Source organism: Streptomyces melanogenes (assembly GCF_014649795.1).
GTDB classification, from domain to species: Bacteria; Actinomycetota; Actinomycetes; order Streptomycetales; family Streptomycetaceae; genus Streptomyces; species Streptomyces noboritoensis.
In genome coordinates, this window is the sequence record NZ_BMTS01000001.1 from 514,032 (window position 1) to 737,911 (window position 223,880).

Annotated in this window: 213 protein-coding genes, 1 pseudogene and 2 riboswitches (1 of these 216 only partly in view); of the genes and pseudogenes, 105 read left to right on the forward strand and 109 right to left on the reverse strand. The window is 72.0% G+C overall.

The features are described 5' to 3' along the window. Positions 1–329 carry the 5' end (the start) of a threonine synthase gene (gene thrC / locus IE252_RS02305; protein ID WP_229847964.1) on the reverse strand. Its footprint begins 772 nt before the window's first position, so the window shows 329 of its 1,101 coding nt (coding positions 1–329); its start codon is at positions 327–329; the stop codon falls past the left edge of the window. An 83-nt stretch (positions 330–412) separates the two neighbouring features. Here thrC and IE252_RS02310 point away from each other — a divergent pair, with 83 nt between their 5' ends. Together IE252_RS02310 and IE252_RS02315 are read left to right on the forward strand one after the other, a co-directional pair. After that, entirely contained in the window at positions 413–1,249 is an 837-nt protein-coding gene (locus IE252_RS02310) for a MurR/RpiR family transcriptional regulator (protein WP_190087509.1), read from the forward strand. A gap of 396 nt (positions 1,250–1,645) precedes the next feature. Then, positions 1,646–3,127, forward strand: coding sequence for a flavin-containing monooxygenase (locus IE252_RS02315; protein ID WP_190087510.1), 1,482 nt, complete (start codon positions 1,646–1,648; stop codon positions 3,125–3,127). Between the two features lie 27 nt (positions 3,128–3,154). Here the strand turns inward: IE252_RS02315 and IE252_RS02320 are convergent, their stop codons facing one another. Further along, a complete protein-coding gene (locus IE252_RS02320) occupies positions 3,155–3,655 on the reverse strand; it encodes a histidine kinase (RefSeq protein ID WP_190087511.1) in 501 nt (166 codons plus the stop codon). Between the two features lie 366 nt (positions 3,656–4,021). Between IE252_RS02320 and IE252_RS02325 the strand changes: the two genes are divergently transcribed. The 3 genes from IE252_RS02325 to IE252_RS02335 all read left to right on the forward strand — a co-directional run bounded on the left by IE252_RS02325 (position 4,022) and on the right by IE252_RS02335 (position 9,276). Next, entirely contained in the window at positions 4,022–4,627 is a 606-nt protein-coding gene (locus IE252_RS02325) for an RICIN domain-containing protein (protein WP_190087512.1), read from the forward strand. A 249-nt stretch (positions 4,628–4,876) separates the two neighbouring features. Then, positions 4,877–8,659 carry an nSTAND1 domain-containing NTPase gene (locus IE252_RS02330; RefSeq protein WP_229847863.1) on the forward strand — a complete coding sequence of 1,261 codons (3,783 nt, stop codon included), beginning with the start codon at positions 4,877–4,879 and terminating at the stop codon, positions 8,657–8,659. A gap of 233 nt (positions 8,660–8,892) precedes the next feature. Continuing rightward, a complete protein-coding gene (locus tag IE252_RS02335; RefSeq protein ID WP_190087513.1) occupies positions 8,893–9,276 on the forward strand; it encodes a hypothetical protein in 384 nt (127 codons plus the stop codon). Positions 9,277–9,348: 72 nt separating this feature from the next. Here the strand turns inward: IE252_RS02335 and IE252_RS02340 are convergent, their stop codons facing one another. Further along, positions 9,349–10,293: a GlxA family transcriptional regulator gene (locus IE252_RS02340; RefSeq protein ID WP_190087514.1), complete on the reverse strand. Its 945-nt coding sequence runs from the start codon at positions 10,291–10,293 to the stop codon at positions 9,349–9,351. A gap of 304 nt (positions 10,294–10,597) precedes the next feature. On the opposite strand from IE252_RS02340, the gene IE252_RS02345 reads away from it, so the two are divergent. From IE252_RS02345 to IE252_RS02375, 7 genes are all read left to right on the forward strand, one after another. Further along, positions 10,598–11,869 (forward strand): phenylacetate--CoA ligase family protein, encoded by a 1,272-nt coding sequence (locus IE252_RS02345; protein WP_190087515.1) that lies wholly within the window; start codon positions 10,598–10,600, stop codon positions 11,867–11,869. Further along, a complete protein-coding gene (locus IE252_RS02350; RefSeq protein WP_190087516.1) occupies positions 11,866–13,158 on the forward strand; it encodes an MFS transporter in 1,293 nt (430 codons plus the stop codon). The genes IE252_RS02345 and IE252_RS02350 overlap by 4 nt, the downstream gene beginning before the upstream one ends. Then, entirely contained in the window at positions 13,155–14,291 is a 1,137-nt protein-coding gene (locus IE252_RS02355) for a GNAT family N-acetyltransferase (protein ID WP_190087517.1), read from the forward strand. Before IE252_RS02350 ends, IE252_RS02355 begins: the two co-directional genes overlap by 4 nt. Continuing rightward, entirely contained in the window at positions 14,288–15,436 is a 1,149-nt protein-coding gene (locus tag IE252_RS02360) for a LuxE/PaaK family acyltransferase (protein WP_190087518.1), read from the forward strand. The genes IE252_RS02355 and IE252_RS02360 overlap by 4 nt, the downstream gene beginning before the upstream one ends. Beyond that, positions 15,433–17,955 carry an acyl-CoA reductase gene (locus IE252_RS02365; protein WP_229847865.1) on the forward strand — a complete coding sequence of 841 codons (2,523 nt, stop codon included), beginning with the start codon at positions 15,433–15,435 and terminating at the stop codon, positions 17,953–17,955. Before IE252_RS02360 ends, IE252_RS02365 begins: the two co-directional genes overlap by 4 nt. A 360-nt stretch (positions 17,956–18,315) precedes the next feature. Beyond that, positions 18,316–19,785: a SulP family inorganic anion transporter gene (locus tag IE252_RS02370; RefSeq protein WP_190087519.1), complete on the forward strand. Its 1,470-nt coding sequence runs from the start codon at positions 18,316–18,318 to the stop codon at positions 19,783–19,785. A 118-nt stretch (positions 19,786–19,903) separates the two neighbouring features. Beyond that, on the forward strand, positions 19,904–20,500 hold the full coding sequence (locus tag IE252_RS02375) for a DUF4232 domain-containing protein (RefSeq protein ID WP_190087520.1): 597 nt from the start codon (positions 19,904–19,906) through the stop codon (positions 20,498–20,500). A 16-nt stretch (positions 20,501–20,516) separates the two neighbouring features. Here IE252_RS02375 and IE252_RS02380 read toward each other — a convergent pair whose 3' ends face one another. After that, positions 20,517–21,332 (reverse strand): uracil-DNA glycosylase family protein, encoded by an 816-nt coding sequence (locus IE252_RS02380; protein ID WP_190087521.1) that lies wholly within the window; start codon positions 21,330–21,332, stop codon positions 20,517–20,519. A 145-nt stretch (positions 21,333–21,477) separates the two neighbouring features. Here IE252_RS02380 and IE252_RS02385 point away from each other — a divergent pair, with 145 nt between their 5' ends. From IE252_RS02385 to IE252_RS02405, 5 genes are read left to right on the forward strand one after another with little or no spacing between them, the layout of a single operon-like run. After that, on the forward strand, positions 21,478–23,109 hold the full coding sequence (locus IE252_RS02385) for an amidohydrolase family protein (protein ID WP_190087522.1): 1,632 nt from the start codon (positions 21,478–21,480) through the stop codon (positions 23,107–23,109). A gap of 47 nt (positions 23,110–23,156) precedes the next feature. Continuing rightward, complete coding sequence (locus IE252_RS02390; protein WP_190087523.1) at positions 23,157–24,038, forward strand: hypothetical protein; 882 nt, start codon at positions 23,157–23,159, stop codon at positions 24,036–24,038. Beyond that, a complete protein-coding gene (locus tag IE252_RS02395) occupies positions 24,031–24,255 on the forward strand; it encodes a hypothetical protein (RefSeq protein WP_190087524.1) in 225 nt (74 codons plus the stop codon). The genes IE252_RS02390 and IE252_RS02395 overlap by 8 nt, the downstream gene beginning before the upstream one ends. Positions 24,256–24,300: 45 nt before the next feature. Beyond that, entirely contained in the window at positions 24,301–27,204 is a 2,904-nt protein-coding gene (locus tag IE252_RS02400; RefSeq protein ID WP_190087525.1) for a hypothetical protein, read from the forward strand. A gap of 30 nt (positions 27,205–27,234) precedes the next feature. Further along, the gene (locus tag IE252_RS02405) at positions 27,235–27,687 is read left to right on the forward strand and encodes a hypothetical protein (protein WP_190087526.1); all 453 of its coding nucleotides are present in this window, start codon (positions 27,235–27,237) and stop codon (positions 27,685–27,687) included. Between the two features lie 30 nt (positions 27,688–27,717). Here the strand turns inward: IE252_RS02405 and IE252_RS02410 are convergent, their stop codons facing one another. Then, on the reverse strand, positions 27,718–28,611 hold the full coding sequence (locus IE252_RS02410; protein ID WP_190087527.1) for a helix-turn-helix transcriptional regulator: 894 nt from the start codon (positions 28,609–28,611) through the stop codon (positions 27,718–27,720). A gap of 99 nt (positions 28,612–28,710) precedes the next feature. Here IE252_RS02410 and IE252_RS02415 point away from each other — a divergent pair, with 99 nt between their 5' ends. Beyond that, on the forward strand, positions 28,711–29,511 hold the full coding sequence (locus IE252_RS02415) for an NAD(P)H-dependent oxidoreductase (RefSeq protein ID WP_190087528.1): 801 nt from the start codon (positions 28,711–28,713) through the stop codon (positions 29,509–29,511). A 4-nt stretch (positions 29,512–29,515) separates the two neighbouring features. Here IE252_RS02415 and IE252_RS02420 read toward each other — a convergent pair whose 3' ends face one another. The 3 genes from IE252_RS02420 to IE252_RS02430 form a co-directional block, all read right to left on the reverse strand. After that, a complete protein-coding gene (locus IE252_RS02420) occupies positions 29,516–30,130 on the reverse strand; it encodes a hypothetical protein (protein ID WP_190087529.1) in 615 nt (204 codons plus the stop codon). Between the two features lie 56 nt (positions 30,131–30,186). After that, a complete protein-coding gene (locus IE252_RS02425) occupies positions 30,187–31,386 on the reverse strand; it encodes an alcohol dehydrogenase catalytic domain-containing protein (protein WP_190087530.1) in 1,200 nt (399 codons plus the stop codon). Positions 31,387–31,471: 85 nt separating this feature from the next. Beyond that, a complete protein-coding gene (locus tag IE252_RS02430) occupies positions 31,472–31,969 on the reverse strand; it encodes a MarR family winged helix-turn-helix transcriptional regulator (protein ID WP_190087531.1) in 498 nt (165 codons plus the stop codon). A 71-nt stretch (positions 31,970–32,040) separates the two neighbouring features. Here IE252_RS02430 and IE252_RS02435 point away from each other — a divergent pair, with 71 nt between their 5' ends. Beyond that, a complete protein-coding gene (locus tag IE252_RS02435) occupies positions 32,041–32,391 on the forward strand; it encodes an HGxxPAAW family protein (RefSeq protein ID WP_190087532.1) in 351 nt (116 codons plus the stop codon). Here the strand turns inward: IE252_RS02435 and IE252_RS02440 are convergent. Continuing rightward, positions 32,364–32,903 carry a GNAT family N-acetyltransferase gene (locus IE252_RS02440; RefSeq protein ID WP_229847867.1) on the reverse strand — a complete coding sequence of 180 codons (540 nt, stop codon included), beginning with the start codon at positions 32,901–32,903 and terminating at the stop codon, positions 32,364–32,366. The genes IE252_RS02435 and IE252_RS02440 overlap by 28 nt on opposite strands. A 202-nt stretch (positions 32,904–33,105) precedes the next feature. On the opposite strand from IE252_RS02440, the gene IE252_RS02445 reads away from it, so the two are divergent. Together IE252_RS02445 and IE252_RS02450 are read left to right on the forward strand one after the other, a co-directional pair. After that, positions 33,106–34,071, forward strand: a complete 966-nt coding sequence (locus IE252_RS02445) for an aldo/keto reductase (RefSeq protein WP_190087836.1) — start codon at positions 33,106–33,108, stop codon at positions 34,069–34,071. Between the two features lie 63 nt (positions 34,072–34,134). Further along, on the forward strand, positions 34,135–34,917 hold the full coding sequence (locus IE252_RS02450; protein WP_190087533.1) for a phosphotransferase: 783 nt from the start codon (positions 34,135–34,137) through the stop codon (positions 34,915–34,917). A 10-nt stretch (positions 34,918–34,927) separates the two neighbouring features. On the opposite strand, the gene IE252_RS02455 is transcribed toward IE252_RS02450, so the two are convergent. The 7 genes from IE252_RS02455 to IE252_RS02485 form a co-directional block, all read right to left on the reverse strand. Continuing rightward, positions 34,928–35,194, reverse strand: a complete 267-nt coding sequence (locus tag IE252_RS02455) for a hypothetical protein (protein ID WP_190087534.1) — start codon at positions 35,192–35,194, stop codon at positions 34,928–34,930. A 339-nt stretch (positions 35,195–35,533) separates the two neighbouring features. Continuing rightward, the gene (locus IE252_RS02460; RefSeq protein WP_190087535.1) at positions 35,534–36,373 is read right to left on the reverse strand and encodes an alpha/beta fold hydrolase; all 840 of its coding nucleotides are present in this window, start codon (positions 36,371–36,373) and stop codon (positions 35,534–35,536) included. Positions 36,374–36,386: 13 nt separating this feature from the next. Then, positions 36,387–37,031 carry a hypothetical protein gene (locus IE252_RS02465; protein ID WP_190087536.1) on the reverse strand — a complete coding sequence of 215 codons (645 nt, stop codon included), beginning with the start codon at positions 37,029–37,031 and terminating at the stop codon, positions 36,387–36,389. 116 nt (positions 37,032–37,147) lie between these two features. Continuing rightward, positions 37,148–37,321: a hypothetical protein gene (locus IE252_RS02470; RefSeq protein WP_190087537.1), complete on the reverse strand. Its 174-nt coding sequence runs from the start codon at positions 37,319–37,321 to the stop codon at positions 37,148–37,150. Next, positions 37,321–37,743, reverse strand: coding sequence for a hypothetical protein (locus tag IE252_RS02475; RefSeq protein WP_190087538.1), 423 nt, complete (start codon positions 37,741–37,743; stop codon positions 37,321–37,323). Before IE252_RS02475 ends, IE252_RS02470 begins: the two co-directional genes overlap by 1 nt. Before the next feature lie 59 nt (positions 37,744–37,802). Continuing rightward, positions 37,803–39,269 carry a sensor histidine kinase gene (locus IE252_RS02480; protein ID WP_190087539.1) on the reverse strand — a complete coding sequence of 489 codons (1,467 nt, stop codon included), beginning with the start codon at positions 39,267–39,269 and terminating at the stop codon, positions 37,803–37,805. Beyond that, on the reverse strand, positions 39,266–39,961 hold the full coding sequence (locus IE252_RS02485; protein WP_190087540.1) for a response regulator transcription factor: 696 nt from the start codon (positions 39,959–39,961) through the stop codon (positions 39,266–39,268). Before IE252_RS02485 ends, IE252_RS02480 begins: the two co-directional genes overlap by 4 nt. 87 nt (positions 39,962–40,048) lie before the next feature. Here IE252_RS02485 and IE252_RS02490 point away from each other — a divergent pair, with 87 nt between their 5' ends. Continuing rightward, positions 40,049–40,534 (forward strand): hypothetical protein, encoded by a 486-nt coding sequence (locus tag IE252_RS02490; RefSeq protein ID WP_190087541.1) that lies wholly within the window; start codon positions 40,049–40,051, stop codon positions 40,532–40,534. 53 nt (positions 40,535–40,587) lie between these two features. Here IE252_RS02490 and IE252_RS02495 read toward each other — a convergent pair whose 3' ends face one another. Then, on the reverse strand, positions 40,588–41,469 hold the full coding sequence (locus IE252_RS02495; protein WP_190087837.1) for a GNAT family N-acetyltransferase: 882 nt from the start codon (positions 41,467–41,469) through the stop codon (positions 40,588–40,590). Positions 41,470–41,621: 152 nt separating this feature from the next. Between IE252_RS02495 and IE252_RS02500 the strand changes: the two genes are divergently transcribed. The 4 genes from IE252_RS02500 (at position 41,622) to IE252_RS02515 (ending at position 47,521) form a co-directional block, all read left to right on the forward strand. Then, complete coding sequence (locus IE252_RS02500; protein WP_308434511.1) at positions 41,622–42,266, forward strand: GNAT family N-acetyltransferase; 645 nt, start codon at positions 41,622–41,624, stop codon at positions 42,264–42,266. A gap of 254 nt (positions 42,267–42,520) precedes the next feature. Next, positions 42,521–44,959: an RICIN domain-containing protein gene (locus IE252_RS02505; protein WP_190087542.1), complete on the forward strand. Its 2,439-nt coding sequence runs from the start codon at positions 42,521–42,523 to the stop codon at positions 44,957–44,959. An 84-nt stretch (positions 44,960–45,043) separates the two neighbouring features. Further along, a complete protein-coding gene (locus IE252_RS02510) occupies positions 45,044–46,930 on the forward strand; it encodes an ABC transporter ATP-binding protein (protein WP_190087543.1) in 1,887 nt (628 codons plus the stop codon). Between the two features lie 117 nt (positions 46,931–47,047). Continuing rightward, entirely contained in the window at positions 47,048–47,521 is a 474-nt protein-coding gene (locus tag IE252_RS02515) for a carboxymuconolactone decarboxylase family protein (protein WP_190087544.1), read from the forward strand. A gap of 78 nt (positions 47,522–47,599) precedes the next feature. Here the strand turns inward: IE252_RS02515 and IE252_RS02520 are convergent, their stop codons facing one another. After that, entirely contained in the window at positions 47,600–49,126 is a 1,527-nt protein-coding gene (locus tag IE252_RS02520) for a DUF6851 domain-containing protein (RefSeq protein ID WP_229847868.1), read from the reverse strand. 73 nt (positions 49,127–49,199) lie between these two features. Beyond that, positions 49,200–49,814: pseudogene (locus IE252_RS02525) on the reverse strand (LysR family substrate-binding domain-containing protein); the annotation flags it as partial. Positions 49,815–50,149: 335 nt separating this feature from the next. Here IE252_RS02525 and IE252_RS02530 point away from each other — a divergent pair. The 3 genes from IE252_RS02530 to IE252_RS02540 are packed head-to-tail and all read left to right on the forward strand — an operon-like array spanning position 50,150 to position 53,696. Continuing rightward, positions 50,150–51,487: a discoidin domain-containing protein gene (locus IE252_RS02530; RefSeq protein WP_190087546.1), complete on the forward strand. Its 1,338-nt coding sequence runs from the start codon at positions 50,150–50,152 to the stop codon at positions 51,485–51,487. Further along, positions 51,487–52,716, forward strand: a complete 1,230-nt coding sequence (locus IE252_RS02535) for an MFS transporter (RefSeq protein WP_190087547.1) — start codon at positions 51,487–51,489, stop codon at positions 52,714–52,716. The genes IE252_RS02530 and IE252_RS02535 overlap by 1 nt, the downstream gene beginning before the upstream one ends. Continuing rightward, positions 52,713–53,696: a TolB family protein gene (locus IE252_RS02540; protein ID WP_190087548.1), complete on the forward strand. Its 984-nt coding sequence runs from the start codon at positions 52,713–52,715 to the stop codon at positions 53,694–53,696. Before IE252_RS02535 ends, IE252_RS02540 begins: the two co-directional genes overlap by 4 nt. Before the next feature lie 21 nt (positions 53,697–53,717). On the opposite strand, the gene IE252_RS02545 is transcribed toward IE252_RS02540, so the two are convergent. Continuing rightward, positions 53,718–54,077: an ArsR/SmtB family transcription factor gene (locus IE252_RS02545; RefSeq protein ID WP_190087549.1), complete on the reverse strand. Its 360-nt coding sequence runs from the start codon at positions 54,075–54,077 to the stop codon at positions 53,718–53,720. A 163-nt stretch (positions 54,078–54,240) separates the two neighbouring features. On the opposite strand from IE252_RS02545, the gene IE252_RS02550 reads away from it, so the two are divergent. From IE252_RS02550 to IE252_RS02560, 3 genes are all read left to right on the forward strand, one after another. Beyond that, the gene (locus tag IE252_RS02550) at positions 54,241–55,239 is read left to right on the forward strand and encodes a zinc-dependent alcohol dehydrogenase family protein (RefSeq protein WP_190087550.1); all 999 of its coding nucleotides are present in this window, start codon (positions 54,241–54,243) and stop codon (positions 55,237–55,239) included. Between the two features lie 126 nt (positions 55,240–55,365). Next, entirely contained in the window at positions 55,366–56,211 is an 846-nt protein-coding gene (locus IE252_RS02555; protein ID WP_190087551.1) for an HNH endonuclease family protein, read from the forward strand. Between the two features lie 69 nt (positions 56,212–56,280). Beyond that, positions 56,281–56,640 (forward strand): zinc ribbon domain-containing protein YjdM, encoded by a 360-nt coding sequence (locus IE252_RS02560; RefSeq protein ID WP_190087552.1) that lies wholly within the window; start codon positions 56,281–56,283, stop codon positions 56,638–56,640. A gap of 15 nt (positions 56,641–56,655) precedes the next feature. Here the strand turns inward: IE252_RS02560 and IE252_RS02565 are convergent, their stop codons facing one another. Then, positions 56,656–57,441, reverse strand: a complete 786-nt coding sequence (locus IE252_RS02565) for a polysaccharide lyase family 7 protein (RefSeq protein WP_190087553.1) — start codon at positions 57,439–57,441, stop codon at positions 56,656–56,658. 288 nt (positions 57,442–57,729) lie between these two features. Between IE252_RS02565 and IE252_RS02570 the strand changes: the two genes are divergently transcribed. Together IE252_RS02570 and IE252_RS02575 are read left to right on the forward strand one after the other, a co-directional pair. After that, positions 57,730–58,293, forward strand: coding sequence for a hypothetical protein (locus tag IE252_RS02570; protein ID WP_229847870.1), 564 nt, complete (start codon positions 57,730–57,732; stop codon positions 58,291–58,293). A gap of 169 nt (positions 58,294–58,462) precedes the next feature. Next, positions 58,463–59,248, forward strand: coding sequence for an MIP/aquaporin family protein (locus IE252_RS02575; protein ID WP_229847872.1), 786 nt, complete (start codon positions 58,463–58,465; stop codon positions 59,246–59,248). Here IE252_RS02575 and IE252_RS02580 read toward each other — a convergent pair. After that, complete coding sequence (locus tag IE252_RS02580) at positions 59,241–60,773, reverse strand: carboxylesterase/lipase family protein (RefSeq protein ID WP_190087555.1); 1,533 nt, start codon at positions 60,771–60,773, stop codon at positions 59,241–59,243. The genes IE252_RS02575 and IE252_RS02580 overlap by 8 nt on opposite strands. Before the next feature lie 164 nt (positions 60,774–60,937). Between IE252_RS02580 and IE252_RS02585 the strand changes: the two genes are divergently transcribed. Next, positions 60,938–61,753 carry a phosphotransferase enzyme family protein gene (locus IE252_RS02585; protein ID WP_229847874.1) on the forward strand — a complete coding sequence of 272 codons (816 nt, stop codon included), beginning with the start codon at positions 60,938–60,940 and terminating at the stop codon, positions 61,751–61,753. On the opposite strand, the gene IE252_RS02590 is transcribed toward IE252_RS02585, so the two are convergent. Then, positions 61,731–63,026, reverse strand: coding sequence for a 3-deoxy-7-phosphoheptulonate synthase (locus IE252_RS02590; RefSeq protein WP_373298494.1), 1,296 nt, complete (start codon positions 63,024–63,026; stop codon positions 61,731–61,733). The genes IE252_RS02585 and IE252_RS02590 overlap by 23 nt on opposite strands. A gap of 253 nt (positions 63,027–63,279) precedes the next feature. Here IE252_RS02590 and IE252_RS02595 point away from each other — a divergent pair, with 253 nt between their 5' ends. After that, positions 63,280–64,101 (forward strand): mycofactocin-coupled SDR family oxidoreductase, encoded by an 822-nt coding sequence (locus tag IE252_RS02595; RefSeq protein ID WP_229847876.1) that lies wholly within the window; start codon positions 63,280–63,282, stop codon positions 64,099–64,101. 13 nt (positions 64,102–64,114) lie between these two features. Here IE252_RS02595 and IE252_RS02600 read toward each other — a convergent pair whose 3' ends face one another. Beyond that, positions 64,115–64,756, reverse strand: a complete 642-nt coding sequence (locus IE252_RS02600; protein ID WP_190087558.1) for an HAD-IA family hydrolase — start codon at positions 64,754–64,756, stop codon at positions 64,115–64,117. A gap of 100 nt (positions 64,757–64,856) precedes the next feature. On the opposite strand from IE252_RS02600, the gene IE252_RS02605 reads away from it, so the two are divergent. Beyond that, the gene (locus IE252_RS02605) at positions 64,857–65,720 is read left to right on the forward strand and encodes a MaoC/PaaZ C-terminal domain-containing protein (protein WP_190087559.1); all 864 of its coding nucleotides are present in this window, start codon (positions 64,857–64,859) and stop codon (positions 65,718–65,720) included. A 21-nt stretch (positions 65,721–65,741) separates the two neighbouring features. Here IE252_RS02605 and IE252_RS02610 read toward each other — a convergent pair whose 3' ends face one another. Continuing rightward, on the reverse strand, positions 65,742–66,719 hold the full coding sequence (locus IE252_RS02610; protein WP_190087560.1) for a GDP-L-fucose synthase family protein: 978 nt from the start codon (positions 66,717–66,719) through the stop codon (positions 65,742–65,744). An 8-nt stretch (positions 66,720–66,727) separates the two neighbouring features. Further along, positions 66,728–68,044 (reverse strand): acyltransferase domain-containing protein, encoded by a 1,317-nt coding sequence (locus IE252_RS02615; RefSeq protein WP_190087561.1) that lies wholly within the window; start codon positions 68,042–68,044, stop codon positions 66,728–66,730. Positions 68,045–68,171: 127 nt separating this feature from the next. Between IE252_RS02615 and IE252_RS02620 the strand changes: the two genes are divergently transcribed. Further along, positions 68,172–68,723: an AAA family ATPase gene (locus IE252_RS02620; protein ID WP_190087562.1), complete on the forward strand. Its 552-nt coding sequence runs from the start codon at positions 68,172–68,174 to the stop codon at positions 68,721–68,723. A gap of 73 nt (positions 68,724–68,796) precedes the next feature. Here IE252_RS02620 and IE252_RS02625 read toward each other — a convergent pair whose 3' ends face one another. The 18 genes from IE252_RS02625 to IE252_RS02710 form a co-directional block, all read right to left on the reverse strand. Next, positions 68,797–69,912, reverse strand: coding sequence for a hypothetical protein (locus IE252_RS02625; RefSeq protein WP_190087563.1), 1,116 nt, complete (start codon positions 69,910–69,912; stop codon positions 68,797–68,799). A gap of 4 nt (positions 69,913–69,916) precedes the next feature. After that, positions 69,917–71,167 carry an MFS transporter gene (locus tag IE252_RS02630; RefSeq protein ID WP_190087564.1) on the reverse strand — a complete coding sequence of 417 codons (1,251 nt, stop codon included), beginning with the start codon at positions 71,165–71,167 and terminating at the stop codon, positions 69,917–69,919. Between the two features lie 60 nt (positions 71,168–71,227). Beyond that, positions 71,228–72,349: an inositol-3-phosphate synthase gene (locus IE252_RS02635; protein ID WP_190087565.1), complete on the reverse strand. Its 1,122-nt coding sequence runs from the start codon at positions 72,347–72,349 to the stop codon at positions 71,228–71,230. A gap of 74 nt (positions 72,350–72,423) precedes the next feature. Beyond that, entirely contained in the window at positions 72,424–73,416 is a 993-nt protein-coding gene (gene hyg17, locus IE252_RS02640) for a Myo-inositol dehydrogenase Hyg17 (protein ID WP_190087566.1), read from the reverse strand. After that, complete coding sequence (locus tag IE252_RS02645; RefSeq protein ID WP_190087567.1) at positions 73,413–74,708, reverse strand: glycosyltransferase; 1,296 nt, start codon at positions 74,706–74,708, stop codon at positions 73,413–73,415. The genes hyg17 and IE252_RS02645 overlap by 4 nt, the downstream gene beginning before the upstream one ends. A 25-nt stretch (positions 74,709–74,733) precedes the next feature. Further along, a complete protein-coding gene (fabG, locus tag IE252_RS02650) occupies positions 74,734–75,474 on the reverse strand; it encodes a 3-oxoacyl-ACP reductase FabG (RefSeq protein ID WP_190087568.1) in 741 nt (246 codons plus the stop codon). Further along, entirely contained in the window at positions 75,471–76,514 is a 1,044-nt protein-coding gene (locus IE252_RS02655; protein ID WP_229847878.1) for a cysteine peptidase family C39 domain-containing protein, read from the reverse strand. Before IE252_RS02655 ends, fabG begins: the two co-directional genes overlap by 4 nt. After that, entirely contained in the window at positions 76,511–76,801 is a 291-nt protein-coding gene (locus IE252_RS02660) for an acyl carrier protein (protein WP_190087569.1), read from the reverse strand. Before IE252_RS02660 ends, IE252_RS02655 begins: the two co-directional genes overlap by 4 nt. 55 nt (positions 76,802–76,856) lie before the next feature. Then, positions 76,857–78,215: a class I adenylate-forming enzyme family protein gene (locus IE252_RS02665; protein ID WP_190087570.1), complete on the reverse strand. Its 1,359-nt coding sequence runs from the start codon at positions 78,213–78,215 to the stop codon at positions 76,857–76,859. Then, a complete protein-coding gene (locus IE252_RS02670; protein WP_229847880.1) occupies positions 78,212–78,970 on the reverse strand; it encodes a beta-ketoacyl-[acyl-carrier-protein] synthase family protein in 759 nt (252 codons plus the stop codon). The genes IE252_RS02665 and IE252_RS02670 overlap by 4 nt, the downstream gene beginning before the upstream one ends. Then, positions 78,970–80,094, reverse strand: coding sequence for a beta-ketoacyl synthase N-terminal-like domain-containing protein (locus IE252_RS02675; RefSeq protein ID WP_190087571.1), 1,125 nt, complete (start codon positions 80,092–80,094; stop codon positions 78,970–78,972). Before IE252_RS02675 ends, IE252_RS02670 begins: the two co-directional genes overlap by 1 nt. Beyond that, positions 80,091–80,351: an acyl carrier protein gene (locus IE252_RS02680; protein ID WP_229847881.1), complete on the reverse strand. Its 261-nt coding sequence runs from the start codon at positions 80,349–80,351 to the stop codon at positions 80,091–80,093. The genes IE252_RS02675 and IE252_RS02680 overlap by 4 nt, the downstream gene beginning before the upstream one ends. Further along, positions 80,348–81,574: an aspartate aminotransferase family protein gene (locus IE252_RS02685; protein ID WP_229847884.1), complete on the reverse strand. Its 1,227-nt coding sequence runs from the start codon at positions 81,572–81,574 to the stop codon at positions 80,348–80,350. Before IE252_RS02685 ends, IE252_RS02680 begins: the two co-directional genes overlap by 4 nt. Before the next feature lie 70 nt (positions 81,575–81,644). After that, the gene (locus IE252_RS02690) at positions 81,645–83,384 is read right to left on the reverse strand and encodes an N-acyl-D-amino-acid deacylase family protein (RefSeq protein WP_190087573.1); all 1,740 of its coding nucleotides are present in this window, start codon (positions 83,382–83,384) and stop codon (positions 81,645–81,647) included. Continuing rightward, positions 83,377–84,318, reverse strand: coding sequence for an FkbM family methyltransferase (locus IE252_RS02695; RefSeq protein WP_229847886.1), 942 nt, complete (start codon positions 84,316–84,318; stop codon positions 83,377–83,379). The genes IE252_RS02690 and IE252_RS02695 overlap by 8 nt, the downstream gene beginning before the upstream one ends. Continuing rightward, on the reverse strand, positions 84,315–85,367 hold the full coding sequence (gene gmd, locus IE252_RS02700; protein ID WP_190087574.1) for a GDP-mannose 4,6-dehydratase: 1,053 nt from the start codon (positions 85,365–85,367) through the stop codon (positions 84,315–84,317). The genes IE252_RS02695 and gmd overlap by 4 nt, the downstream gene beginning before the upstream one ends. Positions 85,368–85,404: 37 nt before the next feature. Next, on the reverse strand, positions 85,405–85,953 hold the full coding sequence (locus IE252_RS02705) for a hypothetical protein (protein WP_190087575.1): 549 nt from the start codon (positions 85,951–85,953) through the stop codon (positions 85,405–85,407). A 200-nt stretch (positions 85,954–86,153) separates the two neighbouring features. Beyond that, positions 86,154–87,221: a ParB and winged helix-turn-helix domain-containing protein gene (locus IE252_RS02710; RefSeq protein WP_190087576.1), complete on the reverse strand. Its 1,068-nt coding sequence runs from the start codon at positions 87,219–87,221 to the stop codon at positions 86,154–86,156. Positions 87,222–87,554: 333 nt separating this feature from the next. Between IE252_RS02710 and IE252_RS02715 the strand changes: the two genes are divergently transcribed. The 6 genes from IE252_RS02715 (at position 87,555) to IE252_RS02740 (ending at position 96,963) form a co-directional block, all read left to right on the forward strand. Next, positions 87,555–88,784 carry a 4-hydroxybenzoate 3-monooxygenase gene (locus IE252_RS02715; protein WP_190087577.1) on the forward strand — a complete coding sequence of 410 codons (1,230 nt, stop codon included), beginning with the start codon at positions 87,555–87,557 and terminating at the stop codon, positions 88,782–88,784. 122 nt (positions 88,785–88,906) lie between these two features. Continuing rightward, positions 88,907–90,589 carry a tetratricopeptide repeat protein gene (locus IE252_RS02720; protein ID WP_190087578.1) on the forward strand — a complete coding sequence of 561 codons (1,683 nt, stop codon included), beginning with the start codon at positions 88,907–88,909 and terminating at the stop codon, positions 90,587–90,589. Next, positions 90,586–93,273 carry a CHAT domain-containing protein gene (locus IE252_RS02725; RefSeq protein ID WP_190087579.1) on the forward strand — a complete coding sequence of 896 codons (2,688 nt, stop codon included), beginning with the start codon at positions 90,586–90,588 and terminating at the stop codon, positions 93,271–93,273. Before IE252_RS02720 ends, IE252_RS02725 begins: the two co-directional genes overlap by 4 nt. Positions 93,274–93,356: 83 nt before the next feature. Continuing rightward, positions 93,357–94,064: a hypothetical protein gene (locus IE252_RS02730; RefSeq protein WP_190087580.1), complete on the forward strand. Its 708-nt coding sequence runs from the start codon at positions 93,357–93,359 to the stop codon at positions 94,062–94,064. A 174-nt stretch (positions 94,065–94,238) separates the two neighbouring features. Continuing rightward, positions 94,239–95,168 carry an ATP-grasp domain-containing protein gene (locus IE252_RS02735; protein WP_190087581.1) on the forward strand — a complete coding sequence of 310 codons (930 nt, stop codon included), beginning with the start codon at positions 94,239–94,241 and terminating at the stop codon, positions 95,166–95,168. A 136-nt stretch (positions 95,169–95,304) separates the two neighbouring features. Next, entirely contained in the window at positions 95,305–96,963 is a 1,659-nt protein-coding gene (locus tag IE252_RS02740; protein WP_229847887.1) for an amidohydrolase, read from the forward strand. A 174-nt stretch (positions 96,964–97,137) separates the two neighbouring features. Here the strand turns inward: IE252_RS02740 and IE252_RS02745 are convergent, their stop codons facing one another. Continuing rightward, entirely contained in the window at positions 97,138–97,422 is a 285-nt protein-coding gene (locus tag IE252_RS02745; RefSeq protein WP_190087582.1) for a hypothetical protein, read from the reverse strand. 223 nt (positions 97,423–97,645) lie between these two features. Here IE252_RS02745 and IE252_RS02750 point away from each other — a divergent pair, with 223 nt between their 5' ends. Beyond that, positions 97,646–97,834, forward strand: coding sequence for a DUF6381 family protein (locus IE252_RS02750; protein ID WP_190087583.1), 189 nt, complete (start codon positions 97,646–97,648; stop codon positions 97,832–97,834). A 60-nt stretch (positions 97,835–97,894) separates the two neighbouring features. Here IE252_RS02750 and IE252_RS02755 read toward each other — a convergent pair whose 3' ends face one another. From IE252_RS02755 to IE252_RS02775, 5 genes are all read right to left on the reverse strand, one after another. Continuing rightward, a complete protein-coding gene (locus IE252_RS02755) occupies positions 97,895–98,194 on the reverse strand; it encodes a hypothetical protein (protein ID WP_190087869.1) in 300 nt (99 codons plus the stop codon). 68 nt (positions 98,195–98,262) lie between these two features. Next, positions 98,263–99,093, reverse strand: a complete 831-nt coding sequence (locus IE252_RS02760) for a polyphosphate polymerase domain-containing protein (protein WP_190087584.1) — start codon at positions 99,091–99,093, stop codon at positions 98,263–98,265. Then, positions 99,090–99,722 (reverse strand): DUF4956 domain-containing protein, encoded by a 633-nt coding sequence (locus IE252_RS02765; protein WP_190087585.1) that lies wholly within the window; start codon positions 99,720–99,722, stop codon positions 99,090–99,092. The genes IE252_RS02760 and IE252_RS02765 overlap by 4 nt, the downstream gene beginning before the upstream one ends. A 167-nt stretch (positions 99,723–99,889) precedes the next feature. After that, positions 99,890–100,873, reverse strand: a complete 984-nt coding sequence (locus IE252_RS02770; protein WP_190087586.1) for a C40 family peptidase — start codon at positions 100,871–100,873, stop codon at positions 99,890–99,892. Positions 100,874–101,042: 169 nt separating this feature from the next. Then, positions 101,043–101,609, reverse strand: coding sequence for a thiol:disulfide interchange protein DsbA/DsbL (locus IE252_RS02775; protein WP_190087587.1), 567 nt, complete (start codon positions 101,607–101,609; stop codon positions 101,043–101,045). Between the two features lie 121 nt (positions 101,610–101,730). Between IE252_RS02775 and IE252_RS02780 the strand changes: the two genes are divergently transcribed. Next, the gene (locus tag IE252_RS02780) at positions 101,731–102,567 is read left to right on the forward strand and encodes a carboxymuconolactone decarboxylase family protein (RefSeq protein WP_190087588.1); all 837 of its coding nucleotides are present in this window, start codon (positions 101,731–101,733) and stop codon (positions 102,565–102,567) included. 23 nt (positions 102,568–102,590) lie between these two features. Here the strand turns inward: IE252_RS02780 and IE252_RS02785 are convergent, their stop codons facing one another. Beyond that, the gene (locus IE252_RS02785; protein WP_190087589.1) at positions 102,591–103,940 is read right to left on the reverse strand and encodes an NAD(P)-binding domain-containing protein; all 1,350 of its coding nucleotides are present in this window, start codon (positions 103,938–103,940) and stop codon (positions 102,591–102,593) included. Positions 103,941–104,045: 105 nt separating this feature from the next. On the opposite strand from IE252_RS02785, the gene IE252_RS02790 reads away from it, so the two are divergent. After that, complete coding sequence (locus IE252_RS02790; RefSeq protein WP_190087590.1) at positions 104,046–104,411, forward strand: ArsR/SmtB family transcription factor; 366 nt, start codon at positions 104,046–104,048, stop codon at positions 104,409–104,411. Positions 104,412–104,420: 9 nt separating this feature from the next. On the opposite strand, the gene IE252_RS02795 is transcribed toward IE252_RS02790, so the two are convergent. Beyond that, entirely contained in the window at positions 104,421–105,173 is a 753-nt protein-coding gene (locus tag IE252_RS02795) for an aquaporin (RefSeq protein WP_190087591.1), read from the reverse strand. A gap of 41 nt (positions 105,174–105,214) precedes the next feature. Next, positions 105,215–105,529: an ArsR/SmtB family transcription factor gene (locus IE252_RS02800; RefSeq protein WP_101391476.1), complete on the reverse strand. Its 315-nt coding sequence runs from the start codon at positions 105,527–105,529 to the stop codon at positions 105,215–105,217. A 101-nt stretch (positions 105,530–105,630) separates the two neighbouring features. Here IE252_RS02800 and IE252_RS02805 point away from each other — a divergent pair, with 101 nt between their 5' ends. After that, entirely contained in the window at positions 105,631–106,062 is a 432-nt protein-coding gene (locus tag IE252_RS02805; protein ID WP_190087592.1) for an arsenate reductase ArsC, read from the forward strand. A gap of 63 nt (positions 106,063–106,125) precedes the next feature. Here the strand turns inward: IE252_RS02805 and IE252_RS02810 are convergent, their stop codons facing one another. The 4 genes from IE252_RS02810 to IE252_RS02825 all read right to left on the reverse strand — a co-directional run bounded on the left by IE252_RS02810 (position 106,126) and on the right by IE252_RS02825 (position 110,980). Then, entirely contained in the window at positions 106,126–107,739 is a 1,614-nt protein-coding gene (locus tag IE252_RS02810; RefSeq protein ID WP_190087593.1) for a class I adenylate-forming enzyme family protein, read from the reverse strand. Next, positions 107,736–108,176 carry an acyl-CoA thioesterase gene (locus IE252_RS02815; RefSeq protein ID WP_190087594.1) on the reverse strand — a complete coding sequence of 147 codons (441 nt, stop codon included), beginning with the start codon at positions 108,174–108,176 and terminating at the stop codon, positions 107,736–107,738. Before IE252_RS02815 ends, IE252_RS02810 begins: the two co-directional genes overlap by 4 nt. Continuing rightward, positions 108,157–109,926 carry an AMP-binding protein gene (locus IE252_RS02820; protein WP_229847890.1) on the reverse strand — a complete coding sequence of 590 codons (1,770 nt, stop codon included), beginning with the start codon at positions 109,924–109,926 and terminating at the stop codon, positions 108,157–108,159. The genes IE252_RS02815 and IE252_RS02820 overlap by 20 nt, the downstream gene beginning before the upstream one ends. A 493-nt stretch (positions 109,927–110,419) precedes the next feature. After that, complete coding sequence (locus IE252_RS02825; protein ID WP_190087595.1) at positions 110,420–110,980, reverse strand: GNAT family N-acetyltransferase; 561 nt, start codon at positions 110,978–110,980, stop codon at positions 110,420–110,422. 212 nt (positions 110,981–111,192) lie between these two features. On the opposite strand from IE252_RS02825, the gene IE252_RS02830 reads away from it, so the two are divergent. Then, complete coding sequence (locus tag IE252_RS02830) at positions 111,193–111,363, forward strand: hypothetical protein (RefSeq protein ID WP_190087596.1); 171 nt, start codon at positions 111,193–111,195, stop codon at positions 111,361–111,363. A gap of 114 nt (positions 111,364–111,477) precedes the next feature. After that, a complete protein-coding gene (locus IE252_RS02835) occupies positions 111,478–111,900 on the forward strand; it encodes an ester cyclase (protein WP_190087597.1) in 423 nt (140 codons plus the stop codon). A 58-nt stretch (positions 111,901–111,958) separates the two neighbouring features. Here the strand turns inward: IE252_RS02835 and IE252_RS02840 are convergent, their stop codons facing one another. Continuing rightward, positions 111,959–112,501 carry a heme-binding beta-barrel domain-containing protein gene (locus IE252_RS02840; RefSeq protein WP_190087598.1) on the reverse strand — a complete coding sequence of 181 codons (543 nt, stop codon included), beginning with the start codon at positions 112,499–112,501 and terminating at the stop codon, positions 111,959–111,961. A gap of 124 nt (positions 112,502–112,625) precedes the next feature. Beyond that, positions 112,626–113,456, reverse strand: coding sequence for a class I SAM-dependent methyltransferase (locus IE252_RS02845; protein WP_190087599.1), 831 nt, complete (start codon positions 113,454–113,456; stop codon positions 112,626–112,628). A 66-nt stretch (positions 113,457–113,522) separates the two neighbouring features. Here IE252_RS02845 and IE252_RS02850 point away from each other — a divergent pair, with 66 nt between their 5' ends. Next, entirely contained in the window at positions 113,523–114,110 is a 588-nt protein-coding gene (locus IE252_RS02850; protein ID WP_190087600.1) for a TetR family transcriptional regulator, read from the forward strand. A gap of 52 nt (positions 114,111–114,162) precedes the next feature. Here IE252_RS02850 and IE252_RS02855 read toward each other — a convergent pair whose 3' ends face one another. Then, complete coding sequence (locus IE252_RS02855) at positions 114,163–114,516, reverse strand: hypothetical protein (RefSeq protein ID WP_190087601.1); 354 nt, start codon at positions 114,514–114,516, stop codon at positions 114,163–114,165. Between the two features lie 263 nt (positions 114,517–114,779). Then, positions 114,780–116,204 carry an amidase gene (locus tag IE252_RS02860; protein ID WP_190087602.1) on the reverse strand — a complete coding sequence of 475 codons (1,425 nt, stop codon included), beginning with the start codon at positions 116,202–116,204 and terminating at the stop codon, positions 114,780–114,782. A gap of 142 nt (positions 116,205–116,346) precedes the next feature. On the opposite strand from IE252_RS02860, the gene IE252_RS02865 reads away from it, so the two are divergent. Next, positions 116,347–116,967 (forward strand): TetR/AcrR family transcriptional regulator, encoded by a 621-nt coding sequence (locus tag IE252_RS02865; protein ID WP_190087603.1) that lies wholly within the window; start codon positions 116,347–116,349, stop codon positions 116,965–116,967. Here IE252_RS02865 and IE252_RS02870 read toward each other — a convergent pair. Continuing rightward, a complete protein-coding gene (locus IE252_RS02870) occupies positions 116,959–118,323 on the reverse strand; it encodes a cytochrome P450 (protein WP_190087604.1) in 1,365 nt (454 codons plus the stop codon). The two genes, IE252_RS02865 and IE252_RS02870, sit on opposite strands and share 9 nt — an antisense overlap. 233 nt (positions 118,324–118,556) lie before the next feature. On the opposite strand from IE252_RS02870, the gene IE252_RS02875 reads away from it, so the two are divergent. From IE252_RS02875 to IE252_RS02885, 3 genes are all read left to right on the forward strand, one after another. Next, positions 118,557–119,942 (forward strand): endonuclease/exonuclease/phosphatase family protein, encoded by a 1,386-nt coding sequence (locus IE252_RS02875; protein WP_190087605.1) that lies wholly within the window; start codon positions 118,557–118,559, stop codon positions 119,940–119,942. Between the two features lie 62 nt (positions 119,943–120,004). Further along, a complete protein-coding gene (locus IE252_RS02880; protein WP_190087606.1) occupies positions 120,005–120,484 on the forward strand; it encodes a hypothetical protein in 480 nt (159 codons plus the stop codon). A 105-nt stretch (positions 120,485–120,589) separates the two neighbouring features. Continuing rightward, entirely contained in the window at positions 120,590–121,357 is a 768-nt protein-coding gene (locus IE252_RS02885; RefSeq protein ID WP_190087847.1) for a MerR family transcriptional regulator, read from the forward strand. 78 nt (positions 121,358–121,435) lie between these two features. Here IE252_RS02885 and IE252_RS02890 read toward each other — a convergent pair whose 3' ends face one another. The 3 genes from IE252_RS02890 to IE252_RS02900 all read right to left on the reverse strand — a co-directional run bounded on the left by IE252_RS02890 (position 121,436) and on the right by IE252_RS02900 (position 125,917). Next, entirely contained in the window at positions 121,436–122,656 is a 1,221-nt protein-coding gene (locus tag IE252_RS02890; protein ID WP_190087607.1) for a serine hydrolase domain-containing protein, read from the reverse strand. A gap of 182 nt (positions 122,657–122,838) precedes the next feature. Continuing rightward, on the reverse strand, positions 122,839–125,130 hold the full coding sequence (locus IE252_RS02895) for a YcaO-like family protein (protein WP_190087608.1): 2,292 nt from the start codon (positions 125,128–125,130) through the stop codon (positions 122,839–122,841). A 337-nt stretch (positions 125,131–125,467) separates the two neighbouring features. After that, positions 125,468–125,917 (reverse strand): hypothetical protein, encoded by a 450-nt coding sequence (locus tag IE252_RS02900; RefSeq protein WP_190087609.1) that lies wholly within the window; start codon positions 125,915–125,917, stop codon positions 125,468–125,470. A gap of 190 nt (positions 125,918–126,107) precedes the next feature. On the opposite strand from IE252_RS02900, the gene IE252_RS02905 reads away from it, so the two are divergent. From IE252_RS02905 to nadE, 3 genes are all read left to right on the forward strand, one after another. After that, the gene (locus IE252_RS02905) at positions 126,108–126,275 is read left to right on the forward strand and encodes a hypothetical protein (RefSeq protein ID WP_190087610.1); all 168 of its coding nucleotides are present in this window, start codon (positions 126,108–126,110) and stop codon (positions 126,273–126,275) included. 94 nt (positions 126,276–126,369) lie between these two features. Beyond that, positions 126,370–126,999: an SMI1/KNR4 family protein gene (locus tag IE252_RS02910; RefSeq protein ID WP_190087611.1), complete on the forward strand. Its 630-nt coding sequence runs from the start codon at positions 126,370–126,372 to the stop codon at positions 126,997–126,999. A 43-nt stretch (positions 127,000–127,042) separates the two neighbouring features. Continuing rightward, positions 127,043–127,873, forward strand: coding sequence for an NAD(+) synthase (gene nadE / locus IE252_RS02915; RefSeq protein ID WP_190087612.1), 831 nt, complete (start codon positions 127,043–127,045; stop codon positions 127,871–127,873). 25 nt (positions 127,874–127,898) lie between these two features. Here nadE and IE252_RS02920 read toward each other — a convergent pair whose 3' ends face one another. Further along, the gene (locus IE252_RS02920) at positions 127,899–128,831 is read right to left on the reverse strand and encodes an aminoglycoside phosphotransferase family protein (RefSeq protein WP_190087613.1); all 933 of its coding nucleotides are present in this window, start codon (positions 128,829–128,831) and stop codon (positions 127,899–127,901) included. A 114-nt stretch (positions 128,832–128,945) separates the two neighbouring features. On the opposite strand from IE252_RS02920, the gene IE252_RS02925 reads away from it, so the two are divergent. The 5 genes from IE252_RS02925 to IE252_RS02945 all read left to right on the forward strand — a co-directional run bounded on the left by IE252_RS02925 (position 128,946) and on the right by IE252_RS02945 (position 133,455). After that, positions 128,946–130,007 carry a M20 family metallopeptidase gene (locus tag IE252_RS02925; RefSeq protein ID WP_190087848.1) on the forward strand — a complete coding sequence of 354 codons (1,062 nt, stop codon included), beginning with the start codon at positions 128,946–128,948 and terminating at the stop codon, positions 130,005–130,007. 117 nt (positions 130,008–130,124) lie between these two features. Continuing rightward, positions 130,125–131,132 (forward strand): ALF repeat-containing protein, encoded by a 1,008-nt coding sequence (locus IE252_RS02930; protein ID WP_190087614.1) that lies wholly within the window; start codon positions 130,125–130,127, stop codon positions 131,130–131,132. A gap of 346 nt (positions 131,133–131,478) precedes the next feature. Beyond that, complete coding sequence (locus IE252_RS02935) at positions 131,479–131,907, forward strand: VOC family protein (RefSeq protein ID WP_190087615.1); 429 nt, start codon at positions 131,479–131,481, stop codon at positions 131,905–131,907. A gap of 39 nt (positions 131,908–131,946) precedes the next feature. Further along, a complete protein-coding gene (locus IE252_RS02940; protein ID WP_190087849.1) occupies positions 131,947–132,825 on the forward strand; it encodes an aminoglycoside phosphotransferase family protein in 879 nt (292 codons plus the stop codon). 81 nt (positions 132,826–132,906) lie between these two features. Then, positions 132,907–133,455, forward strand: a complete 549-nt coding sequence (locus IE252_RS02945) for a YciI family protein (protein ID WP_190087850.1) — start codon at positions 132,907–132,909, stop codon at positions 133,453–133,455. A 27-nt stretch (positions 133,456–133,482) separates the two neighbouring features. Here IE252_RS02945 and IE252_RS02950 read toward each other — a convergent pair whose 3' ends face one another. After that, the gene (locus IE252_RS02950; RefSeq protein WP_229847891.1) at positions 133,483–134,037 is read right to left on the reverse strand and encodes a DinB family protein; all 555 of its coding nucleotides are present in this window, start codon (positions 134,035–134,037) and stop codon (positions 133,483–133,485) included. 113 nt (positions 134,038–134,150) lie between these two features. Between IE252_RS02950 and IE252_RS02955 the strand changes: the two genes are divergently transcribed. Next, positions 134,151–134,969 carry a MerR family transcriptional regulator gene (locus IE252_RS02955; RefSeq protein WP_190087617.1) on the forward strand — a complete coding sequence of 273 codons (819 nt, stop codon included), beginning with the start codon at positions 134,151–134,153 and terminating at the stop codon, positions 134,967–134,969. A 43-nt stretch (positions 134,970–135,012) separates the two neighbouring features. On the opposite strand, the gene IE252_RS02960 is transcribed toward IE252_RS02955, so the two are convergent. Beyond that, positions 135,013–135,960, reverse strand: coding sequence for an NADP-dependent oxidoreductase (locus IE252_RS02960; protein ID WP_190087618.1), 948 nt, complete (start codon positions 135,958–135,960; stop codon positions 135,013–135,015). A 118-nt stretch (positions 135,961–136,078) separates the two neighbouring features. Here IE252_RS02960 and IE252_RS02965 point away from each other — a divergent pair, with 118 nt between their 5' ends. The 3 genes from IE252_RS02965 to IE252_RS02975 all read left to right on the forward strand — a co-directional run bounded on the left by IE252_RS02965 (position 136,079) and on the right by IE252_RS02975 (position 138,048). Next, positions 136,079–136,459 carry a winged helix-turn-helix transcriptional regulator gene (locus tag IE252_RS02965; RefSeq protein WP_190087619.1) on the forward strand — a complete coding sequence of 127 codons (381 nt, stop codon included), beginning with the start codon at positions 136,079–136,081 and terminating at the stop codon, positions 136,457–136,459. Beyond that, positions 136,396–136,878, forward strand: a complete 483-nt coding sequence (locus IE252_RS02970) for a GDSL-type esterase/lipase family protein (RefSeq protein WP_373298495.1) — start codon at positions 136,396–136,398, stop codon at positions 136,876–136,878. Before IE252_RS02965 ends, IE252_RS02970 begins: the two co-directional genes overlap by 64 nt. Positions 136,879–137,028: 150 nt before the next feature. Next, positions 137,029–138,048 (forward strand): AraC-like ligand-binding domain-containing protein, encoded by a 1,020-nt coding sequence (locus IE252_RS02975; RefSeq protein WP_190087620.1) that lies wholly within the window; start codon positions 137,029–137,031, stop codon positions 138,046–138,048. 3 nt (positions 138,049–138,051) lie between these two features. On the opposite strand, the gene IE252_RS02980 is transcribed toward IE252_RS02975, so the two are convergent. Beyond that, positions 138,052–138,474, reverse strand: a complete 423-nt coding sequence (locus IE252_RS02980; protein WP_190087621.1) for an STAS domain-containing protein — start codon at positions 138,472–138,474, stop codon at positions 138,052–138,054. A gap of 138 nt (positions 138,475–138,612) precedes the next feature. Here IE252_RS02980 and IE252_RS02985 point away from each other — a divergent pair, with 138 nt between their 5' ends. Further along, the gene (locus IE252_RS02985) at positions 138,613–138,942 is read left to right on the forward strand and encodes a helix-turn-helix transcriptional regulator (protein WP_190087622.1); all 330 of its coding nucleotides are present in this window, start codon (positions 138,613–138,615) and stop codon (positions 138,940–138,942) included. Positions 138,943–138,976: 34 nt separating this feature from the next. On the opposite strand, the gene IE252_RS02990 is transcribed toward IE252_RS02985, so the two are convergent. Next, positions 138,977–139,966: a threonine/serine dehydratase gene (locus IE252_RS02990; protein ID WP_190087623.1), complete on the reverse strand. Its 990-nt coding sequence runs from the start codon at positions 139,964–139,966 to the stop codon at positions 138,977–138,979. A 101-nt stretch (positions 139,967–140,067) separates the two neighbouring features. On the opposite strand from IE252_RS02990, the gene IE252_RS02995 reads away from it, so the two are divergent. Further along, positions 140,068–140,718, forward strand: a complete 651-nt coding sequence (locus tag IE252_RS02995) for a TetR/AcrR family transcriptional regulator (protein ID WP_190087624.1) — start codon at positions 140,068–140,070, stop codon at positions 140,716–140,718. On the opposite strand, the gene IE252_RS03000 is transcribed toward IE252_RS02995, so the two are convergent. Continuing rightward, entirely contained in the window at positions 140,709–141,605 is an 897-nt protein-coding gene (locus tag IE252_RS03000; protein WP_190087625.1) for a helix-turn-helix domain-containing protein, read from the reverse strand. The two genes, IE252_RS02995 and IE252_RS03000, sit on opposite strands and share 10 nt — an antisense overlap. 97 nt (positions 141,606–141,702) lie before the next feature. Here IE252_RS03000 and IE252_RS03005 point away from each other — a divergent pair, with 97 nt between their 5' ends. Then, positions 141,703–142,083: a YybH family protein gene (locus IE252_RS03005; protein WP_190087626.1), complete on the forward strand. Its 381-nt coding sequence runs from the start codon at positions 141,703–141,705 to the stop codon at positions 142,081–142,083. 61 nt (positions 142,084–142,144) lie between these two features. On the opposite strand, the gene IE252_RS03010 is transcribed toward IE252_RS03005, so the two are convergent. Together IE252_RS03010 and IE252_RS03015 are read right to left on the reverse strand one after the other, a co-directional pair. Next, complete coding sequence (locus tag IE252_RS03010; RefSeq protein ID WP_229847895.1) at positions 142,145–143,752, reverse strand: alpha/beta hydrolase; 1,608 nt, start codon at positions 143,750–143,752, stop codon at positions 142,145–142,147. Between the two features lie 77 nt (positions 143,753–143,829). Beyond that, positions 143,830–146,055: an MMPL family transporter gene (locus IE252_RS03015; protein ID WP_190087627.1), complete on the reverse strand. Its 2,226-nt coding sequence runs from the start codon at positions 146,053–146,055 to the stop codon at positions 143,830–143,832. A 270-nt stretch (positions 146,056–146,325) separates the two neighbouring features. Between IE252_RS03015 and IE252_RS03020 the strand changes: the two genes are divergently transcribed. Then, on the forward strand, positions 146,326–147,516 hold the full coding sequence (locus tag IE252_RS03020; protein WP_190087628.1) for a sensor histidine kinase: 1,191 nt from the start codon (positions 146,326–146,328) through the stop codon (positions 147,514–147,516). Further along, entirely contained in the window at positions 147,513–148,214 is a 702-nt protein-coding gene (locus IE252_RS03025) for a response regulator (protein WP_229847897.1), read from the forward strand. The genes IE252_RS03020 and IE252_RS03025 overlap by 4 nt, the downstream gene beginning before the upstream one ends. Positions 148,215–148,277: 63 nt before the next feature. On the opposite strand, the gene IE252_RS03030 is transcribed toward IE252_RS03025, so the two are convergent. The 5 genes from IE252_RS03030 to IE252_RS03050 all read right to left on the reverse strand — a co-directional run bounded on the left by IE252_RS03030 (position 148,278) and on the right by IE252_RS03050 (position 154,217). Continuing rightward, positions 148,278–150,407, reverse strand: coding sequence for an FG-GAP repeat domain-containing protein (locus IE252_RS03030; RefSeq protein ID WP_190087629.1), 2,130 nt, complete (start codon positions 150,405–150,407; stop codon positions 148,278–148,280). Between the two features lie 138 nt (positions 150,408–150,545). Then, positions 150,546–151,970 carry an FG-GAP-like repeat-containing protein gene (locus tag IE252_RS03035; protein ID WP_190087630.1) on the reverse strand — a complete coding sequence of 475 codons (1,425 nt, stop codon included), beginning with the start codon at positions 151,968–151,970 and terminating at the stop codon, positions 150,546–150,548. Positions 151,971–152,045: 75 nt separating this feature from the next. Then, positions 152,046–153,242 (reverse strand): transglycosylase family protein, encoded by a 1,197-nt coding sequence (locus tag IE252_RS03040; protein WP_190087631.1) that lies wholly within the window; start codon positions 153,240–153,242, stop codon positions 152,046–152,048. A gap of 303 nt (positions 153,243–153,545) precedes the next feature. Beyond that, positions 153,546–153,710, reverse strand: a complete 165-nt coding sequence (locus IE252_RS03045) for a hypothetical protein (RefSeq protein WP_190087632.1) — start codon at positions 153,708–153,710, stop codon at positions 153,546–153,548. Positions 153,711–153,818: 108 nt separating this feature from the next. Beyond that, complete coding sequence (locus IE252_RS03050; protein WP_190087633.1) at positions 153,819–154,217, reverse strand: hypothetical protein; 399 nt, start codon at positions 154,215–154,217, stop codon at positions 153,819–153,821. Positions 154,218–154,402: 185 nt separating this feature from the next. On the opposite strand from IE252_RS03050, the gene IE252_RS03055 reads away from it, so the two are divergent. Next, on the forward strand, positions 154,403–155,401 hold the full coding sequence (locus tag IE252_RS03055; RefSeq protein WP_190087634.1) for a helix-turn-helix transcriptional regulator: 999 nt from the start codon (positions 154,403–154,405) through the stop codon (positions 155,399–155,401). 30 nt (positions 155,402–155,431) lie between these two features. Here IE252_RS03055 and IE252_RS03060 read toward each other — a convergent pair whose 3' ends face one another. Beyond that, positions 155,432–155,776, reverse strand: a complete 345-nt coding sequence (locus tag IE252_RS03060) for a hypothetical protein (RefSeq protein WP_190087635.1) — start codon at positions 155,774–155,776, stop codon at positions 155,432–155,434. 90 nt (positions 155,777–155,866) lie between these two features. Further along, complete coding sequence (cpt, locus tag IE252_RS03065) at positions 155,867–156,400, reverse strand: chloramphenicol phosphotransferase CPT (protein WP_229847899.1); 534 nt, start codon at positions 156,398–156,400, stop codon at positions 155,867–155,869. Between the two features lie 128 nt (positions 156,401–156,528). Here cpt and IE252_RS03070 point away from each other — a divergent pair, with 128 nt between their 5' ends. Then, positions 156,529–157,518 (forward strand): GlxA family transcriptional regulator, encoded by a 990-nt coding sequence (locus IE252_RS03070; protein ID WP_190087636.1) that lies wholly within the window; start codon positions 156,529–156,531, stop codon positions 157,516–157,518. 117 nt (positions 157,519–157,635) lie between these two features. Continuing rightward, positions 157,636–158,274 carry an isochorismatase family protein gene (locus tag IE252_RS03075; RefSeq protein ID WP_190087637.1) on the forward strand — a complete coding sequence of 213 codons (639 nt, stop codon included), beginning with the start codon at positions 157,636–157,638 and terminating at the stop codon, positions 158,272–158,274. 51 nt (positions 158,275–158,325) lie between these two features. Here IE252_RS03075 and IE252_RS03080 read toward each other — a convergent pair whose 3' ends face one another. Next, complete coding sequence (locus IE252_RS03080) at positions 158,326–158,943, reverse strand: LysE family translocator (protein WP_190087638.1); 618 nt, start codon at positions 158,941–158,943, stop codon at positions 158,326–158,328. 116 nt (positions 158,944–159,059) lie between these two features. Here IE252_RS03080 and IE252_RS03085 point away from each other — a divergent pair, with 116 nt between their 5' ends. Further along, a complete protein-coding gene (locus tag IE252_RS03085; protein ID WP_101391517.1) occupies positions 159,060–159,512 on the forward strand; it encodes an Lrp/AsnC family transcriptional regulator in 453 nt (150 codons plus the stop codon). A 103-nt stretch (positions 159,513–159,615) separates the two neighbouring features. Then, positions 159,616–160,602 carry an aromatic ring-hydroxylating oxygenase subunit alpha gene (locus IE252_RS03090; RefSeq protein ID WP_190087639.1) on the forward strand — a complete coding sequence of 329 codons (987 nt, stop codon included), beginning with the start codon at positions 159,616–159,618 and terminating at the stop codon, positions 160,600–160,602. Positions 160,603–160,619: 17 nt separating this feature from the next. Here the strand turns inward: IE252_RS03090 and IE252_RS03095 are convergent, their stop codons facing one another. Continuing rightward, on the reverse strand, positions 160,620–161,729 hold the full coding sequence (locus IE252_RS03095; RefSeq protein ID WP_190087640.1) for a Dyp-type peroxidase: 1,110 nt from the start codon (positions 161,727–161,729) through the stop codon (positions 160,620–160,622). 336 nt (positions 161,730–162,065) lie between these two features. Here IE252_RS03095 and IE252_RS03100 point away from each other — a divergent pair, with 336 nt between their 5' ends. After that, complete coding sequence (locus IE252_RS03100) at positions 162,066–163,253, forward strand: right-handed parallel beta-helix repeat-containing protein (RefSeq protein WP_229847901.1); 1,188 nt, start codon at positions 162,066–162,068, stop codon at positions 163,251–163,253. Here the strand turns inward: IE252_RS03100 and IE252_RS03105 are convergent. Next, positions 163,186–163,929, reverse strand: a complete 744-nt coding sequence (locus IE252_RS03105; protein ID WP_229847903.1) for a hypothetical protein — start codon at positions 163,927–163,929, stop codon at positions 163,186–163,188. The genes IE252_RS03100 and IE252_RS03105 overlap by 68 nt on opposite strands. A gap of 191 nt (positions 163,930–164,120) precedes the next feature. Between IE252_RS03105 and IE252_RS03110 the strand changes: the two genes are divergently transcribed. Then, complete coding sequence (locus tag IE252_RS03110; RefSeq protein WP_229847906.1) at positions 164,121–164,816, forward strand: L,D-transpeptidase family protein; 696 nt, start codon at positions 164,121–164,123, stop codon at positions 164,814–164,816. 135 nt (positions 164,817–164,951) lie between these two features. Continuing rightward, positions 164,952–166,655 carry an MSCRAMM family protein gene (locus tag IE252_RS03115; protein ID WP_190087642.1) on the forward strand — a complete coding sequence of 568 codons (1,704 nt, stop codon included), beginning with the start codon at positions 164,952–164,954 and terminating at the stop codon, positions 166,653–166,655. Positions 166,656–166,768: 113 nt separating this feature from the next. Here the strand turns inward: IE252_RS03115 and IE252_RS03120 are convergent, their stop codons facing one another. From IE252_RS03120 to IE252_RS03140, 5 genes are read right to left on the reverse strand one after another with little or no spacing between them, the layout of a single operon-like run. Further along, positions 166,769–167,749 carry an ABC transporter ATP-binding protein gene (locus tag IE252_RS03120; RefSeq protein WP_190087643.1) on the reverse strand — a complete coding sequence of 327 codons (981 nt, stop codon included), beginning with the start codon at positions 167,747–167,749 and terminating at the stop codon, positions 166,769–166,771. Beyond that, positions 167,746–168,804, reverse strand: a complete 1,059-nt coding sequence (locus IE252_RS03125; RefSeq protein WP_190087644.1) for an ABC transporter ATP-binding protein — start codon at positions 168,802–168,804, stop codon at positions 167,746–167,748. Before IE252_RS03125 ends, IE252_RS03120 begins: the two co-directional genes overlap by 4 nt. Continuing rightward, positions 168,804–169,790 carry an ABC transporter permease gene (locus IE252_RS03130; RefSeq protein ID WP_190087645.1) on the reverse strand — a complete coding sequence of 329 codons (987 nt, stop codon included), beginning with the start codon at positions 169,788–169,790 and terminating at the stop codon, positions 168,804–168,806. Before IE252_RS03130 ends, IE252_RS03125 begins: the two co-directional genes overlap by 1 nt. Next, positions 169,787–170,719 carry an ABC transporter permease gene (locus IE252_RS03135; protein WP_190087646.1) on the reverse strand — a complete coding sequence of 311 codons (933 nt, stop codon included), beginning with the start codon at positions 170,717–170,719 and terminating at the stop codon, positions 169,787–169,789. Before IE252_RS03135 ends, IE252_RS03130 begins: the two co-directional genes overlap by 4 nt. Positions 170,720–170,733: 14 nt before the next feature. Further along, positions 170,734–172,485, reverse strand: a complete 1,752-nt coding sequence (locus tag IE252_RS03140) for an ABC transporter substrate-binding protein (protein ID WP_190087647.1) — start codon at positions 172,483–172,485, stop codon at positions 170,734–170,736. Positions 172,486–172,724: 239 nt separating this feature from the next. Here IE252_RS03140 and IE252_RS03145 point away from each other — a divergent pair, with 239 nt between their 5' ends. The 7 genes from IE252_RS03145 (at position 172,725) to IE252_RS03175 (ending at position 180,871) form a co-directional block, all read left to right on the forward strand. Beyond that, on the forward strand, positions 172,725–173,882 hold the full coding sequence (locus tag IE252_RS03145; RefSeq protein ID WP_190087648.1) for an NAD(P)/FAD-dependent oxidoreductase: 1,158 nt from the start codon (positions 172,725–172,727) through the stop codon (positions 173,880–173,882). A gap of 86 nt (positions 173,883–173,968) precedes the next feature. Then, entirely contained in the window at positions 173,969–174,280 is a 312-nt protein-coding gene (locus IE252_RS03150; RefSeq protein ID WP_190087649.1) for a (2Fe-2S)-binding protein, read from the forward strand. Further along, complete coding sequence (locus IE252_RS03155; protein WP_190087650.1) at positions 174,264–175,742, forward strand: NAD(P)/FAD-dependent oxidoreductase; 1,479 nt, start codon at positions 174,264–174,266, stop codon at positions 175,740–175,742. The genes IE252_RS03150 and IE252_RS03155 overlap by 17 nt, the downstream gene beginning before the upstream one ends. A gap of 82 nt (positions 175,743–175,824) precedes the next feature. Further along, positions 175,825–176,733, forward strand: coding sequence for a dihydrodipicolinate synthase family protein (locus tag IE252_RS03160; protein WP_190087651.1), 909 nt, complete (start codon positions 175,825–175,827; stop codon positions 176,731–176,733). A 114-nt stretch (positions 176,734–176,847) separates the two neighbouring features. Beyond that, positions 176,848–178,230 (forward strand): aldehyde dehydrogenase family protein, encoded by a 1,383-nt coding sequence (locus IE252_RS03165; RefSeq protein ID WP_190087652.1) that lies wholly within the window; start codon positions 176,848–176,850, stop codon positions 178,228–178,230. A gap of 160 nt (positions 178,231–178,390) precedes the next feature. Then, positions 178,391–179,656 (forward strand): alpha/beta fold hydrolase, encoded by a 1,266-nt coding sequence (locus IE252_RS03170; protein ID WP_190087653.1) that lies wholly within the window; start codon positions 178,391–178,393, stop codon positions 179,654–179,656. A gap of 30 nt (positions 179,657–179,686) precedes the next feature. Beyond that, complete coding sequence (locus IE252_RS03175) at positions 179,687–180,871, forward strand: M6 family metalloprotease domain-containing protein (protein WP_190087654.1); 1,185 nt, start codon at positions 179,687–179,689, stop codon at positions 180,869–180,871. Here IE252_RS03175 and IE252_RS44110 read toward each other — a convergent pair. From IE252_RS44110 to IE252_RS03210, 7 genes are all read right to left on the reverse strand, one after another. Then, the gene (locus tag IE252_RS44110) at positions 180,858–181,349 is read right to left on the reverse strand and encodes a LysM peptidoglycan-binding domain-containing protein (RefSeq protein WP_190087655.1); all 492 of its coding nucleotides are present in this window, start codon (positions 181,347–181,349) and stop codon (positions 180,858–180,860) included. The two genes, IE252_RS03175 and IE252_RS44110, sit on opposite strands and share 14 nt — an antisense overlap. Before the next feature lie 108 nt (positions 181,350–181,457). Next, positions 181,458–185,465, reverse strand: coding sequence for a CHAT domain-containing protein (locus IE252_RS03185; RefSeq protein ID WP_190087656.1), 4,008 nt, complete (start codon positions 185,463–185,465; stop codon positions 181,458–181,460). Between the two features lie 181 nt (positions 185,466–185,646). After that, positions 185,647–186,438, reverse strand: coding sequence for an ECF transporter S component (locus IE252_RS03190; protein WP_190087657.1), 792 nt, complete (start codon positions 186,436–186,438; stop codon positions 185,647–185,649). Then, positions 186,435–188,084 (reverse strand): ABC transporter ATP-binding protein, encoded by a 1,650-nt coding sequence (locus IE252_RS03195; protein WP_190087658.1) that lies wholly within the window; start codon positions 188,082–188,084, stop codon positions 186,435–186,437. The genes IE252_RS03190 and IE252_RS03195 overlap by 4 nt, the downstream gene beginning before the upstream one ends. Continuing rightward, on the reverse strand, positions 188,081–189,253 hold the full coding sequence (locus tag IE252_RS03200) for an energy-coupling factor transporter transmembrane component T (RefSeq protein ID WP_190087659.1): 1,173 nt from the start codon (positions 189,251–189,253) through the stop codon (positions 188,081–188,083). Before IE252_RS03200 ends, IE252_RS03195 begins: the two co-directional genes overlap by 4 nt. Positions 189,254–189,256: 3 nt before the next feature. Further along, entirely contained in the window at positions 189,257–190,144 is an 888-nt protein-coding gene (locus tag IE252_RS03205; RefSeq protein WP_190087660.1) for a hypothetical protein, read from the reverse strand. Continuing rightward, a complete protein-coding gene (locus IE252_RS03210) occupies positions 190,141–192,882 on the reverse strand; it encodes a prenyltransferase/squalene oxidase repeat-containing protein (protein WP_229847908.1) in 2,742 nt (913 codons plus the stop codon). Before IE252_RS03210 ends, IE252_RS03205 begins: the two co-directional genes overlap by 4 nt. Positions 192,883–193,216: 334 nt before the next feature. Beyond that, positions 193,217–193,346: riboswitch (cobalamin riboswitch) on the forward strand. A gap of 97 nt (positions 193,347–193,443) precedes the next feature. Here IE252_RS03210 and IE252_RS03215 point away from each other — a divergent pair. Next, positions 193,444–194,859 (forward strand): prenyltransferase/squalene oxidase repeat-containing protein, encoded by a 1,416-nt coding sequence (locus tag IE252_RS03215; RefSeq protein ID WP_190087662.1) that lies wholly within the window; start codon positions 193,444–193,446, stop codon positions 194,857–194,859. 69 nt (positions 194,860–194,928) lie between these two features. Here the strand turns inward: IE252_RS03215 and IE252_RS03220 are convergent, their stop codons facing one another. Beyond that, a complete protein-coding gene (locus IE252_RS03220; RefSeq protein ID WP_190087663.1) occupies positions 194,929–195,417 on the reverse strand; it encodes a DUF4430 domain-containing protein in 489 nt (162 codons plus the stop codon). Positions 195,418–195,549: 132 nt separating this feature from the next. After that, positions 195,550–195,622, reverse strand: a riboswitch (cobalamin riboswitch). 184 nt (positions 195,623–195,806) lie between these two features. Here IE252_RS03220 and IE252_RS03225 point away from each other — a divergent pair. Beyond that, the gene (locus IE252_RS03225; protein WP_190087664.1) at positions 195,807–197,573 is read left to right on the forward strand and encodes an outer membrane protein assembly factor BamB family protein; all 1,767 of its coding nucleotides are present in this window, start codon (positions 195,807–195,809) and stop codon (positions 197,571–197,573) included. A 221-nt stretch (positions 197,574–197,794) separates the two neighbouring features. Continuing rightward, complete coding sequence (locus tag IE252_RS03230) at positions 197,795–198,454, forward strand: hypothetical protein (RefSeq protein ID WP_190087665.1); 660 nt, start codon at positions 197,795–197,797, stop codon at positions 198,452–198,454. A gap of 79 nt (positions 198,455–198,533) precedes the next feature. On the opposite strand, the gene IE252_RS03235 is transcribed toward IE252_RS03230, so the two are convergent. Continuing rightward, positions 198,534–198,956 carry a MerR family transcriptional regulator gene (locus tag IE252_RS03235; protein WP_229847910.1) on the reverse strand — a complete coding sequence of 141 codons (423 nt, stop codon included), beginning with the start codon at positions 198,954–198,956 and terminating at the stop codon, positions 198,534–198,536. 91 nt (positions 198,957–199,047) lie between these two features. On the opposite strand from IE252_RS03235, the gene IE252_RS03240 reads away from it, so the two are divergent. Beyond that, on the forward strand, positions 199,048–199,713 hold the full coding sequence (locus IE252_RS03240) for a class II aldolase/adducin family protein (protein ID WP_190087666.1): 666 nt from the start codon (positions 199,048–199,050) through the stop codon (positions 199,711–199,713). After that, positions 199,710–200,117, forward strand: coding sequence for a carboxymuconolactone decarboxylase family protein (locus IE252_RS03245; protein ID WP_190087667.1), 408 nt, complete (start codon positions 199,710–199,712; stop codon positions 200,115–200,117). Before IE252_RS03240 ends, IE252_RS03245 begins: the two co-directional genes overlap by 4 nt. 23 nt (positions 200,118–200,140) lie before the next feature. On the opposite strand, the gene IE252_RS03250 is transcribed toward IE252_RS03245, so the two are convergent. Next, positions 200,141–200,563 carry a MarR family winged helix-turn-helix transcriptional regulator gene (locus tag IE252_RS03250; protein WP_229847912.1) on the reverse strand — a complete coding sequence of 141 codons (423 nt, stop codon included), beginning with the start codon at positions 200,561–200,563 and terminating at the stop codon, positions 200,141–200,143. A 138-nt stretch (positions 200,564–200,701) separates the two neighbouring features. Between IE252_RS03250 and IE252_RS03255 the strand changes: the two genes are divergently transcribed. After that, positions 200,702–201,163 (forward strand): SRPBCC family protein, encoded by a 462-nt coding sequence (locus tag IE252_RS03255; RefSeq protein ID WP_190087669.1) that lies wholly within the window; start codon positions 200,702–200,704, stop codon positions 201,161–201,163. A 125-nt stretch (positions 201,164–201,288) separates the two neighbouring features. Here the strand turns inward: IE252_RS03255 and IE252_RS03260 are convergent, their stop codons facing one another. Beyond that, on the reverse strand, positions 201,289–202,167 hold the full coding sequence (locus IE252_RS03260) for a sigma-70 family RNA polymerase sigma factor (protein WP_190087670.1): 879 nt from the start codon (positions 202,165–202,167) through the stop codon (positions 201,289–201,291). Between the two features lie 84 nt (positions 202,168–202,251). On the opposite strand from IE252_RS03260, the gene IE252_RS03265 reads away from it, so the two are divergent. Continuing rightward, a complete protein-coding gene (locus IE252_RS03265; protein WP_190087671.1) occupies positions 202,252–202,701 on the forward strand; it encodes a carboxymuconolactone decarboxylase family protein in 450 nt (149 codons plus the stop codon). Between the two features lie 75 nt (positions 202,702–202,776). Here the strand turns inward: IE252_RS03265 and IE252_RS03270 are convergent, their stop codons facing one another. Next, the gene (locus tag IE252_RS03270; protein WP_190087672.1) at positions 202,777–203,418 is read right to left on the reverse strand and encodes a TetR-like C-terminal domain-containing protein; all 642 of its coding nucleotides are present in this window, start codon (positions 203,416–203,418) and stop codon (positions 202,777–202,779) included. Further along, the gene (locus tag IE252_RS03275; protein WP_190087673.1) at positions 203,415–203,801 is read right to left on the reverse strand and encodes a VOC family protein; all 387 of its coding nucleotides are present in this window, start codon (positions 203,799–203,801) and stop codon (positions 203,415–203,417) included. Before IE252_RS03275 ends, IE252_RS03270 begins: the two co-directional genes overlap by 4 nt. Positions 203,802–204,101: 300 nt before the next feature. Here IE252_RS03275 and IE252_RS03280 point away from each other — a divergent pair, with 300 nt between their 5' ends. Further along, positions 204,102–205,094: a TIGR01777 family oxidoreductase gene (locus IE252_RS03280; protein ID WP_190087674.1), complete on the forward strand. Its 993-nt coding sequence runs from the start codon at positions 204,102–204,104 to the stop codon at positions 205,092–205,094. Here the strand turns inward: IE252_RS03280 and IE252_RS03285 are convergent. After that, positions 205,040–206,290, reverse strand: a complete 1,251-nt coding sequence (locus IE252_RS03285; protein ID WP_190087675.1) for an MFS transporter — start codon at positions 206,288–206,290, stop codon at positions 205,040–205,042. The genes IE252_RS03280 and IE252_RS03285 overlap by 55 nt on opposite strands. A gap of 80 nt (positions 206,291–206,370) precedes the next feature. Between IE252_RS03285 and IE252_RS03290 the strand changes: the two genes are divergently transcribed. Beyond that, on the forward strand, positions 206,371–206,949 hold the full coding sequence (locus IE252_RS03290) for a CGNR zinc finger domain-containing protein (RefSeq protein WP_190087676.1): 579 nt from the start codon (positions 206,371–206,373) through the stop codon (positions 206,947–206,949). Between the two features lie 33 nt (positions 206,950–206,982). Here IE252_RS03290 and IE252_RS03295 read toward each other — a convergent pair whose 3' ends face one another. Continuing rightward, positions 206,983–207,858: an NmrA family NAD(P)-binding protein gene (locus IE252_RS03295; protein WP_190087677.1), complete on the reverse strand. Its 876-nt coding sequence runs from the start codon at positions 207,856–207,858 to the stop codon at positions 206,983–206,985. A gap of 230 nt (positions 207,859–208,088) precedes the next feature. On the opposite strand from IE252_RS03295, the gene IE252_RS03300 reads away from it, so the two are divergent. Together IE252_RS03300 and IE252_RS03305 are read left to right on the forward strand one after the other, a co-directional pair. Next, positions 208,089–208,589, forward strand: a complete 501-nt coding sequence (locus IE252_RS03300) for a cupin domain-containing protein (protein ID WP_190087678.1) — start codon at positions 208,089–208,091, stop codon at positions 208,587–208,589. Positions 208,590–208,727: 138 nt separating this feature from the next. Continuing rightward, complete coding sequence (locus IE252_RS03305; RefSeq protein ID WP_190087679.1) at positions 208,728–209,180, forward strand: iron chaperone; 453 nt, start codon at positions 208,728–208,730, stop codon at positions 209,178–209,180. 61 nt (positions 209,181–209,241) lie between these two features. On the opposite strand, the gene IE252_RS03310 is transcribed toward IE252_RS03305, so the two are convergent. Both IE252_RS03310 and IE252_RS03315 read right to left on the reverse strand, forming a co-directional pair. Then, positions 209,242–210,015: a class I SAM-dependent methyltransferase gene (locus IE252_RS03310; RefSeq protein WP_190087680.1), complete on the reverse strand. Its 774-nt coding sequence runs from the start codon at positions 210,013–210,015 to the stop codon at positions 209,242–209,244. 286 nt (positions 210,016–210,301) lie between these two features. Continuing rightward, complete coding sequence (locus IE252_RS03315) at positions 210,302–210,766, reverse strand: SRPBCC family protein (protein WP_190087681.1); 465 nt, start codon at positions 210,764–210,766, stop codon at positions 210,302–210,304. A gap of 235 nt (positions 210,767–211,001) precedes the next feature. Here IE252_RS03315 and IE252_RS03320 point away from each other — a divergent pair, with 235 nt between their 5' ends. The 4 genes from IE252_RS03320 to IE252_RS03335 all read left to right on the forward strand — a co-directional run bounded on the left by IE252_RS03320 (position 211,002) and on the right by IE252_RS03335 (position 217,144). Next, complete coding sequence (locus IE252_RS03320; protein WP_190087682.1) at positions 211,002–212,039, forward strand: LacI family DNA-binding transcriptional regulator; 1,038 nt, start codon at positions 211,002–211,004, stop codon at positions 212,037–212,039. A gap of 210 nt (positions 212,040–212,249) precedes the next feature. Further along, positions 212,250–213,584 carry a ricin-type beta-trefoil lectin domain protein gene (locus IE252_RS03325; protein WP_190087683.1) on the forward strand — a complete coding sequence of 445 codons (1,335 nt, stop codon included), beginning with the start codon at positions 212,250–212,252 and terminating at the stop codon, positions 213,582–213,584. Positions 213,585–213,929: 345 nt separating this feature from the next. Continuing rightward, positions 213,930–214,130: a DUF6229 family protein gene (locus IE252_RS03330; RefSeq protein ID WP_190087684.1), complete on the forward strand. Its 201-nt coding sequence runs from the start codon at positions 213,930–213,932 to the stop codon at positions 214,128–214,130. A 194-nt stretch (positions 214,131–214,324) separates the two neighbouring features. Beyond that, the gene (locus IE252_RS03335; RefSeq protein ID WP_229847914.1) at positions 214,325–217,144 is read left to right on the forward strand and encodes a type 2 lanthipeptide synthetase LanM family protein; all 2,820 of its coding nucleotides are present in this window, start codon (positions 214,325–214,327) and stop codon (positions 217,142–217,144) included. A 52-nt stretch (positions 217,145–217,196) separates the two neighbouring features. On the opposite strand, the gene IE252_RS44115 is transcribed toward IE252_RS03335, so the two are convergent. Then, a complete protein-coding gene (locus IE252_RS44115) occupies positions 217,197–217,472 on the reverse strand; it encodes a chaplin (protein ID WP_190087685.1) in 276 nt (91 codons plus the stop codon). A gap of 266 nt (positions 217,473–217,738) precedes the next feature. Between IE252_RS44115 and rox the strand changes: the two genes are divergently transcribed. Continuing rightward, complete coding sequence (rox, locus tag IE252_RS03345) at positions 217,739–219,187, forward strand: rifampin monooxygenase (protein ID WP_190087686.1); 1,449 nt, start codon at positions 217,739–217,741, stop codon at positions 219,185–219,187. A 67-nt stretch (positions 219,188–219,254) separates the two neighbouring features. Here the strand turns inward: rox and IE252_RS03350 are convergent, their stop codons facing one another. Together IE252_RS03350 and leuE are read right to left on the reverse strand one after the other, a co-directional pair. Next, a complete protein-coding gene (locus IE252_RS03350) occupies positions 219,255–220,043 on the reverse strand; it encodes an HAD family acid phosphatase (RefSeq protein ID WP_190087687.1) in 789 nt (262 codons plus the stop codon). A gap of 80 nt (positions 220,044–220,123) precedes the next feature. Next, on the reverse strand, positions 220,124–220,783 hold the full coding sequence (gene leuE / locus IE252_RS03355) for a leucine efflux protein LeuE (RefSeq protein ID WP_190087688.1): 660 nt from the start codon (positions 220,781–220,783) through the stop codon (positions 220,124–220,126). A gap of 127 nt (positions 220,784–220,910) precedes the next feature. Here leuE and IE252_RS03360 point away from each other — a divergent pair, with 127 nt between their 5' ends. Both IE252_RS03360 and IE252_RS03365 read left to right on the forward strand, forming a co-directional pair. Next, positions 220,911–221,516: an ArsR/SmtB family transcription factor gene (locus IE252_RS03360; RefSeq protein WP_190087689.1), complete on the forward strand. Its 606-nt coding sequence runs from the start codon at positions 220,911–220,913 to the stop codon at positions 221,514–221,516. 30 nt (positions 221,517–221,546) lie between these two features. Beyond that, positions 221,547–222,818, forward strand: coding sequence for an MFS transporter (locus IE252_RS03365; protein ID WP_190087690.1), 1,272 nt, complete (start codon positions 221,547–221,549; stop codon positions 222,816–222,818). Between the two features lie 5 nt (positions 222,819–222,823). On the opposite strand, the gene IE252_RS03370 is transcribed toward IE252_RS03365, so the two are convergent. Further along, the gene (locus tag IE252_RS03370) at positions 222,824–223,795 is read right to left on the reverse strand and encodes a GlxA family transcriptional regulator (protein WP_229847916.1); all 972 of its coding nucleotides are present in this window, start codon (positions 223,793–223,795) and stop codon (positions 222,824–222,826) included. Between the last annotated feature and the right edge of the window lie 85 nt (positions 223,796–223,880).

The window sequence follows — 223,880 nt, forward strand, 5'->3', positions numbered from 1 at the left end:
GCGTACGCGGCGGCCGAGGCGCTGGTGTTGCCGGTGGAGGCGCACACCACCGTGCGCGCGCCCGCCTCGACGGCCTTGCTGACCGCGACCGTCATGCCCCGGTCCTTGAAGGAGCCGGTGGGGTTGGCGCCCTCCACCTTCAGCCATACGTCGCAGCCGGTGAGCGCCGAGAGGTGGGCGGCCGGGACGAGCGGCGTGTTGCCCTCGTGCAGCGAGACGACGGGGGTGGCGTCCGTGACGGGCAGCCAGGCGCGGTAGCCGTCGATCAGGCCGCGCCAGGGGCGGGTCCGTACGGAGGTCGTGGTGAGGGCGGCGGAGCGCTCGTCTATGGTCACGAGTGTTACTCTAACCCGAGATATTCAAGGTTTGCGAAACAATCGTTTCATCACCGGCGACGGCGGCGGGGAGTGGCATGGCGAACGAGGACGAGGTGGCGGCCCGGCTCGGGGCGGTCTATCCGGAGCTGCCGCGCGGGGAGCAGGCCATCGTGCGGGTGCTGCTCGACGACTATCCGTTCGCCGCCCTGGGCTCGCTGCGCTCCCTGGCGGACCGGGCGAAGGTCAGCCCGCCGACCGCCTCCCGGCTCTTCGCCCGGCTCGGCTGGTCCGGCTTCGCCGACTTCCAGGCCGCGGTCCGCGCCGAGGGCCGCGAGCACGACCGCTCCCGGCTGCGCGAATTCGTGGCCACCGCCCCCGACGGCCCGCGCCGGGCGGCCGAGCAGCTCACGGCCGGGCTCGACGCCACCATCGCCGCGGCCGGCGAACCCCTGCTCGCCCGGATCGCCGCGCTGCTCTCCCAGGCGCGCGGGGTGTGGGGGATGGGCGGCCCGCTGAGCGAACTCGCCGCCGACTATCTGGTCCGCCAGCTCGCCAGCCTGCGCCCGGGAGTGCGCCGGGTCCCGGACGGGGCGGCCGAGCGGGCCCGGGTGCTGCTCGACCTGGGCCCGGGCGATCTGGTCGTGGCGTACGACTTCCGCCGCTACAGCGACACCACCGCACGGTTCGTGCGCGCGGCCCGGGCGCGCGGGACCCGGCTGGTGCTGGTCACCGACGCCTGGGAGTCCCCGCTGGCCGCACAGGCCGAGGTGCTGCTGAGGCTGCCCCGCGGCGCTGCGGGCCCCATCGCCCCGCTCACCCATGAGATCGCGGTGACCGAGCTGATCCTGGTCGCGACCGTGCCGCTGCTCACCGAGTCGGCCGGGCGGCTGGAGAACCTCGACGCCCTCACGGCGGAGCTCGGCCAGGACTGACCGGCCCGGCGGTCGGGGGCGTGCGGGGGCGCTTCTCTCTCTGGTTACGCGCGCAGGGCGCCGGTCCTCGCGCTCTGCCGGGGCGCGCGGGCGGTGCGAGACGGTGGCACGGTCTCATCGCCGTACGGAAGGCCCGTCGATGCCACGAGGTGCGCAGCCGACCACCGTGACCCGCACGAGCGCGGAGGCCTCCCCGCCGCACTGCGTGACCCGTGGCCGGGGCTCGGGCGTGGTCGTCCGCAGCGTCGTGGCGTCACCGGCCGCCCGCCGCTCCCCCCTCGAATCCGGCTGCCGCAGCGTCTGCCCGGGAGGCAGTGCCCTCTTGTACGCCGCCGGGCCCGCCGGGTTCACGCGGTGATCCCCGCACAGGCCTCCCGTCCCGGAAGGGACGTGCGGGTGGTGGTCGTCGGAGCGGGGTTCTCCGGCATCGGCGCCGCCATCCGGCTGCGGCAGGCGGGGTTCCGCGACGTGGTCGTCCTGGAGAAGGCGCCCCAACTCGGCGGTACCTGGCGGGAGAACACCTATCCCGGCTGCGCCTGCGACGTGCCCTCCACGCTCTACAGCTACTCGTTCGCCCCGGACACCGCCTGGACGAGGGTGTTCGCCGGGCAGCCGGAGATCCACGCCTATCTGCGCACCACGGCCGAGCGGTTCGGGCTCGGCGAGGTGCTGCGCTGCGGGGTGCGGGTGCTGGGAGCCCGCTGGGACCCGGCGGCCGCGCGCTGGCGCCTGGAGACCAGCGACGGCTCCTACAGCGCGGCCGTGCTGGTCCTGGCCACCGGCCCGTGGCACGTGCCGCGCCCGCTGGAGGTGCCCGGCGTCCAGGACTTCGCCGGACCGGTGCTGCACACTGCCCGCTGGGACCACGGCGTCGACCTGACCGGCCGCCGCGTGGCCGTGGTCGGCAGCGGCGCCTCCGCCGTCCAGCTCGTGCCCGAGATCGTGTCCCGCGCGGCGGGGGTACGGCTCTTCCAGCGCACCGCACCCTGGGTGCTGCCCAAACCCGACCTGCCGGTACCGGCGGCGCTCAACTGGTGTCTGGATCGCGTGCCCGGCGCCCGCAGAGCCCTGCGCGCCGGGCAGTTCGGCCTCCAGGAGGGCCTGGGCTGCGCCTTCCGCCACCCCGAGCTGGCCCGGCTGGTCGAGACGGGCGCCCGCGCACACCTGCGCCTCGCGGTCCGCGACCCGGCCACCCGCCGGGCGCTCACCCCGGACTACCGACTGGGCTGCAAGCGCCTGCTGACCTCCAGCACCTACTACCAGGCCCTGTCCCAGCCGCACGTCCACCTCCACCCCACCGCCGTGGCGGCCGTGCGCGAGAAGGAGGTCGTCGGCGCCGACGGCACCGTGGCCGAGGCCGACGTCCTGGTCACGGCCACCGGCTTCCGGGTCGGCGAACCGCCGCTGGCCGAGCGCCTGTACGACGCCGACGGCCGTACGCTGCGAGCGGCCTGGGCCGGTGAACCGCAGGCGTATTTGGGCAGCAGCGTCAGCGGCTTCCCCAACCTCTTCCTGCTCCTGGGCCCCAATCTGCTCGGCGGTTCCACCTCCGCGATCAGCGTCCTCGAAGCCCAGCTGACCTTCCTCACCGCCGCCCTCACCCACCTCCGGCGCACCGGGCACACCGCCCTGGATGTCCGGCCCGCCGCACAGGCCTCGTACAACGCGACCGTGCAGAAGGCGTTGGCGAGCACCGTCTACAACACCGGCGGCTGTACGAGCTATTACCTCGCGCCCAGCGGGCGCAACACCTTCGCCTGGCCGTGGTCCACCGGGCGGCTGGTGCGACTGCTGAGCCGCTTCGACCCCGGCGCGTACACCTGGCAGGCACAGGGCGTCCGGGGGCCGGAACTGCCCGAGACGGCCGAGGCGTTCTGAGGAGAGGCGAGCCGCGGTGCGGCGGTGTCAGGACGTGTCGGTCCGCTCCGCCGCGCGTTCGGCGGCCTCGACCTGCGCGGCGAATTCCTTGGCGGTCAGGCGCTGCAATGCGCCGCCGTGGCGCCAAGCCAGCTCGTCGGCGGGCTCCGGCGACGCCTCGTGGAGGTCGAGGACGAGCAGGGCCGCGCCGTCCTCGACCCGGCTGCTCAGCATGATCAGGCCCGCGCCGTCCTCGATGAGCTGGCGGTTCTCGGCGGCGTTGGCGAGGGCCGCCCCGGCCGCGCTGCCGAACAGCACGCCGATCGGCCCGCCGAGCAGCCCCACGAGCCCGCCCACCACTCCGCCGCCCACCGTGGGCACCCCGGCGCCGCGCACATGGTTGTCGGGCACGTCGAGCAGGCCCTCCGCGGACCGCTCCAGGACCGCCGCCTGACGCAGCCCCGGCAGCGAGACGGCTTCCTCGTACGCCGCCCGGCACCGCGACGGATCGGTGAACGAGACCAGCAGCACATGATGAGTGTCCGCCATGGCAGGTGCTCTCCCTTGTCGTGCGATGCGCCGTCCTTGCCCTGCGGTCCGCCGCTCCCGCCCCTCCAGTGGAACGCCCGTTCCGGCGCGCCGCCAGGTGAGCACGCCCGTCGGGGCAAAAGGACCGGTCCGGCCGGGCGCGGATTCGGGTCATTTTCCCCGGGGCTCCTATGTGACCGAAAAGAAATCAAGAAATGCACTATTCGCCGCAAGGGAATCCGGTCACGCTGGCCTGCGGAATTCATGCGTTTCTGGCCAAAGGGACTTTATGGCTGTCGCGCCGGAGAACTCTCCCATACGCTGCGCGAGTTGCTGGAAGAGTTGACTCACTGTCGGCTCGGGTGATCCTCAATCGAGAGGAGAATCATGCGGATCTGGAGAAGGGCCGCCGTGGCCCTGGCGACGCTGGGCGCGCTGTTCCTGGCGGCGCCGACGGCCGGTGCTGTGTCTCCCGGCTCGGACCACGCGCCGGACCACTCGCGCATTGGCGTGGCGAAGGCGAAGGGCGCCGTCCGGGCGGCCCCGGACCCCAAGCTCGACCTCGCGGCGGCTGCGACGTTCGTCCACCTCGTGAACTACGGGTCGGGGCAGTGCCTGGCGGTCCCCGGCGGCAGCCTCGACCAGGGCACGGGCCTCATCCAATGGCCGTGCGGCACCTGGAACGACCACTACTGGAACCTTGAGCCGTGGAGCATCGGCGGGGTCCGCTACTACCGGGTCGTCAACTACAACAGCAACCAGTGCCTGGCCGTGCCCGGCGGCAGCCGGCAGAACGGCGTCCAGGTCATCCAGTGGCCGTGCGGCACCTGGTACGACCACTTCTGGAGGTTCGACGCCACCGGTGGCGGCACCTACCACGTCGTGAACTACAACAGCGGCCAGTGCCTGGCGGTGGAAGGCGGAAGCCGTAACGCCGGTGCGAAAGCTATCCAATGGCCGTGCGGAACCTGGGCCGACCACTACTGGCGGTGAGGAGTAAATCTGCGAGATAACGACGATGCCCTCCGGCGGCCGGGTGACGCGACCCGACCGCCGGTCGGTCGTCCCCTCCTGATTCCGTCTTCGCGGCGAACCTTTTCCCTTTCTGAATTTCCCCTTCCGTACGGATGTGAAGTCGACCCGTATCGCTGTGAAGCCGACCCGTACGGCTGTGAAGTCGGCGCCCGGCACTCCCCGCACTTTCGAGGCTTACGTCCCGTCGGTCACGGAAAGGTACGGCTCGTGCCGACGAACGACGAGATGGCCAGCGAGTTCGCAGCCGAGCTGCGGCGGCTGAGGAGCCTGCGCGGGATGTCCCTCACCGAGCTCGCCCGCTCGGTCCACTACAGCAAGGGCTACCTCAGCAAGATCGAGAACGGCGGGAAGCCCCCGACGCTCGACGTGGCCCGGCGCTGCGACGCCGTCCTTGACGCGGGCGGGGGTCTGACACGGCTCGTACCGAAGACCCCCGCCGGACCGCCCGCCGTCGTCGGCGTTCCCCAAGCCCGCTCCGGCGAGGCCGATCCGGAGGGGGCGCGCTGCCCGTACCGGGGACTGGCCGCCTACGGGCCGCAGGACGCCGAGTGGTTCTTCGGCCGGGACGGCGCCACGGCGGAGCTGGTGGGGCGGCTCGCCGAGCGCGTGGGCCACGGGCCGCTGGCCGTGGTCGCGCCCTCGGGCGCCGGGAAGTCCTCGCTGCTCCAGGCCGGGCTGCTGCCCGCGCTGCGGCGCGGCGCGCTCCCGGTCGCCGGGTCCGCCGCGTGGCCCGCCGTGGTGTGCACGCCGACCGCGCACCCGCTGAGGGAACTGGTGCGCTGCACCGCGGACCTGCTCGGCCGCGCGGGCGACCGCCTCACCCCCGAGGCGCTGGCCGAACGGCCGCGCGCCCTACTCGACGCGGCCCGCGACGCCCACGGCCACCCCGGACTCGTGCTCGTGGTCGACCAGTTCGAGGAGGTCTTCACCCTCTGCGCCGACGAGCACGAGCGCCGCGCCTTCGTCGCCGTCCTGCACGCGCTGGCGACGGGCACCGAGCCGCCGTCGGGAGCAGCGGCCGAGGCGGCGGTCATCTTGGGAGTGCGCGCCGACTTCTTCGGGCACTGCCTCGACCATCCCGAACTCGCCGAGGCGTTCACGCACGGCCTGTTCGCGCTCGCGCCGATGTCCGACGCCGAGCAGCGCGCCGCGATCGCCGGACCCGCCGAGCGGGCCGGGCTCGCCCTGGAGCCGGGCCTGGCCGAGCTGCTGCTGCGCGACCTGCGCTCCGGCCCGGCCGCTTCCCCGGGCTCGCTGCCGCTGCTGGGTCACGCCCTCCTCGCGACCTGGCAGCAGCGCACGGGCCGCACCCTCACGGTCGCGGGATACGAGACGACCGGCGGCATCCACGGAGCGGTGGCCCGCACCGCCGAGTCCGTGTTCACCCGCCTCGATCCGGCCGAGCGGCGGATGGCACGCCACCTGCTCGTACGGCTGGTGCAGGTCGGTGAAGGGTCCGCCGCCCAGACCCGCAGACCGCTCGAACGGGCCCTGATTCCCGGCCAGTCGGCCGATCCGCCCGCCGCCGCACGCGCCCTCGACGCGTTCCTGCGGGCCCGGCTGGTCACCGCGGGCGCCCAGACCGTGGAGATCACCCACGAAGCGCTGCTGCACGCCTGGCCCCGGCTGCACGGCTGGATCGAGAGCGACCGCGCCGCCCTCGTACAGCGCCAGCAGCTCGCCGACACCGCCGTCGAGTGGGCGCGCGCGGCGCACGACCCCGGGCTGCTGTACCGGGGCGCGCGGCTCGACGCGGTCCGCGACTGGGAGCGGCGGCCCGGCAGCGGGGACCGGCTGGGGGAGCGGGAGGCCGCGTTCGTGGCGGCCTGCCTCGCCGAGGAGGAGCGCGGCCGGCGGGCGGCGCGCCGCCACGTCCGGGTCCGCCGCACCCTGCTCGGCGCGCTCGCCGCGCTGCTCGCCGTCGCCGTCGCAGCGGGCACCGTGGCCTTCCGTCAGCGCTCCGACGCGTACCGGCAGCGCCGCATCGCCCAGTCGCAGGCCATGGCCGTACGGTCGGAGGCGCTCGCCGAAGGGCGGCCGGAGGCGTCCATGCTGCTCGCGGCCGCCGCCTATCGCTCGGCCGCCACCCCCGAGTCGCGCGGGGCCCTGCTGAGCACCCAGGCCCAGTACTTCGACGGGCGGCTGACGGGTCATCAAGGAGCGGTCAACGGCGTGGCGTTCAGCCCCGACGGGCGCCTGCTCGCCTCGGCCGGATCGGACGCCACGGTACGGATCTGGGACACCGTCCAGCACCGCGAGACGGCCACGCTCACCGGGTACGACGGCCCGGTCACGGCCGTCGCCTTCGCCCCCGACGGCCACCGCCTGGCGACCGGCGGCACGGACGGGTCGGTACGCCTGTGGGACATGCCCTCCCGTCGGATGACCGCGATCCTGACCGGCCACCGGGGAGCCGTACGGTCGGTCGCCTTCGCCCCCGACGGGCGCGGCCTCGTCTCGGGCGGCCTCGACCGCACGGTACGGCTGTGGGGCGTGCCGGACGGCGCCCCGCGCGGGGTGCTCACCGGCCACGGCGACGCGGTGATGGCGGTGGCCTACGCCCCCGACGGCCGGACCGTCGCCTCGGCGGGCGCCGACCGGACGGTACGGCTGTGGGACGCGGCCGACGGGCGCCCGGGCGCCGTGCTCACCGGTCACACCGACCAGGTGCTCGGTCTTGCCTTCGCCCCGGACGGCCGCAGCCTGGCGTCCGGCAGCGCCGACCGGACCGTACGCCTGTGGGACACCGCCGACGGAACGGCGCGAGCGGTCCTCACCGGCCACGGCGACGACGTCAACGCCGTGGTCTTCAGCCGCAGCGGCGACACCCTCGCCAGCGCGGGCGGCGAGGGCACGGTCCGGCTGTGGGACCCGGTGAAACGCCGTCTTGCGGCGGTGCTCTCGGGCCACACCGACTATGTGCTGTCCATCGCGGCGGGCCCCGACGGCCGCCTCGCGACCGGCGGGTTCGACCAGTCGGTGGTGTTGTGGAACCCGGGCGGTCCGGCGCTGGTCGCACGGCCGTTCGCCGAGGAGTGGCAGTCGGCGTTCTCGCCGGACGGCCGCCTCCTCGCCGCCGCGGCGGCGGACCACACGGTACGGCTGTGGGACGCGGCCCGCCGCCGCCCGCTCCCGCCGCTCACCGGGCACGACGGATCGGTGTTCGCCGTCGCCTTCTCGCCCGACGGTCGCCTGCTGGCCTCGGCGGGCGCCGACCGCACGGTCCGGCTCTGGGACGTGCCCCGGCGCACGCTCCTCACCACGCTGACCGGGCACGCCGGTTCGGTGTTCGCCGTGGCGTTCTCCCCGGACGGGCGCACGCTGGCGTCCGGGAGCGCCGACCGCACGGTACGGCTGTGGCGCGCGGCCGACGGCGCTCCGCTGGCGGTCCTGCGCGGCCACACGGACTTCGTCAACGCGGTCGCCTTCGCCCCGGACGGGCGCACCCTCGCCACCGGCAGCGACGATCTGACGGTCCGTCTGTGGGATCCGGCCGGGCACGCGGTGCGCACGGTCCTGCGCGGCCATACCGGCTCGGTGCGCGGTGTGGCGTTCTCACCCGACGGCCGCACCCTGGCCAGCGCCGGCAACGACGGCACGGTCCGCCTCTGGGACCCCCGGCGCGCCGCCACGCTCCGCTCGCTCACCGGCCACAGCGGTTCCGTACGCGCGGTGGCCTTCAGCCCGGACGGGGCGGTGCTCGCGAGCAGCGGCAGCGACCGGACCGTCCGGCTGTGGCAGCCCGCGTCGGGGCGCTTCGTCGCAGCCCTCAGCGGACACGCCGGAGCGGTGTGGGGCGTGGTGTTCGCCCCCGGACGGCCGGGGACGCTGGCGAGCAGCAGCAATGACGGGACGGTCCGGCTGTGGTCGACGGACCTGCGGGCGCGCGAGGCGGAGGTCTGCCGACTGCTCGGCGACACCGGTCCCCGCCGGTGGGCCGGACTGCTGCCGGGTCTGCCGTACGAGCGCGTCTGCGGGCCGACGGACTGACGGAGCGTCAGTTTCCTTGGATACCCGGGGCTGTTTCCCTGGGTGTTTCCCGTTTCACATCCGCGCGGGCGACACCCGCCTCCTCGACACCGGCCCCGGGCGGCGGCCAGGCTCGAACCCGTCCCGACACCGGCGGCGGAGGCACCCCCACCTCTCGCGAGAGGCGATCCCTGCGCCATGGGACGCGTAGGACAGGTAAGACGCGTACGACTCGAACAAGGAGCACGCACACCATGAACGCACTCGACAAGCTCGCCCTGATGGCGGCCGCCACCGTGCTGGCGGCCGGATTCACCGCCGCCGTCCCCGCCGTGGCCGCCGCCCCGGCCAGGACCACCAAGCCCGCGGCCGAGTGCGGGGTGCGCTCGGACGGACGGCTGTACTGCGGCAACAAGGCGGGTGCGAAGGGCTACGCGGACCGCTCGTACCGCTCGGCGACCCGGGGCCAGCTGAACGGCACCTTCAGCTGGTTCCAGTGCTGGGGCCACGGCGACCCGCACCAGGGCCAGAACGACATCTGGTACTGGACGCAGCTCGACAACGGCGCCTGGGGGAATGTGCCCGCGGTCGACGTGAACACGGGCCAGGACCCGGCCCCCGGCCTGAGTCAGTGCTGACCGCCCGTCGAACGTAATGCCGTCGCCGCCCGCCGCCCGCCGCACCCTCCCCGGCGGGCGGCGCTCGTGTGCTCAGACCCCTTGGAAACTGCGCCGGTACGCGTGCGGGCTGGTGCCGATGAGGCGCTTGAAGCGGTCCCGGAAGGCGGTCGGGGAGCCGAAGCCGACCTGGAGCGCGATGCGGTCGACGGGGTGGGCGGTGGTCTCCAGGAGGTGCTGGGCCCGGCGGATCCGCGCCCGGTGCAGCCATTGCAGCGGGGAGGTGCCCGTCTGCTCGCGGAAGCGCCGGTGCAGGGTGCGGGCGCTCATCCCGGCCCGCGCGGCCAGGTCGTCGAGGGTGAGGTCGGCGCCGGCGTTCTCCTCCATCCACAGCAGCAGCGGTTCCATCGTCGAGCCGCGCGGGGCGGGCGGATGCTCGGGCACGATGAACTGGGCCTGCCCGCCCTCGCGTTCGAGTGGCATCACCGACAGCCGTGCCGCGTCGGCCGCCACCGCCGAGCCCAGATCGCTGCGGATCATGTGCAGGCACAGATCGAGGCCCGCGGCGGCCCCGGCCGAGGTGAGCAGCTGTCCGTCGTCGACGTAGAGCACGGCCGGGTCCACGTCGACGGCCGGATGGAGCTCGGCGAGCAGCGCGGCGGCGACCCAGTGCGTGGTGGCCCGATGGCCGTCGAGCAGGCCGGTCGCGGCGAGCACGAAGGCGCCCGTGCAGATGGAGGCGATCCGCGCGCCCCGGGCGGCGGCCTGCCGCACGGCGTCCAGGACGTCGTCCGGGACGGGTGCGGCGGGGTCGGCGCAGCCCGGCAGGATCACCGTGTCCGCCTCGGCCAGCGCGTCCAGCCTCCGAGGGGCCCGAAGCGTGAACGCCCCCGCGTCCACCTCCTCGGCGGGCGCGCACACCTGGACGCGGTACGCGGGTCGCCCGTCCGGCAGCCGGGTGCGCTGGAACACCTCGATCGGCGTGGACAGGTCGAAGGGGATGACTCCGTCGAGGGCGAGGACGGCCACGGTGTGCATGGCTCAACCTTAGAAGAGTACCCAGATCCCGGTCAGCCGCCTTCGATCGCAGCGCCACGGATCGATGATCCCTGCAAAAATCGTCGTTTTCAGCCATGACGACCGGTGGATGTGCGGCCAACTTTGCGATTCGCGCTCCGATGTTCCATCATCGTGACCGCGCGTCAGTTCTCGGCGCGCTTCGAGGAGTCAGGGGCACGGGGGAATCCCCTGTACACCGAACGATCCCGCAGGCGGCGAGCACGTGGTCTCGCCATGCCGCGGTGACTCCCGCCCAGTTCCGTTTCACCTAGGCAAAGGCCGCATGTCCGCCCAGCAGCTTTCGGACCTCATCCGGTTCGCCCGGCACAACTCGCCCTTCTACCGTGACCTCTACGCGTCCCTGCCGCCGGACGCCGACCGCCTCACCGACCTGCCGGTCGTGGACCAGGAGCGGTTCTGGGCGGCCAACACCCTCGACGGCAACCGCGTCCTGACCGGCCCCCTCAGCGAGGCGACCGTCTACAAGACCGGCGGCACCACCGGGGCGCCCAAGTTCTCCGTCTACACCCGCGACGAGTGGCGCACCTTCGTGACCGCCTTCGGCCAGGGCCTGGTGGACACCGGCCTGCGCCCGGGCCACCGCGTCGCCGACCTCTTCTACGCGGGCGAGCTCTACGCCAGCTTCCTGTTCGTCCTCGACTCGCTCGCCCACGCGCCCGTCGAGAACGTACGGCTGCCCATCGGCGGCGCCGCGCCGCTGGAGTCGACGGCGGCGACCCTGCGCGACTTCGCGGCGCAGGTCGTGGCGGGCACCTCCACCACGCTGTGCCGCCTCGCCGAGCACCTCCTCGCGACGGACCTGCGGCTCGACTCGGTCGAGCTGGTCCTCTTCGGCGGCGAGGCCCTCTTCGCCGACCAGCGGCGACTGCTCACCGCCGCGTTCCCCAACGCGGCGGTCCGGTCGGTCGGTTACGCCAGCGTCGACGCGGGGCTGCTCGGCCGCCCCGTGCCCGGCCCCGACACGCGGGTGCACCGCGCCTTCACCCCGGAGTCGATCGTCGAGATCCTCGACGAGGCCACGGGCGAGCCCATCACCGAGCCCGGCCGGGCCGGCCGCGTCGTGGTGACCAGCCTCTTCCGCCGGCTGATGCCCGTCATCCGCTACCCCGCTGGCGACCGCGCCGAGTGGACCGACACCGACCTGGGCCACTTCCGCATCCTCGGCCGCGCCGAGGAGGGCGTCCGGGTGGGGCCGGTGTCGCTGTACTCGCAGGACGCGCAGGACGCCGTCGCCGAGGCGGACACCGAGGGCCGCATCGTCGGCATGCAGCTGGTCGTCCGCCGCTGGGAGGGCCGCGACGGGCTGGTGCTGCGGCTCGCCACCGCCCCGGGCGACGACGACCCGGCCGCGCTCGCACTGCTCGCCAAGGCCGTCGTCACCGAACTGGAGAGCGCCCGTCCGCTGTATCCGGACAGCGTGAGCACCGGATTCGTGCACCCGCTCTCCGTCGAGTGGGCGCGCCACCGCGACCTCGCCGTCAACCCGCGTACGGGCAAGCTCGTCCGCGTCCTGGACGAGAGGCCGACCGCATGAGCACCACCCTCGTGGACGAGGGCCGCCGCAGGCCGCTCGTCCTGCGCAACCGCGCCTTCGGCGCCGTGTGGCTGAGCCAGGTCCTGACCCAGGCCGCCGTCCGCATGTTCCAGGTCGGCGTCTCCTGGTGGCTGGTGGCCTACGCGGTCGACGGCGGCCGGGGCCTGGCCTCCGGCCTCTTCATGGCCGTCAGCACCCTGCCCGCCGTGGCCCTCGCCCCGGTGGTGGCCCGTGTCGTCGCCCGCACCGCCCACCGCTCCGTGCTGCGCACGGCCGCCGCGGTGGCCGGGGCCGCCGCCGTCGCGCTCGCCGGCTGGGCGTGGACGAGCGGTCTGCCGCTGCCCGCCGTGTACGCCGCGACCCTCGCCCTGGCCACCTGTCAGGCCTTCTTCGACCCCTGTCTGACCACCTCGGTGCCCGAACTCGTCGACGACGAGGACATCGAGGCGGCCACCGGCTTCGAGCTGTCCACCCAGTCCCTGGCCGGTCTCGGCGGGGCGCTGCTCGGCGCCGTGACCGTCGACCGCGCGGGCGTGGCCGGACTGGGCGCGGGCTGCGGGGCCGCCTACCTCGCCGCGGCACTGCTCGTCGCGGGCGTCCGCTTCCGTACCACCGCCTCCGGTGCCGACGACGAGGCCGACGCGACCGCCGAGCCCGAGCGGCGCACGCTCCGCGACATCCTCGGCGGACTCCCGTACGTACGGCGGATCCTGATCTGCTTCACCGCGGCCAACCTCTTCACCACCGCCGTCTTCGTCGTCATCCCCCTCTACACCCGGACCGTCCTGGCCGACGGCGGCTCCACCGTGGCCCTCCTGGAGGCGTCCCTGGGGTGCGGCACGCTCATCGGCTCGTTCACCGGCGCCCGGGTGCCGGGACGGCCCACCGTCGCGGGTTCCTACTGCCTGGCGCTGATGGCGTTCGCCCTGGCGCTGCCGGGGCTCGTCGCGGGACGACTCGTCTTCGCGGGGTGCCTGGTCGTCGCCGGATGGTGCGTGGGGGTGATCGGGGTGCGGTTCGTGGCCCTGTTCCAGCGGCTGGTGCCCGCCGCCGACAAGCCCGGGTTCTTCGCGGTGATGCAGGCGGTCCTGGGCGCCTCCTTCCCGGTGGCCTCGCTGCTGTTCGGCCTGGCGGGGGACCACCTCTCGGCGCAGACGCTGTGCCTGGTGCAGGCCGCCGGTCTGCTGCCCGCCGCCGCTGCCCTGGCCCTGCTGGGATCGCCCAACTCTCAAGTGACGCAGGAGAGTTCGGCCGACCGCACCCCCGAGCCCGTCGGGAGCGAACGATGAGCGCCCTCGTCGCCCCGGCCACCGGCGCCGACATCGCCGAGCTGCGCCAGCTCTACTACGCCGTCTACGGACCCCACTACCCGGCCGGACTCGGCACCGACCCGGCCGAGATGGCCCGGCTCATCCAGGACCCCGACTCCCTGTGGCTGGTGGCCCGCTGCCCCGACACCGGCGCCCTGGCAGCGTCCGCCGCCATCCATGGAGAGCCCGGCAGCCGCATCGGCCGCCTCGAAGGCCTCGCCGTGCACCCCGACCACCGCTCCGGCGGCCTGGCCGCCACCCTCACCGAGGCGCTGTGCGCGGGCATGCTGGACAGCGGGCGCCTGGACTCGGTGTACGCGACGGTCCGCACGGTCAGCGCCGGACCCCAGCGCGTCGTCGCCCGCAACGGCTTCCGCCCGCTGGGCGTCCTGCCCAACGCCGTGGACCTCAGCAGCCGTGAAAGCCTCGCACTCTACGCGCGTCACTCGGCCGGTGTGCTGGAGCGCCGCGTGCCGGTCACCGAAGTGCCCGCGCAACTGCTGCCGCTCCTCACCGCCGTGGAGGGCTGTCTCGGCGTCAGCTACGGCGACGTCCGCGCCACCGGTCCGCTCCCGGCGGCCGGGCGCGGGCCCGCCGAGCGCCTGGAGATGATCGAGGCGCCCGCCTTCGTACGCCGCCGCTTCCGCGAGCGGTTCCCCGACGCGGGCGGCTGGTTCTACCCGCTGCACACGCCCAACGTGCTGCTCACCCCCGACGACGGCCGGTTCGAGGTCTACGCGTACTTCAACCGCACCGGCGGCTACTGCTCGCTGCTGACCGCCCACCCCGACCCGGCCGCTGCCGCCGACCACCTCGAACCCGTCACCCGGGCCCTGACCCGGGCCGGGGCGGGGTATGTGGAGGCGCTGGTGCCGCTCGCGCACCACCAGGCGCTCTCCGCGTTCCTGGCCCAGGGGTTCGTCGCGGGCGCGCTCTACCCGGCGATGCGCGCGGACGGCGACGGCTTCCACGACTACGTGGTGCTCTCGCGCACCACCGAGCAGATCGACTTCCGCGGCGTCGTCGTCGAGCCGCCCCTCCAGCCCTATCTGGACTGCTATCTGTCGGCCTGGGCGTCGACCTACCTGCCCACCCTAGAGGTTGCCTCATGAACCCCCATCTCGCCCCGGTCGGCGTCCCCGACCCCGCCCTCCTGCCCCGGGTGCAGGAGCTGTGCGACCTGACCGATCCGTACGCCTGCGGGCCCGCCGAGGACGAGCTGTTCGCCGCGGCCATGGCGGAGACCAACGCCTGGCACGCCGAGCGCTCCCCGTTCTTCCGCTCGCTGTACGAGGCGGCGCCGCCCGCCGAGCCGTACCGCGCCCCGCTGGTGCACGCCAACTTCTTCAAGCGCCACGAAGTGCTGTCCATCCCGCGCGAGGACGTCGACCTGCACCTGACCTCGTCGGGCACCACCGGCCAGAAGTCGCAGATGTTCTTCGACCGCTGGACCATCCGCTCGGCCCAGCGCATGGTCGCCCGCATCTTCGAGCGCAACGGCTGGATCACCCCCGACCAGGAGGTCAACTACCTCCTCTACAGCTACGAACCGGCCCCCGCCCTCAACCTCGGCACGGCCTTCACCGACAACTACCTCTGCGACTTCGCCCCGGCCCGCACGGTCGAGTACGCGCTGCGCAACACCGGCAACGGCCACGAGTTCGACCCGTTCGGCTGCGTCGCCGCGCTGCGCCGCTTCGAGAGCGACGGCGCCCCGGTCCGCATCCTCGGCTTCCCCGCCTTCCTCTACTTCACCCTGGAGCGGATGCGCGCGATGGGGCTGCCGCCCCTGCGTCTGCCCGAGGGCTCCCTGGTCGTCCTCGGCGGCGGCTGGAAGGGCCACGCCGACCGGCGCATCGGCAAGGACGAGCTGTACGCCCGCGTCACCGAGCAGCTCGGCATCCCCGGCGACCGCATCCGCGACACCTTCGGATCCGTGGAGCACTGCATCCCGTACATCGAGTGCGACCACCACCGGCTGCACGCCCCCGTCTGGTCGCGCGTCGCCATCCTCTCCACCAGCACCCTGGAGCCCCTGCCGTACGGCGAGACCGGCTATCTGCACCTCGTCTCGCCGTACATCACCTCCGTACCGGCGCAGAGCGTCGTCATGGGCGACCTCGCCTCGCTGCACCCCGGCGAGGAGTGCGGGTGCGAGCTGGGCACCGACTGGTTCACCGTGCACGGGCGCGCCGGAGTGAGCCGCAACAAGAGCTGCGCGGTGGCCGCCGCCGAACTGATGAAGGGCATGTCGTGACCGTGCAGACCATGGACCGGGCGGACGAACACCACTACTGGCAGGGCGCGTTCATCGGGGACGAGGAGGCCGGGCGGCGCCTGGCCGCGCTGCCCGCCGCCGTCGAGGAGGCGCTCGCGAGCCCGCTGGAGACCGAGACGGTCCTCGCCGCGTGCGACGCGCTCGCCACCGCCCTGCGCGACGAGCGGCATCCGGTACGGGAGCGGCTCGCCCGGCACCTGCCCGAGGGTGAGGACCCCGCCGTCCTCGGCGAGCTGGGCACCTACCTCAGCCGGACCGAGCTCACCCGCAAGCTGCGCCGCGAACTCGGCGGCACCGCGCCGGGACGGCTCAACCGGCCAGACGCCCGCGAGACGGTCTACGAGGCCTGGGCGCCCGTCGGCCTGGTCGCCCACATCGCGCCGGGCAACGCGGCCACGGTCGCCCCGCTCAGCATCGTCGAGGGCCTGCTCGCCGGGAACGTCAACATCCTCAAGACCAGCAGCGGCGACTCGTTGCTCACCCAGCACCTGCTGGCCGAGCTGGTCACGCTCGACACCACCGGCGCCCTCGCCGCCCGCGTCATCGTGCTGAGCTTCTCCTCCTCCCGCAAGGAGTGGCTGGAGCTGATGTGCGCGCCAGCCGACGCGGTCGCGGTGTGGGGCGGCGAGAGCGCCGTCGAAGGGGTCGCCGCCCATGTGCCGCCCGGCTGCCGCCTGGTGGAGTGGGGACACCGCATCTCCTTCGCCTACCTCACCCGCGACGCCTGGGACGAGGGCGCGACGCTGGAGGCGCTGGCGGCCGACGTGTGCCGGTACGAGCAGCAGGCCTGCTCCAGCCCCCAGGTGGTCTACCTCGACACCGAGGACGAGCAGGACGTCTTCGCCTTCGCCGAGCGCTTCGCCGACGTCCTGGCGGCCCGGCCCGCCGCCGTGCCCGATCCGGCCGGTCCCGACCTCGCGGCGCAGGCCGAGCTGACCACCACCGAGCTGGTGGCCCGCCTGGAGGAACACCTCGGTCTGACCCGGGTGTTCGCCGCCGCCGACGGCTCCTGGCGGGTCATGGCCGACACCCGGCCCGCCCTCACCGCCTCGCCGCTGCACCGCAGCGTGTGGGTCAAGCCGCTGCCGCGCAAGAAGCTGATCGGCGCCCTGCGCCCGATGCGCCGATACCTCCAGACCGCGGGCATCGCGGCGAGCTCCACCGACACCGCCGAGCTCTCCCGCGCGGTCTTCGCCGCGGGCGTCACCCGGGTCACCCCGGTCGGCGCGATGCTGGGCGGCTACTCGGGCGAGCCGCACGACGGTGTGTACGCGCTCCAGCGCTACAGCCGCCGCGTCGCGGTCCAGGCCGACGCCCGGTTCGCCACCACCGCCTGCCTCGACGACCTGGCCCGGCCGGTCGTCCTGCCGCCGCCCAGCGGCCCGCTGACCGGCAAGGAGGAGGTCCAGGAGCTCAACCGCCACGTCACCAGGGCCGACGCCGAGCTGTACTTCCGCAGCGGCGGCAGCACCGGCGACCCGGCGCTCTCGCTGTTCAGCTACGACGACTACGACACCCAGATGCACGCCGCCGCCCGCGGTCTGCTCGCCGCGGGCTACGACCCGATGGGCGACCGCACCGCCAACCTCTTCTACTGCGGCGGCATGTACGGCAGCTTCATCAGCTTCTTCTCCATCCTGGAGCGCCTCGGCGGCGTCCAACTGCCGCTCGCGGCCGGCCCCGACCACCGGGCCACCGCCCAGGCGCTGATCGCCCACAAGGCGGACACCCTCTTCGGCATGCCCTCCTACCTGTGGCAGCTGCTGCACGAGGAGGCGGACGCGCTGCGCGAGTACGGCGGCATCCGCAAGGTGTTCTACGGCGGCGAGCACTTCACCGACGCCCAGCGGCGCACCCTGCGGGACACCTTCGGCATCGAGGTCGTCCGCTCCATCACGTACGGCAGCACCGACCTCGGCCCGCTCGGCTACCAGTGCACCGAGAGCACCGGCGGCGTCCACCACCTCCACGCCGATCTGCACACCATGGAGATACTCGACCTCGCCGCCGACCGGCCGGTGGCGCCGGGCGAGACGGGCCGTCTGGTGTTCACCACGCACGCCCGGCGCGGCCAGCAGCTCGGGCGTTACGTGATCGGCGACCTCGGGCGCGCGGTCGACGGCCGCTGCCCCTGCGGCAGCCACGCACCCCGCTTCGAGCTGCGCGGCAGGACCGGGGACGTGATGCGGGTGGCCACGTACTTCCTCAACCACCGCCGCTTCACTGCCATCGCGCAGGAACGGGCCGCCTACAGCGGCGAACTCCAGACCGTCCTCACCCGGCAGGACACCCGCGAACGGCTCACCGTCCGGGTGGAACGCTCCGGCGCGGTCGACGCCGGGCCGCTGCGCGAGGCCTTCCTGACCGACTACCCCGAGCTGCGCTCGGCCGTCACCGAGCGGCTGCTCGACCTCACGGTGGAGGCGGTCGACGGCGCGTCCCTGGACCGCAGCCCCACCAGCGGCAAGCTGCGCTCGGTGGTGGACCTGCGCGGATAGGCTCCGCTTCTCCTGTCGGCCCGGGCAGCGCGCCCGGGCCGACAGGGAACCCTCAGGTGTCTCCGTCGCCCCAGGACTACCAGAAGCCGCGCCCGCGCCCCGGGCACACGCGGCCTCACCGTGACGGCTCACGAGGTGAGCGCGTGAGCCGGTCATGATCCCGGTGCGCTCTTGGCGTGCTCCTTGCCGCCCCTACCCGGCACGGTAGAGCGCCGACCATGCTCATACCTACCTTCCCGACGGCACCCGGCCCGGCTCTGTCCGCTGCTGCCGTACGTATTCCGACGCCGCACCCTGGGCCGCTTGCCCGGTCGCGACAGTCCGCGACGTTCCTTCCCTCCACTGACAGAACGGAACGCCATGAACACACGTCCAGCGCCGGCCCTTGTGCTGCGCACCGACCTCGCCGCGTCCCTCGTCGTCTTCCTCGTCGCGCTCCCGCTGTGCGTGGGCGTGGCGGTCGCCTCCGGCGTCCCCGCCGAACTCGGCCTGATCACCGGCATAGTCGGCGGACTGGTCGCCGGGCTGCTGCCCGGGAGCAGTCTCCAGGTGTCCGGCCCCGCGGCCGGTCTGACCGTGCTCGTCTACACCGCCGTCACCGAATACGGCCTCGCCGCGCTGGGCGTCGTCGTCCTCTTGGCGGGACTCATCCAACTCGCGCTCGGGGCGCTGCGGATGGGCCGCTGGTTCCGTGCCATCTCGCTGGCCGTGGTGGAGGGCATGCTGGCGGGCATCGGGCTGCTCCTGATCGCCGGTCAGCTGTACATCCTCGCCGACCGCAAGGGCCCCGGCGCGGGCGTGCCCAACATCGCGGGCCTGCCGGGGCTGGCCGCGGAGGTCGCGCGCTCGGCGACCGCGCTCACCGCGCTCGCCGTCGGCGCGGGCACCATCGCCGTGATGGCGGGCTGGAAGAGGCTGCCCGCCCGGTGCCAGTTGCTGCCGGGCGCCCTGGCCGCCGTGGGCGGCGCCACCGCCCTGACGATCGTGCTCGGGCTGCCGGTGGCACGGGTGCGGGTGAGCGGCCTCGCCTCCGCCGTCCAGCCGCCGGGCTCCTCGGAGTTCGCCAAGCTCGCGGACACGGGGCTGCTGGCCACGGTGCTCGCGTTCGCGCTGATCGCCTCCGCCGAGTCCCTGTTCAGCGCGGCCGCGGTCGACCGGCTGCACACCGGGCCGCGCACCGACTACGACAAGGAGCTGATCGCGCAGGGCATGGGCAACACGGTGTGCGGACTGCTCGGCGCGCTGCCGATGACCGCGGTCATCGTGCGCAGCGCCGCCAATGTGCAGGCCGGTGCCCGCACCAAGGCGTCGCGCGTCCTGCACGGCGTCTGGCTCCTGCTGTTCGCGGCGCTGCTGCCCGGCGCGCTCACCTACGTACCCACCGCCGCGCTCGCCGGTGTCCTCGTGCACGCCGGTTTCAAACTCCTGCCGGTGAAGGGCATGTTGACGCTGTGGAGCTCCCACCGGGGTGAGGCGGTGGTGCTGGCGGCGACGGCGCTGGCGATCCTGTTCACCAACATGTTCGAGGGCGTCCTCATCGGTCTGCTGCTGGCCGTGGTCAAGGCCGCCTGGGAGACCTCCCACGTGCACATCGAGGTCACGGACGACGGGGAAGGCCTGGTCAGCGCCCATGTGATCGGCAAGGCCACGTTCCTGCGGCTGCCGCGCATCCTGGAGACGCTGGAAAAACTCCCCAAGGACCGGGCCGTACACCTCCATCTGGCCGGACTGCGCCACCTCGACCACGCGTGTCTGAGCGCGCTGCAGAACTGGGCGGACGAACACAACCGGGCGAGCAGCGAGGAGGTCCGGCTGGTGCATCCCGCCTGACGATCGGCTCGCGGTCCCTCGGGTCTGAAACCACATCAGGGTGGTACGCGTCATGGTGGTGTGCGGAGCGTCCTGTTCCGTGCGTGGTCGTGTCGAGTACGAGACTGAGGAGACCGCCGTGTCGCGTCCCCGAGTTCGCTGGTCCGCCGTCGCCGTCGTGGCCGCCGGTCTGACGTTGGGTGGTTGCGGCGGCGACCACTCGGGGGAGGCGGCGGCCACCAGCAGTGTGCCGAGGGCCTCGGCCAGTGGGGGTGGCAGCTCGGCGCCGGCCCCCTCGGGGCACAGAAGCGCCGCATCCGGCGGGCGCTGCCGGACCGCCGACCTCGGCTTCGCCATCGTGCCGACCAGCCGCGCCAAGAACCCCAACCTCCAGTACGCGCTGACCATCACGCTCACCAACAAGGGCGCCACGTCCTGTGTGATGACCGGGTATCCGGGCGTGGACCTCGTCGGGCCCCTGACGTGGTCGCTGGCCCGGCAGACCGCCGTGCAGCCGCACCGGGTCACGGTGCGGCCGGGCGCCACCACCACCTTCACCATCTTCTATCTGCCGTACGTCCAGGGCAGCGGCGACGAGTTCAAACCCACCCGCATCGTGGTCACCCCGCCGGGCGAGACCCACTCCCACACCCTGCCGTGGCCGGTCGGTTCGATCCTGCTCCAGGACGCGGCCACCCACCCCGGTACGTATGTGAGTCCGGTCGGCGCCAAGTAGCCCGGAGGCAGCGGGATCAGGAGAAGGGGCGCTGGTCCTGGGGGATCTGGACCATGATCGTGGCGCGCTTCTCCGCGGGCGTCGCCCCCTGGCGGCTGGCCCACGGCTCGTCGGAGCGCATCCACGCCGGAAGCCCCGGCGGCAGGTCGGCCGAGGGGATGGTGGCGAGGTCGGCCGGGGTGAGGGTGCTCCCGTACAGGGCGAGCGGGCGGTTGGTGTCGGGCGTGACCGTGCCGTGCAGCGCGTTGAGCGCCTCGTTCCAGTTCGTCAGCAGCCTGGTCATGGCCTCCGCCGGGTCGGTCCCGGAGCCCGCCGCGCTGTCGGGGAACGTGGGATGGAGGATGTGCTGGTAGGCGCCGTCGAACGCGGCGCCTGACGGGGTCTTGCGCCAGATCTGGTACGCGGTGTCCGCGAGCCCGCCCAGCGCGATCACCGCCTCGATGGGCTGATGGGCGACGAGCGCGTCCAGCCAGCCGTGCCGGTACGCGGCGATGTGTTCGTCCTTGGCGTGGGCGTTGCCCCCGCCCTGCCCGAACACGCTGTACACATACGTGTTGACCATCACGTAGCTCGTGTCGATGCCGAGCTTGGCCAGGAAGCCCTGGAAGCGGCGGCCCGCGGTGCCGACGAGGATCCGGCGGGTGATGGCCTCGTGGGCCGCCGGGTCCTGCCCGATGACCAGCACGCGGGCCGTGCCGTCGAGCCGCCCGCGGTGGAAGATCGGGCCCCACTCCACGCGGAAGTCGGTGGCCGGATAGATGTCGGGTCCGGGGTAGTCGCGCACGAGCGAGGCGTACGGCTCCTGCGCGTAGCCGGGGTCGAAGGGGTGCATGCGGGGCTCCTACTCCATGCGGGCGATCAGCCATGACAGAAGGTGATCGCTGGATGACATTACGGCATGGTGTCTATTAAGTGATGTTCATCCGATATGTGGTGTTCATCCGTGCCTCTCGGGGGGGCGGCGAGAAGGGACCCGCATGTCGCCTGGAGCAGATGCCCCGGATACCGGCCGGTTCGCCCTGCGCGGCCGGATCGTCACCCTCGACGCGGCGGGCACCGTGATCGAGGACGGAACCCTCTATGTGGCCGACGCGCACATCGCCGCGGTCCTCCCGGCCACCGCACCCGCCCCGCCCGGCTTCGAAGGGGTGGTGCCCGTCGACACCCGCGGCTCGGTCTACCCCGGGCTGATCGAACTGCACAACCACCTTCCGTACGACGTGCTCCCGCTGTGGCAGGTGGCGAAGAAGTACGGCAACCGCGCGCAGTGGGGCGGCAGCGGCAACCCCGCCTACCGCACCCTGGTCACCGGGCCGATGAAGGTGCTCGGCCAGGACCCCCGTCTGATGCCCGCCGTCGTGCGGTACGTCGAGGCCAAGGCGCTGGTCAACGGCACCACCACCAGCCAGGGCATCGCCCTGTTCAGCAACGCGGGCGCCCGCCGCATGTACCGGGGCATCGTCCGCAACGTCGAGCAGACCGACACCCCGGACCTGCCCGAGGCGGCCTCGCGCATCGCCGACGTGGAGGCGAGCGACGCCGAGAAGTTCCTGGCCCGGCTCAAGCAGCCGCACCGGCTGCTCCTCCATCTGGCGGAGGGCACCGACGCGGCCGCCCGGGCCCACTTCCAGGCCCTCCAGTTCCAGCCCGGCAAGTGGGCGATCACCGAGAACCTGGTGGGCATCCACTGCACCGGCCTGACGGCCGACGACTTCACCGTCTTCGCCGACCACGGCGGCTCCATGGTGTGGTCGCCGCTCTCCAACCTCCTGCTGTACGGGAAGACCGCGGACATCGCCGCCGCCAAACGGGCCGGTGTGCTGATGGGCCTGGGCTCGGACTGGTCGGTGTCGGGGAGCAAGGGGCTGCTCGGCGAGCTCAAGGCCGCCCGGCTGGCCTCCACCGCCGCCGGATCCGTCTTCAGCGACCAGGAGCTGGTCGCCATGGTCACCCGGGACGCGGCCAGGATCCTGCGCTGGGACACGGCCCTGGGGTCGCTGGGCGCCGGGATGCGCGCCGACCTGGTCGTCGTCGACGGCGCCGACGGCGACCCGTACACCTCGCTCATCGACGCCCGAGACAAGGACATCCGGCTGGTCGCCGTCGACGGCGTCGCCCGCTACGGATCCCGTCGGCTCATGCACGCCCTGGCCCCGGGCGAAACCCTGGAGCAGGTCCCCGGGATGTCGGCGGACCACGTCCTGCACCTGCACGACGGCACGGCCGACACCATCGTGGCCGGGCTGACCCTCACCGACGCCACCGAGCGGCTGACCGGTGCGCTGGCCGACCTCCCGGCCCTCGCCGACGCGCCCGTACCGCCGATGACGGCGGCGCCCGACGGGAGTGTGCGCTGGCAACTGGCCCTGGACGAGATCGAGCCCACCGGCGCCGAACTGCGGCCCCGTCTGCCGCTGCTGAGCGCGAACGGGGCGACACACCCGTCCGGGCCCGGCATCGGCGTGCTCACCGCCGCCCCGGCCGAGCTCGAACCGGTGGTGCTCGACGCCCTGACCGCGTCCGGCGACCACACCTTCCTCCACACCCTGGCCGACGAGGCCAACCTGCCCGCCGACTACGCCGAAGCGCTGTCCCGCCTGCTGACCTGACCACCCCGTCCCCGTGGAACCCCTCCGCGGCAGAAAAGGAGCCCGGCATGCTGGTCACCCAGCTCGCCCTCGTATCCGAGACCGACGAGATCACCCCCTCCCAGCTCACCCGTGTGGCCGCCGCCCTCCAGAAGCAGGCCATCCGGGACTTCGCGCCGCTGTGGCAGATCCCCGCGTCCGTCGACGCCTTCGACAGCCTCCACGACGTGCCCGTCGGCTACTGGCCGATGATCGTCCGCGACGACATCGGTGAACCCGGGGCGGCCGGTGTCCACATGGACAAGAACGGCCAGCCGTTCTCCTTGATCCAGTACAGCGACAGCTGGTCGCTGACCGCCAGCCACGAAATGCTGGAGATGCTCTGCGACCCCTATGGCAGCAAGGTGGTGGCCGGGCAGTCGCCGAAGAAGGGCCAGGGCGTGGTGGAGTTCCTCGTCGAGGTCGCCGACCCGTCCGAGGCCCCCGAGAACGGCTACACCATCAACGGGTTCCTGGTCTCGGACTTCTTCACCCCGAACTTCTACGACCCCGTCCAGGCTCCCGGCGTGCGCTACAGCTTCACCGGCAAGCTGGACGGCCCGCGCAAGATCCTGGACGGCGGATACCTGAGCTGGCGCGAACCGGTCAGCGACCACTGGTGGCAGCAGATCTGGTTCGGCACGAAGAATCCCACCTTCCGCGACCTGGGCAAGCTCACCGCCCGGACCGGCAGTCTGCGCTCGGCCATCGACGCCCGTACCAAGACGAACGAGCGGATCGCGGCCAGCGGTCCGGAGTCCGAGCGCTTCGCCGCGGCGAAGACACTCACCGCCGCCGTCCAGGAGACCACCGCCTCCCGCGCCGACCTCTGGCGCGGCCAGATCGAGGAGCTGAAGGCCGGACAGGTCACCGAGGGAACCTGGGAGGGCGGCAAGGCCGACCATGGCTAGCACCCCTCGGACCGGCCCGTCCGACGAGGACGCCACCGGTAAAGAACCCCCGGAGGACGGCCCGGCCGGGACCCTCGCCGAGTCCCCGGCGGAGGCACCCGGCAAGGAGAGCCTGCGCGAGGCCGTCCACCGCCGGATGCGCGAGCTCGACGGCCGCGGCGCCGAAGAGCCCGCCCCCGACGGCGGACCCGGACCGGAGGACGAACCCCCGGACTGACCAAAGGGACGGTCCGCAGCACCACCGACCTCAGGAGGTGACCCGATGCCCCACTCCGCGCCGCCGCCCCCGACGGCCGTCCGGCCCGCCCGGCCCGTCACGGCCGAGCAGGGGTTCCTCCGGGCCTGGGCCGCGCTCGTCCCGGCGGCACTGGGCGTCGCCTACTTCCTGTGGCGCGCCCCGGACGTCGACCTCGCCCGGCTCCAGCTCGCCGGTACGGCCGCTGCGGCCAAGGAGGTGTACGACGGGCACGCCCCGGCCTTCCGGGACGCGTTGGTGGCCCAGATGGTGTGGGTGGCCTGCGGGGCCGCGACGCTGCTGCTGGTGTTCCAGATCGGCCACCACGCGTACTCCGGGCTGCGCGGCCGTCAGGTCGCCCACTGGGCGTTGATCGCCACGTTCGCCGGTGCCGTGTTCGGTCTCGTCGAGAACGGTCTGCTCGTCGGCGCGCTGAGGGTGCGGGGCCGCGTCGACGACTGGCCGTTCGCCACGGCGACGGCGCTGGAGACCGTCAAGTGGCTGCTGCTGGGCGCCTGCACGGTCGTCGGCGCGACGGTGTGGGCCACCACGGTCTCCCGTGCGGGCAGGGGGATGCGGAAGAAGGCCGAGGACCCGCACCCCGACGACTCCGACGCGGACGACGACACGACCACCGGGGCACCCCACCCCCAACACCCCGCCCACGCCCCCAAGGTGGTCCCGCCCTGGCCCGTCGCCGAGGCCGACGGGCGGGTCTGGCCGACCGGAGTCGCCCATCCGCACGCCGAGCCCGGCATCCCGTCGGCGCACTGGCGCTACCAGAGCACCACGGCCCCCGGCCGACAGCACGCGAAGCTGGGCTTCTGCGTCTCCGGGGGCGGCATCCGCTCGGCCACCGTCACCCTCGGAGCCCTCCAGGCGCTGCGCCGGTCGCTGCGCGAGGCCCGGTACCTGGTCTCCGTCTCCGGCGGCGGTTACACGGCCGGCGCGATGCAACTGGCCCTCAACGACACCCTCACCTCCAGGGACGCGTTCGCCCCCGGCTCGCCCGAGGAGGACCACCTGCGGCGGCACTCCAAGTACGTCGCCGACGGCACCGGACAGTGGATGGTCGCCCTCGGAGTGCTGCTGCGCGGACTGCTCGCGTCGCTGTTCCTGCTGGCCGCCGCGACCGGCACCGTCGGGCTGGTCCTGAGCTGGGCCTACCACGACGTACCGGTGACCGATCTGACCCACCTGGCCAAGCCCGGCATCCGCTTCTGCGCCCACTGCACGACCACCCCGGCGCGCCCGTCGTTCCGCGACCCGGCGGTGTGGACGGTCGCGTACGCGTTCGTCGCCGCCGCCGGGATCTGGCTGCTGTGGCTCGCCGCGTACGTATGGGACCGCGCCGACCAGACGGCCCGCTGGCTGGCCCGGGCCTTCCAGGCGTTCGTGGTGCTCACGCTCGCGCTGACCGCCGTGGTCTTCGTGCTCCCGCTGCTCGCATGGTCGGCGGTCTACCTCCAGACCCGGCACCAGATCAGCCGCCCCGACGCCACCGTGGGCGCGGGCCTTACCGTCCTGATCACCTACTTCGCGGCGCTGGTGGGCACGTTGTGGCGGCGCCGCCAGACCCTGCGCAGTGGGCTGTCCAAGGTGATGGACGTCGTGCGCGGGCGGTCGGGGCTGACCCGTGCCGTCCCCAACGGCCTGCTCCAGTATCTGACGGTGTGGGTCGTGCTCATCGTGCTCGCGGCCGTCTTCCTGCTCATCCTCGGCTGGACGACCGCCACCGGCTGGGCATGGCCGCTGTGGATGCAGATCTGCGTCCCGGCGGTGCTCCTGTTCATCGGCTCGCTCCTGGACCAGACGTGGATGAGCCTGCACCCCTTCTACCGCCGCAGGCTCGCCTCCGCGTTCGCCGTACGCCGGGAGATCCTGCCCGGCACGGAGGGTACGCAGGTGGCCCGGCCGTACGACTTCGCCACCGAGACCACCACGCTCAGCGAGTACGGCGCGCGCAAGCCGGACTTCCCCCAGGTCATCTTCGCCGCCGCGGGGAACCTCTCCGGCAGCGACCGCACACCGCCGGGCCGCCGCGCGGTCTCCTACACGCTCTCCCACGATTACGTCGGCGGTCCCGATGTGGGCTACGCCTGCACGGCCTGTCTGGAGCAGCGCTCCAAGCGGCACATCGCACGGGACCTGACCGTCCAGTCGGCCGTCGCGATCTCGGGTGCGGCCTTCGCCTCGGCCATGGGTGCCCAGGCCCGGGCCTTCCAGGTGCTGTTCGCCCTCTCCAACGCCCGGTTGGGCAGCTGGCTGCCCAACCCCGGCGCCCTTGCCGAGCAGTGGAGCGCCCCGCGCTGGCCGGCGCCCCCGGCGCCGCTGATCCGCCGGCTGCCGTATCTGCTGCGCGAGGTGTTCGGCCGCTACCCGATGGACGACCGGCTGCTGCTGGTGACCGACGGCGGCCACTACGAGAACCTCGGTCTGGTGGAACTGCTGCGGCAGGGGGTGCGAACGGCCGTGTGCATCGACGCGAGCGGCGGCATCCCGCCCTTCGCGGCCACCCTCGCCCAGGCGATCGCGCTCGCCCAGGAGGAGTTGGGCATCACCATCACCCTGCACGAGCCCACCGACCTCGTCCCCGGCAGCAGCGACCCCCTCCAGCCCCCGAGCGTCCTTTCCGCGCTCAACGCCCGGCTTTCCCGTACGGCGGTGGTCACCGGTGACATCACCTACCCCGAGGACCTGGACATCGACGGCGAGCGGGGCCGCCACGGCACGTTGATCGTGGCCCGCACCACGCTGACGAAGGACCTGCCGTACGAACTGCTCTCGTACGCAGCCGCCCACCCGGTCTTCCCGCACGACAGCACCAGTGACCAGTGGTTCGACCACCGGCAGTTCGACGCGTACCAGACCCTCGGGCGCTGTCTGGGGCAGCGGGTGCAGGAACTGCTGGACGGGGCGGAGGCGTCCTGAGGGGCGAACGGCTCCACGACGGGGGACAGGATGACGGCGGAGACGGCCGAACAGCGGGGCGGGCGACGCGGGGGCACCGCGTGGCCGGGGTTGCGGGCGGAACACGTGGTGGGTGTGGGCGCGCTGCTGGGCGTCGCCGCGCTCGTCGAGCGCACACCGAGGTTCGTGCCCGCACGCCGGTACCTCCTGTGCCACGCCTCACCGACCCTCGATCACCTGACGCTTACGGCCCTGGGTCTGGTGCTGGCGGCCGGGGTGGCCGCGGTGGCGGGCGGTGTGATGATGCAGTCCCGGCGGGCGCCGGGCAGGGCGCTCCCCGTCGTATGGCTGGTGGTCGTCGCCGCCCTTCTGATCGCGGCGGACGGGGTCGACGCCCACGGCGAAGCGTTGGCCGCGCAGCAGGCGGCGACAGGGTTCACGGAAGGCGCGTGCGACTACATCCCGCAGGACTACACCGCGACGCCGGGATGGTTCTTCTGGTGACCCACCGGGCCCGGGTGGGTGCGAGCGTTGCTACGCGTCCGCCACGGCAGCGGCCAGTTCGGCGAGGGTCTTGGCCTCGGGAGTGTTCTCCTCGGCGCTGAACACGTGGACCACCAGGCCCGTTTCGCCCGGAGCCGCCGGTACGTGGAGTGTCTCGAAGTCCAGGGTGAGGAGCCCGGCGACCGGGTGCCGCAGTTGTTTGCGGCCCGCCGCGCACATCACGATCTCGCCGGTCGCCCAGATCTCGCGGAACTCGGCGCTGTGGGCGGACAGTTCGGTGATGAGTGCGGTCAGTTCGGCATCGTCGGGGTAGTTGCCCGCCGCCACCCTCAGCTGCCCGACGGCCTCGGCTGCGCGGTCCCGCCACTCGGGGTGCACCACACGGGAGGCCGGGTCGAGGAAGAGGTAGCGCGCGTTGTTGGGGTCGCGGCGGGCCGGGGCGGCCAGACCGCCGACGAGCTCGGCGCCGAGGCCGTTCCAGGCCACCACGTCGAGGCGGTGGTCCGTCGCGAACGCGGGCAGCTGGGCCATGGAGTCCAGGACGCGTTGCAGCAGCGGGCTGACCCGGGCCCGGGGCGCGGGTCCGCGCCGGGCGGCGGCCAGCGTGGCGAGGTGTCTGCGCTCGGCGGTGTCCAGGCCGAGCGCCCGGGCCAGCGCGTCCAGCACCTCGGGCGACGGCTGGGTGGCACGGCCCTGTTCGAGGCGTACGTAGTAGTCCACACTGATCCCGGCGAGCTGGGCCAGCTCCTCGCGGCGAAGACCGCGCACGCGCCGCCGCCGCCCACCGGCGAGGCCGACGTTCTCCGGGGTGACCCGGCCCCGGCGGGCGCGCAGAAAGGCGCCGAGGGCGCGGTGGGTGTCTCCGACACCGTCGATCCGGCCGATACCGTCGTCGGTGCGCTCTGTGGATTCCACGCCGTTCATACGCTCAAGTATGCGTGGCCCTGCCAGTACCAGGAACGCCGGTCCGCCGGTCGAACCGGGTGCTGGCTGCCCGGCCGCAACGGAGAGAGGGTTGGCGGCATGAACGACACCACCGCGCAGGACCCGCAGCCGAAGAAGATCCTCCTCGTCAGCGCCCACCCCGAACCCCGCTCGCTCAACGCCGGTCTGACCGCCTTCGCCGCCGACCATCTGCGCGCGGCCGGGCACGAGGTGCGGGTGTCCGACCTGTACGCGATGAAGTGGAAGGCGGTGCTGGACGCCGACGACTTCCCCGACCACCCCGGGGACCGGCGGCTGGACGTGATGAACGCCTCCGAACGGGCCACGCTGGCGGGCCGGTTGGCGCCGGACATCGCGGCCGAGCAGGAGAAGGTGCGCTGGTCGGACGCGGTGATCCTGCAGTTCCCGATGTGGTGGTTCTCGACGCCCGCGATCCTGAAGGGCTGGATCGAGCGGGTGTTCACCAGCGGGTTCGGATACGGTCCCGCGCTGCCCCCGCCGTACAGCGAGGACCCCCTGGGCGGGCGGCGCGCGCTGGTGTCGGTGACGGCCGGTGCGCGGGCGTCGGCGTTCTCCGACCGCGGTATCCACGGGGAGCTCGCGGACGTCCTCCACCCGTTGCAGCACGGCCTGTTCTGGTTCACCGGCATGGCACCGCTGGATCCGTTCGTGATGTACGACGCGAACGAGGTGTCCGAGGAGGAGTTCGCGGCGGCGAAACTGGCGTACGGGCAGCGCCTGGACGGGCTCTTCACCGACGAGCCGGTCCCGTACCGCACGCTCGTCGGCGGCGACTACGGGCGCGACATGCGCCTGCTGCCGGGCGTGGAGGCGCCGGGGACGAGCGGGCTCGGGCTGCACGTCCGCCCGCGCGGCTGAGCGCCTATCCGTCGCGGCGCCGCAGCCCCGCGTAGAAGGTGGTGGCGGCCGTGAGCAGCAGCAGGCCCAGGGTGATCGCCACGGTGATCTCCGTGGTGTTCTCCTGGTCCGGGCTGTCCGGAAGGCGCGGCTTCAGCAGGCCGAGCGGGTCCTTGCGGATCTCGACGCGGTCGCCGACCGCGGCCTGCCCGAAGCAGTTCTGCTGCTGGGACACCCTGTGCACGGTGTGGTCACCGCCGGTCTCGGTGACCGTGCAGAACATGTCCGGGCCACGCCGGTTGTGCTCGTCGACTACCTGGGTGACCACCGCCGGAACCGGGTCCCCGGCCGTCTTCATGTACACCTCGTACATCGCGGGCCCGGCGAACAGCATGAGCGCGAAGCAGCTGACCGAGGCGAGCGTGGCGGCTCCGGCGCGGTGCCAGCTGCCGCCGATCAGACAGGCGGCGAGGGCCGTGAAACCGAGCGCGACGATCACGCCCAGCCAGGTCGCGTACTGACCGATTCCGGCGCCCAGGGCTGTGCCGCCGGGTATGAGCAGGGCCCACATCGCGGAGTTGAGCGCCCGGCTCCCGCCGCGTACGCCTTCCCGCGACCGCTCCGCCGCTACGACACTCATACCGCCCCGCCCCCGTCTGCACATCTGAACTGCCGATCAACGGGGGGACAGCCTAGTCAGGGCCGCAGCAGGATCTTGACGGCGCCGTCGGCCCCGCGCGCGAAGATGTCGTACGCGTGCGGCGCCTGCTCCAGCGGGAAGTGGTGCGTGGCGAAGTCGTCCACGCCGAGCGGGTCGTCGTCGGCGAGGAACGACATGATGTCGTCGCTCCAGCGGTTGACGTTGGTCCGGCCCGTGCGCAGCTGGACGTGTTTGTCGGACAGCGTCATCAGCGGCAGGGGGTCGGCCACCCCGCCGTAGTCGCCGCCCAGCGAGATGGTGCCGCCCCGGCGGACCAGGGCGACCGCCAGGCGGAGGGCGGCCGTCCGGTCGGGGCCGGTCCCGTAGGTGCGCCGCGCGACCCGGCCCCGCGGCTCCGAACCCTGCTGGGCCAAGGCGAGTCGGGCGAGCAGGCCGTCATGGGCCTCGGTGCCCACGGCGTCGATCACCGAGTCGGGGCCCCGGCCGAACGTATGGGTGCCGATCGCGGCGATCAGCTCGTCCTGACTCTCGTAGTCACCCGGGTCGAACACCTCCACGCCCCGTTTGCGCGCCCGCGCCAGCCGCTCGGGCACCACGTCGACGCCGATGGCGTGGGAGGCGCCGCGTTGCAGGGCGATCCGGCAGGCCATGTCGCCGAGGGGGCCGAGGCCGAGCACCGCGACCGTACCGGCCGGCGGGATGTCCGCGTACCGGACCGCCTGCCAGGCGCTCGGCAGCACGTCGGAGAGGTACACGAAACGGTCGTCCTGCGGCCCCTCGGGCACCCGGATCGGCCCGAACTGGGCCTGCGGCACCCGCAGATACTCCGCCTGCGCACCCGGCACCGCCCCGTACAGCTCGCCGTGGCCGATGAGCGCCGCCCCGGTGTCGCGGCCCGGGTCGTGAGTGGTGCGGCACTGCGCGGGCAGGCCCGCCGAGCACATCCAGCAGTGCCCGCAGGAGAGGTGGAACGGCACGACGACCCGGTCGCCCGGCTTCAGCTCCGTCACCTCGGAGCCGGTTTCCTCGACGATCCCGATGGCCTCGTGGCCGAGGACGTCGCCCGGTTTCATGAACGGGGCGAGTGTGTCGTGCCGTTCGTACAGCCGGAGGTCGAAGTCGCACAGTCCGGTGGAGGTGACGCGCACGATCGCGTCGGTGCGTTCCCGGATCACCGGGTCCGGCACGGTCTCCACCCGGACGTTCCGCTCGCCCTGCCACGTCACAGCCCTCATCGGCGGTCCCTTCCCTCTCGTCACGGGAGCGCCCGGGTACCCGCACCCCGGCGCGGGCAACGCGGGGTTCACGCCATTGCCGGGATCACTTCCGGGCCGTGTCGTCACCGCCGCGGATCTCGTCGAGCGACTCCTGCATGAGGCCCTTCGCGCGCGTGAACCAGTCGGCAAGTACGGCGACTTCCTCCGGGCCGTAGTCCGCGAAGAGGGCGCCGAGGCGCTCGTAGAACGGGCCGTATACCGCCAGGATGCGGGCCTGCGCGGACTCGTCCATGACCACGCGCACCCGGCGGCGGTCCTCCGGATCGGCCTGCCGGTGGGCGTAGTTGGCCTTTTCGAGCCGGTTGAGCACGCCGGTGATCCCGCCGGTCGTCAGACGGGCCCGTTCCGCGAGGTCGCCCGCGGCGAGCGACTCCCCGGCCAGGGAGGCCTCGATCAGGAAGCCGAGACAGGTGAGATCGGTGACGTTGAGGCCGAGCCGCGCCGCGATGTCCTGCTGTCCGAAGTGCGCCAGCGCGATCATCCGGTCCATCGCGTACAGCGCCTGCTCCGGTGTCGCCGCCGGACGCTCCTTGCCTTCCACCGCGAAATCCCCTTACGATCTAAGCTACTTAGCCAGTAAGGCATTCTATCGCGCGGCTCCGAGGAGACGGCATGGGGTTACACGGCGACCACGACATGGGCCACACCGTTGCCGGTTGGACCGGTACGGGGGTGGGGGTGCTCGGCAGCGTCGTCACCGGCGCGGGGCTCGTGGCCGGTTCGACGGCCGGGGTGTGGCTGGGGGGTGCGGTCATCGCGTTGGCCGCCTTCGCCACGTGGACGCTGCATCTGGCGGGGTGGGGCAAGGCGTCCGGGCCGCGCCCGCCGGGGCAGCAGCACTGGCGGGCGCGTGACGTGGCGGCCCGGGACGGTCACCCCGACTGCGTCGGCTGCCGTATGGCGGGGCGCACCGGGCCGCGTACGTCCGAAACCGCTCAGGTGGCCGTGCCCGCGCGGCTCTGAGAGCAGGTCAGGACCCGGGTCGTACTGCCGTCGTCCTCCGTGATGTCCCGGACGTGCTCGAAACCCATCTTGTCCAGCACCGCCAGCGACGCCGTGTTCGGCTCGGCCACGGTGGCGTGCACCTCGGTCAGCTTGAGGGTGTCGAAGCCGTGGGCGACGATCGCCCGCGCCACCTCCAGACCGAGGCCGGAACCCCACACCTCGGGGGCCAGCGCGTAGATGATCTCGTGTCCGTCCACCTCTTCGGTGGGCTTGATCTCGGCGTGCCCGACCAGCCGCCCGCCCCGGCGAACGGCCCAGACATCGAACCGCTCCTCCGCGTACACCTTCGTGAAGATCCGCCCGAACAGCGCCCGGTCGTCCGCTTCGGAGGCAGTCCCGTCCCCCATCCACTGGGACACCCTGGTGTCCTGGAACAAGGCGACGAAACCCTCCTCGTCCTCGGGGGTGTACCGCTCAAGGAGCAGACGCTCGGTACGCAACGTCGGGGTGCAAGCCGGGGTGGAAGTCACGAGCGCGACGCTACGCAACCGTGCTCCCGCTGCCAAACGTATTTCGCGGTGGGAGCGGTTGAAGGAGTAGACGCAGACGGGGTGTCGAGCGGGCGTTGTGAAAACCCACCTGCCCCTTCCCTCCGACTCGCCTATCGTCGATCCGATCCCTGGCCGAAGCCGCGGCTCGGCCAGTTCGGGAACCACGACGTGGAGGATGATGGTGCGCTACCGCGAGCTGGGACGCAGTGGATTGTCCGTGTCCGAGATCGGTTACGGCGCCTGGGGCATCGGCGCCTCCGGCTGGGTGGGTGCTTCGGAGGACGAGTCCGTACGCGCGCTGCACCGGGCCATCGACCTCGGGGTGAACTTCATCGATACGGCGCGCGGCTACGGCGAGAGCGAGCGCATCGTCGGCCAGGTGGTGCGTGAGCGGGCCGGTGACCAGGTGCTGGTCGCCACCAAAGTGCCGCCGAAGAACCGGATATGGCCCGCGCCCGACGGCCTGGACCCCGCCGAGGCGTTCCCCGGTGCGCACATTCGCGCGAGCCTGGAGACCAGTCTGCGCGCCAGCGGGCTTGAGCACTTCGACGTACTCCAGTTCCACGTCTGGAACGACGAGTGGGTCGGCCGAGGGGACTGGCTGGAGACGGTCGCCGAGCTGAAGCGGGAGGGGAAGATCCGGCTGTTCGGCGTCTCGATCAACGACCACCGGCCCGACACCGCGCTCGCGCTCGTCCGCAGCGGTGCCGTGGACAGCGTGCAGGTCATCTACAACATCTTCGACCAGTCGCCCGCCGACGAGCTGCTGCCCGCCTGCGAGGAGCACGGCGTGGGCGTCATCGTCCGGGTCGCGCTGGACGAGGGCGGGCTCACCGGCCGGATCACCGCCGGAACCACCTTCCCCGAAGGGGACTTCCGCAGCCGCTACTTCCGGGGCGACCGCCCCGCGCAGGTCGAGCGGCGAGTGGCCGCCATCGTCGCCGACCTCGGCATCGCGCCCGACGAGATCGCGGAGAACGCGCTGCGGTTCGTGCTGAGTTCGCCGGCCGTCTCCACCGTCATCCCCGGCATGCGTACGGTACGCAACGTCGAGCGCAATACCGCCCTCAGCGACGGCCGTCCGCTCACCGCCGACCAGCTCGCCGTGCTGGCCGAGCACCGGTGGCCGCGCAACTTCTACTCCTGAGCCGCTGCCGGGGCGCCGTGAAACTCCGGTGCGCCGGTCCCGGCGGTGGGATACAACGAGAGCATGGAAGAAGAGCGGTTGCCCGGGGGCCGGACGGTCGGCGCGGTACGCATCGGTGACGCCGTCCACCGGGCCGCCCAGCCCTGGACACCCGCCGTGCACGCGGTGCTGCGGCACCTGGAAGCCGGGGGGTTCGAGGGCGCGCCCCGGGCGCTCGGCACGGACGATCAGGGCCGCGAGATCCTGACGCATCTCGCGGGGGAGACGGCTGGGGAGGAGCTTCCCTGGCCCGGCTGGGTGTACTCGGACGCCGCGCTGGTGAGCGTCGGCCGGTGGGCGCGGCGGCTGCACGACGCCACGGAGACGTTCGTGCCGCCGCCCGGCGCGCGCTGGCTGGCCGGGCAGACCTGGCGGCCCGGCCTGGTCATCGGCCACCACGACGCCGCCCCGTGGAACGCGGTGTGGCGCGACGGAGAGCTTGCCGGGTTCTTCGACTGGGACACGGCGGGGCCCTCGTCGCGCGAGTTCGACCTGGCGTTCACGGTGCTGACCTGGGTGCCGCTGCACGCCCGCCGGTTCGCCCGGCGCACCGGGTTCACGGACTTCGACGACCGGTCGCGCCGCCTCCATCTGTTCCTCGACGCGTACGGCTACGAAGGCGACCGGTCGGCGTTCGGGGCCGTCGTGGCCCGGCGGGCCCGTACGAACGCCGAAGTGATCGACCGCATGGCGGCCGGCGGCGACCCCGTCTACACGGCGCTGGCGCCCGTCGCGGCCGACCTGCGCCAGGCGGCCCTCGAAGTCGAAGCGCTGCCGGAGTCCTTCTGGCGCGGGCCCACGGCGTAGGCCCGGCCCGTCAGAGGTGCGCGGCGGTCATCGCCATCGCGAGGACGATGGTCACCAGCGCCAGGCTCATCATGGCCGCCCGCGCGGGGCTCATGCGGTTGCTCTCCCACCCCGTGCCCGAGGCGCCGCCGCGCGGTGAGGCGCCCCGGTCCGCCTCGCGCAGCCGGGTGCACCATTCGCAGTCGAGTCCCGGGCGGGCTGGTGTGGACAGCCAGTAGGCCCCGGTCAGTTCGGCCCGGTGCGCGGTTTCCGGGCCCTGTGCAGCGTCCCTGTCCATGCCCGGTTCAACGCCGTGGCGCGGCCGGGGGGAATGCGTGCGTCAGGTTTCGCGATCAAATCGTTGCCACCGGGCATGATCGAGTGTGCGTACACGAGATCGTTCTCCGCCCCTTTGTGCGCCACCGGGGGAGCGATTGTGGCTGGCGGTTCACTGTCGGCGGGCGGGGGTGCCTGCGATGCTGACGGCAGGGCTTCGAAGCGGCCGGGCCTGTCCGTCGGTACGGCCGCGTGCGTGCCGGGGACGCAGGGTTCCCCTCCCGCTGCGTCCCCGGCACCCGGTGCCCGCTCCGCGTCCATCGCTTCGCGGAGCGGGCACCGATGGCCTCGCCCGGCGGCGTCAGCCCAGGAACGTGCTGGTGGCAGCCACGAACCGGTCGGCGTCGTCGAGCCACGGGAAGTGCCCGGCCCCCGGCTGAACGACCAGCTCGGCGTGCGGGAAGACCTCGGCCACCTCGGCCATCGCGCCGGGCGGCGAATTGAGGTCGACCTCTCCGGCCAGCAGCAGGACGGGCGAGCCGAGCCGCGCGAGCGCCGCCCGGGTGGCCTCCGGGTCGAACGCGCCCTCGCCGCCGAAGGCCGCCGCGGCCTCCCCGTTCTTCTGCCCGTCCTCGGCGGCCTTGTGGGCCCGCGCCGCCTCGTCCCAGCGGCCGTACCAGAACGGCGCGACCGCCGACCACGAGTCGGCCGTCGCCTTCCCACCGAAGATCGCCTCCAGCGCGGCGAACGCCTCCGGGAACCACGGCTCCCCCCGCCGCAGCAGCGCCGTCTCCCGCCGGACCTCACCCGCCACCACGATGCCGAGCGCCGCCACGCTCGGCGTGATCAGGGCGAGCCTGCCGACGCGCTCGGGATGCCGCTCCGCGTACCGCACGGCCAGGTTCGTCCCGGCGGAGTGCGCGAGCAGGTCCACCCGGTCGAGCCCCAGGTGCTCGCGCAGCGCCTCGACGTCGCCGACGAGCCGGTCGCAGCGGTACGAGGCGGTGTCCGCCGGAACCGCCGACTCACCGGTTCCCCGCAGGTCGAGCATGATCAACTGCCGGTGGGCGGAGAGACCACCGAGCTCCCCGAGGTAGGCGGAGGCCTGCATCGGCCCGCCGGGCAGACAGATCAGCGGGGGGCCTTCCCCGAATACGTGGTAGGCGAGCTTTGTTTCGTCGTATGTGGAGAAGGTGGGCATGGCGGAGACTCTGTCAGGGGCGCCGGGGCCGGGCAACCCGGTTCCTCGGCAGGCGGCCGTCGGGCCGGGCCGATGCGCCGATGGTGATCTCACCCGGGCGGTAGAGCCGCTCGTGCACCTTGCCCGCGAAGTCCAGCATCTGGGCCTGCAGGGCGCCGGTGGTCTCCCGGTACCGCAGGGTGTCGGCCGGTTCGCGCGCCCCGTCCGGCTCGCTGCCCGCCAGCCATTCGTCGACGTCCTCGATGAGCGCGAGGTGGCAGGTGTAGATCGCGTCGATCAGGTCCGTCACCGCCGCCTGTTCGTCCTCGGCGAGCATGAGGCGCAGGACCCACTCGGCCGCCTGCAGCTCCCGTATGCGGTCGTGCACGGCCGCCCGCTCCGCCTCCAGGTCGTCGTCGGTGCCCCGGGGTGTCTGCACGTGTTGGCGCACGATCCGCATCTGGCGCCGGACGGTGTCCACGCACAGGATCAGGTCGGCGTACGCGGCGCGTTTGCGGGCTACCGTCTCGGCCTCCTGCTGCGAGACGAGCTGCAAACGCGCCACGTCGAGCTGCCCGCGTGCGGAAACACGGGCACTCGCCCAGGTGGTGAGGGCGCCGACGACCGCACCGCTGGCGCCAAGACCCGCACCGACGACCACCGCCCACTGTCCGTCCATGGAACAGACGTTAGGGCGCGGCGGGGCAGCCGCAGGGGGTGCTCGCGGATGTTCGCAGGAGTTGGCTGCCGAACGGCGGCGGTCGGCCGTCGCGAGCGGCCCCGTCCACGCACCCCCTACTTGTCCCCCTTCGCGTCCGCGTCCGCCGCTGCCGACTCCGCCGCGCCGACCTTCTGCTCCATCTGCTGTTCCGTGCCCGAGGGTGAGTCCGATCGGGGGTGGGAGTGGGAGCAGCCCGTGGCCAGTGCGGCGGTCAGGGCCACGGTCGCCAGGGCGTGGCGGGTGCGCATCACTTTGTTCCGTTGTTGTTCGTCTTGCACCAGGCGGCCACGTCCTTCAGGTCCTTCTGGCGTTGCTGAAGGGTTGTCACCAATCCCTTGCGGTGGGTGAGTTTGTCGTTGAGGTAGGTCTCGATCGCCGTGTGGCCCTCTTTCTTGGCGTTGTCCACCCGCTGCTGCAGCCGGGCCACCGAACCCACGGTGGTCACACCGCCGTTGAGGCGGTCGAGGGAGTGGTCGAGGCGCGTCGCGACCTTGGGCGCTCGCTTGCAGACGGCTTTGGCGCCGTCGGTCGTGGGTGCCTTGGCCGTGGTGCGCGGGGGCTTGGAGGGGGTGGCGTCCGCGAAGGCGCTGGGGGCGGTGACGGTCAGTACGGCCGTCGCGGCCAGCGCGGCGGCTGCCGCCCGGCGGCGGGGCGAGAAGGGTTTCTGCATGGTGGGTGCCTCCCGGTCCACAGGACTGGTGCCTCGGGGTTGGTGCTGACGACCGGAGGCTAGGAAGGCTCTTTGTGGAAACTCTGTGACCGGGCCGCCGTGAGCGTCAGCCAGTCCCGCTGGAGGGGGAGCGCGCCGCTCTGGGAGGGGGCCCGCGAGGGCAGTCGTACCGTACAGCGGGTGCCCACGTCGCCGGGCCCTGCGCCCAGTTCGACGGTCCCGCCGTGCAGCGCCGCCTGCTGGGCGGCCAGCGTGAGGCCGAGCCCGGAGCCGGTGCTGCCGGGGCCCCGGTGGAAGCGTCGGAACACCTCCTCTTTGCGGGCGTCGGGCGGGATGCCCGGGCCCCGGTCGTCCACGGTGATCAGCACCTGCCCGTCCGCCCGGCGCACGGCCACGGCGACCTCGGCCCGGCCCCGCGCGTCCCTGCCGTGCGCGAGCGCGTTGCCGATGAGGTTGTCGAGCAGGATCCGGATGCCGGGCTCCCAGCAGTGCACCGGCGCGGGCTCCGCGTCCAGGGTGATCCGGGCATCCGGTGCCCGCCGCCGGGCCTCGGCGACCGCCGCGTCCGCGGTCTCCGCGACATCGAGCACGCGGAAGGCGTCCGGTTCCACCAGATCGCCGCGCCCCAGCTCCCGCAGCGCGACCAGCATGCCGAGCAGCCGCGCGTGCTCCGCCCGCAACTCGTCGACGACAGCGGTACGTTCCGTCTCCGGCATGCCGGGAAGGGCCAGGACGTCGAGGTTGGTGCCCATGCTCATCAGCGGGTTGCGCAGCTCGTGCGAGGCGGCCGCGGAGAAGGAGCGGGCGGTGTCCAGGGCCTGTGCGGTGCGGGCGGCCTGTTCGTCGTAGCGGGCCAGGACGGTTTGCAGGGTGGCGGCCAGGTCGTCGACCTCGGTGACCCGGGTCGGCCGGTGCTCCAGTCGTACCGCGCTCGTACGGGGATCGAGGCCCGCCGCGCTGTGCCGCAGCCGGCGCAGCGGGCGGGTCGCCCCGCTCGCGACGGCCCAGGCCAGCAGTGCGGAGAGCGGGGCGGCGAGCAGGGCGGTGGTCGCCGTCCGCCGTCGTACGAGGCCGAGTTGGGCCCGGTTGGCGGTGTCCGGCGCGAACACCCACAGGGTGCCGGACACCTGCGGCCCCTTGACCGGCAGCGCGTACGCCCGCCAGCTGCGGCCCGCGCCCCGCACGGTCACCGGCACCTTGCTCATATTCGGCAGCGGGACGGACGCGTCGGGCTGCGGCCCGCCGCTGAACGTGCCGTCGGGCCCGGTCAGCCGTACGCCCACGTCGAGTGCCGCGTTGAAGAGCTTGCGCTGCCGGTTCGCCTCGGCGTTGGCCTGGTCGTTGGCCGCGGCCCGCAGTAGTGTGCGGGCGTCGTGGGCGATCGCGGTGGCCCGGGTCCGCAGATGGCTGTCCTCCTCGCGGTGCAGATCGCGGGCGACGAGCGTGAGCAGCAGCCAGCCGCAGGCCAGGACGAGGATCGGTACGGCCACGCCCACCGCGAGGGCGATCCGGGTGGACAGTCTCACGGCCCCTCCCGCAGGACGAAACCCACTCCGCGCACGGTGTGGAGCAGCCGGGGAGCGCCGTCCGCCTCCAGTTTGCGGCGCAGATAGCTGACGAAGGTGTCCACCGCGTCGGTGCGTACGTCGACGTCGTACCCCCAGACCCGTTCAAGGAGTTGGTCGCGGGTGAGGACGAGGCCGGTGTTGCGGGCGAGGACTTCGAGGAGTTCGTACTCGCGCCTGGTGAGGTCCAGGAGACGTCCGTCGCGGTGTGCGGTGCGCGCTGCCGGGTCGACGACGAGGCCGCAGGCCCTGACCACGTCGTGTCCGGCGGGCGGGCGGCGGCGCAGCAGCGCGCGCAGCCGCAGCACCAGCTCCTGCAGTGCGAACGGCTTGACCAGGTAGTCGTCGCCGCCCGCCTGGAGCCCGGCGATGCGGTCGGCGGTCTCGTCGAGCGCCGACAGCATCAGTACGGGCAGATCGTGCCCGGCGCCCCGCAGGGCCGTACACACCTCGATGCCGCTCATGCCCGGCATGGAGACGTCGAGCACCAGCACATCGGGCGGCGCCTCCTCGACGGCGGCGAGCGCGGCCCGTCCGCCGTCGGCGGTACGCACCCGAAACCCACTGAGCCGCAGCCCCCGCTCCAGCGAGCGGCGCACCGCATCGTCATCGTCGACGACCAGAACGTCCCCCGGACGGTTCGAACCGCTCATCCGCCTCACCTCACTGCGCGCTGTCGCGGGGGAGTCAGGGTACGGCGCCCGCCTGTGTACGGGGCGGGCTCGGCGGACCGTCCGCCGATGAGCTATGTTGAACGCGTTCAAGACATTGAACGTGTTCAAAAATGGGGAGGGTGTGGCATGGGGGGCATCGCGGTGTCGACGGGCCGGACGGCCGAACGCCGGGTCGGGCGGGTGCTCGGGCGCATGGGGCTGTGCGTTCTGATGTATGTCGGACTGCATACCGTGGCGTGGACGGCCGTCATCCTGAAGGCCGACTGGGAGGACAGTTCTTCCCAGAAGGTGCATCTCGCTGCCGGGATGCTCGGGTTCGTCGGCATACCGACCCTGCTCGTCGCGATTCTGGCGGTGTCGGTGCATCGCCGCATGGACGTGGTCCGCTTCCGGATCCTGCTGGCGATGGGGTTGGTGCCGTGGGTGGGACTGCTCCTCGGGCTCAACTTCCCCGAGCCGCTGTCGTTCCAGCTCATGGCCCAGTTCGCCTTTGCGGCGCTGATACCGGCGCCGCTGTTCCCCGAGGACTGGGAGGGCGGGGCCGACCGGTGACGCGGCTCCCGCGCGCGTCACCGGTTCGGCGGCCGTGACCGTACGGCCAAGTCCTACAGGTCGAGCTGGTACTCGTGCGCGGAGTGCGTCGGCAGATAGCCGAGTGCGTCGTTGACGTGCCGCATGTGCGGGTTGTTGTCCGCGGTGTCGGTCAGCAGGCCCGCGAGGTGGGGGTGGCGGGTGCGGGCCTCGTGGATGGAGGCGGCCTTCATCCAGAGGGCGAGGCCGTGGCCGCGGTGCTCGGGCAGGACGGCGGTGCCGTAGTGCTGGGCGTCTCCGGTGCCGTCGCCCGGGACCACGAGCTCGGTGAAGCCGACGACCGAGCCGTCCGACTCGTCGACGGCCGCGACGGTGTGCAGGATCTCGCCGCGCCCGGCGACGGCCGCGGCCGCCGCCTTCACCCGGTCTAGGTCCCACACCACGGTGCCGAAGTCGGTGGTGCCCATCGGCATGTCGTCCATGGCCCGGCGCGAGGCCACGAAGGTGTCGGCGAGCTCGTCGGGCACCGTCCCCTCCCACGACGTCAGCCGGTAGCCCGAGTGCGGCGTCTCGATGGCCTTGGCGAGGGCCGGGAGGTCGGCGTCGGCCAACGCCAGCCGGGTGTACGTCAGGGTCAGCACCTTGCCGAAACCGCGTGCGGCGAGGAACGCGTCGCCGGGGGAGCCCGCCGCTGCCTGCGCGATCACGCTGCGCCGGCCGTCCCGGCGCGCCGCCTCCACGGCCGCTTCGAGCAGCCGCGAGCCCACGCCGCCGCGCCGCTCGGCCGGGTGGACCTGGACATCGAGTTCGGCGAGGTGGTCCTGCCCGGGCCGGGTGAACAGCCGCAGGAAGGCGGATCCGACGGGAGCGCCCTCGGCCCCGGACGCCAGCCAGGCGAGCCTGCGGCTGGCGGTGTTCTCGTCGGGGTCGGTCAGGGCGGTGATGCGCAGCGACAAGGTGTCTCCATCGCGAGAAGGGTGGAAGGAGGCGCGGTCGGGGGTGCGTTGCTCGGCCGCGGGCAGGGCTCGGTGATCCACGCCGGTCGATCCCCGACCCTGACCCCTAATTGCCGTGCGTGCGAGGCGTCCCCCGGCCTACGCTCGCGGCCATGACATCACAAGATCAGCGGGAGGTCTCCCCCATGAGCGCTCTGACCGGCTCCCCGGCCGGTTCCACGGTGAGTTCTCCGATCGCCTCCGCCGCCGAGGAGTTGGTGATCCGCGACGAGACGGACGCGGACCACCCGGCGGTACGCGAGGTGCACATGCGCGCCTTCGGGGAGGAGCGGGTGCCCGCCCTGGTGGAGGCGCTGCGCACCGCACGGGCGCCGCTGGCCCCGATGTCCTTCGTCGCCACCCTCGGCGGTCGGGTGGTCGGGCACGTCCTGCTGAGCGCGTCGCGCCTGGACGCCCCGCGCCGGATCGTGGACGTGATGTCGCTGTCGCCGCTCGGCGTGCACCCCGACGCCCAGGGCCGGGGCATCGGCACCCGCCTCATCGCGCACGCCCTCGCGGTGGCCGACGAGCAGGGCGTGCCGTTGGTGTTCCTGGAGGGATCGCCGCTGTACTACCGCACGCGCGGCTTCGAGGCCGCGAGCCCGCTGGGCTTCCGCTCGCCGTCGCTGCGCATCCCCGACCCCGCGTTCCAGGTCGTCCGACTGGCCGCGCACGAGCCGTGGATGACGGGCACCTTCGTCTACTCGGAGACCTTCTGGGCCTTCGACTGCGTCGGCCTGCGCGACCCGGACGCCTGACGGGGTACGCGCCGTACGCCAACGGTCCGAGCAGACCGACGCGTACACCCGGGGCCCGCCGACCGGCGGGCCCCTTCGCATGCCCGCGCCCACCCGCGATCCGCACAAAGTCACACACAACTACCGAGGCACGCGTGGGGCCTTGACGCCCCACCCTCCCCTTCCTAGTGTTTGCTGCTGCTCACTTGAGTTCGCTTGTGATCGAAAATGTGCGTGCATGTAGTTGCTTCCCCGCCAGAGAGGGTCGCACCACGATGAGATCCCTTAACCGCACCCTGCTCGCCGTGCTTCTGCTGTGTCTGTCCCTGACCACCGTCCCGCAGGCGGCCGCCGCGCCGCGCGCCGCTCCCGAGGCCGCTGCCGTCACCACCGACCTCACCGTCGACGGCGCCTCCCCCGGCCGCGTCTTCGACGGCGTCGGGGCGATCAGCGGAGGCGGCGGCAACACGCGACTCCTGCTCGACTACCCCGAGCCGCAGCGCGCCCAGATCCTCGACTACCTCTTCAAACCCGGCTACGGCGCCGCCCTCCAGATCCTCAAGGTCGAGATCGGCGGCGACACCAACTCCACCGACGGCGCCGAATCCTCCATCGAGCACACCCGGTCCACCGTCAACTGCTCCAACGGGTACGAGTGGTGGCTGATGGAGCAGGCCAAGGCCCGCAACCCCGGCATCAAACTCGCCGCACTCTCCTGGGGAGCGCCCGGCTGGGTGGGCAACGGAAACTTCTGGTCCCAGGACATGATCGACTACCTGATGTCCTGGCTGGGCTGCGCCAAGCAGCACAACCTCACCATCGACTACCTCGGAGGCTGGAACGAGCGCGGCTTCAACGCCGCCTGGTACAAGAACCTGCACGCCACCCTCGCCGCCAAGGGGTACGCCACCAAGGTCGTCGGCGCCGACGACGGCTGGCAGATCGCGACCGCCATGCGCGCCGACAGCGCGCTCAACGCCGCCGTGGACATCGTCGGCGCCCACTACCCGTGCGGCTACATGTCCGCCATGACCAGCTGCTCGACCACCCCGGACGCGCTGGCCACCGGCAAACAGCTCTGGGCGAGCGAGAACGGCTCCGAGGACGCGGCGACCGGCGCCGTCCCGATGGCCCGGGCCATCAACCGCGGCTATCTCGACGCCAAGATGACCGCCTTCATCAACTGGCCGGTGGTGGCCGCGCTCTACCCCAACCTCTCGTTCAACAGCATGGGCCTGGTCACGGCCAACCAGCCGTGGTCGGGCGCGTACAGTGTGGACCGCAGCGTCTGGGCGACCGCGCAGACCACCCAGTTCACCGCCCCCGGCTGGCAGTACCTCGACACCGCCTCCGGCTACCTCGGCGGCAACCGCTCCAACGGCAGCTACGTCAGCTATGCCGCGCCCGGCAAGGCCGCTTGGTCCACCGTGTTCGAGACGATGGACGCGACCGCCGCCCAGAGCGTCACCCTGAAGGTCGCGGGCGGTCTCCCGGCCGGCGCCCTGCACGTGTGGTCCACCGACTTCTCCAGCAACGGCGCCACCGCACACCTGGTGCCCGAGCCCGACCTCACCGCCAGCTCGGGAACGTACCGGCTCACCCTCCAGCCCGGTCACCTCTACACCGTCACCACCACGACCGGCCAGGGCGCGGGCATCGTCACCTCCCCGCAGCGCACCCCGCTCGTTCTGCCGTACGCGGACTCGCTGGCCGGGACCGCCACCGGGCAGGAGGCGCGGTACCTCGCCGCGATGAACGGCGCCTTCGAGACCGCGCCGTGCGCGGGCGGGCGCACCGGCCGCTGTCTGCGCCAGCAGGCGCCGACCACACCCATCCGCTGGACCGACGAGTCCACCCCGCAGCCGTACGCGCTGATGGGTGACGTGAACTGGACCAACTACACCGTCCGCTCGGACGCCCTGCTGGAACAGGCGGGCGCGGTCGAGCTGCTCGGCCGGGTCGGCACCCAGGGCCGCAACAACAACGGCCTCAACGCCTACCACCTGCGCGTCGCGGACACCGGCGTCTGGTCGCTGCTGCGCACCGACACGGCCTGGTCCTCCACCACCCTGGCGAGCGGTACGGTCACGGCCCCCGGGCTGAAGACCTGGCACACCCTGGCCCTTACCTTCCAGGGCGCCACCATCACCGCGAAGCTCGACGGGACCACCCTCGCCACCGTCACCGACAACAGCTACGGCGCGGGCCAGATCGGCCTCGGCACCGCCGGGTACTACGGCGCGCAGTTCGCCAACCTGAGCATCACCCCCGGTACGACGGCGCCGCTCGACGGCACGTACCAGCTGGTCAACGCCCACAGCGGCCAGCTCCTTGACGCCTCCGGGCAGGGCACGGCCGACGGCACCCCGATCATCCAGTGGCCTGGCAACGGAGGCGCCAACCAGCAGTGGAAGCTCGCCTCGACCGGCGACGGCTACTACACCGTCACCGGCGCGGCCAGCGGCAAACCCCTCGACGTCCCCGGCCGGAGCGTCGTGCCGGGCACCCAGCTGAACCTGTGGACCGCCACCGGCGGGACCAACCAGCAGTGGCGGGTGACCCCCGGCGCAGGCGACTGCTACACCCTGGAGTCCCGGCTCGACGGCCATCTGGTGGACGTCAGCGGCGGGTCGCTCGTGATGGGCGCCCAGGTGATCCAGTGGCCCGCGAACGGGGGTGCGAACCAGTGCTGGCGGCTGGTCAAGGCGGGGTGATCCGGCGGCACGGAGAGGATCAGAGGGGGACTGATTCGAGGGAACCGTTGACCTCAACTTAACTAGAGGTCGTACGTTCCTCGTATGAGTATGGAAGCCACCGCGTGGACACAGCTCCACAACGTCATCACCGCGCAGCAGGACCGACGTCCGTTCAACCGAGCCACCCTGCGGCGCATCGCTGTGTTCGCGCGGCCCCACCGCCGCCGCATCGCCCTGTTCCTCCTGCTGAGCATCGCCACAGCACTCCTCGCGGTGGCCACCCCGCTCCTCGCCGGACGCGTCGTCAACGCGATCGTCGGCGGCGAGGAGACGGGGACCGTCACCCGGCTGGCCCTGCTCATCGCCGCGATCGCCCTCGCCGAGGCGGCCCTGGGGCTGGTCGGCCGATGGCTGTCGTCGACGCTCGGCGAAGGGCTCATCCTCGACCTGCGCACCGCGGTCTTCGACCACGTCCAGCGCATGCCGGTCGCCTTCTTCACCCGGACCCGCACCGGCGCGCTGGTCAGCCGCCTCAACAACGACGTGATCGGCGCCCAGCGGGCGTTCAGCAACACCCTCTCCGGCGTGGTCAGCAACCTCGTCACACTGCTGCTCACCCTCGCCGTGATGCTCGGCATCTCCTGGCAGATCACCCTGCTCGCGCTGGTCCTGCTGCCCGTGTTCGTGCTGCCCGCCCGCCGCATGGGCACCAGGATGGCGCGGCTCCAGCGGGAGGCCGCCGAGCACAACGCGGCGATGGGCACTCGGATGACCGAGCGGTTCTCGGCGCCCGGCGCGACCCTGGTCAAGCTGTTCGGACGGCCCGCCGACGAGTCCGCCGAATTCGCCGCCCGGGCCGCCCGGGTCCGCGACATCGGCGTCCGTACGGCGATGGCGCAGTCCGCGTTCATCACCGCCCTCACCCTCGTCTCGGCCCTCGCGCTCGCCCTCGTCTACGGCCTCGGCGGCTACTACGCCCTGCACGACAAGCTGGAAGCGGGCGCGGTCGTCTCCCTGGCCCTCCTGCTCACGCGCCTGTACGCGCCGCTCACCGCGCTCGCCGGGGCGCGCGTCGAGGTCATGAGCGCCCTCGTCAGCTTCGAGCGGGTCTTCGAGATCCTCGACCTGAAGCCGCTCATCGCCGAGAAGCCGCAAGCCAAGCCGGTGCCGGACGGGCCGGTCTCCGTCGAGTTCGACGACGTGCGATTCGGCTACCCCTCCGCCGAGAAGGTCTCCCTCGCCTCCCTCGAAGAGGTCTCCAGCCTCGACACCCGGGGCGGCGCCGAAGTGCTCCACGGCGTCTCCTTCCGCGCCGAACCCGGCCAGATGGTGGCCCTCGTCGGCTCCTCGGGCGCGGGCAAGTCGACGGTCGCCCAGCTGCTGCCCCGGCTCTACGACGCGGACGAGGGCGCGGTACGCCTCGGCGGCGTCGACGTACGCGACCTGACCGCCGACTCGATCCGCGACACGATCGGCATGGTCACCCAGGACGGCCACCTCTTCCACGAGTCCGTCCGCGCCAACCTGCTGCTCGCCCGCCCGGACGCCGACGAGGAGGAGCTCTGGGACGCCCTGCGCCGGGCCCGTCTGGACGGCTTGGTCGCCTCCCTGCCGGACGGCCTCGACACCGTCGTCGGCGAGCGCGGCTACCGGCTCTCCGGCGGCGAGCGCCAGCGCCTGACCATCGCCCGCCTGCTCCTGGCCCGCCAGCGCGTCGTCATCCTCGACGAGGCGACCGCCCACCTCGACAACACCTCCGAGGCGGCCGTCCAGGAGGCCCTCGGCGAGGCGCTGGAGGGCCGCACCGCCGTGGTGATCGCCCACCGGCTCTCCACGGTACGGTCCGCCGACCTCATCCTCGTGGTGGAGAGCGGCCGCATCGTGGAACGCGGCACCCACGACGAGCTGCTGGCGCTCGACGGCCGCTACCAGGAGCTGTACCGCACCCAGTTCGCCCGGCCCGGGGGCGCGCACGCGGAACGGGGCTGACGAGGCGGCCCGGCGACCGTCACCGCGAGCGAGACGCACGTCACATCCGCGGGTGTCACGGCTGGAGGAGCTGCCTTGTCATACGGGTGACAGCGAACAACCTCCAAGGAGTACACGATGGAAGCCAGGCTGAACCTCTTCACCAGCCCGATCGCGGCCAAGTTCGGGAAGCACCTCGTCGCCGCGGGCCGGGTGCTCGCGGACTCCACGCTGCCGGGCGCGACGCAGGAGCTGGTGAAGCTGCGTGCCAGTCAGATCAACGGCTGCGGATTCTGCACCGACATGCACACCAAGGACGCCGCGCACGCCGGGGAGACGCAGACGCGCCTCAACCTGGTCGCCGCCTGGCGGGAGGCCACGGTGTTCACCGAGGCCGAGCGCGCCGCCCTGGAGCTGACGGAGGAAGCCACCCGCATCGCCGACGGGGCGGGCGGCGTATCGGACGAGACGTGGGCGAGGGCCGCCGAGCACTTCGACGAGGAGGAGCTCGCCACGCTGGTGTGTTCCATCTCCCTGATCAACGCCTTCAACCGGGCGAACGTCATCATCCGGCAGCCCGCGGGCGACTACCAGCCGGGCCAGTACGCCTGATCGGCACGAGAAGTCCGTCGGCACGAGAAGCCCATCGGCACCGCTCCGCGAAGGGGGCGGTGCCGACGGGTGCGTGCGCTACTTCGCGCTGTCCGGGTGGATGTGGCGCTGTACGAACTCGTACGAGCGCTGCCCGAACTGCGGGCCGAAGCCCGCTGAGGCCTTGACGGCCGACGGGAAGTGGACCCCGGCCCAGACCCTGGTCTTGCCGCAGGTCGTGGCGAAGTCCGTCCAGGAGTCGTACGTCAGCGTGAGGGCCTTCGCCGGGGTGACACCCGGCTCGATCACCGACGAGCCCGCCTTGCGCGGGATCGCGATGTGCACCTTGTCGCTGCCGAGGAAGAGCCGCGCCGCCTGCGCGTACGCATAGCAGGCCGCGGTGGAGCCGGACGGGTACTCGGGGTGGTTGGTGACGGGCAGATAGCTGCGCCACTCGTTGCCGGTGATGTCGTGGACCGTGCCCTTGCCCGGGCCGCCCCAGGCGGTCAGCGGTGTGTCGCCGTACAGGTACCGGATCGCGCTGAACGGCCGTACGGAGTCGTAGTTCGCCTTCTGCTGCCACACCGCGATGGTGCTGTCGAAGATGGCGATCTCGATGGTCGCGATGAACTGCACGAACCCCTCGACGTCCAGGTGCGCGTCCTGGATCACGGCGACGCCGGGTGCCTCCGCGAGGGCCATGAACTTGTCGCCGAAGAATTCGGTGGCCATCTTCTTGTAGTCGGTCAACGCCGCCGACGCGGCGAGGACTTCATCGGCCTGCTGCTTGTAGCCGCGCCGGTTGTGGTAGTTGCTGTTGACCGGCGGGGGGATGTGGAAGCGCGCCGGATCCTTGTACGTGAACGGGGTGGTGAGACGCATCTGCGGGGTGATGAACTTCTGGATCTCGAAGGTGCCGTCGTCGTGGGGGACGATGGCCGGCTGCCAGTGCGAGGGGTCGCGGAGTTCGTACGCCGTGTTGACCGGCTGGTAGCCGGTGTAGTCCGCGTACGGCGCCTGCCGGCGTCCGCCCTCGTCGCCGTAGCGGTTCATGCCGTCGTGCCACCGGGCCTCCAGGACATGCCGGGCGGCCAGGTTGCCGATGCCGGCGGCGGTCCGGGTGTTCTCCTGGCGGTCGTCCGGGTCGAGGCCGACCGAGGCCATCATCTCCCGCCAGGCCGCCGCGGCCTGCGGGATACGGGCGTTGAAGATGCGGTACGAGGTGTAGAGAAGGGCGGTGTTCTTGTTGCGGTTGGTGCGTTCGGCGACGGGACGACGGCCGAGGTTCGAATAGATGCCGACCGCGCTGCGGTGGTACGGCGCGATGGAGTCGAACCAGGAGGTCTCCAGGAGCATGCCGTAGTCCACGATCAGGGTGATGTCGGAGCCGTCCTTCGAGATGACGGACCGCTCCTGCGCCTGGAGCGCCGGGTAGACCACTTCGAGCGCGGCGTTGCCGTGGTCGAAGTCGAACGAGGCCGCCTTGGCCGCGGGGTGGGACGCCGGGTGGTCCGGCGCGGGGTCGGCCGACGCGACGTTGGCGAACGAGCCCAGTAACAGGGTCACGGTGCAGGCGGCCGTCCATCGTCGCACACGCGACCACCGCAGCCGCCTCTGGTCCCTCATGGGTCAGTCTCCCTTCGATGGGAATTGGCCAGCGAGGGCACGGTAGGACCCGGCCACGGCTCGTGGTACCGCGCTATCCGGCCGTGTTGGGCCCGTCCTCCCGAACGCTCTCCCGGCAGCAGCGGACGAAGTCCCGGACGACCGGATCGGCGTCGTCGGCGGGCGCCCGGGCCACCGCGACGCGGCTCGGGCTCACCCCTTTGACCAGCCGGTAGGTGACGCCCGGGCGGGCGTAGAAGCGGGCGGCGGACGCGGGAGCCAGGGCGACGCCGTAGCCGTTGGCGATCGCGCCGAGCCACTCGTCGGGCTGATCGGCGACGGCGACGGCGCCGACGCGGACCGGGTGGCCCTCGCGCTCGTCGGTGGCCAGCCAATAATCGCGCCACCGACCGGATTCGGCCGCGGCGGCGACAAACGGCTCGTCCCACAGGTCGCGGAACGCGACCTCTTCGTGTACAGCCAGCGGGTGACCGGAGGACAGCGCGACCCACCGGGGCTCGTTGAACAACACCTCCACCCGCAACGCCTCTTGGCCGGGGAACGGCACCCGCGGCAGCGCGGCGTCGACGTCCCCGGTGGCGAGCCCGGCGGTCGGGTTCGACCACGCGGCCTGCCGCAACTCGGCCCGCCGGCCCGGCCGGCGGCGGGCGAACGCGGCGACGATGTGCTGCGTGGCCTCGTTGGCGGCTACGCGGGCGCCCTCGCGGCCCACGTACGCGCCGGGGTGTTCCGCAACATCGGGTTCCCGGGCGCGTATGCGGCGTTGGCGGTGGGTTCGCTGGTGCTCGCTGTCGTGCGATGAGGGATCCGGGAGCCGACGCCGGACCACTGGTAGGAAACCTTCCAGTCCGCTACGCTCCCCGGCGGCGGCTTGGCGCGGTGCCCCATTCCCGTGGGCATGACGCGCTCAGCGAGAGCTCTGACCCGGCTGCCGTGGCGCTGTGCCCTGCCCGCGCCGGGCAGGGGCGGGGTCGCGTCCCGGTGTCCAGCTCTCGCCGTTCCCCACCCCCACGGAGTCCAGGTATGCGCCTGAACACCTCAGCTCGACTCTCCCTCCCACGCGGCAGAAACCGCGTTCTCCTCGTCGTCCTCGCGCTCCTCGGCGGGTTGCTGCTCGCCTGGCCCGGGCGGGCCGGGGCCGCCGCCGATCCCCTCATCTCGCTCGGGAAACCCGCAACCGCCTCCTCTGCCGAGACGTCCTCGCTCGGCGCCGCGAACGCCTTCGACGGGGACACCGCCACCCGCTGGGCCAGCGCCGAGGGCAAGGACCCGCAGTGGATCCGCGTCGACCTCGGCGCAACCGCCACCATCAGCCGGGTCAAGCTCAGTTGGGAAGCCGCCTACGCCAAGGCGTACCGCGTCGAGGTGTCGCAGGACGGGGCGTCCTGGACCGCGCTCGCCGAGGAGAAGGCGGGCAACGGCGGCACCGACGACTGGAACGGGGTCACCGGCAAGGGCAGGTACCTGCGTATCTACGGCACCGCGCGCGGCACTTCGTACGGCTACTCGCTGTACGAGGCCGAGGTGTACGGCACCCTCGACGGCGGCCCGCCGCCCGGCAAGGGCTTCACCGTGGTCGCGGCCGGTGACATCGCCGCCCAGTGCACCGCCGCCGACAGCGGCTGCGCGCACCCCAAGACCGCCGCGCTCGCCCGGCAGATCGATCCGAAGTTCTATCTGACGATGGGCGACAACCAGTACGACGACGCCCGGATCGCCGACTTCCGCGCCTACTACGACAAGACGTGGGGCGCCTTCAAGGCCAAGACGCGTCCGGTCCCGGGCAACCACGAGACGTACGACCCGGCCGGAGCCCTCGCCGGGTACAAGGCCTACTTCGGGAACATCGCCTACCCGCAGGGCAAGAGCTACTACAGCTACGACGAGGGCAACTGGCACTTCATCGCCCTCGACTCCAACTCCTTCGACAAGGCCGCCCAGATCGACTGGCTCAAGGCCGACCTCGCCGCCAACGGCAAGCAGTGCATAGCCGCCTACTGGCACCACCCGCTCTACTCCTCCGGCGGTCACGGCAACGACCCGGTCTCCAAGCCCGTGTGGAAGATCCTGTACGGCGCGAAGGCGGACCTCGTCCTCAACGGTCACGACCACCACTACGAGCGGTTCGCCCCGCAGGACCCCGACGGCAAGGCGACCGCGGACGGGATCGTGGAGATCGTCGGCGGCATGGGCGGCGCCGAGCCGTACCCCATCGAGCAGGTCCAGCCCAACAGCCAGAAGCGGATCAGCGGCCAGTACGGCGTGCTGAAGCTGGAGTTCACCGACTCCGGCTACGGATGGACCTACGTCGGTACGGACGGGCAGGTCAAGGACACCAGCCCGAAGTACGGCTGCCACTGATGTACCTGGCCACCACCGGCCGTACGGACGCGCCGCCCCGCACCTCCGGGGTGGGGCGGCGCGTCCCCGGCACCGTCCTCGCGCTCGGCGCGGTCAGCCTCGTCACCGACGTCTCGTCCGAGATGGTCACGGCGGTACTGCCGCTCTACCTCGTCCTGGGCCTCGGCCTCTCGCCGCTCCAGTTCGGCTTCCTGGACGGCATGTTCAACGGAGCCACCGCGCTCGTACGGCTGCTCGGCGGCCGGCTCGCCGACCGCGGGGGCCGTCACAAGCGGGTCGCCGGGGCCGGTTATCTGCTCTCCGCCCTCTCCCGGCTCGGGCTGCTCCTCGCCGGAGGCGCCACCGCGGGCATCGCCACCGCGCTCGCCGCCGACCGGCTCGGCAAGGGCATCCGCACCGCCCCGCGCGACGCCCTCATCTCGCTCAGCGGCCCGCCGGAGACGCTCGGCCGCTCCTTCGGCGTGCACCGCGCCATGGACACCACGGGGGCGCTCCTCGGCCCGCTCGCCGCGTTCGCCGTGCTCCAGGCCACCGCCGACGCCTACGACGCGGTGTTCGTCGTCAGCTTCTGCGTCGGGCTGATGGGTGTGCTGCTGCTGGCGGTGTACGTCCCGGCGGGATCCGGGACGGTGCCCATGCCCGTAACGGCCCGCCCCCGCACAGCACTTCGCGACCCCGTCTTCCGCCGCATCCTCTACGCGACCGCCCTGCTCGGCGCCGCCACGATCGGCGACTCCTTCCTCTATCTGCTGCTCCAGCGCGGCCTCGACCTGCCGACCGCCCTGTTCCCGCTGCTGCCGCTCGGCCCGGCCGCGGGCTATCTGCTGCTCGCCGTTCCGGTGGGCCGGATCGCCGACCGGATGGGGCGGCGGCTGCCGTTCCTGCTCGGGCACGCGGCCCTGCTCGGCGCGTACGCCCTGCTGCTCGCCCCGATCGCCTGGCCGACCGCCGTGGCCGTACTGGCCCTGCTCGGCATCTTCTACGCCGCCACGGACGGGGTGCTGATGGCGCTCGCCGGGCCGCTGCTGCCCGTGCGCGGGCGAGCGGGCGGGCTCGCGGTGCTCCAGACCGGTCAGGCGCTGGCCCGACTGCTGGGCGCGGCCGGGTTCGGGGCGGCGTGGACGCTCTGGGGGCAGCGGCCCGCCCTGTGGCTGGCGGGGATCGCGCTGACCGGTGCGCTCGCGGCCGCCTGGCGCGTCCTGCCCGCACCCGCCCGGGAGGCGTCATGAAGGCCGGTCCCCTGCGGCTCGCCGCCGTCGTGATCGCCGTGCTCCTGCTGGCGGGCGGCTCCCTCGGTTACGTCCTGCACGCCCGCCACCGCGAACGCCCGCCCCAACAGGCCGCTGCCGACGGCTCGTTCACCCTCGACGAGCCAGGACTGTACTTCCGGGACTCGGCCACCGGCCGGGTCGCGCGCCTGCCCGCACGAGGCGCGCCGCGCGTCACCGACGGCCCTTCCTGCGACCGGTTCTACGCGGCGGGGGAGCGCGCCCTGTGCCTGCGGAAACTGCCGGGCCTGCCCGCCCGCACCCGGGCCCTCGTCCTGGACCGGCGGCTGCGCGAGGTGCGCGGCGTGACCGTCCCCGGCATCCCCAACCGGGCCCGCGTCTCCGCCTCCGGGAACCTGCTGTCCTGGACGGCGTTCGCTGTCGGTGACTCGTACGCCACCTCCGGCTTCTCCACCCGGACCTCGGTCCTGGACCTGCGCACCGGCTATCTGATCAAGTCGATCGAAGACATCCCGCTGACGATCGGCGGCGCCCGCCACCACGCACCGGACGTCAACTACTGGGGCGTCACCTTCGCCCGCGACGACAACCGCTTCTACGCCACCGTCTCCACCCGGGGCCGCACCCACCTCGTCGAGGGCGACCTGCGGAACTGGTCGGCGAAGGCGCTGCGCGAGAACGTCGAATGCCCGTCGCTGTCGCCGGACAACACCCGGATCGCCTTCAAGAAGAAGGTCTCCGGCGACCCTCGGGCCCCCTGGCGGCTGTACGTACTCGACCTGGCCGGGATGCGCGAGCACCCGCTCGCCGAGCCGCACAGCGTCGACGACCAGGCCGCCTGGCTGGACGACTCGACTGTCGGCTACGCGCTGCCGGGACGCGATGGACGAGCAAGCGACATCTGGTCGGTCCCGGCGGACGGCACGGGCGAGCCCCGCCTGCTGGCACCGGGCGGCTCGTCACCGGTGGCGGTGCGGTGAGCGGCACCAGCGGGCCCCGGGCTACGCCTCCCGCCGCGCGTCGGACTCCCTCGCGTGCCCGGTCACCAGTGCGCGCAGCAGCCCGGGGAAGACCTCGTCGAACTCCTCGCGGCGCAGGGCGTTCATGCGGGAGGTGCCCACGTAGTACTGGCGGATGAGTCCGGCCTCGCGCAGCACGTGGAAGTGGTGGGTGGCCGTGGACTTGCTGACCGGCAGTTCGATCGTGCCGCAGCTGAGGTCCTCGCGGGCCGCGTGGAGCTCGCCGACGATGTGCCGGCGCACGGGGTCGACCAGGGCTTCGAGCACCTGCTGGGTGCTGATCGCCCGGACGTCCGGGTGGGGCGGGATGCGCCCTCGCTCGCTCTGCCTCGCTGCTGCCATCGACTGCCGACCTCCGGGGCACATCGTACGACACGCATCGAAGTATGACCCCCATCGAAGTACGGTCGCCATCAAAGTTTGACAGTGATCGTACTTCCTGTTTGGCTGAGCCCCGGCGGCGCGGTCGTCGCACCGCCGTCAACTCGTAGAAGGGGGAGGCCCGATGGCCAGGACGGTGCGGTTCCATGAGCTCGGAGGACCCGAGGTGCTGCGGCTCGAGGACGTGGAGGTCGGCGCGCCCAGGCCCGGTGAACTGCTGATCCGGGTGGAGGCGATCGGCATCAACCGTGCCGAGGCGCTGTTCCGCAGCGGCAACTACATCGAGCAGGTCAAGGAGTTCCCCGCCAGGCTCGGTGCCGAGGCGGCGGGAGTGGTCGAGGTCGTCGGTGCCGGGGTGACCGGCTTCGAGCCCGGCCAGGCGGTCAGCGTGGTGCCCGCGTTCTCGATGAACGCGTACGGGGTCTACGCCGAGCGCGCGATCGTCCCGGCGGCCGCGGTGGTGCACCGGCCCACCTCGCTGGACGCGGTCGGCGGCGCGGCGGTGTGGATGCCGTATCTCACCGCGTACGGGGCGCTGGTGGAGGTCGGCGGGATGCGGGCCGGGGACACGGTCGTGCTCACCGCCGCGTCCAGCAGCGTGGGCCTGGCCGCGATCCAGGTAGCCCACCGCGTCGGGGCGGTGCCCATAGCGACCACCCGGACCGGCGCCAAGCGGGACGCGCTGCTCAAGGCCGGGGCGGCCGAGGTGATCGCCACCGGCGAGGAGGATGTCGTCCAGCGCATACTGGACCTGACGGCGGGCCGGGGCGCCGAGTTCGTCTTCGACGCCGTCGCGGGGCCCGGTGTGCTGGACCTCGCCAGGGTGGTCGCCCCCGGCGGCACGCTCATCGAGTACGGGGCGCTGAGCGGCGAGGTGACCCCGTACCCCGGGTTCGAACTCGGTATGCCGGCGCTGAACATGCGCACCTACACCGCCCTGGAGACGACCACCGACCCCGAGCGGCTGCGCCGGGCGGAGGCCTTCGTGACCTCCGGTCTGCGCAGCGGTGCGTTCGCGCCCACCGTGGACCGCGTGTTCGGGCTCGACGAGATCGTCGAGGCCCACCGCTACATGGAGGCGGGTGGCCAGGTGGGCAAGATCGTGGTCGCGGTCGACCACTGAGGTGCCGGCCGAGGTGGGGGCCGAACGGGGGAAAAGTCAGAAAAACTGGTCGGTGTGGCCGGGGGCGGTCAACTCCTCAAGAAGGTGCGTCAGCACAAGGACGCCATGCCACCGAAGGAGATCCCCATGCGCTCGTACAGGCGACCGGCCCTCACCTCCGCCCTCCTCGTCGCGGCGCTTCCGGCAGCGTTGCTCCCCGTGGCCGCCCAGGCCGCGTCCCCGCCCACGCGGCCCGCGGCCGACCAGCCGCAGAGCGCGGCGCTCAACTTCGACGAGCTCGACTGCGAAGGCCCGGAGGAGGACCGGCTGCCGTCGACCGACTCGGGCCAGGGGGCAGTGCACGAGCCCGGCACCGCCGCGTTCGTCCCGGCTCCGCTCCCCGCCGGCCTGCCGCCCGCCGCGGTCAAGTGGCCCAAGAACATCCCCGACCTGGACGACGCCAAGCGCATGCTCTCCGAGCTGGAGGTCGGCACGTTCGACAGCAAGGGGTTCAAGCGGACCGACTTCGGCGGCAAGAGCTGCTGGGTCCTGCACGGAGTCGACAAGTGTTCCACGCGCGAACTCGCCCTGAAGGCCCTCTCCGACATCCCCGCCACGTTGAAGGACGGCTGCAAGGTGGTGGGCGGCCGCTGGCGCAGCGCCTACGACGACCTGACGGTCACCAACCCCCTGCGCGTCGACATCGACCACGTCGTGCCGCTCAGGGCCGCATGGGGTTCGGGCGCCCGGGACTGGCCCGAGTACAAGCGCCGCGCGTTCGCCAACGACCTCAGCGGCTCGCCGCAGCTCATCGCGGTCTCCACCTGGAGCAACCGCGACAAGGGCGACAAGGGCCCGGACAAGTGGCTGCCCAAGGGGTACGAGTGCACGTACAGCCGCGCCTGGATCGGGGTGAAGGACTACTACGGCCTGCGGGTGACGACGGGGGAGCGCACGAAGCTGGCGGAGGTGTTGGGCGACTGCCGAGGGTAGACGCCTGGCGTGGGGCGGTGGTCCGCGTCCGGCGCGCAGGTCATACCTTGGCGCGCATACACTTCTGCGGTGGACGAGAACAACCTTCCCCCCTGCCCCGAGTGCTCCGGCGCGTACACCTACGAGATGGGCGCGCTGCTGGTCTGCCCGGAGTGCGGGCACGAGTGGTCACCCGGGGCCACCACGTCCGATGCGGGTGAGGGTGAGGCCGGGGTGATCAGGGACGCCGTCGGCAATGTGCTCGCCGACGGCGACACGGTGACCGTGATCAAGACCCTGAAGGTCAAGGGCAGCCCGACCGGCATCAAGGCGGGCACCAAGGTGCGCAACATCCGCCTCGTCGACGGTGTCGACGGGCACGACATCGACTGCAAGGTCGAGGGCTTCGGGTCCATGCAGCTCAAGTCCAGCGTGGTCAAGAAGGCCTGACCGGTGCCCGTGCGCTCAGCCGTGGGACACCGTGAGTTTGTAGAAACCGACCCGGGCGCCCTTGGTGGTGCTGTCCGAGGACGACTGGTTGTATGACCCGGCCTTGAAGTACTGCTTGTAGCCGTTGAAGGACGACGGGATCGGGTAGTGGGTGGTCGTGCCGTTGACCGTCAGGTCGATGGTGTGGCCGCCCGAGACGCCGATCGTGTAGCTCCACGTCTTGCCGACCGGGACATGGCCCACCGGGTGCGGGGTCTGGCCGCCCGAGGGGGAGTTCTCCGTGCCGAGGACGATGTCGCCGCTCGACCGGTAGTACAGCTCCAGCAGCGGTTTGGTGGACGAGCCGCCCGTGCCGAGGTGGATCTGCCCCACGCAGACGTTCGACGTCACGGACACCACGCGCAGGGTCGCGTCGAGCCGGTGCGTGCCGCTCAGCGACCAGTTCGCGGGGCTGCCGTCGCGGTTCATCTCGCGCAGCTCGGAGCGGGCGTAGTGGGAGTTGGGCGTGGTGACGCCCTTCTCCGGCGCCCAGAACGTCATCGCGCCGTCACGCGTGTCCGTGTAGAAGTACGCGTCCTGGAAGCCGTTGGCCCCCTTGAGCCGGGACGGCGGGATCGTGGTCGGCGAGCCGGGGGAGCCCACCGGTTCCTGGAGCGACCACACGGAGAGGTCGAAGTTGCCGCCGGGGGCGACGGTGGGGCTCGTGCTCGCTGTGGTGGCCGAGGCGGTGGGGGTGGTGAGCGCCAGGCCGCCTGCGGCGGTCGCGGTGGTCACGTATATGAGCAGGGTGCGGATGCGCATGAGGGATTCCCGTCGAGTGGGGGAGTCGAGGGCCGGGTCAGTGCTCTTGGAGGTCTTGACAGCCATGCGAATTCATATCTATGAACCTTGTGTTACGACGTGAACGTGGAGAACCGTAGAGCTCTGGCGTGACCGCGTCAATGGATCGCGCCAACGGCGTGAACCGGCCAAGCGTTCCGCTCACCGGAACGGCTGATCGCCGGGCGGCCCGCCGGACACTACGGTGAGGTCACCTCCGCCCGACGACGTAGAGAGGCAGGGATCGCCTTGTCACGAGCGAAACTTCGGATGCTGGCCGTGGGGGCCGGGATGGCCGCCGCCGTGGCCGTCACCACCCCCGTCCCGGCCGCCCAGGCCGCCGGGTCGGCCGCGCCGCAACGCGCCGCCGCCTGCTCCTACAACGTGCCGAGCCAGTTCCTGCGGCGTTGGAACGACAACCATGGTGCGGACGGCGGGTTCGGCTGTCCGGTGCAGGAGGCGTTCCAGTACGGGAACGGGCTGTACCAGTGGTTCGCGAAGGGCGCGATGGTCTGGTCCCCGAACCAGGGCGCCAACATGGTCACCTCCGTCCAGCGCTGGGGTGCCGGTCTGCGGTTCGACTGGGGCCTGAGCGACGGCTACAACTACGACGGCTGGCTCATCAACATCCGCCGTGACGGCCAGGACATCAACGGTGACCAGGAGTGCATCGCCCACGGCGGCGGCAGCGGCGACTGCGGACGGTACGACGGCACGGTGTACTGGAACACCCTCCAGCCCGGCCAGTACCGCATCTCGGTGGAGGGGTGTGACATCGGCTCGGGCCACACCTGCCGCCAGGGCTGGACCCTTCCCGTCTACGAATACCTGTAGCCCCAGGGCGCGACGGCAGCCCGCGTACCCCGGCGCAAGATGGTGTTTCCGGTCATTTCGCGGCTGGTTGGTTGCTTCGGTGCTCTCCGGTCGGGCGGCGGTTCTACCCTGCGGCTGTTCGCGACCGCCCGATGGGCAGGGGGCGGTTGGCCAGTGCGAGGGGGGATCGGTGGCCTACGGGGGAGTACGGGCGGAGGAGGTCGCGGCGGGCCCGCCGGGGCTTGTGCCGGGGAGTGCGCCATGGCGGGGCGCGGCCGTGGAGTGCGCGCTGACCGCCGTCATGATGTTCTGCGTGGTGACGATGGTGCGCTGGCTGCTCGATCCGGCCTCGCCGCTCTTCATCGCGGACCTGCATCTCGCGCTGGGCGTCGTCGGTGCCCTGGTCGCGGTCCTGCTGGTGGGGCTGATCCTGAGCCCGCCGGGCCGAGGCTCGGGGGCACACCTCAATCCGGCCGTCAGTGTGGCCCTGTGGCTGATGCGGGCCTTCCCGGGGCGTGCTGTTGTTCCGTACGCCGTGGGGCAGTTGCTCGGCGGACTGGCCGGGACCGCGCTGGGCCGGTTGGTGTGGGGGCCAGTGCTGCAGTCGGCGGCTCTCAGCGACGGACTGGCCCGCCCTGCTCCCGGCCGCTCCTCCATGGCGGTGTTCGCCCTGGAGGCGGCGAGCTTCGCGGCGGTGGCCCTGCTCATCAGCTTCTTCGTCGCGCATCCGGGGCTTGCCCGGCCGATGCCGTACGCGGTGGGGCTGGTGGTCGGCCTGATCATCGCGCTGCTCGGCCCGGTGAGCGGCGGGGCGGCCAACCCGGCCCGTCAGCTGGGCCCGGCGGCCGTGTCCGGCACGACGACGGCACTCTGGGCGTACTTGACGGCACCGTTCCTCGGCGCCGCGCTGGGGGCGCTGGTCCACTACGGGTTCACGTCGAAGCGCGCCAAGTCGGATACGTCCACCTCTAGTTGACCATCCCGTTGTTCAGCGGCAGTGCGGGAATCGTGTGATCCTGCCAGATCCGGCGGGAGGTTTCCTCCGGGTACGCGGTGACGGTCGGCCGGGTGTCGAAGAGCTGCACGAGGCGCTGCTCGGTGTCGTACGCGGGCCAGCCGGGGTCGCCCTGGGTGGCGAACGCCGTCCAGGCGGCGCGCATACGGGCGGACAGCTCCTCCGCCTCCGGGGACGGGCCCTCGCCGATGAGCATGGCGGGCTGGCCGCGGTCCAGGTTGCCGAAGACGAGCGGGACATCCAGACCGTGGCAGGCGCCGAGGGCGCCGCCCATGCCCGGGGCGGGCCAGGTCAGCTCGTAGACGTGGGCGCGTCCGCCTGCGGCGGTCTGGGCCTCGGCGAGGTGGAGGCTCGGCATCCGGAACAGGTAGTCGGACTGGACCAGTTCGTACAACTCGTCCGGGGTGGCCGCAGGGAAACCGTCGAGGTAACCGCGTGGGCCGCCCTCGCCGGGGGCGAAGGCATCCAGGGTGGCCGCGGCCTGCTCCTGTGTCACCTCGCCGAGCAGGCCCGCGAGCGCGGTGAACAGCCGTTGTTCGTCGCGGGTGTGGCCGACGAGGAGCTCGACGTCCCGGCCGGCGCCGTCGGCCAGGGCCTGCCACGGGGTGACCGGCAGGGTGTCACCGTCGACGATGGGCGAGAACGGGATCGACCTCTGCGCGGGCTGCCCCCAACGTTCCGCCCACTGCGTCATCTTGGCGCCGACCGCGTCACCGGCGGCGGACAGCCGGACCGGGTCCACCGTGGACAGGTCGGCCACCGTGGGCCTCAGCCCCAGCTCGGCGGCGCACGCGGTGGCGATGTCGGCGGCGAGCTCCGGCGTGAAGAACGTGCCCTGCACGCTCTGGGCGACGGCCCGCCCGAAGAGCCCGGCCGCGCGGGGCATCGCAAGCAGCGCGGCCACCGATCCGCCGCCCGCCGACTGACCGAAGACCGTGACGCGGTCCGGGTCGCCGCCGAAGGCGCGGATGTTGTCACGCACCCACTCCAGCGCGGCCACCTGGTCGAGCAGGCCCCGGTTGGCGGGCGCGCCCTCGAACTGCCCGAACCCCTCAAGCCCCACACGGTAGTTGAACGTCACCACGACGACCCCGCCCTCGCGCGCGAGACGTCCGCCGTCGTACTCGGGCAGCCCGGACATGCCGATCACATACGCGCCGCCCTGGATCCAGGCCATCACCGGCAGCCCGGCGCCGGGGCTCGGCTCCGGCGACCATACGTTCACGGTCAGCCAGTCGTCGCCCACCGTGTCCCGCGCCAGCGCGTCCATACCGAAGTGGCCGCCTTGCGGGGGCGGCGGCCCGTACGCCGCGGCCGCCCGCACCCCGTCCCACCCCCGAACGGCCCGAGGCGCCGCGAACCGCAGCGCACCGACGGGCGCCTCGGCATACGGAATCCCCCGAAAGACCCCCACCCCCGCCTCCCGACCACCACGCACTGCCCCGGCCGCCGTACGGACCACGAACTCGGACGCGGCACCACTCATCACGACTCCCTCAACTGGGCAGGCGGCGCGACCGCAGGGGCTCGCATCGGCCCGGACACTTCGGATGATCCCGCCGTGTCATGGGGGGCGCCACTCAATTACGGGCGCAGTCGAGGTCGATAGTCCGCCCCACGCCTGATCGACCTGCCGGTAGCGTGATCGGTATGACAGCTGAGGGTGGGATGGCAGAGGGCGAAGCCTTGGTGGGTGGCATGGTGAATGTGGGGGCGGTCTTCCGGGACGGTGACGTGGTGGAACGTCCGGCGCCGCGCACCGCACGCGCCCTTCATGCCCATCTCCGCGCGCTCGCGGAGCACGGGTTCGACGCGGCTCCGAGGCCGGTCGGTCTCACGGAGGATGGCCGCGAGCGGCTGACCTTCATGCCCGGTGATGTCGCTCTGCCGCCGTATCCGCGCTGGGCGATGACCGAGACCGCGTTGAGGTCGGTGGGAAGTCTGTTGCGGCGCCTGCACGACGCCAGCGCGGCCGTCGCGGTCGACACAGGTGCGGAGTGGCCCCGGTCCCTGGCCGACCCGGAGGGAGGGACGATGCTGTGCCACAACGATGTGTGTCCGGACAACGTCGTCTTCCGTGATGGTCGTGCCGTAGCCCTGATCGATTTCGACATGGCCGCCCCCGGCCGAGCAGTGTGGGACGTTGCCATGACCGCCCGCTACTGGGTTCCCATGCTTGATCCCACGTCTGCGGCAGTTCTCCACCCCGGGGGACTGGACGCGCCGACGCGGCTGCGGATCCTCGCCGACGGCTACGGCCTCTGCCCGCAGGAGCGCGCTGAACTGCCCGGCGTCATCGAACAGGCCACCGCAACCTGCCGGGCCTTCGTCGCCGACCGAGTGGCCGATGGCGATCCCCTCTTCACCCAGGCGCTGTCCGAGCAGGATGGTTGGCAACGTTGGGACCGTATCCAGGGGTGGCTGGTGGCTCAGCACGATGTTCTCACGGCTGCCCTGGTGAAGTGAACAGCATCTCCCCGGCCAAAGAAGCCAGTTCAATGGCCTGGGTGCGGTTCAGGCGGGGGTCGCAGGCCGTGGTGTAGCGGTGGGGGAGGTCCGTGGGGGAGAGGTGTTGGGGGCCGCCCAAGCACTCCGTTACGTCGGTGCCCGTGAGTTCCACGTGTAGGCCGCCGGGGTGGGTGCCCAAGGCGCGGTGGACCTCGACGAAGCCGCGGATCTCGTCCAGGACGCGGTCGAAGTGGCGGGTCTTGTATCCGTCGCGAGACTGCACCGTGTTGCCGTGCATCGGGTCGCACTGCCAGACGACCGCGTGCCCGGACGCGGTGACCTTTTCCACGATCGGTGGCAGCACGCGCCGCACCTCCGTGCTGCCCATCCGGCTGATCAGGGTCAGGCGGCCCGGCTCGTCGTGCGGGTCGAGGCGTTCCACGTACTCGACCGCCTGCTCCGGCGTGGTCGTCGGGCCGATCTTGACGCCGATCGGGTTGGCCAGGAGCTCGGCGAACGCGAGGTGGGCGCCGTCGAGTTGACGGGTGCGTTCGCCGATCCAGAGGAAGTGCGCCGACAGGTCGTACGGCTGTCGCTCACCCCGTACTCGTACCATCGACCGCTCGTAGTCGAGCAGCAGAGCCTCGTGGCTCGTGAAGAGCTCGGCCTCGGCGCCGCGTCCGACCGCGCTTGTCGCGCGGAGCGCACGTACCACCGTCATCGCGGCCGTCGCGTTGACGTAGGCGCGGAGCATGCGGTGCGGGTCGGGGACGCGGGACTCGGCGGTCGCCTCGCGGTCGTTGACGATGTCTCCCCGGTAGGTGGGGAGGCCCACGGTGTCTATCGGTGAGGAGCGGGGTTTGGCGTATTGGCCTGCGAGCCTGCCGACCGTCACCACCGGCAGCCCGGTCGTGGACGTGAGTATCGATGCCATTCGATGCAGGGTGTCGACCGTGCCCGCGATCGCGTGCTCGGTGGTCCCTGCGAACGTTTCCGCGCAGTCACCGCCCTGGAGCAGGAACGCGGTGCCGGTCGCCACCGCGGCCAGGTGACTGTGCAGCCGGTCGACCTCTTCCGCGTTCACCACCGGTGCCACACCCTCAAGGATCGCCCGCACCTCGCGTACGGCCTCGGGGTCGGGCCACTGCGGCTGCTGGGCGGCGGGGCGGGCGAGCGCGCGGTCCAGCGCAGCGCTCAGGCCGTCCGGTAACGGCTCGTCAGGAAGTGGTCGGGGCGGCGGCGACGGCCGTGCGGGGCCGAACCGAGGAGCCGCAGGCGCTTGTCCGTTCAACGATCCCCCTCGTACGGCTCGGCAGGGCAGGGTGCGAGCCGGTGGCGTCATTACGGAGTCGGGCGGGGTGCGAGCTGAGAAGTGCGAGACGCGGGATGCGCGGTTTCTTCTCCGATCTTATTGCCTCCGCCGTCTGCGACAAATGCCGTACGGGTGTGGCGAGTCAGTCCAGTTGGACACGCGTGAACTATGGCGTGCGCCTCGCTAGCGTGGGTCAGATCTGACCCCTTGGGAACGTCGTCTCCGGAAGGACATGTACGTGAGTGGACTGATGCGGGGCAAGGTTGTTCTGGTGACCGGCGCGGCCCGCGGGCAGGGCCGTGAACACGTCGTACGGATGGCGGGCGAGGGCGCGGACGTCATCGCCGTCGACCTGTGCGCGACACTGCCCGGCGTGGCCTACGCCTCCTCGGAACCCACCGACCTCGACACGACCGTCGCCCTGGCGGCGGAGTCCGGGCAGCGGGTCGTGCCCCTCGTCGCCGACGTCCGTGACCTGGCCGGACTGCGCGACGCCGTCGACGGAGCCGTGGAGAAACTCGGGCGCCTCGACGCCGTCGTGGCGAACGCGGGCATCTGCATACCCAGCGCCTGGGACGAGGTCACCGAGGAGATCTTCCGCGACACCATGGACGTCAACGTCACCGGTACGTGGAACACCGTGATGGCGACCGCGCCCCACCTCGTGACGGCGGGCGGCGGCTCCATCGTGCTGATGAGCTCCTCGGCCGGGCTGAAGGTGCAGCCGTTCATGATTCCGTACACGACCAGCAAGTTCGCGGTGCGCGGCATGGCGAAGGCCTTCGCCGCCGAGCTCGCGCGGTTCGGGATCCGGGTGAACAGCGTGCACCCGACCGGCGTCGACACCGCGATGGGCAGCCGCGCCATGCTCACCCAGGTCGCCAAGGCGAGCATGGCCGATCCTCGACTGCGCGGCATGCTGGTCAACATGCAACCGGTGGACGGTATTTCGGTCGAGGACGTGGCCAACGCGGTGTTGTTCCTGGTGTCCGACGCCTCCCGCCATGTCACCGCGCACGCCATGGCGGTCGACGCCGGGGTCAGTGAGTTCTGAGGAGCGGGGTCGCTCAGCTCCTCGCCGACGGCACCAGGTTCTCGACGGTCTCCCGCAGCCGGGTGCGCAGCACCTCGGGGCTGCTGACGTGCAGGGTGCGCATGCCCAGGTCGCGCGCGGCCGCGATGACGGCCGTCCGGTCGTCGACCATCAGCGCCTCGCGGGGTTCGACTCCGCAGCGGTCCAGCGTCGCGGCGAAGTACTCGGCGGAGGGCTTCACCTGGCCCACGCGCCATGAGGAGCACAGGTGGTCGAACAGCCGGTAGTGGTCGTGGCGTTGGTTCTTGAGGTGGTCCCAGTGCTCGGCCTCGTTGTTGGCCAGGACCAGGGTGAGCTCCGGACGGGCGCGGGCCACCTCGGCCAGCTCCACGATGTTGGCGCTGTAGTAGCGGAGGTTGGCGGCATACAGGCGGTCCACCCACTCCCCGTCGAAGGCGTCCGCGAAGGGGCTGCCCGCCTCCTCCAGGAGACCGCGCAGGACGTCGTGCGCATGGCAGGCGCCGCTCTCGTACGTATGGGCCGATGAGAGCACGGCACCCAGCAGCCGGCTCTCGTCGACGGCATAGCGGTGTGCGATGTCCCGTATGAAGGACGTCTCCTCATTGATGTTGTTGAACAGAACTCCACCCGCGTCGACCAGGAGTGCTCGAATCATTTCCTCAATCCCGTCTCGGTCTCAGTAGTTTCAGCCATGCGTAATTTTTCGGCCATACGATGCGGTGGCCCATTCCGAAGTGGTGGAAAGGAGCGGCGCTATGGCGCTCTATCGCGATCTCGTCGGGCGGACCTGGGATTCCGGGACCCGGCAGTGGACATTCTCGGACACCTCCCTCTATGCGCTCGGAGTGGGCGCGGGCGGCGACGACCCGGCCCGCGAGCTGGAGTTCACCACGGAGAATTCCGCGGGAGCCATGCCCTCGGTCCTGCCGACCTTCGCGGCCACCCTCGTCTCCCGGCGGGCCGAGCCCGCGCTCGGGGACTTCGACGTGTCGCAGCTGCTGCACACCCAGCAGACCCTGACGCTGTACGGGCCGCTCCCCGTCGAGGGCACGGCGGCCACGACCTCGCGGCTGGCCGCGCTGCGGGACCGGGGGAGCAGCGCGCTCGCGGTCATCGAGTCCTCCTGCGTGGACCCCGCCGCGGGCCGGCCGCTCGCCGACATCCGCACCGGGCTGACCATCAGGCGCGAAGGCGGCTTCGGCGGTGAGCCGGGCGAGGACGAGCCGTGGGAGCGCCCTGAGGGGGAGCCCGACCACACCGCGGACTACCGCACCGCTCCTAACCAGGCACTTCTGTACCGGCTCAGCGGCGACCCGAACCCGCTGCACTCCGACCCCGCGATCGCCGCCCGTCTCGGCTTCCGCCGACCCCTGCTGCACGGCCTCTGCACCTTCGGCTTCACGGGCCGGGCGCTGCTGCACGCGCTCTGCGGAGGCGACCCGGCCCGGTTCGGGACGATGTCGGCGCACTTCACCGCGCCCGTGTTTCCCGGCCAGGAGCTCACCGTACGGATCTGGGAGCGCGGGGAGTCGGCGCTCTTCCAGGTCCGCGCCCAGGGCAGGGTCGTCCTGGACCGAGGCACGTTCGCCCGGCGCTCCACCGGCTCGGCGGGAGGCTGAACGGGAGAGCACCGCCCCAGGTCAGCGGCCATCGGGGCGCCCACCCGGTCCGGCCAGGGTGTCCGCGTACCAGCGCACGGTGCTCCGTACCCCCTCCGCCAGCCCGATCCGCGGCTTCCAGCCCGTGGCGAGCAGCCGTGAGACGTCGAGGAGCTTGCGCGGGGTGCCGTCGGGCCTGCTCGCGTCCCAGGTGATCCGGCCGGTGAAGCCGGTCGCGTCGGCCACGAGGGCGACGAGGTCCGCGATCGTGAGGTCCTCGCCGACGCCGATGTTGACCGGCGACGGGTCGTCGTAGTGCGCCAGCAGGTGCAGACACGCCGCCGCCAGGTCGTCGACGTGGATGAACTCCCGGCGCGGTGTGCCGCTGCCCCACACGACGACCTCCTCGGCGCCGGAGAGGACCGCCTCGTGGAAGCGCCGGATCAGCGCGGGCAGGACGTGCGACCGGGTCGGATGGAAGTTGTCGCCGGGGCCGTAGACGTTGGTCGGCATGGCGGAGATCCATCGGCGGCCGTACTGCCTGCGGTACGACTTCACCGCGATCACCCCCGCGATCTTCGCTATCGCGTAGGCGTCGTTGGTCTCCTCCAGCGGGCCGGTGAGCAGGGCGGACTCCGGGATGGGCTGGGGGCTGTGCTTCGGGTAGATGCAGGAGGAGCCGAGGAACAGCAGCCGGTCCACGTCGGCCGCGTGTGCCGCCGCGAACAGGTTGGTTTGGATCCGGAGGTTGTCGTTGAGGAATTCCACGGGTTCGGCGTCGTTGGCGGCGATGCCGCCGACCCGCGCGGCCGCGTCGATCACCACGGTGGGCCGGAGCGAGGTGACGTGGTCGAGCGTCGCGCGGGCGTCGGTGAGGTCCACGTCCGAGGAGCGGATCCCGACGACGGAGGTGAACCCCTCGGCGCGGAGGCGGCGCACGACGGCGGAGCCCACGAGCCCGGACGAGCCCGCCACGAGCACGGTCGCCGACGGGTCAAGGGCGGGGGAAGCTGCGGGCATGGGTCTTTTCATCCTCGGTCGGCGCGGTGGGCGGGCGGCTTCTGGTCCGTGACCTCGGCTCGTATGTGGTCGTCGAGCGCCGGGATCTCCAGGCCCCGGCAGTGCAGCGCCCCCAGCAGGCGCAGCAGCGAGACCGGCTCGGGGGTCTGGCGCTGGCCGGAGGCGACCACCAGCGGATCGTCGATGCCCTCGGCCCGCAGCGTCTCGCGGAGCGGCGGGATCAGCACCGGATGCGGCCCGATCTCCACGTACGCCCGGATGCCCCGCCGGGCCAGCGACGACACCGCCTGGGTGAAGCGGACCGGGCGGCGCAGATTGCGCGCCCAGTAGTCCGCGGTGGCGAGCCCGACCGGGTCCGGGTCGGCGTCGACCGTCGAGATCCACGGGATGTGCGGCGTCGCGGGGGCGACATCGGCCAGCTCGGCACGGAGTTGCGGCAGCACGCTGTCGACGAACGGGCTGTGCGACGCCGCGTTGATACGGATCAGCCGGCACCGCACCCCCTCGGCCTCCAGCGCGCTCACCAGCGCCCGTGTCGCCTCGCCCGCGCCGGTGACCACCGTCTGCTGCGGCGCGCTGTGGGCGGCGACGACCACCGTCCCCGGGATCCGCTCGCACCGGCGCGCGGCCGTGTGCCGGTCGAGGTTGACCGTCGCCATCGCCCCGCCGTCCCCGGCCTTCGCGAGCAGGCGGGAGCGTACGGCGACGACCCGCGCCGCGTCTTCGAGGGTGAGGGCGCCCGCGACATGGGCGGCGGCGACCTCGCCGAGGCTGTGCCCGACGACCGCCTCCGGCCGCAGGCCCAGCGACCACAGCCAGTGGGCGGTGGCGACCTGGACGGCGAAGATCAGCGGCTGGGTCGTGTCCGGCGGGCCCAGCTCCCCGTCGGCCGTGCTCAGCAGTGGTTCGATGACGCCGTTGGGCAGCAGTACGTCGAGTTCGCGGAGCACCTTCGCCGCCTCGGGCGCCCAGTCCAGCAGGGCACGCCCCATGCCCGGCCACTGGCTGCCGTGGCCGCCGAAGCACCAGGCGGTCCGGGAGGCGGCGCCGTCGGCCCGTCCCGACACCCAGCGCGGACTGGGCAGTCCGTCGGCGAAGAAGGACAAGCCCTCGACGAGGCCCGCCGTATCGGTGGCCGCGACCGCGAGGCGCTCTCTTTCGTGTCCGGCGGAAAGGAGCCGAGCGGGCAGGACCGCCTCGGGCCGGGCGCCATCGGCCAGCATTTCGGCGGCCGTTCGGGCAGTTTCCGTCAACGCGGCCCGGTCGGCGGCGGAAAACGTCAGCAACCACGGCGGGGGAGGCGGCACCGCATTGGTGTGGGGCATGGGAACTCCCTGGTTCCGTAAACGGGGATCGGACAGGTCGTCAGTACTTGCTACGATCGCTGCGCTGGCAATACCGGACCGTTGAACGGGCCGTTGGCCGATAACGCGATAAAGGAGTAGAGGAAGCATGCCGGAAACCTCCTTCCAGGGCCAGATCGTTGACACCGAACCCGCCTCCGACGTATTTCTCGTCATCGGCATTCCAGGGTCCGGAAAGAGTTCGGTGTCGGCGGCGCTGGCCCGTCGGTTCCCCCTCGGCGCGCACATCGAGGGCGACCACCTCCAGGACCTCATCGTCGCGGGCGGACATCTGCCCTCGCCGGACGAGGATCTGGAGGCGGACCGCCAACTGCTGCTGCGGGCCCGCAACGCGTCGGTGCTCGCGCGCAGTTTCCACGCCGCGGGTGTCGTTCCGGTCATCGACGACGTGGTGGTCCGGCGCGCCCATCTGGAGTTCTACCGGGAGCAGTTGAAGGACCTGCCGCTGCGCCTGATCGTGTTGGCCCCGGCGGCCGACGTCGTGTCGCGGCGGGTCGCGGAGCGGGACAAGGTGTTGGCGGACGACTGGTCGTTCCTGGACGACGCGCTGCGTAACGAACTCGCCGGTGAGGGAACGTGGTTCGACAGCTCCGACCTGACCCTGGAGGAGACGGTCGACGCCGTTCTGGCGAAGGGCTGAGCGGTTGAGGAGCAGGTGAAGAGTCCGGCGCGGGCGATCCCCGAGGATCCCCGCGCCGGACTCATCGTTTTTCTCAGCCGCCGTCGACGCGGCGCACCGCGCTCAGCCAGGTGCGCATGAGGTAGGCGCTGCGGTGCAGGAACGCCCTCGCCTCCTGCGACCAGGCCCCGCCCCGCGCCTGCTCGGCGAAGTCCTCCAGACCGTGGCTGAGGGACTCGTAGGCCTCACGGTAGTCGCTGCCCTGGAGCTCGAACTCCCTCAGCCAGGCGAGGAGTTCGTCCATGAAGCGGATCGCGGGCAGCTCGATGGCCAGGTCGTTGAGCAGATCGTGTGCGTTGCGCTCGTGGTTGACGAGAGGGCCGCCGAACCTGACCGAGTGGCCGAGGTGCTTGGCGCACGCGGCCACGAAGTATCCGCTGAAGATGTCGCCGAAGCGCTCGACGGCGGCCCCGCCGATGGGCTGGCCCATCCGCAGGAAGTAGTAGGCGGGCAGGGCGTCGTGGTGCACGGCGGTGTTCTGGGAGTTGACCGGGCACCAGGTGTCCCTGGCCAGTACGGCGGGTTTGCCGTTGTAGGCGGTCACCCTGGGCCGGACCGCGAGCCGGGTCACCGCGTCCACGTCCGGATCGTCCAGCCACAGACCGGCGTTGATCCGTACGTCGGCCACCTCTTCGGTGCTGGTGACCTCGGTGGGAGTCTCGCGGGGGCCGTACGGGAAGCCGCGCGGGAAGACCCGGCAGGGGCTCACTTCGAGCAGGTCGCAGGCGTTGAACCAGCCGTTGCCGGCCGACACCACGCGGTGCGGCACCGGGCCCTGCAGCACCACCCGGTGCTCGTCGAAGAAGGGGCTGTCGATGGGCAGGTTGTCGTCGTCCATGGAGACCGCCATCGCGCTGCCGTTCAGATAGGACAGCAGATAGCCGATGTTGCGGCGGTTGTCGGAGTCGTACGGGATCAGATCCGGCACACCGAGCTTCGCGAGCAGCCGGTCCTGCTCCTCCACGTCGGGGGAGACGATGGTGGCGCCCCGGCCGCGGGCCTTGTCGCAGGCCTCGTAGAACGACCTGGGGGTCTTGCGGTCGGGGATGACGACGAGCCGGGAGCCGGATTCGGCGAGGGTGTCGGCGTAGTGCTCCAGGAACGACCCGGAACCGATGGTTGTGATGACGATGTCGATCGTCTCAGACATGTGGTCACTCCACAGTAGGAATGTCCCGCCAGTACCGTAAGCGAGACGACGCGGTGATGAGCGGGGCGCTGAGCCAGAGGAACATCACGACGGCCAGCGCGGCCCGGGGGCCGAAGAGGCTGCCCAGGCCGCCGCCGACGAGGCCGCCGAAGAAGAGCATGCCCCGGCTGATGAACCGGACGCAGGCGACGGTCCGTTGCAGCAGGTCGGGCGGTGTCAGCAGTTGTACGAGGGTGGCCTGGCCGACCGTGAACACGGAGAACCCGGCGTGGAAGAGCAACGCCCCGCTGAAGAAGAGGAGCAGCCCCGGGCCCGGCCGGGTCATCGGCAGGAGCAGGCCCGCCGGTGCGAGGACGGCGGCGGGGATCCACACGGCCCGCGCCGTGCCGAGCCGGCGGCTGACGCGGCCCGCGCTGAACGCGCCGATCAGACCGCCGATGCCCACCGACCCGAGCAGCATGCCCAGGGTGCCCGGGGCCACCCCGACGTCGTGGGCCAGGAAGATGACGACGAGGGCTTCGTACGCGGCGAAGCAGCAGTTGCCGACGGCCGAGCCCGCGATCGAGGCCAGGATGACCGGGCGCCGGGTGACGAACCGTACGGCCTCGGACAGTTCGGCCCACATGCCCTTCGCGCCGGACGCCGACGAGGTCGCCTCGATGTGCGAGCGCATGAGGAGGTTGCACGTCACTGACGCGCCGAAACCGGCCGAGTTGAGCAGCGGGGCGTGCTCGGGGCCGAGCAACTGCACCGTGAAGCCCGCCAGTGTTGGGCCGAAGGCGAGCGAGACGGCGCGGGCGATCTGGAGGCGGATGTTGCCGTAGACGAGTTTGTCCTTCGGCAGCATCCGCGGCGGCATGGACAGATACACGATCTCGTAGAACACGGTCGCGCAACTGACCAGCACATTGGACAGGTACAGGTGCCACAGCGCGAGGTGCCCGGTCGCGGCGAGGACCGGCACCATGGTGACGATCAGCGCGCGGCCGAGGTCGGCGAGCAGCAGCATGGTTCTCGGGGGCAGTCGCCCGCTGTACACCCCGGCGGGCAGGGTGAGGATCAGCCAGGGCAGATACCCGGCCGCCGTGATCAGACCGACCTCGCCGACCGACGCCCCGAGGGTCTGGGCGGCGAGCAGCGGGAACGCGACCACCGTGGACATCCCGCACAGCTGGCTGATGCCGCTGCCGATCCACAGTAGCCGGAAGTCCCGTTCGCGGACGGACTCGGGCGCCAGGGTGGCGGGACCGGACATGACGGGTGGCCTCTTCTTCCTCGGTCCGCGTGGGATCCCGCTCCGGGAGCCCTCGGTGGGTCACGGATGTGCTTGTTCGGCGGGGGTTGCTTCGGCAGCGGCTGCCTGGTCAGGGGAGGCCGCGATGAACGCCTCGACCGCGTCGAAGGCCTCCGAGTCGCGGTACTGCTCGGGGGGTGACTTCATGAAGTACGACGACGGCGCGAGCAGCGGCCCGCCGATCCCCCGGTCCAGGGCTATCTTCGCCGCCCGTACGGCGTCGATGATGACACCCGCCGAGTTGGGCGAGTCCCACACTTCGAGCTTGTACTCCAGGTTCAGCGGTACGTCGCCGAACGCGCGGCCCTCCAGACGTACGTAGGCCCACTTGCGGTCGTCGAGCCACGGCACGTGGTCGGAGGGCCCGATGTGCACGTCGTCCTTGCCCAGGGTGTGGTCGATCTGGGAGGTCACCGCCTGGGTCTTCGACGTCTTCTTCGAGACCAGCCGCTTGCGTTCGAGCATGTTGCGGAAGTCCATGTTGCCGCCGACGTTGAGCTGCATGGTGCGTTCGAGGTGGACGCCGCGGTCCTCGAAGAGGCGGGCCAGCACCCGGTGCGTGATGGTGGCGCCGACCTGCGACTTGATGTCGTCGCCGATGATCGGCACGCCCGCCTCGGTGAACTTCGCCGCCCACTCGGGGTCGGAGGCGATGAACACGGGGAGCGCGTTGACGAAGGCCACGCCCGCGTCGAGGGCGCACTGGGCGTAGAACCGGTCCGCGTCCTCGCTGCCGACGGGCAGGTAGGAGATGAGGACGTCGGCCCCGGTGGCGCGGAGTACGGCGACGACGTCGGCCGGGTCCTCGGCGGACTCCGTGATGGTCTCGCGGTAGTAGTGGCCGAGCCCGTCCAGGGTGGGCCCCCGCTGCACGGTGACGCCGGTGGGTGGGACGTCGCAGATGCGGATGGTGTTGTTCTCGGACCGGGAGATGGCGGAGGAGAGGTCCTGGCCGACCTTCTTGGCGTCCACGTCGAACGCGGCGACGAACTCCAGGTCGCGTACGTGGTAGCCGCCGAACTCGACGTGCATCAGGCCGGGGACGCGCTGTGCCGGGTCCGCGTCGGCGTAGTAGTGCACTCCCTGGACGAGCGAGGCGGCGCAGTTGCCGATGCCGGCGATGGCCACGCGGATCTTGCTCATGGTGTTCCCTTCGCAGAGTCGCCGTATGAAGCGTCAAGAGTCGAGGTGCCGATGGGGGTTGCGACGAGGGTTGTTCAGAGGGCTATCGGGACCGACCCCGTTCTGGCCGACCGCTCGGCCGCCAGCGCACACCGCAGCGCCTCGTACGAGTCGCGCCAGCCACCGGCGGCCGACGTGGCGGACCCGCCCGCGGCCACGGCCAGGAACGCCCGCGCCTGTTCGCGGTAGGCGGTGGCGAACCGGTCCCAGTACCCCCGGAACCGCGAGGTGTCCACGCTGCCCGCGCCGGGTGCCTCCGCCCGGGTGAGACCGGCCTGCAAGTTGCCCTTCTCGCCCAGGACTTCGGCCCGTACGTCATAGCCCACCGGCTGCCACCGGCCCGCCGAGAGCGCGGCCAGCGTGCCGTCGTCGAGCCGGACCGTCGCCGTGACCGTGTCGAAGTCGCCGATGTCCGCGAGGCCCGCGCCGGAGAGCGCCGAGCCGTCCGCGACGACCTGGACGATCCGGCGGCCGGTGAGCCAGCGCACCATGTCGAAGTCGTGGAGCATGAGGTCGGTGAAGATGGAACCGCTCTCGCGCAGCCGCGCGAGGGGCGGCATGGACACATCGTGCGAGACCAGCCGGAGCAACTGCACGCGCCCCAGCTCCCCGCCCGCCGTACGGGCCCGCAGATCGGCGAGGCCCGGGTCGAAGTGGCGCTGGAAGCCCACCCACAGCGGCACACCGAGCTCCTCGGCGCGGGTGCCCAGGGCCTCGGTGCGGGCGAGGTCGATGGTCAGGGGTTTTTCGCAGAGGGTCGGCACACCGGCGTCGATCAGCGTGCCCACCAGCTCCGGGTGGCTCGTGGTGGCGGCCGTCACCAGCGCCGCGTCACAGCCGCCGGACACCAGCTCCTCGACCGACTCGGCGACGGTCCGCGAAGGCACGTCTTGCGCCAGTTTCTCGGCGCGGGCGCGGTCCGCGTCCACGCAGACCACCCGGTACGGGCCCAGCGCGTCGAGGTGGTCGGCGTACATCGCGCCGATCTGACCGCAGCCCACGACGCCCACCACCATCCCGGCGCTCATCGGCCCGCCTCCGTCACCGGCGAGAGCGCGGAGTGGGCCAGCGCCACCAGGTCCGTCGCCTCACGGCACTCGCGCAGCCGGGCACCCCAGTGCGCGGCCCGCTGGGTGAACGCGGGGTCGCCGAGCACCTCGGCGATGCCCTTGCGGACATCGTCGGCGCCGACGCACGGCTGGTCGGACGGGCCCGAGTAGCGGTCGCTGAAGGTCAGCCGGCCGTACGGGGTGGTCTCACTGGTGCGCAGCAGCACCCCGGAACCGGTGTCCTCGACCAACTGCCGCCCGTTCATCTCCTGTTCGGACATGAACGGCATCACGACCTGCGGTTTGCCGTGCAGCAGGGTGGCGAGGACGGTGGCCGAGCCGCCGTGGTCGACCACCACGTCCGCCCACTCCAGTGGGGTGTCCAGGCCGGTGAAGCCCGCCACCACGACGTTGTCGGGCACCGCGAGGCCGCCCTCGAAGGCGAAGCCGCTGGACACGTAGACGCTCCACGGCTGGTCGGCGCAGGCGTCCAGGACGTTCTGCAGCGCCTGGCGGCCCACCGTGCCGCCGCTGCCGATGGTGACGTACACCTTCGGCCGGTCAGTGCGCGGGGGAGCGGGGCCGTCGGAAGCCACCGCCGGGTTCCAGTACATCGGCCCGACGAAGTGCAGCGCACCCCGGTGGGGAGAGCCGTCGACCGGCTCCAGCGCGGACAGGCTGGACACCAGCGTGACCTCGCCCCACAGCAGGTGCTCGGCGCGCGCCACCGGGCCCAGGCCCAGCTCGCGCGAGACCCGGTCCCACACCGGCAGGCTCGACGGGTGCGGCAGCAGATCGCGCGGCGCCACCGTCGACCACGGCATCCACCCGTTGGCGCGCGGGGTGATGAAGTCCGCGTCGGCGAGCGAGACCACGGGGATGCCCGCGGCCCGGGCGGCGAGGGCGGCGGTGGGGCACATGTCGATGACGACGAGCGTCGGGCGGTACGCCTCGATCAGCTCGGCGTCGGCGGCGACCCGGCGCTGGACGCGCTCGACGCGGTGGTAGGTCGCGGCCACCGCGAACACCCGCTCCACGTCCGCGAACGGCAGATACGGCGGCATCGGGTGCCGGTCGGGCGGCCTCGGCGCCTCGGGCTCGGACTCAAGGACCGGGAAGCCCGCCTCGCGCACCATGGCGTTGATGCCGCAGTCCGCGAACGCCACCTCGTCGCCCGCTTGGGCCAGCGCCGAGGCCAGGGCGAGACAGCGGCCGGTGTAGGCCGCGCCACCGCCCCAGCCCCAGGGGAAGAACAACACTCGCTCGGTCACACGTCCTCCAGCTCGTCGGTCGTCCTCATACCGTCAACCCGCCGTCCACCGCGATCACTTGCCCGGACACATAGGACGCCGGGGGAGAGCACAGGAAGCCCACCACCGAGGCGATCTCGTCGACGCGGCCCGCCCGGCCCAGCGGTGTGCGGTCGAGCACGCCGTCCCGCGCCCTGGCGGACAGGCCCTGGTAGGCGGGGGTGTCGGCGATCAGTCCGGGGGCCACGCAGTTGCAGGTGATGCCGTACCGGCCGTACTCGCGCGCGGTCGTCCACGCCAGCCCGTGCAGGCCGGACTTGCTCGCCGCGTACGCCGCCTGGCCGGGCTGGCCGCGCAGCCCCGCCACCGAGGAGACGAGGACGATCCGCCCGCCCCCGTGCCGCGTCATGGCCTTCACCCCGGCCCGGACGCAGCGGAACGCGCCGCTCAGATTGACCGCGATCTGGTCGTCCCACTCGTCCTCGGCCACGTTCAGGAGCAGCCGGTCGCGGTGCACCCCGGCGTTGACCACCAGCGCGTCGAGCCGGCCGAACTCCTCCACGACCTTGCCGACCACGTGCTCGCCGCTGTGCGGGCGGGACAGGTCGGCGGTCAGGGCGAGCGCGGCCGCGCCCGCGGCGCGCAGATCCTCGACCACGGCCGCCGCGGCCTCCTCGTTGCGGTGCGCGTGCACCCCCACGGCGTAGCCCGCCATGGCCAGCGAGTGGGCGATCGCCCGGCCCAGAGGGCCGGAGCCGCCGGTCACCAGGGCCACCTGTGCGGTCATGGCGCCGCTTCCTCGCGTACGGGGAAGCAGGTGCTCTCGATCTGTGCGAACCGGGCGCGCAGCCGGGCGGAGGCGCCGGGGTCGGCCGCGCCCTCCCGGCCGCCCGCGGCGACCAGGGCCTCGCGCAGCCGGTCTAGGGCGGCGCGCAGCGGACGGCCCAGCTCCAGGACGCGCGGATACACCGCGAGCGGGTCCGGCTTCTCGTGCGCCGCGATCAGTGCGATGCCGAGCCGCTTGGCGTGCACCCGGGCGTCGAGCGCGGCCTTGCGTACGGCGGCCAGCTCCGGGGGCAGGGCGAGCTGTTCACCGGGGGCGGGGGCCACGGCGAGCGCGTTGGCGTAGATGAACAGCTGGGGCTGGATGTCGCCGAGGACCAGGACGTGCAGGGCCCTGGCCGTCACCGCGCTCAGCCCGGTCGCGGTGAGCTCGTCGAGGAGGCCGCCGAGGGCGTCCGCGCCCACCGAGAGCAGCGCGGTGTCGCGGTGCAGCCGCTCGGCGAAGTACTCCCGCGGGTCCCGGTGGTCCGGCGCGTCGGTGACGGTGACCGTGCCCACCCAGGTGAACAGGGCCCGCAGCGCGGGCGTCAGCGTCCAGTGCCGGCGGAAGCCGTCGGCCGGGTCGGCGTCGGTGTCCAGGACGGTCATGACGCTGTCCCGCGCCGACCAGTCCACCGCGAGCACCGCGTGGTCGTGGAAGTGGAAGCGGCCCTCGTACACGTCGCCGGGCAGGTGGAAGCGGTCCGGCAGCACCATCACCGGCTCGCCCGCGCCGAGGCGCTCCAGGAGGAACGGCACGTTGCGGCTGCCGTCGTCGAACTCGGTGCGGTAGTCCACCCGGCAGCCGTCGAAGTCCTTGGCCAGGTCGCGGCCCACCGGGTCGAGGGGGCCGTTGAGCGCGCGGGCGACCGCGAGCGGGTCGAGGCCCCGGAAGTGCAGGACGGACTCGACACAGCGCAGTACGCAGTTGAGCCCGTCCAGCGCGCGGTCCTGCCACCCCAGCGCCCCCAGCTGGTCGAACTGCGGGGTCATCGTGGCGGTCACCGCAGCTCTCGCCCGGCGGTCCGCGCGCGGGCGACCAGGGTGTCGGCCAGGTGCCCGAGGTTGTCGAAGGCCGTGCCGTCGGTCTCCTCGCCGCTGTAGGGCACGCCCCACTTCTCCTCGAAGCGGGACAGGACCACGATCAGGTCCAGGGAGTCCATGCCTATCTCGTCGAGCGTGGTGGTCTCGCTGAGCTGGTCGGGCAGGTGGGGGCGTTCCGCGAGGACGGTGGTGATGAGCTTCATGACGTGCTCGCGGTCGATGGGCTGTGCGTCGGCACCGTTGGTCATGTCCTTCTCTTCCTCTTGCGGTGTGGGTCGATGGGTGGGCTCGGCTGACGGTTTGTCAGGCGCCGTCCTCGATCAGCAGGCCCCGGCGGATCTTCCCGCTGCCCGTCCGGGGCAGTTGGTCGACCCGGCGGATCACTGACGGCACCTTCACCGTCATGAGGAGTTCGCCCGCCCGGCGGCGCAGTGCCGCCGCGTCGAACCCGTCGGCGCCGGCCTCGACGAAGGCCCACACCTGGGTCTCGCCGGAGGGCCCCGGCCGTCCCACCACGGCGCAGTCGTTGACCCCGGGCAGGGCGCGCAGGACGGTCTCCACTTCGAGCGGGGAGACCTTGTTCCCGCCGATGTTGATGACGAGGTCGCTGCGGCCGGTGAGCCGCAGTCCGTCGTCGTCGAGCACCCCGAGGTCGCCGGTGGCGACCCAGCCCTTGGCGTCGGCGAGCGGCACCGGGTGCCCGTCCTCCATGCGTACGGGGGACAGGCCCGGGAAGCACGCCACCACCGGCCCGGGCTCGTCCCCGCCCGCCTTGAGCTTGACGCCGGGCAGCGGGTTTCCGACGCTGCCGCCGCCTCCGGCCGGGTGGAGGGTGAGCTGGCCGAGTTCGGAGTTGCCGTAGTGGTCGTACACGGGGATGCCCGCGTCGCGCCAGGCGGTGACCGCCTGGGCCGGGAGCGCCTCGCCCGCGCTGACGCACCGCTTCCACCAGCCCGCGTGCGGCACACCGCCGCGGCCCCACCAGTCCAGGATCAGCGGAACGGTCTGCAGGACGGTGGGCCGGTGGCGCTCGGCGAGGGCCGCCGCCCGCGCCGGGGTGAGCGGCCCGGACGGGACGATCTGGCAGGCCCCGGCCGACAGGACGGCCAGGGTGCCCGCCTCGATGGCGTAACTGTGGCCCAGCGGGCTGGTGGTGAGCACCACGTCGTCGGCGTCGATGCCGAGCCCGCGCGCGAAGGTGGCCGAGTTGTGCAGGGTGCCGGACCACTCGCGGGAGATCACCTTGGGGCGGCCGCCGGTGCCCGAGCTGGTCACCGCGAAGGCCGGGTCGCCACCGCCGGGCCGGGAAGACCGCAGCCGGGTCACCCCCATGGGGTCGATGCTCAGTTCGGTCCCGAAGTCGGCCAGCGCGGCCGAGCGTTCCGTCTCGCCCGCGCGCTCCTGGAGTACGAGCACGGCCGCGCCCAGCGAGGTCGCGGCGGCGAAGTCGACGACCGAGTCCAGCGACGACGTCAGGACGACGGCGGTACGGGTGCCCGGACCGACACCCGTCGACCGTAACTCCCTTACGCGTACCGTGACTTCGCGCTCCAGCTCCGTATAGGTGACCGAGCGCCGCTGGTCCACCAGGGCGGGGCGGTCGCCGCGTCCGGCGCGGCGGTGCCCCGCGAGGACGTCCACCAGTGTGTCGTCCACGGTCATCCCTCCTTGTGCGCGGTGCAGCGGTAGCCGTGCCGCCGCCCTGCCACCGCCACGGTCGTCGTGGCGGGCGCGCCGTCGTCGGTGAGCACGGCGGCCAGCTCGGCCAGGGGAGCGGTCGCGCGGATGTCGGCCGCCAGCTCCAACGGAGGCGGACACGTCTCGACGGGACCGAGCCGGGCAAGGACGCGGGCGCCCCGCTCACGGGCCCGCGCGGCCGTCTCCAGGACCAGGAAGGCGGCCCAGCCGGTCACCGGATCGCTGTCCCGGGCGCGGGCGGCGGCCGGGCTGAGCATCTCGTACGCGCCGCACAGCACCGGGCCGTCGCCCGCGAGCCGGAGCCGGCGCTGCGCGAGGGCGAGGGCCTGGAGGCCCGCGCCCGGTCCGAGCACGGTGGCGCAGTAGCCGCGCAGCCGGTGGCGCAGACAGATCAGCGACGTCACGCCGTGCGCGTTGAAGTACAGGAAGGACTCCGGTGCCAGCGACGAGCGGGCGCCCGCGTCCAGCCGGGCGCGCATGGTCTCGGCCACGTGCCCCGCCCCGTACACCGACCCGATGACGCAGGCGGTGTCGCCCGGGTCCGTGTCGCCCGCCCCGGCGAGTGCCTGTCCGGCCAACTCGGCGATGCGTTCTGGCAGTTCGCGCGTCCACTTGTTGACGTCCCGCCAGCCGTCGGCGCCCGCCGCGTGCGCCTGCCACAGCTCCGCCGTGTCGACCTCGCCCGAGGCCACGGCGGTGATCACGACCGAGTCGTCCATCAGGGCCTCCGGAAGATGAGTGCGGTGTTCATGCCGCCCAGACCGCAGGACACGCTGAGCGCGGTCCGCAGGCCCGGCAGCCGCCGGGGGCCGTCCTCCAGGACCAGGTCGAGGTCGGCGCAGATCGGGTCGACCGGCTCGGCTCCCCAGGTCGGGGTGACCGCGCCGTGCGTCAGCGACAGCACGCAGGCCATCGCCTCGACCGCGCCCGCGCCGCCCTGGAGGTGCCACAGGACGCCCTTGACGCTGTTGACCGGGATCGAGGACAGCCGGGTGCCGAACACCGCGCGCAGCGCCTCGATCTCGGCGGTGTCGCCGCGCCGGGTGCCGGGGCCGTGGGTGTTGACGAAGTCGATGTCCTCGGGGGCCAGGCCCGCGTCGGCCAGGGCGAGCCGTACCGCCAGCTCGATGCCGTCGGCCCCGGGCGCGGCGAGGTGGCCGGTGGCGTTGGTCAGGCCGCAGCCGGCCAGGACGGCCAGCGGCGTTACGGCGTCCGGCGCGGCCTCGTCGTACGGTTCGAGCCGGAGCACCGCCGCGCCCTCGGAGACACCGATGCCGCGTCGTTCGGTGCTGAAGGGCCGACAGCCCTCCGGGCCGAGCGTGCGCAGCGAGTTGAGGCCCAGGAAGGCCATGTCGGTGACGGCGTCGGCGCCGCCGACCACGGCCGTAGGCGCCTCGCCGAGGGCCACCAGGTCGCGGGCGACCGCGATGGCGGCGGCGCCCGAGGCGGAGGCGTTGGCGATGGTCAGGGCTTCGCCGCCGAGCCCCGTGCGCTCCGCGCAAGCTCCGGCCAGGTCGCCGGTGAAGTGTCCGGGCCGGGGCGGGACCACTCCGGGGTCGGTGGTGCCCAGGACGAGGGCCACCTGTTCACGGTCGACGTCGTCGAGGGCTTCCCGTACGGCGGTCTCCGCGAGGTCCAGGGCTCGCCAGACGCCGTCCCCGCCGGTGTGTCCCGGTACGTGGCCCGCCGCGCCGAGGGTGGCCCCGGCGGTGTCGAAGTCCGTGAGGGGAGGGTGGTGGGCCTTACCCGTGGTCAGCGCCTCCCACAGGGCGGGGACGCCCACCCCGCCCGGGCCGCACACCCCGAGGCCGGTGACGGCGACCGTGGCGCGTGTGGTGCTCATCGGCGCGCTCCCCGGGTCAGTGCGGTGGCGAGCGAGCTGATGCTCGCCGATTCCAGGACGGCGTCGTCCGGCAGCGTCACGCCCAGCTCCTGTTCCAACTGGCCGACCACCGAGATGAGTTGGACCGAGTCGACTCCGGCGGGCGCCAGCGGCTCGGTGTCGCTCAGCCAGGGCAGGCTCGGCTCCTCCTGCAACTGGTGGGCGAGTTTGGCCCGTACGCGGGCCCGCATCGCCTGCTGGGTGTCCACCGCGCTCACGCCACCTTCGCCACGGCGCGGAACGCCTCGTCGCAGGCCGCCAGGGTGTGGTCGAGGTCGGCGTCGGTGGTGGCGGCGCAGATGAACCAGTGGTGGGTCGGGTGCAGCAGCACGCCCCGGCGGGTGGTGTGGGTGAAGAACGTGTCCTGCATGAGGCGGGCGCGGCCCGGGTCGGGGTGGGAGAAGGTGAGGAACGGCATCTGCGGCACACCGCGCACCTCGGCCGGGACGCCGTGGCGGCCTATGAGCTCGGCCAGGCCGCTCTGGAGGCGGACGCCGAGGCGGCGCACCTTGTCCAGGACCGTCCCGTCGGCGAGTTGGTCCATGGTGGCCACGGCGGCGGCCATCGCCACGGTGTTGGAGTAGAACGTGGACGAGATGTGGGTCCGGCCGACCATCGCCATCACGTCGGCCCGGCCGGTCAGCGCCGACACCGCCCAGCCGTTCGCCATCGCCTTGCTGAAGGTGGCCAGGTCGGCCCGGACGCCGAACAGCTCCTGGGCGCCGCCGAGGGCCACCCGGAAGCCGGAGCGCATCTCGTCGAAGACCACCAGCGCCCCGTGCTCGTGCGCCAGGTCGACCGCGCCCTGGAGGAACCCGGGGTCGGGGCTGTCGAGTTCGAACGGCATCAGCAGCAGACAGGCGATCTGGCCGGGGTGCGCGCGGAAGACCTCCCGCAGGCTGTCCAGGTCGTTGTACCGGAAGGTGTCGACCTGGGTGCGCACGGTGTCGGGGATACCGCCGGGGCGCTGCGCGGCCCAGTCGTGCCACCCGTTGTAGCCCCAGCGCACCACGCGGTCGCGCTCGGTGTACGCGCGGGCGAGGCGGACGGCCGCGCTGGTGGCGTCCGACCCGGTCTTGAGCAGGAACACCCGCTCGGCGCCCGGGATGATCTGCACCAGCCGCTCGGCGAGCTCGATCTGGGTGCGCTTGCGGAGCGTGATCGAGAAGCCCTCCTCGATCTCCCGCAGAGCGGCTTCGGTCACCACCGGGTCCGCGTGTCCGAGGATGATCGTGCCGTACGCGAGGATGTAGTCGAGGTACTCGTTGCCGTCGGCGTCCCAGATGCGGGCGCCCCTGGCCCGCTCGCCGTAGACGGGGTAGGCGCCGTCCACCAGCCGGTCGCGCTCGATCACGTAGTCCTTCTCGGACAGCGTCGCGTCGACGAGGCGGCCGCGGGCGAGCAGCTTCATCGAGTTGTCGAGCCGGAGCCCTTCGGTCATGTCGGTCACTGCGTGGTCCCCTCTGTAGCGTGGTGTCCCCGGTGCACGGGACGACGGTTCGGACGACGGTTCACAGGACGACCGGGCCCGGTCGGGTGCCGCGCACGAGCTTGCCGGGCAGTGCGCCGGTGGCTTCGCCGTCGCGGAAGGTGATCTCACCGGCGACGATCGTCGCCGCGTAGCCGTCCGCCTTCTGGATTAGCCGGCCGCCGCCCGCCGGGAGGTCGTGGACGAACTCGGGGGAGCGCAGGGTCAGCCGGTCCAGGTCGATGACGTTGATGTCGGCCCGGTAGCCGGGGCGCAGCAGACCCCGGTCGCGCAGCCCGTACAGCCGGGCGGGCTCGGAGGTCTGCTTCTTGACGACGAACTCCAGCGGCAGCCGCTCGCCCCGGGCGCGGTCGCGCGCCCAGTGCGTGAGCATCGAGGTGGGCGTGCTGGCATCGCAGATGAGCCGGCAGTGCGCGCCCGCGTCGCTGAGCCCGAGGACCGCCTGGGGGTGCAGCAGCATCTCGCGGATCGGGTCCAGGGTGTACTCGGCGTAGCCGAGCAGCGGCCGGAAGATCATCCCGCTGGTGTCCTCGGAGGTGAGGAAGTCGTAGATGAGGGCTTCCGGGTTCGCGCCGGTGCGTCGTGCCAGCGCGTCGAAGGAGTGGTCGGCGGCGGGCTCGTAGTCGGGCGAGGTCGACTCCATCGGGAAGTGCCGCTCGTAGCCCTGCGGGAACAGCGCCGAGCGCGGGTCGGCGTTCTCCGGCCGCTCGGCGAGGATCCGCTCGCGCAGCGCGGGATCGCGCATCGCCACCCGCCGTTCGGGCGCGGGCAGATGGGCGATCTTCTTGTACGAGGGCCGTTTGTGGAAGGGGTGGGTGGAGTCCAGGCTGATGATGACGCTGAACGGGCGCCCGGCCACCTGCGGGTGCAGATCGGCGCCCTCGGCCACCGCGTCCTCGGCGATCTGGAGCAGTTCGCGCCAGCCGTCGGGGTCGTTGTCGTTCTGGAAGAGCCCGAAGGTGATGGGGCGGCGCACCGCCGCCGACAGCCGGCGCATCCACTTGATCTCGCCTAGCGGGTCGTCCACCTTCTCGCCGCCCGCGCCCAGCGGCACCAGCTGGAACACCCCGGTCCCCACCTCGCCGAGCACACCGCCGAGCGCGAACAGCTCGTCCTCGGCGGCGAAGGTGCCGGGCACCGGGGCGCCGGTGATGGCGAGGTGGGTGAGGGTGCGCGAGGTGGAGAAGCCGATGGCGCCCGCGTCCAGGCCCTCGCGGACCAGTTCGCACATCCGGCGCAGGTCGTCCTCGGTCGGCGGCTCGTTGTCGGCGCCCCGCTCGCCCATCACGTACGCGCGCAGGGCGCCGTGCGGGACCTGCGCCGCCACGTCCATCACCCGGGGCACGCGCTCCACCGCGTCGAGGTATTCGGGGAAGGTCTCCCACTCCCAGGTGATGCCCTCGGAGAGCGAGGCGCCGGGGATGTCCTCGACGCCCTCCATCAGTCCGATGAGCCACTCGTGGCGGTCGGGCCGGGCCGGGGCGAAACCCACCCCGCAGTTGCCCATGACCACCGAGGTGACGCCGTGCCAGCAGCTCGGGGTGAGCTGGGGGTCCCAGCTGACCTGCCCGTCGAAGTGGGTGTGGATGTCGACGAAGCCGGGGGTGACGAGGTGGCCCTCGGCGTCGATCTCGGTGCGGCCCCGGCCGGTGACCCGGCCGACCTTGGTGATCACACCGTGGTCCACGGCCACGTCCGCGACGCGGGCCGGTATGCCGGATCCATCGCACACGGAGCCGTTTCGGATGATCAGGTCATGCATGGTGATGCGGACTCCTCGGGTCGGGTGAGTGCCACAGGCCCGCCGGTGCGAAGAGCAGGTTCTGGTACTCGTAGTGCGTCTGCGGCCGGTGGGGCACGGGGGTTCCGCCGCGCAGCTCCCACGGCTCGTACTCCGCGGCGATCAGGGTGTCGACCAGCTCCCGGCTGGAGGGCGCGCCGGCCACGTCGAGGTCGCCCACCTCCAGGGAGATGACGGGCCGCTGTCCGGAGAGCAGGTCGCGCATGCCGCTCAGGACGTGCGCCTCCGCGCTCTCGGTGTCGATCTTGATGAAGTCGACCTCGATGCCCTCGCCGCGTACGAAGTCGTCGAGGCTGAGTGCCTGCACGGTGAAGGGCTCGGAGGGGATCCGGGCGCGGACCGCGTCGGGCAGCCGCGCCTCGAAGGCGGAGTTGTAGGCGCTGTAGCCGAGGCCGTGGTCGAAGAAGACCAGCTCCTCCTTCTTGGACCAGGCCGCCGCGGCCACCACCGACGCGTTGGGCAGCCGGGCGGCGTTCGCCCGCAGCACCGAGAGCGTCGAGGGGGTCGGCTCGAAGGCGATCACCCTGCCGTCGGGACCGACCAGGTCGCTCGCCCACATCGTGTAGTAGCCGATGTGGGCGCCGACGTCGAGCACGGTCGCGCCGGGCCGCAGATGGGAGAGGAGGAACGCGGTGAGGTCGTAGTCCACGAAGCCGTACCGGTGGAGGGAGATGGACACCTCCTCGGGGAGCGCGATGGACATCTCCCGGCCCCAGAACGTCTTCGCGGTCGACGGCGCGCCCTCGCCGCGGTGGCGTCGGGCGCGCAGGGCGCGGGTGGTCGGGAAGGTGGTCCGGACGGGGTGGCGCAGGCGCTGCGCGAGCCCGCCGATCCCCTCCTTGCGGGAGCGCCGGTCGAGGGCGGTGCGCCAGGCGGTGCGGTTCGGTGGGGTCACAGACGGCTCCGAGTCTGCTCGTGGTGGGCCCGGGAGTCCGCGAAGGGAAGGGCGTCCGACGGTTCACGGCCGCTCGCCCCGAGCCGGGCGAGCTCGGCGTCCACCATGATCTGGGCCAGCCGCTCCACCGAGGTGCGCGCGCTCCAGCCCAGTGCGGTACGGGCCTTGGAGGCGTCCCCGATCAGCGAGTCGACCTCGGTGGGGCGCAGATACGCCTCGTCGTAGCGGACGTGGCTCTGCCAGTCGAGGCCGACGTGGGAGAAGCAGTGCTCGGCGAACTCCCGCACGGTGGAGCCGACTCCGGTGGCCAGCACGTAGTCGTCCGGCTCGTCACGCTGCAGCATGCGCCACATGCCCTCGACGTACTCCGGCGCGTATCCCCAGTCGCGGACGGCGTCGATGTTGCCGAGGTAGAGGTGCTTCTCCAGCCCGTTCTTGATCCGCGCCGCCGCTCGGGCGATCTTGCGGGTCACGAACGTCTCGCCGCGCCGGGGCGACTCGTGGTTGAAGAGGATGCCATTGACCGCGAACAGCCCGTACGCCTCACGGTAGTTGCGCGTCATCCAGTAGCTGTACACCTTGGCCGCGCCGTACGGGCTGCGCGGGTGGAAGGCGGTGTGCTCGTTCTGCGGCGGCGGGGTCGCTCCGAACATCTCGGAGGAGGAGGCCTGGTAGTAGCGGATGTCCCGCGCGGACATGAGGATCGCTTCGAGGAGCCGGGTGGTGCCGATGCCGGTGATGTTGCCGGTGTTCTCCGGCTCGTCGAAGCTCACCCGCACATGGGACTGCGCGGCCAGGTGGTAGACCTCGTCCGGCCGGATGCGGGCCAGCAGGGTGACCAGCCGGCTCGCGTCGCTGACGTCGCCGTAGTGCAGGATCAGACGCCGTCCGGCGTCGTGCGGGTCGCGGTAGATGTGGTCGAGCCGACGGGTGTTGAAGGTCGAGCTGCGGCGGACTATGCCGTGCACCTCGTAGCCCTTGTCCAACAGGAGGTCGGCGAGATAGGAGCCGTCCTGGCCGGTGATTCCGGTGATCAGCGCGCGCTTCACGCCGATTCGCTCCGGAGCGGCGGCGTGCTTCCGGAAGTCATGTGTATCGACCGTCCCTTTCCAGAGGCTCCAGAGTGCGACGAGGTTCCAGAGGAACGAACCCGGGGTTGAACCGCTCGTGTACGTAGACGCGTCCCGCGCCGCCGCAGTCGATGATGTATTCCTTGCTCACGCACGCGGGCGAGGTGTCGTCGAGCGGCCAGATGTCCCGGGACACGGCGATCGGCTCGCGCTTGAGCGCCAGCCCCACCTTCTTCAGGTAGGGGCCCAGGAGTTCGTCGGGCGGGGGGACCAGGCGGTCGCTCTCGCGTCCGGCGATGACCACCCGGTTCACGCTGATGACTTCGTCGTCGGGGGTGAGGATCCTGGTCTGGCGGTCGACCACCAGGGCGTCGGGGGCGGCGCCGAGGATCTGGCACCCGATGCGCCGGACCCGGGCGGCGGGCACCTGCTGCTGGTGGTCGACCCGTACGCTCAGCCGCTCGCCGACCAGGGCGTCGAGCAGCAGGGTCGTCGATCCGTCCGCGCAGACGAGCATTCTCGTGTGCGGCGGAGCCGAAGAGAATTGATTCAGCCGTTCTTTCATATCACGACCGTTCCACGCCACAAGGCGGACCAGAAAACGTGAATCGCGCTGCCGATTTCTTCGATGATCATGTGCCGAAAGGCTAAGAGCCGGGGAAGCCGGGGGTCAAGTGGTGTTCGACTGCACAAGTTTGTGCAGTCGAACACCTGGAACTTCGATTCCTGGGACACCGTGAAGAGGCCGGGGGGCGGCCCTTTGCGTTACCGTTGCTCCAGTTCCGTCGCGAACTCTTCGAGATTGGCCATGCATACGCGCATGGCGCGCGCCGCGATCGCGGTGCAATGCTCGGGAACGCTGTTCACTATGACACTGTGGTTCTTGCTGACGGCCGCGGTCAGCCGCAGCCACTGCACCAGCATGCGGCCCGTGTCGGTGTGCCGCACGGACGGGTCGCGGGCCAGCAGTTCCAGGTGGCGCAGCTGCTCAGGTCCGGAATCCGGTCCGTCCACCGCGGAGAGCGCCGGCGGCTGCCGCGCCTGGGGGTCGGCGGAAGCCCGCTTCAGCGTCGCGCGCCGGCGTACGTCCTGGGCGGTCGAGGGGGAGATGTTCGCCGCTCGCGCGATCTCCCGCAAAGAGGCGTGGGGGTTTTCCTGAAGGTACTCTTCGGCAATCCTTCGGTTCTCCTTGGGGTTTACGGGTCGTGCGCGCCCGTCCACGCCGATGCGCGACGTGCCGGGCCTGGTGGGGGGAAGTTGCTGGCGAATTCTGGCGACGGTCTGCTGGGCGAGACCGGTGAACTTCGACAGCGCTCGGTCGGACATCGTCGGAAAGGCCTTGATGATCCTCTCCGCGGCGGCTCTTCGGTCCTCCCGGGTGAGGGGGAGACCGTGTTTCGTGTTCGACTGGACGGCGAACAGAAAAGCCTCGTTCTCGCTGCCGGTGAAATAGCGGGCCCGAATGCTGGTGTCGCCGCGCTCGGCCCGGGCCCGCAGACGGTGCATTCCGTCGATCACCCGCATGGACTGCTGGTGCACGACGATCGGCTGCGGCTCGTCGTCCAGCTCCGCGATCAGCCGGACGTGCTCCGTGCTCTCGCCGTTGAGACGAGGGGAATCGGCGGGCAGCAGCGATTCGATGGGCAGCCAGACGCAGTGCTCGCTGATGTACCGCTGGAGCGGAAGGAAGTGGTCGGCGCGGTCCTCGTTCGCTAAGTCAGGAACTGTCGACATGATCCCCCATGCGATGGTGACGATGGTGAAGGTGTCATTTCGGCCATGGTCGGCGCCGGTGGTCGCCTTCCGGCGTGGTGGGACCGGGTGCCCTCGCACCGGTGCATGCCACGCCCGCGAGGGCGACCCGTGGAGGCAGTGGAGACCACTGAGCTCCCCTTTCGCATCGGTGAGTACTGCATTCAACTTTCCCGAGGGCGTAGAGGAGTCGCAAGTTCCGATTCGGACAGTCCTGATCATCAGGGCAACCGGATTATTTTCGGCCGGGGGTACGGACCAAATGCAGCGGAGTGGTCCGGGCTGTTCGAAACGGGGAACTGGACAGCGGGCACGGGGAGTTAACCTTCTGCGGGACGTGCCGGACGCACCCGGTGCATGCCGGACGCACTCGGTGGCGGAGCACGGCCTCCGTTCGACTCGAAGGGACGAGCCATGCCCCAAGCCCCCATCCGGACCGCGGTCGGCATAGTCGGCGCGGGCCCGGCCGGGCTGATGCTCTCGCACCTGCTCGCCCGCGCGGGGATCGACTCGGTGGTGGTCGACCACCGCACCCGCGCCGAGATCGAGGGCACCAGCCGCGCGGGCATCCTGGAGGCCGACAACGTCCGCCTGCTGACCGACTCCGGGGTGTCGGAGCGGGTGCGCCGCGACGGCCATCCGCACGACGGGATCGCGCTGCGCTTCGGCGGCGAGAGCCACCGCGTGGACTTCCGGGCGCTGGTCGGGGAGAGCGTGTGGCTCTATCCGCAGACCGATGTGTTCACCGACCTCGCCGACGCCCGCGCGCGCGACGTGGGAGACGTACGCTTCGGCGTCTCGGATACCCAAGTGGTCGACCTGACCGCCGAGTCGCCCGGCATCCTGTTCACCGACGCCGACGGTGTGGCCAGGGAGATACGCTGCGACATCCTGGTCGGCGCCGACGGTTCGCGCGGGGTGTGCCGCTCCACCGTGCCCGAGGCGGCGCGCACCCACTTCTTCCGCGAGTACCCGTACGCCTGGTTCGGCGTCCTCGTCGAGGCCCCTCCCAGCGCCCCCGAGCTCGTCTACACCCACTCCGAGCGCGGTTTCGCCCTCATCAGCCAGCGTACGGAGTCCGTCCAGCGCATGTACTTCCAGTGCGACCCGGACGAGGACCCGGCGGCCTGGCCGGACGACCGGATCTGGGACGAACTGCAGGCACGGGTGCGCGGCGCCGACGGTTTCACCCTCAAGGAGGGCCCGGTCACCGACCGCTCGGTGCTGCGCTTCCGCAGCTTCGTGTGCGAGCCGATGCGCTACGGCAACATGCTGCTCGCCGGCGACGCCGCCCACACCGTCCCGCCCACCGGCGCCAAGGGCCTCAACCTGGCCCTGGCGGATGTGCGGTTGCTCGCCGAGGGTCTGGAGAGAGCCCTGGTGAAGGGCGACCGCACCGCCCTCGACGAGTACGGCCCCCGCGCCCTGCGCCGCGTCTGGCGCGCCCAGCACTTCTCGTACTGGATAACGGCCATGCTCCACCGCGCCCCCGGCACCACCGACTTCGACGTCCGCCGCCAGCTCGGCGAACTGGCGGCGGTGGTGGACTCCATGGCGGGCTCGACGTATCTCGCGGAGGCGTATACCGGGTGGAGCGAGAGACGGGCGGGCCGCGGGCGCGGCGTGCAGGATGCGTGGCAATAACAAGAACCCAGCGGCGCACGGCTGTTCGGGGAATTAGCATCCAGCTCGACGAGCACGGCCGCGACCGGACGACGACCTCAGGTGCGTACCGGACGGGCCGGTGACTTCACCGGGGGGACTGGATGCTGTTCGAGCTGATAGGCCGGGAGTGGGCCGGTGACACCGCCCCCTGGCGCGGTGTGCTGGACCGGGAGCAGGCGCGGTGGATCGACGCCGCACTCGCCGCGTCCCCCGAGGAGCTCGCCGCGCTGACGCGCGACGCCGGGCCGGACGGCCTCTCCGTCTACCTTCCGGCGCTCCTTGAGCGGGGCCGGGCGGCCGTACGGGCCGGGCAGCGGGACACCGAGCCGATCGGCCGGGCGCTGATCGCGCTCGACTTCCACGCCGGGGAGGGCCGGGCGGCGGGCCACTTCCTCGTCGGCTTTGCGCTCCGGCTCCAGGCGGCGGACGCCGAGCGGCACTTCCAGCTCGCCCGGATCGGCTACCGGGACGCCGGGGCACCCCTGCGCGAGGGCCTCGCGGCGGTGGCGGCCGAGGCGGGCAAGCTGGACCTCCTGTTCGGCGCCGAGCCCACGACCGGCCTCACCCTGGCCTTCGGCGCCCTCGCCGCCGCCGACCCGGGCTGCGCGGACCGGCTCACGAACTCGCTCGACCACTTCTTCGCGATGCTCCGCACCGTCCACGCCCTGATCGACGACCCGTCGCTGCCCGAGGCGGCGTTGCCGGAGGCCGTGACGGACGAGGACGTCGACATGCTGAGCGCCGCGCTGGCGGCGACCGTACAGCGCCGACCCGCCACGGCGGCCGCGCTCGCCCGCTCCATCGACCAACTGCGCCGGCGCGACGGCAAGCCGTCCCACGCCACCGACGGCCTCGTCACCGTCCTGGAGGAGGCCCGCGACTGGGACGCCGCCGTGACCGTACTCCACGACCTGCGCGTCCACGGCGACCGGCGCCCGGAGACCGTCAGGGCGCTGGCGCGGGCGCTGACCGAGGTCGGCCGCTGGGACGAGGCCAAGGCGCTGCTCCTTGAGCACATCGGCGATCCGCCGGGGCAGGCGGACGTCGAGACGCTGACGCACCTGGTCCTGCTGGGCACCAGGGAAGGGGACCCCACCTGCGGGCAGTGGGCCGCGCGGCTGCGCGCGCTCAACCCCGCGCACCCCCTGGAGGCCATGGCGCCGCCCTCCATGATGCGCAAGGAGCAGGCCCCGAGACCGCAGCTGCTGGCCCACCACGAGAACGGCTCCCTGACCCTCGACCCGCGCCTTGCCGAGCTCGGGCAGCACGAGATGCAGGCCCACATCATGGCGGCCGTCATCATCGCTCAGGGCGACGAGTCGGGCCCGCTCCGCGCCGACGTCGCGGCGAAGGACCCGAAGCTGTACGAGCGGATCCTGGAGCTCCTGCCCGCGCCCGAGCCGCGGTTGACGCCCGCAGAGGAGCGCTGCGCCCACGCCGAGGACCTGTTCCGCCAGCGCCGCTACCGCGAGGCGATCACCGCCTACCGGGCGGCGATCGAGCTCAACCCCGACTTCACGCTCGCGCACCTGGGCCTCGGGGACGCCTACTACATGCTGGGCGAGTACCACATGGCGGCAGCGCAGTTCACCGAGTCGATCGCCATCGAGCCGACCCCGCAGGCGTACCGGTTCCTGGGCGACGCGATCCAGCGCGGCGGCCGCGACCTGGCCCTCGCCCGGCAGTGCTACGAGCAGGCCCTCGCCCTGGACCCGGAATACGGCGGGGCGCGCCTCGCGCTCGAACAGGTGCGGGCCGCCCAGGCGGAGCGCCGACGCCCATGAGCGGTGAGGAGAAGGCGTTCCGGTCGCTGTGGGGGCCGCCGGTCTCGGCCTGGCGGCCGACGGACTACCGGGCGGACGGAAGTGATGCCCGCCCGCCGGGTGCCGCGGGCTCGCTGGGCGACGCGCTGCTCGCCAAGTGCCGTGAGAACCCGGACTACGACGGTTTCTTCGACCGCGTCGACGACGAGGCGGCTCTCTCCGCCTGGCTGGCCCGGCCGAACCCGCCCCGGCTGGAACTGCTGATCTGGGCCACCAACGCGGTGGCGTACACGTATCGGGTGAAGGACCGGAACGTCGAGCAGGCGCACTATTGGTCGGCGGTTGAGATGAGGCTGGCCCAAGCCTTCCCCGCCGACTACACACCGGCCGACAGCGTCATGGGATACGGCAGGGACAAACGCATCGCCATGGCGCTCATGGGCATGGCCGACAACGAGGAGCTCCAGGGAGCCATCGCCCACGCGCACGATCTGCTGCTGGAGGCGGAGCGGTACTTCGACGCCGAGGACGAGGTGCGCGAGCGGCACTCGATCACCGAACGGCCCATGGTGGAACGGCTGTTGTCCGTCACCGGCGACCGCCGTGACCTGTACGGCCGCCTCGCCGCGACCGCCCGGCAGCTCGGCGACGAGAGCGCCGCGCAGCGGTACTGGTCGCTCAGCCACAAGGGCGGTGCGATCGAGCGGGAACACGGTGTGCCGATCGCCGGGGAGGAGATCAACGCGCTGATCCTGCGCGGCAGATACCACCTGTGGCGCAAAGAGCCGGACCGGGCCCTTTCGTACTTCCAGCGGGCCGTGGACATCGCGAACACGGAAACCCTGGCACCGGGCGTGGCCGAGAACGCCAGCCACGCCTACCATGCGATGGCGGACGCACACCACTCCCTCGGGAACGCGCGCAACGCACTCGCCCTCCTGGACAGGGCGGCCCAGTTGATCGAGGGCAAGGTCAGCGCGATCCGCCTCACCGGTATCCATATGAGCAGGGCGCGCGTATTCCGCGACCGTCCCGATCTGGGCGACGCGTTGGAGTATTACCTGCGCTCGCTGGAGTACTGCAGCGCGCCGACCGCACCGGATGACGCGGATACCTGGGAGACGGCGGACGGCAGGCTGCTGCGCATCGCGGCGGCCGACCAGGCGTGGCCGATCCTGCGTGAAGTGGCCGACTACCTGGAGCAGAGCCACCAGCTCAGAGCGGCGGAACGGTTCCTGCGGCTGGCGACCGCCGTGGCCGAGCAGGTCCGCCACGGCGCCTTCGACGAGAAGTCGCGCATGGCCGTGCAGAACGACCGCGCGGACGTCTATGTTTCGCTGGCCCGCACACAAGTGCAACTCGCGAGGGAGTCCGGGGAAGAACGTCCGGCCTTCTTCGACGAAGCATGGCGCACAGTGGAGACCCTCCGCGCGAGAAGCTTCCTCGACGTGCTGGGTGAAGCCGAACTGACCGTGCCGCGCGAGGTGCCCGCGCAACTGGCCCGAACCGAGGCGGCGCTGCTGAGCAGACGACGCGTTTTGCGCGCCCTTCCCGCCAGGGATTCCGCATTCTGGCCACAATTCCAGTCCCTCGAAAAGGAATTGGGGGAAACCTGGAACGCGATGGAATCCGCCACCCCGGCCGCGCAGGAATACGTGGCCGTCCGTCAAGCCCGCCCGACATCCCACTCGGCGGTGGCCGCGATGCTCGCCGGGCAGGAGGCGGGCTCGTCGACCGGCCGCGCCGTCGTGGTGAACCTGCTCTTCCTCGACGACGACCGGCTCGCCTTCCTTGCCGTGGGCGGCGCCGATGAGCATGTCCGCGTCGCCGTGGCGCGCGTCGACCGCAAGCGCCTCAGCCGGTTCGTCGCCGCCAACTTCGGCTCGGCGGCGCGGGTGTACGAGCTCGCCGTGGACCTGGAGGACCTCTTCCACCACGAGCTGGCGGGCGTGGTCGCCCCGCTCGCGGACCTCTGCGACCCCGGGGACACTGTGGTCGTCTGCCCCACCGGACCGCTGCACCACGTGCCGCTCGGCGCGGTGCGCCACGGGCCGGACGTGTTCCTCGCCCGCAACTCCGTGGTCGTCACCCCCAGCGCCTCGCTGCTGCACTCCCGCCGCCTCGCCGCCCGTGAACGCGCCAGGAACGCGCACGCCGTGTTCGGCGACCCGACCGGCGACCTCCCCAACGCACGCCTGGAAGCGGAGGAGTTGGCGGCGCTCTGGGAGGTGCCCCCGCGCATCGGCCCGGCGGCCACCGGGGACGCCGTGTTGGCGGCGCTCGGCTCAGTGGGCACCGTGCACGTGGCCGCGCACGCCAGGTTCTCCGCTCCGGACCCGCTGGCGTCGGGCCTGGTCATGGCCGACCGGGTGCTCAGCGCACGCGAGATCCTGCGCGCCCAGGCACCCGCCCTGGACCTGGTCACCCTCTCGGCCTGCGAGACCGGCGTCTCCCACGCCGACGCCTCCGAGGACCCCATGGGCCTGACCCGGGCGCTGCTCTTCGCGGGCGCCGGATCCGTACTGGTCAGCCTGTGGACCGTACCGGACAGCTCGACACGGCGGCTGATGGCGGGGTTCTACGCCGAACTGGGGCGTGGCACCGGCAAGGCCGAGGCCCTGCGCCGAGCGGCACTGGCGGCCCGCGCCGACGACGCCAGGTTCGACCACTGGGCCGGGTTCGTCCTGATGGGGGCGTGGGCGTGAGCGCGCTGCCGGAGGAGCCGACGGCGTACGACACCGAACATGGCGGACCGAACAACGATCCGCACGGGAAAGGAACGCGGTACATGGACGACGACCGTTTCGTGGTGGTGGCCGAAGGCGCGCTCGAAGTGGACGAGCAGGAGGCCGACCGGGCCGGGTTCCTCACCGCCGAGGAGCGGGAGCTGACCCTGCGGGGCCACGGCAACAGGGTCGGGATCGCGGTACGGGAGCCCGAGCGGGTGGTGTCCTCGGATGCCGGGCCGGGCCGGGTCGCCTACGACGTCGGGCTGATGCTCATCGTGCACGCCCACCCGGAGTGCCGGTTCGTCTGGTCGCGTCTCGTCGTGGACCTGACGGCGACGCCGGGCGCGGTCATCGAGGACATGGCGCCGAGCGAGGTCGAGGAGACGCCGGTCGAGGTGGAGACGACGGTCGGGGCGGGGCTGACGTTCTCCACGGCGGTCGTCCCGGTCGACGTGGAGTTGCGCCCCGAGCTGACCCGCAGACGTACGGTCCACTTCCCGACACTCACCGCGTCCGGGACGGGCTTCCACAAGGCGTACTGGGACTTCCAGGCCACGGACGACAGCTATCTGCACACCAACCGCGAGCTGCGGCTGCTGATCAGCGCCCCGGCGGGAGCGCCCGTGACGGCGTCCTTCCAGGTCCGGGCCCGGCTGCGGCTGCGCGGCGCCAGGAACCTCGTCGCGTTCCGGGCGAAGAAGGGGAGCCTGGACACCAGGATCACGCTGGTCCCGGCCCGTGAGGGGGAGGGGGCGGGGGCCGAGTAGGCGTTCGCCGGTGGACCCGTGGGACCGGACCGCTCGCCCCGCCAGGTTGACGGAAAGTCCCCTTTGGTCCGGCGCGGGGTCTCCGTAGATTCGATAGGCGTTTCTGTCCGCAGCACCGCAGCAGGTTCTTCATCCTTCGCGTCGGCCGCGAGGGGGCAAGGGGACCAAGCCGGGATGAGTGACCGCGAGATCGTTCTGATGACGGATCACAGCTCGACGGAGGGCAGCCGCGCCGCTCTTGCCGCTGCCGTCGAGTTTCTGACGGGACGGCCGCCGGTGCTGGTCGACGCGCGGCACTTCCTGACCGGCGGGGACGGCCGGACGCACATCAAGGACTCCGTGGTCCGCCTGGAGGTCCCCGAGGAGGACATCGCGGTCACCCCCTCGGCCGTGCTCATCTACGAGATCCAGCCGCCGGAGCGCCGCCGCTTCGAGCCGTTCCAGCGGCTGCTGCGACGGTACGGGACGGTCTCGCTGGGGACGGACGCCGACGCGTGGCGGGCGGCCACCGACAAGAACATGACGATGGCGCGCTTCGCGCTCCACGGCATCCCGCACATGGAGACCGTCACCCTGACGCGGCCGAGCGTGGACGCGGCCGCCACCGCGTTCGACCGGCTCGGCCGCGACGTCTGGGCCCGGCCCGCCCTAGGGACCTGCGGCAACGACGTCCTGCACATCACCACGTTCGAGCAGCTCTTCCAGGCCCTCGCCCGCTACGCCGACTCCGAGCAGGACTGGCTGATCTCGCGGGACGCCGGGAACTTCAACGCCGCCGGGCAGCGCCACCAGTTCCGCGTGTCGGTGCTCGACGGGCGTGCCGTGCAGGCCTGCGAACACGTTCAGCTGCGCTCCGACGCGCCCTGCAACGAGGCCCAGGGCGCGGCCTGCACCCCCATGCCGGTCGACGACCTGCCGCTGGACCTGTGCGAGCTGGCGGTCGCCGCCACGAAGTCCGTGGGGCTGCGCTTCGGCGGCGTCGACCTCGCCGCCGAGAACGGCGGTGTGGTGTTCGAGGTCAACGTCCACCCGATGCTCGGCGCGGCCCACCCGGCGGAGTCGGTGGCGGTCCCGTATGTGGAGGCGCACCTGGCCATGCTGTGACCGGGCGGCGCGGTGCCGCGGCCCGGCAGCAGACCCCTCCGTACGACCCCTTCCGCGCGCCCCTTCCGTACGACATCGACAGTGCCGCACGGGCCCTTCGGGGCCGCCACCCCATCCGACCTGTGGAGGATCACTCATGGCAGCAACCGGCCCCGCTGTACCGGACGTCGACGCGATCTACTTCGGCGGCGACATCGTCACCGTCGACGCCGCCAGGCCGACCGCCGAGGCGGTGGCGGTCAGGGACGGCCGGATCGCGGCCGTCGGCCGGCTGGCGGAGGTGCTGGCGCTGGCGGGCCCCGGCACGGAGATGGTGGACCTCGGCGGGCGGACCCTGCTGCCCGGATTCGTCGACGCGCACAGCCATGTGTCGCTGATCGGGTTCCAGGCGGGCGCGGCCAACCTGCTGCCGCCGCCCGACGGCCCGGTCGACGACATCGCCGCGCTGCGGCGGGAGTTGGAGGCGTGGACGGCGAGCGAGAGCGGCGACCGGTGGGAGTGGATCGTCGGCTTCGGCTACGACGACGCCCAGCTCGCGGGCCGGGAGCACCCCACCCGCGACGACCTGGACGAAGTGTCGAGGGACCGGCCCGTGCTGGTCATCCACCAGTCCAGCCACCTGGGCGCCGTCAACAGCAAGGCCCTCGAACTCCTCGGTTTCGACGCGGAATCGCAGGACCCGAAGGGCGGAGTCATCCGTCGGCGGCCCGACAGCACCGAGCCCAACGGTGTCCTGGAGGAAGCCGCGTTCTTCCAAGCCTGGGGCCTCTCGTCGAAGGACTTCGACGACGAGGAGCGGATCCGGCTGGTCCTGCTCGGGCAGCGGGCGATGGCCGCCTATGGCTTCACCACCGCGCAGGACGGGCGGGTGATGTCCCTCAAGGATCTGGAGATCCTGGAGTCGGCCGCCGCGCAGGGGTTGTTGGACATCGATGTGGTGGCCTACCCGGACGTCTCGTTGGCCGAGCATCTGAAGGATGCGGAGGTGTCGGTGCCCGAGTACCGGGGGCGGTTGCGCATCGGCGGGGTGAAGGTCGGCCTCGACGGTTCGCCGCAGGGGCGGACGGCCTGGCTGACCCGGCCGTATCTGACCCCGCCCGGGGACGACCCCCGCTACCGGGGCTATCCGGCGATGACGGACGACGCGGTGGTGGAGGCGGTCGGCGGCGCGTACGCCAAGGGCTGGCAGGTGCTCGCGCACGTCAACGGCGATGCCGCGATCGACCAGTTCGTCATGGCGCTGCGGCAGGCCACCACCCGCCACCGGCCCGCCGACCCGCGCCCGGTGGCGGTCCACGCCCAGACCGCCCGGGAGGACCAGCTCGACGCGATGAAGGAGCTGGGCGTCATCCCGTCGTTCTTCTCCATGCACACGTTCTACTGGGGCGACTGGTACCGCGAGACCGTCCTGGGTGAGGAGCGGGCGGCGCGCATCTCGCCCGCCGCCTCGGCCCTCAAACGCGGCATGGTCTACACCTCGCACCACGACGGCCCGGTGGCGCTGCCCAGCTCCCTGGCGATCCTGTCGAGCCAGGTCACCCGCACCACCCGCAGCGGACACGTGCTGGGCGAGGACCAGCGGGTGGCACCGCTCGACGCGGTCAGGGCGACCACGCTGCACGCCGCCCACCAGTACTTCGAGGAGGCCACGAAGGGCTCGATCGCGGTGGGCAAGCTGGCCGACCTCGTGGTGCTGAGCGCCAACCCGCTCAGGGTGCGTCCCGAGCAGATCAAGGACATCCGGGTGCTCCGGACCCTCAAGGAGGGCAGGACGGTTTACGTGCGCCAGCCCTGAACAACCCAACCGATCACGCTAGTTGGTGATCGTGACGCAGGGGAGGCCCACGCTGGGGTCGCGCGGAAGCCCTCCGCGCAGAGCCGGGTGCCGCGTGCCCCGAAGGGGCGCGGGGAACTGCGCGACCAGCCACAGACGGCCCGCAGCCGAATACCCGCCCTTCCAGCGAAGCGCTCAGGTGCCGGGCACGAAGTGGTTGTGCACCTGGGAGATCTTCGGCTCGGGGCCCTGGGGCATACCGGCCTCGGTCGCGAGCGGCGTCACGATCTCCATGAACTTCCGCATGTGCTGCTCGGACTCCCACAGGTCGGTGATCTGCACACCTCCGCCCGCCGGGACGCAGACGTGCGACAGACAGCCCTCGAAGGTGTTGCCGGGCAGCGCCTGGAGTTTGGCGTTGAGGGCGTCGTACTGGTCCGTCGTCACACCGGGCAGCTCGATCTGCATCAAGATCGCCATCGGGTTCTCCTCTGCGGAACGGGTCTCCTGCCTCCCCACCGCCACGGTGGCGGTCCGTACCCAGGGCCAGCAGAGCACGCCCGTCTCCGCCCGGCATCCCGCCCGGCGCCGTACGAGTGCCTGTCCTGGGGGGATAGCGGTGCGTGACCGTTCCGGATGCGTGGTGCGGGCGGCGCTGGTTCCCTGGTGGCGTCCGCTCCCCCCACAGATCTCAGGAGTGATCATGAGCATTGCAGACGAGTCCGGCGGCCGTTCCCGGCAGATGCGCCAGAAGGCGCAGCAGCTGGAGCAGGCCGCGGAGCGCGCCAGCGACCCGGCAGAGCGTGAGCGGCTGAAGGAGAAGGCGCGTCGGCTGCAGGAGGAGAGCAAGAAGACGGACCAGATGGGCAGCGGCGGCATCGACCCGATGTGACGCTCCCCGCGCGGTAACAGGCCGACCGGTGGTCACCCGCTTCCACGAAGGAGCGTGGTGTCACCGGTCGGTCTCTGCTGTGGCGGGAAGGGGAGGCGTGGCCTGCGCGCCGCTGTCGGCGTGGTTGTCGAAGGAGAGCTGTGCGCCCAGCACCGCGGCCTGGCCCACCGCGATGGTGAGCCCCAGGCCCAGGGCGGGCCTGCCCTGCTGCTCGGTGAGCCGGGCCGCGTAGAGCAGGCGTTCGCGCTGGACGTCGCACTCGCGGTTGGTGAGCAGGACCGGGACCTGGCTCGCGGTGACCACCGCCGCGAGGGTGGCGGTCACGGTGATCGTGACGCCTATCTTGAGTCGCAGTCCCATGTTCGCCGGCCTTGTCCCCCGTGGAGCGGTAGTTCGCGTCCGAGCCTACGCAACGCGGTCCGGCGGCCTCATGGAGGGCCTGCCCCGTCGGTGGTGAACGCCCGGCGCGCGGCGCGGCGCCAGCGGTTGGCGGGAAGGGCGGGGCGCAGCACGGCGAGGGCGCCGCAGTACTTGGTGAAGACGGCGGGCCGTACGCGGTGGGCGTGCAGGAGGCGGTCGGCCTCGGTGAGGTGTTCGGCCGACTTGGTCTCGACGAGCACCAGACCGCTGTCGCAGCGCACGGTCTCCCCGGTGCGCAGATCGACGCAGACCAGCCCGGCGTCGCAGGTGATCCGCTGCCCGTCCGCCACGAACGTCGAGCGGAGGTAGTCGGTGCTGAGCGAGGGGTGCAGTACCGGCGGAGGAGCGATCTCGTACGCGTGGTGCAGGGTGTCCGCGAGGAACGCCCGAGGGCCTTCGTCCAGCGGGGTGTCCGTGCCCGTCAGGGGGCTGCGGTGCTTGACGGTGTCGCCCCGGCCGCCCTTGAGCTTGATCTCGAACTGCCGCTCGCCGCTGTCCGCGTAGAGCCGTTCGCGGATCTTGAAACGGAGGCGGCGGCCCTGGCGGTGGTCGTGGAAGGACCGGAGCCCGGGGGTGTCGTAGTAGACGGAGTGGTAGCGGAAGGCCCGGCGGTCGTCGATGGTCAGAGCCCGGAACGGCACGCCGTGGTGGGTCGGCCGGGTGAGCTGGCCGATCACGCGCAGGAACGTCGCCGTGGGCACCAGATAGCTGCGGTCGAAGCGGGCGAGCAGCGCGGACCGCTCGTTGAGCTCGGCGAGGGAGATGGGGTCGGCCCGGTGGGCCGCCTCGCTGATGGCGTGCGAGGCCACCGACGTGGGCGCTGTTGTCGTGGTGCTCATGCCGCGTCCAGTACGGGCTCGGCGCGGCGCACGGTCTCGGCGCCGGAGGCCCGCCGACGGGCCGCGCCCGCGCCGGGTTCGCGGTAGCGGACGTCGAGGACCATGAGGTCGCGTACGAAGTCGACCTCCATGACCGACCAGTGCAGCGGCTCGCCCAGCCGCAGCGCGAGGTCCGCGCGGAGCGCGGCGGGGTCGCTGTGCACGGCGTCGAGGGTGATGACCGCGCGGCGCACCCCCGAGAGCAGCCTCGGGTGGTCCGCGGTGTAGACGACCAGCAGGAGCACGGCGCTGAGCGCGGCGGCGAATCCGAACGCCAGGTGCGGCAGCCCGCAGATGAGGCCCAGGACGAGGGTGGTGAAGTAGTACGCCACTTCCTCGTGCTGTACGGCGTCGGAGCGCAGCCGGATGATCGACAGGACGCCGAAGAGCCCGAACCCGATCGCCGTGCCACCGCTGCCGCCGACTTCCGCGAGGGCCGCGACGATGGTGAACAGGGCCACGTTCAGGGACAGATACGCGGGCACCAGGTCGCGCCGACGGTGTCTCGGGTAGTAGATCGCGAAGGTCAGCAGACCTATCGCCGTGAGGTCGAGACCGAGGTGCGCGGTGAGGTGACGCAACGATTCCATGGCTCCGCTCCCTGTGAGTACGCGGTGAGACACCCAGACTTTAGGAGTACGGAGGGTGAACATTCGGCGACTTGTCGTTGAACAGAACGGATCTTTGACGGGATCGGGAGGTATTTGTCCGATACCGCGCGACGGGTGTCGCGTTCGGCGCTCTTGCCGGACGGAGGTCAGCGCTGGTCGGGGCGACCTGAGGCGACGGCGGCGGTCGGTCTGCCGATGGGCGCGCGGTACTTCTCGGTGAGGGAGGGGCTGTGCAGCAGGTCGCCGGGGGTGACGAAGTTCGGCTCGGCCTCGGTGGTGCGGATCGCCGTCAGGGCCTGATGAGGTGTCAGGCGTTCGGCGTGGTCCGCGTCGGTAGCCTGGTGCAGCGCGGTGCCGAACGCCGTCATGGACGCCAACAACTCCTCGTCGCTCGGGTCGGCCAGGGCGCCCACGCCGGGCAGGCGCTGGGCCGCCGGGAGGCCGTTCGCCTTGCCGACGGCCGCGTGGTAGGCGGAGAGCACGGGTGCGAGCGCCGCCTCGACGCCGGCGTGGTCGTACGCCCCCAGTGCGGCAGGGGCCGTCAGCGGGACGCGGGGGAGCGCCGGGTGGGCTTCGGCCCAGTCCAGGAGCGTCCGCCCCTCGGCCCGGGCAGCGGGCTCGCCCTGCAGGCGCAGCGCGTACGGGGGTGTGGGCCGCGCCTCCGCGTGGCAGCGGTAGACGAACTCGGAGCAGATCATGGGCTGTTGGCCGCGCTCGGCCATCGTGTTCAGGACCCCGGCGGCCTGGTCGAGGACCGCACGCACCATGCGCTTTCCGCCCAGCGGCAGCGGGATGCGGCGGGTGACGGCCAGCACGGCGAGCAGCACGATCTGCTGATGGGCGTAGGCGTGGCGGGAGCCGAGATAGCGGTGGGCCCCCTCGATGACCGGGGCCATGTCCGCCGGGCGGGTCAGCGTACGCCCGACGACGAGGTCGTGCTCGTCGAGGGCCTGGGCGTAGGTGATGGTGCGCAGGCCCTCGCCGACGCACTCGGCGACGGTGTCAGGCCCGACGGCGATCAGGGCGTGGCTGATGTCGGAGCCGTCCAGGAGGCAGATGGCGCGGGAGAGGTGTCCCGTGCCGCGCGTCAGCAGCACGTCACCGGTCTTGAGCTGGGAGGGGAGGGGCATGGAGGCGTTCCCGTCTGTCGGGGTGTGCCGCTTGCGGCACGGGTTCGCTGCCGCCATGCCCATCGCCGCCGGGAAACCGACACGTGGTTCGGAGGATCACTCGCCGGGGTGATGAAGTATCGGTCCTGCGACGCAAGTGGATCCCGATCGGCGGCCGGTGGGGCCGCGGCTACCGCGTACGCGCCATGGCCACGAGCCCTTCGACCACCCGCACCAAGTCCTCGGCGCCGCCCGCGGTCTTGAGGTCGGTCCGGTACTTCCCGTTGACGAGGAAGGTGGGGACACCCTGGACACCGGCCCGCCGCGCCTGCGCCTTGGCGGCGGCCAACTGGCCCTGCACACCGAAGGAGTTGAGGACTTCCAGATACCGCGCGCGGTCGACGCCGAGCCGGGCCAGGAAGTCCGCCTGCTCCTCGGCCCCGGTCAGCCGCTTCCCGTCGTGCTGGACCGCCTCGTACACCGCCCGCATCGTCCCGGTGTCGGCGTGCGCCAGGGCCTCAAGCGCGAAGTGCATCCGCGCGTGGGCGTCCCACGGCCCGCCGAAGGGAGCCGGGACGCGGACGAACGTCACCCCCGTCTGCCTGCCCGCCCAGCGGCGCACGGTCGGCTCGATGGCGTACGAGTGCGGGTCCCCGTACCAGAAGAACTCCCACACCTCGACCGTGCCGGCCGTCGTCCTCGGGGCGGGCGGTGAGAGCTCCACGTACCGCCCGCCCGTCGCGATCTCTTCTGCCATACGTTGTTCTTCCTCACCTGTGAGCGGCCGCCCCGGTGCGCCGCGGCAGACGCCGTGGCGGTTTTTTCGCCGGGGCGGTCCGCTTGCGTTGGAGTGCGCTCCAGCCTCTAGTTTCGGTCATATGAACAGCGCACAGAACTCCGGAACCGCTTCCCACGCCACTCCCGCCGCCACGACCGCCGACGAGCGCTTCGAGCGCGGCCTCGCACTGCTGCGCGAGATCGGCGGCCAGGAGCGGCCCGCCGTGCTCGACAGCACCGCGGACATCGCCCCCGACCTCGGCCGGATGACGGTCTCCTTCGGTTACGGGGAGCTCCTGGCCAACGACCGGCTCACCCTCAAGCAGCGCCAGGTCGCCACCGTCGCCGCGCTGGCCGCGATGGGCACGGCCGCCGCCCAGCTGCGCTTCCACATCGACGGGGCGCTCAACGTGGGCGTGACCCCGGCGGACGTCGTGGAGGTGCTCATCCACACCGCCGGATACGCCGGTTTCCCCGCGGCGCTCAACGGCATCGCGGTGGCGCGCGAGGCGTTCCGCGACCGGCCCGGACTCGCCTACGAGCCGACCGAGACGGGCGAGCGCGACCAGCGGTACGAGCGCGGCCTCGCCAAGCTCGCCGAAGTGGACGGGCACGCGGGCGACGCCGTCGTCGCCTCCCTCCAGGACATCGCCCCCGACCTGGGGCGCTACATCATCGAGTTCGCGTTCGGGGACGTCTACTCCCGCCCCGGCCTCGACCTCAAGTCCCGCGAGCTGGCCACCGTCGCCATGTGCACGGCCCTCGGCACCGCCGCCCCGCAGCTGCGCGTGCACATCCACGGACTGCTCAACGTCGGCGGTACCCGCGAGGAGGTCGTCGAGGTGATCACGCAGATGGCCGGATACGCCGGTTTCCCCGCCGCCCTCAACGGGATCGCGGCGGCGCGCGAGGTGTTCGCGGAGCGGACGGAGGACTGAGCGTCCGTACTGGACGGGGTGGTTCAGCAGCTACGGGTGGCCGCGCCGATCTGGATGGTGTCGGGGGTGGCGCAGCATCCGCCGCCCGCCGCCCCGGCCTCGGGTTCGTCGAACAGGCCCGCGCCGCCGCAGACCCCGGTCTCCGGGAGGGTGAGCTCGACGCGCTCGGCGGCCTCGTGGTCGCCCGCGAGGGCCGCGGCGACGGAGCGGACCTGCTCGTAACCGGTCAGGGCGAGGAAGGTCGGGGCGCGGCCGTAGGACTTCATGCCGACCAGGTGGACGCCGCTCTCCGGGTGGGAGAGTTCCTTGGCGCCGTGCGGGTACACGGTGCCGCAGGAGTGGACATTGGGGTCGATCAGCGGCGCGAGCCCGACCGGGGCTTCGAGGCGCTCGTCCAGGGCGAGCCGGAGTTCACGGAGGAACGAGAGGTCGGGGCGGAAGCCCGTCAGGCCGATGACCTCGTCGACCGGGTCGAGCCGTCGGCCGTCGTCCCCGACCAGGACGAGCCCGTCGGCCGTCCGCTCCACGGCGGCGACGCGGAACCCGGTGACCGCGTCGGCATGCCCCTCGCCCACGGCGGCCTTGGCGGCGAGGCCCAGCGCACCGCGCGCGGGCAGCTGGTCCGCCTCCCCGCCACCGAAGGTGGAGCCGGAGATTCCGCGCCGCAGGATCCACACGGCGTGCGTGCCGGGGGCCTCCTTCGCCAGCGCTGCTAGGGAGGCGAGCGCAGTGAAGGCGGAGGCGCCGGAGCCGACGACCGCGGTGCGCCTGTCCGCGTAACGGGCGCGTACGGCGGGGTCCTTGAGGTCGGGAACGCGGTACGAGATCCGGTCGGCGGCCGCGCGCTCGCCGAGCGCCGGGAGTCCGTCGCCGCCGAGCGGGCCGGGGGTGGACCAGGTGCCGGAGGCGTCGATCACGGCGCGGGCGAGCAGGCGCTCCTCAGTCCCCTCGGCGTTCACCACGTGCACGGTGAAGGGCTGCCCCTCGCGGTCGGCGTCGACCACGCGGTCGCGGCCGGTGCGGGAGACGCCCGTGACACGTGCGCCGTAGCGGACTCGGCCGCCCAGGGTGTCGGCCAGCGGCTGGAGGTAGAGGGCGGCCCAGTCGCCGCCGGTGGGGTAGGTGGCGCCGTCCGGCCTGGTCCAGCCGGTCGGGGCGAGGAGCTTCTCGGCGGCCGGGTCGACGACCTCGGCCCAGGGGGAGAAGAGGCGTAGGTGCGACCACTCGCGCACCGCGCTGCCGGCGGCGGGCCCGGCCTCCAGGACCAGGGGTTCGATACCGCGCTCGACGAGCCGGGCGGCGGCGGCCAGGCCGACGGGTCCGGCGCCGATGACCACGGTCGGGAGGGCGGGGACGGCGGGGTTCTCGCTCATGCGGTGCTCCAGTGAGGGGCGCGCCGATCACCTGTATCGACGTTTATCAATATCCTGGACGTCTTCGAGCTTGCTCGCTGCATCGATGGATGTCAATATTGGCGTATGTCGAATCAGCGTGTAGTGGAGCTGCCGGTCCTCGATGAGCAGGTGGTTCCGTGCTGCCCGCCGCTGACCGAGCGGCCGCTCACGGCGGCGGAGGCCGAGCGGACCGCGCGGATGTTCAAGGCGCTCGGGGATCCGGTGCGGCTGCGGCTGTTCTCGCTGGTCGCCTCACATGCGGGCGGCGAGGCGTGCGTGTGCGACATCTCCGACGTCGGCGTCTCGCAGCCGACCGTCTCCCACCACCTGAAGAAGCTCAAGGACGCCGGTCTGCTCAGCTCCGAGCGCCGAGGGACGTGGGTGTACTACCGGGTCGAGCCCGGCGTGCTGGCGGCGATGGGACAGCTGCTCGGCACCGCCGCATGCTGACTCCGTGGTTCAGGGGGTCGGCGTCGGCCGGACGAAGATGAGCGCGACGAGCGCGAGCCCCACCGCCGCCCCCGCCACCTGGGCGCCGACGAACGCCGGGACCGAGCCCGGTGCTATGCCCGCGAACGTGTCCGTGAACGCCCGCCCCACCGTCACCGCCGGATTGGCGAACGAGGTCGACGAGGTGAACCAGTACGCGGCGCCGATGTAGGAGGCGACCGCGACCGGGGCGAACCGGAGCCGGTCGGTGCGGGCCAGGCCGAAGATCAGCAGGATCAGCCCGGCCGTGGCCACCACCTCGCCGAGCAGCAGGTGTCCGGCGGAGCGGTCGTGGGTGGACCACTTCACCAGCGGTTCCCCGAACATCGCGTCCGCCAGGACCGCACCCGCGATCGCGCCGGTGAGCTGCGCGGGCAGGTACACGGCCACCTCGCGGGGGCCGACCCCGGCGCCGCCGCGCCGGGCGGTCCACCACTCCGCCAGGGTGACGGCGGGGTTGAAGTGGGCGCCGGAGACCGGGCCGAGGAGGGTGATCAGCACGCCGAGGCCGAAGACGGTGGCGATCGAGTTGGCCAGCAGTTGGAGCCCGACGTCATGGGTGAGCGCGGTGGCCTGGATGCCGGAGCCGACGACGACCGCCACGAGGGCCGCCGTACCCGTGAATTCGGCGGCGGCCCGGGCTGCCAGTGGGACGGCGCCGGGTGCGGGTTGGGTGTCGGCAACTGCCACGGGGGCGGTGCCGACGGGCTCGGTGGCGGTCAAGGTTCTCCTCGTACGGATGGGGCGCGGGCGGTCGTGGGAGGTTACGGGCAGGACCGTTTGAGGTTCGCCTCGGCGGTGATACGCGCCCGCTGGGCGAGGTCGGCGAACTGACCGGCGAGGGTCTCGATGACGTCGGGGCGCAGCCGGTAATAGGTGAACCGCCCGCACGGCTCCGTGTCGACGACCCCGGCCTCGCGCAGCACCTTCAGATGGTTGGAGAGGTTGGTCTGCTTGGCGCCGGTCTCCTCCACGAGGTGCGTGGTGCACAGCGTCTCGCGGGCGAGCAGGGTCACGATCCGGAGTCTGAGGGGGTCGGCCAGTACCCGGATCAGATCAGTGTCGACTGACGTCATCATGGGCTGATACTGTCACATCATTCGGAGCTGATACCAGTATGTACTGATCTCGATGGCTCCGGACCCCCGACCGCGAACGAACGACGTCGAAAGCAGGCGCCATGTCCTCGGCTGCCACCCCCTCCGGCAGGCCCTCCGTCCTGTTCGTCTGCGTCCACAACGCCGGCCGCTCCCAGATGGCCGCCGCCTGGCTGGCCCATCTGGCCGGGGACCGCGTCGAGGTCCGCTCGGCGGGCTCCAACCCCGGCGAGGCGGTCAACCCGGCAGCCGTCGAGGCCATGCGCGAGGTCGGCATCGACATCTCCGCCGAGGTCCCGAAGATCCTCACCATGGACGCGGTGAAGGAGTCGGACGTGTGCATCACGATGGGCTGCGGCGACACCTGCCCCGTCTTCCCCGGCAAGCGCTACCTGGACTGGAAGCTGGACGACCCGGCCGGTCAGGGGGTGGCCGCCGTGCGCCCCATCCGCGACGAGATCAGGGTGCTGGTGGAGGGCCTGATCGCCGAGATCGCGCCGGGGTCCACGGCCTGAGAGCCGAAGAACGGCCGTGTGCGGCACACGGCCGTTCCCGGTGTGACGAACAGGCGGCAGGCCTCAGTCCTCGGAGTCCGCGAACGCCACCCGCATGCTCCGCTTCAGTGCCTTCCCCGTGACCCCCACGTGTTCGTCGGCGCCCTTGACGAGGACCCTCTCGACGGGCGGCCAGCTCCGCTCCGCCAGCAGGGCGTTGATACGTAACTGAAGGTCCGCCAACTCCGCCTCGGAGGACGGAACATCGATGGTCAGGACCGGCACCTGGCTGTCGCCGTCACCGCTCTCCACCCCGACGATCGAGCAGTCGACGAGGTCGGGGAAGTGGCGCAGTATCAGCTCCTCGGTCTGCGCGCTGTAGAGGACGCCGTTGACGGTGGTGATCCGGTCCGTCGTCCGGTCCACGTGGTAGTAGAGGCCGTCGTCGCTGCGGTAGGCGAGGTCGCCCGTGAGCCAGTACCCCTGGATCCGGTTCTTCTCGCTGAGCAGACTGTTGTTCCAGTAACCACCCGTGATCGTGGGCGACTTGAGGGCGAGGCGGCCCACCGTGCCGTTCGCCACGGGCTCGTCGTCGGCGTCGAAGATCTCGACCTCCACCCAGCCGAACGGGCGGCCGATGCACCGCTGGTAGCGGTCGCTCGTGGGGGTGTGCACCGTACGGAACATGGCGAAGCCGAACTCGGACGAGCCGAAGTTGTCGATGAACAGCGAACCGGGCTGGGGGTTCCCGTCCCGGTCGACGTGGTTGCCGCGCGCCACCAGCTTGCGTATGTGCCGCTCGTGGTTGGCGTCGCCGGTCGACATCCAGCGGGCGACCGAGGACAGGTCGTACGCGTCCAGGTCGACGCGGCACAGGTCGACGAAGGTCTTCGGGAAGCCCGCGACCAGGTGCGGCCGGAACTCCTGGACGGCGAGGGCGATGTCCTCGGGGGCCCGGCGGGTCGCGAGGAGCGTGGTGGCGCGGCGGGCGACCGCCGACATCAGCACGGAGATCGCGGAGGCGTGGCTCTGCGGCAGGGCGGACAGGATGCGCGTGCCGAGGTCGGCCCCGATCTGCTGCTTGACCCCGAAGAAGAACCCCTTGTGGTTGAACTGCACGGCCTTGGGGATGCCCGTGGTCCCGGAGGTGTGCGCGATCAGCACCGGGTCGTCGTCCTCGTGCGTGAAGAGCTTGAAGGCGCCCTGACCGTACGGCTCCTCGGTGTAGTACGTGATCGGCAGCCGGTCCTCGGCGAGCCGCCCGGGGTCGGAGACCACGGCGGCCGCCCCGACGTGCTCGATGAACCCGGCCGCGATCTCCGGGGGCAGCGAGCTGTTCACGAACACCGGGATCGCGCCGATCTTCGTCAGTGCGATGTAGTGCAGGAGGTAGCGCACGCTCTCCGTGACGAAGACCGCCACCGGGTCCTTGGGGCGGATGCCGTCGGCGTAGTACCCGGCGGCCACCCGGTCGGTGAGCTCGTCGAGCGCCGACAGCGAGAGTCTCTCGTGCACGGCCCCGGTGGGAGCGCGATAGGGCTGATCGAGCTCGATCACGGCCTCGGTCGTCTCGCTCGCCGCCGCTGCCGCCAGCCGGAAGAAGTTGCCGGCGCCGAGCCCTTCGGTCTCGATCAGGCCGAGCGGATCCGCTCCCTGCGGGGCGTGGGTGCGGGTGGCGTCCGTACGGTCGGTCGTCATGTGTAACGCTCCATCGCTGTGCGGATGTCCTGGGGAATGGGGATCGGGCCGTGTCCGTCGAGCGACGTGGTCACCAGCACCGCGCGGATCCGGGCGCGCACGTCCTGCCCCGGCGACCCGGCGCACTCGTAGCGCAGCTCGAACGACGACTTCCCGATGCGTTCGACGCTGAGCGTGATGTCCAGCGCGTCGCCGAGCCGGCTCGGCGCGAGGAAGTCGCATTCGAGACGGACGGTGGGAATGCCGATCCGGCGGTCGGCGAACAGTCCGGCATAGCCGACGTCCAGGCCCGTCTCGAACCAGTCCTGGAGGACCTCGTTGACGAGCAGCAGATACTGCGGGTAGAAGACGATTCCCGCCGGGTCGCAGTGATGGAAGAAGACGCGCTTGCGCTGGGTGAAGCCGGTCGGGCCGGGTTCAGGCGGAGGCAGGGTCACCGGTCACCCCTTCCAGCTCGGCCGACGGGTCGGAGCCGCCCGCTCCGCGCAGCCGGAAGCGCTGGACCTTCCCGGTGCCGGCCCGGGGGAGCGCGTCGCAGAAGGCGATGACGCGCGGATACTTGTAGGGCGCCATCTCCCTCTTGGCGAACTGCTGGAGTTCCAGGACCAGTTCGGGGGAGGGGAGATACCCCGCCGCGAGCACGACATGGGCCTGCACCACCGCGCCGCGCTCGTCGTCGGGGGCGGCGACCGCCGCGCACTCCCGCACGGCCGGATGGGTCAGGAGCGTGCCTTCGACCTCGACGGGCGAGATGTTGTACCCGGCCGACACGATCATGTCGTCCAGCCGCGCGTGGTAGTGGAGGTACCCGTCCTTGTCGGCCCAGCAGGCGTCCCCGGTGAGGTTCCAGCCGTTGCGTACGTAGTCCACCTGGCGGTCGTCGTCGAGATAGCGGCAGCCCGTGGGCCCCTTGACGGCCAGCGCTCCGACCTCGCCGTACGGCAGGGGGCGGCCCGCGTCGTCGACGATCGCGGCGAGGTAGCCGGGCACCGGGCGCCCGAGCGCGCCGGGCCGGGTCTCGGCCTCGTCGCCGCGCATCGCGATGAAGATGTGCAGCATCTCGGTGGAGCCCAGCCCGTCGATCAGGTCGTGGCCCGTGCGCTGCTTCCACATCTTCCGCGTGACCGGCGGCAGCGGCTCGCCCGCCGAGACGCACTCGCGCAGCGAGGACAGGCCGTACGGGGCCGGGTCCATGCACATGGCGCGGTACGCGGTGGGGCCGCTGAAGCAGACCGTGGCGCGGAACTCGTCGATGGCGCGGGCCAGTTGCTCCGGCGAGGCACGGTCGAGCAGCACGACGGAGGCGCCGATGTGCAGGGGGAAGAGCAGCAGCCCGCCGAGGCCGTACGTGAACGCCAGCGAGGGGGTGCCGATGAACCGGTCGTCGCTCGTGGCCCGCAGCACGTGCTGGGGGAAGGAGCGGCACACCGCCATCACATCGCGATGGGAGTGGACGGTCGCCTTCGGCATCCCCGTGGTGCCGGAGGTGAAGGCGATCAGACAGGGGTCGGTCGCGGCCGTGTCGCCGGGTGGGAACCAGTCGGAGTGGTCGGCCATGGCCGCTTCGAGGTCCGTGCCCGGGTCCTCCTTCGCGTCCCAGTCGCCGCGCGCCTCGTCGAGGAAGTACATCGTCCGCAGCGGGCTCCCGTCGGCCTGCGCCGCCTCCAGCTCGGCGCGGAGAGCGGACTCGCACAGGGCGTGGGTGATGCGCGCCTTGTCGATCACGTACGCGAGCTCCTTGGCCCGCAGCAGCGGCATCGTGGCCACCACCACACCGCCCGCCCGCACCACCGCGAGCCAGATCGCCACCAGCATCGGGGTGTTGGCGCCCCGGAGCAGCACCCGGTTGCCGGGCACCAGGCCCATGTCCTCGGTGAGCACGTGCGCGATGCGGGAGACGGTGGCGAGCAGTTCCGCGTACGTCCAGCGCACCCCGTGCGGCGAGAGGACGGCGAGCCGGCCCGCGCGGTCCGCCGGGTCCGAGGGGCCGTCGAGGAGCTCGGTCGCGCAGTTCAGCCGGGGCGGAAAGCGGAGGGTGGGCAGGTCGAGCAGCATGTCCGGCTGGAGGGCGGCGGGCGGCAGGTGGTCCTGGACGAAGGTGTCGAGGTGCGCGGTGCCGACCTGCGGGTCCGCGGGAGGTGGGGCGGAGGACGGTAACGGGGAGCGAAAGGGGGATGGGGTGCTCAACTGCCTGCCCTTCAGTGTGACGTCCGGTCGGCGTGACTTCCGGTCGGCTGACGCCTTATTCAACGGCCGACGGCAGCGGGATTGCGTTGACGATGCGTGCACGGTGCTGGCCTGATCGTGCACGGGCGCGCGTACCTTCCCCTCGTGGCGCGGAGTTGCCGCTACGGGAGGAGTGGGGGGCAGGTGGTCGGGAGCGGGGGCATGTGCCGTCCCGGACACGCTAGAGCGCTGCGTACGCGACGCGTAATCCCGCAGTTTAGGGATTGCAAAATGACGCGGAGGGTGAGGCCCTGGGGAGGGGTCTCTGGCCGGAAGACGTCCCGGAGAGGTGAGTTGACCACGGTGGCGGGTTGGCCGGAACGGCGATCCGGACGGAACGTTGAGTCACTCGGGGCAGCCCGGGGTGCCCTGGAGTGCGCCCCCCTGGCGCCCGGAACGGCCGGGAGCCCGGTCGGCGCTGCCGTCCGGGCTCCCATCCCTCTGATCCTGCTGCTCAGTTGGCCTTCTTGCCCGCCCGCCACTCCGGCGCGAGCACCGACCAGATCTCCTCGTCGTGCCGCTTGCCCCGGTACAGATAGCTCTCGCGCAGCACGCCGTCCTTGGTCATCCCGAGCCGCCGGGCCACGGCGATGCTCGGCTCGTTCTCGCTGGAGACCCACCACTCGACGCGGTGGACGCCCCGCTCCTCTACCGCCCAGTCGATGATCACGCGCACGGCCCGGGTCACCAGGCCCCGGCCCACCGCCGACGGCTCCAGCCAGCACCCCGCCTCGGCGGTGCCCTGGGTGACGTCCAGCTTGCGCAGCAGGACCGCGCCGACCAGCGTGCCGTCCGTCCAGATGCCGTAGAGCCGGCCGGCGTCGGCCGCGGCCTTCTCCGCGTACGCCTGGAGGAACGCCCGGCTCGACTCCAGGTCGGCGACGACGTCCGGCAGACCGTTGTACTGCCCGATGAACTCCCGCCCCCGGTCCACGTGGGCGAGGAACTCCTCGGCCTGCCACGGCTCGATCGGGCGCAGCTCAGCGCCGTCGTCGCCCAGCGATATCGCGTACATCGTCACCCTCCACACGGTTGGAACCGGCGCCGGTGGCGCGGTGCCTATGGCGCGAAGGTGATCCTCGCAGGTCGGTGGGGGTGGCTTCCAGCGACTTCCTGACGCTGGGGGAGTCCGCCATATATCACTGTATGCCCGGAATGCGATCTCCGTACGCACATGCGAGCCTGGTGGCATTCATCCTCCAGGATCCCTTGAAGGAGGCATTCGTCGTGGGCAAGAAGCAGACCCGGCAGAACCGCGGCGCCCGCACCGGCGGCCATGAGCGCAGTGCGACGGCGGAGACGAAGGAGCCGACCAGGTCGCCCGCACCGCAGGACATGACACGCCCGGCCCCGCAGGAGGTTTCCCGCAAGCAGCCACGGAAGTTCGGGCACAACTGACCGATCGCGGGGGGAGGCGAGCCGACGACTGCCCCGCCGACGCGAGTTGACGGGGGAGCCAGTCGTGCGTCTAGGCTCACCTCCGCCAACAAACGATCATGTGGGGGGCCTGTCGTGGTGGACGACAACAAGAAGGTAGTGCGGGGCTTCTTCGAGGCGGTCAGCGACCGTCGGCTGGAGGACCTGTCCCGGTTCATGGCGCACGACGTCGTGGACCACAACAAGATCATCCACGGTGAGGCCGACGAGCCGGGTGCCGCGTTCGAGGGACTGCGTCAGCAGCTCGCCGCGTTCGACCCGCTCACCGTCCGCGTCGACGAACTGATCGGCGAGGGGGACCGGGTGGTCGCCCGGGTCACCCAGCGCGGTGTCCATGGCGGGACGCACCCCCGGATGCCCGAGCCGACCGGCCGGAGCTTCGACGTCGAGGCGATCTGGATCTTCACGCTGGCCGAGGGCAGGATCGCGGAGATCCGGGCGGTCAGCGACCGCCTCGGCTTCTTCCTGCAGCTCGGGTGGGACTGGCCGCAGGTCTAGGGCCTGCAGGGCCGTTGGGCTTACGGGCCCGGTGTCCGCGCCGCCGGGTGACGGGCGGCTACGCCTTGCGTCGCAGGCGTGCCGACAGGTGGTGCTGGAGGGGCTGGCCGACCGCCGCGAGGTCGTGGACGAAGGTGAGCGTGCCGTCGTCGGTGAGGGTGTACCGGCGGCGGGTGGCGTCGACCTCCTTGGCGGTGGGGGTGAGGGCCACTTGGTGGGTGGAGAGGTCGACGGTGTTCTCCCCCGCGTAGCCGACCGCGATCTCCGCGATGCCGGTGGGCTGGGTGATCAGCGCCTCCACCCGGCCGTCGGGCTGCAGCCGCCACCAGCCGCTCTCCCGGGCGGAGGGGCGCAGGGGGGTGTCGTCGGCGCCGATCAGCCAGGCCCGGGCCTCGTACCGCAGGAAGGGGCGGCCGTCGTGGCTGAAGGTGACCTCCTGCGCGTAGCTGAAGTCCCCGCTGATCGTCGGGTACCCGCCCTGACCCCGGCCGTGCCAGGTGCCGAGGAGGCCGAGCACGGGCGCGAGCAGCTCGTGCGGTGCGGGGACGTCGTCGCTCCGCAGGCTGTCGGGGTACGGGTTGTCCAGTACGGGGTCGAACACGGTGTGCGCTCCTGGGGTCGGGATCGGCGGGCGGGCCGGTACCGGTGCAGCCTAGGCGCTCCACGGGCAGCGCGGTGTTGAGGCTGTGGGCCGTCCGTGGCTGGGCGCGCGGCTCCCCGCGCCCCTACCGGACTTCGGCGGTACGCGTCGCGGTGACCGCCACCGTCGTATAACGCATCGTGAAACCGCCGCCCACCGAGTCGATGGCGGCCCCGATGCCCTCCAGCACCTCGGCCAGTTTGTCCGGTGGGAGGCGGGTGAGGGCGCCGTGGGTGGGGATTTGGTCCAGCCATGCGTCCCGGGTGTAGGACCACTCCCAGTCGTAGCGCCACTCCTCCGGCTCGCTGAACGCACCGGTTCCGCGCATACCGTCGACGGCCTTGGTGGACAACGTGCGGTACGCGTCGTCCAGGGGTTGTTTCGTCAGGGCATCGAGGTTGAACGGTGAGTTGGGCAGCACCCGCCGGTACACCGCGGCGAAGGCCTCCGCCACCTCGGGAGGGAGCAGGAATACGTTCCAGAACGCCGCCAGCCGGCCGCCGTGCCGCAGCACTTGGGCGGCCTTGGTCGCTCCGGCCACCGGGTCCACCCAGTGCCAGGCCTGTCCGGCGACGACCGCGTCGAACTCCCGCCCGCCGGGATCCCACGCCTCGAACGTCGCCACCTCTGCCTCGACCCCGAGTCGGCGTGCCACATCGGCCATGCGCGCATCGGGCTCGACCCCGACCACTTCGCAGCCCGCCGCCTGGAGTTGCCGGGCGACGATGCCGGTGCCGCAGCCGACGTCGAGGATGCGGGCGCCCGGGGTGGCGATCCGGTTGACGAGGGCGTCGGGATAACGGGGCCGCGCCCGGTCGTAACGCTCGGCATCGGAGCCGAACGACTTGGCTGCTTCTCGCAGTTGATGGGTGTCGATTTCAGGGGAACGCTGCCGCTCCGGCGGTAAAGTGGGCATGCGCCCACTATGGTGGGCACGTGCCCACTCGTCAACGGGCGGGCCCGGTGAGGGAGGGGTACGGGTATGCCGACAGGCGTGGCCCTGCGAGACGTGCGCCGGCAACTGTTCGATGCCGCCGAGCGCGTACTGCTCCGGGGCGGCCCGAACGCGCTGACCAGCAGGGCGGTCACGGAGGAGGCAGGCTGCGCGAAAGGGGTGCTGCACCGCCACTTCACGGACTTCGACGCGTTCCTGGTCGAGCTCGTACGGGACCGGGTCGACGGAATCGCCCGCCAGTCCGACGCTCTGCGCGCGACCGCCGGTACCGGCACCGTCGCGGATCACCTCGCCGAAGCACTGACGGCCACATTCGGTTCGGTCGCGGTGGCGATCATCGGGCTCGTCACCTTCCGAGGCGAACTGCGCACCCGGCTGCGCCGGACGACGCCACAGGGCGTCCCCGTACTGGCCGAGGCCACGTCCATGCTGGCCTCCTACCTCACAGCGGAACACGCCCTGGCCCGCATCGCGCCGGACGCCGACGTCGACACGCTCGCACTCACACTGATCGGGACCGGCCACCTGCTGTTCGCAGGCCGGGAGGGCGCCCCGCCCGAGCCGGAGGAGGTCCGCAGGGTGGTGACGTCGGTGATCGCCGCGGCCGTACCGTAGCCGTCACCCGCCCCAATACTCAGACCACTCGCCGGGGATCGGCCGCGGATCCCTAAACCCAGTCCTCGCTGTGCCGGTGGCGGTCGAGTCCGAGTGCGGTGAACTCGTCGAATGAGTGGCCGGGTTGGACCCCGAGCTCACGCAGGGCCCGTATGGCCGGTGATCCTTCTGCGGGGACGGGCTCGAATTCGAGTTGGTGGAGGGGGCCGAGAGTCAGGCGCCCGGCTCGCCACACGGCGCTGTTCTCTTCGCCGAGCCCTCCGAAGTACTCGGATTCGACGTACGCCACCGGCCCGGCCTTCGACCATTCGGCAAGAGCGAGGTCGAGGGTGGTGGGCAGGCGCCAGAACGCCGGGTGGCCGGCCTCGTTCTCCTTCGTCAGCTCACTGAAGAGCGTCTCGGTCATGGGCAGTAGCGCGAGCCCCTGCGGCAGGGGGGCCGTACGGGCCGACGGGAACGTTGCCGCTGCGGACGTGAGAAGGCCGCTCTCCGCGATGACCGCTGTGAGCTGGTAGCTCAATGGTGAGACTCCAAAGTCTGTGTACTCGAACCCATCGGCGTCGGCGCCCCGAGGGGCGGCATCCGGTCGACAGGCGGATCTGGCGATCGTGAAGGATCTTCAGTAACGCGTCGAGCGATTTTGCCAGCTCCGCCCGTGCGGGAGTCCGGTCAGCCCACCTCCACCGGCCCCACCGGCGTCAGCACCCCCAGTCGGTTCTCGATCGCCTGGGCCGCGTCCAGGCACAGGTCCTCGCGGAAGGCTCGGCCGATGATCTGGACTCCGCAGGGGAGGCCGTCGGTCAGGCCGGTGGGTACGGCTACCGCCGGTATGCCGACGAAGCTTGTCGCCGTGCACAGGCGCATCGCCGAGGCGACCCGGTCGCGGCTCGCCCGGTCGCGTGACTCCAGGCCCGGTTCGACCGGCGGCTCGGTGAACGACGGGCCGAGTACGAGAGGGTAGTCGGCCAGGAACTCCGCCCATGAGCGGCGGATGTTCAACCAGGTGCCCATCAGGCGCATGACTTGGGCCGGGTCGGTGACCGGTGGGGTCTGTTCCATTGCCATCGCGATGTAGCGGTCACCGCCCGGGCCCAGGAGCGTGCGTACCATCGGCCAGTTGGGGGCGAACTCGGTCACGGTGATCTGGTTGTACGCGTCGAGGGCCTCGTCCAGCCTCGGTACATCCGGCACCTCGCACACCTCGTATCCGGCGTCGCGGAGCGCGTCGGCGGCGGTCTGGATGGCCTTCGCGACGGTGGGGTGGACGCCGTGGCCGCCCGGGTCCGTCACCACGGCCACCTTCGCCTTTCCCGGCAGCGGCTCGCCGTACGTGGGCACCGGAACCGCTCGCGGGTCGCGCGGGTCGGTCCCGGCCAGGGCCTCGTAGGCCAGGCGCAGGTCGGCCACGGTCCGGGCCAGCGGGCCGTCGGTGACCAGCATCTGGGAGGCCGGGCCCGGGTCGTCAGGGCCGAGGACGCGGTGGTCGGCGGGGAAGCGCCCGGTGGTCGGCTTCAGCCCCGCCACCCCGCAGAATTGGGCCGGGACGCGGATCGACCCGCCGGAGTCGTTGCCCAGGCCGAGCGCCGCCATGCCGGTGGCGACGGCCACCGCGTCGCCTCCGCTGGTGCCGCCGGGCGTACGGCCGCGGTCCCACGGATTGACCGTGTCGCCGAACAGCTCACTGCGGGTGTGCATCCCAGCCAGGATCAGGGTGGGCATGTTGCTGTGCCCGACCGGGATGGCACCGGCGGCCCGCAGCCGGGCCACCGGGGGCGCGTCGGCCGCCGCGACCAGATCGCGGAAGCGCTTCACCCCGAACGTCGTCGGCACGCCTGCGATCGGAGTGCTCTCCTTCACCGTGAACGGCACGCCCGCGAGCGGCCCCAGCGCGTCCCCCGCGGCCCGCCTGCGGTCCGTCCGCTCCGCGGCCTCGCGGGCGCGCTCCGCCAGGAGCTGGGTGACCGCGTTCACCTGCGGGTTGACGGCGGCGATGCGCTCCAGATGGCTCTCGACCAGCTCGGCCGCCGACACCTCCCCACTCCGTACCGCTGCCGCCTGTGCCGTCGCCGGCCTCTGCCACCACGCGTCCTGCATGCTTCACACTCTCCCCTTGGGCGTTCTGATGCGGTTGCATCGGAACAATAGCCCGAGTGCCGATGCGAGCGCATCGAATAAGGTGGGCGAAGCGCCACAGCCGCGGCAAGGCGGCAGGCACGGCAGACGGAGGCGAGCGGGCATGCCCAGGCAGGTGGACCACGAAGGCCGACGCCAACTGATCGCCGAGGCTGTGTGCCAACTCGCCGACGAACGCGGCCTTGAGGGCGTGACCCTGCGCGATGTCGCCGCCCGGGCGCAGGTGTCGATGGGCGCGGTGCAGCGCTGCTTCCGCACCAAGGAAGAGATGCTCGTGTTCGCCCTCGGGGCCGTCGGAGAGCGGGTCGCCGAGCGCGTACGGGCCCGCCTCGTCCGAAGCCCGGCCCAGTCGGCCGCGTCCGCCCTGGGCCACGCGGCCACCGAGATCTCACTCCTCCGGGAGGAACACCGCGCCGAGGCCAGGGTGTGGCTCGCCTTCGTCGCGCAGGCGGCGGTCAGCGAGGCGCTCGCGGGCACGCTGAAGGCCAACTACGCGGCCCTGCAGGAGGCGTTCGCCCGCCTCGTCGCGGAAGCCGACGAGAGTGGCGCGTACGAGGTGCCCCTGGACGCGCACCACGAAGCCCGCACTCTCCTCGCCCTGGCCGACGGCCTCACCGCACACGTCCTCATCGGCCACCTCACCGCGCGGCAGGCCCAGGAGGTCCTCCACACCCACCTGGGCCGGCTCTGGGAGCGGCCGACCCGGCACGCCCGCTCAGGCTGAACCGGCGGGTGTGTTGCGGGCGGTGCACGTCATGTCGAGCGGGCCCGGTCCCAGCGTGCCGCGCACCTGTACGTGCAGGGTGGCCTCGGGGTCGGGCGTCAGGTCCCAGCGGGTGCAGACCGTGGCCAGGGCGAGGGTCATCTCGGTGAGCGCGAACTGGTCGCCGATGCACTTGCGGTTGCCGCCCCCGAAGGGCACGTGCGCGCCCCGGGGCAGGGCGTCGGCCCCGTCGGCGGCCCACCGGTCGGGGTCGAAACGCTCGGGGTCGGGGAACAGGTCGGCCTGGTGGTGCAGCAGGTAGGCGCTGTAGAGGAGGGCGGTGCCCTTGGGGAGGGGGTGCCCGGCGAGGGTGGTGTCGGTCGTGGTGACCCGGGTGAAGAACCACCCCGCGGGGTACATGCGCATCACCTCGTGGATGATGCGCTGGGTGTACGACAGGCCGTCGAGGTCGGCGGGTGTGGCGGTGCGCCCGGCCAGCGTCGCGTCCACCTCGGCGTGCAGCTGTTCCCGTACCTTCGGGTGCTGGCTGATCAACCAGATCGCGAAGGCGAGGGTGTTGGCGGTGGTCTCGAAACCGGCGCCGATCATCACCATCAGCTGGTCGCGGATGTCCTCGTCGGACATGGGCTCGCCCGTGTCGTCGTCGTGGGCGGTCAGCAGCATCGACACCAGGTCGTCCTTGCCGGGCGCGGCCCGCCGGGCGGCGATGATGTCGTCGATCGCGCGGTGCAGGCGCCTACAGGCGCGGCGGTAGCGCAGGTTGCCCCGGGTGGGCAGCCGGTAGAGCGGGCCGAGCGGCAGCATCACGCGCTGGTAGATGCCGTCGATGACCGTGTGCAGGCTCTCCAGCACCTCGGCCACCGCCGAGTCCTCGGCTTCCGCTGCCAGCACGCTGCGGGTGACGATGCGCAGGGTCAGGGTGGTGAGCGCGGCGGTGACGTCGAGCCGCTGGCCGGGCTTCCAGGCGGTGGTCATACGGTCCACCTCCTCGCCCATCACCACCGCGTACCCGTCGATGCGGCCGGGCTGGAAGGCCGGCTGCATCTGGCGGCGCTGCCAGCGGTGTTCGCGCCACCCGGCCATGGGCAGACTGCTGCCGAACAGCACCCGTGCCTTGTCGAAGAACGGGCCGCCCTTGTCGAAGGTCCGCGAGTCGGTGAGCATCTGGTGCGCCGCGTCCGGGCGGCAGACGACATAGGCGGGCCAGGGCCCCATCCCGATCCGTACGAGGTCCCCGTGGGCCGGCAGCGAGGACAGGAACTCCAGCGGGCGGGCGTGGAGTTGCCAGGCGTGGCCGAGCAGGGGCAGGCCGCCGGGAGCCACACCGGCGCGGGGCCGTGAGGGGGTGGTGGTCACAGCAGGACACCTCCAGGAAGGACATGCCGGGCCCGGTGCGCGGCAGGCCGTCGGCTTCCGACTATCCTCCCCCCGCACACGTACGGGAACCCGGCGCGAAGCAGCCCGCGAGGGCGTGGTGCGCACGGGCAGCAGCCCCCGGTCGACGGGCACGAAGGCGCAGGCGGCGGGCCCGGGAGCGGGTCCCCGCACTCCCTGGCAGGTGCACATCATCGGTTCTCTATCCTCCCGGTATGAAAAATCGTCTGCGCATGCCGCGGCTGCTGGCTGCCGCGCTGCTCGGGGCGGTCCTGCCCGCCCTGCTCGGCGCGCCCGCCACGGCGGCCGCACCGACGCCCCCGAACACCACGAAGTCGGCCGGACAGCAGTGGGAGCTGCTCTCGCTCGCCACCGGCAAGTACGTCTCGGTGGAAGCGTCCAACACCAACGAGCTGCACGCCCGGGCGGACAACCCTGGCATCGCGGAGCAGTTCACCCTGCACACCGACAACACGGCCAAGGGGGCGACGGTCTGCCTGCGGTCGCAGGCCAACGGTGCCTATGTGGCGGCGGAGTTCGGCGCCGGGGCCGACGGCCGGTACGGGAAGCTGCGCGCCCGCACCGACGGGCCGCCCGCCGGCTGGGAGAAGCTGGAGCTCGTGCCGCAGCCGCAGTCGGGCGCGGACGTCTACGCCCTGCGCTTCCACGACGGTACGCAGGAGCGCTATGTTTCCGCCGACGCCAGCGCGACGGGCGACGGGCTGCTCCAGGCCCGTGCCACGGCGGTGAACTCCTGGGAGCGCTTCCGGCTGGTGGCCGTGGCCGCACCGGCCGACCCGACCCCGCCGCCGACCGCGTCGCCGCGCACCGTCAAGGCGATGACGTGGAACGTGTGCGGCGACAACAACAAGGACTGCGGCTTCTACCACACGGCGGCGGGCCCGCTGGCGGACCAGATCGTGGCCCGCGCGAAGACCGCCGGGAACCCTGAGGTGATCCTGCTCGAAGAGTTCTGCGAGAAGTTCGCCAAGCCCGTGGAGCTGGCGCTGGAGTCGCAGCTCGGCGGCGGCTGGGACGTGCGCTTCGCGCCGGTCCAGTACCAGGTGCCCGGAACGGGCATCAAGGCGCAGAAGAACTGCCAGCCCGACGCGGCGGGAGCGGACCGGGGAGCGTACGGCGTGGCGCTGGCCGTGCCGGAGGAGAACACCTGGTACCGGGCGTACGAGCTGCCCTCCCCGCCCGGTTTCGAGCAGCGCACCGCGCTGTGCGCCACGGTGACCTCCTGGGCGGCGGAGGTGTGCGCCGCGCACTTCAGCACGGGCGGCAAGGGCTACGACGACCCCGACCGCACCTACCAGCCGCAGCAGGCGGACGCCCTGCGCCAGGCGGCGTCGCTGCCCGGCTACCGCCCGCTGCTCGGCGGTGATCTGAACGCCGCGCCCTCGACGGGTGTGCTGGGGGCGCTGTACTCCGCGTACGAGGAGTGCGACGCGCACTCGGCGACGCCGAACCGGCCGACGGCGGGCGTCAGCAAGATCGACTACCTGTTCGGCGGGGGCACCTGGAGCGGCTGCGGTGTCGCGGCGGACACCGGCTCCTCCGACCACCGGGCGGTGTGGGGGACGCTCACCCTGTCCTGACGTGGATGTGCGGGTGTGCCCGTGAGCCGGAGGACGACGGTAGTGGATCTTGGATTTGTAGGATGTGTGCATGTCACGCACACGTACCACTGTCCTCGCCGAAGGGCGAGTACTGCACCAAGGTGAAGGTCAGTGCTCCTCCGCAGGGCTTCGCGCACGGCAGTGACGCCGAGTGCATCTACCACGGCTCCACCAACAACATGATGTTCGTGAACATCTGCCAGTTCGACACCCCGGAGAACGCGCAGAGCGCCCTCGCCGCCTGGAAGGGCACCGAGAAGGACAAGCAGCGGGCGCTCGAGAAGCCCGTCGGCGACGAGTCGGTGCTGGTGGTCAACCCAGGGCTGAGCGAGGACTCGGTCCACGCGTTCAGCCGCTCGGGCACCGTCAACATCCGGGTGAAGATCGACGGCGCCGGGGGCGACACGACGGGCGCCCAGGACATGCTCACGGCCACGCTCAAGCGCCTCCAGCAGGTCCAGGACGGCAAGCGGGCCACGGTCACCACCACTGAGGTGGCGGCGGAGGCCGACAAGAAGTAGTAGTCGGTATGTCCCCTCACGTCGCGGCTTGCGGTTGCCGCAGCGTCAACTCCTACTGTCCTCGGTGTGGCCGGAAAGACCGGCCCGGCGATGGGAGGCACGGCGATGGCCTGGTCGATTTCGGACGTGGCCCGGATGTCTGGGGTGACGTCCCGGACGCTGCGGCACTACGACGAGATCGGTCTGCTGCCGCCCGCCTGGATCGGTAGCAACGGGCACCGCCACTACGAAGAGGACGATCTGCTGCGGCTCCAACAGATCCTGCTGATGCGGGAGTTGGACCTCGGACTGCGCGAGATCCAGGCGGTCCTGGACAGCCAGATCGACCAGGTGGCGGTGCTCCGCGAGCACCACCGGCGGCTGCTCGCGGAGCGGAACCGGCTGGACACGCTCGCCCGCACGGTCGGCCGCACCATCGCCGAACTGGAGGAAGGCAGGGACGACACCACCATGGCGAAGATCAACAGGCCGGAGAACCTGTTCGAGGGCTTCGAGCCCACCACCGCCGAGACCGAGGCCGAGGTGCGCGAGAAGTGGCCGCGGGCCTGGGAGCAGTCCCGGCAGGCCGTCGCGACGATGACCGCCGAGGACACCGAGCGGTGGCAGCGCGAGGTGACGGCGCAGATGATCCGCTTCGCGGAGTTCATGGTGGCCGGCACACCGGTCGACGATTCCGCGGTGCAGGCCGAGGTGGAGGTCCACTACCAGGGCGTCTGCCGCTTCTGGACCCCGAACGCGGCCGCGTACAAGGGGCTGGGCCAGACCTACGTCGACGACCCGCAGTTCCGGGTGAACTTCGACAAGATCGCCGACGGGCTCGCGGTCTACCAGCGCGACGCGATGGTCGTCTACGCCGACGCACGGCTGGACTGACCTGGCGCTGACGGGGGGTGTTCCGCGTGGTGGCGGGCCGGTGTGTGACGCACTCGGCCCGCCCGCCACGGCGCCCGACTAGCGCTGCGGCTCAAGGCCCCAGAGGTGCTTCGGGGTGATGACCTGCGTGATGGCCGTGCCGAGGACGGTGCTCGGCTCCTGGCCCTTGTAGAGGATGTCCGTGTTGAGCAGGGCGACCAGCGTCGCCTTCTGCTCCGGCAGGTAGATGGTGAGGCTCTCGTACCCGGGCAGTGAACCGTTGTGACCGGTCCACCCGTTGACGTTCACGATGCCCAGCCCGTAGCCCGCGCCGGGGGTGCCGGTGGGGAGCACCTTGAGGCGCTCCGCCTGGGTGGCGGGGGAGAGCAGGGTGCCGGTGGCGAGGTCCTTGGCCCAGTGCTTGAGGTCGTGCAGGTCGGAGATCATCGCACCCGCCGACCAGGCCCAGCTCGGGTTCCAGTGGGTGCTGTCCACGACCTTGCCGGACAGCGTCTGGTTGGTGTAGCCGTGCGCGTGCGGGCGGGGGAACTCGGCCGCCTTGGGGAAGATCGTGTCGTCGAGGCGGCTGGGCCGCAGGACCCGGTGCTCGATGACGTCCCGCACGCTCCTGCCGGTCACCTTCTCGATCACCAGGCCGAGCAGGATGTAGTTGCTGTTCGAGTACTGGAACTTGGCGCCCGGCGCGAACACGTTGGGGTGCTTGAAGCCGTAGGCCAGCAGCTGGTTCGGCGTGAAGACGCGCTGGGGGTTGCTGAGGAAGTCGTGGATGAAGTCGTTGTCCGCGCTGTACGGGAACAGGCCGCTGCGCATGTCGAGCAGGTCGCGCAGCCGGATGCGGTGTCCGTTCGGGACGCCCTTCACGTACTTGGAGATGGGGTCGTCCAGCCGGACGCGGCCGTCGTCGACGAGTTCGAGGACCGCCGTGGCGGTGAACGTCTTGGTCTCGCTGCCGATGCGGATCCGCATGTCGTCGGTCATCGGCGCGCCGGTGCGCTTGTCGGCGACGCCGAACGCACGGACGTAACTGCCCTTGCCGGGCAGCCACACGCCGACCTGGACACCCGGGATGCCCGCCTTCTTCATGGCGTCCCGCACCGCCCTGTCGAGCTTGGCCCGCAGCTCGGGGCTCAGCTCGTTGCGGGGGTAGAGATAGTCCTCGCCCGCCTTGGCGACGGTGTCACCGGGTGGCGCGGCCTGGGCCGGGGCGACCGTCGCCGGCAGCAGTCCCACGGTGGTGAGCGTCGCCGCGGCGAGTCCGAGGGCCGCCTTCGACCGGCGGGACAGGGAGGGTCTTCTCATGGTCGGGCCTCTCTCATCTTCCGTTCGTCTGCCGAGCAGATCGTCCGCGATGAGAGGCTCGCGTCCGCGTCGATCGGGCGGGGGAGACGGGTGAATCACGGTGATCCACCCGATCGGCCCTCGTACGCGCGTGTGGGCACCGCCGCGGTGGCGGTGCCCACGGATCGTCGGTCAGCGCGGTGTCACGCGTGGGGGAGGGGGAAGTAGTTGAGGTCCTCCTCGGCCAGCGGTTGGCTGCGCCAGCCGAGCGAGACCGGCATGTCCTGGATGCGCCTGCGGCCCAGGAACGGGAAGGCCGCGGGGAAGTTGGGGACCAGGCCCGGGATCAGGACGCGCAGGACCCGGAATCCGGTCTTGGCGACGTCCTGGGTGGTGATGTCGACGTAGATGATCTCGTAACCGCGCTGTTCGACGGTCTTCTGGTACGTGCTGAGGGTGCGGTCGGCCAGGCGTGGCAGCGAGTCCATGGAGCGGCTGGTGGGCGTGTCGACCCAGGGGCGGACGATCTCGGCCGCGCGCGGGTCGAGGAAGAGCTGCTCCTGGCAGAGCAGGTCGTTGACGTCGTGGAAGTCCTTGGCGTAGTCGTCGAGGTAGGCGCGGTCCTCGCGCCACGGCTTGACCCGCGCGCTGGTCCAGCCCGCCGCGACCGCCTCCCGGAACAGCCCTTGGGGGTCGTCGAAGTCGCGGGTGCCGTCCTGCAGGGTCAGCCCCTCGCCCCACGCCTTGCGGGCGGCCTCCACCGGGTCGGGGCGGGCCCCGAAGCCGATGGAGAACAGCTTCTCCACCTCGTTCTCGACCACTCCGGCCATGACCGGCATGTCGAACTCGTTGTCCAGATGGATGAGCCAGCCCCGCTGGCCGAGCTCTGTGGGGCGGCCGGCCCAGAGCGCGGCGAGCTCGGGGGTGGGCTCGATCTTGGGCAGCGGGTGCCGGTTCATCCACCAGATCATGGTGGCGTCCCGCTCGATGATCTCCTCGATGCCGGAGACCAGGGCGTGCTCCACGCTGCGCCCCGCGGCCAAGCCCGGGTAGTAGAGGAAGTTGGTGGGCGGCACCTCGGCGTACTGGTCCATGTACCAGTTCACGTACACCAGGCTGGCCGGCACCCACATCGGCCGGTCCTGGGTGAGGGAGTGGCCGCGCACCCAGTGGGTGGTGCGGTCGTGGGTGAAGCGGACGAACGGGAAGCCGGGGCTGTCGTAGAGCCGGTCCGAGTAGAGGACCAGGCGCTCCGGGTCGAGCGCGCGCTCGCCGGACCGCTGCATTTCCCGGTACGAGGCCTCGCGCACCTCCACGGAGTCGGTGATGCAGTTCCCGCAGTACCGCTCGACCGCCTCGCCGATCGCGGCGCCGCGCGCGGCCCGGAAGTCGCGGAAGGAGGTGCCGCCGCAGACGACGTTGCTGGACCAGGTGTACAGGCGGCGCATGTCGGCGACGTTGGTCTGCACGGTGACCAGCTGGTCCGGGATCGAGGGGTGGTGGTCGAAGACCTGGTGGGTGGCGATGAGGCCGGTGCGGTCGTCCAGCAGATACCGCTCGCTCAGCGGCGGGGTGTCGTCGTCGATGGGACGGTCCGGCAGCGGCAGCAGCGGATGCCGGGAGGTGGTCAGCTCCACCGGGTCGAGCTCGATCTCCGCCCACAGCGTCAGCGCGGTGACCCCCGCGATCCACCGCTCCACGTCGATGAGCAGGTACGAGAGCATCCACAGCAGCTCGGAGTGGGTGGGGCGGGCGGCCTCGCCGAACACCACGTCGCCGGTGAGCGCGGTGTGCACGTCGGCCCGTTCGGCCACGGTCAGCCGCCGGCCCAGCAGGTCCCGGTAGTCGGGGGTGCGCCCGGGCGCGACGGTGGGTCCGGCCCAGCCGCGGCCCTGGCTGAGGTGGAACGAGGACCAGTTGACCTTGAGCTCGGCGCAGAAGTCGTTGAGGGACTCCAGGTAGTCGAGGTCGAAGCGGTCGCGCAGCGCAAGGACCAGCGGCTCGGCGTCCTCGTACGCCTCCAGCACCTGCGGCAGACCGGCGGTGGTGGTGACCTCGACGGAGGCGAAGTGGGCGGCAACCGGGCAGAGTTGGGCGATCTCGGTGAGCTCCGCGTCGCCGGTCAGGATCAGTGGAGTGGCGGCCACCCGGTCGGGGTCCGGCTCGGTCCCGTTCGCGAACCGCAGCCAGCGCCCCTCGCCGGCGAGCGGGGTCCCGGAGCTGAGGGCGCCGAGCTCGGTCAGCTTCTCCAGCACCTCCCGGTATCCGGCCGGATCCGAGGTGCTCTCGGTGACCTCCTCGGCCGTCTTCGTACCGTCGCAGCGGGCGAGGACCGCCGCGACCTTCTCGGGCGCGGCCTTGATCTCGAAGAGACCGCCCCTCGGGGCGATGGCCAGCGTGTGCCGTTCCGTACCCGGGCCGGGTTGCACGAGCGGCCGTAGTTCGACGTTCACCAGGCGGAGCCCGCCGGTCCGCACGGAAGGACTGACTGTCACGACTTCCTCCAACCTCAAAGATCCGGGAGCCGCCGAGACGGCGGCTCCCGGAACCGAACGACCTCTAAACGGTCAGTCCTTCTTCCACGTGAACACGGGAGCGATCCCGGAGTGGTGGTGGGCCGGGGGGTACATCCGTCGGGCCCGCTGGAACTCGAGCTGCACGATCATGAGGTTCTCCTCTCGGATACGCGGCTCACGTCAGATACGTATGCCGCCGTACGCTTCGACGCGTCCCCGGCAGGCTATGGCAGCTCATCACGGGCGCCGTATCCCAAAATCTGGGGATGGCCCGGCTGTTGGGGGGCGACGTATACGCGTACGGAACCTCGAGTGGTCAGAGCCGGAAGACGACTCCCCGCCAGGTCCAACCCGCGTCCAGGACCGCACCCCGCAGGGGGTTCTTCATCGCCGCGAAGTCGAAGCGCGCGCCCTCGGTGATCTGCGGGCGGCCGTCGGTGCCGCGCTCGACCGTCCAGTCGCGGGCGACGCCGGTCACCTGTCCGCGCGCGTACTCACGCGTCTGCGCGTCCCACTGCTCGTCGATCGCCCGCACCTCGTGCTGCCCCGGGACCAGACGCATTCGGGTGCGCACGGTCATGCCCAGCTCCCGGACCCGGCACACCGCCACCAGATCGGCGCGCTCGGTAGGGGCACCGTTGCGCACGACGAACGGCACGTCCGGCCCGTTGACCGCGAGCAGCGCGGCCCGGACCTCCGCGGCCGACCGCGCCGCGACACCGGTGTCGGGGTACCGGGTGCCGGTGAGTCTGTCGAAGATGCCCATCGGGACAACTTACGGATGCGGGGTTGTACGGCACAAGATCTCCGGCGTCGGGGCGTGGGAGGGGTGCGTCAGCGGTCCACGCGGAAGTCCACCCGGACGGGGCATCCTTGCGGTGTTCGTCCGGTAACTCCTGTGCGTCGCCATTATGTTGGCCGCTCCGTCGGCATCCCGGAGTCGCCATGGAGGCGTCGTGAAAGTCTTCTGGGTCCTCTTCGCCCTCATGCTCACCGCTCTCGCGCTGGGCGGATTCATCAATGCGGTGAAGGACGCCGACAAGGCGAGCCGCGTCGGGGACCTCGTCATCAGTGCCGTGCTCGCCCTGGCGGCGCGGGGGAGCTGGAGGCGCGTCGGCACATGAGAGGCCGACGCGTCGCCGGCCTTCCGGCCAGGGGAAACGTCGTACCCGCCCTGCCCCGGGGCGAGTTGTCAGTGGCGGGTGTCACCATCGGGACATGAGGCGATACGAATGGCGGCCGTTCCTCGAGCGCTGGAGCGCGGAGCGGGCCGATGTGTACGACGCGGAGCACGAGACGCGGGACGGGGACCGGGATGCCCACGCGGCGCGCTGGCTGGGGTTCGCGCCCGCCAATGAGGAGCGCCTCGCCGCGCTGGAGCAGCGCATCGGGCTTGCGCTGCCACCGTCGCTGCGGTCGTTCCTCCAGGTCACCGACGGCTGGCGGTACCCGGGCCACTTCGTGTACCTGCTGGCCGGGACCGAGCGCATCGACTGGTGCGGGGACGCCCACGGGCTGAGCAAGGACCTGCTGGAGGAGCTCGGCGAGGACGCGGACGACGAGGAGGTCCGGGAGGCCGGGGTGTGGGCGCGCTCACTCCAGCTGGCCGTGGAGTCCGACATGGTGGACGTCCTGCTGGATCCGGACGACGTGGACGAGCACGGCGAGTGGGCCGTCTATACGTATGCCGCCTGGCGCGCGGCGCCGCCCAGGCGCCACGAGACGTTCAAGCACTTCATGGAGGACATGTACCAGGAGTTCCTCAGCATGTCCGCCGACCGGATGTCCGCCGACCGGCCCGGCGCCGTGCCCACCGGCCGCGTCGGGCACCCCGTACCCCCTGGGTAGGGTGGGACCACCAGCACACCGTGAACCGGAACAAGGAGCAGACGTGAGCGAGCCGGCGTCCACCGCCCTGCAGCAGGAGATCGCCCGGGACCTCCAGGTCGCCGAGACCTTCGAGGCCGAGCGGGAGATCGAGCGCCGGGTGGCCTTCCTCGCCGAGCGGCTGACCTCCACCGGTCTGCGCTCCCTCGTGCTCGGCATCAGCGGCGGCGTCGACTCCACCACCACCGGCCGCCTGTGCCAGCTCGCCGTCGAGCGGGCCCGGGCCGCCGGGCACGAGGCGCGGTTCTACGCGATGCGCCTGCCGTACGGTGTCCAGGCCGACGAGCACGACGCCCAGCTCGCGCTCTCCTTCATCCGGGCCGACCACGTGCTGACCGTGGACATCAAGCCCGCGAGCGACGCCGCCCTCGAAGCCGCGCTCGCCGCCGAGGTCGGCTTCCGCGACGCCCACCACCAGGACTTCGTGCACGGCAACATCAAGGCGCGCCAGCGCATGATCGCCCAGTACGCGGTGGCCGGGGCGCACGACGGCCTGGTCGTCGGCACCGACCACGCCGCCGAGGCGGTGTCCGGGTTCTTCACCAAGTTCGGCGACGGCGCGGCCGACCTCGTCCCGCTGACGGGCCTGACAAAGCGCCGGGTGCGCGCGGTCGCGGACGCCCTGGGCGCGCCCGCCGAGCTGGTGTGGAAGACCCCGACGGCCGACCTGGAGACCCTCGACCCGGGCAAGGCCGACGAGGACGCGCTCGGTGTCACGTACGACGACATCGACGACTTCCTGGAGGGAAAGCCGGTGGCCGAGCGCGCCTTCGAGACGATCGTCCACCGCTACCGCCTCACCGAACACAAGCGCCAGCTGCCGGTCGCCCCGTAAGGGGTGCCCGGGCCCTGTCCGGCGCCTACGAGCCCTCCGTCAGCACCCCCGCCAGGTGGTCGGCGAATTCGGTGAGCCGGTCCAGCCACGGGCCGCTGCGCGCGATGCGGAAACCGTGGCGGCGGCCCCAGAACGCGGTCTGGACGGCGTGGAACTGGGCCCACCGCCGGGTGCGTTCGCGGTCGAGTTCCGCCGCCTCGGCGAAGACGTCGAGGGTGCGGTGGACGGCCTTGCCAAGGCCGTCCGCCGCCAGGAGCGCCAGCGCGCGGGTCTTCAGTAGCGTGCCGCCGTCGTAGGCGGGGTCTCCCGCGTATCCCTTGGGGTCGACGGCCAGCCAGGGCTCGCGGTCGGCGCGCAGGATGTTGCGGGCGTGGAGGTCGCCGTGGATGAGAGTGTCCGGCTGGGTGCGGCCCAGTTCGCGGACGGTGGCCACCGCGGCGTCCACCACACGGGACGACAGCGCGTGCGTCAGTTCCGCGGCGTCCTTGCCCAGCTGCTCCTCCCAGGCGTCGGCCTGCTCCCGCAGCCGGGGCAGCCCGGGCGGCGCGGGGACGGCCAGTCGGCGATTGAGGCGCCCGGCGACCGTCACCACCTCGTCGCCGTCCTGGACGTCCTCCAGGGTCGACGTCCGCGCCCGTTCCAGCAGCATCGCGAACCGGTCGTCGTCGCGTTCGTACAGCAGGACCGCGCCGCGCCCGCCCCACGCGACGAACGCGTCCGGCTCGTGGACGTTGCCCGGATGCGGAAACGACACCTTCAGCACGGCGGGGCCCTCCGCCGGCCGGCGCACCGGGACGATCACCCCGACACCGCCGTGCATCACCTCGCCGTCGGGCACGCACCCCCAGCGGTCCAGCAGCCCGTCGACGATGGCGGGCAGCCCGGCGAGCCACGCCGCGCCGGGTTCTCCTTCGCGCTCGACGGTGGTACGCGCGAACACCTCCGGTATCACGATCATCCGGGCACGTTACGCGCCTGATGGGCCCCGAGGCCAAGGAATCGGTGTCATGCAGCGGGCAAGTACGCTGACCGCGTGAGCACGCACAAGAGGGTCGACGTGAGTGTCGACGCGATGATCGAGGACCTCAGGACACTCGTCGAAGTCGAGTCTCCCTCGCGCGATCTGGAGGCCTTGGCGGCCTCGGCCAAATCCGTCGCCGCCTTCATCGAGAGGCGTCTCGGCGGGACGGCGGTTCTCGTCGAGAGCGAGGCCGGGCCGCATGTCCACTGGTCGGGCGGTGGTGAGCCGCGCGTACTGATCCTCGGGCACCACGACACGGTGTTTCCGCTCGGTACGCTCGCGTGCCGTCCGTTCCGGGTCGAGGGCGGGCGGGCGACCGGTCCCGGTGTCTTCGACATGCTGGGCGGTCTGGTGCAGGCCGTCCATGGGCTGGCGGCGCTCGACGACCTCTCCGGTGTCGAGATCCTGGTGACCGCCGACGAGGAGGTCGGCTCCGGCTCCTCCCGTGCGCTGATCGAGGAACGGGCCCTCGCGTGCGGCGCCGTGCTCGTCTTCGAGGGGGCCGCCGACGGCGGCGGACTGAAGACCGGCCGCAAGGGCTGCGGCACGTTCCGGGTCTCGATCGCGGGCCGGGCCTCGCACGCCGGACTCGAACCAGCGGCCGGGGTCAACGCCCTGGTCGAGGCGGCCCACCAAGTCCTTGACATCGCGGCGCTCGGCCGCCCCGACATCGGCACGACCGTCACCCCGACCGTCGCGGCCGCGGGGACCCTGGACAACGTCGTTCCCGCCGAGGCGACCGTCGTCGTCGACGTCCGCGTGGAGTCGGCCGAGGAGAAGGAACGTATCGAAGCGGCGTTCGCGGCCCTGGCGCCGCACCTCGACGAAGCGCGGATCACGGTCGAGGGAGCCGTCGGCCGACCCCCGATGCCCGAGTCGGCGTCGGCCGAACTCTTCGCGGTGGCACGGAAGTTGCATCCGGGGATCGAGGGTGTGGCCGTCGGCGGTGGCAGTGACGGCAACTTCACGGCCGCGCTGGGGGTTCCGACACTCGACGGCTTGGGCGCGGTCGGAGGCGGTGCCCACGCCGACCACGAGTACGTGGTGGTCGAGGCGATGGCCGAGCGGGCCAGCCTCGTCACGGGGCTGGTGAACGCGATTCGGGGCGTGTAGCGGGGCGAAGGGGCCGGAGGTAAAGGGAAGGTCAACGTCCGCTTATGATGTGGGCGACCTTGTCTTACTTGTCTGACTTTCTTGAGAAACCGGGGGAACCACATGAAGTTGACCCGCATGTCGACTCTTGTCGTATCCGCTGCCATCGCACCGGCCGTTCTGCTCGCCTCTCCGGCCTTCGCCGCCGACACCACCAAGGCGCACACCGTCTCGGGTGCGGGTGCGAAGGCCTCCGCCCTGACGCCTGAACAGCAGGAGAAGGAGGACCGGGCCGAGATCCTCCGGCTGATGGCGGCCAAGGACGCGGGCCGCGGCCTCAAGGAGGCCGCGACCAAGGCGCTCGATGGAGGGGCCGCGGCGATGCGGCACTTCCTCGAGGTCGACCAGTTCACCGCCCGGGACGAAGACAACGAGGTGCTGATCTCGAGGATCATCAGCGCGGGCGGCCCGGGGGTGCAGGAAGCGGGCAAGAAGGCGCTCAAGGGCACTCCGCAGGACCGTGTGAGGTTCCTGGAGACCGGCCAGTACATCGCCCGCTTCGACGACGACCGGGTGCGCACCGCGCAGATCATCAGCACGGGCGGGCGGGCGGTCCGCGAGGCCGGGCGCAAGGCTCTGGACGAGGACACCCCCGAGTCCATCAAGCAGTTCCTCGAAGTGGACCAGTTCACGGCCCGCGCCCTCGACAACCGCGTCCTGGCCAGCAAAATCATCAACGGCGGCGGCCCGGCGGTGAAGGCGGCCGGGAAGAAGGCGCTCCAGGGTACTCCCGAGGACGTCCAGGCCTTCCTCGACAAGGGCCAGTTCGAGGCGCGCAAGAAGGACGAGGCCGACGCGGCGGCGAAGAACAAGCCGACCCCCAAGCCGAAGCCGGAGCCGGGCAAGCCCGACGAGGACAAGGGCGGCAAGCCGTCCCCGGCCGACGAGAAGAAGACGGACGGCGCCGAGCCCGCCGCGGCGAAGAAGCCGCAGCACAAGACCACGGCCGACGGCGGCAGCGCCGGGCTCGCCTCCACCGGAGCCGGTTCCGCACTGCCCTGGGCCGCGGGCGGCACCGCGCTCGCACTCGCCGGAGGCGCGGGCCTGCTGTTCGCGTCCCGGCGTCGCAAGTCGGCCGAGGGATAGCGGCACCCGTATTCCTCACGGCCCAGGGGGAGCTGTACACCCTGGCCGCCCTCCGCGCCGCCCTCACCGGCCCCATGCCCACGCCAACAGGCCCGGGCATGGGGCCGATTGGTTGCACGGAACGGTGTTGCATCAGCCCGTGACCAGCCATTAATGTCCGTGAGGTGACTGCCGGGTCGGCCTTGAGCCATGTACGAGTGGGTTCCCCGGCCTCGGCGTGAGCGCGAGGCGGGCAAGAGCCCCGCCCTTTTCTCCGCGTCTTCCTGTCCGGCGCCCGCCTACGGCGCCGCGTCCCAGCGAGTCCAGAGGCTCGCAGCCTCGGAAACCACCCGGAGAAACCTCACCGATGTCGTACGACCAGAACCACCCGCACCACCCGCACTCCTCCGCGCCCGCTGTCCAGCTCAACCACACCGCCGTGTACGCCGGCGACCGGCACCTGTCGGCCGAGTTCCTCGCCGCGATCCTGGGGTTGAAGGTCGGCGCCCCGTTCGGGCCGTTCCTGCCCGTCGACCTCGGCAACGGTGTCACCCTCGACTACTACGAGAAGAGGGACGAGCCGATCCAGTCGCAGCACTACGCGTTCCTGGTTCCCGAGGAGCGGTTCAACGCGATGATCGGCCGCCTGGAGGCGGTGGGAGTCACCTACTACGCCGACCCCGACCACACCGAACCGGGGCGGACCAACGGTCTCTTCGGCGGCCGGGGCGCCTACGTCAAGGACCCGGACGGCCACAACATGGAGATCATGACCCGTCCCTACATCCGGCCGTAGTCGATGCCACGACGGACAGGAGCCTCATCCGTGGACAGTATGAGCATCGACACGGGGTTGGTGCGATCCCTCCTGCACGCGCAGCATCCGGACCTCGCCGGGCTCGGCCTGCGCCCGGTGGAGGGCGGCTGGGACAACCAACTGTGGCGGCTCGGCGACGAGTTTGCCGTCCGCATGCCGCGCACGGAACGCGCGCCCGACCTCCTCCGCAAGGAGCACCGCTGGCTGCCCGTGCTCGCTCCGGGCCTACCGCTCCCGGTCCCGACACCGCTGCGGACGGGGGAGCCGTCCGCGCTGTTCCCGGCGGTGTGGACCGTCGCGAAGTGGGTTCCCGGCGAGCCGGCCGACCGCGTCCCGGTCACCGATGGGCACCGAGCGGCCGACACCTTGGCGGGCTTCCTGCGAGCACTCCACCAGGGCGCCCCCGCCGGGGCTCCGGCCAACCCGACGCGCGGCGTCCCCCTCGCACCCTTCACGCACGATGTGGAGAAGCAACTCCAAACCCTCGCCTCCCGCGTGCCCGCAGGTATCCGGGACATCTGGGAGGACGCGGTGTCGGCTCCTGACTGGGCGGGCCCGCCGGTGTGGCTCCACGGTGACCTCCACCCCGCCAACGTGGTCGTCTCGGACGGCACGCTCACGGGTGTGCTCGACTTCGGTGAGCTCTGCGCCGGTGACCCGGCGACGGACCTCTCGGCCGCGTGGCTGCTGCTCCCGGCGGGCTCGGCTTCGCGGTTCTTCGAGGCGTACGCCGACGCGGACGCGGCCACGATCCGACGCGCACGGGGCTGGGCCGTGCTCCGAGGCCTGGGCCTCGTCGCCATCGGGCGGGCCTGGGAGCGCGGGCTTCCCGGCGGCAAGCAGACCTGGGGACCCGCGGGCCGGGCGACGCTGGAGCGCGTGCTGGAAGCCACCTGAGAACCGCCCTCGCGGCGCAGGTCCACGGCCTCCCCGAAAGCCCGTTGAGATACGGCCGCACGTCGGGGAGACTCCGTGGCCATGGAGTTCTTCTGCTACCACCGCGACCGGCCCGACTCCGTCAAGCTGCGCGACGAACTGCTGGAAGCCCACTGGTCCTCCATGGACGGGTACGAGAAGGAGCTGATCGCCCGCGGTCCGACCTTCGCCGCCGACGGTGAGACGCCCAGCGGCAGCGTGCACATCGTCGACCTGCCGGACCCGGCCGCGGCCCGCGCGTTCGCCTTCGACGAGCCCAACTACCAGGCGGGTGCGTACCGGGACGTGCTGATACGGCGGTGGCGCAACCTGCTGGGGCGCACCATGTGGGACTTCCCCGGCGGCCGGACCGGCGGCAACCGCTACCTCGTGCTCGGCCTCGGCGAGGGGGAGCCCGCCGACCTGGTGGTGCCGCCGGACCGGGACGACCTGATTGCGTACGGTCCGCTGCTGTCGGACGACGGGGTCACCTGGGTGGGTACGGCGGCGCTCGTCCGGGCCCCGGACGCGGACGCCGCGCGCGCCGTACTCACCCGCGACCGGTATGCCGACATCGAGGTCCACGACTGGCAGTTCGGCGGACGGCGGTAGTCGGCAGGGGGCGGGTTGCGCGGGTGCTCACAGCCCCCTGGCGCCGTCGATCCGCTCGCGGAGCAGGTCGGCGTGGCCGTTGTGCCGGGCGTACTCCTCGATCATGTGGATGAGCACCCACCGCAGCGACACCGTCCCGCGCCACGCGTCGTCGCCCTGGATGTCCAGGTGGGGGGCCCGCCGGGCGAAGTCGTCGGCGTACGCGACCTCGTCCCGCCAGGCCTGCCAGGCCTCCGCGATCGCCTCCGGGGCGTCGGACGCGGCGTCGTCGAAGTCCCCGTCGGGGCTCTCGGGGGTGGAGAAGAGGGGCGGAGCCTCCTGCTCGGCCAGCACGCGGCGGAACCAGTGGCGTTCCACATGGGCGAGGTGGCGGACCAGGCCGAGCAGGGAGAGCGTGGACGGTTCCACGGCCCGCGCGGCCAGCTCCGTACCCAGGCCCGCGCACTTCAACTCCAGGGTCGCGCGCTGATCCGCGAGGAAGCCGAGGAGCATGGGCAGTTCGTCGCCGGTCGCGGGTCCGCCGAACCGCTGGTCGGGTCCGTCTCCGGTGAACAGTTCGGCTCTTCTGGTTGAGGTAGTCACGCGCGCAATCATCACCCACGGCCGTCGCGGCGCCCCGGCAACCCTGTCTTCCGCCCCCACCACTAGGGTCGTTTGACCCTCACACCGTGTCAGGCGCTGAACTCGGAGCCATCATGTTCACCATCGGAGACTTCGCCCGGCACGGTCGCGTCTCGGTCCGGATGCTGCGTCACTACGACGCGACCGGTCTGCTGCGGCCCGCCCATGTCGACCCCGCCAGCGGCTACCGCTACTACACGGCCGCCCAGCTGGCCCGCCTCAACCGCGTCATCGCGCTCAAGGACCTCGGGTTCACCCTTCAGCAGGTCCAGGAGATCCTGGACGGCAAGGTCACCACCGAGGAGCTGCGCGGCATGCTGCGGCTGCGGCAGGCCGAGCTGGAGGCCGCGATGGCCGCGGCGGCGGCGCGGTTGGTGCAGGTCGAGGCGAGGCTCCGGTCGATCGAGAGCGAGGGGCACATGCCCACGAACGACGTCGTCATCAAGACCGTCCCGGCGATCCGGGTGGCCGAGCTGACCGGGACCGCCGCGAGCTTCGGGCCGCAGGAGATCGGCCCGGTCATCGGGCCGCTGTACAAGGAGTTGTTCCGGCGCCTCGGCGAGGCCGGAGTCACGCCCGTGGGCCCGGGGATCGCCTATTACGAGGACGCCTCGGAGGGCAACGGCGGGATCGTCGTCCACGCCGCCATCCAGGTCGCGGCGCCCCTCCAGGACGGCGCCTTCCAGGTGCTCGACCTGCCGCCCGTCGAAGCGGCGACGATCGTGCACCGCGGCTCGATGGACGTCGTGCTGCCCACGGCGCAGACCCTGGCCCACTGGATCGACGACAACGGCTACCGGTCGGCGGGCTACCCCCGGGAGATCAACCTGGAGTGCCCGGAGGACCGCGACGAGTGGGTGACCGAACTGCAGGCGCCGATCGCCAAGATCTGACCCGAAGGCCGTGTTACCACGGCTCTCGCCGCCCGGGTTTGCGTCACGGTACGAGCACCAACCTGCCCCGGATCCCTCCCTTGGCCAGCAGGCGGTGCGCTTCGCCCGCCCGGTGCAGGGGGAGGGTGTCGGCGACGCGCGGGGTGAGCCTGCCCGTATCGGCCAGTGCGGCGAGGTGGGCGAGGGCGGGACCGTCGGCCGCGATCCACTCCTCGGTCACGGTGATGCCGCGCAGCGGGGTGGGCGCGGCGCCGCCGACGACGGAGACGAAGGCGCCCCGGTTGCGTACGGCCCCCAGCGCCGTGATCCCGGCCACGGCGGCGTCGAGCGCGCCGTCCACCCCGCCGGGCACCAGCTCCCGTACGGCTGCGGTGAGTTCGGAGGAGCGGGGGACGAACCACTGGGCCCCGGCGGCTCGTACGAACGCCTCGTCGCCGGGGCCGGCGCACGCCACCACCCGTATCCCGCGCAGCGCCGCCAGCTCCACGGCGAAGCCGCCCACCGCCCCCGCCGCGCCCGTGACCAGCAGGGTCGAGCCCGGCGCCAGATCGAGCAGGTCCAGGGACTGGAGCGCGGTGAGGCCGTTCAGCGGCAGGGTGGCCGCCTCCACCGGCGACAGCCGGTCGGGGGCGTGCGCCACCGCCGTGGCGTCCAGCACGATGTACTCGGCGTATGCGCCCAGGGAGAGGTCGAGCCTGTCCCGCAGCCCGATGACCCGGTCACCCGGGGCGAACGCCGCAACTCCCGGGCCGACTTCGTCGATCCGCCCGGCGACGTCCCAACCGATGCCGATGCCGGCGCCGATGGCCTCGCGGGGCGGCATCAGGCCCGCCGCGATGAGGTCCCCGGAACGGGTCGCCGCGTCCACCGGGTTCACCGCCGCCGCCTCCACACGTATACGTACCTGCCCCGTACCGGTGACCGGCACCGGCACGTCCACCAGCCCCAGCGCCTCCGGTCCGCCCACCGCTCGCACCACGATCGCGCGCATGTGCAACTCCCCACGTATTTCCGCCGCGTTGACACCAACGACCCTATGGAGAGCTACTCTCCAGGAGGAAGAGGGCACTTCAAGGTGCCTATGGCACGGGAAGGAGAGCGGGAACGCCATGACGAAGAGAGCCGACGCGCAGGCCGCCTATGACGCCTACCTCGCCGAGTGCCCCGCACGGCACCTGCTGGACCGCATCAGCAACAAGTGGGTCAGCCTGATCGTCAACGCGCTCGCCGACGGCCCCCAGCGCTACACCCACCTGTCCCACAAGCTCGCCAGCGTCAGCCAGAAGATGCTCACCCAGAGCCTGCGCGCCCTCGAACGCGACGGACTGGTGACCCGCACCGTGACGCCGACGGTGCCGGTCCGGGCCGACTACGCCCTCACGCCCCTCGGCGAGAGCCTGATCCCGGTGATGCAGGCGATCAAGACGTGGGCGGAGCAGAACATGGACGAGGTCCTGGCGGCCAGGTCCAGTTACGACGCGACGTCCTGACCGTGCCCGGCGCCACCCACGTGCTCTTCCACTTCGGCCTCAACGACCTCGGCCTTCCGGGCATGACCGGCGAACCGCCCGCCACCGCCGAGGACCTGATCGCGGGCTACACCGCGCTCGCCGCGAAGGCCTGTTCCGCCGGGCTGACCACCATCGGCACGACCATGGGCCCGTACGCGGGCACGATCTACCCGGGGGTCGACAGCCTTGAAGGCCGGGCGATCCGCCGCGAGGTGAACGACTGGATCCGCACGTCGACCGTCTTCGACGCGGTCGTCGACGTCGCGGCCGCGGTCCAGGACCCGGACGCCCCCGGCTCCATCCGCCCCGATCTCGACAGCGGTGACCACCTCCACCTCAACGACGAGGGCACCCGCACGATGGCCGACGCGGTCGACCTCACCTACCTCGGGCTGTGAGGGCGTACGCCGCGCCAAAGCGGTTTGTCCGATCACCGGCGGGAACGGGCGGCAGCCGATAATCGATCTTGTGACAGGGGGAGGGGGCGGGGCGCGTCTCCGTCGGTGGAGGACAGGTGCGGCGTCACACCGCGAACAGGGGGAGAGAGCATGGGGTGGTCACAGGCGTCGGCGGACGCCGTCGCGCCGGGGGACAGATTCGAATGGTTCCGCGAAACACTGTCCACCGAGTTGATGCCCGTCGCGCTCCGCGCGCCCAGCCCGGCCGACTTCCGCGCCGAGATCTCGCATCTGGATCTCGGCGTGGTGCAGATGTCGACGTTCACCTTCTCGGCGGTCTCCTCGCGCCGGAGCCGGGCACACGTACGGCAGGGGGATCCCGAGCAGTACCAGCTGGCGCTGGTGACCCAAGGCGCCTTCAGGACGGCCCAGTTGGGCAACGAGTCGCTGGTCACGGGGGGCCTGGTGCTGACGAACACGTCCCGCCCGATGGAGACCACCTGCCGCTCCGGCGACGGCGGGCAGGCCCAGGCGGTCATGCTGCAGATCCCCCGTTCCGCCCTGCCGCTGCGGTCGGACCGGGTGGACCGCCTCATCGCCCGGCACCTCGGCGCGGGCGGGGGAACGGCGGCGATCCTCGCGGACTTCCTCGCCACGCTGATCCGCCGTGGACCCACCTGCCGCCCGGAGGAGTTGCGCCGTATGGGATCGGTCGCCCTCGACCTGGCCACGGCGTGTCTGGCGCAGCAACTCGACGCCCCCGAGGAGATACCCGCCGATGCCCGCGCCCAGGTGATGCTGCGACAGGTCCTCCGTTTCATCGACGACAACCTCGGCGATCCGACCCTGACTCCCCAACTGGTGGCCGACCGGCACCACATCTCCCTGCGCGGCCTGTACGCGCTCTTTCGCGACCAGCCCGCGAGTGTGGCGGAGTCCATCCGTCGGCGGCGCCTCGCACGCTGTCACGCCGACCTCGCCCGTCCCGAGCTGGGCCACCAGTCCGTGCAGGCGATCGCGGCCCGTTGGGGCTTCGTCGGCGCCACCGCCTTCAGTCGCGCGTTCCGCGAGGCGTACGGCATCACCCCCACGGAACACCGCGCGGCCACCCGGCGCCCCGGCATCGCACGGAACGTCGAGAAGCCCTCCCCGCAGGTCGCGCGGACCTAGATTTCAGGGCGCGGGGGACGACATCCCGCGGTCGGCGGGGCCGAGCAGCGGCACGGTGTGGGTGACCGTCAGCAGTCGGCGCACGGCGCCGCTCGCGGCGCGCACGCACAGCGTCTTGCCGTCACGGAGTGCGCGTTGTCGGATGCGCAGCAGGATGTTGAGGCCGGAGCAGTCGCAGAAGTCGACCCTGCTCAAGTCGAGGTCGACGCCCCGGCGCGACCGGTCGAGAGCCGCACGCAGTGTGCTGTGCAGCAGGTGGTCCGCGTCGATGTCGACCTCGCCGGTGACCACGACCAGCTGCCGGTCGCCCGCCGGGCGGACCTCGATCTCAAGGCGCGGCAGTGGCCGGCCGCTCGGCGAGAAGGCCGGTGCCGCGTAGGTGGTGCCCCCGCGGTTGAGCTGTGCGGGTATTGCGTGCTCTGGCATGGCATTGGCTCCCCAGGCGTCCGCCGGTGCCCTGCTCGGCTTCCTTCAGGTTCCGCCTCCATCCCTGATGCGTCAAGAGATACATGAAAAGTATTTCGTCTATTTGTATGCGCGAATGCTGCGTCCTACGCTGAGGGGATGGGTGCCGTACCTGAACCGCATGCGGGTTGGACGTTCTTGACCAACCACGCGCGCGTGCTGGCCGCGATCGCCGACGACCCCACCGTCCGGATACGCGACATCGCCGCGCACTGCCGGCTCACCGAGCGCGCCGTCCAGAGAATCATCGCCGACTTGGAAGAAGCCGGATATCTCTCCCACACCCGGCAGGGCCGTTCCAACACCTACCGCATCGAGCCGGGCACCCCGCTGCGGCACCCGGCCGAGGCCGGAGTGACCGTGGCGACCCTGCTCGCGGTCCTGGCGCAGCACGACGAACAGCGCGGAAAGCAGCCCCGGCACCGGTGACCGCGCCCGTCGGGCGATGAGTTTTCGCCTTTGATCAGCCCTGGTCCACCGGGCGGGTGAGGTCGCCGGGGTCCGTGTTGGCGCCGCAGAGGACGACGGCCACCTTCTCGCCCGGGCCGGGCCGGTAGCCACCCTGCCGCGGTGCGGTGAGGGCCGCGAGCGCGGTCGCGGCGGCGTGCTCCACCGCGATACGACGCTGGTCCCACAGCGCCTGCCGGGCGCGCACGATCTCGCTGTCGGGTACGAGCACGGAGTGCATGTCGGCCCGTTGGGCGGCGTGCACGGCCATCCTCGATACGCGGCGCGCGCCGAGGGCGTCGGCGGCGACCGAGTCGACCGTGACGTCGACCGGATGGCCCGCCCCGATCGCGGCGTTCAGCGCGCGGCAGTTCTCCGGCTCGACCGCGACGACGCGTACGCCGTGGTGCCGGGCGGCGGTGGCGACGCCTGCGAACAGCCCCCCGCCGCCGACCGCGACCACCACGGTGTCCAGGTCGGGTACCTGCTGGACGATCTCCTCCAGCAGGGTGCCGGCCCCGGCGGCGATGAGCGGGTGGTCGTACGCGTGCGAGGCGAGCGCGCCGGTCGTGGCGGCGAAGTCCTCGCACGCGGCCAGGGCGTCCGCGTACTCCGCACCGACCAGCCGCACGTCGGCGCCGAAGCCGCGCAGCCGGGCGACCTTGACGGCGGGCGCGGTGGTGGGCAGGAAGACGGTGGCGGTGACGCCCTGCTGCTGGGCGGCCCAGGCGCAGGCCAGCCCGGCGTTGCCGCCGGAGGCGATCGTCACCCCGGCGCCCGGCAGGGTCCCGGCCTCGCGGTGGGCCTGGATGAAGTTCTGCGCGCCACGGGCCTTGAACGAGCCGGTGTGCTGCATGAACTCCAGCGTCAGCCACACCTTGCCGGGCTCGTCGGGGCCATCGGCGCGGACCTCCCCGGCGTCGACCGGGGCGAGGACGACGGGGCGGACGCGTCCGGCGACGCGGTCGGCGGCCGCCTTGACGTCGCCGTACGTGAGCTGGTGCATGTCGGGGGACTCCCATGCGGAGAGGGCGGGCGGTGCGGGGCTGTGACGCGCGAGAGGCAGTGACGATGACGGTCGATACGCTGTACCGTACGCTGGCTCACATGCCCAGGCAATCCGCTTCCCTCGACCTCGCGACCCCCGAGCGCATCGCCGAGACCGCCCTGCTCATCGTGGACCGGGAAGGCTCCGCGGCCCTGAGCTTCCGGACCCTGGCCGCCCGGCTCGGCATCTCCCACGCCACGCTCCAGCGCCGCTGTACGGACCTGGCCGGGCTGCTCGACCTGTGCGTGGACCACCTCGCCGCGTCCCTGCCCGACATCGAACCCGGCACCGCCTGGGCCGAGGCCACCGAAGCCCGCTTCCGGTCCCTGTACGAGCTGCTGGCCGCCCATCCGGGCCTGGTCGCCCTGCGCGGCGCCCGGCCCTGGCTCGGCCCCCAGCTCCTCAAGCGCCTGGTCGAGCCGCAGCTGGCCGATTCCCTCGCGGTCGGGATGACGCCCGAAGAGGCGATCGCCTGCTACCGGCGGATGTATCTGCTCACCCTGGGCAGCGCGAGCTTCGTCGACCACCGCGACCCGGGCGCGGCCCAGGCCGCCACCCGCACCGCGCTGGCCGCGCTGGACCCCGCAGACTTCCCGGTGCTGACCGCGAACATCGCCGCCATCCTGCCCGCCGTGGTGGGCCACGACGTCTACTTCGGGGCGCTGCGCCAGCTCATCGACGCGGCCGACCCCGCCCGCGCTCACCGCTGAGCGCGGCGGAAGTCGCCCGGGGTGCGGCCGGTCTCACGGGTGAAGAACTTGCCGAAGTTGGTCGCCTCGGTGAAGCCGAGCGCACGGCCGATCGCGGCCACGGGCAGATCGGTGTGGGCGAGCAGCCGCTGCGCCTGGAGGGCGACGCGGGCGTCGGCGAGCTGCTTGGCGCTGCGGCCGGTGGCGGCCAGGCACGCGCGCGTGAGGGTGCGGGGCGAGTAGCCGAGCCGCGCGGCGTACTCCTCCACGGAGCGGGTGGCGGCGAAGGAGCGCTCCAACTCGCGCCGGAACGCGAGGTAGACCTCGGCTCCGGGCGCTGAGGGGACGGGGCATCCGGCCGGGTCGGGGAGTCGCGCGAGGCGGATGAGCAGCGCACCGAGGAGCTGGCGCAACAACGCACCGGTCAGCTCGACGTCGGCGGTTGCCGCCCGCAGTGCCTGGTACTCGGCCCCCAGCTCCGCCACCGCGCGCTCGAAGGCCCCGAACCCATCGGGCGGCAGATGCCACGCGACCGGGCCGAACCCGTCGAGCACCTCGCGCGTTGCGGGCAGCGGCGGTGGGAAGTCGGCGGTGAACATCAGCAGGACGGCGTCGAGTGTCGCGGGGCTGCCGTCCGTACCGTAAGGCAGCCGCTGCACCTGGCCGGGCCGCAGGTGCAGCAGCGTGCCACGGGCACACGGGTAGGTGACGAAATCGACCATCGCGGTGCCCGAGCCGCCGCGAACGAGCATGATCTGGTGGAAGTCGAGCCGACTCGGCCGCCGGGCAACTGACCGCTTCAGACGCGGTTTCAGCACATCGAAGGTCAGCACTTCGATACCGGTGTGCAGCCGGTCGGGATTGTCGTAGGCGATGTCGATGACCTCGCGCTGTCCACTTTCAACCATGTCGAGTCCGGACTCTACCTCGTGGGGAGGGCGGCCGCGCGGGCACTGTGGAGTCACGGCCGTCACCAACACCCCTTCGTAGCCAAGGAGCTTGCCCATGTCCCCTGTCATCACCGACCCCGTGAAGCTGCCGATGCTGTTCCAGGACGCGCTGAACATCGGCGACGTCGACGGTGTGCTGGCCCTGTTCGCCCCGGGTGCGGGCATGCGTACGGTGACCGGCGAGCACATCGTCGGCGCCGAGGCGCTGCGTGCGGAGATCGGCGGAACCGTCGCGGCCCACGGCAGGCTGACGAACGTCCAGCGGCATACGCTCGTCGGCGCGGACACCGCCCTCCTGGTCACCGACTGGACCATGGAGATCGACGGCCCCGACGGCGAGCGGATCGCCCCGACCGGAACCACCGCCAACATCGCCCGCCGGGACGCCGACGGCGGCTGGCGCTTCGCCCTCCTCAACCCGCTCGGCACGGCCTGAACCCACGTGTGCCCCCGGGGCTGTCCCGGGGGCACACGCGGCCGTTCAGCTTGACGGATGGTCAGAAGCGGCCGTGAACCGCCTCCGGGTCCGTGGGCGAGACCGCGGTCACGGCGGCCTTCGCGGTCGGGGTGGGCTCGACGTACGTCGGTGCCGGGTCGGCCTCGGGGGCGCAGGTCTTGGCGATGAACCCCTTGCCGCTGGGCAGGGTTCCGTCGCGCAGGTAGGCCACGAAGGTGTCGTCCAGGCAGGCGTTGCCGTGGAAGAGGACCTCGTGGAAGCTGCCGCCGTTCTGGACGACCAGCTTGGATCCGGGCAGCGCCTTGTGCATCGCGACCCCTCCGGCGTACGGCGTGGCCGCGTCCTCGGTGGCCTGGAACAGCAGCACCGGCGGAAGACCCTTGCCGGTGATCTTCAGCCGCTCCGGGCCACCCTGGTAGGGCCAGAACATGCAAGCGGCGTTGTACCACATGTTGTTGTACGTGTAGAACGGCGCCACCGCGTTGACTTTGGCCTGGTCCTTCTTCCAGAACTCCCAGTCCCGGGGCCAGGCGCTCTCCGTGCACTGCGTGGCGTTGTAGTTGGGGAAGGCCCCGTCGTCGGCGCCCGGCGCGGCGTACCGGTTGTAGGCGATGGTCAGCGGCCGGGTGTCGTGCCGGGTGAGGTAGCCCGAGAGCACCGTGGCCATCCGGGGCCAGCGCAGGAAGTTGTAGCCGCCGCCGTAGAAGGTGTCCTCGAACTCGGCCGGGCCGATCTTGCCGGGGGCGGGCGCGGCGGACACCGGGGCGGTGCGCAGCGCGTCCTCCACGGCGTAGTACTTCTTGATCACGGCGTCCGCGTCGGTGCCGAGGTGGTAGACCGAGTCGGCCTTGGCCGTCCACTGGGCGAAGGCGCGGAAGCGCCGCTGGTGCTCCTTGTCCTGGAGGATGTTGTGGTCGTACCAGGAGATGGTGGGGCCGACGATGCTGTCCAGGACCATGCGCCGCACGTGCGAGGGGAACAGCTGGCCGTAGGTGGAGCCCAGCGAGGTGCCCCAGGAACCGCCGTAGAAGTTGATCTTCTTGGCGCCGAGTGCCGCGCGGATGCGGTCCATGTCCCGGGCGCTGTCCACCGTCGTCATGTGCGGCAGGATCCAGCTCCAGTCCGCCGCGCAGTCGGCGGCGTACTTCGCGGCCTTGCCCAGCCACGCCTTCTCGGTGCCGTGGCCGAGCTGGTAGTCGGGCCGCTCGCCGTCGAAGTAGTGGGCGTCGCAGACCACATGGGGCTCGCTGCCGTTGGTGCCGCGCGGGTCGAAGCCGATCCAGTCGTACGTCGAGGCGACGTCGGCCGGGATCTGTCCGGTGATGTAGGCGGGCATCCACAGACCGCTGTCCCCGGGGCCGCCCGGGTTGAGCAGGATCGGGCCCTGCTGCTTTGCCTTCGGGGCGGTGGCGGGCAGCCGGTTGAGCTTGAGCTTGATCTTCCGGCCGTCCGGATGGGCGTAGTCCAGCGGGACTTCGAGCATGGCGCACTGCAGCGCCGGGGTCGTGGCGTCACCGCAGGACGTCCAGGCGAGGCGGCCCGCGTCGGTCTCGCGGCTGTCGCCGTCGGGGGCCGCGGCGACCGGGACCGCGCTGCCCAGTAGGACGGTGGAGACCGCAACGGCCAGCAGTGCCAGTGGTCTTCGCATGGTTGCCCTCCTCGGTCCGCGCGCCGGGGCGGCGCGACGGAGTCAGAGAAATGATGTGACATGTGCAATGGCACATGTCACATGCTGGAATCACTCGTTATGTAACCGTGATTCAGGGCTTCGGGCGAAGCATCGGCTTGGTGGCGGCCCTTGGTACGGCCCGGGCGGACCGGCCACCAGATGCTTCGGCCGAGCAGGGCGGCGAGCGCGGGCACCAGCACGATGGACAGGACGAAGGCGGAGAGCATGATGCCCAGGCCCGTCGCGAAGCCGATCTGCTGGGTGGCGGGGGCCGAGTTCACCGCGAGGCTGCCGAACGAACCGGCCAGGACCACACCGGCCGTGGCGATGGCGGGAGCCGTGTGGCGTACCGCGCGGGCCACGGCGGCGCGGGCCGGGCCCGGGCGTTCCATCTCCTCGCGGATGCGGTCGCTGATGAGGATGTTGTAATCGGTGCCGAGGGCGACCACGAAGAGGAACAGCACCAGCGGCAGGACGAAGTTGACGCCCGGCTTGTCCAGCAGGTGCTGGAAGACCAGCGCGGAGGCGCCCAGCGTCGCGGCGAAGCCGAGCCCCACGGCGATCATCAGGACGGCCGGCGCGAGCAGGCTCCGCAGCAGGACGATCAGGATGAGGGCGATCAGGCCCGCGGCGACCGGGAACACGGTCTTCAGATCGTGGTCGACGGCGGTGGAGATGTCCGCGAAGATCGCCGCTGTGCCGCCGACATGGGCCTCCGTACCGGCAGGCGTGTTGCGGGCGACGGTGTCGCGGACCGGCCCCGAGACGAGGTCGCGGGCCCGCTGGCTCTGGGTGTCGGCGGTGAGGTAGACGTCGATGCGGGCCGCCGTGCGGTCCTGGTTGAGGACGGTCCCCCCGACCTGGCCGACGCCCTCGACCTTGGCGAGCGCCTTCGGCAGGGCGTCGATACCTCGTACGGTCAGCGTGTGGCCCTTGTCGGCCGTGACGTAGACGGTGGTCGGATCCGACACTCCGGCGGGCAGCGCGCGGTTGATCTCGGCGGCGGTGGCGGCCGCCGGGGTGTCCTTGTCGCCGCCCGTCTGGTCGAAGTCCATGTGGATCCCGGCGACTGAGGCCGCCAGCGCGCCGAGGAGGGCGACGGAGCCCACCACGAGCGCGAAGGGACGGCGGGCGACCAGATCACCGACGCGCCCGGCGGTGCCCGGCCGCGGCTCGCGGCGAAGAGCGCGCGAGGGCCAGAACATCTTGCGCCCGCAGACGGCGAGCAGCGCGGGCATGAAGGTGAGGCTGGCCAGCAGCATGACGAGCACCGACACGGCGACGGCGGGGCCGAGGACGCGGAACTGCCCGAAGGCCGCGATGCCCAGGGTGGCGAAGGCGGCGACGATGGTGAGGGCCGCCGAGGTGATCGCCGTGCCGACCCGGCCGGTGACCTCCGCCGCCACGGCACGGGCGGGCAGGTCGGGGTGGGCGCGCAGTTGTTCGCGGAAGCGGAAGAGGAGGAAGAGGAAGTAGTCGACGCCGATGCCGATCAGTACGACGCCGATCAGGCTCGGAGTGGAGGTGTCGAGGTCGATGCCGGTGAGCAGCGCGACGCCCACGACCGTGCCCAGCGCCGCACCGCTGATGACGGCGACCGCGAGCAGGGGCACGAACGCGGCCAGCACGCTGCGGAACACGAAGATGTTGATCAGCACGATCAGGCCGACCATCAGCGCGCTGACCACGGAGGTGGTGGTCTCCTCCGCCTCCGTGGTGTCGACGAGGTCGGCGAGCCCGCCGGTGAAGCCGGTACGCATATGGGCACCGGCGAACTCGCGCTTCACGTCGTCGCGGAAGGCCCGGTAGAGGTCGTGCATGCCGGGATCCGTGGAGTTGCCCGTCAACTGCACCGAGAGCAGCTCGAAGGCCCGGTCGGGAGCGACCATGGCGGGACTGACCTTGGGCGTCTGCGAGTAGTCCTGGGCCAGGAACGTCGGCTGGTCCCCGCTGGGCTCGGGCATCTTGACGTGCCGCCGGCCCAGCTCCGCCGCGATGTCGCCGACGCGCCGCTGGTCGGCTGCGGTCAGGGCCTCGCCGTCCGCCCGGGCGACCAGCACGGTCACGGCGTTGGCGTCGGGCTTGGCCCCGAACTTCTCCTCGGCGACCTTGAGCGCGGCGGCCGAGTCGTACTTCGCGGGCAGGAAGTCCCCGCTCTGGCTCTGGGTGACGCGGTAGAGCAGCGCCTGGCCGAGCATGGTGAGGAAGATGCCCACCACCGCCCACAGGACGATGACCTTCCATGGGTTGCGGGTGGAAAACCCGGTCAGAGCGCGGATCACTGTGTCCTCCGAAGATGGCTGGGGGTACGGCGTTGTGGGCCGGTGACCAGCACATCAGCGCGGCGGGACGCAGTCGTCCGAGCACGGGAGGAGAAGCACCCCGGGAGCGTGGGGTGGGCGGGAGCGCCGACTGGGACCCTGCTCCCACAGCGGAATCGGACCACGGGCCCGGGGCGGGCCGCGTTCCCGGTGCGAGACTGGGATCATGCAACAGGGGGTCGTGGCGCACCATCGGCGGCCCGGACCGCCCCGCACAGAGTCAGGACCTTCATGGTGACCACACGCCCCGCTCCCCGGGCCCCCGAGACCCGGCAGGGCGGCGACGCGCTGCCCTGGTCGCGCAACGACGGCCTGGTCGCGGTCGGCGCCGGGGTGATGGACCTGCTCAGCTTCACCTTCGCCAGTCTGGCGGGGCAGGGCGACGTCCCGGTGGCCGGCTGTGTGCTGGTGGTGGTCTCCGCGCTGCCGCTGCTCGCGCGGCGCCGCGCGCCGGTGCCCGTGCTCGCGGCCGTGCTCCTGCTCGGCCTCGGGCTGAACCTGACCGTACCGACGTCACTGCACTTCGGCGCCTCCGTGGTGGTCGCGCTCTACTCCGTCGTACGGTTCACCGGCGCGCCCGTGGCGGCGGCGGCCTCGGTGGCAGCGGTGACGGCCCTGGTGGACTGGACGAAGTGGCCGCGGCTCTCGCTGCTGGAGCTGGTGGGCAATGCGCTCGCCGCCGTCATCGTGATCATCGCGGGGGCCGTGATGAACCGCTGGCAGCGGGACATCGAGGCCAACCGCCGCCTCCTCGCGGACCGGGCCGTGGCGGCCGAACGGCGGCGCATCGCCCGGGAGCTGCACGACATCGTGGCGCACCACATCACCACCATGCAGCTGATGGCCGGAGGCGCCCGGGCCAACCTCGCCCGTGATCCCGAGGTGGCCAGGGAGGCACTGGTCGAACTGGAGGGCTCCGGGCGCATGGCCCTGCGCGAGATGCGCCAGCTCCTGGACGTACTGCGCGCCGGGGACGAGGCGGAGGCCGAACCGACCGCGCCGCAGCCCGGCATCGCGGACCTGGAGCGCATCGTCGCCGAGTCGTGCCGGGCCGGGCTCCCTACCGCACTCGACGTACGCGGCAGCGAGCGGCCGCTGCCGCCGAGCGTGGGTCTGACGGTCTTTCGGATCGTGCAGGAGTCGCTGACCAACGCGCGCAAGTACGCGGGCGAGGCACGCGCCCAGGTGCGGTTGACGTACGAGCCGGACGGGGTGGCGGTGGAGGTCTCGGACGACGGGACGGGCGCCGACGCGGGACTCGTGCGAGCGGGCACCGCGTCGGGTTCCGGCTACGGCCTGGTGGGGATGCGGGAGCGGGCCGCGCTGCACGGCGGCACGTTCGAGGCCGGTCCTCTGGACGAGGCGGGATTCCGGGTGGCGGCACGGCTGCCGCTCACGGCTGAGGCGGGGGCGCTGCGATGAACGGGACGACGGACGACATGACGACGACGCGGGCCATCAGGGTGCTGATCGCGGACGACCAGCCGCTCGTACGGCGTGGACTCGCGCTGATCCTCACCCCTGACCCGGCTTTCGACGTGGTGGGCGAGGCGGGCAACGGCGAGGAGGCCGTCGCCCTCGCTCACCGGCTGCGCCCCGACGTCGTCGTGATGGACATCCGCATGCCGGTGCTCGACGGCGTCGCCGCCACCGGCCGCCTCGCGGCGGAACTGCCCGAATGCCGGGTGCTGGCGCTGAGCACCTTCGACATGGACGAGTACGTGGTGGCCGCGCTGCGCGCCGGAGCCTGCGGGTTCCTGCCGAAGGACATCTCACCGGAGGAACTGGTGGCGGCGGTACGGGTGGTGCACACGGGCGAGGCGGCCGTCGCGCCCCGGCTGCTGACCCGGCTGATCTCCACGTACGTCAGGACGCCGGAGCGTCCCGGACCGCCGCCCCGCGCGCAGATCGCCGGTCTCACCCCGCGCGAGGCGGAGGTGTGGCGGCTGATGGCCACCGGCCTCGACAACACGGAGATCGCCGAGGCGATGGGCGTCAGCGGCTCCACCGTCAAGAACCACATCACCGGCCTCTTCGGCAAACTCGGCGTCCGCGACCGGGCCCAGGCCGTGATCGTGGCGTACGAGACGGGGGTCGTCGAGGTGGGGCGGCCGGGCTAGTCGCCGGGCGTGCGCAACGCCGTATGCCCGGCGCGGAGGCCGGGCATACGGGGGAGCGGTGGGTCACCAACCGGTGCCGATCTGGGTGCGGTTGCCCAGGGCCGAGTTGCCCGTGCCGGGGTAGAGGTAGAAGGCGCCGGTGGCGGCGGACGGGGCCTCGACCGCGGCGAGGTCGCCCTTGCCGTCGCCGGTGAAGTCCGCGCCGACGAGCCCGCGCATGGTGTTCCAGCCGGTGCCCGCCGCGGTGCGGTCGCCGAGGGTGGCGGTGCCGTTGAGCCTGCCCGTACCGGGGTAGCTCCACAGTGCGCCGGTGCGGTCCACGGCCATCAGGTCGGCGACGCCGTCCGCGTTCAGGTCGCCGGGGCTGGTGAGTTCGGTCATGCCGTCCCAGCCGGAGCCGATCTGGACGCGGTCGCCGAGGGTGTTCATCCCGGCCGCGCCGCCGCTGCCCGGGTACGCCCACAGCGCGCCGTTGACGTCGACGGCGGCGAGGTCGGGCCGGCCGTCCTTGGTGAGGTCCAGGGCGGTCAGTTCACGCATGGTGTTCCAGCCGGTGCCGATGCGGACGCGGTCGCCGAGGGTGCTCATTCCGCTCGCGCCGCCCGTGCCGGGGTAGACGTACAGCTCGCCGGTGGCCGCCTCGACGGTGACCAGGTCGGCCTTGCCGTCGCCGGTGAAGTCCCCGGCGGCCAGCTTGCCCATCGCGCCCCAGCCGGAGCCGATCTGGACACGGTCGCCGAACGTGCCGCGCCCGGTGCCCGGGTAGAGCCAGAGCTTGCCGGTGCTCGCCTCCACGCCGACGACGTCCTTCTTGCCGTCACCGGTGAAGTCGGCCGCGGTCAGCTCGGTCATGCCCGCCCGGGCGGGCTCGCCGGGCCAGGGCGTGTGCTCGACGACACGGCCGCCCGGGACCTCGTTGAGCATCCAGAGCTGGTCGGAGTCGGGCCAGTAGGAGAGGTTCTCCAGGTTCACGGGCGCCCGGGTGACCAGCCGCACCGGCTCGCCCGGCCGCGCGTGGTAGAGGCAGTTCTCGAAGTTGTGGACGGTCTTCGGGTCCTGGTGCTCGGCGGGGACGAACTCGGGGCAGGGGCCCGAAATCGTGAAGCGGCCCTTGTTCATGGCGATGCCCTGGGCACCGCCCATCGGGGAGGCAAAGGCCTCACTGGCCGCCACGCGGCCCGACGCGTCGGCCTTGAGGGCACCCGTGGCGGGGTCGATGGGCCAGCGCACGACGGGCGCGGTGGCCCGGCCGAAGTCGCCTTCCACCTTGTAGGGATCGCCCTCGGCGGTGACCAGGGCGGGCTGGGAGCCGGTCAGGTCCAGGGAGGCCGAGGTGATGCAGGGGCGCTGGGGGACACCGGCGTACGAACCGCAGCCGTCGCCCGCCCCGGTGTAGGCGTAGCTGCCCTGGCGCGGCAGGACGTAGGTGTGCCCGTTGCCGTGGGCCCTGCCCGAGCCGTCCAGGCCGACGGCGGAGTCGGAGGTGGTGTCCATCTTCCACAGGTCGTTCAGGTCGAAGACGTCGAGGCCGCTGCCGGTGCCGGCGACGTACAGCTTGCTGCCGGACCAGACCACGCCGTGGGCATGCCCCTGGACGATGGGGACGAAGTTGCCGCCCGCGTCGTCGAGGGCCACCAACTGCACGTGCCGGTAGGTGACGTGGGCCGGGTCGGTGACGTCGGCGAAGGTGATCCGCTCGGTCCCGTTCGGGCCGTACCAACTGGCGATGAGCACCTTGCGGCCGTTGACCAGCGTCTGGGACTGGGGGGATTCGCCGGAGCCGGTGAGGCCCTGCGGGATCCAGGAGCCGCTGGCGTCGTCCTCGGGGGACCAGCAGAAGCCCTCGGCGCCGGCGACGCGGGAGGTGTGGCACAGGGGTCGGCCCGCGGTGGTGCCGACGGTGTTGGCGAGCACGTCGGCGGCCTTGACCCGCTGGAGCGCGGGGTGGGCGGACTCGAAGGCGGCGACGCGCCCCTTCTCGCGACCGCCGTCGCCCTGGAGGCCCAGGCCGTCGGTGCCGATCCGGGTGACCGTGTTGTACGTGGCGATCCCCCCGTCCGGGACGGTGGGGGCACCGGCGGCGGCCGGGGACGCGCTGCTCAGCGACAGCAGCGCCGCCAGGGCCGCGACGGCCGCTCCTGCGGTGCTGCTCGCGCGGGTGCGGATGCGGTGGGTGGGGCGTGGTCGGGCCATGGCGGTGGAGCTCCTTGTCGGATGCCGGGGTGGTGGTGATCCGGGGCGGGGGACTGTGCGGCGGGGCCGCCACCGCCTGGTTGCTGCGGTGGCGGCCCCGGGTGCGAGGGGGCGTCGGCTTCTTCGACGCGGGACGCCTTACCAGCCGGTGCCGATCTGGACGCGGTCGCCCAGGGTGTTCATGCCGTTGAGGGTGCCGGTGCCGGGGTAGGCGAAGAAGGTGCCGGTGCTGCCCGCGGTGGCCTGGACGGCGCCGAGGTCGCCCTTGCCGTCGCCGTTGAAGTCGGCGCCGACCAGGTTGGTCATCGACTTCCAGCCGGAGCCGATCTGGACGCGGTCGCCCAGGGTGCTCATACCGCTGAGCTTGCCGGAGCCGGGGTAGGCGAACAGGTTGCCGCTCTCGTCCCGGGCGACCAGGTCGTCGACGCCGTCGGAGTTGAGGTCGCCCGGGGTGACGATCTGGCTCATCGCACCCCAGCCGGTGCCGATCTGGACGCGCTCGCCGAGGGTGTTCATCCCGTTGACCGCACCGGTGCCCGGGTAGGCGTAGAGGTTGCCGGTGCCGGTCTCGACGGCGACGACGTCGGCCTTGCCGTCCTTGTTGACGTCGATCCGGGCCACGTCGCGCATCCCGGACCAGCCGGAGCCGATCTTCACCCGGTCCCCGAGGGTGCCCATGCCGTTGACCGCACCGGTGCCGGGGTAGAGGTAGAGGTCGCCGGCCGCGCTCTCGGTGGCCAGGACGTCGGCCTTGCCGTCCCCGGTGAAGTCGCCGACGGTCACGTTGGTCATGGTGTTCCAGCCGGAGCCGATCTTGACGCGCTGGCCGAGGGTGCTGTTGCCGTTGACGGCGCCGGAGCCCGGGTAGAAGTACAGGTCGCCGGTGGTGGTCTCGGTGGCCAGGACGTCCTGGGTGCGGTTGCCGTCCAAGTCGCCGCCGGCCAGGTGGGTCATGCCCGCGTCGGCCGGGGTCACGGAGGAGTCGCTGTTGAGGACCGGCGATATGTAGCCGCTGATGGTCTGGCCCCAGGGGGCCTTGCCCACCTGCCAGTCGGTGGTCGACTCGGTCTGCACGATGCCGTCGGGGTGGGTCCGGTGCCCCTCGTTGCCGCCCACCATCGTCACAGTGGTGCCGTTGAAGCCGGTCACCATGGCGACGTGGGCGGCCCAGTTGCTGCCGTTGTAGTCGTAGACGACCGCGTCGCCCACCTTCGGGGTGCTGTGCAGGGTGTTGTTGGCCACGCCGTACTTGTAGAAGCTGACCGCGCCGTCGGTGAGCGAGGCGAGACGCGCCACGTCGTAGTGGGACCACACCCACCCGACGAAGTCCGCACACCATGCCTGGGAGGCTCCGCCCCGGCCGTCGCAGCTGCTTCCCTGGTTGTTGGTGTGGCTCCAGTAGCCGCCGTGGGCACAGGGGCCGTTGCCGACCTCGGCCCGGGCGAGCGTGGCCATCGAGGAACCGGCGTCGGCCTGCGCCGGGCTGACGCTCAGACCGGTGACGGCGGCCGCGACGGCCAGGGCGGCGAGAGCGGACTTCTTGACGTGGGTGAACTTGGACATGGCGGAGTCTCCTGTGAGTGAAAGGGTGTGAGAAAGCGGGGGTCTGAGTGAGAGGGGAGGTGAACGGCGGTGTGGCTACCAGCCGTTGCCGATCGCGGCACGGTCGGCGAAACCGCCGTTGCCGTTGCCGGGGTAGAAGTAGAAGCTGCCGGTGGAGCCGGTCGGCGCCTCGACCGCGTCGAGGTCGCCCTTGCCGTCGCCGTTGAAGTCCGCGCCGACGAGCTGGCGCATCGAGTTCCAGCCGGTCCCGATCCGGTTGCGGTCGCCGAGGGTGTTCATGCCGTTGAGGGATCCGCTGGCGGGGTACTTCCACAGCGCGCCCGCCGGGTCGACGGCGACCAGGTCGGCGGTGCCGTCCCCGTTCAGGTCACCGGGGCTGGCGAGTTCGGCCATGGTGCTCCAGCCGGAGCCGATCTGGACGCGGTCGCCGAGGGTGTTCATCCCGGCCGCTCTGCCGCTGCCCGGGTAGGCCCACAGCGCGCCGCCCGAGTCGATGGCCAGTAGGTCGGACTTGCCGTCCTTGTTGGTGTCGAGCGCGGTGAGGTCGCGCATCGCACCCCAGCCCGCCCCGATCTGGAGGCGCTCGCCGAAGGTGTTCATACCGCCCGCGGTGCCGCTGCCGGGGTAGACGTACAGGTCGCCGGTGGAGTTCTCGACGGCGGCCAGGTCGGCCTTGCCGTCGCCGGTGAAGTCGGCGGCGGCAAGCTTGCTCATCGTGCCCCAGCCGGAGCCGATGCGGACGCGGTCGCCGAGCGTGCCGTCGCCGTTGCCCGGGTACAGGTAGAGGTTGCCGGTGGCGGACTCGACCCCCACCAGGTCCTTCTTCCCGTCGCCGGTGAAGTCGGCGGCCGTGAGGTGCACCATGCCGACGGGCGCCGGCGGGGTGGTCGGGTACGGAGTGGCGTGGTCGTTGGCGAGCCCCGCTTTCGCCCCGCAGCCGCCCCAGGCGATCGCGCCCTGCCCGGCGAGGATCTTCTCGGCGATGAGGATCTGCTGCTGCTTGGTGGCCTGGTGGGGGTACGTGGCGTACTGGCGGCCGCCGTACGCGTTCCAGGTCGACAGGAGTATCTGCAGACCGCCGAAGAACCCGTTCCCGGTGTTGATCTGCCAGTCGTCGGTGGACTCGCAGTGGGCGACCTTGTCCCATGTGGCTAGGGAGGCGGCGCTCGCGGATCCGGCGGAGGCAAGGGAGAGGGTCACCCCGGCGAGGGCCAGGGCGGCGGTGGTGGCGGTCTTGGCCGTACGGGACGAAGTGCGGGGTGTTTTGGGCATGACGGAACCTCACAAGGGCGGAGAGAAAGAAAAGAAGAGACGCGGACCGGGCGGCGCAGGGCATGACGGAGGCACGGGCCGGTGGCGGAGAGGACGGCGGTGCGCGGACGGCACGGCCGCAGGCGTGACATCGGTCGGTCGGGGACCGGCCGGGGCGGCGGGCTGCTACAGCTGCCCTGCAGGAACAGCTGGTGCGGCACTGCGCTTCAACAAGCTGTACCGCGCTTCAACGAGGGCGGTGTATTGCAGCAAGTCGACGGAAGCGGAGACCGGGAGCCGTAACGAGGGCTCCGGGCCCGAGAGTTACGACCAACCCATGGTCTGCAGGGTGACGGCGGTCGTGGTGGGGACCGGAGCGGCGTGCGGCCCGGCGGACGACGGAGTTCCGACGGAGGCGGCGGCCACGCCGAGGGCGGAGACGAGGAGGGCGGTGACCGCGGCGGCCCGGGCGACGGAGGTGCGAAGCATGACGAGAGTCCTTTTCTGATGGTGTGTCGGCGATCTGGAACCGGTTCGCATCCCGCGGTGACGCTGTCCGGTTCCGGCCTGCCGGGCGGTGTTCCCTGCTGGCGAGAACTACTTTCGTCGCTGGTCGGACTGGGCGGAAGGGTTTTCCCGTGGCCCCAACGGGCCATGGCCGCTTCCGTCCGCCGCCGCTTCCGTGGGGCCGGAAGCGGACAGCAGCGACTCGTAGAACGGGGCGACCATCGGGACCCGTGCGCCCAGCAGCCACCAGCCGCCGAACTCGGGGCAGCGCAGGGCCCGTCGGCACACCTCGGCCGCCCGCTCCTCGGCGGCGGCCAGACCGTCCGCCCGTACATAGAGGCCGATCACGGGATGGGGCTGGGCGTCGGGGTGGACGGCGACGTGCTCGATGCCGTCCTCGTCCCGGGCCTGGGAACGCACCAGGGAGCGCGCTTCGTCAGGGAGGCGGGAGTCGAGCGGCCCGCGAAGACTGGCATGGACGAGATACATGGATCGAACTCTTCCAAATGGCCAACTCACACGCCAGCCACGCCGGGTGGACGTTTCCGGCCAAGGCCGCTTCCGTCCAGCACGGATGTCTGTCGCACAGAGGCTTCGGAGGTATATACCTGGACGTGGCATGATCCCTTCAGGCCCGGGGGGTTGTTTCACCGGTTTTGAGGGGGGTTTGCTCGATGCTCACCGCATTGGGGCTCGACGCGGCGGCGGAATCCGTCTACCGAGCCATGCTCGCCGATCCGCGCGGCGGGGTCGCCGAGCTCGTCGCCCGGCTGGAGCGGCCCGAGGACGAGATACGCGACGCCCTGGACGTACTGAGCGAGCTCGCCCTCGTACGGCCGTCGGCCGAGCGGGAGGGCAGCCTGCGGGCGGTGTCGCCCGACATCGGCATGGAAATCCTCATGGCCCGTCAGCAGGCGGAGTTGGCCGCACAGCAGCAGCGCCTGGAGGAGTCCCGCGCCGTCGCCGCCCAGCTGATCGCCGAGTACGCGGATCTGCGCCCGGCGGCGTCCAGCCCGGGCGTGGAGCAGCTCATCGGCATCGATCAGATCCGCGACTGCCTCGCCCGCCTCACCCGCGACGTCACCACCGAGGTCATGTCCTTCGCCCCCGGCGGCGCCCAGCCGGAAGCCCAGATGCGGGCGTCGCGGCCGCTGGATGAGCAACTGCTGCGCCGGGGCGTGCGGATGCGCACGCTGTACCTCAGCAGCGTCCGCAACGACCAGCCCACCGTCGAGTACGCCACCTGGCTCGCCGGGCTCGGCGGCCAGGTCCGTACCGTGCCCGATCTGCCCACCCGGATGATCATCACCGACTGCTCCACCGCGGTGATCCCGGTCAGCAGCGACGACACCGGCGCGGGCGCCGTCCTGCTCACCGGCCAGGGCACCCTCACGGCGCTGTGCGCGCTGTTCGAGAGCACCTGGGCGGGCGCCCAGCCCCTCGGCGCGGCCGCCCCCAGGGACACGAAGGGGCTGAGCCCCCAGGAGGCCACCACCATCGCCCTGTTGGCCCAGGGGCACACCGACGAGGCCATCGCCAAGCGGCTCGGCGTCTCCCAGCGCACCGCCCGCCGCATCGCGACCGAACTGATGGAACGCCTGGGCGCCCGCAGCCGTTTCGAGGCGGGTGTGCGCTCGGTGCAGCACGGCTGGCTGCCGTCGACCCCGAACTGACGCGCCTCGGGGCACGCGCCCGTCGTAACGTCACTCGCTCAAGGACGCCCACGCCCACACGATGAAGGCCAGCGGCACCGCGACGGCCGTCAGACCGAGCGCGACCCCGGCGCGTGCCCGGCGCCGGTCGACGCCCTCCTCGCCCCGCAGGTGACGCAGGTCCCCGGTGCCGTAGATGATCGCGGCGATCCCCAGCGGCACGGTCAGGTACAGGGGGACGTGACGGATCTGCGGCGGGATGGCGTCGGGCAGCCACGGACACCCGAAGAACGCGAGGGCGACCGTGCCCATCACCATCGACGTCGTGCCCGTCCACTCCTGTGCTTCCGTCGTCACCTGGGCGGACGTGGTGGGGGTCTGCTGCTCGAAGCTCATGATCGAGAGGCTAGGGGGCGGGGTGATCGGGGCGCGTGGGGGCGGCTACTCATTTCGCCGTGAGTAGCTGGGGGATCGTCGCGCAGCCGCTCAGAGGACATGAACGGCGATGGCGTGGGCGCACGTCAGGGACTCCGCGTGCGTGGTGTCGACTTCCATGTCGTAGACGACACCCTCGTGTGCCATGTGCGCCTGGGACGCGGCCATGCCCTGGGTCCGGTCGCCCCGCGCGGTCTCACGGGCGGCGGCGACCGTGCTCTCGCACCGGACGCCGACCCAGAGCACGGACAGGTCGCCGACGGCCTCGCACCAGCGCTGCTGGGAGGCGGCTCCGCCGAGGAAGACGTCGTCGACGATGACCCGGGCACCTGCCCGGGCCGTCGCCACGACGCCTTCCATCCAGGCCGCCTCCAGCGCCCGGAAGTCGGCCCCGATCGTCACGGCGCCGTCCGCCTCGAACCCGATGCCGTCCGGCGACGTCTGCATGCTCGCGGGCAGGGCGTCGACGAGCGAGTCGATTCCGAACGCCAGCCAGGGATGCGGCAGTACGGCTTGCAGGCACCGCACGATCCCGGTCTTTCCCGAGCTGGAGCCGCCGTTGAGGATGATCATCTGAGTCGTCACCGCGACACAGTACGGCGCCTGTCTCGGTGATGCGGACCGAATTTCCCTCCCCGGCCGGACGTCGGCGTGTCCGGATGTGACAGGGAACCGTCATTGCGGTCATCGGTGGTGGCGGTGAGGATTAAGGCATGTCCTTCACCCACCGCGTCGTCATCGCGGTCTTCCCCGATGTCGACCTCCTCGACGTCACCGGCCCGGCCGAGGTGTTCGCCCTGGCCAACCGGGAGACCGGGGGCCGGGCCGGTTATGAGGTCCGGCTGGCCGGGCCGGTCGCGGGCGAGGTGCGGACGTCGGCCGGGGTGCGGCTGCTGGCCGATCTGGGCTTCGCGGAGGTCGGCGGGCAGGTGGACACCCTGCTGGTGCCCGGCGCGGTCGACATGACCGACGAGGGTCCCGTCGCCCGTATCGACGCCGAGGTGGTGGCGTGGGTGAAGGAGACCGCCCCGTACGCCCGGCGGGTCGCGTCCGTGTGCGTGGGTGCGCACCTGCTCGCGGCGGCCGGGCTGCTCGACGGGAAGACGGCGACCACGCACTGGTCGACCGCTGCCCAGCTCGCCGCCGACCACCCGGAGGTCACCGTCGACGCGGACCCGATCTTCGTACGCACCGACCGCGGCCGGGTGTGGACCGGGGCCGGGATCAGCGCCTGCCTGGACCTCGCGCTGGCGCTGGTGGCCGAGGACCTGGGCGAGGACGTGGCGCTGGCGGTGGCCCGGCAGCTCGTGATGTACCTCAAGCGGCAGGGCGGGCAGAGCCAGTTCTCGGTCCCGCTCAGTCGGCCCGCCGCCTCCCGCCGTGACATCGACGAGCTGCGGCTGTGGATCGCCGACCATCTCGACGAGGACCTGTCCGCGCAGGCCCTGGCCGCCCGGATGTGCCTGAGCGAGCGGCATTTCGCGCGCGTCTTCAAACAGGAGACGGGCGCCAGCCCGGCCACGTACGTCGAGGCCGCCCGGGTGGAGGCGGCCCGGCGCCTGCTGGAGACCACCGACTGTCCGCTCGACCAGGTCGCGGCCGCGTCCGGGCTCGGCTCGGCCGAGACCCTGCACCGGTCGTTCAAGCGGCAGTTGGCGACCACGCCTGCGGCATACCGGCGCCGCTTCCGCACCACCACCTGACCCACCCCTCCCCACCCTTCCCACTCACCCCAGACCCGGGCGCGCGAGCGCGACACGGCGCTTCGCCATGCCCGCATTCATCCGAGATTCATCCGAGACAAGAAAGGCACTGCCTCCATGAACGCGATCAACCCCGAGACGGCTCAGCCCTCCACGACCCTGCGGGACCTGAGCGGCCTGGACAACCAGCCGCCGAGGCTCAGCGAGTCCGTCCTCATCATGATCGACTTCCAGAACACCTACCGCACGGGCGTCATGACCCTCGACGGCGCGGAGGAAGCCGTCGCCGCCGGTGCCCGCCTGCTGGCGCGTGCCCGCGCCGCCGGTACGCCGGTCGTCCACATCATCAACGACGGCGGGGAGAACACCCCGTACGACATCCGCGCCCACATCGGCGCCATCAGCGACGAGGTGGCTCCGGTGGACGGCGAGCCGGTCGTGGTCAAGCAGGTCCCGAACGCCTTCCACGCCACCGAGCTGGAGAAGACCCTGACCGAGCTGGGTGCCGCGCCGGGCAGCGGCAAGGCGCTGGTCCTGGCCGGGTTCATGACGCACATGTGCGTCAACTACACCGCCCAGGGCGCCTTCTACCTCGGCTACCGCCCCACGGTCGTCGCCGAGACCACCGCGACGCGCTCGCTCGCCGCGCCCGACGGTACGGTCCTGCCCGCGTCGACCCTCCAGGCCGCGGCCCTGACGACGATCACGGACCTGTTCGGCACGGTCGTTCCCACGGTGGAGGCACTTCCTGCCTGACCCGACAGTGGGCGGTGCGCGGCAGAGGGGGTTGTTCTGCCGCGCACCGCGTCAGGCGACCAGCCCCTCCACCAGCAGGACCCCGCCGATGGCGATCATCATGGCGCCGGACGCCCGGGTCACGGCCCGGGCCGCCGAGGGGCGAGCCCTCAGGACCGTACGGGACAGGACGCCCACGGCGAGGTAGACCAGGGCGCAGGCCGTCATGTGCAGGGTGCCGAGCAGGCCCGTCTGCGCGGCCACCGGCCAGCCCTTCGCTGTGTCGATGAACTGCGGGAACAGGGAGAAGTACAGCAGCAGCGCCTTGGGGTTGAGGCCGCTGATCCCGACGCCCCTGAGCATGATCTGCAAGCGGGAGGACCCCATCGCCTCCTCGGCGGCGGCCGGCGCGGCCGGTTTCCTCAGCACGCCCCAGCCCAGCCACACCAGATATCCGGCCCCGGCGACGGTCAGCGCGGTGAGCACGGTGGGCGAGCTCGCCACGATCACCACCAGACCGGCGACGGCGAGCAGGGTGTACCCGGCGTATCCGGCTATCAGCCCGGCGACCGCCGGGACGACCGACCGGTCCCGCAGCCCCGCCGAGATCGCGTAGGCCCAGTCCGCGCCCGGGGTCAGCACCAGCAGCAGGTCCACCGCCAGGAAAGCCGCCACCGTCGTCGTGTCCATCGATCGATCGTTCCCTCTCGCGTTCCTTGTGACGAGAGGGAAGACTAGGGTGGATCCGCCCGAAAGTGTTTGCTTAATTACTCCATGATCGCGTCTGGTGAGGGAGAATCTTCTCCATGGATGCCCTGGATCGAAAAATTCTTACCGAGCTCCAGCTCGACGGCCGTCTGACGGTCACCGAGCTGGCCGCGCGCGTGGGACTCAGCGTCTCGCCCTGCCACCGCCGGGTACGGGACCTCGAACGCGCGGGCGCGATCCGCGGCTACCGCGCGGTCGTCGACCCGTCCGCCGTCGGCCTGGACTTCGAAGCCCTCGTCTTCGCCACCCTGCGCTGGGAGGACCCCGACACCGTCACGGCCTTCGAGGACGCTGTCAGCGCCGTCCCGCACGTCATCCAGGCCCAGCGCCTGTTCGGCGAACCCGACTACCTCCTGCGCGTCGCCACCACCGACCTGGCCGCCTACCAGCAGCTCTACGACCAGCAGCTGGCCCGGCTCCCCGGAGTCCAGCGCCTGACGTCCACCCTGGTCATGAAGAAGGTCGTCCACGACCGGCCCCTGCCCGAGTAGGCGGCGCGAACCGGCGTGCGGGGGCGCTCCGGCACGGCGAGAGCCCCGGCGGCCCTGCCTTCGCGCCCTGTCCGGCACCCCGGCCGTCTGGTTGATTCGCAGGGTGAATCCGGCAGCCGACACCGCCCTGCCCTACCCCTCCGGCTGGTTCTGCCTGGCCCCGTCCCACGAGCTGGCCGCGGGGGCCGTGCTGACCCGCGCGCTGGCCGGTGAGGACGTCGTCCTCTACCGGACAGTGCCCGGCGCGGCCCACGCCGTACGGCCCCACTGCCCCCACCTCGGTGCCCATCTCGGCATCGGTGGGACGGTCGAGGGCCAGAACCTCCTCTGCCCCTTCCACCGCTTCGCGTTCGCCCCGGACGGTACGTGCGTGAGCGCCCCCGGCAGCCTGCCGCCGCGCGCCCGCCTCGCCCAGCTGCCCGTACGTGAACGCAACGGCATGCTGTTCGTCTGGTACGGCCACGAGGGAGCCAGGCCCGGCTGGGAACTCCCGGACGAGCTCGGCACGGCGGTCCCCACCTCCTGGTGGACCCGTGACGTGGCCACCCACCCGCAGGAGGTCATCGAGAACATCGTCGACTACCGGCACCTGGCCGCCCTGCACGGCGCGTCCGCGCGGGAAGTGGCCCCGCCGGAGGTCCAAGGGCCCTTCCTCCGGCTGCACTTGAGCTTCGGCGTCGAACGCCACCCCAGAGCGGAGCGCCTCTTCGCCGGCACCCGGCAGGAGGTGCTCCTGGGCGGCCTCGGTATCCTGCTCACCCGGCTCCCGCTGCCCCGTTTCGGCCTGCTGTTCCACCTGTGGAGCCTGCCGACGCCCATCGGCCCCTGGGAGTCCCGGCTGCGCTGCGCCGCCTCCTGCACCGTGACCGACCGGCGCCGCTTCCCCGGCCCCGGCCTCCTGCGGACCCCGCTCACCGGGATCGCGGCCCATGCCGTGCGCCGGGCGGCCGTCGAACTGCTGGAGCAGGACATCCCGATCTGGAACCACAAGCGGTACGAGCCGCACCCCCGGCTGGCCCGCGGCGACGAGATGATCAGCCGCTTCCGGCGCTGGGCCCGGCAGTTCTACCCCGACGGCGGCTTGGCGTAGGGCCGTGCGGCCGCCGCCTACAGGACCGTGCTGCCCAGCGGCCGGTCCGGAGCCGCGCCCGGCGGGACGAAGAACAGCGCGGAACCGTAGTGCTCGACGAACGCGCCGAGCGCGTCGTGGCCCGCGAGACGGCGCTGCACGCGGGTGAACAGGTTCGGGTCGTTCATGTACGCGAGGAAGAGCAGACCCTGGTCGTCGGGGGCGTTGTCGTAGGAGTACCCCCGGCGCAGCATCCGGGCGCCGCCGTCGAACCGGGGGTGGGCGAGGCGGACGTGGGCGTCGGCGGGGAGCAGATAGCCGCCCTGCGGCGTCTTGGCGAAGAGGTCGGCCTCGGTGTGTTCGGGGCCGCCCTGGAGGGGGCCGCCGTGTGCCTTGCGGCGGCCCATCACACGCTCCTGGCGCTCGACGGGCAGCGCGCCGAACTCGGCCGTCGCCAGGCGGATGCGGCGCACCACCAGGTAGGTGGCGTTGTGGTGGGGCCCGGGGCCGAGCCACACCCAGCGTTCGGCCTCCTTCGCACTGGGGTTGGCGGTGCCGTCCTTGAAGCCGAACAGGTTACGAGGGGTCTCTCCGGGCGGCGTGGCGGGCAGGAAGCCCGCCTGGTGCCAGCGCGGGCGCAGCACGCCCGGCGCCGCCCGTTCCAGGCGCCGGGCGAGGTCGGCGCAGACGGTCGGGGCGGCGGCGCAGATCTGCAGGAACAGCTGGCCGCCCCCGGCTTCGGGGCGCAGCCGGTCACCGGCGAAGGCGGGCAGGTCGCGCAGCGCCTGCGGCGCCCGTGCGCCCAGACGGGAGAAGAAGGCGGGGCCGAAGCCCACCGTGACGCTCGGCCCGTCACGGAGGCCGGCCGGCCGGGCGGTGAGCGGAGGCGTCCACGCGGCGAACATACGGCGCACGGCGTCCCGGCCCGTCGCCCCGTGTGTACCGGGGCTCAAGTCGTAGGACAGCAGCAGCACTCGGGGAGGCTGCGGGTCCGTCACGCCCGGCTGGCGGCCGGGTTGCGAGGGCGGGCCGGGGACAGGGGCGGGGGATCCCTGACAGCCGGTCACGGCGGCGGCCGTGCCCAGGGCGGCCAGCCCGCCGAGCAGCTCACGCCGGGCGGGCCCGTCACCGCCGACGGGCGGTGTCACGTCGGATCCCCGGGCGACGGCGAAGCCCGGCCTGCGAGCGCGTGCGGCATGCTGTCCCTGCCCATCACATGACAAGTAGTCGTATAAGGGGTGTAGTTCGCATTCACGGCGCTTGGCACGATACACCTGACGCCGTGCTCGCTCTCGTTTCCCGTCTTCTGACGCGGCGTCGGCTCGGTCTGCCCGCCGCCGCGCTGCTCCTGCTCGTTCCGGCGTGTTCCGGCCCGGTGGACGACTCCGCCCCGCCCGGTCACGGCCCGGCCGCCACCCTGCGCGTACCGCAGAACTTCGGGTCCATCCAGCAGGCGGTGGACCGCGCGCGCCCCGGGGGACCTGGTGCTGGTCGCGCCCGGGGTCTACCGGGAGAGCGTCACGGTCGCCGCGCCCCGCGTCGTCCTGCGCGGCGCGGACCGCAACGGCACGGTCATCGACGGCGAGTTCCGCAGCGCCAACGGCGTCACCGTGACCGGGGCAGGGTCGGCCGTGGAGAACCTGACGGTCCGCAACCACCTCGCCAACGGTGTGCTGTTCACCGGCGTCACCGACGCGTCCCGGCACACCGGCGGCGCCGGGGGAGCGGGCTACGAACGGCTCGACACCAAGGCGTACCCCCCGCTCAAGGGCTTTCGGGCGTCCTTCGTGACGGCGCACAACAACGCGCTGTACGGCATCTACGCGTTCGACGCCCGAGAGGGGATCATCGAGGACTCCTACGCCTCCGGCCAGGCCGACTCCGGGATCTATGTGGGCCAGTGCCGTCCGTGTCTGACCACCGTGCGGCGCAACACCGTCGAGCACAACGCCGTCGGCATCGAAGTCACCAACGCCTCCGAGGAGTTGTACGTCCTGGGCAACACGGCCCGCCACAACCGGGTCGGGGCGACCGTGAACTTCAACGACCTGGAGGCCCTGGCACCCCAGCACCGCGCGGTGTTCACCGGCAACGCCTTCACCGACAACAACGACGACCGCAGCCCCGAGCAGGCCGACGGCGGCTACGGCACCGGGATCGGCCTCGGCGGGGGCACGGACAACACCGTCGAGCGCAATCTGATCAGCGGAAACCGCCGGGCCGGGGTGCTGTTGACCGATGTCGCCGGGTATCCGGCCGCCCGCAACGCGGTACGGGACAACCGGGTCAGCGGCAACGGGACCGACCTGGTGCTCGCCACCTCCGCCGTCGCGGGCAACTGCTTCGACGCCAACACGTCCGACCGCGTCTCCCCGGCGGACCTCACCGAGGTGGCGCGCTGCGGACGTCCGGCGGGGCAGTGGCGGGTGCCCGGGTCGGTGCCCGCCGTGGCCGCACCGGCGGGGCTGTCCTTCCGGCTGGTGCCCGCCCCGCCGCCCCAGCGGTCCATGCCCCGGGCGTCCTCCGCGCCGGCGCGGGCGGCCGTGGGCCTGCCCGGAGGCGCGGGGCTATCCGCTGCCGCCGGATTCCGCGTAGCCGCGTGCGTCACGCCGGTGTCGAGGCTGCCGGGGAGGGCCAGGGGCCCGGCGGCAGCGGCGCGCGGCGCCCGGTGAAGTCGACCGTCACGGGGTCGCCCCCACGGCTGAGCACGGCCTCGACCCGGCCGAGCCCGCCCTTCTCGTCGATCCAGTACGTCACGGGCGAGTTCGGCGGGCCCGACGGCTTCGTGCTGCTGAACGTGCGGGTGGCGGGGCGGGGACCGGCGAACAGCGTGTAGGTGTGGCCCCGCAGCCGTCTCTCGCCCAGCCACTGGGGGCCCGACTGGGCCAGGAGCTGGGCGTTCTCGGGGCGGTCGCTGCCCAGGGCCAGCACCAGGCGCAGCGCGCGGTCCACCGGGTCGCGGGTGTAGGAACGCCGGGACCAGCGGGGTGCGGCGCCCGGGCGTTCCGCGCGGCCCCCGGGCGCCACCGCCACCCCGGCCGCGTCCCAGGCGACCCGGCCGTCCCGGCCCAGGGCGCGATAGCTGCCCAGCGCGCGGTGGGCGGCGTAGTCGACCACGGCCTCGACGCCGACGTCGGTGTCCGCCGCGGGCACGTTCAGCCGGACCGACGCCGGGCCGCTCTCGTACACCGACAGCCGGGCCAGCGCCAGCCGCTGGGCCTCCTCCAAGGTGACCGGCCGACGCTGGTCCGGTGCACCGCACGCCGTCGTTGCGATCAACAGCGCCGCCGTGAGCAGCGCGGCGCAGCCGCCGTGGCGCAGGGCCCGGCGGGCCGTATGTCCCATCACCGCGTCAGCACACCACCGGCCGGGTGCGAAGGAGGCGCGTGACACGGTCGCGTGGGCCGTTCAGGCGCAGCGGTCGCGCCCGCGGTGGCACCCGGATGGCCCCTTCGCCACGGTGGGCCCGGGTCCGCCGTGCTCGAATGGTGGCAGGGCGGCGGTGCCCGATGCCGTCGCCGCAGCCAGCAGGAGCCGCCGTGACGCCGCTCATACGCCGCCCGCTTTCCTCGATATGCGGGGCCGCCCTCGCGGCCCTCCTGGTCGGGGTGGCCGCCCCGACTCCCGCCGCCGCGGCGCCCGCACCCGCGTGCACCGCGGACACCGGCCCGTACCAGTGGCAGTTGGAGCAGTATCTGCGCCTGCCCGCCGACGGACGCCAGTCCGGTGCCGACTGCGAGGCGATCCGCGCCTTCCAGGAACGCAACGGCGTCCTGCCCGCCGACGGCTTCGCGAGCCTGGCCACCTACCGCACCGCCCTGGTGATCGAGGAACGCCGCGCCCCCAACAAGAACGGGACCTGTCCCCACCGGCAGGAGCGGCTCGTCTGCGTCGACCTCGCCCGGCAGCTCCTGTGGGTGCAGCGCGACGGCCAGGTCATCTACCCGGCGGTCGCGGTCCGCACCGGGCGCTGGGGCCAGCAGACCCGCAACGGCTGGCACGAGATCACCGAGCGCCGCATCGACGACCACTCCGAGCTGTACGACAACGCGCCCATGCCGTACTCCCAGTACTTCTCCGGCGGCCAGGCCTTCCACGGCGTCTACGGCGACCTCTTCAACGGCGGCGGCTCGGCCGGGTGCATCAACCTGCACCTGCGCGACGCCGAGCTCCTGTGGAACACCACCGACGTCGGCGACGCCGTCTTCATCTGGGGGCGCAAACCCGCGACGTGAAGGATCGGCCGGGTGAATCCGCCGTGGCGCACGGGTGAGTCCTCGGCATGATCACTTCTGTCGATCGGGAGGGACCCGCGGTGTGATGTTCATTCAATTCGTCGTATCAGGTGTCGGCGGAAATGAGACATCACGATGGAACATCCCCCACGGCCTCCCTCGGGCCGGATCCGGTACTGGGCGGCGGGCGGCGCCGCCCTCATGCTGGCCGCTCCCCTCCTCGCCGCCACCACGGCGGCGCACGGCCCGGCGGCCCGCGCCGACGGCACGGTCGACGTCACGGTGGTACGGGACGTGGACTCCGACGGCAGCTGGACCCCGGCCCTGGAGGTCGGGGAGAGGGGCATCCCCGTCACGCAGCGCTCGCTGTTCCCGGCGATGGGCGACGTCACCCGGGTGTGCAAGAAGGGCGCCGAGTGGGTGTGGGACAGCACCTCCGCGGACTGCCCCAACCACTTCGTCAACGGCAGCGCGCCGCCGCAGCAGGACGGGGGGAAGGAGTACTACTACGACGACTCCACGCTCGGCCAGCTCGCGGAGTCGCTCCAGGGCGGCCTCGCGTTCGCGCCCCGCTTCACCACGACCGTGGCGACCATCGTCGACCCGCTGGACATCTTCACCGGCGGTGTGCGCAAGCTCGACAACACCACGGGCGCGGGCTCCGAGGACTACGAAGTGGACGGCGGAAGGGGGTCCTTCGGCAAGGCCAACGGCCTGGGCGACCTGGAGCTCCTGTGCGACGAGGCACCGGTGCAGATCGGCAACCGGGTCTGGTTCGACCGCGACCGCGACGGCATCCAGGGGCCGGCCGAGGAGCCCATTCCCGGCGCGAGGGTGACGCTGCTCGACAAGGGCGGCAAGGTCGTCGACCGCACCAGGACCGATGCGCGCGGCGAGTACTACTTCCAGGTCAAGCCGCACACCGAGTACCAGATCAGGTTCGACGTGACCACGGCCGACACCGGCGGCATCCCCGAGAAACCCGCGCCCCGGGACCTCGTCCCCACGGCGAAGGACCAGGGACACAACCGGTCCGTCGACTCCGACCCCGACCCGCGCACCCAGATCGACCGGCTCACGGCCGGGGCGGCGGGCGACAACGACCACACCCACGACGCCGGTTACTACATCCCGCCGAAGGGACGGGTGAGCGTCGTCAAGCACGACGCCGGGACGGGCCGACCGCTGCCGGGAGCGGTCTTCCAGCTGTGGCGGGAGACCAACGGGCACGACGGCCTGCAGACCACCGGGGACGGGCCCGACACCCGGCAGGGCGCCGCGTGCACGACCGGCGCGGACGGCACCTGCACGGTCACGGACCTGCCGCTCGGGTCGTACTACTGGCAGGAGACCAAGGCCCCCGACGGCCACGTCCTGCCCGTGCCCGACGTCTTCGGACCGCTGCGCCTGACGGCCGCCGACGCCGAGAAGGGGGTGGCGATCACCGTCGACAACCACCCGGTCCAGGGCAAGCTCAAGGTCCCCAAGCGGGACGCCACCTCCCACGAACCCCTGCGGGGCGCCGCGTTCGAGCTGTGGCAGGAGACCAACGGCACCGGCGGGTTGCAGACCGGCGGCACCACCCCCGACACCAAGCACGGCGCCGCCTGCGCCACCGACGGGCAGGGCCACTGCACCTTCACCGGCCTCCCGCTGGGCACCTACTACCTGCGGGAGACCGCGGTGCCCGAGGGCTACCGCCTGCCCGAGCAGCCGGTGACCGGGCCGTACACGGTGACGGCCGCCGACGCCGAGCAGGGCATCGAGATCAGCCTCGTGAACCAGAGGGGCGAGCCGGACAAGGGGAAGGGCAAGGGAGGCAAGGGCGGGCCGCGTTGAGCTGACCCGGCCTGACCTGACCTGATCCGGGCCGCACGGGCCCCCGAGCGCATCCGCGCGCGCCCGGGGGCCCGTCCTCATGGCTCCACCGCCACCTCGCCCGATCCGTGCTTTCAGGCCGCCTCGGGGAAGTGACAGGCGACCTGGCGTGCCTCGCCCGGCGCTGCGATCCGCAGTACGGGCGCCTCGCTGCGGCACTTGTCCTGTGCCTTGGGGCAGCGGGGGTGGAAGGTGCAGCCCGGTGGGGGCGCGGCCGGGCTCGGTGGGTCGCCCAGGAGCGTGATGCGTTCGCGGGCCCGCTCTGCGGCCGGGTCGGGCAGCGGGACGGCGGAGAGCAGGGCGCGGGTGTAGGGGTGGGCCGGGGCCGTGTACACCCGCTCCTTCGCGCCGATCTCGACGATCCGGCCCAGATACATCACGGCGACCCGGTCGCAGACCCGCTTGACCACCGACAGGTCGTGGGCGATGAAGAGGTAGGCTAGCCCGAGTTCCCGTTGCAGCCGTTCCATCAGGTTGACGATCTGGGCCTGCACGGACACGTCGAGGGCCGAGACGGGCTCGTCGGCGATGACCAGCCGGGGCCCGGTGGCCAGTGCGCGGGCGATGCCGATGCGCTGGGCCTGGCCGCCGGAGAACTCGTGCGGGAAGCGGTCGATCTGCTCGGGGATGAGCCCCACCAGCTCCATCAGTTCGGAGGCCCGCCGACGCGCGTCCGCCGCCGAACTCCCCTGGACCAGAAGGGGGTCGGAGATGATCCGGGCGACGGTCTGGCGCGGGTTGAGGGAGGAGTGCGGGTCCTGGAAGACCATCTGGATCTCGCGGCGCAGCGGTTTGAGCTCGCGCTGGGAGAGGTGGCTGATGTCGTGGCCGTCGTAGGTGATCGAGCCGCTGGAGGGTTCGAGCAGGCGCACGATGGTGCGGCCGGTGGTGGACTTGCCGCAGCCGGACTCGCCGACCAGGCCGAGCGTCTCCCCGGGCGCGACGTCGAAGCTGATACCGTCGACCGCCCGGACGGGAGCCGAGCCGCGCCGCCGGGCCGGGTAGACCTTGGTCATGTCCCGTACGGACAGCAGGGGTTGGGTCGCTGTGGTCATGAAGGGGCGCCTTCGTACGTGGGGAGGTGGCAGGCGGACGCGTGGCCGGCGGGTCCGGAGAGCACGGGCGGTTCGGTCTGGCAGCGCAGCCGCTCGCTGGCGGCGGCCGACGCGGCCCGGGAGCAGCGGGGTGCGAACGCGCAGCCGGGAGCCGGGGTGAGCAGCGACGGGGGGCTGCCGGGGATCGCCCGCAGCGGTGCGTCGTCGGGGTCGTCGAGGCGGGGCAGCGAGTCGAGCAGGCCGCGGGTGTAGGGGTGGGCCGGGGCCGCGAACAGGGTGTCCACCGGGGCCTGTTCGACCGCCCGGCCGCCGTACATCACCAGGACCTCGTGGGCGACGCGCGCCACCACCCCCAGATCGTGGGTGATCATCACGACGGCGAGCCCCCGGTCCTGCTGCAACCGGGCGATCAGCTCCAGGATCTGGGCCTGCACGGTGACGTCGAGCGCGGTGGTCGGCTCGTCCGCGATCAGCAGCTCGGGCTCGCAGGCCAGCGCCATCGCGATCATCACGCGCTGGCGCATACCGCCCGAGAACTGGTGCGGGTACTCGCCCGCCCGCCGCTGCGGCTCCGGGATGCCGACCTCGGCGAGCATCTCCACCGCACGGCGGCGGGCCACCGCGCGGCCGGAGCGGAAGTGGACGCGGTGGTGTTCGGCGATCTGCTCGCCGACCGTGTAGTACGGGTGGAGGCTGGAGAGCGGGTCCTGGAAGATCATCGCCATCCGGCGGCCGCGCAGCCGGTTCAGCTCACGCTCCGTCAGACCCACCAGCTGCTGCTCGTCGAGCGTGATGGAGCCGGTGACCTGGGCGCCGGTGTGCAGGCCGAGGACGGCCATGGAGGTGACGGACTTGCCGGAGCCGGACTCGCCCACGATGCCCAGGGTGCGGCCCCGGTGGACGTCGAAGTCGAGGGAGTCGACGGCCCGTACGGGACCGTGCTGGGTCGGGAAGGTGACGCTCAGGTTCCGCACGGACAGTAGGGGCTCGCCCGCGTCCCGCAGGGGTGTCGCCTGCCGTGGATCCGCGGGCGCGGTGGGGCGGGGTGCGTCCATCAGTACCTCACTCGCGGGTCGACGACGGCGTAGAGCAGGTCGACGGCCAGGTTGGCGACGACGATGAAGGCGGCGGCCAGCAGGGTCACGCCGAGGATGACGGGCTGGTCCCCGCTGGACAGGGCACCGTAGAAGAGACGTCCGATGCCCGGCAGTCCGAAGATGGACTCGGTGATCACCGCGCCCGCGAGCAGCCCGCCCAGGTCCATCCCGAAGATGGTCAGGATCGGCGTCATCCCCGCCCGCAGGCCGTGCTTGACCACGACCGTGCGGCGGGGCAGGCCCTTGGCGCGGGCGGTGCGGATGTACGGCTCCGCCATGGTCTCGATCATCGAACTGCGGCTCTGGCGCGCGTACATGGCCGCGTACAGGACGGCCAGCGCCAGCCAGGGCAGCAGCAGGTTGGACGCCCAGTGGACCGGGTCCGAGCCGAAGGGCACGTACTGCGGATACGGCAGCAGCCCGGCGGTCCTGATCAGGCCGTAGATCAGCATCATGGAGGTGAAGTAGACGGGCAGCGAGGCGGCGGCGACCGCGCCGACCATCAGGACCTTGTCGGTGAGGGTGTCCTTGCGCAGCGCCGCGGTGACCCCGGCGGACAGACCGAGCACCAGCCACAGGACGGCCGCGCCGAGCGCTAGCGAGGCGGAGACGGGCAGCCGGTCCATGAGCAGCCCCCACACCGACTCGCTGTTCTCGTACGAGTAGCCCAGGCACGGGAAGTCGCAGTGCAGCGCGTACTGGCCGCTGCCCATGGTGCGGCCGGTGAAGATCCCGGAGGCGAACTCCCAGAACTGCTTCCAGACCGGCTCGTCCAGGCCCATGTGGGTGCGGATCGCCGCAAGCCGTTCGACGCTGCACGACTTGCCGCACGCGGCGGCGGCCGGGTCGGAGGGCAGCACGTAGAAGATGGTGAAGGTGACGGCGGCGATCGCGATCAGGACGCCGGTCACGCCGAGCAGCCGGCGGCCGATGTAGAGGATCATGAGCGGCTTCCCCTCGGGTCGAGGATGTCGCGCAGCGCGTCGCCGAGCAGGGTGAAGGCGAGCACCGTGAGGAAGAGGCAGGCGCTCGGGATGACGAAGTACATGGGGTCCGTGTCGTAGAAGGCGACGCTCTCGGCGATCATCTGGCCCCAGGAGGGCGTGGGCGGGCGGACACCGACGCCGAGATAGCTCAGGGCCGCCTCGGTGGCGATCATGCCGGGGATGATCAGGGTGGTGTACGCGATGACGGGCCCCGCGACGCCCGGCAGGATGTCGCGGGTGAGGATCCGCCAGGAGCCCGAGCCGTTGACCCGCGCCGCGTCGACGTACTCGCGGTGCTTGAGCGAAAGGGTCTGGCCGCGCACGACCCGGGCGATGCCGGGCCAGCCGAACAGGCCGATCACGGCGGTCATCAGGGCGATGCGGTTGACGTCCTTGGCCACCGACATCATCGCGATCATGAAGATGAGGGAGGGGAAGGACATGGTGAGGTCCATGAGCCTGCTCAGGACCGCGTCGGTGCGGCCGCCGAAGTAGCCGGCCGCGATCCCGGCGGCCGTCCCCGCGACCACGACGATCGCGGTCGCGGCGAAGGCGATCAGGAGGGAGACCTGGGCGCCGTGCACGACCCGGGCGAACAGGTCGCGCCCGGTGACGGGTTCCACGCCCAGCCAGTGGTCGGCGGAGATGCCGCCGAGGGTTCCGAGCGGCTGACCGCCCAGGTACGGGTCGACGGCGGTCTTGTCGAACTCCTCGGGCGACCAGCCGCCGAGCCTGCTGAGCAGCGGGGCGGCGGCCGCCATGACGAGGAAGAGCGCCACGACGGCGAGGGAGATCTTGACGGAGGTGCGGCGGCGCAGTTCCGCGCGGGCCAGTTGCCAGGGGCCGCGGCCCGTCGGCGCGGCCGCCGGTGCGAGGGTGGTGGTCATGATCCGGCAGACCCTCAGCCCTGGCTCTTCGAGGGGTCCTTGAGACCGGCCGTGGCGTAGTCGAGCTGACCGCCGAAGGAGGTCTGGCCGTAGGCGCCCGCGATGTTGGTGCCCAGCACCAGCGGCCAGCGGCGCACCAGGACCGGCACGGCCGGGGCCTTGGCGAGGATCTCGCCGTCCAGCTGCTGCCAGGCGGCGTTGGCCTGCTTGGCGTCCGTCAGGGCGGCGATCTCGTCCATCTTCTTCATGGTGGCGTCGTCGCGGAAGAGCGAGTGGTTGCCGGAGTTGCCCTTCTCCTTGATGTAGCGGCCGTCGAAGACGAACGGCAGGAAGGTGGACCCTGACGGGTAGTCGGGACACCAGCCCGTGTAGACCATGTCGGTCCGGTTCTTGGTGTCGCCGATCGTCGCGTAGAACGCGGACGGGTCGACGGTCTCGATGGTGACCTTGATCCCGGCCTTGCCGAGCGCCTGCTGGATCGCCTCGGCGCGCCCCTTGTCGCCGGTGGAGACGGTCATCTTGGTGGTGAACCCGTCCGGCTTGCCCGCGTCCTTGAGGAGCTGCTTGGCCTTGGCCACGTCACCGGCCACGGGCACCTTCACGGTGTCCGGCTGCTTGCCGCCGAAGAGGGAGGCGGGCATGTACGCGGTGGAGGGGTCGTTGAAGGCGGGGCCGCCGGACGAGGTGAGGACGGCGTCCTTGTCGAGGGCGTACTGCACGGCCTGACGGACCTTGACGTCGTCGAACGGGGCGCGCCCGGTGTGCATCTGGACCATGTCGGTGCAGTTGGTGGACTCGGCGATCAGCCGCTTGCGGACCTCGGCGCTGGGCAGCACCTTGGCCGCGCTCTCCGGCCGCAGGGCGCCCCAGGAGACGGCGGAGGCGTCGGCGCCCTGCGAGGCGATGAGCCGGTCGTCGATCTGGTTGGCCTTGAGCCCCATCACCATCACGAGCTTGTCCGGGTAGGCCTTGCGGACCTGGTCGGTGGCGGCGTCCCAGTGGGTGTTGCGCACCAGCACCAGCTTCTTGCCCCGCTGGTACGACTCGATCTTGTACGGGCCGGAGGAGAACGGCCGGTTGTCGTACTGGGGCCCCTTGTCCTGCGCCTGGGGGACCGGCGCGAAGGTCGGCATCACGGTGGCGTTGGGGAACTCCGCGAAGGGCTTGCGCAGTTCGAAGACGATCGTGTGGTCGTCCGGCGTCTTGATCGAGTCCAGGTGCTTGCCCTGGGCCGGGCCCTGGTAGCCGTCGGCGCCGGCGAGGTAGCGGGCTGCGTAGTCGGCGCCGCCGGGCAGGTCGGGCGAGAAGGACCGCTCCACGTTGTACTTGACGTCCCCGGCGGTGACGGGGCTGCCGTCCTCGTACTTGACCCCCGGCTTGAGGTGGAAGGTCCAGGTCTTCGCGCCGTTGGAGGAGGTGCCCAGATCGGTGGCCAGGTCGGGGACGAGCTCGCCGCCGGCGGTGCCGGGGGCCGCCTTGTAGGTGACCAGGGTGCGGTAGAGCAGCCGGGTGCCGAAGTCCATGTCGTTCATGACCCAGTTGCGGGCCGGGTCGAGGTGGGTGAAGTCCTGGTTGGACAGGACGGTCAGGGTGCCGCCCTTCTGGGGAGTGCCGCCCACGACGGTGCCCGCGTTGGCGGTCGCCGGGTTCTTGCCCCCGGCGTCCGGGCCCGCGTCCGCGTGCTTGGTCTTCGAGCAGCCGGTCGCCCCGAGGGCGAGGGAGGCCGCCAGGGCGGTGGCGAGGGCGGTGAGGGTGCGCTTGTTCATCAGTGGTCACTCCGGGAGCGCGAGAGCGGTCTGGCAGCCAGCCGACAGCCGGAGCTGGCTGGAATGTGACCTGTAACATAGTAATGTGAAATTGTACTGACAACCCATCGGCCGCTCCTTTACCTACTCGTGTCCCAACGGGCCGTCGGAGCGCACCTCTTGGTCCAACCGGACCATGCCTCTTGGTCGACCGAGACGCACCTCTTGGCGAGCGCAGTGCAATGTGAAATATTACTGGTGTGCCCACGAGAACATCCTCGGACGTCATCGTCATCGGTGCGGGCGTGGTCGGCGCCGCCTGTGCCTACTACGCCGCACGCGCCGGCCTCACCGTCACCGTCGTCGACCGCGGCCCCGTCGCGGGCGGTACCACCGGCGCCGGCGAGGGCAACCTCCTGCTCTCCGACAAGGAGCCCGGCCCCGAACTCTCCCTCGCCCTCGCCTCCGCCGAGCTGTGGCGCGAGCTGGCGCACCTGCTCCCGCCGCAGATCGAGTACGAGCCCAAGGGTGGCCTGGTCGTCGCCTCCGGCGAGGCCGGGATGGCGGCCCTGCGTGGCTTCGCGGCCGGACAGGAGAGCGCGGGGGTACGGGTGAAGGAGGTCCCGGCGGACCGGCTGCACGACCTGGAGCCCCACCTGGCCCCCGGCTTGGCGGGCGGCTACCACTACCCGCAGGACGCCCAGGTCATGCCCGCCCTCGCCGCCGCCCATCTGCTGCGCGCGGGCGGCGATCGGATCCGCCTGCGGCTGGGCGAGGAGGTCACCGAGCTGCTCACCGGGGAGGGTGGCGAGGTGAGAGGAGTCCGCACGGCGAGCGGCACGCGGCTCCACGCCCCGTACGTGGTCAACGCGGCGGGCACCTGGGGCGGCCGGATCGCCCGGCTCGCGGGCGCGGAGCTGCCCGTCCTGCCGCGCCGCGGCTTCGTCCTGGTCACCGAGCCGCTGCCCCGGGTGGTGCGGCACAAGGTGTACGCGGCGGACTACGTCGCCGACGTCGCCAGCGACTCCGCCGCGCTCCAGACCTCGGCGGTCGTCGAGGGCACCGCCGCGGGCCCGGTCCTGATCGGCGCCAGCCGGGAGCGGGTCGGCTTCGACCGCACCCTGTCCACCGAGGCGCTGCGCCGCCTCGCCGCCCAGGCCGTCGCCCTCTTCCCGGTCCTGGGCACGGTGCGGGCGCTGCGTACGTACGCGGGCTTCCGCCCCTATCTCCCCGACCATCTGCCCGCCATCGGGCCCGACCCGCGGGTGCCCGGCCTGCTGCACGCCTGCGGCCACGAGGGGGCGGGGGTCGGCCTGGCCCCGGTCACCGGGCTGATCGTGGCGGTGTGCGTGACGGGCGGCCAACTGCCGCTGGACATCGCCCCGTTCGCGCCGGGCCGATTCGCGGCGAAGGGCTGAGTCCGGTTGGCCCTTGGTCTCTTCCTGGCCCTCCGGAAGAGGTCCCTGCTGTCCCCCCCCGTAATCGCTACGCAAGGAGGCTTTCCGTGGCCCGAACCCCCGCCGACCTGGTCGGGACGCGCACCGGCCCATCGTTCGAGATCACCTTCGGGGACCGGCCCGTGCCCGCCCGGCCCGGGCAGTCCGTCGCCGCCGCGCTGTGGGGCGCGGGCATCCTCGCCTGGCGGACCACCCGCAGCGGCGGCCGCCCGCGCGGCGCGTTCTGCGGCATCGGGCAGTGCTACGACTGCCTCGCCACCATCAACGGACAGCCCAACCGCCGGGCCTGTCTGGTGCCCGCCCACCCCGGAGATGTGGTGGTCACCCAGGAAGGACACGGTCATGCGTCCCTCGGCTGAGCCGCCCACAGCGCCCGACCTGTACGACCTCGCGGTGATCGGCGCGGGCTGCGCCGGGCTCTCCGGTGCCGTCACCGCCTCCGAACTCGGCCTGTCCGTCGCCCTGTTGGACGCATCGCCGCAGATCGGCGGCCAGTTCTTCCGCCACCCCGCGCCCGCCACCGGGGCGGCCCGCCCCGAGGCCCTGCACCACGACTGGTCCCTGTTCACCGGACTCCGCCGACGCCTGGAGGCCAGTGCGGTGGACCTGCTCGGCGGCCACCACGTGTGGAGCGTCGTCCGCGAAGGAGGCCTCTGGGCGGTGCACGCCGTCACCGGGGCCGACGGAGGCGAGGAGCGGGCGGTACGGGTGCGGGCCCGCGCGGTCCTGCTCGCGACCGGCGCGTACGAGCGCCAACTGCCCTTCCCTGGTTGGACCCTGCCCGGTGTCGTCGGCGCGGGCGGGGCCCAGGCCATGCTGAAGTCCGGCCTGGTGCTGCCCGGCAGGCGGGTCGTGGTGGCGGGCAGCGGGCCGCTGCTGCTCGCGGTCGCCGCCTCGCTGGCCGCCGCCGGGGCGCGGGTGCCCGCCGTCATCGAGGCGTCCGGCTACCTGGGCTACGCCCGCCACCCGTACGCGCTCGCGGCCAACCCGCACAAACTCACCGAGGCGGCCGTGCACGGCGGGGCGCTGCTGCGCCACCGGGTACGGCTGCGCACCCGCACCGCCGTCACCGAGGTGCACGGCACCGACCGCGTGGAGGCGGTCACCGTCTCCCGGCTGGACCGCGACTGGCGGCTCGTACCGGGCAGCGGCCGTCGGATCGCGTGCGACGCGCTGGCCGTGGGGCACGGTCTGGCGCCCCAGATCGACCTGGCCACGACCCTGGGGTGCGCCACCCGCACCACGCCCGACCGGACCACCGCCCTGGTCCTGGACACCTCCCAGGAGACCTCGGTACGGGATCTGTGGGCGGCGGGGGAGCCGGGCGGCGTCGGCGGGGCCCGACTAGCAGACGTGGAGGGCGAGTTGGCCGGTCTTGCGATCGCCGCCCGACTGCGCGGGCACCCCGCCCGTCGTGGCCGCGTCCGGGAGCTGGAGCGCCGCCGGGACCGGATGCGCGCCTTCGCCGACGCCATGGCCGCCGCGCACGCGCCCGGTACCGGCTGGCCGCAGTGGCTCGCCGACGACACCGAGGTGTGCCGGTGCGAGGAGGTGACCACGCAGAGCGTCCGCGCTGCGGTCACCGACCTCGGGGCGCGCGACGCCCGCACGGTCAAGCTGTTCACCCGGGCCGGGATGGGCTGGTGCCAGGGCCGGATGTGCGGTGCGGCCGTGACATGCCTGGCCGCACAGCACGGCAGCGCGGAGGCGCTCGCCGAACCGGCCCCCGAGCGGCGGCCGTTCGCGGTACCGGTACCGCTCCGCGCGCTCGGGTCGCTCGACGACCCCGCACCCGCCCCGCAGACCGTCACCACTGACTGACCGGGTGCGGGCCCCGTCGAGGGCTCCCCGTACCCACTAGTGAAATGTCACATCACAGAGATTACGGAAAGAGGTCGCCGACATGGCCACCACCAGCTGGAACCCCACCCGTCCCTGGCGCGGCATCATGGTCGCCACCGCCCTGCCCCTGCGCGAGGACCTGTCCGTCGACTACGACGCCTACGCCGACCACGTGCGCTGGCTGATCGACAACGGCTGCGACGGTGTCGTACCGAACGGCTCCCTCGGCGAGTACCAGACCCTCACCGAGGACGAGCGTGCCCAAGTGGTCCGCACCGCCGTGGAGGCGGCCGGGGACGGGGCTCGCGTGATGCCGGGCGTCGCCGCGTACGGCAGCGCGGAGAGCCGTCGCTGGGCCGAGCAGGCCGCCGAGGCGGGATGCGGCTCGGTCCTGCTGCTGCCCCCGAACGCCTACCGGGCGGACGAAGTGTCCGTGCGCGCCCACTACGCCGAGGTGGCCCGGGCCGGAGTGCCGGTCGTCGCGTACAACAACCCCATCGACACCAAAGTCGACCTGGCGCCCCCGCTCCTCGCCGCGCTGCACCAGGAGGGCAGCATCGTCGCGGTCAAGGAGTTCAGCGGGGATGTGCGCCGGGCGTACGAGCTCGCCGAACTCGCCCCGGAGCTCGACCTGTTGATCGGAGCCGACGACGTCCTCCTCGAACTGGCTCTGGCAGGCGCGGTGGGCTGGATCGCCGGGTACCCCAACGCCTTCCCCGCCTCCTGCGCCGAGCTGTACCACGCGGCCGTCGCCGGGGACCTGGAGACCGCCGTGCCGCTCTACCGCTCCCTGCACTCCCTGCTGCGCTGGGACTCCAAGACCGAGTTCGTCCAGTCCATCAAGCTGTCCATGGACATCGCGGGACGCCCCGGCGGCCCGGTCCGCCCGCCGCGCGCCCCGCTCTCCGGGGAGATCGAGGCGGGAGTGCGCCTGGCCACCGAGAAGGCCGTGGCCGAGGGCCACCGCTGATCCTTCCGGCACACGGCACCACTGTGCGGGAAGGGTGGCGCGATCCCGTCGCCCTTCCCGCTCCGGCCCACCACAACTGCCCTGCCCGCCCCCGTTCCTTGGAGGACTCCTCCCGTGACCGCTGACGTCACCCACCTCATCTCCCGCAACCCGGCCGACCCGGCCGACGTCCTCGTTCGGATTCCGGCCCCCGGGGCGCGTGCCGCCGTCGACGCCGTGGAGCGGGCCCGCGCCGCCCAGCCGGGATGGCTGCTCGGCGGGGCCGCCGGGCGTGCGGCCGCGCTCGGCGCCGCCGCCGACGCGATCCAGGCCGCGGCCGACGAACTGGCGGCGCTCGCCGTGCGCGAGGTGGGCAAGCCGCTCGCCGAGGCCCGGGCCGAGGTTGCCCGTACCGTCGCCATCTGGCGGTACTACGCCCAGGCCCCCTATGAACCCGTCGGCGCGGTCCACGAACCCGCCGCCGGATCCGGGCTGCTGCTCACCCGCCGCCGGCCCCACGGCGTCGCCGGGCTCATCACCCCGTGGAACTTCCCCTTCGCCATCCCCACCTGGAAGGCCGCCCCGGCGCTCGCCGTCGGCAACGCGGTGGTCCTCAAGCCCGCGCCCGAAGCCACGGCCTGCGCCCAGCGGCTGGCCGAGATCGTCCAACACGCCCTGCCCGCAGGCGTGTTCACGGTGCTGCCCGGCGGTGCCGCCGAAGGGGACGCGCTCGTCCGCAGCGCCGACGTCGTCTCGTTCACCGGCTCGACCGCCGTCGGCCGGGCCGTGGCGCGGGCCGCCACCGAGAGGGGCATCCCGGTCCAGGCGGAGATGGGCGGCCTGAACGCCGCGATCGTCCTGCCGGACGCCGACATCGGGCAGGCCGCCGCCCACATCGCCGCCGCGATCGCCGGATACGCGGGCCAGAAGTGCACCGCCACCAGCCGTGTCATCGCCGTCGGCGCGGCCCTCGACCCGCTGCGCGAGGCCCTCGCCGAGGCACTGCGGGCGCTCCCGGTCGGCGACCCGGCCGCCCCCGACACCGTGTGCGGGCCGCTCATCAGCGAGCGCGCCCGCGACCGGGTCGGCGAGGCATCGCGCGGCCTGGACGTGCTCGCGGGCGGGACCGCACCCCGCCACCCCGGCTGGTACACGGCCCCCACCCTGGTGGAGAAGGTCGCCCCGGCCCATCCCCTGCTGCGCGAGGAGGTCTTCGGCCCGATCGCCGCCCTGCTGCCCGCCGACGACCTTGCCCACGCGGTACGGATCACCAACTCGGTTCCGTACGGCCTGGTCACCTCGGTGCACACCGCCGACCTCGACACCGCCCTGCACGGACTCGACCGGCTCGACACCGGGATGATCCGCGTCAACGCTCCCTCCACCGGCGTCGACTTCCACCTGCCGTTCGGCGGCACCAAGGACTCCAGCCACGGGCCGCGCGAACAGGGCCGGGCGGCCCTGGAGTTCTACACCTCCAGCCGCACCTACACGTTGTCGCCCTCGCGGGCGGGATGACCTCGTACGCGTACGGCCCGCTCCGGCGGGGACGGCCCCCGGCCCCCATAACGCGGCGTTATGCGGGAACGAGGGCTCCTCGCCGGGCGGCCGCCCGCGCCATGCTCCTTCAGGAAACGTCACACGGCACACGGCGGCGACCGCGCCGCGAAAGGCATCCATGAACCCGGCGTACGCAACCGTCGACCACGTCTTCACCGTCCCGCTGGACCCCTCGGTCCCGCACGGCCCCACCCTCCAAGTCTTCGCCCGCGAGGTCGTCGACCGCGCCCGGGCGGACGAGCGACTGCCCTGGCTGCTGTACCTCCAGGGCGGCCCGGGCGGCAAGTCGCCCCGGCCGTCGGCCGGTTCGCCCGGCTGGCTGGACCAGGCCCTGAAGACCCATCGGGTGCTCCTGCTCGACCAGCGCGGCACCGGCCGCTCCACCCCGGTCACGGGCCGGACGGCCGCGAACTTCCCGTCCCCGGCCGCCTTCGCGGATTACCTGGCCCACTTCCGCGCCGACGCGATCGTCGCCGACGCCGAGCTGATCCGGCGCCGCCTGTGCGGCGACGAACCGTGGGAGACCCTGGGGCAGAGCTACGGCGGTTTCCTCACCCTCACCTATCTGTCCCGGGCGCCCGAGGGGCTGCGCGCCTGCTATGTGGCCGGCGGACTCCCGGGGCTCACGGCCACCGCCGACGACGTGTACGCGCGCACCTACCCCCGGGTGCGCGAGCGCGTCCTCGGCTTCTACGCCCGCTACCCCGACGACGCCGCCCGGCTGCGCGAGATCGCGGACCTCCTCGCCGCCACCGACGTACGCCTGCCCGACGGCGACCGGCTCACCCCCCGCCGCCTGCGCACCCTCGGACTCGCCCTCGGCATGGGCGACGGCTACGAGCGGATCCACTGGCTGCTCGACGAAGCCCTGGACAGCGAAGGGGAGTTGAGCGACACCTTCCTCGACCAGGTGAGGAGCGTGACCGGCTTCACCGGCAACCCGCTGTTCGCCGTTCTGCAGGAGAGTCTGTACGGGCAGGGCGCCCCCGCCACCGGCTGGGCCGCCGCCCGTGCGCTCGGCGACTTCCCCGAATTCGCCGACGGCGCCGACCCGTTCCTGCTCACCGGCGAGATGATCTACCCCTGGATGTTCGAGGAGATCGCGGCCCTGCGCCCCTTCGCCGGGGCCGCCGACCTGCTGGCCCGCCGCACCGACTGGCCGCAGCTGTACGACACCGACCGCCTCGCCGCCAACGAGGTCCCGCTCGCCGCGATCGTCTACCACGACGACATGTACGTGGACGCGGGGCTCTCGCTCGGCACCGCGCGCCGGGTCGGGGCCTGCCGCGTCTGGGTCACCAACGAGTGGGAGCACGACGGGATCACCGCCTCCGGCGGCCGGGTCCTGGCCCGACTGATGGACCTGGCCGCCGGCCGCGCCTGAACCGTTCCGCCCATCTTCTGGAGGAGAGCCATGCCCGCCCCCTCGCTCCGCCCGCGCCCCCTGGCCGCCGCTGCCGTCGCCCTCACCGTGTGTCTGGCCGGGAGCAGTGCGGCGGCCGCCGTACCCCGGCCGCACCCGGCCGCTCCCGCCGCCTGCGCGCTGCCGGGCCGGACGGGCTGGACCGACGAGGGCCACGACACCGACCGCAGGCAGTTCCAGCGGTCCACCGGAACCCACCGCGTCCTCACCCTGTTCGTCGACTTCCCCGACGCACCGGAGACCGGCTCCACCGCCCCCTACGCCGACCAACTCGCCCCGGCCGCCGACTGGATGCGCACGGCGAGCTACGGCCGCTCCCGCCTCGCCCTCACCCCGCTGCACCGCTGGATACGGATGCCCGCCGCCTCCACCTCGTACGACTTCGCCCGCGGCATCACCTTCGAGGCGCACGAGAAGTACGTACGCGACGCGGTCACCGCGGCCGACCCCTACGCCGACTTCTCGCGGTACGACATGGTGTACATCGTCCCCACCAAGGCGGCGACGGCCGTGCCCTTCTCCCCGACCTACCTCTACGACCCGGCCACCGAGGGCGTCACGGCGGACGGCACCCGGGTGAAGTGGGCCGTCACCTTCGGCCAGGACATGTGGCGCTGGGGCCCCAAGGTCGCCGACCACGAGACCGCCCACACCTTCGGCCTGCCGGATCTGTACGCGTTCACCGGGGACACCCACCAGTACGTCGGCGGCTGGGACGTCATGGGCAACATCGCGGGGCCCGCCCCGCAGTACCTGGGCTGGCACTCCTGGAAGCTCGGCTGGACCCGCGACGACCAGGTCGCGTGCCTGGCCGCGCCGGGGCAGCGCACCGTGCGGCTCATGCCGGTGGAACGCCCCGGCGGCACGAAGATCGCCGTGCTGCGGACGGGCCCGACGACCGCGTACGTGGCGGAGTCGCGCCGCGCCGAGGGCAACGACTCGGCCGCCTGCTCCACCGGCGTCCTCGTCTACAAGGTCGACTCGGCCGCCGCGACCGGCGAGGGCCCGGTCCGGATCGCCCCCACGCACCCGACCACCGTGCCCACCGGCTGCACCGCCCTGGACCTGGCCGCCCGTACCGAGGGACAGAGCTTCACCGACCCCGGCACCGGCGCCCGCATCGACGTCCTCGCGGGCGGCCCGGCGGGGGACACGGTACGGCTCACGAGCCGATAGGTATGCGCAGGACCTGCCCCGGCACGATCTTGTCGGGGTCGGAGATCTGGGCCGGGTTGGCGCGCACGATGCGCGAGTAGAGGGAGGCGTCGCCGTAGGACGACTTGGCGATGGCCGACAGCGTGTCGCCCTTCACCACCTTGTGCTCGCGGTAGCCGTAGTAGCCGGGCACGATACGCGGCCCGTAGATGACCGGAACGGTCACGACGTTGATGTCGCCGCCGTCCCTGGCGCTCGCCTCGAAGACCTGCACGAGGAGGCGGTCGGTCTGGAAGGTGGTGTGGCCGATGTCGACGGCGATGTGGAACTGCCCGTGCTCACCGGTGCCGCCTCCGGCGGTGAACGTGCCGGTCAGCTGGTGGTGGCCGTCGCCGATGCGGTACTCCAGGGTGGCCTCGAAGCCGGTGGCGATGCCGCCGATGTGGATCGGGTTGCCGACCAGGTCGAGGGTGCGCGGTTGGTCCAGGCGATTGGTCATGAAGCCTCCCGGGTCGTGAAACGTTCGGCACTCGCAGCTTCGGCGGCCGGACGGCGGAAGACAATGGCACGCTTCGGCCGATTTCGCGGCCACCGCGAGGCGTGTCCGCTACGCCCCGGAATGCAGATGGGCCGCCCAGGTGTCGGGGCGGTCGGGCATGCGGTCGCGCAGGTGGCGGACCGCTTCGTGCAGTGCCCGGGCGGCCCGGTCGGGCGTGAGATCGGAAGGGCTGCCGAGGGTCGCGTAGAACAGCCGGGCGAGGTCGGACGCGTGGCTGTCGTACACGGGCCAGAGGGTGGCCACCACACTGCGGAATCCGGCGAGTTGGAACGCGGTGGCCAGGTTGACGAACTCGTCGGCGAGGTGCGGCACGCCCGTGGCGGCGGTGCTGCACGCGGAGAGGAAGGCCAGCCCGGCGTGGTCGAGGTCCAGGGCGGCCAGGCCGCTCACGGTGAGCGGGGCGTCCTGGAGCAGGAGGCGGCTGCGGGACGGGTCGACGGGGTCGCTGACGGCATGGCAGGCGAAGTGGACCAGGGAGCAGTCGCCCATCGCCGCCATCACGTCCTCGCGCATGGTGGAGACAGGCCCCTGCGCCGAGGTGTCCAGGTGGTCGCGCCGCCGCGCGGTGAGCACCAGCGGCTCCGGCGCGTGGGTGCGTACGTACGCTTCCTCCTCGGCCGTGTGCGGCAGCGGTGGGGCCCCGGGGGTGAGCGGCATCGTGACGACGAGCGCGCGGTGCGGGGAACGGGGCGGCAGGGGGCGGCGGGCATGGCGCAGCGCGCGCAGGGTCGGGGTGTAGGAGGAGACCACGCGGTCCATGACGGTCGCCCGTGTGCCATCCACGGGGCTCCGGTGGTATCCGGCGGCGTGCAGCGGGAGCAGGCCGAGCAGGCCGCCGGGGCTCCACCACACGCGGGGGGCCTGGTGTCCCGGCGGTGGGGGAGAGGTGATCCCGAGGGCGGTCAGGACGGGCTCGGCCGCGACGTCCCACAGCCACTCCAGGGTGGAGGTGAGGGTGTGCAGGGCCGGTTCGCTGCGGGCGGGAGTGGGGCTCGGCGCCCACCTGAGCGCCGCGGTGAAGTCCTGCGCCTTCTGCCGCACGGTGTCCCGGTCCAGGCCGGGCAGGGGCAGCGCGGTGACGGCGTCGGGGCGGATCAGCAGGGCGTGGCTGCCGTGGCCGCTCACGGCGAAGACCACCACCGGGCCGTACGAGGCCTGGGCCAGCAGGTCCGCCGGTTCCATCGGCAGCAGGAACCGGTCGAAGCCGGGCCGCGACCTGATCTCGTCCAGTACGGCGGTGAACTGCGCGGCGAGGTCGCGCCGGGTCTCCGTGGCCGGGTACCAGGGCTCGGCCGACGCCCATACGCCGGGGGCGTCGTCCGCGTACGACGTGTTCAGCCGGTCGCGTATCGCGAGGAAGCGCGTGGCGAGTTCGGGCAGTTGGCGGCGCAGGTCGGTGACCTCGCCCCGGGTGTCGAGGGCCTGGCCGAGCATGACACCGCGCCCCGCCTCCGTCAGCCGCAGCGCCTTGGACGCGGCCTGGGGGTCGGTGCTCGGTTCGTCGCGCGCGGCCAGGACGAGCGCGGCGGCGTCGGCGGCGAGTTCGAAGCAGGTGCCAAGCAGGATCTGCTGGTCGGTGCGGGCCAGCATGCGCGGGGTGAGCGCGGGCAGGATGTCCACGGCCGCCTCAAGCAGCGCCGCCGCCCGGGCCGGCTGCCGGTCGGACAGCAGGAGTGCGGCGGCGCGTACGGCGGTGAGGCGGCGCAGGGGCGCGGTGCCGGTCAGCTCCCACGCCTCGGTGAACGCGCTGACGGCCGGGGCGACGACGGCTTCCACGTCCGCTTCCGTGCCGACGGTCAGGACGAGCAACTGCCCGAGGTTGACGAGCGGATAGGTCCGCCCGGGCGCGCCCGCCGGGAGCAGGTCCAGGACGTCGCGGAAGGTGCGGGCGGCCTCGTCGCGTATGGCGGTCGCCGTGGGGTCCTGGACGGCCCGGGCCAGCAGGCTGTAGCCGAGGTTGTTGAGGTGGGTGGCGCGGGCCGGATCGCCCGCCGAGGTCGCCGCCACGGCTCGGCGACCGACGGCGACGGCCTCCTCCAGGTCGGCCGGTGCGGCCGTGCGGTCGAAGCGGCTACGCAGCGCCAGGCACAGATTGGACAGGCAGCCGGGGAGGCGGGGGTCGACGGGTGTCATCAGCTCGGCGGCGCGCCGGCTGCTGTCGATCGCCGCGTCGAGCTCGGCGGCCGACCGGGTGCGGTGGTACCGCGTGAGCAGCGCGTACCCCTCGTTGTTGAGCAGTTGGGGGTGTGCGGGGTGGCCGGGTTCCAGGCGGCCGCGGGCGTCGCGGATCGAGGCGAGGCACGCGTCGATGTCCTCCAGCGCGCCGCTGTGTTCGTAGCGGGTGAGGAACGCCAGCGCGTTGTTGGCGATGAGCGTCACCCAGTCGGGGTGGTCGCGCGGAGTGTCGGCGAGGGCCGCGTGGCCCAGCTCGATGGCCGCGTCCAGATCCTCCGGGCGGCCCTGGGCGGAGGAGCGCCTTACGAGGCAGAGCGCGAGCTGCTGGCGGGCCCGGGCGCGCTGCCGTGCGTCGGCGGCACATGCGGCGGCCGACTCGGCGGCCTCGATCGCGTGGGCGATGTCGGCGGGCTCTCCCGAGCGCAGGAAGCGGGTGCGGTACATGAGGCTCAGGTTGGACAGGTCGAGGGAGGGAGCATGCCCGGCGGCGGTCGCGTCGAGGAGCTCACGGCTGAGAGCGAGCGCGCGGTCGAGGTCTTCGAGGCGTCCGCCGCCCTGGAAGCGGTGCGCGAGCGCGCCGCCGAGGGCGCGCAGCGCCACGTCCCGGTGGGTGTGTCCGGCGGGCGCCGCCGCGAGTGCCGACTCGCCCAGTTCGACGGCGATGTCCAGGTCCTCGCGAACACCGGTGTGGGCATGGGCGGAGAGCGCGGTGAGGGAGGCGTTGGCCAGGTGGCGGGCCCGCCCGGCGGACTCGGGCGGCAGCGCGCGGGCGTGCCGTACCGCGAGATCCCTCGCCGACTTGAGCGCCGTCGGATCCCCGGTGTGCTCGAAGATCGTGTGCCAGACCCCCGCGACGGCGAGCTGGGCCTCCACGTCGTCGTCCGGCGCGGCGGCGGCCGCGCGTCGTGCGGTGTCGGTGGCCTCGTCCATGACCCGGGTGTCCTGGGTCCGCGCCGCTCGGTCAGCGAGCCATTCGCCGAGCATGGCCAGCCGACGGGCGAGCTGAGGGTCCCCGGGGCCGGTCGCCGCGACGAGAGCGCGCATCCACTCGATCGACTCCTCCAGGTCGCCGGGCGACCGCGACCGCTCATAGCGCAGGTGCAGGAGCTGCGCTATAAGTTGCGCACCGTCCGGGTGCAGGGGGTCCTCGGGGCGGCCGGCGCTCGCACAGACGCGTGCGGCCTCCACCGCCGCCTCCAGGTCCTCCAGGCCGCCCGAGCTCTCGTACCGGGACCACAGGGCGGTCGCCATGATGCCCATCGCCGCCGGCCGCTGCGGCTCGTCGGCGGCCATCGTGGCGACGGCGTGGCAGGCGGTGGCGACGGCCCGGTCCAGGTTCTCGGTGCCACCGCCCCGCTCGCCCAACAGCCGCAGCGCAACGCTCAGATTGGCCAGTGCGCCCGCGCCGCCGGGGCCCGCCGGGACGTGCTGGGCGATCCGCATCCACGCCCGGGCGGCGCTGGTGGCCGACTCCAGGCCGCCGTCGTCACCGGCCGCCTGAAGCATCCGCATGGCAGGCCGCATCGCCGCCTCCGCGAGGGTCGGCAGCAACTCCTTCGGCATCGACGAGCTGGGTACGTACGCCTCTCCGGCGAGGAAGACGGGAAGGAGGTGCAGCGCGGCGAACGCCTCATGGGACCGCGCGGCCTCGCCTTCGGAGGCGCGCGAGCGGTGCCACTGCACCCAGCCCAGCGCGACGACGCAGTCGAGCGTCGGGTGGTCGGTGAGCTGCTCGTACAGCCGGGCCACGTCCGCTGCCACGTCCGGGTCGAAGATCGACGACGGGTCGCCGCTGTCGGCGATCGCCTTGAGGTAACCCTGCACTGCGGCAAGCGCTTCCGGCTCGCCCGGTCCGTTCTCCTCCACGCCGCTCTCCACCATCCGGCCCGCCCCCTCCACCGTCCGACCTGGTTGCTTTCGCGTCTTCGAGTGTCGTGAAGCAGGGCGCCGGTTCGCAGGGGTTCGGGCGTATTGCCTGGTGCGGGCCGGGGCGGGCGGTGTGCCCCGCGCGGGGGAACCGCCCGCCAACAGCGAAACGGCGGCTGCGGCGGAGCAAGCGGTGTCAGCGGAACTCGACCGGGGCCTGGAAGCGCGCCCTGCGGGCCGCGCGGCGGAACGTGGTGAGCACGGCCGGTCCGGCGAGCGTGACGCAGACGAAGTTGGTGACCGCGCGACCGGTGTCCCAGCCCAGCGACGTGGCGAGGTCGAAGGCGAGATAGCGGTGGAACTGCTGGGTGAAGGGCAGCCCCGGCAAGTACGCGATCGAGCTGTTGGGGTCGAGGGAGAACGGCCAGAACGACAGGTTGAGCAGGAACCCGAAGAGGTAGCCGGAGAGCGAGCCGTACACGGCGAGCATCAGCACCTCGCGGCGGCCGGTCGCCTTGGGCAGCAGCCCGGCGAGCATGCCGACGAACGCACAGCCGAACATCTGGTACGGCATCCACGGCCCCACCCCGCCGGTGATCAGCGCGGAGGCGAAGAGCGACGTACAGCCCAGGGTGAAACCGAAACCCGGGCCGTAGACGCGCCCGGCCAGGACGAGGATGAAGAACACCGTCTCGATGCCCGCCGTGCCGGCGCCCAGCGGGCGGATCGCGGCGTTGACCGCGGACAGGACCCCCAGCATCGCCAGGGCCTTGGAGTTGATGCCGCCCTCGGCGATCTCCGACAGGACCACGCACAGCACGATCACCAGCAGCACGCCGAAGATGAGAGGTGGTGCGTAGTTCGAGCCGAACTTCCCCGGGGCGACCAGGAACGGCCAGAAGAAGGCGACGACGCCGAGGAAGGACGCCAAGGCGATGACCAGCCCGGCTCGCGGAGCGATCCGGATGGCGGTGGCTCGGTCGGTCATGAGGCCGTCCCGGAGTCGGGGAGGGCGGCCGTCACCTGGTCGACGGTGAGATAGGGGAGGGGTGCCAGGATCTTCGCGGTCTGCGGGGCGAAGACGGGGGAGGCGACGATGACTTCGGCGGTGGGCCCGTCGGCGACGACGTCGCCCTCGGCCATCACCACCACCCGTTCCGCCGCGCGGGCCACGAACTCCACGTCGTGCGTGGAGATCACCACGGCGCGCCCTTCGGCGGCGAGGTCGTCGACGATGCGGATCAGGTTGCTCTTGGCACGGTAGTCGAGACCGCGCGTCGGCTCGTCGAGGAGCAGGACCTGTGGTGCGGCCGCGAGCTGGATGGCGAGGACCAGCGCCAGCTTCTGCCCCTCGGACAGGTCGCGCGGGTGCGTGGCGTCGGGGATGCCGGGTGCCAGCCGGTCCAGGATGGCGCGGGCGGAGGGGCCGCCCGGCCCCGGGGCGGACTCGGCGTCGGCCTGGTCGAGTTCGTGCTTGACGGTTTCCAGGTAGAGGAGGTCGATCGGCGTCTGCGGGACCAGGCCTACGAGCTCCCGAGCCCGGGCGGCCGGGAGCTTGCCGGGGTCGTGCTGCGAGCCGTCGGCCGGGGAAGCGACCGTGACCGCACCCGCCGTGCGCGGGCCGGACCCCTGGAGCGCCCACAGCAGGGAGGACTTGCCGGAGCCGTTGCGCCCCATCAGCGCGGTGATCTCGCCCGCGTGCAGATCGAGGCCGACCTCCCGGACCGCCGGCACGCCCCGGTAGGAGACGGTGACCCCGCGGGCGCGCAGCAGCCGGGGACGCTCCTGCGGGGCGCTCGGCCGCACCGGCGGGGGAGTGGTCCGGGCGAGGCGTTCGCGTACGCCCTTCGCCGCTCTGCGGGCGTCGCGGATCGACAGGGGCAGCGGGTCCCAGCCGGCCGCCCGGCCCAGCTCAACGATGGGCGGCGCGATCGAGGACGTACGGAAGACCTCGGCGGGCGGGCCGCAGACGACGAGGCCGTCGCCGGGCAGGTGGATGACGCGGTCGGCGTACTGGACGACGCGCTCCAGGCGGTGTTCGGCGAGCAGCACCGTCACACCCAGGTCGTGGACGAGCCGGGTCACCGCCGCCAGGACCTCCTCCGCGGCCGTCGGGTCGAGCGCGGAGGTGGGCTCGTCGAGGACGAGTACGCGTGGGTGGGCGGTGAGGACGGAGCCGATGGCCACCCGCTGCTGCTGGCCGCCGGACAGCTCGTGCAGGGCGCGGTGGCGCAGATCGGCCAGGCCCAGCAGGTCCAGGGTCTCCTCGACCCGCTTGCGCATGGTGGCGGGCGGGACCGCCAACTGCTCCATGGCGTAGGCGAGTTCCTCCTCCACGGTGTCGGTGACGAACCCGTCGAGCGGGTCCTGGCCCACCACGCCCACCACGTCGGCCAGCTCGCGCGGCGGGTGCTCGGCGGTGTCGCGGCCGTCGACGGTCACCCGCCCGTACAGGGTGCCCCCGGTGAAGTGCGGGACGAGGCCGTTGACCGCGCCGAGCAGGGTGGACTTGCCGACCCCTGTGTGTCCGACGACGAGGCACAGCTCGCCCTCGTCGACGGTCAGGTCGACGTCCCGCAGGACGGGTGCGGCGGTGTCCTCGTACTGGACGCTGACCCGGTCGAAGGTGATCACGTGGTTTCCTCGGTGCGCTGAGCGGGGACGCGGGACGCGGTCGGGGGCGGTGCCAGGAAGCCCGCGGCGCCCGCGAGCAGGATCGCGGCGGCCGGGACCGGCGGCAGCGTCGGCCAACTGAGCGGGTAGATGGACGGGTTGAGCTCGGCCGCGTCGAAACCGGCGCCGCTGAACAGCAGCGCGGCGGAGAGCACGCCGCACCCGGCCACCGCCCACTCGGGAAAGAGCCAGGGGTCGGCGCGGTAGGTGGTCCGGGTGACCCGGCGCCCGCCGAGCCGCAGCCCCGCGACGCACAGCGCGGCACCGGCGGCCAGCGCGGGCAGGCCAAGGAGCTGCGGCGCCGTCGCGTCGAGGAGGCCGTACGCTCCCGCGCACAGCCCGCACATGCCCAGCAGCATGAGCGCGCCCGTCATCCGCCGCGAGCGCCGGGTGGCGGTTCCGGCGCGTCCGTAGCCGCGGGAGTCCATCGCCGCGGCGAGCCGCAGCGAGCGTTCCAGCGCGTCTTCGAGGACGGGGACGACGATGCCGCGCAGGGCGCGCAGTCCCTTGTGGCGGCCGGCCCGCAGCCGCCGGGCCCGGCGCACCCGCTGGACGCTCTGCACCAGCTGCGGCGCCACGCTGATGGACACCGTCACCGCGACCCCGAGCTCGTAGAGCGCGCCGGGCAGCACCCGCAGGGCCCGCTTGGGGTTGGCGAGGGTGTTGGCGGCGCCGACGCAGCACAGCATGCAGGCGAGCCGCAGCCCGTCGGTGGCCGCCGAGAGCAGCGCCTCCAGCGAGACCGGCCCGCCGAGTTGGATGCCCGCGTACCAGTCGGGGGTCGGGATGTGGGGCAGGGAGAAGAGGAAGTGGTCGCGGGGGGTGATGCCGGTGGCGAAGACGGCGCGGAAGACCACCCGGATCGCCACGACGGTCAACGCCAGATACAGGTAGTACGCGAAGCCGCGCGCCCAGGGCGCTTCGGTGCGGCGCATGCTGATCACGTATCCGAGGACCGCGAGGACCAGGAACAGCAGCAGCGGATTGTTGGTGCGGCTGACGGCGGTGGCCAGGGCAAGCGCCCAGATCCACCAGGCCACCGGGTGCAGGGTGCGCGGAAGCCGCCGCCCGCGCGTGTCCGGCACGAGGCCGGGCGCGGGCGGCTTCGCCGTCACGGTCGATCGGGACACGGCCTACTCCGTACGACGGCGGCGTCTGGCCGCGTACACGGCCGCGCCGCCCACCAGGAGCACCAGGGCGCCGGTGGCGACGGCGGGCAGGTACGACCCGGCGTCGTGCTCGGCGTCGGCGGCCGGGGCGGCGTCCAGGACCCGGGTCCGTGGGGTGGGTGCGGCGGTGGAGGCGGAGGGCGTGGGCGTCGCCGTGGCGGAAGGAGACGGTGACGCGGAGGTGGACGGAGAGGGCGACACGGGCGCCGAGGGGGTCGGTGTGGGCCGCTTCGGTGCGGGGCCGGTGTCGGTGCCGGGTGGCAGTGCGGGCGCGGACCGGGAGTCCTCGGGCGCGGGCTGTCCGCCGCCCGTGGGACGGTCGTTGTGCGCCCGGAGTTGACCAGGCGTGACGGTGGGGCGCCCGCGGGTGCCCTCGATGTCGGTGCCGCCGAAGATCCACAGATCCACGCTGCCCGGCTCGGGCTTGTAGAGCATGGCGCCGAGCTGGCTGTACTCCCAGGTGTCGGCGCCCGGACCGGCGTGCCAGTAGGACCAGTACGCGGAGGCGGGCGGGGTGAGGACGCAGTCGTCCTGCTGGGGTGTGGGGTACTGCTTGCCGCCCTGGTAGCCGCTGTAGCCGATGCGGCAGATGAAGGCGGGGCCGTCGTGGCCGGTGCCGGTGGTGGCCCAGCCGCCCTGGTTGAGCAGTTCGTAGCCGGTCGTCGGTGTCGTACCGCAGGAGCGGTAGACGGGTCCGCCCCAGTGGCTGAAGTCCACCGCGAGCACCACGCCTGACGACGTCGTGCACTGCCCCATCGGCTGCGGGGCGGCCCCGGCCGGGCTCGTGGTGACGGCCAGTGCCGCCGCCGCGAGGCCGAGAGCGGTCGCCACACGGGCGAGGTGGGCCGTCATCGATGGCCCCCGACCGTCGTACGGCGCTTGCGCGCTGTCGCAGTGACAACCCAGCCGCCGAGCACGAGAAGAGCGGCGCTGATGGCGAGAGCGCCCGCCTGCACTCCGGTGGAGGCGAGCCTGCCGCCGCCGGAACGGCCCGTACCGGTCTCGCCCGGCGTGATGATGGTGGGAGCGCCCGTGGAGGAGGGCGGGGTCGGGGTGGGCTGGGCGGTGGTGCCGCTCAGGTCGCGGGTGAGGCGGGCGAAGGAGATGCCGGTGGCGCCGCCGACCGCCTGGGTGGAGGCCCGCAGATCGGAGCCGCGCTGGCCCTCCTTGGCGATGTTGAAGCCGCCGTCGCCGTTCTGCTGCGAGGCCAGGAACTTGCGGGCCCTGGAGATCTGCGCGCTGTACTTGGCGGAGTCGAGCGACAGGCCCTGGACCGCGAGGGCCGCGGAGTTCACGGAGTCGCCGGCCGCGCCGGGGAAGCCGCCGTCCGGCAGCTGGCGGGTCGCGATCCAGGCCAGGGCCTTGTCCACGGCGGCCCGGGAGGCCGCGTCCCCGGCCAGGTCCAGGGTCATGGCGGCCATGGCGGTGGAGTCCACGTCGGAGTCGCCCGTGCTCGGGATGATGCTCGGCCAGGCACCGGAGGACTGCTGAAGGCTCTTCAGATAGGCGAGGGGTTCCTGTGCCGCGTCCTTCTCCCCGGCGCGCAGCTGGGCCATGACGCCCAGGGATTGGGCGAAGACGGCCGGTGCGTACGTGTAGTTGCCCTTGGCCGCGCACCTGCGGTCGGGCGCCTTGCTCGGAGCGGTGCAGACCGCCTTGGCGAGCGCGGCGATCAGGTCGTGGCCGCCGAGGGCGCGCGGATCGCGGCCCACCGCCTCGGCCAGCAGCGCGGTCTTGCCGATGGAGCCGCCCGCGGCGTACTTGGTGCCCACCGAGGTCCAGTCGTCGACGGTCCGCCCCGCGCCGTCCTTGCCGCGCTTGTCGAGGAAGTCGACGATGCCGCGCAGTTTGTTGTTGTCCAGGCCGGTGGCGGCGAGCGCGTAGGCGCCGTCGATGGTGAGTCCGAAGTCGGCCCGGCCCGTTCCGCCGCCCGCGCTGTAGTACGCCCCCTGGAGGAGGTTGGTCCCACGGGTGAGGTAGGCGACGCCCTTGCGCAGGTCAGGACCCTCGCCCGGCGGGATCGTCGGCGGCTTGGTCGGGGTGGTCGGTGTGGTCGGAGGTTGGGTGGGCTCGGGCTTTTTCGTCGTCAGCGTCGCCAGGCTGGTGCCCCGGCCCGCGAGGACGGCGGGAACGGTCGGGTAGACAGCGGCGTCGGTGGCGCCCTCGTCGAACCCGAAGCCCCCGTCGGGGAGTTGCTGCCTGGAGAGCCACGAGACGGCCGCGTCGGCCCGCGCGGTGTCACCGAGGGTCCGCAGCGCCTGCGCCGCGTACGCGGTGGCGAAGGGTGAGGCGGTGGGGGAGTCGGTGTAGCCGGGGAAACCGCCGTCGGAGCGCTGGGCCTTCTTCAGATACGTACGTGCCTTCGCGACGACGGCGTCCTGCCCGCCGGCCTTGCCGAGCGCCAGGACGGCCAGGCCGGTGGTCGCCGGGTCCGGGTCGCAGTTCTCGCCGGGCCCGATGAGGATGCTGGTGAAACCGCCCTGCGGGCACTGCAGTTGCGTCAGTCGGGTCACGGCCGCCGGGGGCGGGGTGGTTCCGGCGCGGGCCACGGCCAGCAGGGCCAGGCTCTGCCCCTCGGCGTATCCGGCGTTCGGGAAGTCGCCCTTGGCCGTGCAGCCGGGGGTGGGAGTGCCGGAGCTCGGCCCCGCCTGGCAGAGGTGCTTGACCAGATCGCCGACCAGGTCGTGCCCGCCGAAGGCGTGCGGGTCGCCCTCGGTCGCCTCGGCCAGCAGGGCGAGCCGGGCGGCGGCGCCCGCGTCCGGGGCTCCGGTCTTCCCGGCCGGATAGGCGTACGCGTCGGTGTTCTTGGCCAGGAACGCGGTGACCTTGTCGAGGCCGGGGCCCTTGCCGTTCGCCGCGGCCAGGGCGAACGCGGCCTCGGCGGTGAGGAAGTGGTCCGGGGTGCCGCTGTCGCCGACGACGCGCTCCCCGTCCGAGAGCCTGCCCGTCAGCCACTTCGCGGCGGCCGCAACGTCCACGTGACCGGCCGGAACCGTCGGAACGGTGGGGTCGGTGTCGCCGCCGCCCGAGGCGCGGACCTGGTCGGGGGTGAAGGCGGGGCGGCCGGTGGTCCCGCCCACGTCGGTGCCGCCGAACACCCAGGCGTCCACGTCACCGGCCTTCGGCTTGCGGTCCATGGCGCCGTACGCGCTGTAGGTCCAGGTGTCCTGTCCCGGCGAGGCGGTCCAGTACGACCAGTAGGCGGTGGCCTGCGGGGTGAGGACGCAGTCCTCCTTGTCGGGCGTGGGGTATTTCGTACCGGAGTCGAAGGAGCCGAAGCCGAGGCGGCAGATGAACGCCGGGCCGTCGTGCTGCGTGCCCTCGGTGGTGAATCCGGCCTCGTGCAGGAGGTCGTAGCCGTTGGTGGGGGTGGCGTCGCAGCCGCGTTCCACCTTGCCGCCGAAGGGGCCGAAGTCGACGGCGACCACGGCCCCGGTGGTCGCGGTGCACTTCTCGATCGGGTCGGCGGCCGCGGGCGCCGTGCCCGAGAGGAACGCCGCACCACCGGCGAGGGTGAGGAGCGCCGCCGTGACGAGGGACAGGAGCCCTCTGGTGCCCGTGCGCCGGTCTGTTCGCTCTGTGGTCCCCACCACGGCCCCTCGCCTCGGCCGGGCGGTCGGAAGCGTGGCGAAACGGACCCGCCGCCGGTGTGTGCCGACGGGAGGCGGTCGAACCACGCCGTAGTCCGCGACGGCGTTGTGTCGCTGCATTGCCTGACTCCAGGCAGTCCGGCTCGCCCGGGCTCGGCCCGGGCCTACGGTTGCGGGTCAGCGCCGGAATTCGACCGGCTTCCCCTGGAGTTGAGTGCTCATCAGTTCGTGCTTATCAGGCGGAGTGAAACACGGAGGTAAAGACGGAGTCAACGTGTGCTGGATCTCATCGCGGACATGTCGGACTTCGGGTGCCAGGGCCGCTGACACGGCAATGATCCCTCCGGTAGCGTCCGGTCTTGCCAGACGGGGGAATCCGGTGTGAATCCGGGGCTGACGCGCAGCGGTGTGGACGGCAGGGGGCCGTTCCGAGCCCGAATGCCCGGACGGCAGAGCAGCACAGGAAGCCGTACCACGCGTTCGGACGGCGGCCGCCGCCTCCGGTGTCTTCCCGCTCCGGAGAGGTGTGTCGGGCCGCGTCCCTCATCCCAGGAGCAGGTCATGTCCCGTACCCACGCCTCCCGCCGCATCGCCGTGGCGATACCCGCCGCCCTCGGCGCCCTCGTCCTGACGGCGCTGCCCGCGTCGGCGACGTCCACGCCCGCGCAGATCGCCACGTCGAAGACGAACGGCGTCGCCTACCTCAAGTCCCTCCAGGCCGCCGACGGTTCGTACGCCGGCTCGGGCCTGTCCAACGAGTGGGCGTTCAGCGCGTTCGCCGCCGCGGGGACCGCCGCTGTCGACGTCACGCCCGGGGGCGACACGTCGAAGAACGCCCGCACCGTGTACCGGAACCTCCTGTCCACCGCGGGCTGGCCCTCGGCCTCGCCGGTCGTCACCGACTATGAGCGCGGTGCGCTCAACGCGTACGCCGCCGGTGTCGACCCGGCCCGGGTCTCCGCCTCCCGCAACCTCGTGGCCGACGTCTACGGCTACTGGCAGAGCGCCGAGGCCGGTTACTTCGGCTCGTCCTCCAACTACAACGGCACGGTCTTCGCGGCACTCGCCCTCGGTGGTACGAGAACGCAGTCGGGCGGGCAGCGCGTCCCGCAGGCCCTGCTGGACTCGGTGGTCGCCCGGATCCGGGCCAACCAGCACAACGACGGCGGCTGGAACTTCAGCAAGGCCGAGGGCAACCCGACCGCCCTCAACTCCGCGAGCGACATCGACATGACGGGCGCCTCGATGGCGGCCCTGTGTGTCGCCGGAGTGCCCAACACCGACGCGGACGTCCTCCAGGCCAAGGCGTTCCTCAAGGGCAAGCTGGTGCCCGGCAGCGGTGCCTTCAACGGCATGTTCGGCGTGAACACCGACTCCAACGGGTGGGCCGTCTCCGGTTTGAACGCCTGCGGCATCAACCCGCAGACCGGCGACTTCCTCACCTCCATGGGCAAGACCCCGGTCGACTTCCTCATCGCCCAGCAGTTCAAGCCCGGCGGCGGCTTCAAGTACCTGCCGAGCGACACCGTGCCCCAGGCCTACGCCTCCATCGACGCCCTGCGCGCGGTCGCGGGCGGCGGCTTCACGGCCGCGCCGCCCACGCCGGTGACGCTCGGCGCACCGAAGTGGGTCGGTGAGACGGCCTTCACCCCGGGCTCGGCCGCCAAGCTGGCCCTGACCGTCGACGACGGCGCCGGGAACCTCAAGGTCTGCTCGGTCTCCGTGACGCCGACCGGCTCCACGACGACCCTCGGCGATGTGCTCACCGCCGCGACGGCCGCGTCCGTACCGTCCGGGTGCGTCACCTCGGTGACGCCGTCGTCCGGCGCCACGGGCCCCGTCACCGCCGTCAACGGCAAGGCCAACAGCGGCTCCGGGACGTGGAAGGTGAGCCTCGACGGGGCCGCGTTCACCGGTGCCGACCGAGGTACGACCGTCGGCATAGGCGACACCATCGCGCTGCGCTGGGGCGCCTGACCCGATCCGACCAGTGCGGGCCCGTGCGTGACGGGCCCGTACCGGACCGGTTCCGGTGGAGAAGTCCGGTTAGAAGGCGGTCCAGGTGAACGCCACCTTGTCGCCGGACTTCAGCGCGAACTGGCAGCCGCCGACCGGGGTCGGCGTGCCGTTGACGGAGATGCTCCAGTACGCCGAGCCGCCGCCGCTCACGTTCTTGACGGTGTCGACGGAGAAGTCGTCGAACGAGGCGTACCAGGCCCCGTCCCAGGTGAAGTGGTGGCGGCGGGCCGCGTCGTCGAGGGCGGCGGTCGGGGTGGGCACGGCGGCCGGGTGGGCGGCGCCGTTGGTGCCGTCGCACTTGTGCGTCCCGCCCGCGACGGTCGTCACGTCGTGCCCCTTGGTCCTCACTCTGCCGTTGAAGAGCGGGCCGTCGGGGCCCTGGACGGTGAGGGACACGGTGACCGGCGCGTTGGGCACGGGCGCGGGCTTGGCCTGGGCGACGGCCGGGGCGGCGCCCAGGGCGAAGGTGAGTGCGGCCGTGGTGATCAGGGTGCGGTGCAGTACGTGCTGGCGCATGGTGTGCCTTTCGAGGCGGGTACGGGCCGACAGGCCGCACCCCTGCACACCGCGCTCCCGATCAGGGGCCCGGAAAGGGGTGCTTCGCGCTGCAGACCATGACAGTGGGAAGCGATACGCGCGTAACGCGCCGGGCCACCCGACTCGCGGCACACGGTCACCGCTCACGGTTGCAGGTCAGCGCCGGATTCCCACCGGCTTCCCCCGGACACGCACACATTTGGTTGTACTCCCCGGCAGGGCCGGGGAGTTGCATCGTAGGGCGTGGTGGATCCCGAAGACCAGAGAGACGGCAGCGGCAGTATGCGGGGCCCGGTGCGGGGAGTGATAGAAAGAGCACCGAGGGGTCAAGGTAGTGATTTCGGTAGCGAATTCGGGGGAAAGTCGCTGTGAGCCATCCGCCAAGTGAACAGCCGCCGCACGAGCCGGTTCCGGGCAACCCGTATGCCCAGCCAAGTGGTTACGGAGAGCCGGGCCAGATACCGCCGGTTGGTTACGGCCAGCCCGCGCCCGGTCCGCCCGGCGGTTACGGTCAGCCAGGAGCGGCCCAGCCCGGTGGTTACGGCCAACCCCTCGGCGGCACCGGCTACCCGCCGCAGCCCCCGTACCCCGGTGGATACGGCTCGCCGATCCCGTCCCCGTACGACCAGACTCCGCCCACGGCCCCGCCGACCCCACCGGGCAGCGGCGGTCAAGGGCCCTTCCGCCGCAAGCGAGTGGTGATCGTGGCCGCCGTGGTCGCGGGCCTGCTGGCCGTCGGTGGTGGTGTGTACCTCGCCACCGGCGACGACGGGGAGCCCGCCAAACCGGCGGCGTCGGCCAGTGACGCGGCCGTGCCCTCCGCATCCCCGTCGGTCGACCTCGGCGACGGCACGGGCAGCGGAAACGGCGGCGCGAGCGGCGGTGACGGGTTCAACGACGGGATCAAACCGGGCGAGGCGCGCGTCTGGGTGCGTGAGAACGAGACCCAGCTGACTTCGGCGGGCGGCGTGCAGTTCGGCCCGTGGCGGCTCGGCGACATCGTGGCCAGGGCCATGTACAAGGAGGTCACCGGGCACGCGGTGGCCGACGGCGCGCTGAAGTGGAGCGTGGCCCTGGAGACACCCGTGTGCGGCGCCGGGCACACCCCGACCGCCCACGGCAAGCTGGTCATCGCCACGCTGGAGAACAACACCAAGCGCGCCCACTGCAAGTACCTCCAGCAGATCGACCTGGCCACGGGCAAGGTGGGCTGGAAGGTCGAGGTGCCGCAGGAGAGCGAGTTCGACACCACCAACGAGTTCCGGCTCGCGATCACCGGCGACACCGTCGCCGTCGGCCACAGCGCCTACGCGAGCGGTTTCTCGGCCGTCGACGGCAAGAAGACCTTCGGCACGTGGAAGACCGACGGTTGCAGCCCGTACACCATCGGCGGCGGCACCAGGCTGATCGGTGTGGACCTGTGCCCGTCCGCCGCCGGCACCACCAAGTCGCAGCAGCTGATCGAGGAACTCGACCCGGCCACCGGCAAGTCCAAGTGGAACTACAAATACCCCGCCGGTTGGAACGTCGGCCGGGTCTACTCCACCGACCCGCTGATCGTGGCCGCCCGCAACGGCGACACCAAGGCGTGGAACATCACGTCGTTCGCGCCGGACGGCAAGGTCCGCTGGCAGGTCGAGCCGAAGTTCCAGGTCACCGGCGCGTGCGACGGCTTCGGTGACGGCAGCGGAAACCTCCACGCCTGCACCTTCGCCGCGAACGACGCGGCCACCCTCTACCTCGGCACCGCGGGTTCGGGCGGCGCCGTGCTCGGCGAACCGGAGACCAACGAGGTCGTCGCCATCGACCTGGGCACCGGCAAGGAGAAGTGGCGTACGAAGGACTCCCGCGGCCGTGCCATGCGGCCGGTGGCCGTCGAGGGCGGCAAGGCGGTGGTGTACGTCCACCCCGGCAAGGACCCGAACGACTCCGCCGCCGTGGCCACCATCGCGGCGACCGGCGGCGCTCCCCAGATCCTCCTGCAGACCCCGGCAGCGGCGGCCGCCACCGAACGCGCCTTCTTCCTCACCCCCCGTATGGCCTGGTCGGACGGCCGTTTCTTCCTGCTCAACGGCCATGTCCAGAGCCCCACGGCCCAGCGGAAGGACCGCACGCTGCTGTCCTTCGGAAAGTGACGACGCGGCTGGAAACCCCGGGGTGGGTTTGCGTCAATCCGGGCGTCGGGTGAGCTGCCGGGGAGCCCGCCCGTACGGCATGTCGCCTGATGGACACGGTTCGCGCGCGGGGCGCATTCCCTCCGGGTGTGCCCGGGGCAGGGTTGTCCCCGCGTCAGGCGCTCGTCGAAGCTGGTGCCCACCGAACCGGTGGGCCTCGACGACACCCCGGAAGGGACACCATGAGCAGATCAGGGTCGAGCAGCCGCCGTGGGCGGCTGGCCTGTGCGTTGGCCGCCGGGGCACTGGCGACCGCCGGGCTCACCGGCACGGCGGCCCACGCCGTGCCGACGGGTCCGCGAGCCGCCGCCCCCGAGGTCGGCATCCAGTACAACCCCGACGGTGACGCGGGCCAGTGCGGCGGACGCACCGGGCAGCAGTGGGCCACCTCGCCGGACTGGACCCAGCCCATCCGCTTCGACACCGACGGGCGCCCCGGCGGCTGCCAGCTCGCCTTCGGTGTGTACGACCCGGACAACACCTTCGCGGGTGCGTCCATCAGCTACGCCTTCTACGTCAACCCCGGTGGGGACAGCGGCCAGTGCGGTGCCCAGGGCACGTATCAGATGCCGATCCGCCCCTTCCAGACCTTCGGCCCGAGCGTCCGGGTCGACACCGACAACCGCTCGGGGTACTGCAACCTCACCCTCGCCGTGTCCGGTCGCTCGGACATCGGTCTCGACGTGCAGTTCTACCCCGACGGCGACGCAGGCCAGTGCAAGAACTACCTCCCTGCGGGCCAGTACCGCACGGCGTACGCCGGCAACCCGGTCACGGTCGGCATCGACGCCGACAACCGCCCCGGCGGCTGCCAGTTCCTGCTGCGACTGCGGCGCTTCTAGGGGGTGTGCGGCCCAAACGGCACCACCAGCGGCCCCTTCCGGGCACGCCACCACGGCAGCAACTGAACGACACCGAACGTCACCAACCCGCCATCTGCTCCCGAAACTTGGGGCACTTGACGATGTCCTCCTCGCTGCACTTCACGGCGTGGGTGAGGAGCTGGTGGGCGTGGTCGAGGTCGATCATGCGCTGCTCGATCTCGGTGATCTTGGCGCGGATCATCGCCTCGCGGTGCGGCTGGTCGCGCTGGAACTCCCTGATCTCGACCAGGGTCAGCCCGGCCTGCTGGCACTTGCGCAGCACCGTGATCCGCTCGGCGGCCTCCGGCGGATAGCGCCGCTGCCCGCTCTCCCGCTCGGGCGCGGGCAGCAGGCCGTGGCGCTCCCAGTAGCGGATGGCCGAAGCGGGCACTCCGGTGATCTCGGCGAGTCGGCCGATCGTCATACGCACGTTCCGCTCCTCCTCCTGCTGCCGTCCGGCGGCCCCGTTCGGTCCCGGCATTTGACTTAAACCTTAGTTCAAGTTGGAGAGTGGTCGGCACGTGGACAGCGGCGAACGAGCGGCCGCTGGCAGCACACTTGGAGATGCCGGTATGAGCGATACGTACGTGGTGAAAGAGCGGGCCGACCAGCTGGTGGAAGCCGCGGAGAGGCTCTTCGCGGCCGGGGTGATGTCCCACTCCGGGCACGCCAACCTGAGCGCCAGGCTCGACGGCGAACGCCTCCTGCTGACGCCGGGGTTCGTCCAGGGGCTGCGGACCGAGCAACTGGCGACCGTCGGCTTCGACGGGCAGGTCCTGGAGGGCGAACTCCAGTCCGTCAGCGCCGAGATCATCGCCATGCACAGCGCCGTCTACAGGGCCCGCCCCCATGTCGGCGCGATCATCCACACCCACTCACCCTCCGCGACCGCCTTCGCCGTGGCCCACCGGCCGCTGCCGTGCCGCACCGAGCCGATGCTGCGCTTCGGGCAGGCCGAGGAGGTCCCGGTGGTCCCCTGGGGGCCGCGCGGCTCGGACGTGTCGGTGCGCGGTATCGCCGACGTACTGGAGCGGCGCCCGACGACGTCCGCGGTCCTGCTGGCCAACCACGGCCTCCTGGTGTTCGGCCCGGATTCGGCGGCCACCGCCCACCTCGTGGTGGCGATCGAGGAGAGCGCCGAGGCCGAGATCGCCGCGGCGGCGATCGGCGGGGCCGTGGACTTCCCGCCGGGCGCCCAGGAGGCCGTGCGCGCCGCGATCGCGAAGGCCACGGCATGAGCGACGACAGCCTCGCCTCCCGTGCGGAGGCCGTACGGGACCGCTACCGCTCCACCCTCGGAGCCGTTCCGAGCGGGGTGGAGGAGCGGCTGCGCCTGGCCCAGGAGTTCGGCCGGCTCCCGACCGAAGAGGCCATCGCGGCGCTGCGCCACATCGTGCTGACGGACAACCCCCTGGGAGCGCGGGTGCAGCAGCTCGTCCACTTCGGACAGCTGCTGGCCCTCGGCCGGGCCCACCCCGCCCGCATCCACGCCCAGGGCGCGCTCCACGCCGGGGCCGGTATCGCCGACCTCATCGGCGTCGCCGAGACCGCGCTCATCACCGCGGGCGTGCCGGCGTACGCACTCGGCACCGAGATCATCGCCGAACTCCTGCCGCCCGGGGGTGGTGCCGAAGGGCGATAGCGCCCCCCGTCCCTCCCCGGCCGTCAGGTCAGGTTGCGCTCCACCAGGGCGAGCAGCCGGGCGAGTTCGGCCCGGTCGGGCTCGGTGAGGCCGGCCAGGGTGAGGTCCTCCAGCTCCTTCCAGGCCTGGCTGACCTGGTCGCGCAGGGCCTGCCCGGCGGCGGTGGGCTGCACGATGACGGCGCGGCGGTCGGTCTCGCTCCGCACGCGGCGGACGAAGCCGGACTGTTCCAGCCGCTGCACCGCCCTCGTCACGGTCGAGGCATCGAGGCCGAGCAGCTCGATCAGCGCGCTCTGCGGCTGCGGGCCGTTGTCCCACAGATGCATCATCAGGAGTTCCTGCCCGGCGTGCAGGCCCGAACTGCGCAGCAGGCGTTCGGCGGCGGCGCGATGCGAGCGGGCGACCCGAACGATCGCGTGGCTGGTGGTGTCGATGTCGGCGTGCACGCATTGATTGTACGGGCAAGGAACACCCCTCACGCGACGAGTTGATCGCTCAAAATACCTACGCCACTTGCAAATCCGTCCGGCATGGGCATTTACTTGGCCGTGCAAGCAATTGCCGATCAAGAGGAGTCCGCAACCATGCGAGTGACCAGCGAACCCATGCGCGTGAACCAGCCCGGCGACTCGGATCAGGTCCGGCTCGACCGGCAGGACGTCTGGGCCGGACTGCTGCGGAAGGCCGCGAACGCGGTGCCCTTCGTGGCCGGAATGGTCGAGTGCGTCGTTGTCGAGCGCAGCGAGAACGGCTTAGTCCGTGACGTGGTCTTCCAGAGTGGCGAGCGAGTGCGGGAGAGGGTCGCCTTCGAGCACGAGCGGCGGGTCAGCTTCTACCGCGAGGACGACCGCGTCCGCTGGGTGATCCACAACGACCTCGGCGAGGACGATGCCGGTGAGCTGACGCTGACCTTCTGGGCCGAACTCGACCTGGACGACGACGCGGAGGCGGAGCGGATCGCCGCGTCCATGCGGGTCGGCTACCCGGCCGCCATGGAGAAGACCCTGGCTCTTACCCGGGAAGCGGTCGCCGCGCGATCGGCTTGAGCCGTTGGTGCGTTGTGGGCGTCACTGCGCCGGCACATCGTGTCGGGGCAGTGACGATGGCGCTGGACTCCGATGGCGGCCGGTCCCTCGCGGCGCCCCTTGGCGGCAGACCGGCTCCTGCGGTGTCACACCGGACCCGGCAGGTCCATCAGCGCCAGCTTGGCCGGGTCGACCACGGCCGTGATCTCCGTGATCCGGCCGTCGGCGACCGTGAACGCGAGGAGCGTGTGCGGGATGCCGTCCTCGTGCCAGGAGAGGACCCCGGGGAGGCCGTTGACGAGCACCGCGCATCCACGTACCGCCGCGGTGGCGGACAGCTTCGCGCCTGCGGCGACCTTGGCGGCGCCGAGGGCGACGACCGCACCGGCGGCGGTGTCGAGGGTCAGCTTCACGTCCGGGTCGAGCACCCGCAGCAGTTCCTCGAAGTCGCCGTCACGAGCGGCCGCGAGGAAGGCCCGGACCACCTCCCGCTGCTCCCGGCCGACGCCCGTCGGCCGCTCGGTCGCCCGCACCTTCCTGCGGGCGCGGCTGGCGAGCATCTTGGTGGCGTCGGTGGACTTGCCGAGGATCTGGCCGATCTCGGCGAACGGCACCGCGAACAGGTCGTGCAGCACGAACGCCAGCCGCTCGCTGGGCCGGAGCGACTCCAGGACGACGAGGAGGGCGAGCCCGACCGAGTCGGCGAGCACCACGTCGTCCTCGGGAGCGGGCACGTTGTCGAGCGTCACCACGAACTCGGGCAGCCCGTCGTCGTACGACGCCTCGGGGCGTGTCCGGCGCGCCCGCAGGACGTCGAGACTGATCCGGCTGACCACCGTGGTCAGCCAGCCGGTGAGGTTGTGGATGTCGGCCGCGTCCTGGCGGGAGAGCCGTAGCCATGCCTCCTGTACGACGTCCTCGGCGTCGGCGTGCGAGCCGAGCATGCGGTGGGCGACCGCGCGCAGCCGGTCCCGCTGCGACTCGAAGACCTCGGCCACCAGGTCCGTCGGGTTGGCGTCTGACATGTTGTTACCTTCCTCGGATCCGCTCCGTCATGGGTGATGACGGGCCCTGAAGGGCACACGTAACGGATGAGGGAGCAGGACCCGATGGAAGCACGTATGAAGAGCGCCGGAAACCCGGATCTGACCACCGCGATCCAGCACCTGCACAAGGCGATTCACGCCGGGGGCGTCGATCCCCGCCTGCTGGCACTGGTCCACCTGCGCGCCAGCCAGATCAACGGCTGCAGCCCGTGCGTCTTCGCCGGTGTCGACGCGGCGATGCAGGCCGGGGAGACGGAGGAGCGGCTGCACAACGTGGTCGCCTGGCGCGAGACGCCGTTCTTCACCGATGAAGAGCGCGCGGCGCTCGAACTGACCGAGGCCGCCACCCGTATCCAGGACGGCGCGGCGGGTGTGACCGACGAGATCTGGGACGCCGTGGCCGACCACTTCACGGAGGAGCAGTTGTCCGCGCTCATCCTGGAGATCGCGACGACCAACTTCTTCAACCGGATCAACCGTACGACCCGGGAGCAGGCCGGTAAGACCTGGTGAGCGGGGTGGGACGCCAGTCGTCAGGCCTTGGGACCGGCCCGAAGGCCGACATCCCAACTGTGTTCGTGTGTGCGGTCAGGTGTGGCTGGCCGGGTGTTGCCGGAGGTGGGCGGGGGTTTGGCTGATCTGTACGAGGCGGTCGAAGTCGACCGCCGCGCCGCGCAGCAGCAGATCCACCGTGTCGGCCGCGGACGGCCGGGCCGTCGTGGTGTCGCCCAGGAGCGCGCGTTGGTATACGGAGGCGGCGAGCAGGTCCACCAGGACGTGCGGGTCGACGCCGGGGCGCAAGTCACCCCGGCTGACGGCCTGTTCGACGGCCGCCGTGGCCGCCTGCCTGCTCGGCTGGACGAGCACCTCCATCAGCCGCTGGTGCAACTCCGGTACGCGGGCGCAGTCGGCGACCAGCGGTGCCAGGACACCACGGGGCAGCCGCTCGTGCAGCGCCTCGTCCAGCAGCCGCACGCTCTGCATCAGGTCGCAGCGGGTGCAGTTGTTGTCGGGCACGGGCGGGATCGTGAGGATCGAGGCGAGTGCGTCGATGAGCAGGTTCTGGCGCAGTGGCCAGCGCCGGCGCATGGCCGCTTTCGTCGTCCCGGCCCGTGCGGCGACCGCCTCCAGGGCGAAGCCCGGGTAGCCGTCCGTGCGCAGGATCTCCAGGGTGGCGGCGAGGACGGCGGCGTCGATCGCCGGGTCGCGCGGGCGCCCGGCCGCACTCACTCGGCGTCCTCCGGGTACCAGCGCAGCTCGACGGTGTTGCCCTCCGGGTCCTGGACGTACACCGAGGTGGCGCTGCCCCGCGCACCGAAGCGCGGCACCGGGCCCTCCAGTACGGTCAAGGTGCCCTCGTCTATGACCTGCTGCCAGTCGAGCGGGTCCACGACGAGGCAGATGTGGTCGACGTTCGACTCGCCGCGCGGCCGGTCGAACAGGTCGATGATCATCGTCGGGCTGACGCGGACGGACGGGAAGGGCACCTTTCCGGCCCGCCACTCTTCGACGCGGACCGGCTCCAGGCCGAGGGGACCGGTGTAGAAGTCGAGGGCGCGCTCGACGTCCTGGACGTTGAGGACGAGGTGGTCGAAGTCCTTGACGCGCAGCATGAGGTCGGAGCCTTTCGGTCGGTCGGTGGAGCCGGTCGCTATTTCGATTCGGTCCGGGTCGGATCGTAACAGGGAGAGGGGGTGGTGGGGAAGGGGGGGGTGGCTCGTCTGGTGTGTGGGGAGGGGTGGTTGGGGCTTTGCCGTGCTGGGGGAGGGGCTGTGCAGTCGCTGTCCGGTGTCACGGGCGGCCCCTTCGGGTGTCCGCCCCGGCGTGGCATCAATCCGATCACCTCCTCAACCCCCGTTTGAACGCGTTCAAGTCCTGCTCTAGGCTCAGGCCAACAGAGGGAGGGGAAGCTGATGAAGGTAGTCATTCCTGGCGGAACCGGGCAGGTCGGCGCCGTGCTTGACCGTGCTCTGACCGCCGTCGGCCATGAGGTCGTGATCCTCACCCGGCGGCCCGTACGCGAGCGCGAAGTCTACTGGGACGGTGAGAGCGCGGGTCCGTGGACCCAGGAGATCGACGGCAGCGACGTGGTGATCAACCTGGCCGGCCGCAGTGTCAGCTGCCGCTACACCCCGGACAACCTGCGGGCCATGATGGACTCGCGGGTGCGCTCGACGCAGGCCGTGGGCCGCGCGATCGCGGCCGCCGCCCGGCCGCCCCGCCTCTGGCTGCAGATGAGTACCGCGACCATCTACGCCCACCGCCATGACGCGGCCCACGACGAGGCCACCGGTGTGCTCGGCGGCGCCGAGCCCGGCGTCCCGGGCTACTGGGGCTACAGCGTCGAGATCGCCAAGGCCTGGGAGCAGGCGCAGCGGCAGGCCGACACCCCGCACACGCGCAAGGTCGCGCTGCGTTCCGCGATGGTGATGAGCCCGGACAAGGGCGGCGTCTTCGACGTGATGTCGTGGATGGTACGGCTCGGCCTCGGCGGGCCCGTCGCGGGCGGCGCGCAGTACGTGTCGTGGATCCACGAGGACGACTTCGTCCGCGCCGTCCAGTTCCTGGGCGACCGGGACGACATCTCCGGCCCGGTCAACCTCGCCGCCCCCGCCCCGCTTCCGCACCGCGCCTTCATGCGGGCCCTGCGTGCCGCCTGGAGGGTCCCGGTGGGCCTGCCCGCCACGAAGGGCATGGCCGAACTCGGCGCGTTCGTCCTGCGCTCGGACACCGAACTCCTGCTGAAGAGCCGCCGCGTCGTCCCCGGCCGCCTCCTCGACGCGGGCTTCACCTTCGACCACGGTGAGTGGCCGGACGCCGCCCGGGATCTGGTCGGGCGCCGACGTCGGCGTCAGGGCCCGGTCGTGGATGCGGCTTCACGTCCGGCCAGGTCAGGCGTGCGTTGAGAGTCTGCGGGGCTGCGAACCGGTGCCTGGTCGATGAGTGGTTTGACGACGAGGAGTTGTACGGCGGCCAGTGCCAGGGCGAGGGTTGCCGTGGCCGTCCATAGGGTCGTCACTCCGGCGTGTTCGAGTATCTGCGTGGCGGTGACGGGGGCGGCGGTGGTCGCGATGCCCCAGCTGATGCCGTACGCGGCGAGGTAGCGGTCGGTGGCGCCGGGCGGGGCTAGGTCGGCCACGACGGTGAGGGCGCGGCCCAGGATGATGACATCGCCCAGGCTCCACACGGCGGTCGCGATCAGGAACGCGGGGAGGGTGTGCGCGACCGCGTAACCGGCCAGGCCGATCCCCAGCAGGGCGTAACCGAGGGCGAGGGCCGCGGGGGCGGCGAGCGCTGTGAGGCGGCGCAGACGCAGAGCCGGTTGGGCCACCACGACGGTCACGGCCGACGCGGTGAACAGCAGCCCGGCGTCGGCGGACTCGTGGCCGCGCCGGTCCAGGGTGAGCGGCAGCGCCATGACGATCTGCATGGAGATGAGCGCGAACGCCGTACCCGACGCGAACATCGCCCACACTGCGCGGTCGCGCCACGGGCCGGCCGGGGCGCCGAGTTCCCGGTGTCGGGCAGCGGGAGTACGGTCCGCCGCCGCTGGGCGCGGATGGTCGGCGGGCAGGGCGATCCGCAGAGCCAGCGCGCACGCCAGACAGGTGACCGCGTCGACGACGAAGAGCCAGCGCAGGTCGTAGCGGCCCAGACCCGCCGCTATGAGGCCCGCGCCCGTGCCACCCGCGGCGAGCGCGGCATTGAGCAGGCTGTACGCGCGTACCCGCTCGGCGGGCGGCACGGTGTCGGCGATGATCCCCTGGCTCGGCGGCTCGTAGAGCTCGAAGGCCAGGCCGAGCAGGATCGCGAAGCAGGCCACCGCGGTCAGGGAACCGGCGGCGGCGATGCCCAGTTGGGCGAGGGTGCAGCCGGTGAGGCCGACCACGATCGTACGGCGGCGTCCGAGGCGGGCCGCCAATCGGCCGCCCGCGAGCCGGGAGGGGATCGTCGCCAGGCCGAAGGCCGCCGAGAGCAGGCCCGCCGTCGTGGTGCTCGCACCGAAGTCGCTGCTGATCAGGACCGTGAGGAAGGGCAGGGAGAAGGCGCCGAGCCGGTTGATCGCCCGTGCCGCCACCAGCAGCCATACGGTCCGCGGCATGGCCGCCACCCCTCGCGTAACTGTCGAATCGAGTAATGTCAGTCACGGACCTAACCATGGAAGGAGTGACTGGTCAAGTGATGTTCGACAGTCACGTCGCGGTGCTGCTGGACCAGGCCGTATCGCTCGTGAACACGTTGACCGACGGGCAGGCGCGCGGCCGCCCCTACGCCGCGCCGCACGGAGCGGAGCTGGCGGACGCGATCGACGCCGCGATCCCGCGCACCGCGGCCTCGCTCCCGCGCGCCATCGACACCGAACAGGCCGCGTACCTGGCCGGGACGGCACACCGTATGCGCGAGGTCTTCCAGGCCATGCAGGACGGCAGGACGGACACCGCGGCCGAGACCGTCAACACCCTGCTGCGCGACACCGGCGCCGGGCCCCGGCTGGACCGGACCGGGGCCGAGCCCTGGCAGATGCACTTCCACGGCGCCAACGACTCGTTCGCGGCCGGGTGCAGCGCCAGCTGCGCCACCGCGCTCGCCTTGGCAGTGGGCGGCGGCCTCGCGGGCCGCCTGGGCGTGTGCCGGGCAGAGCGCTGCGACCGCGTGTACGTCGACACGTCCCGAAACGCCGCCCGCCATTTCTGCTCCACGGCCTGTCAGAACCGCACCAAGGCCGCGGCCTTCCGCGCCCGGAAGGACGCGGGCGGCTGAGACGCCCCCCCCGAAATCCGCCGCAGTCCCTTGTCACCCCTCCAGCAGCGGACGCAGATGCGCATGAGCCCACGCGCTGAGCGGGGTCGGGGTGGTGGTGAGCAGGTCGCGGGGCTGTTCGGGCACCAGGCCGCGCGATCCGGCGGTCATCCCGACCATGCCCTCCACCGCCGACGGCGGCAGCCCCGCCGCGCGCAGCGCGTCCCGCGTCGCGTCGTCGCTGACGGGGTCGAGCCGAATCAGGCGCCCGAGCGCCTCGGTGAGGATCCGCGCGACCTGGTGGAAGGTGAGGTCCTCCGGCCCGTGTACGGCCTGCACCACTCGCCCCCGCCAGCTGTCGCTCAACAGTCGGGCCGCGACCACGTCTCCGATGTCGCGCGGATCCACCCAGGGCATCGGGTGGTCGGGATCGAACGCCGTGGTCAGGACGCCTTGGGAGAGGCCTTCGAGGCTGAACAGCAGGTTGGTGAAGAAGTACGCGCAGCGCAGGTGCAGGACGTGCGCTCCGGTGGCGTCGAGCTGTTCCTCGATCCCGGCCAGGGCGTCGATGTGCCCGACCCCGTGCCGCTTCTCCGCCCCGATGCTGCTCAACAGCACCACCCGCTCCACCTCACCTGCCCGGGCAGCCGCAATCAGCGGCGCAGCGGTCCGCAGCGAGGTCTCGATGGGATCCGCCGTCGTGTGGGGCGTGGGATCCACCCAGAACAGGGTCCGGGTCCCGGCCACCGAGTCGCGTACGAACTCGGCGTCCGTCAGGTCGCCCTGGCGCACCTCGACCCGCGCCCGGGTCGCCTCGTCCAGGCGGGCGGGGTCGCGAACCAGGACGCGGGGGCGGACGCCGGCCTGGAGCAGCAGCCGCACCACGCGCGAACCCACGTGTCCGGTCGGTGTGGTGACCACGAGGGTCATCGGGTGTCCCTTTCGTGGACTCCGCTGGCACTTCGCACTCTAGGGCCCCGCGTGTACGCAGTCGTCTCGTCGAGCAGGACGACGCTGGGAACCGGCCATGGCGGCTCCCCAATTGACCTCACATTTCTGCGCCGAATTGCACTCTGTCGAAGGTCTTTCGGCTTCATAGAGTAGTGATCACAGCGGCGACGAGCCCGCTGTGAACCTGAGGGGAAACCACCATGAACAGCATGAACACCAGCGAGAACACCGGCTTCGACGCGCTCCTCACCCGCGCCGCCGAGGCCGAGACGTGTGCCGACCCGAGCAGCGTGATGACGCTGCTGGCCGACACGGACGGCCCGGAGGGCGGGTTCACCTCGTACCGCTCCACCTTCGCCAAGGGAGCCGTCGGCGCTCCCGCGCACCTCCACACCAAGGCCACCGAGCTCTTCTTCGTGATCAGCGGTTCCCTCCAGGTGCTGGTGGGCGAGGAGGTCACCGTCCTGAACGCCGGCGACTTCCTCGCCGTGCCCCCGCACACCCCGCACGCCTTCGCGGCGGCCCCGGGCTGCGAGGCCGACGTCCTGTTCACCTTCACGCCGGGCATGGGCCGCTTCGACTACCTGCGGCTGCTCGGCAGCGTGATGCGCGGTGAGACCGACCCGAAGAAGATCGCCGAGTCCTCGGAGCGCTACGACAACCACTACGTCGACAGCCCGGCCTGGCGCGCCGCCCTCGCCGCGTCGTGAACGAGCGGGTGCGCTGAACAGGGGGGCGCGGCGACCAAGCGGGCGCGCGAGGGCCGCTGTTGAGCCCCGTTGTCAGTGCCCCCGGTTAAGGTCCCCTTCAAGAGCCGCACACCGAGGTCCTCAAGGGGTAGATGCGTGATGAGCAGCACCGACAGCAGTGGGTACGAGGGGTTCACGGCCGATGAGCGGGCCGCGATGAAGGATCACGCCAAGGAGCTGAAGACGGCGTCGCGCCGCACCTCGCGCGAGGAGAAGGCGGCGCTGGCGGTGCAGGAAGTCCTCGCGAAGATCGCCGAGATGCCAGACTCGGACCGGATCATGGCGGAGCGCATCCACGCGGTCGTCACCGCCAACGCCCCGACGCTCGCGCCGAAGCTCTGGTACGGGATGCCGTCCTACGCGCTGGACGGAAAGGTCGTCTGCTTCTTCCAGAGCGCGGAGAAGTTCAAGACGCGCTACGCCACCCTCGGCTTCAGCGACCAGGCCAAGCTCGACCAGGGCACGATGTGGGCGTCGGCCTTCGCCCTGACCGAGGTGACGGCCGAGGTGGAGACACGGATCGCCGCGCTGGTGAAGCAGGCGGTGAACTGAGGCGCGGGCTCGGGGGACGAGCCGGGGGCGCATCTCTCCCGGCACCGACCGGCCAGATCCTCTACGCCTGAAGCCTGGGCTTGGACGCGACCAACAAGTCCACCACGTACGTCTCTTCGACCATCCCGCCCGGGAAGACCTCGCTCAGCAGCGTGCGTTCCTCCGCCAGGAACTCCTGGGTCCTGGCCTCGCCCAGAACCAGGAACGCCGAGTGGCTGGTGACGTTCGCCAGGTGGGTGTCGAGCGGTACCGTCCGGCTCCAGCGCAGCAGGCGGCGGGTGTAGGGGAGGTCGGACAGGCCCGCGAGGCGGCCGGCGCGGATGGTGTCGGGGCGGGCGCGGTCGTTGGGGGCGACGCCGCACCAGTGCGCGATGCGCTCGTCCTGGGCGGCGGCCCAGGGCACGTCGAGGGCAGTCGTGTTCCACCACAGGGCGAGCGCGCCGCCGGGCCGCAGCACCCGGAGCGCTTCCGGCACCGAGCGGCTGGTGTCCGTCCAGTGCCAGGCTTGCGCGTACGCGATCAGATCGCAGGAGCGGTCGGCGAGCGGCAGGGCGTTTCCGTCGCCCCGGACGATCGGCACATCGGGCAGGACGCGTTGGAACTCGGCCGCCATGCCGTCGCCCGGCTCCACGGCGATGACATCGGCGCCCCGCTCCCGCAGCAGCGCGGTGCCGATGCCCGTGCCCGCGCCGATGTCCGCGACGCGGGCTCCCGCGAGCGGGCGCCCCGTGATCTCCTCGATGGTGCTGAAGAGGCTGGGCGGGTAGGAGGGGCGATTCGCGGCGTACTGGGCGGCGGCCGCGTTGAAGGAGAGCGCGCGGGAAGCAGAGGTCATGCCTTCATCATCCACCTCGCACGCTGCCGGTCCACGGGGTTATCCGGCGGCACCCGGCGCGCGTCGGCCACGAACGGGGATTTGTTGGCCGAGGGAGTGCTGTTTAGCCGGGGGCGGCGGCTGTCACGCTCGATTCAGCCCCAGTGGCTCCGGCGACACGGCTTTCTCCTGGCCCGGTCGCCGGGTGCGGTGCACGCGGAGGTCCCCCGTCTCGGCGTCCGCCGCGGGTGTCTGCCCGCCCATCGGGCGGCGGGCAGACACCCCTCCCCTGTACGTGAGCCGGTGCTCACGCCCGTTCTGGCCCGGGGAGTTGGGTCAGCGCCCTGTCCGCGGTGTCGAGGATGTTGCGGAACGTACGGGTAATGACCGGCCGTGCGAGGCGCCGGGTCAGGAAGGCGCCGACGAGCGGGACGGGGATCTCGGCGCGGGTGGTCCAGCGCACCAGGGTGCCGTCGGCGACTTCGCTGAGCTCCATGCGGCCCAGCTCGTGCCGTGCCGGCGGCAGGCTGCGCTCGACGACGTACTCGGTGGCGTACGGCGGTTCGTACCGCGTGATGCGCTCCCGGAACCAGCCGATCACCCAGAGGTGACTGCGCACCGCGCCGACCCCGTAGGGCGCGCCCTCGCCGCGCCGGGCCAGACGGCAGCGCAGTACGAGGGGCGAGGCGGTGTAGTGGGTGGTCGTGGTGAGCCAGGCGAACACCTCGTCGATCGGGGCGTCGATGACGCGCTCAACGGTCATGGTTTCCATGGCTGATGACCTCCTTCGGTCAGCGGATACCCATGGAGACAGCTCGGCTGCGTCAACTGTGACAGTTCGCCGGAGTGAGTCGCTTCACAGGCCTGTCGGTCGTCCCCGGGGGGCGCGGCAGCCGGGGTCACTGACTGAAGCGCTTCAGCAATCGAACCGCCGAAGAGCCGAACCCCCCCACCACATCCGGACTACGCTCCCGCTCACACCCGGCCGTCGAGAGGGAGTGCGTGACGTGGTCAGACCGACGATCGCCGACATCGCCCAGCGGGCCGGAGTGTCCACCGGGGCCGTGTCGTTGGCGCTGAACGGGCGTCCGGGGGTCAGCGATGCCACCCGGGCGCGGATCCGTGAGGTCGCCGATGCCATGAACTGGCGCCCGCACAGCGCCGCTCGGGCCCTGGGCGGCGCCCGGGCCGACGCGGTGGGCCTGGTGGTGGCGCGGCCCGCGCGCACGATCGGGGTGGAGCCGTTCTTCGGGCAGCTCACGGCGGGCCTTCAGGCCGGTCTGTCCAGGAACTCCGTGGCTCTGCACCTGATGGTCGTGGAGGACACGGCGGCGGAGATCGAGGTGTACCGGCGCTGGGTGTCCGAGCGGCGTGTGGACGGGGTGGTGGTCGTCGACCTCCAGGTGCGCGATCCGCGCATCGGCGCACTGGAGGAACTGGCCGTTCCGGCGGTCGTCCTGGGCGGTCGAGGGCGACGCGGCGGGCCGTCACGGCTTTCGCGCGTGTGGGCCGACGACCGCGAGGCGATGCTTTCTCTGGTTGACTACCTCGCCGCGCTGGGCCACCGCCGTATCGCGCATCTGGCCGGACTGCCCGCCTTCCAGCACACACAGCGCCGCATGAGGGCCTTGCGGGACTCCGCGAAGCGGCTCGGGCTGATCGGAGCCGTCTCCGTGCCGACGGACTTCAGCGACGCACAGGGCGCGGCGGCCACACGCACGCTCCTCTCGCGCCCGGAACGCCCCACCGCGATCATCTACGACAGCGATGTGATGGCGGTCGCCGGGCTCGGCGTGGCCGCCGAGATGGGCGTCCAGGTGCCGCGCGAGCTGTCGGTCGTCTCCTTCGACGACTCGGTGCTGACCCGGATCGTGCACCCCTCGGTCACGGCGCTGTCCCGGGACACCTTCGCACTCGGCGAGCAGGTGGCCCGCGTACTGCTCGATGCCGTCAACGACCCGGAGACCGTACGTGAGTTGCGCACGGCGACACCCCGGCTGACCGTACGGGAGAGTACGGCGCCCCCGCTCGGCAGCGGGCACTGAGCAGGGGCCCCAACGGGGCACCGTACAGGCACCGTTGACACCACAACTGAAGCGCTTTAGTCTCCGTCCCCAGGCGGCCGCCCGAACCCTTCCGGACCCACGCGCCCCAGTCCACCGCGGACCGGGGCCCCGGAACGCACGCGCCACAACCCCGGTACCACGCGCCCTCGCACAGGCCTCGCGCCTGCCCCGCAATCCGGAGGTGCATCAGTGTCGCCCACCCCCTCGTCCCCGCGCGCCTGGAAGGCCGTTCTGGCCGCCGGCGCCACCACACTCGCCCTGGCCGCCACCGGTGCCCTGCCGGGCTCCGCAGCGCAGGCGGCCACACCGACCCGTCACACGCTCGCGTACTACCAGACCCAGTACTCCAACAACGCCTACGTCTCACCGCTGCCGCTCAAGGGCATCGCCACGGACATCGAGGTGGCCGCGTTCCACCTCAACGACGACGGGTCCGTCCACCTCAACGACGACCCGCCCTCGGCCGCCAAGTTCACGCAGATGTGGGCCGACATCGCCACGCTCCAGGCGTCCGGGGTCAAGGCCCAGGCCCTGCTCGGCGGAGCGGGCACCGGCAGCTTCGCGAACCTGCACAAGGACTTCCCCAAGTACTACGGCCTGCTCAAGAACACCCTGCAGACGTACAAGCTCGACGGTGTGGACCTCGACATCGAGGAGACGTTCTCGCTCGCCGACACCGAACGCCTGGTCAACCAGCTGCGCGCCGACTTCGGCAGCTCGTTCCTCATCACCCTGACCCCGGTCGCCACGGACCTGTCCGGCTCCTCGTCGTTCTCCGGCGGCTTCAGCTACAAGCAGCTGGAGGCCGAGGTGGGCAGCAAGATCTCCTGGTACACCGGCCAGTTCTACTGCGGCTGGGGATCCCTCGGCGGCACCAGCGGCTACGACGCGGTGATCGCCAACGGCTTCAGCCCCTCCCGGGTGCTGGCGGGCACGGTCACCAACGCGGCGAACTGCTCCGGCTACGTCACCCCGGCCACACTCGCCGGCACCCTGAAGTCGCTGGTCGGCAAGTACCCGTCGTTCGGCGGCGGCGCCGGCTGGGAGTACTTCAACGCGGTCCCGGTCAGCGCCCACGGCACCGGCCCCGCCTCCTGGTACGCCAACATGGCCGCCGCGATGGGCGGCACCGGCACCTCGCGTGTCGGCCCCATCACGTCCGCGATCGCGGGCAAGTGCGCGGACGACAACCACCAGGGAACCGCGAACGGCACGGCGATCCAGCTGTGGACCTGCAACGGGACGGTGGCACAGCAGTTCACCGTCAACGCCGACGGCAGCCTCGGCGTCATGGGCAAGTGCATGAACGTACAGTCGGGCGGCACGGCCAACGGCGCGAAGATCCAGCTGTGGGACTGCAACGGATCCGGGGCGCAGACATGGCAACCGACGGCGAACGGCTCGCTGCTCAACCCGCAGTCCGGACGCTGCCTTGACGACCCCGGCAGCAGCACGACCGACGGGACGCAGCTGCAGATCTACGACTGCAACGGCACGAACGCCCAGAAGTGGACGCTGCCGTAGTCTCTGCCTCGGCTGAGACAACGATGTCACGCACCTCTTTCACTAACGGGAGTCGATCGGATCCGTACCCGAAGCCGGTTCATCCGCCATCGCGCAACCGCCCCCGAACGTCAAGGCGCAATGCAGCCACGCGACTGGATCAAGTCGATGCCGACGAAGGCGTCTTGAAGCTCGTGGACCAGCCGTCTCGCTCGGTGTGGCGTCGTCGAACGTCGCCACACCGACCGCGATACCGCGCACGAACACCCCAAGACTGTGGCCGGATTAGTCGTCTGACAGGTGTTCGGATCCGGCAATACTCGGGACTGGGCAATCCGTCCCCATCCCTATGTCCGGAGGCCGCAGATGCCCCAGACCAGTGTTCCCGCAACCGCAGTGCTCAACGCCTGGCTGTCGGGCGCCGAGAGTGCGTACGGCCAGTCCAACCCCGCAGGTCCGCTCTATGTCGGCGGCGCCGCCGCCGAAGCCGCGCTCACGGACCCGAGCGACTCCCTCTACGGCTTCTGCTCCAGCCCGAGTGGGTCGCGCGGAAGCTGGTGTTGCTGATCACCGACGGCTGTTGACCGTCCTGCGGAGTGCGCCTGTCGGGGGCACCGCCGCTGAGTGACGTTCGCGGTCAGGAGAGTACGGACAGTCGAGTGGGGAACCGCTCACCATGCCGAAGCGTGCGTCCGCGCACCCGAGGCTGGTCGTGCGGTTCCCCACGCCGTGTGCAGCACCTTGCGAGGGAGGGGCGGGCCGTGGACGGATCGGTGCCGGACAAGAGGGACGAGGCGGAGTGGTTCGCCCGCCCGGTACACAACATCGCCCGCCCGTGGCGGGAGGAACTGGCCCGGCAGCTCGGCGCCGTGGACGGTTTGGGGAGCGCTGAGCGGGACGTGGTGCTGGGCGCCGGGGACACCGCCCTGATCGGGTCCCTGCACGCGAAGCTGTCCCGGCTGTTCCTGATCGAGCTGCACGCACTGCGTATGGCGGAAGGCGGTGGGCGGGAGGCCGGATCCGATACGGCGACGTGGGCCGCGTTCATCGAGCAGGCCGGCGACGAGGGCTATCTCGACCGGCTGGCCGAGCGGTACCCCACCCTCGGGCGGAGGGTCACGTCGGTGGCGCGGCTTTCGGTGGCGGCCACGGCCGGTTTCGCCGCCCGCCTCGCCTCGGACCGCGAGCTGCTGCGACCGCTGCTGGGAGCGCCCGCGGGCGAGATACGGGCCGTCGAGTTCGGGGCGGGCGACACCCACCGCGGCGGTCTGACGGTGAGCCGCGTCGACTTCGACGGCGGCAGCGTCATGTACAAACCCCGGCCGTCCCAGGCCGACGTGGCTCTCGGCGCGCTGCTGGACGAGCTGTTCGCCGACTTCCCCGATGCCCCGCCGCCCACCGAGCGCATCCGTGTGCCGCATACGTTGGTACGCGAGGGCTACGGCTGGGCCGAGTTCGTCCGCCACCGCTACTGCACGGGCGATGCCGAACTCGCCGCCTTCTACCGCAACGTGGGCCACTGGCTGGCCGTCCTCCGCTTCACCGGAGGCACCGACATGCACGCCGAGAACATGATCGCGGCGGGCCCGGTGCCGGTGATCGTGGACGCGGAGACCCTCTTCGACGCCCCCGCGCCCTTCCCGGCCAGCGGCCGGGGCGACGCGGTGGACGTGGCGGCGGCGGCCATCCGCCGCACGGTGCTGCGTACCGGACTGCTGCCCGTGCGCGGCACCGGATTCGCGCTCGGCGGGGTGGACATCTCCGGCGTCGGCGCGCTGCCCGGCCAGCAACCCCTGATCCCCAACCCCGTGATCGCGGACGGCGGCACCGCCAAGGCCCGCTTCGAGGTGGACCTGGTGGCCATGCCCACCGCGGGCAATCACCCCAGCCCCACCCCGGTGCTCAGCACCTACTGGGACCGGGTCCTTGCCGGGTTCCGCGAGATGACCGCGCATCTGCGCCGCCCCGGGACCGACCCGTACCGGCTGCTGCGCCGCTTCGAAGGCGCCCAGGCGCGGCGGATCCTGCGGCCGACGCAGGCGTACGTGGACATCGGCCGGATGCTGTGGCATCCCGCGTCGCTGCACGACGAGGCGGCGGCCGTCGAGCGGGCCCGCGACATCCTGCGGCGCAACGCCGAGGTGCTGCCGGGCGCCCCGACCGACCGCGCGGCCATCGACGGCGAGATAGCGGACCTGCTGGCCGGGGACGTACCGATGTCCACGTTTATCGTGGACACGACCAACGTACGGACCACCATCGAGGACTGGCACACCGCCGACCTGCCACTGGAGGAGTCGGTGATCCAGGACGCGCTGGTGGGCGCGTACCTCAACGAGCGTTCACTGCCCCAGCGGGTGCAGGAGGGCGCCCGCGACCCGCATGCCCGCGACCGGGAGCGGCGGCGCCGCGACCTCGCCGTGCAGATGGTCCGGCGGCTGTGCGACGGCGCGGTGCGCGGCGAGGACGGCACGGTCACCTGGATCAGCCCGGTGTTCACCCCGGCGGGCTGGTCCATCAGGGTGCTGCCCGCCGACCTCTACACCGGGCAGGGCGGTGTGGCGCTGACGCTCGCGGAGTACGTGGCCGAGGCGCGGGCGGGCCGGGCGGACGAAGTCCCGGGCGTTGCCGAGGCGTTCGAGGGTGCGCTGCGGGTGCTCATCAGCACCGAGGACCGGACGCCGACGCCGTCGGCCGGGGCGTTCAGCGGTGCGGCGTCGCAGGTGTGGACGTGGTTGGCGCTGCACCGGGTGCTGGGTGAGGACTGGTTGGTGGAGCGGGCGGCCCAGCGCGCGCTGCTGCTCGCCGAGGGCCGTCTCGTCGAGGACGACGTGGAGGTGGACCTCCTCAACGGGGCGGCCGGGGGAGTGGTTCCACTCCTCAACCTGGCCGAGGCGACCGGGCAGGACCGCTGGTTGGCCGCCGCCGCGCACATCGGCCGTCGGTTGTCCGGGCTCGCCACCGTCGACGCGAGCGGCGCCCGCTGGACGACCCGGCTCAACCCCGAGGGCATCGGCGGCTTCGCGCACGGCGCCACCGGCATCGGCTGGGCCCTGACCCGGCTCGCCCTGAGCGAGGCGGGCACTACGGCCGAGCGCCGCGACTGGACCCACCTGGCCGAACGCGCCTTCGCCTACCAGGAGTCCCTCTACCAGCCCGAACACGGCAACTGGCTCGACGTACGCATCGGTGCCGAGGAGGACTTCTTCACCAGTTGGTGCCACGGCAGCGCGGGGGTGGGCATCGGCATGCTCGACCTCCACCGGCGTACGGGCGATCCGGCCCACCTCGACATGGCCCAACGCGCCGCGCGCGCCTGCGCCGCCGAGGGCTTCGGCTGGAGCCACACCCTGTGCCACGGGGACCTCGGGCTGTGGGAGTTCCTCACGTCCGTGGGCCATGGCAACGCCGAGGACCTCGACGGCGAGATCCTCACCGGCCTCGAACAACGCGGCCCGGTGGGTGGTTTGGCCCGCGAGGCGTTCTCCCCGAGCCTGATGTCCGGCCTCTCGGGAGTCCTGCACACGCTCCTGCGGATGCACCCCGGGGCCGCGCTGCCGAATCCCCTCCTTCTGGACTGAAGGAGGGGATGGGGACTGGCGGAGGAGGTGGGTTCGACCGCGATACGTCGGCTCAGCCGATGCTGTTGCCGCAGATGTTGATGGGGATGTGGATGGGAATCTGGATCAGATTTCCGGAGCCGACGCCGGGGGAGTCCGAGACCGATCCCTCGGTGACGGCGCCGGGGTCGTCGTGGGTGCACTCCTTCCCGCCGTCGTCGTAGCGGTGGCGGTCGCCGTAACCGTAACCCTGGTCCGGCCCGTGGTCGGCGAGGGCGGGTGCGGCGCAGGTGAGGGTCAGGGTGGTGCCGACGACAGCGGCGAGCAGGTACTTCTTGGTGTTGGTCATCTGGACATGAAAACCGGTGGAGTCGGATCCCGCGCGGCGTGGGATCGCAGGTTCACTCGCTTGCCCGACGTGTCGGCCCGAAGTGTTTGTCCCGAGCGCCTGGACGACGCGCCCGCTCGTAGCGGGCGGGAAAAGACGAAGGCAAGGGGGTCATCGCCTCCTTGCCACTCTCAATGTATAGCGCACCCGGGGGCTTGCGGCAAGGCCCCCCTCATACCGCAGAATCACGGGACAACGCCAGGACCTGCGGAAATGGGAAAACTTTGATGATCGACGTGGTCATTGTCGGCGGCGGACCGACGGGCCTGATGCTCGCCGGTGAACTGCGACTGCACGGCGTGCGGGTGGTCGTGCTGGAGAAGCTGACCGAGCCCACCGGGCAGTCCCGCGGGCAGGGCCTGCACGCGCGCAGCGTCGAGCTGATGGACCAACGCGGCCTGCTGGACCGGTTCTCGGCGGTCAGTGAGAAGTTCCAGGTGGGCGGTCTCTTCGGCGGCATCGTCAAGCCGTGGCCGGAGAGCCTGGACACGGCCCACGCGTACGGCCTCGCCCACCCCCAGCCGGTCACCGAGCGGCTGCTCGACGAGCGCGCCCTCGAACTCGGCACCGAGATCCGGCGCGGCTGCGAAGTGGTCGGGCTGAGCCAGGATGAGGACGGGGTGACCGTCGAGCTGGCGGACGGCACGAGGGTGCGCTCGCGCTACCTCGTCGGGTGCGACGGCGGCCGCAGCGCGGTGCGCAAGCTGCTCGGCGTCGATTTCCCCGGCGTGGCCGCCACGGTCGAAACACTCGTGGGTCAGATGGAGGTGACCGAGGATCCGGCGAAGGTCGCCGCCGTCGTCAAGCAAGTCAACAAGACCCAACTGCGCTTCGGCGTCACCCCGCCCGACGAGAACGGGCTGTGCCGGGTCGTCCTGCCCGCCGACGGGGTGGCCGAGGACCGTGCCACCGAGCCGACCCTCGACGACTTCAAGCAGCAGTTGCGCGCGTACGCGGGCACCGACTTCGGTGTGCACTCGCCGCGTTGGCTGTCCCGGTTCGGCGACGGGACCCGGCAGGCCGAGCGCTACCGGGTCGGCCGGGCGTTCCTGGCCGGGGACGCGGCGCACATTCACCCGCCGACCGGTGGACAGGGGATGAACCTCGGCCTTCAGGACGCCTTCAACCTCGGCTGGAAGCTGGCCGCCGCGGTCAACGGGTGGGCGCCGGAGGGACTCCTCGACAGCTACCACGCCGAACGGCACCCGGTGGGCGCCGCCGTGCTGGACAACACCCGCGCGCAGATCGCCCTGATGGGAACCGAGCCGGGCCCGACCGCGCTGCGCGAGCTGTTCTCGAAGCTGATGGACTTCGAGGAGGTCAACCGGTACGTGACCGGGATGATCACCGCGGTGGAGATCCGCTACGACTTCAGCGACGGCGAAGGCGAGGGCGAGAGCCACGAGCTGCTCGGCCGACGGCTGCGGGACGTGGAGCTGAAGCAGGGGCGCCTGTACGACCTGATGCACGGCGGCCGCGGACTGCTGCTCGACCAGACCGGCCGGCTCTCGGTGGAGGGCTGGGCGGACCGCGTCGACCACGCCGTCGACGCCAGTGAGGAACTGGACGTGCCCGCCGTGCTGCTGCGGCCGGACGGCCATGTGGTGTGGGTCGGTGACGACCAGCAGGAGATGCTCGGCCAGTTGGCGAAGTGGTTCGGCACCGCCACCGGCTGAGCGCGTGCCGCCCGGTCCGGCCGGGGTGCGCGGTGTGTCCGCGCACCCCGGCCGGCCTGGTTACGGCTTACGGCAGGAAGTACATCGGGTTGGGGATCTTGTACGTCTTGTCGGCGTGGCCGCCCGCGAGGTCGGTGTACTGGTCGCCGAGGTTGGCGACGATGCGGTAGCCGAGGCTCTCGATGTGCTGGCGCGTGCCCGCCTTGTAGTCGACCGTGGAACACGTCCAGGTCGGCTTGCCGCAGCTCAGGTAGGCCGGCGGGTTGGTCTTGTCCTTGAGGAAGAAGTGCGCGCTGTCGACCGGGACGGCGTACCCGGCCTTGGTGAGGTTGGTGGCGCTCGCATCGCGCTGCGAGACGTCGCGGCCGGTGAGGAAGAAGACCGTCACACCCTTCTTCGCGGCGAAGTTGACCAGGTCGGGCATGCCGAACACGGCGATGGACTGCGCGCTCTGGACGTACGCGTTGAAGGCGGTGGCGTTGTACGCGAAGCCGTTCTTCTTCTCGTAGTCGTAGGTCAGCAGGGTCGTGTCGTCGACGTCGAGCACGATGGCGGGCTTACGGCCGTCCCGCCCCGGGTGCTCGGCGGCGTGCGCGATCTGGCGCTTCGCGCGCGCTTCGATCGCGGCGACCTGCTTGGCGTAGTTGCTGGTCGAGGAGGCCTGGTAGGCCCCGGTGGAGTCGGGAGCCCCGCCGTAGTAGGCGTTGATCTTCTCCTCGACCTTGGTGATGTTGGGTATCTCCTTGTCGCTCTTCGGCGTGCTGTTGCCTGCGGTGGCCGCGCCGGCGCCGTAGAAGGCGGCGCCGGTGACGGCGAGGGCGGCGACGGTTGCTGCGGTCTTGGTGACAGTGCGCATGGGCAAAGATCTACGCGCATCACACACCGCCCCGCCAGGGTGTTTGATCAACTCTTTACCGCGAGGCGATGCAAGAGTGGTCACACTCCGCTGAGCGACAGCTTCGCGGCGAAGCCGAGGAAGAGGACGCCCGCGGCCGAGGTCGCGCCCGCCGAGAGCCGCTTGCGGCGGCGGAAGGCGGCGGCCAGGCGGGTGCCGCTGAATATCAGCGTGGACAGGTAGAGGAAGCTCGCCAGCTGGAGCAGGGTGCCGAGCACCAGGAACGACAGCGCCGGATAGGCGTACCCCGGGTCCACGAACTGAACGAAGAAGGAGACCAGGAACAGGATCGCCTTCGGGTTGAAGAGGCTGAGCATCAGCGCACGCCGGTAGGGCCGCTCGACGGCGGCCTCCTGCTGGACGGCGTCGGCCGCACCGGGGTCCGCCGCCGCGTGGCGGTTGCGCCACATGCCGAGGGCCTGGCGCAGCATGCCGATCGCCAGCCAGCAGAGATACCCGGCACCGGCGTACTTGACGACGGCGAACAGCAGCGGGGTCGTCTGCAGCAGCGACGCCGCGCCGAGCGCGGAGAGCGTCATCAGCACCGTGTCCCCGGTCCACACCCCGGCCGCGGCGACATACCCCGTGCGCACACCGCGCCGGGCCGCCACGGAGAGCACGTACAGGGAATTGGGCCCCGGCGCCAAGATGATCAGCACCAGGCCCACGAGGTATGTCGGAAGATCGGTTACACCCAGCATGCGGGGGAGTGTCGCACAAAGGGGTGAGGTGTGGCTTGTGCGTTTCACGATGCGGCGCGAGCGGCCCCTCGGAGCTAGGTCTGAAGTATTTATTGCGCAATTTATCTTGCACACCTAGGGTCGGTGCATGCCACCGAAGCACGAGCCCAAGTCCTCTCCCGAGCAGATCACCGACCTGTCCCGGTTGAAGGCGTTCACGAACCCGCTGCGCATGCAGCTCTACCGGCTGCTGTACGCCGCGGGCACCGCGACCGCCTCCCAGCTCGCCGAGCAGGTCGACCAGGCGCCCTCGTTGGTCAGCTACCACCTGCGCAAGCTGGCCGAGCACGGCTTCGTGACCGAGGCGAGCGGCCGCAGCGCCGACGGCCGGGAGCGGTGGTGGCAGGTGGCGTCCGAGGAGGGCTGGGGCTTTCGCGACTCGGACTTCGCGGACACACCCGAGGGAGCGGCCGCCGTGGGCGCGGTGACCCGCGGCGTCTTCGACACCCGCGTCGCCCAGTACCGTACGTATCTCGATCAGGCGGCCGCCTGGGGCAAGACGTGGACCGACGCGGCCTTCAGCTCCGAGTGGCTGGTCGATCTGACCCCGGCCGAACTCGCCGAGATGAACGACGAGTTCGAGGCCGTGGCCCGGCGCTGGCGGGACCGGGGCCGGGCCGCCAAGGCGGCCGACGACACGGCAGGCCGCGAACACGTGTCCGTGCACCTCTACGGCTTCCCGTTCCGGCCCTGACCCTGCCGCACCCACCCACTGGAGCCCGCCATGGCCACCGCAGACACCGCCCTGCCCGAAAACACCACCGCACCGGCCCACCGCGACGGCAACGTGCTGCGTTGGCTCGCCGCATACACCGCCTCCCTCGTCGGCGACAGCGTGTACTTCATCGCGCTCGGCTGGTCCGCCCAGAAGGCCGCGGGTCCCACCGAAGTGGGCCTTGTCATGGCCGCCGGGGCGCTGCCGAGGGCGGTGCTCATGGTCGGCGGAGGCGTGGTGGCCGACCGGTTCGACCCCCGCCGGGTCATCCTCGGCAGCGATGCGCTGCGCTGCCTCCTCATCCTGGCGGTGGCCGCCGGCATCGCCCTGTCCACGCCCGCCCTGTGGATCCTGGTCGCCGTAGCGCTTGTCTTCGGTGCCATAGACGCGCTGTTCGTACCCGCGATCGGCGCCCTCCCGCCGCGGATCACCAGCCCCGAGCAACTCGCCCGGGTCACCGGTCTGCGCTCGCTGTCGATGCGGCTCAGCCAGATCACGGGCCCGCCGATCGCCGGGTTGGCCATGGGGATCGGCGGGGTGGCGGCCGCCTTCACCGTCGCGGGCCTGCTCTTCGCCCTTTCCCTGCCGCTCCTGCTGGCGGTGCGTATGCGCCCCCTCCGTGCCCGCAACGATGAGCAGCCCGAACTCACCTCCGCACGCGAGGACCTGCTCGACGGCTTGCGCTACATCCGCCGCCACCGCCTCATCGGGCCGCTCGTCGCCGCCGGTGCCCTGTGCGAGCTGGGCCTCACCGGCACCCTCAACGTCGGCATGGTGCTCCTCAACGCCGAGCGCGGCTGGGGGCCTTCCGGCTACGGCTGGATCGTCAGCAGCTTCGGCGCGGGCGCGGCGGCCAGCGCCGCACTGCTCGCCGTCGCCGGGTGGCTGCCCCGCGCGGGCTTGATGATGGCCGGGACCCTGTTCGTGGGATGCGCGGGGGCGGCCGCCATCGCGCTGGTGCCGATCCTGTGGGTGGCGGTGGTGCTGGCCGGGGTGATCGGGCTGAGCGCGGGCGTCTTCGGCAGCCTCGACAACGCCCTCATACAGACCGCGGCGGACCCCGCCTACCTCGGCCGGGTCACGTCCGTCGTCATGGTCACCATGGTCGGGCTCGCGCCCCTCAGCTATCCGCTGGTCGGCGCCGCCATCGGGGCGTGGGGCGCGGCGCCGGTGTTCGTCGGCTGCGGTGCCTTCGCCGGTCTGGGCGCGGTCGTCGCCCTGGCCTCCGACGCGGTACGGCGGGCCGAGCTGCCCCGGCAGCGGGCGGGGCTGACCGCGTAGGTATGTCAGCCGGTGCTGCGCCGGAAGGTCGCGCGGTAGTCCCTCGGGCGTCGTCCGGTGTGTTTGGCGAAGAGGGCGGCGAAGGTCGCGGAGTCCTGGTAGCCGACCGCGGTGGAGATGCTGGCGACGGTACGGTCGGTGGTCTCCAGCAGGTGACGCGCACGGCGGACCCGCGAGGACTGCAGATATTCGAGCGGGCTCTGCCCCGTCTCGTCGGCGAAGCGCCGCAGCAGTGTCCGGGTGCTGACGTTGAAGGTGGCCGACAGCGCGGTGAGGTCGTACCGGGCGGCCAGGGTCTGGTCGAGGCGTCGCATCACACGGTGGGAGAAGTCGTTGCCGGGCCGGGGAAGCAGTCGCGCGTCGACGTAGGGCGTCTGGGACGAACGGGCGTCGTCGACGAGCGTGACCCGCGCGGTCCTCCGCGCCACGTCGGCGCCGCTGTGCCGACGGATCAGTTGCAGCGCGAAGTCGTACATCGCGCTGAAGGCCGCCGTCGTCGTCACCCCCTCGTCCGTGGCGACCATACGGTCGGGTCGGACATCGGCGTCCGGACAGCGCCGGGCCAGCTCGTCCGCGAAGAGCCACGAGGTCGTGGCCCGGCGCCCGTCGAGGAGCCCCGCCTCGGCGAGCAGGAAGGCACCGACGCAGATCGACACCACGGCATTACCGGTGGCGGCGTGCGAGCGGATCGCCGCGATCTCGGGGGCGAGAAGGGCGAGTTCGGCGTCCACGTCCAGGCCCGGCAGCAGCTCGAACCCGGGGACGACGAGGACGTCCACCTCGCGCAGAGGAGAGACAGCCAGGGCCGCGCCGCCCGACGCGGTGACGCGACGGCGGGGCGAGACGATCGACACCTCGTACCCCGCGTGGTCCGGGCCCGCGACGTGCGAGGCCATGGTCAGCAGATCGGGTACACCGAACACCTCGGACGCGAAGCACCCCGGATAGGCCAGAACACCCACACGCAGAGCGCTCACGCCCATGCCCGCCTCCTCGCCGTCGGCCCATGGCGAGATTACCCTCATCCATGGCGATCCGGCCCCTCGGTGCGCACGGGGACAT

Excerpts from the sequence above, each read along its gene's own strand:
- IE252_RS02600 (WP_190087558.1), bottom strand. The coding sequence starts at position 64,756 with ATGATTCGAGCACTCCTGGTCGACGCGGGTGGAGTTCTGTTCAACAAC.
- IE252_RS02850 (WP_190087600.1), top strand. The coding sequence starts at position 113,523 with ATGCCGACAGGCGTGGCCCTGCGAGACGTGCGCCGGCAACTGTTCGAT.
- IE252_RS02595 (WP_229847876.1), top strand. The coding sequence starts at position 63,280 with ATGTACGTGAGTGGACTGATGCGGGGCAAGGTTGTTCTGGTGACCGGC.
- IE252_RS02855 (WP_190087601.1), bottom strand. The coding sequence starts at position 114,516 with ATGACCGAGACGCTCTTCAGTGAGCTGACGAAGGAGAACGAGGCCGGC.
- IE252_RS02570 (WP_229847870.1), top strand. The coding sequence starts at position 57,730 with ATGCTGGCCGTGGGGGCCGGGATGGCCGCCGCCGTGGCCGTCACCACC.
- IE252_RS02325 (WP_190087512.1), top strand. The coding sequence starts at position 4,022 with ATGCGGATCTGGAGAAGGGCCGCCGTGGCCCTGGCGACGCTGGGCGCG.
- IE252_RS02625 (WP_190087563.1), bottom strand. The coding sequence starts at position 69,912 with ATGTCTGAGACGATCGACATCGTCATCACAACCATCGGTTCCGGGTCG.
- IE252_RS03060 (WP_190087635.1), bottom strand. The coding sequence starts at position 155,776 with ATGAGCTTCGAGCAGCAGACCCCCACCACGTCCGCCCAGGTGACGACG.
- IE252_RS02660 (WP_190087569.1), bottom strand. The coding sequence starts at position 76,801 with ATGACCAACGGTGCCGACGCACAGCCCATCGACCGCGAGCACGTCATG.
- hyg17 (WP_190087566.1), bottom strand. The coding sequence starts at position 73,416 with ATGAGCGCCGGGATGGTGGTGGGCGTCGTGGGCTGCGGTCAGATCGGC.
- IE252_RS03040 (WP_190087631.1), bottom strand. The coding sequence starts at position 153,242 with ATGCCCAAAACACCCCGCACTTCGTCCCGTACGGCCAAGACCGCCACC.
- IE252_RS02465 (WP_190087536.1), bottom strand. The coding sequence starts at position 37,031 with ATGGACGGACAGTGGGCGGTGGTCGTCGGTGCGGGTCTTGGCGCCAGC.
- IE252_RS02800 (WP_101391476.1), bottom strand. The coding sequence starts at position 105,529 with ATGATGACGTCAGTCGACACTGATCTGATCCGGGTACTGGCCGACCCC.
- IE252_RS03360 (WP_190087689.1), top strand. The coding sequence starts at position 220,911 with ATGCCACCGAAGCACGAGCCCAAGTCCTCTCCCGAGCAGATCACCGAC.
- IE252_RS03050 (WP_190087633.1), bottom strand. The coding sequence starts at position 154,217 with ATGTATCTCGTCCATGCCAGTCTTCGCGGGCCGCTCGACTCCCGCCTC.
- IE252_RS02920 (WP_190087613.1), bottom strand. The coding sequence starts at position 128,831 with ATGATCGTGATACCGGAGGTGTTCGCGCGTACCACCGTCGAGCGCGAA.
- IE252_RS02785 (WP_190087589.1), bottom strand. The coding sequence starts at position 103,940 with ATGAGCGAGAACCCCGCCGTCCCCGCCCTCCCGACCGTGGTCATCGGC.
- IE252_RS02890 (WP_190087607.1), bottom strand. The coding sequence starts at position 122,656 with ATGAGAAGACCCTCCCTGTCCCGCCGGTCGAAGGCGGCCCTCGGACTC.
- IE252_RS03190 (WP_190087657.1), bottom strand. The coding sequence starts at position 186,438 with ATGACCGACCGAGCCACCGCCATCCGGATCGCTCCGCGAGCCGGGCTG.
- IE252_RS03020 (WP_190087628.1), top strand. The coding sequence starts at position 146,326 with ATGGTGACCACACGCCCCGCTCCCCGGGCCCCCGAGACCCGGCAGGGC.
- IE252_RS03330 (WP_190087684.1), top strand. The coding sequence starts at position 213,930 with ATGCCCCAGACCAGTGTTCCCGCAACCGCAGTGCTCAACGCCTGGCTG.
- IE252_RS03235 (WP_229847910.1), bottom strand. The coding sequence starts at position 198,956 with ATGCCGGGACCGAACGGGGCCGCCGGACGGCAGCAGGAGGAGGAGCGG.
- IE252_RS02475 (WP_190087538.1), bottom strand. The coding sequence starts at position 37,743 with ATGCAGAAACCCTTCTCGCCCCGCCGCCGGGCGGCAGCCGCCGCGCTG.
- IE252_RS03220 (WP_190087663.1), bottom strand. The coding sequence starts at position 195,417 with ATGCGCCAGCACGTACTGCACCGCACCCTGATCACCACGGCCGCACTC.
- IE252_RS02395 (WP_190087524.1), top strand. The coding sequence starts at position 24,031 with ATGGCTAGCACCCCTCGGACCGGCCCGTCCGACGAGGACGCCACCGGT.
- IE252_RS02345 (WP_190087515.1), top strand. The coding sequence starts at position 10,598 with ATGTCCGCCCAGCAGCTTTCGGACCTCATCCGGTTCGCCCGGCACAAC.
- IE252_RS03045 (WP_190087632.1), bottom strand. The coding sequence starts at position 153,710 with ATGCTTCGCACCTCCGTCGCCCGGGCCGCCGCGGTCACCGCCCTCCTC.
- IE252_RS02955 (WP_190087617.1), top strand. The coding sequence starts at position 134,151 with ATGTTCACCATCGGAGACTTCGCCCGGCACGGTCGCGTCTCGGTCCGG.
- IE252_RS02620 (WP_190087562.1), top strand. The coding sequence starts at position 68,172 with ATGCCGGAAACCTCCTTCCAGGGCCAGATCGTTGACACCGAACCCGCC.
- IE252_RS02715 (WP_190087577.1), top strand. The coding sequence starts at position 87,555 with ATGCCCCAAGCCCCCATCCGGACCGCGGTCGGCATAGTCGGCGCGGGC.
- IE252_RS02580 (WP_190087555.1), bottom strand. The coding sequence starts at position 60,773 with ATGAGTGGTGCCGCGTCCGAGTTCGTGGTCCGTACGGCGGCCGGGGCA.
- IE252_RS03285 (WP_190087675.1), bottom strand. The coding sequence starts at position 206,290 with ATGCCGCGGACCGTATGGCTGCTGGTGGCGGCACGGGCGATCAACCGG.
- IE252_RS02320 (WP_190087511.1), bottom strand. The coding sequence starts at position 3,655 with ATGGCGGACACTCATCATGTGCTGCTGGTCTCGTTCACCGATCCGTCG.
- leuE (WP_190087688.1), bottom strand. The coding sequence starts at position 220,783 with ATGCTGGGTGTAACCGATCTTCCGACATACCTCGTGGGCCTGGTGCTG.
- IE252_RS03075 (WP_190087637.1), top strand. The coding sequence starts at position 157,636 with ATGAACGCGATCAACCCCGAGACGGCTCAGCCCTCCACGACCCTGCGG.
- IE252_RS03350 (WP_190087687.1), bottom strand. The coding sequence starts at position 220,043 with ATGCGCACTGTCACCAAGACCGCAGCAACCGTCGCCGCCCTCGCCGTC.
- IE252_RS02340 (WP_190087514.1), bottom strand. The coding sequence starts at position 10,293 with ATGCACACCGTGGCCGTCCTCGCCCTCGACGGAGTCATCCCCTTCGAC.
- IE252_RS03295 (WP_190087677.1), bottom strand. The coding sequence starts at position 207,858 with ATGACCCTCGTGGTCACCACACCGACCGGACACGTGGGTTCGCGCGTG.
- IE252_RS02635 (WP_190087565.1), bottom strand. The coding sequence starts at position 72,349 with ATGAGCAAGATCCGCGTGGCCATCGCCGGCATCGGCAACTGCGCCGCC.
- IE252_RS03275 (WP_190087673.1), bottom strand. The coding sequence starts at position 203,801 with ATGCTGCGCGTCAAGGACTTCGACCACCTCGTCCTCAACGTCCAGGAC.
- IE252_RS03280 (WP_190087674.1), top strand. The coding sequence starts at position 204,102 with ATGAAGGTAGTCATTCCTGGCGGAACCGGGCAGGTCGGCGCCGTGCTT.
- IE252_RS02405 (WP_190087526.1), top strand. The coding sequence starts at position 27,235 with ATGACGGCGGAGACGGCCGAACAGCGGGGCGGGCGACGCGGGGGCACC.
- IE252_RS02735 (WP_190087581.1), top strand. The coding sequence starts at position 94,239 with ATGAGTGACCGCGAGATCGTTCTGATGACGGATCACAGCTCGACGGAG.
- IE252_RS02415 (WP_190087528.1), top strand. The coding sequence starts at position 28,711 with ATGAACGACACCACCGCGCAGGACCCGCAGCCGAAGAAGATCCTCCTC.
- IE252_RS02545 (WP_190087549.1), bottom strand. The coding sequence starts at position 54,077 with ATGGCAGCAGCGAGGCAGAGCGAGCGAGGGCGCATCCCGCCCCACCCG.
- IE252_RS03055 (WP_190087634.1), top strand. The coding sequence starts at position 154,403 with ATGCTCACCGCATTGGGGCTCGACGCGGCGGCGGAATCCGTCTACCGA.
- IE252_RS02335 (WP_190087513.1), top strand. The coding sequence starts at position 8,893 with ATGAACGCACTCGACAAGCTCGCCCTGATGGCGGCCGCCACCGTGCTG.
- IE252_RS02965 (WP_190087619.1), top strand. The coding sequence starts at position 136,079 with ATGACGAAGAGAGCCGACGCGCAGGCCGCCTATGACGCCTACCTCGCC.
- IE252_RS02755 (WP_190087869.1), bottom strand. The coding sequence starts at position 98,194 with ATGGGACTGCGACTCAAGATAGGCGTCACGATCACCGTGACCGCCACC.
- IE252_RS02725 (WP_190087579.1), top strand. The coding sequence starts at position 90,586 with ATGAGCGGTGAGGAGAAGGCGTTCCGGTCGCTGTGGGGGCCGCCGGTC.
- IE252_RS02720 (WP_190087578.1), top strand. The coding sequence starts at position 88,907 with ATGCTGTTCGAGCTGATAGGCCGGGAGTGGGCCGGTGACACCGCCCCC.
- IE252_RS02910 (WP_190087611.1), top strand. The coding sequence starts at position 126,370 with ATGAGGCGATACGAATGGCGGCCGTTCCTCGAGCGCTGGAGCGCGGAG.
- IE252_RS02775 (WP_190087587.1), bottom strand. The coding sequence starts at position 101,609 with ATGGCAGAAGAGATCGCGACGGGCGGGCGGTACGTGGAGCTCTCACCG.
- IE252_RS03230 (WP_190087665.1), top strand. The coding sequence starts at position 197,795 with ATGAGCAGATCAGGGTCGAGCAGCCGCCGTGGGCGGCTGGCCTGTGCG.
- IE252_RS02410 (WP_190087527.1), bottom strand. The coding sequence starts at position 28,611 with ATGAACGGCGTGGAATCCACAGAGCGCACCGACGACGGTATCGGCCGG.
- IE252_RS02500 (WP_308434511.1), top strand. The coding sequence starts at position 41,622 with ATGACATCACAAGATCAGCGGGAGGTCTCCCCCATGAGCGCTCTGACC.
- IE252_RS03070 (WP_190087636.1), top strand. The coding sequence starts at position 156,529 with ATGTCCTTCACCCACCGCGTCGTCATCGCGGTCTTCCCCGATGTCGAC.
- IE252_RS02505 (WP_190087542.1), top strand. The coding sequence starts at position 42,521 with ATGAGATCCCTTAACCGCACCCTGCTCGCCGTGCTTCTGCTGTGTCTG.
- IE252_RS02310 (WP_190087509.1), top strand. The coding sequence starts at position 413 with ATGGCGAACGAGGACGAGGTGGCGGCCCGGCTCGGGGCGGTCTATCCG.
- IE252_RS02780 (WP_190087588.1), top strand. The coding sequence starts at position 101,731 with ATGAACAGCGCACAGAACTCCGGAACCGCTTCCCACGCCACTCCCGCC.
- IE252_RS03265 (WP_190087671.1), top strand. The coding sequence starts at position 202,252 with ATGGAAGCACGTATGAAGAGCGCCGGAAACCCGGATCTGACCACCGCG.
- IE252_RS03000 (WP_190087625.1), bottom strand. The coding sequence starts at position 141,605 with ATGGTTGAAAGTGGACAGCGCGAGGTCATCGACATCGCCTACGACAAT.
- IE252_RS03310 (WP_190087680.1), bottom strand. The coding sequence starts at position 210,015 with ATGACCTCTGCTTCCCGCGCGCTCTCCTTCAACGCGGCCGCCGCCCAG.
- IE252_RS02845 (WP_190087599.1), bottom strand. The coding sequence starts at position 113,456 with ATGCCCACTTTACCGCCGGAGCGGCAGCGTTCCCCTGAAATCGACACC.
- IE252_RS03215 (WP_190087662.1), top strand. The coding sequence starts at position 193,444 with ATGTCCCGTACCCACGCCTCCCGCCGCATCGCCGTGGCGATACCCGCC.
- IE252_RS02975 (WP_190087620.1), top strand. The coding sequence starts at position 137,029 with ATGGGGTGGTCACAGGCGTCGGCGGACGCCGTCGCGCCGGGGGACAGA.
- IE252_RS02470 (WP_190087537.1), bottom strand. The coding sequence starts at position 37,321 with ATGCGCACCCGCCACGCCCTGGCGACCGTGGCCCTGACCGCCGCACTG.
- IE252_RS02960 (WP_190087618.1), bottom strand. The coding sequence starts at position 135,960 with ATGCGCGCGATCGTGGTGCGAGCGGTGGGCGGACCGGAGGCGCTGGGG.
- IE252_RS03140 (WP_190087647.1), bottom strand. The coding sequence starts at position 172,485 with ATGAACAAGCGCACCCTCACCGCCCTCGCCACCGCCCTGGCGGCCTCC.
- IE252_RS02745 (WP_190087582.1), bottom strand. The coding sequence starts at position 97,422 with ATGGCGATCTTGATGCAGATCGAGCTGCCCGGTGTGACGACGGACCAG.
- IE252_RS02945 (WP_190087850.1), top strand. The coding sequence starts at position 132,907 with ATGGAGTTCTTCTGCTACCACCGCGACCGGCCCGACTCCGTCAAGCTG.
- IE252_RS02485 (WP_190087540.1), bottom strand. The coding sequence starts at position 39,961 with ATGAGCGGTTCGAACCGTCCGGGGGACGTTCTGGTCGTCGACGATGAC.
- IE252_RS02925 (WP_190087848.1), top strand. The coding sequence starts at position 128,946 with ATGATCGAGGACCTCAGGACACTCGTCGAAGTCGAGTCTCCCTCGCGC.
- IE252_RS02675 (WP_190087571.1), bottom strand. The coding sequence starts at position 80,094 with ATGAGCACCACACGCGCCACGGTCGCCGTCACCGGCCTCGGGGTGTGC.
- IE252_RS03160 (WP_190087651.1), top strand. The coding sequence starts at position 175,825 with ATGGCCACCACCAGCTGGAACCCCACCCGTCCCTGGCGCGGCATCATG.
- IE252_RS02615 (WP_190087561.1), bottom strand. The coding sequence starts at position 68,044 with ATGCCCCACACCAATGCGGTGCCGCCTCCCCCGCCGTGGTTGCTGACG.
- IE252_RS02935 (WP_190087615.1), top strand. The coding sequence starts at position 131,479 with ATGTCGTACGACCAGAACCACCCGCACCACCCGCACTCCTCCGCGCCC.
- IE252_RS44110 (WP_190087655.1), bottom strand. The coding sequence starts at position 181,349 with ATGACCAATCGCCTGGACCAACCGCGCACCCTCGACCTGGTCGGCAAC.
- IE252_RS02425 (WP_190087530.1), bottom strand. The coding sequence starts at position 31,386 with ATGAGGGCTGTGACGTGGCAGGGCGAGCGGAACGTCCGGGTGGAGACC.
- fabG (WP_190087568.1), bottom strand. The coding sequence starts at position 75,474 with ATGACCGCACAGGTGGCCCTGGTGACCGGCGGCTCCGGCCCTCTGGGC.
- IE252_RS02665 (WP_190087570.1), bottom strand. The coding sequence starts at position 78,215 with ATGACCGTGGACGACACACTGGTGGACGTCCTCGCGGGGCACCGCCGC.
- IE252_RS02860 (WP_190087602.1), bottom strand. The coding sequence starts at position 116,204 with ATGCAGGACGCGTGGTGGCAGAGGCCGGCGACGGCACAGGCGGCAGCG.
- IE252_RS02450 (WP_190087533.1), top strand. The coding sequence starts at position 34,135 with ATGGAAGAAGAGCGGTTGCCCGGGGGCCGGACGGTCGGCGCGGTACGC.
- IE252_RS03300 (WP_190087678.1), top strand. The coding sequence starts at position 208,089 with ATGAACACCAGCGAGAACACCGGCTTCGACGCGCTCCTCACCCGCGCC.
- IE252_RS02360 (WP_190087518.1), top strand. The coding sequence starts at position 14,288 with ATGAACCCCCATCTCGCCCCGGTCGGCGTCCCCGACCCCGCCCTCCTG.
- IE252_RS02790 (WP_190087590.1), top strand. The coding sequence starts at position 104,046 with ATGTCGAATCAGCGTGTAGTGGAGCTGCCGGTCCTCGATGAGCAGGTG.
- IE252_RS02900 (WP_190087609.1), bottom strand. The coding sequence starts at position 125,917 with ATGGGCATCTTCGACAGACTCACCGGCACCCGGTACCCCGACACCGGT.
- IE252_RS02530 (WP_190087546.1), top strand. The coding sequence starts at position 50,150 with ATGCGCCTGAACACCTCAGCTCGACTCTCCCTCCCACGCGGCAGAAAC.
- IE252_RS02730 (WP_190087580.1), top strand. The coding sequence starts at position 93,357 with ATGGACGACGACCGTTTCGTGGTGGTGGCCGAAGGCGCGCTCGAAGTG.
- IE252_RS03030 (WP_190087629.1), bottom strand. The coding sequence starts at position 150,407 with ATGGCCCGACCACGCCCCACCCACCGCATCCGCACCCGCGCGAGCAGC.
- IE252_RS02740 (WP_229847887.1), top strand. The coding sequence starts at position 95,305 with ATGGCAGCAACCGGCCCCGCTGTACCGGACGTCGACGCGATCTACTTC.
- IE252_RS02380 (WP_190087521.1), bottom strand. The coding sequence starts at position 21,332 with ATGCACCCCTTCGACCCCGGCTACGCGCAGGAGCCGTACGCCTCGCTC.
- IE252_RS02980 (WP_190087621.1), bottom strand. The coding sequence starts at position 138,474 with ATGCCAGAGCACGCAATACCCGCACAGCTCAACCGCGGGGGCACCACC.
- IE252_RS03115 (WP_190087642.1), top strand. The coding sequence starts at position 164,952 with ATGGAACATCCCCCACGGCCTCCCTCGGGCCGGATCCGGTACTGGGCG.
- IE252_RS03185 (WP_190087656.1), bottom strand. The coding sequence starts at position 185,465 with ATGGTGGAGAGCGGCGTGGAGGAGAACGGACCGGGCGAGCCGGAAGCG.
- IE252_RS44115 (WP_190087685.1), bottom strand. The coding sequence starts at position 217,472 with ATGACCAACACCAAGAAGTACCTGCTCGCCGCTGTCGTCGGCACCACC.
- IE252_RS02520 (WP_229847868.1), bottom strand. The coding sequence starts at position 49,126 with ATGAGGGACCAGAGGCGGCTGCGGTGGTCGCGTGTGCGACGATGGACG.
- IE252_RS02435 (WP_190087532.1), top strand. The coding sequence starts at position 32,041 with ATGGGGTTACACGGCGACCACGACATGGGCCACACCGTTGCCGGTTGG.
- IE252_RS02810 (WP_190087593.1), bottom strand. The coding sequence starts at position 107,739 with ATGACGACCGACCGTACGGACGCCACCCGCACCCACGCCCCGCAGGGA.
- IE252_RS03010 (WP_229847895.1), bottom strand. The coding sequence starts at position 143,752 with ATGCGAAGACCACTGGCACTGCTGGCCGTTGCGGTCTCCACCGTCCTA.
- IE252_RS02535 (WP_190087547.1), top strand. The coding sequence starts at position 51,487 with ATGTACCTGGCCACCACCGGCCGTACGGACGCGCCGCCCCGCACCTCC.
- IE252_RS02540 (WP_190087548.1), top strand. The coding sequence starts at position 52,713 with ATGAAGGCCGGTCCCCTGCGGCTCGCCGCCGTCGTGATCGCCGTGCTC.
- IE252_RS02940 (WP_190087849.1), top strand. The coding sequence starts at position 131,947 with ATGAGCATCGACACGGGGTTGGTGCGATCCCTCCTGCACGCGCAGCAT.
- IE252_RS02880 (WP_190087606.1), top strand. The coding sequence starts at position 120,005 with ATGTGTGCATGTCACGCACACGTACCACTGTCCTCGCCGAAGGGCGAG.
- IE252_RS03365 (WP_190087690.1), top strand. The coding sequence starts at position 221,547 with ATGGCCACCGCAGACACCGCCCTGCCCGAAAACACCACCGCACCGGCC.
- IE252_RS02805 (WP_190087592.1), top strand. The coding sequence starts at position 105,631 with ATGTCCTCGGCTGCCACCCCCTCCGGCAGGCCCTCCGTCCTGTTCGTC.
- IE252_RS03025 (WP_229847897.1), top strand. The coding sequence starts at position 147,513 with ATGAACGGGACGACGGACGACATGACGACGACGCGGGCCATCAGGGTG.
- IE252_RS02550 (WP_190087550.1), top strand. The coding sequence starts at position 54,241 with ATGGCCAGGACGGTGCGGTTCCATGAGCTCGGAGGACCCGAGGTGCTG.
- IE252_RS02400 (WP_190087525.1), top strand. The coding sequence starts at position 24,301 with ATGCCCCACTCCGCGCCGCCGCCCCCGACGGCCGTCCGGCCCGCCCGG.
- IE252_RS03155 (WP_190087650.1), top strand. The coding sequence starts at position 174,264 with ATGCGTCCCTCGGCTGAGCCGCCCACAGCGCCCGACCTGTACGACCTC.
- IE252_RS03120 (WP_190087643.1), bottom strand. The coding sequence starts at position 167,749 with ATGACCACAGCGACCCAACCCCTGCTGTCCGTACGGGACATGACCAAG.
- IE252_RS02765 (WP_190087585.1), bottom strand. The coding sequence starts at position 99,722 with ATGGAATCGTTGCGTCACCTCACCGCGCACCTCGGTCTCGACCTCACG.
- IE252_RS03085 (WP_101391517.1), top strand. The coding sequence starts at position 159,060 with ATGGATGCCCTGGATCGAAAAATTCTTACCGAGCTCCAGCTCGACGGC.
- IE252_RS03290 (WP_190087676.1), top strand. The coding sequence starts at position 206,371 with ATGTTCGACAGTCACGTCGCGGTGCTGCTGGACCAGGCCGTATCGCTC.
- IE252_RS02990 (WP_190087623.1), bottom strand. The coding sequence starts at position 139,966 with ATGCACCAGCTCACGTACGGCGACGTCAAGGCGGCCGCCGACCGCGTC.
- IE252_RS02670 (WP_229847880.1), bottom strand. The coding sequence starts at position 78,970 with ATGGACGACTCGGTCGTGATCACCGCCGTGGCCTCGGGCGAGGTCGAC.
- IE252_RS02515 (WP_190087544.1), top strand. The coding sequence starts at position 47,048 with ATGGAAGCCAGGCTGAACCTCTTCACCAGCCCGATCGCGGCCAAGTTC.
- IE252_RS02685 (WP_229847884.1), bottom strand. The coding sequence starts at position 81,574 with ATGACCGAAGGGCTCCGGCTCGACAACTCGATGAAGCTGCTCGCCCGC.
- IE252_RS03080 (WP_190087638.1), bottom strand. The coding sequence starts at position 158,943 with ATGGACACGACGACGGTGGCGGCTTTCCTGGCGGTGGACCTGCTGCTG.
- IE252_RS03035 (WP_190087630.1), bottom strand. The coding sequence starts at position 151,970 with ATGTCCAAGTTCACCCACGTCAAGAAGTCCGCTCTCGCCGCCCTGGCC.
- IE252_RS03245 (WP_190087667.1), top strand. The coding sequence starts at position 199,710 with ATGAGCGACGACAGCCTCGCCTCCCGTGCGGAGGCCGTACGGGACCGC.
- IE252_RS03255 (WP_190087669.1), top strand. The coding sequence starts at position 200,702 with ATGCGAGTGACCAGCGAACCCATGCGCGTGAACCAGCCCGGCGACTCG.
- IE252_RS02690 (WP_190087573.1), bottom strand. The coding sequence starts at position 83,384 with ATGCATGACCTGATCATCCGAAACGGCTCCGTGTGCGATGGATCCGGC.
- IE252_RS02705 (WP_190087575.1), bottom strand. The coding sequence starts at position 85,953 with ATGAAAGAACGGCTGAATCAATTCTCTTCGGCTCCGCCGCACACGAGA.
- IE252_RS02390 (WP_190087523.1), top strand. The coding sequence starts at position 23,157 with ATGCTGGTCACCCAGCTCGCCCTCGTATCCGAGACCGACGAGATCACC.
- IE252_RS02510 (WP_190087543.1), top strand. The coding sequence starts at position 45,044 with ATGAGTATGGAAGCCACCGCGTGGACACAGCTCCACAACGTCATCACC.
- IE252_RS03240 (WP_190087666.1), top strand. The coding sequence starts at position 199,048 with ATGAGCGATACGTACGTGGTGAAAGAGCGGGCCGACCAGCTGGTGGAA.
- IE252_RS03175 (WP_190087654.1), top strand. The coding sequence starts at position 179,687 with ATGCCCGCCCCCTCGCTCCGCCCGCGCCCCCTGGCCGCCGCTGCCGTC.
- IE252_RS03305 (WP_190087679.1), top strand. The coding sequence starts at position 208,728 with ATGAGCAGCACCGACAGCAGTGGGTACGAGGGGTTCACGGCCGATGAG.
- IE252_RS02585 (WP_229847874.1), top strand. The coding sequence starts at position 60,938 with ATGACAGCTGAGGGTGGGATGGCAGAGGGCGAAGCCTTGGTGGGTGGC.
- IE252_RS03315 (WP_190087681.1), bottom strand. The coding sequence starts at position 210,766 with ATGGAAACCATGACCGTTGAGCGCGTCATCGACGCCCCGATCGACGAG.
- IE252_RS02885 (WP_190087847.1), top strand. The coding sequence starts at position 120,590 with ATGGCCTGGTCGATTTCGGACGTGGCCCGGATGTCTGGGGTGACGTCC.
- IE252_RS02630 (WP_190087564.1), bottom strand. The coding sequence starts at position 71,167 with ATGTCCGGTCCCGCCACCCTGGCGCCCGAGTCCGTCCGCGAACGGGAC.
- IE252_RS03260 (WP_190087670.1), bottom strand. The coding sequence starts at position 202,167 with ATGTCAGACGCCAACCCGACGGACCTGGTGGCCGAGGTCTTCGAGTCG.
- IE252_RS02770 (WP_190087586.1), bottom strand. The coding sequence starts at position 100,873 with ATGCCCCTCCCCTCCCAGCTCAAGACCGGTGACGTGCTGCTGACGCGC.
- IE252_RS02875 (WP_190087605.1), top strand. The coding sequence starts at position 118,557 with ATGAAAAATCGTCTGCGCATGCCGCGGCTGCTGGCTGCCGCGCTGCTC.
- IE252_RS03005 (WP_190087626.1), top strand. The coding sequence starts at position 141,703 with ATGTCCCCTGTCATCACCGACCCCGTGAAGCTGCCGATGCTGTTCCAG.
- IE252_RS02605 (WP_190087559.1), top strand. The coding sequence starts at position 64,857 with ATGGCGCTCTATCGCGATCTCGTCGGGCGGACCTGGGATTCCGGGACC.
- IE252_RS03135 (WP_190087646.1), bottom strand. The coding sequence starts at position 170,719 with ATGACCACCACCCTCGCACCGGCGGCCGCGCCGACGGGCCGCGGCCCC.
- IE252_RS02420 (WP_190087529.1), bottom strand. The coding sequence starts at position 30,130 with ATGAGTGTCGTAGCGGCGGAGCGGTCGCGGGAAGGCGTACGCGGCGGG.
- IE252_RS02370 (WP_190087519.1), top strand. The coding sequence starts at position 18,316 with ATGAACACACGTCCAGCGCCGGCCCTTGTGCTGCGCACCGACCTCGCC.
- IE252_RS03170 (WP_190087653.1), top strand. The coding sequence starts at position 178,391 with ATGAACCCGGCGTACGCAACCGTCGACCACGTCTTCACCGTCCCGCTG.
- IE252_RS02565 (WP_190087553.1), bottom strand. The coding sequence starts at position 57,441 with ATGCGCATCCGCACCCTGCTCATATACGTGACCACCGCGACCGCCGCA.
- IE252_RS02455 (WP_190087534.1), bottom strand. The coding sequence starts at position 35,194 with ATGGACAGGGACGCTGCACAGGGCCCGGAAACCGCGCACCGGGCCGAA.
- IE252_RS02460 (WP_190087535.1), bottom strand. The coding sequence starts at position 36,373 with ATGCCCACCTTCTCCACATACGACGAAACAAAGCTCGCCTACCACGTA.
- IE252_RS02865 (WP_190087603.1), top strand. The coding sequence starts at position 116,347 with ATGCCCAGGCAGGTGGACCACGAAGGCCGACGCCAACTGATCGCCGAG.
- IE252_RS02555 (WP_190087551.1), top strand. The coding sequence starts at position 55,366 with ATGCGCTCGTACAGGCGACCGGCCCTCACCTCCGCCCTCCTCGTCGCG.
- IE252_RS02985 (WP_190087622.1), top strand. The coding sequence starts at position 138,613 with ATGGGTGCCGTACCTGAACCGCATGCGGGTTGGACGTTCTTGACCAAC.
- IE252_RS02995 (WP_190087624.1), top strand. The coding sequence starts at position 140,068 with ATGCCCAGGCAATCCGCTTCCCTCGACCTCGCGACCCCCGAGCGCATC.
- rox (WP_190087686.1), top strand. The coding sequence starts at position 217,739 with ATGATCGACGTGGTCATTGTCGGCGGCGGACCGACGGGCCTGATGCTC.
- IE252_RS02930 (WP_190087614.1), top strand. The coding sequence starts at position 130,125 with ATGTCGACTCTTGTCGTATCCGCTGCCATCGCACCGGCCGTTCTGCTC.
- IE252_RS03130 (WP_190087645.1), bottom strand. The coding sequence starts at position 169,790 with ATGATCCTCTACATCGGCCGCCGGCTGCTCGGCGTGACCGGCGTCCTG.
- IE252_RS02760 (WP_190087584.1), bottom strand. The coding sequence starts at position 99,093 with ATGAGCACCACGACAACAGCGCCCACGTCGGTGGCCTCGCACGCCATC.
- IE252_RS02355 (WP_190087517.1), top strand. The coding sequence starts at position 13,155 with ATGAGCGCCCTCGTCGCCCCGGCCACCGGCGCCGACATCGCCGAGCTG.
- IE252_RS02385 (WP_190087522.1), top strand. The coding sequence starts at position 21,478 with ATGTCGCCTGGAGCAGATGCCCCGGATACCGGCCGGTTCGCCCTGCGC.
- IE252_RS03205 (WP_190087660.1), bottom strand. The coding sequence starts at position 190,144 with ATGACGGCCCACCTCGCCCGTGTGGCGACCGCTCTCGGCCTCGCGGCG.
- IE252_RS02490 (WP_190087541.1), top strand. The coding sequence starts at position 40,049 with ATGAGCTATGTTGAACGCGTTCAAGACATTGAACGTGTTCAAAAATGG.
- IE252_RS02610 (WP_190087560.1), bottom strand. The coding sequence starts at position 66,719 with ATGCCCGCAGCTTCCCCCGCCCTTGACCCGTCGGCGACCGTGCTCGTG.
- IE252_RS02350 (WP_190087516.1), top strand. The coding sequence starts at position 11,866 with ATGAGCACCACCCTCGTGGACGAGGGCCGCCGCAGGCCGCTCGTCCTG.
- IE252_RS03125 (WP_190087644.1), bottom strand. The coding sequence starts at position 168,804 with ATGGACGCACCCCGCCCCACCGCGCCCGCGGATCCACGGCAGGCGACA.
- IE252_RS02825 (WP_190087595.1), bottom strand. The coding sequence starts at position 110,980 with ATGTACGCGATATCGCTGGGCGACGACGGCGCTGAGCTGCGCCCGATC.
- IE252_RS02750 (WP_190087583.1), top strand. The coding sequence starts at position 97,646 with ATGAGCATTGCAGACGAGTCCGGCGGCCGTTCCCGGCAGATGCGCCAG.